At 41.5% G+C, this 230,686-nt stretch carries 217 protein-coding genes, 1 tRNA gene and 1 pseudogene (1 of these 219 cut by a window edge); 164 read left to right on the top strand and 55 right to left on the bottom strand.

All coding sequences use genetic code 11. The features are described from left to right. Positions 1-155: 155 nt before the first annotated feature. The 4 genes from KSX81_RS25110 to KSX81_RS25095 all read right to left on the bottom strand — a co-directional run bounded on the left by KSX81_RS25110 (position 156) and on the right by KSX81_RS25095 (position 3,852). Entirely contained in the window at positions 156-281 is a 126-nt protein-coding gene (locus tag KSX81_RS25110; protein WP_255342288.1) for a hypothetical protein, read from the bottom strand. 28 nt (positions 282-309) lie between these two features. Continuing rightward, complete coding sequence (locus KSX81_RS25105; protein ID WP_008648064.1) at positions 310-807, bottom strand: hypothetical protein; 498 nt, start codon at positions 805-807, stop codon at positions 310-312. 256 nt (positions 808-1,063) lie between these two features. Continuing rightward, entirely contained in the window at positions 1,064-2,878 is a 1,815-nt protein-coding gene (locus KSX81_RS25100; protein WP_138340241.1) for a hypothetical protein, read from the bottom strand. A gap of 479 nt (positions 2,879-3,357) precedes the next feature. Continuing rightward, positions 3,358-3,852, bottom strand: a complete 495-nt coding sequence (locus KSX81_RS25095; protein WP_118418776.1) for a MarR family transcriptional regulator — start codon at positions 3,850-3,852, stop codon at positions 3,358-3,360. A 65-nt stretch (positions 3,853-3,917) separates the two neighbouring features. On the opposite strand from KSX81_RS25095, the gene KSX81_RS25090 reads away from it, so the two are divergent. Next, positions 3,918-4,871, top strand: a complete 954-nt coding sequence (locus tag KSX81_RS25090) for a hypothetical protein (protein WP_008648061.1) — start codon at positions 3,918-3,920, stop codon at positions 4,869-4,871. Here the strand turns inward: KSX81_RS25090 and KSX81_RS25085 are convergent. The 3 genes from KSX81_RS25085 to KSX81_RS25075 all read right to left on the bottom strand — a co-directional run bounded on the left by KSX81_RS25085 (position 4,859) and on the right by KSX81_RS25075 (position 5,925). Further along, entirely contained in the window at positions 4,859-5,050 is a 192-nt protein-coding gene (locus tag KSX81_RS25085) for an HNH endonuclease signature motif containing protein (RefSeq protein WP_008648060.1), read from the bottom strand. The genes KSX81_RS25090 and KSX81_RS25085 overlap by 13 nt on opposite strands. 76 nt (positions 5,051-5,126) lie before the next feature. Then, complete coding sequence (locus KSX81_RS25080; RefSeq protein WP_225483473.1) at positions 5,127-5,651, bottom strand: hypothetical protein; 525 nt, start codon at positions 5,649-5,651, stop codon at positions 5,127-5,129. After that, complete coding sequence (locus KSX81_RS25075) at positions 5,629-5,925, bottom strand: hypothetical protein (protein WP_008648058.1); 297 nt, start codon at positions 5,923-5,925, stop codon at positions 5,629-5,631. The genes KSX81_RS25080 and KSX81_RS25075 overlap by 23 nt, the downstream gene beginning before the upstream one ends. A gap of 154 nt (positions 5,926-6,079) precedes the next feature. Here KSX81_RS25075 and KSX81_RS25070 point away from each other — a divergent pair, with 154 nt between their 5' ends. From KSX81_RS25070 to KSX81_RS24985, 18 genes are read left to right on the top strand one after another with little or no spacing between them, the layout of a single operon-like run. Continuing rightward, on the top strand, positions 6,080-6,469 hold the full coding sequence (locus KSX81_RS25070) for a phage terminase small subunit P27 family (RefSeq protein ID WP_004308833.1): 390 nt from the start codon (positions 6,080-6,082) through the stop codon (positions 6,467-6,469). Beyond that, on the top strand, positions 6,469-8,091 hold the full coding sequence (locus tag KSX81_RS25065) for a terminase large subunit (RefSeq protein ID WP_008648057.1): 1,623 nt from the start codon (positions 6,469-6,471) through the stop codon (positions 8,089-8,091). Before KSX81_RS25070 ends, KSX81_RS25065 begins: the two co-directional genes overlap by 1 nt. After that, positions 8,091-9,308, top strand: coding sequence for a phage portal protein (locus tag KSX81_RS25060; RefSeq protein ID WP_008648056.1), 1,218 nt, complete (start codon positions 8,091-8,093; stop codon positions 9,306-9,308). The genes KSX81_RS25065 and KSX81_RS25060 overlap by 1 nt, the downstream gene beginning before the upstream one ends. Then, complete coding sequence (locus tag KSX81_RS25055) at positions 9,292-10,767, top strand: hypothetical protein (protein WP_008648055.1); 1,476 nt, start codon at positions 9,292-9,294, stop codon at positions 10,765-10,767. Before KSX81_RS25060 ends, KSX81_RS25055 begins: the two co-directional genes overlap by 17 nt. 17 nt (positions 10,768-10,784) lie before the next feature. Continuing rightward, positions 10,785-11,336, top strand: coding sequence for an HK97 family phage prohead protease (locus tag KSX81_RS25050; protein WP_008648054.1), 552 nt, complete (start codon positions 10,785-10,787; stop codon positions 11,334-11,336). Continuing rightward, positions 11,336-12,553: a phage major capsid protein gene (locus tag KSX81_RS25045; RefSeq protein WP_008648053.1), complete on the top strand. Its 1,218-nt coding sequence runs from the start codon at positions 11,336-11,338 to the stop codon at positions 12,551-12,553. Before KSX81_RS25050 ends, KSX81_RS25045 begins: the two co-directional genes overlap by 1 nt. A gap of 1 nt (position 12,554) precedes the next feature. After that, on the top strand, positions 12,555-12,860 hold the full coding sequence (locus tag KSX81_RS25040) for a head-tail connector protein (RefSeq protein ID WP_008648052.1): 306 nt from the start codon (positions 12,555-12,557) through the stop codon (positions 12,858-12,860). Beyond that, the gene (locus KSX81_RS25035) at positions 12,857-13,114 is read left to right on the top strand and encodes a hypothetical protein (protein WP_008648051.1); all 258 of its coding nucleotides are present in this window, start codon (positions 12,857-12,859) and stop codon (positions 13,112-13,114) included. The genes KSX81_RS25040 and KSX81_RS25035 overlap by 4 nt, the downstream gene beginning before the upstream one ends. An 11-nt stretch (positions 13,115-13,125) precedes the next feature. Further along, positions 13,126-13,443, top strand: coding sequence for a phage head closure protein (locus KSX81_RS25030; RefSeq protein WP_008648050.1), 318 nt, complete (start codon positions 13,126-13,128; stop codon positions 13,441-13,443). Then, complete coding sequence (locus tag KSX81_RS25025) at positions 13,436-13,885, top strand: hypothetical protein (protein ID WP_032852505.1); 450 nt, start codon at positions 13,436-13,438, stop codon at positions 13,883-13,885. Before KSX81_RS25030 ends, KSX81_RS25025 begins: the two co-directional genes overlap by 8 nt. Beyond that, positions 13,882-14,283: a DUF3168 domain-containing protein gene (locus tag KSX81_RS25020; RefSeq protein ID WP_008648049.1), complete on the top strand. Its 402-nt coding sequence runs from the start codon at positions 13,882-13,884 to the stop codon at positions 14,281-14,283. Before KSX81_RS25025 ends, KSX81_RS25020 begins: the two co-directional genes overlap by 4 nt. Continuing rightward, a complete protein-coding gene (locus KSX81_RS25015; RefSeq protein ID WP_008648048.1) occupies positions 14,264-14,719 on the top strand; it encodes a phage tail tube protein in 456 nt (151 codons plus the stop codon). The genes KSX81_RS25020 and KSX81_RS25015 overlap by 20 nt, the downstream gene beginning before the upstream one ends. 50 nt (positions 14,720-14,769) lie before the next feature. Continuing rightward, positions 14,770-15,066 carry a hypothetical protein gene (locus KSX81_RS25010; protein ID WP_032852504.1) on the top strand — a complete coding sequence of 99 codons (297 nt, stop codon included), beginning with the start codon at positions 14,770-14,772 and terminating at the stop codon, positions 15,064-15,066. Between the two features lie 20 nt (positions 15,067-15,086). Beyond that, on the top strand, positions 15,087-15,377 hold the full coding sequence (locus tag KSX81_RS25005) for a hypothetical protein (RefSeq protein ID WP_317166876.1): 291 nt from the start codon (positions 15,087-15,089) through the stop codon (positions 15,375-15,377). A gap of 6 nt (positions 15,378-15,383) precedes the next feature. Beyond that, positions 15,384-17,192, top strand: a complete 1,809-nt coding sequence (locus KSX81_RS25000) for a hypothetical protein (RefSeq protein ID WP_008648043.1) — start codon at positions 15,384-15,386, stop codon at positions 17,190-17,192. Position 17,193: 1 nt separating this feature from the next. After that, positions 17,194-19,590, top strand: coding sequence for a hypothetical protein (locus tag KSX81_RS24995; RefSeq protein ID WP_008648042.1), 2,397 nt, complete (start codon positions 17,194-17,196; stop codon positions 19,588-19,590). Position 19,591: 1 nt separating this feature from the next. After that, entirely contained in the window at positions 19,592-20,923 is a 1,332-nt protein-coding gene (locus KSX81_RS24990; protein ID WP_008648041.1) for a hypothetical protein, read from the top strand. A gap of 4 nt (positions 20,924-20,927) precedes the next feature. Next, positions 20,928-21,116, top strand: coding sequence for a hypothetical protein (locus KSX81_RS24985; RefSeq protein ID WP_008648040.1), 189 nt, complete (start codon positions 20,928-20,930; stop codon positions 21,114-21,116). Between the two features lie 332 nt (positions 21,117-21,448). Here KSX81_RS24985 and KSX81_RS24980 read toward each other — a convergent pair whose 3' ends face one another. After that, positions 21,449-22,522, bottom strand: a complete 1,074-nt coding sequence (locus KSX81_RS24980) for an IS110 family transposase (RefSeq protein WP_008645115.1) — start codon at positions 22,520-22,522, stop codon at positions 21,449-21,451. A 483-nt stretch (positions 22,523-23,005) separates the two neighbouring features. On the opposite strand from KSX81_RS24980, the gene KSX81_RS24975 reads away from it, so the two are divergent. The 9 genes from KSX81_RS24975 (at position 23,006) to KSX81_RS24935 (ending at position 32,968) form a co-directional block, all read left to right on the top strand. Then, on the top strand, positions 23,006-24,358 hold the full coding sequence (locus KSX81_RS24975; RefSeq protein ID WP_128832544.1) for a hypothetical protein: 1,353 nt from the start codon (positions 23,006-23,008) through the stop codon (positions 24,356-24,358). Between the two features lie 23 nt (positions 24,359-24,381). Beyond that, positions 24,382-24,936 (top strand): hypothetical protein, encoded by a 555-nt coding sequence (locus KSX81_RS24970; protein ID WP_008648038.1) that lies wholly within the window; start codon positions 24,382-24,384, stop codon positions 24,934-24,936. Positions 24,937-25,008: 72 nt separating this feature from the next. Then, positions 25,009-25,836 carry a hypothetical protein gene (locus KSX81_RS24965; RefSeq protein ID WP_009038823.1) on the top strand — a complete coding sequence of 276 codons (828 nt, stop codon included), beginning with the start codon at positions 25,009-25,011 and terminating at the stop codon, positions 25,834-25,836. A 188-nt stretch (positions 25,837-26,024) separates the two neighbouring features. After that, positions 26,025-27,029 carry a hypothetical protein gene (locus tag KSX81_RS24960; protein ID WP_138340245.1) on the top strand — a complete coding sequence of 335 codons (1,005 nt, stop codon included), beginning with the start codon at positions 26,025-26,027 and terminating at the stop codon, positions 27,027-27,029. A gap of 431 nt (positions 27,030-27,460) precedes the next feature. Next, positions 27,461-28,978, top strand: a complete 1,518-nt coding sequence (locus tag KSX81_RS24955; RefSeq protein ID WP_004295746.1) for a DUF4301 family protein — start codon at positions 27,461-27,463, stop codon at positions 28,976-28,978. A 101-nt stretch (positions 28,979-29,079) separates the two neighbouring features. Beyond that, complete coding sequence (locus KSX81_RS24950) at positions 29,080-29,703, top strand: chloramphenicol acetyltransferase (protein WP_004295747.1); 624 nt, start codon at positions 29,080-29,082, stop codon at positions 29,701-29,703. 33 nt (positions 29,704-29,736) lie between these two features. Next, positions 29,737-31,131, top strand: a complete 1,395-nt coding sequence (locus KSX81_RS24945) for an acyloxyacyl hydrolase (RefSeq protein ID WP_004295748.1) — start codon at positions 29,737-29,739, stop codon at positions 31,129-31,131. A gap of 24 nt (positions 31,132-31,155) precedes the next feature. Then, positions 31,156-31,719, top strand: coding sequence for a Crp/Fnr family transcriptional regulator (locus tag KSX81_RS24940; protein ID WP_004295749.1), 564 nt, complete (start codon positions 31,156-31,158; stop codon positions 31,717-31,719). A gap of 97 nt (positions 31,720-31,816) precedes the next feature. Next, entirely contained in the window at positions 31,817-32,968 is a 1,152-nt protein-coding gene (locus KSX81_RS24935) for an acyltransferase family protein (protein WP_004295750.1), read from the top strand. A 152-nt stretch (positions 32,969-33,120) separates the two neighbouring features. On the opposite strand, the gene KSX81_RS24930 is transcribed toward KSX81_RS24935, so the two are convergent. Both KSX81_RS24930 and purT read right to left on the bottom strand, forming a co-directional pair. Next, positions 33,121-33,591, bottom strand: coding sequence for a GNAT family N-acetyltransferase (locus KSX81_RS24930; protein WP_004295751.1), 471 nt, complete (start codon positions 33,589-33,591; stop codon positions 33,121-33,123). Between the two features lie 21 nt (positions 33,592-33,612). After that, the gene (gene purT / locus KSX81_RS24925; protein WP_004318094.1) at positions 33,613-34,779 is read right to left on the bottom strand and encodes a formate-dependent phosphoribosylglycinamide formyltransferase; all 1,167 of its coding nucleotides are present in this window, start codon (positions 34,777-34,779) and stop codon (positions 33,613-33,615) included. Between the two features lie 300 nt (positions 34,780-35,079). On the opposite strand from purT, the gene KSX81_RS24920 reads away from it, so the two are divergent. The 6 genes from KSX81_RS24920 (at position 35,080) to KSX81_RS24895 (ending at position 40,999) form a co-directional block, all read left to right on the top strand. Then, positions 35,080-36,303 (top strand): site-specific integrase, encoded by a 1,224-nt coding sequence (locus KSX81_RS24920; protein WP_005775881.1) that lies wholly within the window; start codon positions 35,080-35,082, stop codon positions 36,301-36,303. Next, positions 36,300-36,689: a hypothetical protein gene (locus KSX81_RS24915; RefSeq protein WP_004328110.1), complete on the top strand. Its 390-nt coding sequence runs from the start codon at positions 36,300-36,302 to the stop codon at positions 36,687-36,689. The genes KSX81_RS24920 and KSX81_RS24915 overlap by 4 nt, the downstream gene beginning before the upstream one ends. 422 nt (positions 36,690-37,111) lie before the next feature. After that, positions 37,112-38,317: a primase-helicase family protein gene (locus KSX81_RS24910; protein ID WP_004328112.1), complete on the top strand. Its 1,206-nt coding sequence runs from the start codon at positions 37,112-37,114 to the stop codon at positions 38,315-38,317. A gap of 257 nt (positions 38,318-38,574) precedes the next feature. After that, positions 38,575-39,513, top strand: a complete 939-nt coding sequence (locus tag KSX81_RS24905) for a toprim domain-containing protein (RefSeq protein WP_005775883.1) — start codon at positions 38,575-38,577, stop codon at positions 39,511-39,513. A 176-nt stretch (positions 39,514-39,689) separates the two neighbouring features. After that, positions 39,690-40,055 carry a MobC family plasmid mobilization relaxosome protein gene (locus KSX81_RS24900; protein ID WP_004329306.1) on the top strand — a complete coding sequence of 122 codons (366 nt, stop codon included), beginning with the start codon at positions 39,690-39,692 and terminating at the stop codon, positions 40,053-40,055. After that, entirely contained in the window at positions 40,052-40,999 is a 948-nt protein-coding gene (locus KSX81_RS24895; RefSeq protein ID WP_004329305.1) for a relaxase/mobilization nuclease domain-containing protein, read from the top strand. The genes KSX81_RS24900 and KSX81_RS24895 overlap by 4 nt, the downstream gene beginning before the upstream one ends. 21 nt (positions 41,000-41,020) lie before the next feature. On the opposite strand, the gene KSX81_RS24890 is transcribed toward KSX81_RS24895, so the two are convergent. Continuing rightward, on the bottom strand, positions 41,021-41,680 hold the full coding sequence (locus KSX81_RS24890) for a helix-turn-helix domain-containing protein (protein ID WP_004329304.1): 660 nt from the start codon (positions 41,678-41,680) through the stop codon (positions 41,021-41,023). Between the two features lie 23 nt (positions 41,681-41,703). Here KSX81_RS24890 and KSX81_RS24885 point away from each other — a divergent pair, with 23 nt between their 5' ends. Then, a complete protein-coding gene (locus KSX81_RS24885) occupies positions 41,704-41,892 on the top strand; it encodes a hypothetical protein (RefSeq protein WP_005775886.1) in 189 nt (62 codons plus the stop codon). Between the two features lie 47 nt (positions 41,893-41,939). On the opposite strand, the gene KSX81_RS24880 is transcribed toward KSX81_RS24885, so the two are convergent. Then, positions 41,940-42,839 (bottom strand): helix-turn-helix domain-containing protein, encoded by a 900-nt coding sequence (locus KSX81_RS24880; RefSeq protein ID WP_004329302.1) that lies wholly within the window; start codon positions 42,837-42,839, stop codon positions 41,940-41,942. Positions 42,840-42,969: 130 nt separating this feature from the next. Here KSX81_RS24880 and KSX81_RS24875 point away from each other — a divergent pair, with 130 nt between their 5' ends. The 15 genes and pseudogenes from KSX81_RS24875 to KSX81_RS24805 all read left to right on the top strand — a co-directional run bounded on the left by KSX81_RS24875 (position 42,970) and on the right by KSX81_RS24805 (position 59,741). Then, positions 42,970-43,746 carry an MBL fold metallo-hydrolase gene (locus KSX81_RS24875; RefSeq protein WP_004329300.1) on the top strand — a complete coding sequence of 259 codons (777 nt, stop codon included), beginning with the start codon at positions 42,970-42,972 and terminating at the stop codon, positions 43,744-43,746. Then, positions 43,743-44,411, top strand: coding sequence for a radical SAM mobile pair protein A (locus KSX81_RS24870; protein ID WP_004329299.1), 669 nt, complete (start codon positions 43,743-43,745; stop codon positions 44,409-44,411). The genes KSX81_RS24875 and KSX81_RS24870 overlap by 4 nt, the downstream gene beginning before the upstream one ends. After that, the gene (locus tag KSX81_RS24865) at positions 44,408-45,283 is read left to right on the top strand and encodes a radical SAM mobile pair protein B (RefSeq protein ID WP_004329298.1); all 876 of its coding nucleotides are present in this window, start codon (positions 44,408-44,410) and stop codon (positions 45,281-45,283) included. The genes KSX81_RS24870 and KSX81_RS24865 overlap by 4 nt, the downstream gene beginning before the upstream one ends. Next, a pseudogene (locus tag KSX81_RS24860) lies at positions 45,284-46,645 on the top strand (hybrid sensor histidine kinase/response regulator); the annotation flags it as partial. Then, a complete protein-coding gene (locus tag KSX81_RS24855) occupies positions 46,638-47,960 on the top strand; it encodes a sigma-54-dependent transcriptional regulator (RefSeq protein WP_005775887.1) in 1,323 nt (440 codons plus the stop codon). The pseudogene KSX81_RS24860 and the gene KSX81_RS24855, both read left to right, overlap by 8 nt. 899 nt (positions 47,961-48,859) lie before the next feature. Further along, a complete protein-coding gene (atpD, locus tag KSX81_RS24850; RefSeq protein ID WP_004295754.1) occupies positions 48,860-50,380 on the top strand; it encodes a F0F1 ATP synthase subunit beta in 1,521 nt (506 codons plus the stop codon). Between the two features lie 12 nt (positions 50,381-50,392). Further along, the gene (gene atpC, locus KSX81_RS24845; RefSeq protein WP_004303467.1) at positions 50,393-50,638 is read left to right on the top strand and encodes an ATP synthase F1 subunit epsilon; all 246 of its coding nucleotides are present in this window, start codon (positions 50,393-50,395) and stop codon (positions 50,636-50,638) included. An 83-nt stretch (positions 50,639-50,721) separates the two neighbouring features. After that, positions 50,722-51,156 (top strand): hypothetical protein, encoded by a 435-nt coding sequence (locus tag KSX81_RS24840; protein ID WP_217725584.1) that lies wholly within the window; start codon positions 50,722-50,724, stop codon positions 51,154-51,156. After that, positions 51,140-52,282: a F0F1 ATP synthase subunit A gene (atpB, locus tag KSX81_RS24835; RefSeq protein WP_004318095.1), complete on the top strand. Its 1,143-nt coding sequence runs from the start codon at positions 51,140-51,142 to the stop codon at positions 52,280-52,282. The genes KSX81_RS24840 and atpB overlap by 17 nt, the downstream gene beginning before the upstream one ends. 108 nt (positions 52,283-52,390) lie before the next feature. After that, positions 52,391-52,648, top strand: a complete 258-nt coding sequence (gene atpE / locus KSX81_RS24830) for an ATP synthase F0 subunit C (RefSeq protein WP_004295758.1) — start codon at positions 52,391-52,393, stop codon at positions 52,646-52,648. A gap of 102 nt (positions 52,649-52,750) precedes the next feature. Next, positions 52,751-53,254 (top strand): F0F1 ATP synthase subunit B, encoded by a 504-nt coding sequence (atpF, locus tag KSX81_RS24825; RefSeq protein WP_004295759.1) that lies wholly within the window; start codon positions 52,751-52,753, stop codon positions 53,252-53,254. Between the two features lie 5 nt (positions 53,255-53,259). Further along, the gene (locus tag KSX81_RS24820; RefSeq protein ID WP_004295760.1) at positions 53,260-53,820 is read left to right on the top strand and encodes a F0F1 ATP synthase subunit delta; all 561 of its coding nucleotides are present in this window, start codon (positions 53,260-53,262) and stop codon (positions 53,818-53,820) included. Next, positions 53,820-55,403 carry a F0F1 ATP synthase subunit alpha gene (gene atpA, locus KSX81_RS24815; protein ID WP_004295761.1) on the top strand — a complete coding sequence of 528 codons (1,584 nt, stop codon included), beginning with the start codon at positions 53,820-53,822 and terminating at the stop codon, positions 55,401-55,403. Before KSX81_RS24820 ends, atpA begins: the two co-directional genes overlap by 1 nt. Before the next feature lie 81 nt (positions 55,404-55,484). Further along, positions 55,485-56,381, top strand: a complete 897-nt coding sequence (locus tag KSX81_RS24810; RefSeq protein WP_004295762.1) for a F0F1 ATP synthase subunit gamma — start codon at positions 55,485-55,487, stop codon at positions 56,379-56,381. 762 nt (positions 56,382-57,143) lie between these two features. Continuing rightward, entirely contained in the window at positions 57,144-59,741 is a 2,598-nt protein-coding gene (locus KSX81_RS24805; protein ID WP_004295765.1) for a helix-turn-helix domain-containing protein, read from the top strand. Between the two features lie 28 nt (positions 59,742-59,769). Here KSX81_RS24805 and KSX81_RS24800 read toward each other — a convergent pair whose 3' ends face one another. The 3 genes from KSX81_RS24800 to KSX81_RS24790 all read right to left on the bottom strand — a co-directional run bounded on the left by KSX81_RS24800 (position 59,770) and on the right by KSX81_RS24790 (position 61,979). Continuing rightward, on the bottom strand, positions 59,770-60,390 hold the full coding sequence (locus KSX81_RS24800; protein WP_004295766.1) for a lysine exporter LysO family protein: 621 nt from the start codon (positions 60,388-60,390) through the stop codon (positions 59,770-59,772). After that, the gene (locus tag KSX81_RS24795) at positions 60,387-60,665 is read right to left on the bottom strand and encodes a LysO family transporter (RefSeq protein ID WP_004303461.1); all 279 of its coding nucleotides are present in this window, start codon (positions 60,663-60,665) and stop codon (positions 60,387-60,389) included. The genes KSX81_RS24800 and KSX81_RS24795 overlap by 4 nt, the downstream gene beginning before the upstream one ends. A 402-nt stretch (positions 60,666-61,067) precedes the next feature. Then, on the bottom strand, positions 61,068-61,979 hold the full coding sequence (locus tag KSX81_RS24790) for an SDR family oxidoreductase (RefSeq protein ID WP_004295770.1): 912 nt from the start codon (positions 61,977-61,979) through the stop codon (positions 61,068-61,070). Between the two features lie 138 nt (positions 61,980-62,117). On the opposite strand from KSX81_RS24790, the gene KSX81_RS24785 reads away from it, so the two are divergent. Beyond that, a complete protein-coding gene (locus tag KSX81_RS24785; RefSeq protein WP_004295771.1) occupies positions 62,118-63,287 on the top strand; it encodes an RtcB family protein in 1,170 nt (389 codons plus the stop codon). A 272-nt stretch (positions 63,288-63,559) separates the two neighbouring features. Here the strand turns inward: KSX81_RS24785 and KSX81_RS24780 are convergent, their stop codons facing one another. The 3 genes from KSX81_RS24780 to KSX81_RS24770 all read right to left on the bottom strand — a co-directional run bounded on the left by KSX81_RS24780 (position 63,560) and on the right by KSX81_RS24770 (position 67,061). Further along, positions 63,560-64,843 carry a clostripain-related cysteine peptidase gene (locus KSX81_RS24780; RefSeq protein WP_004295772.1) on the bottom strand — a complete coding sequence of 428 codons (1,284 nt, stop codon included), beginning with the start codon at positions 64,841-64,843 and terminating at the stop codon, positions 63,560-63,562. A 385-nt stretch (positions 64,844-65,228) separates the two neighbouring features. Further along, entirely contained in the window at positions 65,229-66,128 is a 900-nt protein-coding gene (locus KSX81_RS24775) for a helix-turn-helix domain-containing protein (RefSeq protein ID WP_004295774.1), read from the bottom strand. Positions 66,129-66,158: 30 nt separating this feature from the next. Further along, positions 66,159-67,061: a helix-turn-helix domain-containing protein gene (locus KSX81_RS24770; protein WP_004295775.1), complete on the bottom strand. Its 903-nt coding sequence runs from the start codon at positions 67,059-67,061 to the stop codon at positions 66,159-66,161. A gap of 204 nt (positions 67,062-67,265) precedes the next feature. Between KSX81_RS24770 and KSX81_RS24765 the strand changes: the two genes are divergently transcribed. Continuing rightward, positions 67,266-68,273 carry an SDR family oxidoreductase gene (locus KSX81_RS24765; RefSeq protein ID WP_004295777.1) on the top strand — a complete coding sequence of 336 codons (1,008 nt, stop codon included), beginning with the start codon at positions 67,266-67,268 and terminating at the stop codon, positions 68,271-68,273. 139 nt (positions 68,274-68,412) lie between these two features. Here the strand turns inward: KSX81_RS24765 and KSX81_RS24760 are convergent, their stop codons facing one another. The 4 genes from KSX81_RS24760 to KSX81_RS24745 form a co-directional block, all read right to left on the bottom strand. Then, positions 68,413-68,961, bottom strand: a complete 549-nt coding sequence (locus tag KSX81_RS24760; protein ID WP_004295778.1) for a hypothetical protein — start codon at positions 68,959-68,961, stop codon at positions 68,413-68,415. An 81-nt stretch (positions 68,962-69,042) separates the two neighbouring features. Next, positions 69,043-69,816: a hypothetical protein gene (locus KSX81_RS24755; protein ID WP_004295779.1), complete on the bottom strand. Its 774-nt coding sequence runs from the start codon at positions 69,814-69,816 to the stop codon at positions 69,043-69,045. 23 nt (positions 69,817-69,839) lie between these two features. Beyond that, positions 69,840-70,535, bottom strand: a complete 696-nt coding sequence (locus tag KSX81_RS24750) for a response regulator transcription factor (RefSeq protein ID WP_004295780.1) — start codon at positions 70,533-70,535, stop codon at positions 69,840-69,842. 12 nt (positions 70,536-70,547) lie between these two features. Further along, a complete protein-coding gene (locus KSX81_RS24745) occupies positions 70,548-72,065 on the bottom strand; it encodes a sensor histidine kinase (RefSeq protein WP_217725583.1) in 1,518 nt (505 codons plus the stop codon). A 132-nt stretch (positions 72,066-72,197) separates the two neighbouring features. On the opposite strand from KSX81_RS24745, the gene KSX81_RS24740 reads away from it, so the two are divergent. Beyond that, on the top strand, positions 72,198-74,306 hold the full coding sequence (locus KSX81_RS24740; RefSeq protein WP_004295782.1) for an outer membrane beta-barrel family protein: 2,109 nt from the start codon (positions 72,198-72,200) through the stop codon (positions 74,304-74,306). A 175-nt stretch (positions 74,307-74,481) separates the two neighbouring features. Here the strand turns inward: KSX81_RS24740 and aspD are convergent, their stop codons facing one another. Both aspD and aspT read right to left on the bottom strand, forming a co-directional pair. Beyond that, positions 74,482-76,125, bottom strand: a complete 1,644-nt coding sequence (aspD, locus tag KSX81_RS24735; protein ID WP_004295783.1) for an aspartate 4-decarboxylase — start codon at positions 76,123-76,125, stop codon at positions 74,482-74,484. A gap of 22 nt (positions 76,126-76,147) precedes the next feature. Beyond that, a complete protein-coding gene (gene aspT / locus KSX81_RS24730; RefSeq protein WP_004295784.1) occupies positions 76,148-77,842 on the bottom strand; it encodes an aspartate-alanine antiporter in 1,695 nt (564 codons plus the stop codon). 167 nt (positions 77,843-78,009) lie between these two features. Between aspT and KSX81_RS24725 the strand changes: the two genes are divergently transcribed. Further along, positions 78,010-79,677 (top strand): formate--tetrahydrofolate ligase, encoded by a 1,668-nt coding sequence (locus tag KSX81_RS24725; RefSeq protein ID WP_004295785.1) that lies wholly within the window; start codon positions 78,010-78,012, stop codon positions 79,675-79,677. Positions 79,678-80,015: 338 nt separating this feature from the next. Here KSX81_RS24725 and glyA read toward each other — a convergent pair whose 3' ends face one another. From glyA to KSX81_RS24685, 8 genes are all read right to left on the bottom strand, one after another. Further along, positions 80,016-81,296, bottom strand: a complete 1,281-nt coding sequence (gene glyA, locus KSX81_RS24720) for a serine hydroxymethyltransferase (RefSeq protein WP_004295787.1) — start codon at positions 81,294-81,296, stop codon at positions 80,016-80,018. A 134-nt stretch (positions 81,297-81,430) separates the two neighbouring features. After that, positions 81,431-82,168 (bottom strand): porin family protein, encoded by a 738-nt coding sequence (locus KSX81_RS24715; protein ID WP_004295789.1) that lies wholly within the window; start codon positions 82,166-82,168, stop codon positions 81,431-81,433. A gap of 16 nt (positions 82,169-82,184) precedes the next feature. Further along, the gene (locus tag KSX81_RS24710) at positions 82,185-82,754 is read right to left on the bottom strand and encodes a flavin reductase family protein (protein ID WP_004325806.1); all 570 of its coding nucleotides are present in this window, start codon (positions 82,752-82,754) and stop codon (positions 82,185-82,187) included. Positions 82,755-82,770: 16 nt separating this feature from the next. After that, complete coding sequence (gene pyrI / locus KSX81_RS24705) at positions 82,771-83,232, bottom strand: aspartate carbamoyltransferase regulatory subunit (protein ID WP_004295791.1); 462 nt, start codon at positions 83,230-83,232, stop codon at positions 82,771-82,773. Further along, complete coding sequence (gene pyrB / locus KSX81_RS24700; protein ID WP_004295792.1) at positions 83,229-84,170, bottom strand: aspartate carbamoyltransferase; 942 nt, start codon at positions 84,168-84,170, stop codon at positions 83,229-83,231. The genes pyrI and pyrB overlap by 4 nt, the downstream gene beginning before the upstream one ends. A gap of 112 nt (positions 84,171-84,282) precedes the next feature. After that, positions 84,283-85,062, bottom strand: a complete 780-nt coding sequence (locus tag KSX81_RS24695) for a DUF4373 domain-containing protein (protein ID WP_217725582.1) — start codon at positions 85,060-85,062, stop codon at positions 84,283-84,285. A gap of 23 nt (positions 85,063-85,085) precedes the next feature. Further along, entirely contained in the window at positions 85,086-85,430 is a 345-nt protein-coding gene (locus KSX81_RS24690) for an SH3 beta-barrel fold-containing protein (RefSeq protein WP_151935176.1), read from the bottom strand. Positions 85,431-85,658: 228 nt separating this feature from the next. Beyond that, positions 85,659-86,069, bottom strand: a complete 411-nt coding sequence (locus KSX81_RS24685) for a DUF4119 family protein (protein ID WP_121960463.1) — start codon at positions 86,067-86,069, stop codon at positions 85,659-85,661. Positions 86,070-86,197: 128 nt separating this feature from the next. Here KSX81_RS24685 and KSX81_RS24680 point away from each other — a divergent pair, with 128 nt between their 5' ends. The 27 genes from KSX81_RS24680 to KSX81_RS24550 all read left to right on the top strand — a co-directional run bounded on the left by KSX81_RS24680 (position 86,198) and on the right by KSX81_RS24550 (position 117,792). Next, positions 86,198-87,151: a tyrosine-type recombinase/integrase gene (locus KSX81_RS24680; protein ID WP_217725581.1), complete on the top strand. Its 954-nt coding sequence runs from the start codon at positions 86,198-86,200 to the stop codon at positions 87,149-87,151. A gap of 353 nt (positions 87,152-87,504) precedes the next feature. Continuing rightward, on the top strand, positions 87,505-88,080 hold the full coding sequence (locus KSX81_RS24675) for a UpxY family transcription antiterminator (RefSeq protein ID WP_055234608.1): 576 nt from the start codon (positions 87,505-87,507) through the stop codon (positions 88,078-88,080). An 80-nt stretch (positions 88,081-88,160) separates the two neighbouring features. After that, on the top strand, positions 88,161-89,696 hold the full coding sequence (locus tag KSX81_RS24670) for an MATE family efflux transporter (protein ID WP_217725580.1): 1,536 nt from the start codon (positions 88,161-88,163) through the stop codon (positions 89,694-89,696). Beyond that, positions 89,675-90,667 carry an acyltransferase family protein gene (locus KSX81_RS24665; RefSeq protein WP_217725579.1) on the top strand — a complete coding sequence of 331 codons (993 nt, stop codon included), beginning with the start codon at positions 89,675-89,677 and terminating at the stop codon, positions 90,665-90,667. Before KSX81_RS24670 ends, KSX81_RS24665 begins: the two co-directional genes overlap by 22 nt. After that, positions 90,664-91,812, top strand: coding sequence for a Coenzyme F420 hydrogenase/dehydrogenase, beta subunit C-terminal domain (locus KSX81_RS24660; protein WP_217725578.1), 1,149 nt, complete (start codon positions 90,664-90,666; stop codon positions 91,810-91,812). The genes KSX81_RS24665 and KSX81_RS24660 overlap by 4 nt, the downstream gene beginning before the upstream one ends. A gap of 1 nt (position 91,813) precedes the next feature. Further along, on the top strand, positions 91,814-92,893 hold the full coding sequence (locus KSX81_RS24655) for a polysaccharide pyruvyl transferase family protein (protein ID WP_217725577.1): 1,080 nt from the start codon (positions 91,814-91,816) through the stop codon (positions 92,891-92,893). Positions 92,894-93,342: 449 nt separating this feature from the next. Beyond that, a complete protein-coding gene (locus KSX81_RS24650; protein ID WP_235333029.1) occupies positions 93,343-94,092 on the top strand; it encodes a hypothetical protein in 750 nt (249 codons plus the stop codon). Beyond that, the gene (locus KSX81_RS24645; protein WP_217725576.1) at positions 94,067-95,284 is read left to right on the top strand and encodes a glycosyltransferase family 4 protein; all 1,218 of its coding nucleotides are present in this window, start codon (positions 94,067-94,069) and stop codon (positions 95,282-95,284) included. Before KSX81_RS24650 ends, KSX81_RS24645 begins: the two co-directional genes overlap by 26 nt. Before the next feature lie 3 nt (positions 95,285-95,287). Beyond that, a complete protein-coding gene (locus KSX81_RS24640; protein WP_217725575.1) occupies positions 95,288-96,424 on the top strand; it encodes a glycosyltransferase in 1,137 nt (378 codons plus the stop codon). Positions 96,425-96,435: 11 nt separating this feature from the next. After that, positions 96,436-96,984: an acyltransferase gene (locus tag KSX81_RS24635; RefSeq protein WP_217725574.1), complete on the top strand. Its 549-nt coding sequence runs from the start codon at positions 96,436-96,438 to the stop codon at positions 96,982-96,984. Positions 96,985-97,093: 109 nt separating this feature from the next. Then, positions 97,094-98,215, top strand: coding sequence for a glycosyltransferase family 4 protein (locus KSX81_RS24630; protein ID WP_217725573.1), 1,122 nt, complete (start codon positions 97,094-97,096; stop codon positions 98,213-98,215). 4 nt (positions 98,216-98,219) lie between these two features. Then, positions 98,220-99,431 (top strand): Coenzyme F420 hydrogenase/dehydrogenase, beta subunit C-terminal domain, encoded by a 1,212-nt coding sequence (locus KSX81_RS24625; RefSeq protein ID WP_217725571.1) that lies wholly within the window; start codon positions 98,220-98,222, stop codon positions 99,429-99,431. After that, positions 99,428-100,465 (top strand): polysaccharide pyruvyl transferase family protein, encoded by a 1,038-nt coding sequence (locus KSX81_RS24620; protein ID WP_217725565.1) that lies wholly within the window; start codon positions 99,428-99,430, stop codon positions 100,463-100,465. Before KSX81_RS24625 ends, KSX81_RS24620 begins: the two co-directional genes overlap by 4 nt. A gap of 110 nt (positions 100,466-100,575) precedes the next feature. Continuing rightward, on the top strand, positions 100,576-101,754 hold the full coding sequence (locus tag KSX81_RS24615) for a glycosyltransferase (protein WP_117683859.1): 1,179 nt from the start codon (positions 100,576-100,578) through the stop codon (positions 101,752-101,754). A 46-nt stretch (positions 101,755-101,800) separates the two neighbouring features. Then, positions 101,801-102,871, top strand: a complete 1,071-nt coding sequence (locus tag KSX81_RS24610) for a radical SAM protein (RefSeq protein ID WP_117683860.1) — start codon at positions 101,801-101,803, stop codon at positions 102,869-102,871. A gap of 4 nt (positions 102,872-102,875) precedes the next feature. Next, complete coding sequence (locus KSX81_RS24605; protein ID WP_117683861.1) at positions 102,876-103,958, top strand: glycosyltransferase family 4 protein; 1,083 nt, start codon at positions 102,876-102,878, stop codon at positions 103,956-103,958. Positions 103,959-103,976: 18 nt separating this feature from the next. Continuing rightward, a complete protein-coding gene (locus KSX81_RS24600) occupies positions 103,977-105,383 on the top strand; it encodes an undecaprenyl-phosphate glucose phosphotransferase (protein WP_117683862.1) in 1,407 nt (468 codons plus the stop codon). A 34-nt stretch (positions 105,384-105,417) separates the two neighbouring features. Beyond that, a complete protein-coding gene (locus KSX81_RS24595; RefSeq protein WP_049702721.1) occupies positions 105,418-106,242 on the top strand; it encodes a polysaccharide biosynthesis/export family protein in 825 nt (274 codons plus the stop codon). A 9-nt stretch (positions 106,243-106,251) separates the two neighbouring features. Next, the gene (locus KSX81_RS24590; protein ID WP_151936163.1) at positions 106,252-108,690 is read left to right on the top strand and encodes a GumC family protein; all 2,439 of its coding nucleotides are present in this window, start codon (positions 106,252-106,254) and stop codon (positions 108,688-108,690) included. 300 nt (positions 108,691-108,990) lie between these two features. Beyond that, positions 108,991-110,550, top strand: a complete 1,560-nt coding sequence (locus KSX81_RS24585) for an ATP-binding protein (RefSeq protein WP_227236296.1) — start codon at positions 108,991-108,993, stop codon at positions 110,548-110,550. Positions 110,551-110,711: 161 nt separating this feature from the next. Continuing rightward, a complete protein-coding gene (locus KSX81_RS24580; protein WP_008022512.1) occupies positions 110,712-111,242 on the top strand; it encodes an HU family DNA-binding protein in 531 nt (176 codons plus the stop codon). A 68-nt stretch (positions 111,243-111,310) separates the two neighbouring features. After that, positions 111,311-111,403, top strand: coding sequence for a smalltalk protein (locus KSX81_RS24575; protein WP_151433315.1), 93 nt, complete (start codon positions 111,311-111,313; stop codon positions 111,401-111,403). 253 nt (positions 111,404-111,656) lie between these two features. Further along, positions 111,657-113,984: a transglycosylase domain-containing protein gene (locus tag KSX81_RS24570; protein ID WP_009039563.1), complete on the top strand. Its 2,328-nt coding sequence runs from the start codon at positions 111,657-111,659 to the stop codon at positions 113,982-113,984. 125 nt (positions 113,985-114,109) lie between these two features. After that, positions 114,110-114,496 carry a 2-amino-4-hydroxy-6-hydroxymethyldihydropteridine diphosphokinase gene (locus KSX81_RS24565; RefSeq protein WP_217725564.1) on the top strand — a complete coding sequence of 129 codons (387 nt, stop codon included), beginning with the start codon at positions 114,110-114,112 and terminating at the stop codon, positions 114,494-114,496. Then, on the top strand, positions 114,497-115,249 hold the full coding sequence (gene kdsB, locus KSX81_RS24560; protein WP_008777025.1) for a 3-deoxy-manno-octulosonate cytidylyltransferase: 753 nt from the start codon (positions 114,497-114,499) through the stop codon (positions 115,247-115,249). It begins immediately after the preceding gene. A 4-nt stretch (positions 115,250-115,253) separates the two neighbouring features. Further along, positions 115,254-116,537, top strand: coding sequence for a M16 family metallopeptidase (locus KSX81_RS24555; protein ID WP_008777024.1), 1,284 nt, complete (start codon positions 115,254-115,256; stop codon positions 116,535-116,537). Between the two features lie 85 nt (positions 116,538-116,622). After that, on the top strand, positions 116,623-117,792 hold the full coding sequence (locus tag KSX81_RS24550; RefSeq protein WP_008777023.1) for a phosphatidylinositol-4-phosphate 5-kinase: 1,170 nt from the start codon (positions 116,623-116,625) through the stop codon (positions 117,790-117,792). A 189-nt stretch (positions 117,793-117,981) separates the two neighbouring features. On the opposite strand, the gene KSX81_RS24545 is transcribed toward KSX81_RS24550, so the two are convergent. After that, positions 117,982-118,920, bottom strand: a complete 939-nt coding sequence (locus KSX81_RS24545) for a ribose-phosphate pyrophosphokinase (protein ID WP_008777022.1) — start codon at positions 118,918-118,920, stop codon at positions 117,982-117,984. 153 nt (positions 118,921-119,073) lie between these two features. Here KSX81_RS24545 and KSX81_RS24540 point away from each other — a divergent pair, with 153 nt between their 5' ends. The 9 genes from KSX81_RS24540 to KSX81_RS24500 all read left to right on the top strand — a co-directional run bounded on the left by KSX81_RS24540 (position 119,074) and on the right by KSX81_RS24500 (position 136,362). Then, complete coding sequence (locus tag KSX81_RS24540; RefSeq protein WP_217725562.1) at positions 119,074-123,393, top strand: DUF5113 domain-containing protein; 4,320 nt, start codon at positions 119,074-119,076, stop codon at positions 123,391-123,393. 34 nt (positions 123,394-123,427) lie between these two features. Further along, positions 123,428-124,156 (top strand): DUF5932 domain-containing protein, encoded by a 729-nt coding sequence (locus KSX81_RS24535; RefSeq protein ID WP_004295828.1) that lies wholly within the window; start codon positions 123,428-123,430, stop codon positions 124,154-124,156. 35 nt (positions 124,157-124,191) lie between these two features. Further along, a complete protein-coding gene (locus tag KSX81_RS24530; protein WP_004325842.1) occupies positions 124,192-125,646 on the top strand; it encodes an AbgT family transporter in 1,455 nt (484 codons plus the stop codon). Between the two features lie 99 nt (positions 125,647-125,745). After that, a complete protein-coding gene (locus tag KSX81_RS24525; RefSeq protein ID WP_004325843.1) occupies positions 125,746-126,333 on the top strand; it encodes an RNA polymerase sigma-70 factor in 588 nt (195 codons plus the stop codon). Between the two features lie 77 nt (positions 126,334-126,410). Continuing rightward, entirely contained in the window at positions 126,411-127,439 is a 1,029-nt protein-coding gene (locus tag KSX81_RS24520) for a FecR domain-containing protein (protein WP_004295831.1), read from the top strand. Positions 127,440-127,566: 127 nt separating this feature from the next. Then, positions 127,567-130,956 (top strand): TonB-dependent receptor, encoded by a 3,390-nt coding sequence (locus KSX81_RS24515; RefSeq protein WP_195646457.1) that lies wholly within the window; start codon positions 127,567-127,569, stop codon positions 130,954-130,956. A gap of 28 nt (positions 130,957-130,984) precedes the next feature. Further along, on the top strand, positions 130,985-132,799 hold the full coding sequence (locus tag KSX81_RS24510; RefSeq protein ID WP_004308905.1) for a RagB/SusD family nutrient uptake outer membrane protein: 1,815 nt from the start codon (positions 130,985-130,987) through the stop codon (positions 132,797-132,799). A 73-nt stretch (positions 132,800-132,872) separates the two neighbouring features. Next, complete coding sequence (locus KSX81_RS24505) at positions 132,873-134,312, top strand: sulfatase (protein WP_004295834.1); 1,440 nt, start codon at positions 132,873-132,875, stop codon at positions 134,310-134,312. Between the two features lie 52 nt (positions 134,313-134,364). Further along, positions 134,365-136,362 carry a glycoside hydrolase family 2 protein gene (locus KSX81_RS24500; protein WP_004295835.1) on the top strand — a complete coding sequence of 666 codons (1,998 nt, stop codon included), beginning with the start codon at positions 134,365-134,367 and terminating at the stop codon, positions 136,360-136,362. A 63-nt stretch (positions 136,363-136,425) separates the two neighbouring features. Here KSX81_RS24500 and KSX81_RS24495 read toward each other — a convergent pair whose 3' ends face one another. Then, positions 136,426-136,824 (bottom strand): DUF2809 domain-containing protein, encoded by a 399-nt coding sequence (locus tag KSX81_RS24495; protein ID WP_004295836.1) that lies wholly within the window; start codon positions 136,822-136,824, stop codon positions 136,426-136,428. A gap of 241 nt (positions 136,825-137,065) precedes the next feature. Here KSX81_RS24495 and KSX81_RS24490 point away from each other — a divergent pair, with 241 nt between their 5' ends. Next, positions 137,066-137,959: a flagellar motor protein MotB gene (locus tag KSX81_RS24490; protein ID WP_004295837.1), complete on the top strand. Its 894-nt coding sequence runs from the start codon at positions 137,066-137,068 to the stop codon at positions 137,957-137,959. A 199-nt stretch (positions 137,960-138,158) separates the two neighbouring features. Here KSX81_RS24490 and KSX81_RS24485 read toward each other — a convergent pair whose 3' ends face one another. After that, on the bottom strand, positions 138,159-139,007 hold the full coding sequence (locus KSX81_RS24485; protein WP_004295838.1) for an Arm DNA-binding domain-containing protein: 849 nt from the start codon (positions 139,005-139,007) through the stop codon (positions 138,159-138,161). Positions 139,008-139,251: 244 nt separating this feature from the next. After that, on the bottom strand, positions 139,252-139,554 hold the full coding sequence (locus KSX81_RS24480) for a helix-turn-helix domain-containing protein (protein WP_008998378.1): 303 nt from the start codon (positions 139,552-139,554) through the stop codon (positions 139,252-139,254). Positions 139,555-139,666: 112 nt separating this feature from the next. Here KSX81_RS24480 and KSX81_RS24475 point away from each other — a divergent pair, with 112 nt between their 5' ends. The 46 genes from KSX81_RS24475 (at position 139,667) to KSX81_RS24250 (ending at position 183,055) form a co-directional block, all read left to right on the top strand. Beyond that, positions 139,667-139,894 (top strand): hypothetical protein, encoded by a 228-nt coding sequence (locus tag KSX81_RS24475; protein WP_008998377.1) that lies wholly within the window; start codon positions 139,667-139,669, stop codon positions 139,892-139,894. Between the two features lie 24 nt (positions 139,895-139,918). Beyond that, positions 139,919-140,467 (top strand): phage antirepressor N-terminal domain-containing protein, encoded by a 549-nt coding sequence (locus KSX81_RS24470; protein ID WP_008998376.1) that lies wholly within the window; start codon positions 139,919-139,921, stop codon positions 140,465-140,467. Positions 140,468-140,608: 141 nt separating this feature from the next. Then, positions 140,609-140,887: a hypothetical protein gene (locus tag KSX81_RS24465; RefSeq protein ID WP_007478432.1), complete on the top strand. Its 279-nt coding sequence runs from the start codon at positions 140,609-140,611 to the stop codon at positions 140,885-140,887. Between the two features lie 18 nt (positions 140,888-140,905). Continuing rightward, on the top strand, positions 140,906-141,163 hold the full coding sequence (locus KSX81_RS24460) for a hypothetical protein (RefSeq protein WP_004303404.1): 258 nt from the start codon (positions 140,906-140,908) through the stop codon (positions 141,161-141,163). A 17-nt stretch (positions 141,164-141,180) separates the two neighbouring features. After that, entirely contained in the window at positions 141,181-141,447 is a 267-nt protein-coding gene (locus KSX81_RS24455; RefSeq protein WP_007478431.1) for a hypothetical protein, read from the top strand. Between the two features lie 25 nt (positions 141,448-141,472). Continuing rightward, complete coding sequence (locus KSX81_RS24450; protein ID WP_004325858.1) at positions 141,473-141,649, top strand: hypothetical protein; 177 nt, start codon at positions 141,473-141,475, stop codon at positions 141,647-141,649. Continuing rightward, positions 141,646-141,828: a hypothetical protein gene (locus KSX81_RS24445; protein WP_004318165.1), complete on the top strand. Its 183-nt coding sequence runs from the start codon at positions 141,646-141,648 to the stop codon at positions 141,826-141,828. Before KSX81_RS24450 ends, KSX81_RS24445 begins: the two co-directional genes overlap by 4 nt. Before the next feature lie 22 nt (positions 141,829-141,850). Continuing rightward, positions 141,851-144,754, top strand: coding sequence for a hypothetical protein (locus tag KSX81_RS24440; protein WP_008998375.1), 2,904 nt, complete (start codon positions 141,851-141,853; stop codon positions 144,752-144,754). Beyond that, entirely contained in the window at positions 144,751-145,065 is a 315-nt protein-coding gene (locus tag KSX81_RS24435; RefSeq protein ID WP_008998374.1) for a hypothetical protein, read from the top strand. The genes KSX81_RS24440 and KSX81_RS24435 overlap by 4 nt, the downstream gene beginning before the upstream one ends. 594 nt (positions 145,066-145,659) lie before the next feature. Beyond that, entirely contained in the window at positions 145,660-146,148 is a 489-nt protein-coding gene (locus KSX81_RS24430; protein WP_217725561.1) for a hypothetical protein, read from the top strand. A gap of 87 nt (positions 146,149-146,235) precedes the next feature. Further along, on the top strand, positions 146,236-146,670 hold the full coding sequence (locus tag KSX81_RS24425) for a hypothetical protein (RefSeq protein WP_217725585.1): 435 nt from the start codon (positions 146,236-146,238) through the stop codon (positions 146,668-146,670). Positions 146,671-146,731: 61 nt separating this feature from the next. Next, positions 146,732-147,598 carry a S49 family peptidase gene (locus tag KSX81_RS24420; RefSeq protein WP_008640069.1) on the top strand — a complete coding sequence of 289 codons (867 nt, stop codon included), beginning with the start codon at positions 146,732-146,734 and terminating at the stop codon, positions 147,596-147,598. A 24-nt stretch (positions 147,599-147,622) separates the two neighbouring features. Further along, complete coding sequence (locus KSX81_RS24415; protein ID WP_008998371.1) at positions 147,623-149,824, top strand: hypothetical protein; 2,202 nt, start codon at positions 147,623-147,625, stop codon at positions 149,822-149,824. Between the two features lie 59 nt (positions 149,825-149,883). After that, complete coding sequence (locus KSX81_RS24410) at positions 149,884-150,690, top strand: hypothetical protein (protein WP_008998370.1); 807 nt, start codon at positions 149,884-149,886, stop codon at positions 150,688-150,690. 115 nt (positions 150,691-150,805) lie between these two features. Then, complete coding sequence (locus KSX81_RS24405; protein WP_008998369.1) at positions 150,806-151,753, top strand: hypothetical protein; 948 nt, start codon at positions 150,806-150,808, stop codon at positions 151,751-151,753. Positions 151,754-151,909: 156 nt separating this feature from the next. After that, entirely contained in the window at positions 151,910-152,584 is a 675-nt protein-coding gene (locus KSX81_RS24400; RefSeq protein WP_008998368.1) for a DNA-methyltransferase, read from the top strand. Further along, positions 152,559-152,903, top strand: a complete 345-nt coding sequence (locus KSX81_RS24395) for a hypothetical protein (protein ID WP_008998367.1) — start codon at positions 152,559-152,561, stop codon at positions 152,901-152,903. The genes KSX81_RS24400 and KSX81_RS24395 overlap by 26 nt, the downstream gene beginning before the upstream one ends. Further along, the gene (locus KSX81_RS24390; protein WP_004318181.1) at positions 152,884-153,564 is read left to right on the top strand and encodes a hypothetical protein; all 681 of its coding nucleotides are present in this window, start codon (positions 152,884-152,886) and stop codon (positions 153,562-153,564) included. The genes KSX81_RS24395 and KSX81_RS24390 overlap by 20 nt, the downstream gene beginning before the upstream one ends. Continuing rightward, positions 153,524-155,245, top strand: a complete 1,722-nt coding sequence (locus KSX81_RS24385; protein WP_195483812.1) for a hypothetical protein — start codon at positions 153,524-153,526, stop codon at positions 155,243-155,245. The genes KSX81_RS24390 and KSX81_RS24385 overlap by 41 nt, the downstream gene beginning before the upstream one ends. 445 nt (positions 155,246-155,690) lie before the next feature. After that, on the top strand, positions 155,691-156,209 hold the full coding sequence (locus KSX81_RS24380) for a hypothetical protein (RefSeq protein ID WP_008998365.1): 519 nt from the start codon (positions 155,691-155,693) through the stop codon (positions 156,207-156,209). Positions 156,210-156,572: 363 nt separating this feature from the next. Further along, on the top strand, positions 156,573-156,824 hold the full coding sequence (locus tag KSX81_RS24375) for a hypothetical protein (protein WP_032853358.1): 252 nt from the start codon (positions 156,573-156,575) through the stop codon (positions 156,822-156,824). Then, a complete protein-coding gene (locus tag KSX81_RS24370; protein ID WP_004318184.1) occupies positions 156,821-157,171 on the top strand; it encodes a hypothetical protein in 351 nt (116 codons plus the stop codon). The genes KSX81_RS24375 and KSX81_RS24370 overlap by 4 nt, the downstream gene beginning before the upstream one ends. Continuing rightward, the gene (locus KSX81_RS24365) at positions 157,168-157,524 is read left to right on the top strand and encodes a hypothetical protein (RefSeq protein ID WP_008998364.1); all 357 of its coding nucleotides are present in this window, start codon (positions 157,168-157,170) and stop codon (positions 157,522-157,524) included. The genes KSX81_RS24370 and KSX81_RS24365 overlap by 4 nt, the downstream gene beginning before the upstream one ends. After that, positions 157,521-157,895, top strand: a complete 375-nt coding sequence (locus KSX81_RS24360) for a hypothetical protein (RefSeq protein ID WP_008998363.1) — start codon at positions 157,521-157,523, stop codon at positions 157,893-157,895. The genes KSX81_RS24365 and KSX81_RS24360 overlap by 4 nt, the downstream gene beginning before the upstream one ends. A 13-nt stretch (positions 157,896-157,908) precedes the next feature. Then, entirely contained in the window at positions 157,909-158,142 is a 234-nt protein-coding gene (locus KSX81_RS24355) for a hypothetical protein (protein WP_008998362.1), read from the top strand. 156 nt (positions 158,143-158,298) lie between these two features. Continuing rightward, positions 158,299-158,526: a hypothetical protein gene (locus KSX81_RS24350; protein ID WP_008998361.1), complete on the top strand. Its 228-nt coding sequence runs from the start codon at positions 158,299-158,301 to the stop codon at positions 158,524-158,526. Between the two features lie 19 nt (positions 158,527-158,545). Beyond that, positions 158,546-158,914 (top strand): hypothetical protein, encoded by a 369-nt coding sequence (locus KSX81_RS24345; RefSeq protein ID WP_007478410.1) that lies wholly within the window; start codon positions 158,546-158,548, stop codon positions 158,912-158,914. Positions 158,915-158,927: 13 nt separating this feature from the next. Next, on the top strand, positions 158,928-159,449 hold the full coding sequence (locus KSX81_RS24340; protein ID WP_032853407.1) for a hypothetical protein: 522 nt from the start codon (positions 158,928-158,930) through the stop codon (positions 159,447-159,449). Continuing rightward, positions 159,437-159,715: a hypothetical protein gene (locus KSX81_RS24335; protein WP_004318191.1), complete on the top strand. Its 279-nt coding sequence runs from the start codon at positions 159,437-159,439 to the stop codon at positions 159,713-159,715. The genes KSX81_RS24340 and KSX81_RS24335 overlap by 13 nt, the downstream gene beginning before the upstream one ends. 4 nt (positions 159,716-159,719) lie before the next feature. Continuing rightward, positions 159,720-161,084 carry a hypothetical protein gene (locus tag KSX81_RS24330; protein WP_008998359.1) on the top strand — a complete coding sequence of 455 codons (1,365 nt, stop codon included), beginning with the start codon at positions 159,720-159,722 and terminating at the stop codon, positions 161,082-161,084. Further along, the gene (locus KSX81_RS24325) at positions 161,077-161,778 is read left to right on the top strand and encodes a hypothetical protein (RefSeq protein ID WP_004318193.1); all 702 of its coding nucleotides are present in this window, start codon (positions 161,077-161,079) and stop codon (positions 161,776-161,778) included. Before KSX81_RS24330 ends, KSX81_RS24325 begins: the two co-directional genes overlap by 8 nt. Next, complete coding sequence (locus tag KSX81_RS24320) at positions 161,762-162,712, top strand: DUF6712 family protein (RefSeq protein ID WP_008998358.1); 951 nt, start codon at positions 161,762-161,764, stop codon at positions 162,710-162,712. Before KSX81_RS24325 ends, KSX81_RS24320 begins: the two co-directional genes overlap by 17 nt. A 9-nt stretch (positions 162,713-162,721) precedes the next feature. Further along, entirely contained in the window at positions 162,722-163,531 is an 810-nt protein-coding gene (locus KSX81_RS24315) for a hypothetical protein (RefSeq protein ID WP_008998357.1), read from the top strand. After that, the gene (locus tag KSX81_RS24310) at positions 163,528-163,962 is read left to right on the top strand and encodes a lysozyme (protein WP_008998356.1); all 435 of its coding nucleotides are present in this window, start codon (positions 163,528-163,530) and stop codon (positions 163,960-163,962) included. The genes KSX81_RS24315 and KSX81_RS24310 overlap by 4 nt, the downstream gene beginning before the upstream one ends. Further along, positions 163,959-164,405, top strand: a complete 447-nt coding sequence (locus KSX81_RS24305; protein WP_151850236.1) for a hypothetical protein — start codon at positions 163,959-163,961, stop codon at positions 164,403-164,405. Before KSX81_RS24310 ends, KSX81_RS24305 begins: the two co-directional genes overlap by 4 nt. A 180-nt stretch (positions 164,406-164,585) precedes the next feature. After that, the gene (locus KSX81_RS24300; protein ID WP_008998353.1) at positions 164,586-164,996 is read left to right on the top strand and encodes a hypothetical protein; all 411 of its coding nucleotides are present in this window, start codon (positions 164,586-164,588) and stop codon (positions 164,994-164,996) included. Positions 164,997-165,029: 33 nt separating this feature from the next. Next, positions 165,030-165,335 (top strand): DUF4160 domain-containing protein, encoded by a 306-nt coding sequence (locus tag KSX81_RS24295; protein WP_004303371.1) that lies wholly within the window; start codon positions 165,030-165,032, stop codon positions 165,333-165,335. 6 nt (positions 165,336-165,341) lie between these two features. Further along, positions 165,342-165,575: a DUF2442 domain-containing protein gene (locus KSX81_RS24290; RefSeq protein WP_008998352.1), complete on the top strand. Its 234-nt coding sequence runs from the start codon at positions 165,342-165,344 to the stop codon at positions 165,573-165,575. A gap of 11 nt (positions 165,576-165,586) precedes the next feature. Continuing rightward, positions 165,587-165,814, top strand: coding sequence for a helix-turn-helix domain-containing protein (locus KSX81_RS24285; protein ID WP_004303369.1), 228 nt, complete (start codon positions 165,587-165,589; stop codon positions 165,812-165,814). Between the two features lie 343 nt (positions 165,815-166,157). After that, positions 166,158-170,459 carry a phage tail tape measure protein gene (locus tag KSX81_RS24280; RefSeq protein WP_212702001.1) on the top strand — a complete coding sequence of 1,434 codons (4,302 nt, stop codon included), beginning with the start codon at positions 166,158-166,160 and terminating at the stop codon, positions 170,457-170,459. Between the two features lie 9 nt (positions 170,460-170,468). Next, positions 170,469-172,622, top strand: coding sequence for a hypothetical protein (locus KSX81_RS24275; RefSeq protein WP_008998349.1), 2,154 nt, complete (start codon positions 170,469-170,471; stop codon positions 172,620-172,622). A 43-nt stretch (positions 172,623-172,665) separates the two neighbouring features. Continuing rightward, the gene (locus KSX81_RS24270) at positions 172,666-172,878 is read left to right on the top strand and encodes a hypothetical protein (protein WP_008998348.1); all 213 of its coding nucleotides are present in this window, start codon (positions 172,666-172,668) and stop codon (positions 172,876-172,878) included. Then, entirely contained in the window at positions 172,875-174,032 is a 1,158-nt protein-coding gene (locus KSX81_RS24265; protein ID WP_008998347.1) for a hypothetical protein, read from the top strand. The genes KSX81_RS24270 and KSX81_RS24265 overlap by 4 nt, the downstream gene beginning before the upstream one ends. A 9-nt stretch (positions 174,033-174,041) precedes the next feature. Beyond that, positions 174,042-180,830 (top strand): CotH kinase family protein, encoded by a 6,789-nt coding sequence (locus KSX81_RS24260; protein WP_217725560.1) that lies wholly within the window; start codon positions 174,042-174,044, stop codon positions 180,828-180,830. A 433-nt stretch (positions 180,831-181,263) separates the two neighbouring features. After that, complete coding sequence (locus KSX81_RS24255; protein ID WP_008998345.1) at positions 181,264-182,559, top strand: reverse transcriptase domain-containing protein; 1,296 nt, start codon at positions 181,264-181,266, stop codon at positions 182,557-182,559. 1 nt (position 182,560) lies between these two features. Further along, complete coding sequence (locus tag KSX81_RS24250; protein WP_007760657.1) at positions 182,561-183,055, top strand: hypothetical protein; 495 nt, start codon at positions 182,561-182,563, stop codon at positions 183,053-183,055. Positions 183,056-183,103: 48 nt separating this feature from the next. Here the strand turns inward: KSX81_RS24250 and KSX81_RS24245 are convergent, their stop codons facing one another. Both KSX81_RS24245 and KSX81_RS24240 read right to left on the bottom strand, forming a co-directional pair. Next, the gene (locus tag KSX81_RS24245; protein WP_004303351.1) at positions 183,104-184,249 is read right to left on the bottom strand and encodes a site-specific integrase; all 1,146 of its coding nucleotides are present in this window, start codon (positions 184,247-184,249) and stop codon (positions 183,104-183,106) included. A gap of 158 nt (positions 184,250-184,407) precedes the next feature. After that, positions 184,408-184,481 (bottom strand) — tRNA-Arg (locus KSX81_RS24240). A gap of 286 nt (positions 184,482-184,767) precedes the next feature. On the opposite strand from KSX81_RS24240, the gene KSX81_RS24235 reads away from it, so the two are divergent. The 6 genes from KSX81_RS24235 (at position 184,768) to KSX81_RS24210 (ending at position 190,686) form a co-directional block, all read left to right on the top strand. Further along, entirely contained in the window at positions 184,768-185,502 is a 735-nt protein-coding gene (locus tag KSX81_RS24235) for a hypothetical protein (protein WP_004295839.1), read from the top strand. A 129-nt stretch (positions 185,503-185,631) separates the two neighbouring features. After that, complete coding sequence (locus KSX81_RS24230) at positions 185,632-186,639, top strand: aminodeoxychorismate synthase component I (protein WP_004308911.1); 1,008 nt, start codon at positions 185,632-185,634, stop codon at positions 186,637-186,639. Continuing rightward, entirely contained in the window at positions 186,623-187,219 is a 597-nt protein-coding gene (locus KSX81_RS24225) for an aminotransferase class IV family protein (protein WP_004295841.1), read from the top strand. Before KSX81_RS24230 ends, KSX81_RS24225 begins: the two co-directional genes overlap by 17 nt. Before the next feature lie 277 nt (positions 187,220-187,496). Continuing rightward, entirely contained in the window at positions 187,497-188,171 is a 675-nt protein-coding gene (locus KSX81_RS24220; RefSeq protein WP_217725559.1) for a DUF2461 domain-containing protein, read from the top strand. Positions 188,172-188,208: 37 nt separating this feature from the next. Next, positions 188,209-188,655 (top strand): YhcH/YjgK/YiaL family protein, encoded by a 447-nt coding sequence (locus KSX81_RS24215; RefSeq protein ID WP_004295843.1) that lies wholly within the window; start codon positions 188,209-188,211, stop codon positions 188,653-188,655. A gap of 18 nt (positions 188,656-188,673) precedes the next feature. Continuing rightward, on the top strand, positions 188,674-190,686 hold the full coding sequence (locus KSX81_RS24210) for an alpha amylase C-terminal domain-containing protein (protein WP_004295844.1): 2,013 nt from the start codon (positions 188,674-188,676) through the stop codon (positions 190,684-190,686). A gap of 89 nt (positions 190,687-190,775) precedes the next feature. On the opposite strand, the gene KSX81_RS24205 is transcribed toward KSX81_RS24210, so the two are convergent. The 8 genes from KSX81_RS24205 to KSX81_RS24170 form a co-directional block, all read right to left on the bottom strand. Continuing rightward, entirely contained in the window at positions 190,776-191,264 is a 489-nt protein-coding gene (locus tag KSX81_RS24205; protein WP_004295845.1) for a PepSY-like domain-containing protein, read from the bottom strand. Between the two features lie 138 nt (positions 191,265-191,402). Then, positions 191,403-193,100, bottom strand: a complete 1,698-nt coding sequence (locus KSX81_RS24200) for an alpha-amylase family protein (RefSeq protein WP_052587817.1) — start codon at positions 193,098-193,100, stop codon at positions 191,403-191,405. A gap of 53 nt (positions 193,101-193,153) precedes the next feature. After that, complete coding sequence (locus tag KSX81_RS24195; RefSeq protein ID WP_004295848.1) at positions 193,154-193,960, bottom strand: patatin-like phospholipase family protein; 807 nt, start codon at positions 193,958-193,960, stop codon at positions 193,154-193,156. A gap of 166 nt (positions 193,961-194,126) precedes the next feature. Then, positions 194,127-195,671 (bottom strand): 4Fe-4S binding protein, encoded by a 1,545-nt coding sequence (locus KSX81_RS24190; protein ID WP_052587803.1) that lies wholly within the window; start codon positions 195,669-195,671, stop codon positions 194,127-194,129. Between the two features lie 7 nt (positions 195,672-195,678). Then, on the bottom strand, positions 195,679-196,614 hold the full coding sequence (locus KSX81_RS24185) for a DUF362 domain-containing protein (RefSeq protein ID WP_004295850.1): 936 nt from the start codon (positions 196,612-196,614) through the stop codon (positions 195,679-195,681). 14 nt (positions 196,615-196,628) lie between these two features. Next, positions 196,629-197,138, bottom strand: a complete 510-nt coding sequence (locus KSX81_RS24180; RefSeq protein ID WP_004295851.1) for a hypothetical protein — start codon at positions 197,136-197,138, stop codon at positions 196,629-196,631. A 393-nt stretch (positions 197,139-197,531) separates the two neighbouring features. Further along, positions 197,532-198,242 carry a DUF169 domain-containing protein gene (locus KSX81_RS24175; RefSeq protein ID WP_004295853.1) on the bottom strand — a complete coding sequence of 237 codons (711 nt, stop codon included), beginning with the start codon at positions 198,240-198,242 and terminating at the stop codon, positions 197,532-197,534. A gap of 73 nt (positions 198,243-198,315) precedes the next feature. Then, positions 198,316-199,203: a polyphosphate kinase 2 family protein gene (locus KSX81_RS24170; RefSeq protein ID WP_004295854.1), complete on the bottom strand. Its 888-nt coding sequence runs from the start codon at positions 199,201-199,203 to the stop codon at positions 198,316-198,318. Between the two features lie 202 nt (positions 199,204-199,405). On the opposite strand from KSX81_RS24170, the gene KSX81_RS24165 reads away from it, so the two are divergent. Both KSX81_RS24165 and KSX81_RS24160 read left to right on the top strand, forming a co-directional pair. Next, on the top strand, positions 199,406-199,570 hold the full coding sequence (locus KSX81_RS24165; protein WP_004295856.1) for a hypothetical protein: 165 nt from the start codon (positions 199,406-199,408) through the stop codon (positions 199,568-199,570). Next, the gene (locus tag KSX81_RS24160) at positions 199,567-199,854 is read left to right on the top strand and encodes an aldo/keto reductase (protein WP_074726660.1); all 288 of its coding nucleotides are present in this window, start codon (positions 199,567-199,569) and stop codon (positions 199,852-199,854) included. Before KSX81_RS24165 ends, KSX81_RS24160 begins: the two co-directional genes overlap by 4 nt. Here the strand turns inward: KSX81_RS24160 and KSX81_RS24155 are convergent. Next, a complete protein-coding gene (locus KSX81_RS24155) occupies positions 199,784-200,359 on the bottom strand; it encodes a hypothetical protein (protein ID WP_004295857.1) in 576 nt (191 codons plus the stop codon). The two genes, KSX81_RS24160 and KSX81_RS24155, sit on opposite strands and share 71 nt — an antisense overlap. 206 nt (positions 200,360-200,565) lie before the next feature. Between KSX81_RS24155 and KSX81_RS24150 the strand changes: the two genes are divergently transcribed. The 7 genes from KSX81_RS24150 (at position 200,566) to KSX81_RS24120 (ending at position 207,443) form a co-directional block, all read left to right on the top strand. Next, positions 200,566-201,369 carry a DUF4846 domain-containing protein gene (locus tag KSX81_RS24150; protein ID WP_217725558.1) on the top strand — a complete coding sequence of 268 codons (804 nt, stop codon included), beginning with the start codon at positions 200,566-200,568 and terminating at the stop codon, positions 201,367-201,369. Between the two features lie 128 nt (positions 201,370-201,497). After that, positions 201,498-203,000 carry a glutamine synthetase family protein gene (locus tag KSX81_RS24145; RefSeq protein ID WP_004295859.1) on the top strand — a complete coding sequence of 501 codons (1,503 nt, stop codon included), beginning with the start codon at positions 201,498-201,500 and terminating at the stop codon, positions 202,998-203,000. A 198-nt stretch (positions 203,001-203,198) separates the two neighbouring features. Beyond that, entirely contained in the window at positions 203,199-204,086 is an 888-nt protein-coding gene (locus KSX81_RS24140; protein WP_008998276.1) for a DUF6268 family outer membrane beta-barrel protein, read from the top strand. Positions 204,087-204,427: 341 nt separating this feature from the next. Then, positions 204,428-205,144, top strand: coding sequence for a histidine kinase (locus KSX81_RS24135; protein ID WP_224440793.1), 717 nt, complete (start codon positions 204,428-204,430; stop codon positions 205,142-205,144). Beyond that, a complete protein-coding gene (locus KSX81_RS24130) occupies positions 205,141-206,202 on the top strand; it encodes a sensor histidine kinase (RefSeq protein ID WP_004295862.1) in 1,062 nt (353 codons plus the stop codon). Before KSX81_RS24135 ends, KSX81_RS24130 begins: the two co-directional genes overlap by 4 nt. Further along, entirely contained in the window at positions 206,199-206,921 is a 723-nt protein-coding gene (locus KSX81_RS24125) for a LytR/AlgR family response regulator transcription factor (protein ID WP_004295863.1), read from the top strand. Before KSX81_RS24130 ends, KSX81_RS24125 begins: the two co-directional genes overlap by 4 nt. A gap of 276 nt (positions 206,922-207,197) precedes the next feature. Further along, positions 207,198-207,443, top strand: coding sequence for an RNA recognition motif domain-containing protein (locus KSX81_RS24120; RefSeq protein ID WP_004295865.1), 246 nt, complete (start codon positions 207,198-207,200; stop codon positions 207,441-207,443). Between the two features lie 62 nt (positions 207,444-207,505). Here the strand turns inward: KSX81_RS24120 and KSX81_RS24115 are convergent, their stop codons facing one another. After that, entirely contained in the window at positions 207,506-207,679 is a 174-nt protein-coding gene (locus KSX81_RS24115) for a hypothetical protein (protein WP_004303314.1), read from the bottom strand. A gap of 136 nt (positions 207,680-207,815) precedes the next feature. Here KSX81_RS24115 and KSX81_RS24110 point away from each other — a divergent pair, with 136 nt between their 5' ends. Further along, entirely contained in the window at positions 207,816-208,595 is a 780-nt protein-coding gene (locus KSX81_RS24110; RefSeq protein WP_004303313.1) for a DUF4396 domain-containing protein, read from the top strand. Positions 208,596-208,705: 110 nt separating this feature from the next. On the opposite strand, the gene sucD is transcribed toward KSX81_RS24110, so the two are convergent. The 4 genes from sucD to thiD form a co-directional block, all read right to left on the bottom strand. Then, a complete protein-coding gene (gene sucD, locus KSX81_RS24105; protein WP_217725557.1) occupies positions 208,706-209,566 on the bottom strand; it encodes a succinate--CoA ligase subunit alpha in 861 nt (286 codons plus the stop codon). 33 nt (positions 209,567-209,599) lie between these two features. Then, positions 209,600-210,730 carry an ADP-forming succinate--CoA ligase subunit beta gene (sucC, locus tag KSX81_RS24100; RefSeq protein WP_004295869.1) on the bottom strand — a complete coding sequence of 377 codons (1,131 nt, stop codon included), beginning with the start codon at positions 210,728-210,730 and terminating at the stop codon, positions 209,600-209,602. Positions 210,731-210,929: 199 nt separating this feature from the next. Further along, positions 210,930-211,817 carry an ACP S-malonyltransferase gene (fabD, locus tag KSX81_RS24095; RefSeq protein ID WP_004295871.1) on the bottom strand — a complete coding sequence of 296 codons (888 nt, stop codon included), beginning with the start codon at positions 211,815-211,817 and terminating at the stop codon, positions 210,930-210,932. 50 nt (positions 211,818-211,867) lie between these two features. Then, entirely contained in the window at positions 211,868-212,704 is an 837-nt protein-coding gene (thiD, locus tag KSX81_RS24090) for a bifunctional hydroxymethylpyrimidine kinase/phosphomethylpyrimidine kinase (protein ID WP_004295872.1), read from the bottom strand. Between the two features lie 340 nt (positions 212,705-213,044). On the opposite strand from thiD, the gene KSX81_RS24085 reads away from it, so the two are divergent. The 4 genes from KSX81_RS24085 to xylE all read left to right on the top strand — a co-directional run bounded on the left by KSX81_RS24085 (position 213,045) and on the right by xylE (position 218,367). Further along, on the top strand, positions 213,045-213,776 hold the full coding sequence (locus tag KSX81_RS24085; protein WP_004295874.1) for an NUDIX hydrolase: 732 nt from the start codon (positions 213,045-213,047) through the stop codon (positions 213,774-213,776). Positions 213,777-213,892: 116 nt separating this feature from the next. Then, positions 213,893-215,416, top strand: coding sequence for a xylulokinase (locus KSX81_RS24080; protein WP_217725556.1), 1,524 nt, complete (start codon positions 213,893-213,895; stop codon positions 215,414-215,416). A 41-nt stretch (positions 215,417-215,457) separates the two neighbouring features. Next, the gene (gene xylA, locus KSX81_RS24075) at positions 215,458-216,774 is read left to right on the top strand and encodes a xylose isomerase (protein WP_004295876.1); all 1,317 of its coding nucleotides are present in this window, start codon (positions 215,458-215,460) and stop codon (positions 216,772-216,774) included. Between the two features lie 138 nt (positions 216,775-216,912). Continuing rightward, positions 216,913-218,367, top strand: a complete 1,455-nt coding sequence (gene xylE, locus KSX81_RS24070; RefSeq protein WP_004316410.1) for a D-xylose transporter XylE — start codon at positions 216,913-216,915, stop codon at positions 218,365-218,367. Between the two features lie 1,073 nt (positions 218,368-219,440). Here the strand turns inward: xylE and KSX81_RS24065 are convergent. After that, positions 219,441-219,917 carry a hypothetical protein gene (locus KSX81_RS24065; RefSeq protein WP_009041252.1) on the bottom strand — a complete coding sequence of 159 codons (477 nt, stop codon included), beginning with the start codon at positions 219,915-219,917 and terminating at the stop codon, positions 219,441-219,443. Positions 219,918-220,318: 401 nt separating this feature from the next. Here KSX81_RS24065 and KSX81_RS24060 point away from each other — a divergent pair, with 401 nt between their 5' ends. After that, entirely contained in the window at positions 220,319-221,857 is a 1,539-nt protein-coding gene (locus KSX81_RS24060; protein ID WP_004295880.1) for a carbon-nitrogen hydrolase family protein, read from the top strand. A 98-nt stretch (positions 221,858-221,955) separates the two neighbouring features. On the opposite strand, the gene KSX81_RS24055 is transcribed toward KSX81_RS24060, so the two are convergent. After that, positions 221,956-223,005 (bottom strand): DUF2776 domain-containing protein, encoded by a 1,050-nt coding sequence (locus KSX81_RS24055; RefSeq protein WP_004295881.1) that lies wholly within the window; start codon positions 223,003-223,005, stop codon positions 221,956-221,958. Between the two features lie 210 nt (positions 223,006-223,215). Between KSX81_RS24055 and ileS the strand changes: the two genes are divergently transcribed. The 5 genes from ileS (at position 223,216) to KSX81_RS24030 (ending at position 229,332) form a co-directional block, all read left to right on the top strand. Then, positions 223,216-226,704, top strand: a complete 3,489-nt coding sequence (gene ileS / locus KSX81_RS24050) for an isoleucine--tRNA ligase (RefSeq protein WP_217726010.1) — start codon at positions 223,216-223,218, stop codon at positions 226,702-226,704. Between the two features lie 35 nt (positions 226,705-226,739). After that, entirely contained in the window at positions 226,740-227,120 is a 381-nt protein-coding gene (locus KSX81_RS24045; RefSeq protein ID WP_004295883.1) for a TraR/DksA family transcriptional regulator, read from the top strand. A gap of 97 nt (positions 227,121-227,217) precedes the next feature. Continuing rightward, the gene (locus KSX81_RS24040) at positions 227,218-227,874 is read left to right on the top strand and encodes a lipoprotein signal peptidase (RefSeq protein ID WP_004295884.1); all 657 of its coding nucleotides are present in this window, start codon (positions 227,218-227,220) and stop codon (positions 227,872-227,874) included. Next, positions 227,864-228,940 carry a DUF4296 domain-containing protein gene (locus KSX81_RS24035; RefSeq protein WP_074704616.1) on the top strand — a complete coding sequence of 359 codons (1,077 nt, stop codon included), beginning with the start codon at positions 227,864-227,866 and terminating at the stop codon, positions 228,938-228,940. Before KSX81_RS24040 ends, KSX81_RS24035 begins: the two co-directional genes overlap by 11 nt. A 5-nt stretch (positions 228,941-228,945) precedes the next feature. Next, entirely contained in the window at positions 228,946-229,332 is a 387-nt protein-coding gene (locus KSX81_RS24030; protein WP_004303301.1) for a hypothetical protein, read from the top strand. Here KSX81_RS24030 and KSX81_RS24025 read toward each other — a convergent pair. After that, entirely contained in the window at positions 229,283-230,047 is a 765-nt protein-coding gene (locus KSX81_RS24025) for a TrmH family RNA methyltransferase (RefSeq protein ID WP_217726011.1), read from the bottom strand. The genes KSX81_RS24030 and KSX81_RS24025 overlap by 50 nt on opposite strands. A 142-nt stretch (positions 230,048-230,189) precedes the next feature. Between KSX81_RS24025 and KSX81_RS24020 the strand changes: the two genes are divergently transcribed. After that, on the top strand, positions 230,190-230,686 hold the 5' end (the start) of the coding sequence (locus KSX81_RS24020) for a BamA/TamA family outer membrane protein (RefSeq protein ID WP_149944210.1). The gene runs 1,813 nt beyond the window's last position; 497 of the gene's 2,310 nt are visible here — the first part of the coding sequence; its start codon is at positions 230,190-230,192; the stop codon falls past the right edge of the window.

Raw genomic sequence — 230,686 nt, 5'->3', positions numbered from 1 at the left:
CTTATATCTCAAATATGGATTTATGATGAAAATAGGTATATAGTAAGCCCATTAGTTATAGGCTTACTAATACTTTCGAAGGCACTGTCCACGATTTTGTGTAAATAGAAAACTACGGGATTCAAGTATAAAACTTGAATCCCGTAGTTTTCTATTTACACAATATTATGGAGAGTCCCCTTTATAAACTCTTTGACTAATTCAATTAGTTCCTTCTGATTATCAAGACGTTTTTTTTCGTTTTCTAACTCTTTCAGTTTAATTTCATCTTTCATTTCCATAATTTTTAAATTTTATTGTTCGTAAATCTCATTTTGAGGTTGCAAAGGTAGTGATATCTTTCAAACTACCATTCCTCCATCTACCATTTTTTCTGATAAAGATTCCAGCCAGATTAGTAGGTATCATAATAACACCTTTGGTTGTTTTGTAGTAGTTGTAATTGGCAGTAGTGTAATTGCAGTACGCTGTTTCAGAACGTAAATTCTTTACTTTGTCTGCATTATATATAAAGCATATATCTTCGCCAAAGAAGTTGACGTACCACGCTGCTTTACAATCGTGAGTATCCTTGACAGTTAGTAGACTTTTAAGTTTTTCAGTTTCCATTAAATGAGTGGGATAATTAACGTACCGTACATCCCTGCATTTTATTTCAGCTACTATCTTATCTTCGTTGTGTATTAAATAGAAATCTACGGGATTATATCTGCCAGTAGATTCCTTGTATTTGGTTATATTTCCATCTTCTAATAATGACTTGAATAAGTCCCTTCCTTTACGTTCCATTGCTAAAAAGTTATCCATTTGCTAGTAATTTGATTACTAGCCTGTTTCTATATTACATATTCATAAACATTAGCCATTGTGCATTTTCATTACAGGCTAATTAGGTTAATATATTTATTGTCTTGTATTGATAATCCTATCTGCTTCTTTCGTGATGTGTTGCTTAATCTCTTTTACTGTGAATCTTACTAAGTAAGTTGATAATAGTGCTGCTGCAATAAGTGTAATGTAAATCATAATCGTTTATTTAATTGAATGTTGTTTTGGTGTATCTTTACTTGAATACTATCTTTGGTCTGTAAATCTCATATCCTTTGACTGTTTTACCGTCAATCCACTTGGCGACAGGTTTACAATCAAACCATCTATCAAGGTCTGTAGCTTTGACTTTATCGGTAATACCTAGTATATCATACGCTTCTCTAATCCAGCTCTTAATATCAGCGTTACTAAAGAATCCAGTCTTTATCTGCTTGCTAAGTATTTGTACTATCTTCGTGTCTCTGTTTTTATCCGATTCCAGACTGATAAGAGCTTTTTCTATAGCTGTTTTGATATATCGCAAACTTCTAACTTTATCAGTTCCTAATTTGTGATAGGCAGGTACTACTAATGGCTGTACTCTAACTATTTCGTCTGTTTCTGGAGTAATAACCAGATTCTGTAGTAGTTCCGTATATCTAAGGAAAGCATCTTTAAAAGATAGTTTCTTTCCTGCTTTATTCATTGTTTCGTTTAGTCTTTCATATTCTAATTCAGTGGTCATATTCCCGTTTGCATTGTGTTCCTTTCTTAAAGCGATACCATCATTATAGATAACCTTTTCCAATTTGAAATTATACAGGTCTAACTTTACCAGCATATCATTAAGGAAGTAGTTACCTTCTTTGTCACACACAGCATAGGCACTGTTAAGCATCTTTTCAGCCATACTCTTAGCTTTCTTGCTACTATTGTTGATAGCAGCAATTAATTCGTTTGCACCTTCTATTTCATCATTCATTCTTTGTACCATTTCTTCGTAGGTAATATCTAGGTTTAGCTTCCTTTTTCCCACGCTATTAAAGATGTGTACCATTATGTTTCTAAACGGATTACTTTCAGTCCTGATTCTGCCAGCTATCTGGTAAATGTCAGTGGATATATCGAGCAGGGTATTAGTATTGCTGGAATTACTAACCACGAAGCACATACCTGTTTCACTGAAATAATCAGCACCTTCAAATGATTTGGAAGTAATGAAAGTAAATGGCTTATTGGTACTTCTACTGTTGCTGATAGTATATCCTGCTAATTTGTCCCTGTTTGACGGATTATCTGCACATACAATCTTTACTTCATCGTTACCAAGTTGGCAATATTCTAAGATAGAAGCTATATCTGTAACTGAATTTATAAAGAAGTATGCTTCCGTACTTTTATTACCGTTTATTTCCAGATAGCCGTCTTTCTTATAAGCGTTTATATAATTGGCTGCCTTTACATAGGGATGATTGGTTTGGTCTAATTTTACTATTAAAGTGTCTGTATTATCCCATTTGGCTTCTACCAGTTCCACATCTGAAAGGATGGACGGAGTGAAATCTGCACTGATTGGAGTGGCAGACATAAAACAGAATGATTTGTACTTTCTAAAGCAGTCCAGTACACCGTCAACAGCTTTCTGTCTATAACTGTATGCTTTTAGCAATATGTGATATTCGTCTATAAGCAGTCTGAAATCGGTAGGATTTAGGTACTGCTCCAAATATTCCATCTTATCATAAGTACACATTATCTTTTTTATTCCAGTGCTGGAAGCATATTTCTTTAGTTCTTTTTTGGCTTGGTAAGTAAAAGTACCGAATAATCCAAATACAGACTGTTCTTTGCCATCATAGGAGGTAATAGTAGTAAGACCAGATTCTGTTAAGCCCGTCTTATTTACGATAAGTTCTGTAGTAGGTACTGCAATGATATAGGATTCATCATTAAAGAGGACTACAGTAGTACCACCACAGCCAGTAACTACTTTATTAAAGATACAATTATGTGGTAAATCAGGTAAGTTTAAATATCCATTAGTTGAATTTATATTTAAGGTTTTCATAGGTTTTTACATATTAAATTTAGGTAGTAAGTAATCTGAATAGTAGTAAATCTGAATTTAGAAGCTAATCTGGTTAAAATCTTTGGTCTTGAGTTCCTTACTTTTTTAGTATGGTATAAGGTAGCATTTGCAAATTTTGGTAAGGATTGGGATAAAATAATAAGCGTATCACTACGCCTATTATTCGCTGTTTCAATTTACTAATTTAAGAAAATGCAGGGAAGAACTGCATTTTTAACAATGGAATCCCAAAGGGATTATATGAATTATGAAAAATGAATCGAAAAGAAGGAACTAGCTACTATTATTCACTAGTTCCATATTTTAGTCAGAATTTCGCAACAATAGAAGCATTTATGATAGTAGCTGCTTCTTCTAATTTGCTGATACAAAGATAATAAAACTTTTTGACTATAAAAACTGGAAGATACACAAATTTTAAAAAATAGTGTACAGGTGTTTCTAAGCTCTGTATTTGCCTACCAGATGTGCGTGAATGCTGGATGAATGAAGGTAAAGTATGTCTTTTTATCATTTCTTTCCAGTATCTCGTTTTCAAGGGCAAAGTATATGCTGTCGTGCTGTATGCTTACTTCGTGGACTATTCGATTAAGTGAGAGGTCTACAATATTAGTGCCTATTCTGGTATATGATTTAAGCCGTATAAGTGCTCCTAATTGGTTCTTATTGCCATTAATGTTAAGCAGGTCTGAATCTATGGTTATATATAGTCTATCAGGTTCAGTGTAGCTGTATGTGTTATATGTTCCAGTTCTATCTATGTCTAAGTATCCTAGCTCATCAAATTTCTTTAAATGCTTGAATACGGTAGTTTCACCTATACCACAGGTACGTACTACATCTTTAATTGTTGCATCTGGATTATTGGCTATTGTTACTAGTGTACAGAAGTAGGTGAACGCTTCGTTATTAGTAAGATTCTGAATGTATTGGATGTTTAATTTAATTTTCATTGGTAAGGTCTGATGTTTATTGTTTTATTATATTTATATTTGCTCGAAACTTAATCTTTATAATTATGAAAAGTAAGAATAGTTGGAATCTAATTTTTGCATCTAATGCGTTTAAATATGTTGTAGTAATATTGATTATAATTGTATTTTGTGTATTATTTTGTCTGTCTGATATATTGTATGGAGAAGATAATCCAGAAGCTAAAGGGAAAGTACTAGCTACTTGTTTAAGTATAATTGGTGGTGCTTGTGTTATATATGGTCTATATCTTAACAACAAGAAAATAGGTGAACAAACAAGGCAAAATAATATTGCTGAAAAAACTAATATTGATAAACGTTTTGGTGATGCTGTGGGGTATCTAAATAGTGATAATGATGGAATTGCTATAGGTGGTGCATACGCATTGTTTCAAATTGCTAAAGAGGATGAAAGGTATAAGTCTATTGTAGCTAATATCTTTTGTGACTTTATTTCTGCAAATTTTTCTTCTGGAAATAAAATCAGATTAATAGGCGTAGTTAAAGAACTGTTATTTCAGAATTTAGATACTGTATTTCTTGAAACAGAATTGACATTGAGAAATATTTCTTTCGAAAAAAATGATAGATTCCACGGTAAGGTTAATATCGGGTTTAAAGATTGTTCCTTTGAAGGTGTAGTTTTTAATATGTTGGAATTTGCTCGTTTTGAATCTTGTAAAATAAATAAAAGCCATTTAATTGATTGTAATAAAATAGATATAATTCGCTCTGAAATATCTGGAATTAGCATACGAAATCTTTCTATGCCTACTAAAGAAGTGAATTTAGTGGATAATATTTATCTAGGACAGGTTGAGATTTATGCGCAGACAATTATTGGTACTTTATATATTGGTAGTACTGCAACTTCGTTTGACGATGATTTTGTAGATAAGCGTATAGTAGTTTATACTGATTGTGAAAATAGAATTGAAATTAACGACAGATGTAAGAAAATAGTTTCAATAAAAAAAGGAACATTCTACCGTCGTTGAATTTGATTGTGTAATTTGTTATGACACTGTTCACATATAGACATTAAATTACCTGGATTATAAGCCACTTCTTTGCGTTTCATTCCTTCATAATTCATAAAGCTGTCTATATGATGGATGTGAAACGCAGGAGTGATTACACCTTTGGATAAGCATACTTCACATAATGGTGACTGCATTAGTTTGCTAGCTCTAAGTTTGTGCCATCTGTCAGTATTATAAATCTTCTGTCTTTCTATCCTGTTATTTGATGGATTACGCTGTTTCTTCGCTTTCTTTAAATATGGCATTATTGTAGTATTCTGTAGGTATTATATATTCTCCATCTTCCGTAGCTATTTCCAGTGGAAATATCTTTTTCTTCATAGTGTAACTTTGCAGTTGTGCGTATTTTCTGGCTGTATAGAACTGTATCTTTACTAATTTCAGAACGGCGTCTTCCGTTACTTTATCCAGTCCTATTTCCAAACATTTGATTATAGCTTTATGAAGTAAATCTTCTACATTCTGGGACATATAAATAGTGTCTTTATAATAGTTGGTGCACTGCTTTAGTAAATCTGGGTAGTGTTTAGCTATGATAGCCATAATTTGCTTATGTTGTGATGAAAGTGGTTTGGCTATTGCTGGATTGTAGCTGTACTGCTCGTATTGTGGTTTCCAGTTAATCTTCTTATCTAATTCTTCTGTTGATATGTGAAATATCTGTGCTGTTTTATCTATTCCATAGTCATATATATACTGTTCCAATACTTCTTTACTTGGGATTGTCTTTTTCATTTTTAAATCGTAGGTATTCATTCATTGTTTGCCTGTTATATCCATAGAAGTCTTTCAGTATTGCTTCTACCAGTTTTTCCCTATCTAACTTGTTGTCTGTCTCTTTATATTTGTCTATTAAATCCAGATTCCTGTCAAAGAAATCAGCGATTATCAATCTTAATATTTTAGACCTGTCTTTCTTTAATAAATCGCATAGTTCATTCAGTAGCAGTTCTGTATTCAGGTCTATTTTAAACTTAATTTCTATCGGATAATTACACGTTCTTTCCATAGTGTTTGATTTTTAATTCTATACAAATTTACTGAAATAAAATAGGGTGTCAAAATGAATGTATTACATTCTTAATTAATTGTGTTATAGTCTCTTTATGTGTAATTGAGTACCTTTTTAGCTTTACTATTTAGAAAATAAAAAACGTAATACTATGAAGAAATATTCAATTCCCAAAGGTATAGAAAAAGAAGCTGCTGAATACATACAAGGAGTACTTGCAGAGCTTGAAAATAGAGGTGTTTTAGAGAATATAGATAATGCTGCCTTAGATATGCTGGCAAGAAATTACAGTACATTTATCAAGGCATCCAAACAGTTGGAAATAGACGGTTTGACAGTTACCAGTGATAGAGGTAATATAGCACCACATCCATTGGTAAAAGTTGCAAAGGATGCACAAACACAGGCTATGAAAGTTATGTTGGAATTTGGACTGACAGCCAAAGCACGTACCAAATTACCAAAGATGGATAAAACGGATGACGAGGAATCCACACCATTAGAACAGTTCATTGTTACTGGTAAGAAAGAAGTTAGATGATGAAACTTTACTATGAGTATGCAAGTAAGGTTCTTAATAATGAAATAGTAACAGGCGATACAATAAAACTGGCTTGTAAGAGATTCCAGAATGACTTATTGAGGGATGATTTGGAGTTTAGGGAAGATGTAGTAGACAGGGCTATTAGCTTTATTGGCACTTTGAAACATTATACAGGCAAGCACGCTGGCAGTAACTTCATACTGGAAGGCTGGCAACAGTTTATTATAGCTAATATACTGGGATTTTACTGGAAGGGTACAGGAACTAGGAGATTCACCAGTTCATACATAGAAGTATCCAGAAAGCAAGGTAAGACTGCTTTAGCTGCCGCCTTATGTTTGTATTATCTAATTGCTGATGGTGAAGATGGTGCAGAAGTCTTGCTGGCAGCAAACAGTAAGGAACAGGCAAAGATAGCTTTTGATATGTGTTCCAAGTTTAGTAAGGGACTGGATACCAAAGGCAAATATTTGACAGCTTACAGGGCTGATATTCTGTTTAAGGCTACTAATAGTAAATTGAAGGTACTTGCTGCTGATGATAGCAAACTGGATGGATTTAATGCCAGTTTCGGTTTACTGGATGAATACCACGCTGCCAAAACAAGTAAGGTAAGGGATGTAATAAAATCCAGTATGGGTATGCGTGAGAATCCACACCTGTGTACTATTACTACTGCTGGATTCGACAAAACTTTACCTTGTTACCAATTAAGAACTGTAGCTATAGAAGTGCTGAATGAGTTAAAGTCAGATGATGAAATGTTTATTGCCATCTATTCTTTAGATGCTGATGATGATTGGAGAAGTGAAAAGAACTGGATGAAAGTTGCACCTAATTTGAATGTCACTGTTACCAGTAAATACATCAAAGGGCAAGTACAACAAGCTATTAATAATCCTTCTGATGAAGTGGGAGTACGTACCAAGACGCTTAACCAATGGTGTGACAGTGCTACAGTCTGGCTGTCTGATGAAAGTATTATAAAGTGTACACAAGCAGTAGACCTGTCAAAGTTTAGGGGATTACCCTGTTATATTGGAGTGGATTTAGCTGCTACCAGTGATTTAACTGCTGTATCTTATTTAGTCGTTGATAGTGATAAATACTATTTTAAAACTCATTACTACCTTCCTGAATCGGCACTTACAGACAAGACAGACAAGGAACTTTATAAGCTATGGAAAAGAGCTGGTTTACTTACTGTTACTGCTGGTAATGTTACCGATTATGATTACATAACTACTGATATGCTTAAATATTCAGAAGTAGTTAATATACAGGCTGTAGGATATGATAAGTATAATGCTACACAGTGGGCTATTGATTCGACAGAAAAAGGATTGCCACTTGAAGAATACGCACAGACATTAGCCAACTTTAATAAGCCTACCAGAGAGATGGAACGGCTTATATTATCTGGTAAAGCAATAATAGACAATAACGAAATAAACAGGTATTGCTTTAGGAATGTGACTTTGAAGTCAGACCATAACGGCAATATCAAACCTAACAAACAAGTAGACAAGAAGAAGATAGATGGAACTATATCTATGATACAGGCTTTAGGTATGTATTTGCAAGTACCACACTACACAAACCAAATATTTACATTTTAATGAAATTCAATTTCCATCCATTTAAAAAGAAAGAAGCTAGACAAGAAGAACGTAGCTACAACTTTCTTTCAGATTCTCTATTTTATAATTCAGCTACTACATATTCAGAATCAAAAGCTATGTTGCTATCTGCTGTTTACAGATGTGTAGACGTGATAAGTGATTCTGTAGCACAGTTGCCGTTAGAACCGTATTATGTAGATGATGAGGGCTTTAAAACCAAGTTTACCAAGCATCCTACATACTGGCTGTTGAATAGAGAACCGAATGACCAAATGAGCAGATTTACTTTTATCAAGACACTGGTTACCAGTGTGCTTCTTACAGGTAATGGCTATGCTCTTATTAACAGAGATGAAAAAGGTGATGCCAAAGAACTGATATTTCTAAAATCAGATTCTGTATCAGTCACTTTTAAAAACGGTAAGAAGATGTACAACATTACAGGGATGAACCAACTGGTAGAAGCTATCAATATGATTCATATCTTGAATTTTAGCTATGATGGGATTACAGGTATAAGCACCTTGAAGCACGCCAGAAACACGCTGGGACTGACTGCCGATTCAGAAGCGCACGCAGAAGGATTTTTCAAAGGAGGTGCTAATCTGGCTGGCATTATTAAAGTGGAATCCTCATTAACGGCACAACAGAAACAGGACATTAAAACAGCTTGGAGCAGTGCTTTTAATTCTATTACTGGTACTCCTAATGGCGTGGCTGTGATGGAAGGCAATATGACTTTTCAGCCTATTACGGTGAATCCGTCTGATGCACAATTACTGGAAACTAGACAGTTTAATGTGATTGATATTTGCAGATTCTTCGGTGTGTCACCAGTCAAGGCATTTGATTTGTCCAAATCCAGTTATAGTACAGTAGAAGCTACTCAACTAGCTTTCTTGACTGATACGCTTTCACCACTACTGGAAAAGATAGAACTGGAATTTGAACGTAAACTATATAAGCCTTCTGAAAGGAATAATATAGATGTGCGTTTTGATACTTCAGTTCTACTTAGAGCAGATAAGGCAAGTTTGGCTAGCTACTATAATACGCTGTTCCAGATTGGTGTGATTACTCCAAATGAAATTAGGAAGAATCTGGATTTACCAGCTATTGAAAACGGTGACAAATCATTTGTACAGGTGAATGTACAGACACTAGATAATGCAGTTACTAAGCAAATAGAGAAAGACGATGAGGTATATAATTAAAGGCAATGATTTTAGCTTTACTTGGACTATAAAGGATTGCAACGGCTATGTAGATTTATCTGCTGTTACTGATTTGGAAGTGATGTATCAACATTCTACAGTTCCATCCAAGAAATATGTAGCAGATGCCAGAATAGTTGATATAGTCCTTAAAGAGAGGGAAGAAGATTTAGGGGATACTGTTCTTTATGACAGTACTTTAGTGAAAGGTATTGAGTTTGAAGTAACAGCCGAACAACAGCAGGAAATGCTTTTGGGAGACTATAATGTTATCTGTACATTTATAAAGAATGATGATAGTCACTGCTATAAAATGATTAGGGCTTATACCATAGTAGCAGATAAAGATGGTCTTAAATATTGCTGTTCTGAATCAAAGGAAAGACTGATTAAGCTAAGTCAGTTGATAAATGATATGGGATTTATCACCAGAGATGATTTGCCTACCAAAGTAAGCGAGTTGCAAAATGACTGTAATTATGTCAATATAAATAGTGTACCTACTAAACTTAGTCAATTAGTGAATGATAGAAACTTTGCTTCCAAAGATGAAGTTCCCAAATATACAACGGAGCTTTCCAATGATGCACAGTTTACCAATGTTGTAGACTTGGCAAAAAAGGTTGATAAAGAATCTGGCAAAGGATTATCTACTAATGATTATACTAATGAAGATAAAACCAAACTTACTAATTTATCTGATTTTGATTCGACAGGTATTAATAAGGAACTAAAAGAACTGGAAGAAGCACTGGCTGCTAAAGCTGATACTAGTGAAATACCTAATTTCACGTCTGATTTAATAAATGATTCCAAGTTCGTAACAAGTTCCGATTTACTTGCTGAAAATGTAGGATATGACAGTACAACTGTGAAAGACACATTGGATTCATTGCTGTACGAAGCTATTAATATAACTTCATTTACCAGTAACGTAGAACCAGTACAGGAAATAGGAACTAACATTAACAGTATAACACTTACTTGGAAGTTAAGCCAGCCAGCAACGGAACAATTTATTAATGATGTACCTGTGACAGGCAGTTCTTTCACATTTGATACTCCATTCAACAGCAATAAATCATTCACACTAAAGGTAAATGATGGAACTACCATCAAATCTAAAACTATTGATATTAAGTTTATGAATAATATATATTACGGTGTATCATCTTCTACTACTTATGATTCCAACTTTATTGAATCTCTTACAAAAGAACTACGGCAAGCTACAGAAATGAATTTCAGAGTAAATGCAGGCAAGGATGAATATATCTGTTTTGCATATCCTTCTCATTATGGAGAAGCCGTATTTAGTGTAGGCGGATTTGAAGGAGGATTCAGAGAAGTAGCCAAGTTTTATTACACCAATGAATCAGGATATAACGAACAATATACAGTTTACTGCTCTGATAATCCCTGTCTGGGAGATACTAGGGTAAAGGTAATATATGTATAAGGGATTACTACGATACTATGAAAGAAACACGAAATTGTAAAATTGAAAAAAGAAACGAAGATTCCAGAATTGTTGAGGGTTATGCAATAGTATTCAATTCTGAATCTAGAGATTTAGGCGGGTTTACAGAAGTTATAGAACCTACGGCACTGGAAGGAGTGCTACAACAGTCAGATATTTTGTGCCTTTTGAATCATAATGAAGACAGAGGTATTCTGGCACGTTCTAAATATGGTGCAGGCAGCCTGAAACTGGAAGTTGATTCTACAGGGCTTAAATATAGCTTTGAAGCACCCTGCACAAATCTGGGAGATGAATTGCTGGAAGGTTTAAAGAGAGGTGATATTACTACTTCATCTTTTGCTTTTACCATTGATTCCGATACTTGGACAAAGAAGGAAAATGGTTCTTATATCAGGACTATCAATAAGTTCAAAGAACTGTTTGATGTGTCACCTGTCTATAAAGAAGCGTATCCTGATACGAGTGTAGCACTTAGAAAGTTGGAATCATTTGATAAGGAAGATTTGACTGACTATTATAGGGAGCTAAGACACAAACTACAATAATGAACACTTTAGAACTGTTAGACAAAAAAGAACAGTTAAAGCAACGGGCAGAGGAAATAGTTTCCAAAGCAGAAAAGGAAACCAGACGGTTAAATGAAGGTGAACACGCTGAATTTAATTCTATTGCTGATGAACTGAAAGACATAGATAATGAAATAAGAAAGATTGCAAGCGAGACAAAACTAACAAACACAAATAATACATCTATGAAAAAAGAGAAATTTTCACTTTTAAAGGCTATTAATGACGTAGCCAATAGCAGACAACTGGACGAAAGAGCGCAGGAAGTTGTATCTGCTGGTATTGCAGAATTTAGAAAATCAGGACAGAACTATTCTGGACAAATCGTATTACCGATTGAAGAAAGAACCGATGTGCAAGCGACTGTAGAGGGTGCAGGACAGGAAACCGTAGCAGAAGATAAACTGGCTCTGTTAGAACCATTGAGAGCTAATTTAGTAATGGTTAAGGCTGGCGCAAGTTATCTGTCTGGACTGGTAGGTAATGTTTCTATTCCTGCTTATTCTGGAAGTAATGTTAGCTGGGCTGGTGAAGTATCTGCTGCTACAGACGGTGCAGGTGATTTCAGTGAAGTAAACTTAGAACCAAAGAGACTAACCGCTTATGTAGACGTTTCCAAACAATTCCTGATTCAGGATTCTGCCAGTGCAGAAGAGATGCTTAAACGTGACATCGTAAATGCTATATCAGACAAACTGGAAGCTACAATCTTGGGTAGTGCTGCTGGTTCTGCTACTATGCCTGCCGGTATCTTTAATGGCGTTACTCCTGAAACAAAGGATATTACTTATAAGAGATTGGTTGATATGGAAACTGCACTGGAAGAGGCTAATGTAGCAGGAAACAAATGTTTCATTGTATCGCCATCTGCAAAAGGTATTTTGAAAACTACTGCTAAAGATGCTCTTTACAATGTAACTGACGGTGGTGTACATACCTGTGTTGGTTGTGCTGGTTGTCTGATGGAAGAAAATGAAGTGAACGGTTATCCAGTATATTGTACATCCAATGTTACCAGTAAGGGTGTTGTAATGGGACACTTTGAAGATTTTGTTATTGGACAATGGGGTGGGATTGACTTAACAGTAGACCCGTACACACAAGCAGCTAACGGTAAAGTAAGATTGGTTATCAATGCATATTTCGATGCAAAACCAAGAAGAACAGGTTCTTTCCAAAAAGCTATTTTAAAATAATATGTACGTCAAACTGGAAGAAGCTAAGAAGCACCTTCTTTTGGATGATTCTTTCAAGGATGATGATTTATATATACTTGGACTAATTGATGTTGCAGAGGATGCAGTAGCACGTAATTTGAATCTGAAACTGGATGAATTAGCAGTGGATGGGGAATTTACCCCACCTGCTGTTATTCACGCTATTCTGCTGCTGATTGGTAATCTATATGCCAATCGTGAGCCAGTATCTTATTCATCCGTTAATAAAGTGCCATATACATTTGACTATCTAGTTTCACTTTATAAAAACTACAAAGAAGTATGATTGACTATATACATAATAGAGACGGTAGGGCAACGTCTACACAGGTTAGTAGAATGGATGATATAACAGAGGATGTATTCACACCAGAATTTTATTTTCTCATTAAAAATACCAATGATAATGAAGTAACTGTAGAAATTAGACCTGCTGGACAAGAGAAGTTTATAACTACGGTTCTTTATCCTGGCTGGAATCCTGAATTATGTAGTGCAGTAAAAATAAGCGGTGAAACTGGATTACAGTACGGCTATTAATACTATATACTATGAGGGCAGGGTTACTGACAGAGACAATATTACTACAGGAATCAGTACCAGTTAAAAATGAGTTTGGGGCTACTTCTATGGAATGGGTAGACTATCTGCAAACAAGAGCCAACATTAAGTTTAATTCTGGTAACAGGGTTAATCAGAATAATGAAATATTTACTTCTTATACACTTACTTTCACAATCAGGTACTATCATAAGGTAAACGAGCAAATGAGAATTATCTATCAAGATAAGAAGTATAGGATATTGGCTATCAATTCAGACAGGACAAAACAATCCACAGAAATCATAGGAGAGCTTATTAATGAATAACGGTGTAACTGTAGACGCTTCACAGGTACTAAGAATGTTTAGTGAACTTAATAGCAGACAGCAAAAGAATGTGTATAAGAATGCACTACGGAAAGCTGGACGAATTTTGCAAAAGGAAACGAAAACACAACTAAGAAGCGTAGTAGGTAAGACAATAAATCATAAGAATAGATGGGACGGTAAAACTTTAGGCAGTGGAATAAAACTAAAGGTTGATAAGAAAGCTACAGAAGCGAAGGTTCATATAATGGGGGACTTTAGGTTAAAGTTCTTTGAACTTGGAACAACTACCAGACGACTTAGAAAAAACGGAGCTAACAGAGGTAGAATGAACGCTTCTCACTTTTTCAGGACTGCCAAAGATAATAAGGAACGTGCCATCTTTGATAATATAAATCAAATGGTTGAAGAATCAATAACAAGGATTTCCAAAAGAAGATGAGCTTACAAATAGGAAAAGCTATCTATCACTTATTAAGTAAAGATAGCAGGATAAAAGAAAAGGTAGGTTCTAAGATATATCCGTTGATAGTTGAAGAATCCACCACTTTTCCTTTTATCGTTTATAAAAGGACTAATATTAGTCCTAACTACACCAAAGGCAGTTATTCTGTAAATGAATCCGTTACGGTTGATGTGGTTATTGCTTCTAAAGATTACACGGATACCGTTGAACTGGCAGACTATGTAAGGGATGCTTTAGAAGGTAGAAGGGGGAACTTTGCAGGAATAGAAATAAATGATATAAGGATGATTAGCGCAGATGAAGAATACATAGAAGATACATTCATTCAAAATATAACATTCGACATAAACACAAATGGCAAACAAAATACTTAGAGGGAATGACCTGATGATTTTTAAAGATACCACTGGTGCTGGCACTGCTTATAAAGCATTGGCATTTTCAACCAGTTGCCAGCTTTCCTTAACGGGAAACACTTTGGAAACTTCATCAAAAGACGGTGGCAAGTGGACTAGTAAAGCGGTAAGCAAATTAAGCTGGTCACTTACAACTGACAATTTATATAGCGTGGAAGATTTTAATGCTTTAGTAAATAGCTGGATAAGCAGAGAGGAATTAACTGTAGCTTTTGCCGTATGCACCAATGCAGACAGCGATACAGGTCTGCCTGCCGATGGCTGGAAAATAGGCGGTGGCTACACTGGTAAGGTGGTTATCACTAGTATTACCGCTAATGCTCCAGATAATGATAATGCTACTTATTCTGTTACTTTGGAAGGAACAGGTGCTTTATCACCTAAAGTAGCGTAATATATTCACTGGGGAAGCTGTTACAGTTTCCCCTTTTTTATTTATATACTATGGAAATTCAAATTAAAGGTACTGCATATAATATACGATATACTATCAGGGCTATGTTCGTATTTGAACAGATAACAGGCAAGATATTCAGATTGGAGAATCTAACGGATTACTACCTGTTTTATTATAGTCTGTTAGTAGCCAATAATCCAGATTTGCAAATGACATTCGAGGACTTTATTAATGAATGCGATGATGAACCAGCCTTAGTTATCCAGCTACAGGATTTTCTTTCTAAGGAGATGGAAAAGCAGTCTGCATTCATAAGTGATACTGTAGATTCAAAAAAAAAGTAACGATTAGCGAATTGTATGCTTTGATAGTTCTGGAAGCAGGTATAGCACCTGATTATTTTCTGGACAGTATGCAAATGTATGAGGTGAAGGCAGTCTTGGAGAATCTGCAATATAAGAATAAAACAAGCTGGGAACAGGCTAGAATGATAAGTTATATCATAGCCCAAACTAACAGTACCAAGCAGTTATCACCTACTGATATTATGAAGTTTGATTGGGATGAAGCCAAAGAGAAAGATACTTCTATCAGTAAAGACGATATAGCCAGACTACAGGCTAAAGCTAATCAATTTATAAACACACAAAACTAAATATATATGGCTGATTTAGTAACCAGACTATTACTTGATTCATCTGGTTTTAATAATAACATAGTTAAGAGCAGCAGGCAAGTACAGGAGTTTCAACAGATAACAGGCAATATAGTAGGTACTATAGGAAAGTTTGCTGCTGGTATTGGAATTGCGACTACTGCCAGTGACGCTTTTATGAAGATAATAAGAAGCTCACAGGCTACTAATGATGAATGGGACAATACATTAAATTCCTGTAAAGGAACTGTAGATTTATTCTTTCAGTCTATGTCTGCTGGCAGTTTTGAAGCATTTAATAACGGTGTTCTTTCTACAATAAGGAATTTGAAAGAACTTTCTGCTTTGCGTGATTCGTTGACTGATGCTAAGTTATCAATGGGATTCAATACTAAAGTCTTTGAAACGGAGTTTACGAAATATGAATCTATAATCAGGGATACCACTAAAAGCAAGCAGGAACGGGAGAAGGCATTTAAAGACTTGCAAAAGTTGAAAGACGATTTTAAAATAGATGTTACTGATGTCTTGGGAGGTGCAGAAGAAGAACTTATTCAATCATTGAATATTAGAACAGGACGAAAAGACTTTAATATTAATGATATACATAAATATATATCAATCAATAATAATGATTTTTCATCTAGAAATGAGAAAAGGGCATTAACGGAGTATCAAGACCAGTTAAAGGCATACGAAAAGGAAATAAACCAAATACAAGGCAGGATTAATTCTACCAGAGGTGATACTAATGAATGGACAGGTGAAACCAAAAAACAGATGAGGGAAAAACTGTCTTCTATTAAGCAACAAATGGAACTGTTCAAACAACAAAATTCAGAACTTGAAAAGCAGAATTTCTTGAATCAGGATAATGATGCCAATAGAGGTGAAATGATTAAAAACTATGAATATGCTTATGATTTGAAAAAGCGTATGTATGATTTTGATAAACGTACATTGGAATTACAGAATAGTCTTAAACCTGCTGGAGGAAATAATAAGGTAAAAACAGAAGAAGTAATTCCTGCTGGTTCTGTTGCTGAATTGGATAAGCTGATAACGGAAGCCAGAAAGAAGTATGCTGCTGCCATTACAAACGATGCCAGAGTATCTGCACTAAAACTGATACAGGAACTGGAACAGAAAAAAATAGTTCTGAATATTACTGCTAAATATAACAGTAGGGAGCAGGGAGAATTAAAACCTGCTGGTATTCCATCTGTTAAAGGCTTTAATTCAAGGGATATTGGTAAACTAACTTCTCCATTTGTAACAGAAGAAGATGTAAAAGTAAATAATGATTATGCAACTTCATTAGGTGCTATTGCTACTGTTATGGGTTCTATATCCCAAATGACAAATGAAGGTGCTTCTGCTTGGTTAACTTGGAGTGCTAATTTAATGACAGCTATAGGTACTGCTATTCCTGCTATAGAAGCTCTTATTGCTGCAAAGAAAGCGGAGTCTATAGGAAATGCCGTAGCCAGTGCCACGCAAACACCAGTAGTAGGTTGGTTGTTGGCTGGTGCTGCTGTAGCTTCTGTAATAGCAGCTTTTGCCACTATGCCACAATTTGCCAATGGTGGTGTGGTTGATGGCAGTTCCTTCTTTGGTGATAAGATATTGGCTAGGGTGAATAGTGGTGAAATGATTCTGAATAAAAGTCAGCAGTCCAATTTGTTCAACCTGTTAGACGGTGGTTCACCTGTAAAAGGAGGTGCTATGTCTGGAGAAGTTGAATTTAAGATTTCAGATAAAGCACTGGTTGGAGTTTTAAAACAACACAGTAATAGAACAAATAGACTAAGGTAAAATGGGCTATCAATTAATATATAACTCATCTTTTAAGGATATAGATGAGAATACTATCAATATTGAAATATACAGGGATTCAGGAGGTACTTTGATAGCTTCTGAATTACTCTGTTCTGCTGATGCAGTTTCAATTAACTATGAATCAGATGATGATGTGTTCAAACCAATCAAATGTTCGGATTGCCAGATTAATGTCTTAACGACAAAGGTACTGGCTAATCTGTACACAGCATTAGGAAACCAGATATATTGTACCATCTCAAAGAATGGTTCTTTGTTGTGGTGTGGGTATTCTGTTCCTTGTCTTTACAGTACAGATTATAATGAAGAATATAATTTGTTGTCATTGCAGTTCAACGATATTCTTTCATCCCTTAATAATTATAACTACACCTATCTAAATGAAAAGCAGTCTATAGTGTCTTTCTATCAGGTAATCAAACATATCATAAGCCAGATTGATTCCAATGGACTGATAAAGAATGTCTATGTACACAACGCAAAGAAGATAAATGATACTACTGATTTACTAAATAACTTATTCATATTAGATAGAAATTTCTTCGATGAAGCGAATGAAGCAGAGAACTGTAAAGACGTACTGGAATATATTGCAAGGTATCTGGGTATGACTTGCTATTATTATGGTGATTCTATTTACTTCGTGGACTATGATATTATTAAGAATATCAATTTATATACTAAATATACCCTGTCAGATGATAGTAATACGGTGGTAGCACTTGATAACACCGTTATTAATGTTAATCAGAATATTTATGAAAGTAATGCCAGTATAGCTATTGGTGAGCTATATAATAAGGTGGTGGTAGTTGCTAATTCAAATTCTAATAATACTATAATTCCTGAATGGAATGATGAGGATGATATTATAAATCAGAATGCAGACGCAAATAAGTATTATGAATCGACAAGGGATATTAGTGGTAAGAATTATACATTATTGAATGCTTTCTTTAAATCGAAGAATAATTGGGATTGGAATAAGCCATATCTTTTTGAAATTAACAAACCAATAGAACCGATAGAAGAAGTAACTCCAGATAATGCTGCATCAAATGGCAGCTACTGGCAAAAGGCAGCATACTATGAGACTGCAAATGAACCTTCCTCTTTAAATTGGAAGACATATTTTACGATAAGTGATTACGGTCTGATGGGATGGAAAACAACAGACGGAGTCCAATTGTCATTGAAAAATAAGCTACCTATAGCAGTCAAAGGTGGAACTTTCATTATTGATATAAATTATAGGCTGTCTGGTGATTGGAATGCAGCAGAATGTATTGTAACATCTGATGAACAATACTATGATGGTAAATATTCCACGGGATTCACGGATACGATGTTTAAATGTAAACTTGCAATTGGTGATAAGATGTACTATGATGGTGATGGATGGGTTAATTATCAGGAGTATCATAATAAAGTTGCAAGGAATTATTATAAGATATGTAACGGTCCAAATACTTGGGCAGGTGCAACTTGGTATAAGTATCTGGATGAATACGGTTACTGGCGATTTGTTACTAAAGGGGAATATGATTCTATTTCTGGACGTGAAAAGTATAGCGGTGGATATGCAGATAGAAATTACGTGTATTCATATATGAATAGCAGTAATGAGCGTGTATTTGTCGAGAAATGGTTCTATGATGAATGTAAATTGCAAGACTGTTTTTATCTGGTGCATAAGAATAAAGTAGGGGATAAGGTGTTTGATACAGATTATTCATTGACTAATACAGTTTCGTGGCGTATGAATCTGGCAGAAAGTGAAGATGGTGTTGCCGTTTCATTACCATCTGATAAAATGACATTAGGGGAGTTGACATTTGAACTTTACGCTCCTAATCAACTTGGAACTACTCCTATGAGACGTACCGATAAAGAACCTGTCAGGTGTAATTCATTTCACATTAATGATGTTAAATTGAAATATACTACATCTGATTATGTGAAGGATATTTTTAATGATGAAACGTATGATGAAGACTTGAAGTTTGAGAATGTAATTGATGAAAATATAGTCAATGATTTTGATGATATTGAATTTAGAATCAATACTTATAATGAACACGCAGGCAGTTATAGCTATGTTCTTACTAAGATAGGAGAGGAGTATTACTTTGTTGATACGTTGACTGATACAGCTTCACTGGATAAACTGAAAGCAGAAGAGCACTGTATTAATAAATATGTGAATTACTATAGTAAGCCACGATTCAGATACAGTAATTCAATAAAGAATAGGGGTATATCGCTTAATTCAGTCCTGAAAGAGAATACCTTGAATAAGAACTTTGTAATCAATTCCATCACATACGATTTGATTAATAATAAATGTGATGTTGAATTGAACGAAATACGATAATATGGAAATAAAATCTAACTATATACCACATAATTTCAGGAACAAGTATTTAAAGAATGTAGGTGGAAGTTATTCAAGTACAGTTTTACAGTCTACAGTATCAGGTGAAGCTGGTACTAAAGTTGTAGTAATTGATGATTTGGAAACTTCCAGTAAAGATAAGGCATTGTCTGCCAATATGGGTAAATACTTGAATGAAAACAAACAAGATAAGAATGAATATGTAGATACAATAAATCAGTATTTAAGTACTGATTCTGATGTGAAATTTAACTCTGTCGCTGGCAAGAATGGAGAGTTTGACAATCTGAAAGTAAAAGGAGGTTTGGATGTCTTTACTATTACGAGTAATGAAGTAAGGGGAACTAATGGAATTTTATATGTTACCGATTCAGCACAGGTAACAGGTATAACTTCCAATGAAAATAATGTAATGGTTCTTACAGTCAGTGATTCTGTCTTTAGGGTGGATGATATTCTACTTAGCCAGACTTTTGATTCATCTTCAAAGAAGATAGTCTTAAAGGTAACTACTGTAGATGGTACAACTATTACCTGCAATGTCATAGAAGCATTAGGCAATATAGAAACTGGTGATGCTTTAGTAAGGATAGCCAATACGAGTGATGCAGCCAGACAAAGTTCTATCCTGCTGAATCCGTATGATGGCTGTATTGATATACGTACAGGTTGTACATCTGAATCAGATTCCATAGTATCCAGTAGAATAGGTAATCTAGATGGAATTACTGATACAGATTTTGGGAAACTGTCTGGTGATGGACTTTATTCTAATAATGCTTATCTGTCTGGTGCAATAAGAAACTTATCTGGAAAATGGGAATTGAAAGATGATGGTTCTGGTAAGTTGGCAAATGGAAATATTAGCTGGGATACAGAAGGTAGTTTGACATTAAAGTATGGTACGAGGAAGGAGTTTAAAACTATAGATATTGATGATTATGATTTTGCAAATGCATTTGAGGTTGATTTAAAGGATGGGTTGAATTTCTTCTTTACGAAAAATAAGGATAATGACCCTAGAACAATAATATTACCTTGCAGTGATACATTTATAGGGCTTGAAGTTGAAATGATATTTAAGGGAAATCCCGGTTTAATAAGGATTGAATGTACAAATAATTATGCGTTTATGTATAACGGGCAAGATGTACGCTACATTTCAATCGGACATTATCCAAGACGATTAAAATTAGTAGCGAGAAAATATAATTTCTCAACTAAGGGTATGTGTAGTTGGTGGATTGATAATGCAGCAGAGTTTAAAATCAGTAGTGATGGTACATTTGCAGGAACATTCAGGTCTATTTGAGTTTATGAATCAGCAACAAATACAATTAATAATAGCCTGCATACTGGTTGTCGTAGGTATAGGATTACTGATAGCAGGATTCTGTGTAGTACCTGTAGGTATCATACATAGTTCTATTCTGGTAGCATTTGGTGAGGTGCTTACTTTCGTTGGAGCTTTATTTGGAATAGATTATCATTATAAGAGTAAATAATATTAGCCTGTAGTCTTGATTGATTACAGGCTTTTTTATTACCTTTGCAGCAATTCCAGATGTCTAATGAGTTAGAACTGGAAGGACATATTAGTTAACGAAGAGCGTTTAAGATATTATCCTGTTATGAAATCTGGACAATTTCAATCTCCAAGGATAGTAGGCAAGAACGCTCACGTCAATGTTATATACCTATCTTATATGGATAGTCTATATATCGTTTGGCGTGGGCTATTGTTTATTACTTGGAGATGGGCAGTCCAGAGCCTCATAACGGTAATATTCAATAGTTCCCACGTATTCTATGCTAATATCCTAATCTCTTATTCCGTTTAACAATAAATTAACTTCTCGTTCTTTTTCCTTTCTATAACTTCTCGTTCTTCATAATATTTGTATGTATTTTGATCATATGGTACTTTCTTCCTGACTAATGCCACTATGATTCTTATGAGTTTGTTCTTGACATTATTTAAAGCCACTTGAGGCTTCTTTCCCTTACTAATCAGTCTTTGATAGTAATCTCTAATTTCGGGATTATATATTTTGGCTATATGAGCTGCTTGTCCTAATAATGATTTAATAAGTTTATTGGCGAAATGGCTTGTATGAGCAGGTGTATTTACACTCGTTCCGGATTGTTTACCAAAGGGGGCAACTCCATAATAGCATGCAATCTTTCTTGGGTCATATCCGAATTTTTTGAAGTTGTTTGTGTAGACCAACATACAGGTTGCGTTTTGCCTGGCTACGCCTTTTATTGAGGTTATAATAGCATAATTTTCTTTCAGTTCCTCATCCGCCTCTATTATGCTATCAATGGCCTTATCGCATTCGGCAATTGTTTTGTTTATCTCCGCAATAAGGTGTTTGCTCTTGCGGTTGATGAAGGATATTGCTTTTGACTTGTTTGATTGTGATTTGTCCTCTTTTCGTAATTCCATTGCCACTCTTTGCCCAACTAGCTTATGCCTATAGAGGAAAATCTCCCTTAGTTGCGCAAGGGATTCATTCAATGGTTCAAAGGGTACAACCTTGTCCTGTTGCCTCCATGCGTATTCAGCAATGATTGCTGAGTCCGCCTTATCGTTTTTCACACGCTGGATACCACTGCTATGTTTTATGGCGTAAGCGTTCTCAATCCATATGTCATAGCCTTTTCCGTAAAGCCATTTGCTCAGTCCTATACTACATGAACCTGTGTCTTCTCCACAGAATAGCCATTCCTCAGCAATTGTATTCCAAGCGTTTGTTTTAACCCAATTACATAACTTGCGGTAGCCCGTAGTGTTATTTGGGAAACACCCATACTCACGGGAGCCTATTTCGTTCATTCCACATGCGAGAATTATCGTCGCGTCAAGTTTCTCCTTTGAAAAATCAATTCCAATAAATAATTTTTTCATATTTTTGCTGTACTTTTCTAAGACTGGTAAAAGCTGTTTGAACTCTAAACTCTAAATAGGCTCGCAACCTTGATATTCTATCGGAGCTTTGCAGCTTGGCGGAGAGAGGCCGTTACGTGGGCTAGCCTCAAGTGCTTTCTCTTTTATGGTGTCCTCTTCCCGCCTATCAGTCTTTATCTTAATACAACAAAGATAATAAGACTGATATTTTCCTGATAAGATGCGGAGGTAATTATTCGTCTCGCTTGACTTTTTTAAAATAAATTTCCGACCTCTTATCTATTAACTGCAAACTTAGAGCTTTTTTCATTGTATAACAGTCGATAGGGAACATCGACTACAATACATACATAAGAAACAGATAGTCTAGTCTTTAAAGTAGCAGTACTTATTTAGTGTGCAGTTTTCACTGTGTTCCTCACACTAATCCATTATTATTAATTGCTTTCTATAAGGAACATAGAAGCAGGATATATACTCAATATGAAAAAATACAAATTAGTATTATTCACTATGTTGGTTTGTAACCTCAACATTTTTGCACAAAAAGTAGATACTCTCTATTATGACAATAATTGGAAAGGGGTAGAAACGAAACAGTTTGCAAGTTTTATTCGATACGTATCTTATGCTCAAGATGGTAATTATCGTAATAAATTCCGAACATATTTCAATACTGGAGAATTAAATTCAGAGGGTGATTTCATTTCCATTGATAAATACGATGATAGTAAATCAGAGTTTGGTGCTTGGAAGTCATATTATAAAAATGGAAAATTGCAAACAGACTGGGATGTTGTAGATGGAAAGGGAAAATGTATAAATTATTATGAGAATGGAAATAAGAAAGAAGAATTTGAATTGGTTAATGGAACTCAAAATGGAATTGCAATAAGTTATTTTGAGAATGGTTTAATCCATACTAAGGGGGATTGTGTAAACGGTAAATATAATGGTATATTCTATCAATTTACAGAAAAAGGAGATGCTTGCTCACAAGCTGAATATAAGAATGGTGAACCTGCAAAGCCATATTATACTTATTCTACACAGGATGGATTTGTAGCAAAATATAAGATGTCTGATGGTACTTTATATTTAGAAATGCCATCAATAAATGAAAAGCAAGTTTATCACCAGAAAGGGGATACTTGGGATTATTATATGAAAAATGGTTTGTGCCTTATGGTTAATGCTTCAATTAACAAAGATTATGGAAAGTATTTTACTCTCTATGTTGTATTGACTAATAATTCAGTTCAACCCATAACGTTTAATCCTGCATTAATAACTGCTTATAAAAAGAAAAAAGACAAAGTAAAGAATTTGAATGTTTTAAATTCTGATGAATATATGGCAAAGGTGAGTCGTCGCCAAAATTGGGGGAGTTTTTTTAATGCCCTTAATGAATCTATGGCAGCTTCTAAAGCAGGTTATTCAGCTTCTTCTACTCAAACAAATTCTAGCTATTCTGGTGCTACTGTTTCTGGTGCCGTTGGTGCGGCAGTAGGTACAAATGGTGCCACTGTTGGTGCTGCTGTAGGAGTTAGTGGATACGCTGGAAGTTTGAGTACTTCATCAACAACTGTTGGTTATAATGGTGCTGCTGCTTATCAAGCTGAATTAATAGCTAGTGGTAGAATTGCAGAGTATAATAATCAAATGTTACAAGAACGCCAAATGAAAGATGAAGGATATTTGAAAATAACAACTGTTAATCCGGGTGAAACAATAACAGGATATGTCAATATTCAATATGAAAAAGGTGATGAGTTATCTATTAACATTCCTATTGATTCAGTCGTTTATCCTTTTGTGTGGGATATAAGTAAATAGTTTTATGACATAAAAAAGAAATTATGAGAAAGAATATTATACTGTTTTTTACAATATTGATATGGATGGTTGGTAAGTCTATTGATATTAATGCAGCTAATTATTGTATTCAAGAAGAGGCTGATTTATTGATTCCTGCAAATACTGCAATTCCACTTGTATTGGATTATTCTATTAATTCAAAAAAAGCTAAAAGGGGGAATATTGTTAATTTTAAAGTTGCACAAGAAATTTATATTAATGATAAACTGGCTATTCCTGTGGGAACATTAGCAACGGCGGAGATTGTAAAAGCATCGAAAAGAAAATGTTGGGGTAAAAGTGGTAAACTAATTATTAGAATGAGAGAACTTAAATTTTCTAATGGAACTACTATTGCTTTAACTGCTCCAGATATTGAAAAAAATGGAGTAAGTAAAAAGGGAAATGCTTGGACTTGGTTTTGGTGTTCCATATTTTTTATTCCTTTAAATACAATTCCCCCACTCTGTATCAAAGGAGAAAATGCGGAAGTTGAACAAGGATTAACAATTGTCGCAAATACGGTAGAACCTGCTACCATAAGTTTAAAAGATTAGTTCTAAATAAAAGAACAGCATTTGAAGAAATTCATTTGCTGTTTTTTTATTATCATTGCAAACAAAAACACTATGAAGCCAGTAGATAAGTTCTCAATCCAGTATAGCGAGTTGCTAGAGTATATATATCCAGTGACACAAGAATATTTCCCTGATTTTGATTATGACGAAGAAACAGGACAGGCATATATATTGCCGTCACAAACGCCAGATACTTTTAAAGGAAGATACAACAGAGGAATATTGAAAGGCAAATTCTCGTTTGATTCATACATAAAGAATAACGAACTTCAAGAATTGCTTGCTGTATTGGGCTTAGACGCTGAAAAGTTTTGGTATCTATTGCTTTTCTGTTATGATTGCAGTTGGGGTAAATGTATGGAAGGTATAGAAATAAAAGAATCCCCTAAAGAACAGATAGAAAAATTTGTTAATGCTATCAGTGAGGATTATAAAAGAGATACTCCGTTTGGTGCAGTCTTTAAAAGCCCAATTTGTATTACCTTGAAAATAGGTAGGAAGAATATCGTGATAGATAATAAGACGGCTATTGCTAGTATAGCGAAGTTTTGTGCAGACGGATTGGAAACAGTAAATTCAGACCAAATGAATACTGGTAGCGTTGATTTGAGTAATCCACATACTGAATCATTCTCCGTATTCGCTTATTATTTCTCACAAATGATTATCACTGCCTTGAATTATCAAGAACAGGTAAAAGAAAAGAGAAAGAAGGGAGCTAATATGTCTGACAAGGAAAAGACGCTGATTTCTCATCTACTATACTTCACTGGTATCGTGAGCAACGAAAGTGTGTTGGTTGACTATGACTACTTGAAGTCCCTGTTGAAACAATATAAGGATAAGGACATAAGGAGTTTGAACGCATTTTATTATTGATTGAGACTTATTTTATTGTTTATTTCTGCTTTCTTATTCTCTAAATACTTCATTCTACAGCTTGTGAAGTAGGGGAATAAGAAAGCAGTGTTTTTTTATTCCCGTTAGCTTCTCAAGAAAAGGGCAATCTTTGTAGTATAAAATTAATTAAAGCTGGAGCGCACCAGTCTAAAAACTGCAAAGGTATTATGACTACAAAAGAATGTAAGAATGAAATCTTTACTCTGGAATCAAGAGAATTGAACGAAGGAAAGAAAGTTGCTTTTATTGCTGGTGGTATTAATCGGGACATCAACAAAGCGAATGTGAAAGCTAAAATGAAGTCCATTAAGGAATGTGGTCAACTATCGGAGTTGGAAGTTGTCGATGGAGAAGATGTAGTAAATGAAGGTCTGAGTTTGAAAGACCCTATGTCAGGGCTTCCAATAGAAGATGAAAAGGCAAAGGACTATCTGGCTATTATTGATGGACAGCACAGGTATATGGCTATAATGGCACTTCGAGAAGAGGACAGACGTGGCAAGAAGAATTATGAAGAAGCTGCGAGGAAATGGCAGAAGGACGGTAATAAACCAAAAGATAAGCCAGAAGAATACACTCCTAAAGCCCCTGCACACATAAAAGCTAGGTATCCATTGAATAATGAGATACTCATACAGACTCTTATTACAGAAGTAAATAATACATCCGTTAAATGGGAGAAAGGTGATTTTGCAAGACAGGCTTTTGCTATGTATCCTGATAATGAAGTTTTGAAGTTTATTGCCAAATATATGGATATGCAACATCAAAAAGCAAAGAAAGGTGAAGCAGATGATATGTTACCGAATGGTGGATTCAAATTGACAACGCTTAGCAAGTATCTGACTTATTCTGCTGACATAAAAGAATCGGTATTGGCAGAGACGTGTAAATATGGAGAGTATATTCTTGCTAAATATGTGGGTGATGAAGCAAACAAGCTGGTTGAAAGGGCAGAGAAAATTATTAAAGCTGGTGTGGATGCAGGATTTACTTACCGTTTTTTGGCTAAAGGATTCTTCATCGACTGGGTTATTAAGAAGAACAATCAAGGAACTAGCTTTACAAAATTGCTTGGAATGTTAAAGAAAATAAAAAAAGAGACTACGAACAGTATTATGAAAGAAGCACAGAAACATAATTTTATGGAACAGTTAAATAGAATAGGATAAACGGGAATCTTTAGTTATTGATGTCAGTTGCCAGCTAGCGTAATGTTAGCTGGCTTTTTTGTTGCTTTATTATCGGTTTATCTACCGTGCGTCTCAACAATAGGGGTATGGGGTGAAATTTTATCAGGAAAGTGCTTTAAACCACAGCCCTCCCAACTTTCCACGACTGGTAAGATTTCAAATATCCAAAAGGGCTGTAATCTTATTGTAATCGGTTAACTCTATTTATTCTACAAATTCTGTGATAACATCGGATATTTATCTATCTTTGTTGTGTTCAAATAACGCTGAAAAGTACATAAATGAATAACACTTCTTCGTAAGTGACTGATAATGAAATATGGAAGGAAAATTAGTTTTTTTCCCGGTTATTCGGCAAGAAGTAAATAACATTTTGTATTTTTGGGCATCAATTAATAAAATTAGATATTATGATAACGACACAGGACAAAGAGTTGCTTGCCAAGAAAGGCATCACGGAAGAGCAAATTGTAGAACAATTAGCATGCTTCCAGACGGGTTTCCCCTTTTTGAAGCTGGATGCGGCAGCCTCCATCGAAAAGGGAATATTAGCTCCCGATGCAGAAGAACAGAAGGCTTATTTGGCCGCCTGGGATGCATATACCAACACAGATAAGACTGTTGTGAAGTTCGTGCCCGCCTCCGGTGCAGCGAGTCGTATGTTCAAGAACCTGTTCGAGTTCCTGTCTGCCGACTATGACCGACCGACTACCAAGTTCGAACAGACATTCTTCGACGGAATCAAGAATTTTGCTTTCTATGATGACCTGAATGTAGCCTGCCAGCGTATCGACGGAAAAGATATTCCCGGACTGATCGAAGACGGCAACTATAAAGCAGTGGTATCCGCCCTGCTCGAAACAGCCGGACTGAATTACGGCGCACTACCGAAAGGTCTGCTCAAATTCCATAAGTATCCCGAAGGTTCACGCACGCCGATGGAAGAACATCTCGCCGAAGGAGCCTTGTATGCTGCCGGAAAGAGCGGTAAAGTAAACGTGCACTTCACGGTATCTACCGAACACCGTGAACTCTTCAAGAAGCTGGTAGCCGAAAAGGTAGACGAATTTTCCAAACGCTATGGAGTAGACTATTACATCACCTTCTCCGAACAAAAGCCGAGTACCGACACGATTGCCGCCGACATGGACAACCAACCTTTCCGTGACAACGGCAAACTGCTGTTCCGTCCCGGTGGCCACGGCGCACTGATCGAGAACCTGAACGACCTCGATGCAGACATTATCTTCATCAAGAACATCGACAACGTAGTGCCCGACAGACTGAAAGCCGACACCGTTACTTATAAGAAACTGATTGCCGGAGTGCTCGTGACTTTGCAAGAACAAGTATTCGAATACCTTACCCTGCTCGACAGCGGTAAATACACCCACGACCAGATGATGGAAATGCTTCAATTCCTGCAAAAGAAACTCTTCTGCAAGAATCCGGAGACGAAAGACCTCGAAGATTCCGTACTCGCCATCTACCTGAAAAACAAGTTCAACCGCCCGATGCGCGTCTGCGGAATGGTGAAGAACGTAGGCGAACCCGGTGGCGGCCCGTTCCTTGCTTACAACAGCGACGGAACCATCTCCCTGCAAATCCTCGAAAGCTCACAGATCGACATGGACGATCCGGAAAAGAAAGAAATGTTCGAGAAAGGCACACACTTCAATCCGGTAGACCTCGTATGCGCCGTGCGCGATTATAAAGGACATAAGTTCGACCTGGTGAAGTATGTAGATAAAGCAACAGGCTTCATCTCCTACAAATCGAAGAACGGCAAAGACCTGAAAGCTCTCGAACTTCCCGGCTTGTGGAACGGAGCGATGAGCGACTGGAATACCGTCTTTGTAGAAGTGCCACTTTCCACTTTCAACCCGGTAAAAACAGTGAACGACTTGTTGCGTGAGCAACATCAGTAAAGAGTCTGAATTTAGAAACGCAGATTACCGCAAAGGAAATAGGCTAAATCTGCGATAATTTGCGTTAATCTGCGTTTCTCAAATAAAAAAGAGTGTTTAGAATGAATCAGATAGAGAAGATCATCGATATTGCTACTTGGAACAGAAGAGAACATTACGAACATTTCAGTGCTTTTGACGATCCGTTTTTCGGAGTGACCGTTCAGGTAGACTGTACGCGCGCATATCAGGAAGCCAAAACCAAAGGCATATCCTTTTCCCTGTTAGTCCTCCACCGGATAACGACTGCCGCTGCTGCGGTAGAAGAATTCCGTTATCGCATCGAAGGCGATAAGGTGGTGTGCTATGACAGCCTTCTGCCCGAAGCCACCGTAGGCCGTGACGACCATACCTTTTCTTTTGCCGCCTTTGAATACGATCCGGACGAACTCGTTTTTATCCGTCGGGCAAAGGCAGAAATGGAACGTTTGCAAGTCACTACGGGACTCAACAAAGGAGGCACTTTCCATCCCAATGCCATTCATTATTCGGCAGTGCCGTGGCTCTCATTCACCGACATGAAGCACCCCACCAATATGCGTTCGGGCGACAGTGTTCCCAAAATCTCCACCGGAAAGTACTTCCGTGATGGAGAAAGACTGATGATGCCCGTTTCCGTAACCTGCCATCATGGGTTGATGGACGGCTATCATGTGGCACAGTTTATTGAGAAGCTCCATTTGTAACTTCCGTTCTGAAAAGACAAACCAGACTATTATATGAGAGTAAAGATACCCAGATGGGAAATCGCCGTAATCTGTTCCGCTTTGCTTTTCCCCGGCACTTCGCTTAGTGCGCAGGAGGTAGGGCAGGAAGAGAAAGAGGTGAAGGAAATGCGGCAAGACGTAGAACAGCTCCAGCAGGACGTCCGCCAACTTCGTGAAGAAGTGCGGAGATTGCAGGAAGAAATTCATGGCTTCCGGCACAACAGCTTCCCGCAATGCGGAGCCGACACTGTAGCTCCCTACGTTCCCCACCATTTCATTCACCGGTTGGGGATAGAGGCGCGGCCGCAATACGTGTTCCCCACCAATCCTTTCCTGCAAGGCGAGAACGAACGGTGGAAACCCATCCAGAGTTCATTTGCCGCTCATCTGAAATACTCTTTCAAGTTTCGTCCCAACACCTGTGCCGACCGCATCTATGGCGGAGCTTATCAAGGTTTCGGCTTGGCTTTCACCACCTTTGGCGACAAAAAGCAACTGGGTGATCCGATGACGTTCTATGTCTTTCAAGGTGCACGCATTGCCCGTTTCAATCCCCGCCTTTCGCTCAATTACGAGTGGAATTTCGGTATTTCTGCCGGATGGAAACCTTATGACAACGATTACAACTCCTACAACGGAGCCGTAGGCTCACGGGTGAATGCCTACCTCAATGCGGGTATCTACCTTAACTGGTCGCTTTCCCGTTATTTCGACTTTATCATCGGCGGAGACTTCACGCATTTCTCCAACGGCAACACCAAGTTTCCCAATGCAGGTGTCAACACCACCGGAGCGAAAATCGGACTGGTGTACAACTTCAACCGGGAAGAAGCCGACCTCACTAAATCATTGGTTCATCCCTACGTTCCCCGTTTTCCGCGACACGTCAGTTATGACCTTGTGTTGTTCGGCTCGTGGCGTCGCAAAGGCGTCTATGTGGGCGAGAAACAGATTGCATCACCGGGCAGCTATCCCGTAGCGGGGTTCAACTTTGCTCCGATGTACAATCTCAACTATAAGCTGCGCTTTGGAGTTTCGCTGGATGGTGTCTATGACGGTAGTGCCAATGTGTACACCGAAGATGCGCTGGTGGAGTACGATGCAGGCAGTGGTTCCTCTCGTCGTAAATTTCTCGTGCCGGGCATTCAGAATCAGCTTGCGCTCGGACTTTCCGGACGGGCAGAATACGTGATGCCGTTTTTTACCATCGGTGTCGGCTTGGGAACGAATGTACTGGGGCGTGGCGATTTGCGCGGACTGTATCAGGTCTTTGCGTTGAAGATCAACGTCACCCGGAGTTCATTCCTTCACATCGGCTACAATCTTCAGGATTTCCAGACCCCTAATTATCTGATGCTCGGTCTTGGTTTCCGTTTTAATAATAAATATCCTAAAGTACGTCATTAACCCCCAATACGCCATTACCCCCAAATGGAAAATATCATTCGTAAAATCAGGCAAATCTATCCGGTTTCCGACGAAGCACTTCAAGCGCTTCAGGCGAATATGGAATTAAGGTATTATCCCAAAGATACCCGTATCGTTCAGGCAGGCGTCACAGACCGCCTGGTATATTTCATTGAAGAGGGCATCGCCCGTTCCGTATTCCACCACAACGGAGAGGACACCACTACGTGGTTCAGTCAGGAGGGCGACGTCACGTTCGGCATGGATTCGCTCTACTATCAGCAACCATCGGTAGAAAGCGTTGAAACGCTTTCCGATTGCAAAATCTACGTCATCCACATCGACAAGCTGAATGCCCTCTACGAAACATATATCGACATAGCCAACTGGGGAAGAATCCTGCATCAGAATGTGAATAAGGAGCTTAGCCACATGTTTGTGGAGCGCCTCCAACTTTCGCCCAAAGAACGCTACGAACAGTTCAACCGTCGCTATCCCGGATTAATAAACCGAGTGAAGCTGAAATATGTGGCTGCTTTTCTGGGCATTTCCATCTATACCCTTAGTCGGGTACGTGCTAAAAAATAGCGATTAGCAGGGCTTTTTTGCTTTAGAGCAAAGAAACTTCGTAGCGCAAACCGTATCTTTGCCTTCTGAAAATACTAACTTACTAATAGAAAAACAAATGTCGAACATTTCTGCTTCAGCTTTTTCAGACACCAAGGCGCATTATGATCTTCTTGACGGACTTCGCGGTGTGGCGGCTCTTATGGTGATATGGTATCACGTATTCGAGGGCTTCGCTTTTGCCAGTAATAGCGCTATTGAAACTCTGAATCACGGATATTTAGCCGTGGATTTCTTTTTTATCCTTTCGGGTTTTGTGATCGGTTATGCTTACGACGACCGTTGGGGTAAAAGTCTCACCATGAAAGATTTCTTTAAACGCCGATTGATACGTCTTCATCCGATGGTCATTATGGGTGCCGTTCTCGGTGCTATCACGTTCTGTATTCAGGGGAGTGTGCAATGGGACGGGACGCACATAGCTATCTCCATGATAATGTTGTCTCTGCTTTGTACGATCTTCTTCATTCCTGCCATGCCGGGTGTTGGGTACGAAGTTCGTGGCAACGGTGAGATGTTTCCGTTGAATGGTCCTTGCTGGTCATTGTTTTTTGAGTATATCGGCAATATCCTGTATGCGTTGTTCATTCGCCGCTTGTCCAACAAGGCACTGACGGTGTTTGTGGTGTTGCTGGGCGTAGCGTTGGCGGCGTTTGCTGTTTTTAATGTCTCCACTTATGGAAACATAGGAGTGGGCTGGACGCTGGATGGGGTTAACTTTTTGGGCGGTTCCTTGCGTATGCTTTTCCCTTTTTCGTTGGGTATGCTTATGTCGCGCAATTTCAAGCCTATGAAGGTGAAAGGTGCATTTTGGATATGTACTATTGCGCTGATTGCCCTGTTCTCTGTTCCTTATCTGGAAGGGTTGGAGCCGCTTTGCATGAATGGTGTTTATGAAGCGTTTTGCGTGATTGTGGCTTTCCCTATCATTCTGTGGATAGGAGCGTCGGGCACCACCACGGACAAGCAATCGACAAAGATATGTAAGTTTTTGGGAGATATATCTTATCCGGTTTATGTGATACATTATCCGTTGATGTATCTGTTCTATGCATGGCTGATTGAGAATCAACTCTACACGTTAGGTGAAACCTGGCACGTAGCTTTGTGTGTCTTTATTTTGAGTATTATTCTTGCTTATCTGTGTTTGAAGCTGTATGATGAACCAATACGTAAATATTTGGCTAAACGTTTCTTGAGTAAGAAATGACGTTTTCATTTCATGAAGTTAAAAAGAAAAACTCCAGCTAATGTAACTTTATCCGTCACCATAGCTGGAGTTCTTCTTATATAAAATAAGACTTTCTTTATCTGCAAATGAGCTTTCTTCTATGTTTTCATCTTAGAAATGATTAGATGTGATTAACAGAGCTGCTTGCTCATCTTATAATTGGTGAGACACATTTGATTAGCTTTCCGCTTTTGCTCTTCATCGACCTGAAAACCTTGTTTTTCAAAAAATGGTTTTGCCGTGATGCTAACTTCCGATGTTAATCTTTTCGCACCTCTTTCTCGTGCATATGCTTCGAGATGCTTATACAAAGATGTTGCGACACCTTGATGCTGAAAGTCCTTGTGAACGAACAGCGTGTGCATATATCCGTCATCGTTTACAGAGCCAAAGCCTACAATCACGCCTTCTTCATTTTCTGCAACCACATAATGTTGTTCTTCGAAAAGCTCATTCCAGTGTGACGTATCGTCTCCGCACGAAGCCCAATCTGCTACTTCTTCGGCTGTATAATCTTTTCGGTTCACAGTCAGAACTGTATGCTGATATAGCTCTTGCAGTGCTGGAATATCAGACAGGTTTACTTGGCGGATTTTATTCATCTTATCTCTGAATTTCTTGTATTAATGAACTTCTACTTTCTCTGCAATTCTCTTAGCCTTGTCGCGCAACGCATCCAAATCAGAATCAAGCGGAGCATAACAAAGTACCACACCCATACGGCGGTTGACACGTGTAAACGGTTTGCCGAAAATGCGGAGATAAGTATCTTCTTCTTTGGTCACTTCTTCTAGTCCGCGATATTGAGGACGTTCCTGGCTGGCAATCGGGGAAAGGATCACAGCGCTTGCGCCTATCCGTTCTTGTTTGATGCCGGGAATGGGCAGACCGAGTACGGCACGCAGATGCAATTCAAATTCATTCAGGTTTTGTGTGCCCGCCAGTGTCACCATACCTGTGTCATGCGGACGAGGAGAGAGTTCGGAGAAATAGACTCCATTATCATGGCTTAGGAAGAACTCAACTCCCCAAAGTCCTGCACCTGTGAGGGCACGGGTTACTTTCTCCGCCATCTCTTCCGCTTCTTTCAAATGGGCGGGATCAATGTGTGCAGGCTGGAAACTTTCGCGGTAGTCGCCACCTTTCTGCACGTGTCCGATGGGAGGGCAGAAGAGGGTAGGGCCGTTTTTTTGGGTAACGGTGAGCAGGGTGATTTCGCTGTCGAACTTGATGAATTCTTCAATGATAAGTTCGCGAATATCGCCACGGCTGCCACTGCATCCGTATTCCCAGGCGTGTTCGAGTTCGTCGGCACTCTTCACGAGCGATTGTCCTTTGCCGGAAGAAGACATCAACGGTTTAACGACACAAGGGAAACCTATTTTGTCGGCAGCTTCTTTCAGTTCTTCCAGGGTTTTGGCATAGAAGTATTTGGCTGTTTTCAGTCCGAGTTCTTGGGCGGCAAGGTCGCGAATGGCTTTACGGTTCATGGTGAAGTTCACAGCACGAGCGCTGGGAACTACCTGAATGCCTTCTTTTTCGAAGTCGTATAAACGTTCTGTACGGATTGCTTCAATCTCCGGAACGATAATGTCCGGGTGGTGTTTCTTCACCACGCGTTCCAGCTCTTCACCGTTCAGCATGTCGAATACTTCAAATTCATCGGCCACTTGCATAGCCGGTGCTCCTGCATAGGAGTCGCAAGCAATGATGTGCTGGCCTTTACGTTGAGCTGAAATTACAAATTCTTTTCCTAGTTCGCCAGAACCGAGTAACAGTATTTTCTTCATCATTTTGAGTGTTTTATATTAGTGGTGCAAAATTACATCAAATCTCTGGAAAAGACGAATAAAAAGGGACAAATGTCTTCGTAATGCCTGTCAATAAGGCGTTTGCGAAGACAAATGAGGACAGGCGAAAAATCGAGGTAACGTAAAGGAAAGCGGATTTATGAAGAAGAACGGTCTCCAAATCATTACCCGCCGAATGGTGATTTTTAACACACCGTGTTGTATTTGGCAGCTTGTGGCACAGGTTGGCATATCAAGGTCTAACTCGTTGAGTAATAACTTTGCAAACAAAAAACGAGTATGGCAAGAAGCACATTCAAGGTTCTGTTCTACGTGAACGGCAGCAAGGAGAAAAACGGTATTGTCCCCATCATGGGACGAGTGACAATCAACGGGACTGTGGCGCAGTTCAGTTGTAAGCAGAACATCCCGAAAACGCTTTGGGACGTGAAAGGAAACAAGGCGAAAGGCAAGAGCCGCGAGGCACGAGACATCAACCTTGCCCTTGACAACATCAAGGCGCAAATCATCAAACATTACCAGCGCATTTCAGACCGCGAGGCATTTGTTACGGCTGAGATGGTGCGCAACGCCTATCAGGGAATCGGCAGCGAGTATGAGACGCTGCTAAAAGCATTCGACCGTGAGAACGAAGTGTTCAAGAAACGGGTAGGCAAAGACAGGGTAATGGCTACCTATCGGGCACGTGTACGGGCAAGAAACCATGTAGCCGCCTTTATCAAGTCGTTTTACAGACGCAGCGATATGTCCATGTTGGAACTTACTCCCGATTTCATCAAGGAGTTCGCCGCATACCTCTCGACTGAAGCCGGATTGCGGAACGGTTCGATATGGGCAAACTGTATGTGGCTGAAAGGCGTGGTCATGAAAGCGCATTATAACGGGTTGATACCGCGCAATCCTTTCATCCAGTTTCATATCAGCCCCAATGTGAAAGAACGGGAATATCTGACGGAGGATGAACTGAAAGCGGTCATGACACATGAGTTTGCAGACAGCAAGCTCGCATACATCCGTGACATTTTCATCTTTGCCAGTTTCACCGCCTTGTCATTCGTGGACATTCAGGAACTGACGAATGACAACATCGTGGAGGTGAACGGCGAGAAGTGGATATTGTCCAAACGCCACAAGACAAAAGTCGCCTTCCAAGTGAAGCTGCTGGATATACCCTTGCAGATAGTCGAACGCTACCGACCGATGCAGAAAGACAATCGTATATTCCCCGGCTTGAACTATTGGTCTATCTGCAAACCGTTGAAACGGATGATAAGGGAATGTGGCATAACCAAGTCAATATCATTTCATTGCAGTCGTCATGGCTTCGCAACATTAGCTTTGAGCAAGGGGATGCCCATTGAAAGCGTAAGCCGTGTGTTGGGACATACGAATATAGTCACGACCCAACTCTACGCAAAGATAACCACGCAGAAGCTCGACAACGACCTGACCATGTTCGGCGACAAACTGAGTAAGACGTTTAACGGAATAACGATGTCATGAGTATGAGAAGAAACAGCATAACAGTGAATGAATCCGGCAATATCATCATGCCGGAGAATGTCTCAAACATTTGGATGAGCGAGCCGGAATTGGTGGAACTGTTCGGAGTAATTGCTCCGACACTTCGTTCTGCCATCAGAAACATCTATAACAGTGGAGCATTAAAAGAATACGAGGTACAGAAGTATGTTCGGCAGGAGAACGGGTATCATGCCGATGTGTTCAGCTTTCCGATGATAGTCGCACTTGCTTTCCGCATTGACAGCTTCGGTGCGGAACAGGTGCGCAATGCCATATTTAAAAGGCTGTACTTGCGAAAAGAGAAAACAAATATCTTCTTTTCGCTGGGTATAAATGGTTGGGATATGTCTAATTATCAGGCATAAGTTCTAATGATATGACGACATGAAGTAGTGAGACCTATGCGTATTCCCATTGCCAACAATGTATTTATACGAGTATGTGAATAGGTGTATTGCCATTCATACGTACGATTACGACAAAGAGGGTGTGTCAAAACTCAATTATTAAAAAGATGAACTTATAATTTGAAATTTGAGCATCCTAAAAGATCCCAAAAAGGGTCGTATCATTACTCCATACAGAGCTTGATACGACCCTTTTAAGTGTTATACGTTACAATCTGTAACTTTTAGAAGTTGTCATTTCTGTTTTGACACACCCTCCTTTTGTTGTATGTCATAAAGCCAAATCCAAGAAAATCTTACGTGAGGTATGCGTGAGTTGTTAATCCGTTCTGCGCTAATTGCCGAGTTTTGCACTGATTAAACAAAAAAATGAAGTGCTAATGAAACAAGGCAACTTTGAAAATGAGGAGTTTATCCGTGTGGGTACTACCCTCTACAAGTTAGTGAACCAGCCCCGTCTGAACGGAGGCTATGTGAAGAAGCGCATCGTGTGGAACAACGAAACACTGCGGCAGGACTACGGCAAGGACTATCTCGCCACCGTGCCGAAGTACGACGGCTTCTGCACCGTCCCCGACCATGTGGACTACCGTCCCGTGGTGGACAAGTTCCTGAACCTCTACGAGCCGATAGGACACCGTCCGCAACAAGGCGAGTTTCCCTGTATCCGGTCATTGGTGCGCCATATCTTCGGTGAACAGTATGAATTGGGCATGGACTATCTTCAATTGCTCTACCTGCAACCCGTGCAGAAACTGCCTATCCTGCTGTTGGTATCAGAAGAACGCAACACGGGCAAGAGTACATTCCTGAACTTCCTGAAAGCTGTGTTTCAAAACAATGTCACTTTCAATACCAACGAGGACTTCCGCAGCCAGTTCAATTCCGACTGGGCAGGAAAACTGCTCATCGTGGTGGACGAGGTATTGCTCAACCGCAGGGAGGACAGCGAGCGGTTGAAGAACCTCAGCACCACACTTTCCTACAAGGTGGAAGCCAAAGGCAAAGACCGTGACGAGATAGCGTTCTTTGCCAAGTTCGTGCTATGCTCCAACAACGAGTATCTGCCTGTTATCATTGATGCAGGTGAAACACGCTATTGGGTGCGCAAGATAGACCGTCTGCAATCCGATGACACAGACTTCCTGCAAAAGCTGAAAGCTGAGATACCTGCCTTTCTGTATTACCTGCAATACAGACAACTTTCCACCGAAAAGGAAAGCCGTATGTGGTTTGCGCCCTCTTTGCTGCATACCGAAGCCTTGCAGAAGATTATCCGCAGCAACCGCAACCGATTGGAGATAGAGATGTGCGAACTTATCCTTGACATTATGGAAAGTGTCGGCACGGACACATTCTCGTTCTGCCACAACGACATTCTTCTTTTGCTGGTACATTCGCAGGTAAAGGTGGAGAAGCACCAAGTCAGAAAGGTATTGCAGGAATGTTGGAAACTTACTCCTGCCTCTAACGGGCTTACATATACCACTTACCAATTCAATTACAATCGGGAGTGCCGATATGAGCCGATAAAAAGAGTCGGTCGTTTCTACACCGTCACAAGGGAACAACTTGAATCCCTGTAATACTATTCTTTTTTTGTTGAATTGATGAATAATGATATAACCATACTGATAATAAACAGCATACACTCTCAACAAATTCTCAACAATCGAAAAGAAAAGTTGAGAGGGAAACAGCATCAGTTTGTTGGATTCTCTATTTGTGAGTGGTTTGTTGAGAAGATGTTGAGAATATAAAGCATTAACGTATAGGACAATACATATCTCATTCATCAAATCAACGTTTTTACAGTCATCATCAAATCCATAGAAATTATATCATGAACATCCAAGAAGCAAAACAAATCAAAATTGCGGACTATCTGCAAAGTTTGGGTTATTCGCCCGTAAAGCAACAGGGAAACTGCCTGTGGTATAAATCCCCGTTCCGTCAGGAAACGGAAGCCTCGTTCAAGGTGAACACCGACCGCAACCTGTGGTTCGATTATGGACTGGGAAGAGGTGGTAACATCATCGCACTTGCAGGGGTACTGTACGCATCCGACCATGTGCCTTATCTGCTTGGCAAGATAGCGGAACAGGCACCACACATCCGTCCCATATCTTTCTCTTTTCGCCAGCAGGCATCCGAACCGAGTTTCCAACATTTGGAGGTGGGCGAACTCACCCATCCGGCATTGCTCCGATACTTGCAGGAACGGGGCATAAACATCGCTTTGGCAAAGGCGCAATGTAAAGAGCTCCACTTCACCCATAACGGCAAGCCCTATTTCGCCATCGGTTTTCCGAATGTGGCGGGAGGATTTGAAGTGCGTAACCGTTTTTTCAAAGGCTGTGTCGCACCCAAAGACATCAGCCATATTCGGCAACAGGGAGAAGCGAGAGAGAAATGCCTTGTATTCGAGGGCATGATGGACTATCTTTCATTCCTCACGTTGCGGAAGAGGAACTGCTCGAACTTGCCCGACCTTGACAGGCAGGATTACGTCATCCTCAATTCGACCGCCAATGTTTCCAAAGCTATAGATGTGCTGCACGGGTATGGACGTATCCACTGCATGCTCGACAATGACGAGGCGGGAAGAAAGGCGTATCGGGAATTGGAAAGGAAGTTCGCCGGACGCATCCGCGACTTCTCCGACAACTACAAAGGGCATAAAGACCTGAACGATTACCTGCGTGGAATCCGGCAGAAATTAGCCGTTAGTCCACCGCCAAGAACTATCGTAAAACCCAAGAAGAAAGGGTTGGGATTATGACATCCCGAATGAGAAAAACGGGAGATGCCCGAAACTCATTCCTTAAGGATTGGGAGGTAGCAAGTTTGTGTTTCGGGTGTACCGAAACCGCTTGCCACCCACCATCCAAATTGCAGGAGGTGGCATCCCGTCGGTCTATACAGTTGAATCAGTAACCGAATTAAAAGGAATAAAATATGGAACAGACAAAGGAACACAAGGAACGCAACAAGGGAGGTCGCCCCAAGAAGGAAGCAACCGAGAAACTGAAATACCGTATCGCAGTGAAAATGACGGCAGCCGACTACTTCCGCCTGCTGACACGATCGCATGAGGCGGGCGTATCACCAAGCGAGTACATGAGGGAATGTTTCCGTAACGGTCATGTGAAAGAACGGCTGTCGGAGGAACATGCCGGATACATCCGCCAACTCTGCGGCATGGCTAACAATCTCAACCAGCTTGCGCGTAAGGCAAACGCCGGAGGCTTCCACGATGAACGGTGGGACTGCAAGGTGGCAGTGGCAAGGATTCATGAACTTATAACCAAGATAGGGATATGATGGCGAAAATCGTAAAAGGAAGCGACTTCAAGGGTGCGGTGGATTACATCATCGACAAGAAGAAGGATACGCAGATAGTAGCAAGCGAAGGCTTGTTTATGGAAAATCTGGAAACTATCGCCATGAGTTTCAATGCCCAGTCACGGATGAACGATAAGGTGACAAAACCTGTCGGACATATCGCGTTGAGTTTTTCCAAAGAGGATGAGTTACGGCTGACGAACCGTATCATGGCAGGCATCGCGCTTGAATATATGGAACGGATGGGAATCAAGAATACGCAGTTCTTCATCGCCCAGCATTTCGACAAGGAGCATCCACACGTGCATATTGCTTTCAACCGCATAGACAACAACGGCAATACCATATCGGACAGGCACGAGCGTCTGCGCAGTACCCGCATCTGCAAGGAATTGACCTTGAAATACGGCTTGCATATGGCTGGCGGAAAGGACAATGTCAAACGCAACCGCCTGAAAGAGCCAGACAGGACGAAATATGCGCTTTACGACATCATCAAAATGGAAGTCGGCAGATGCGGCAACTGGAACGTGCTTATCGCCAACCTGAAACGGCAGGGAGTGGAAGTACATTTCAAGCATAAGGGGCAGACCAGCGAGGTGCAGGGTGTTGTATTCTCCATGAATGGCTACCATTTCAACGGCTCCAAAGTGGACAGGCGTTTCAGTTATTCCAAGATTGACGCGGCTTTGCAGCACAACAGATGCAGGGAACGTATGGGAATAACAGCCGGAATATATGAAACGGCTACACCAAGCGCACCGTCCGGCACGGCACAAAGCGAGTTGTTCAACGGCTCTTGGGGATTGCTAAAAAGCAGTGGCTCATCTTATAACGCTGCTGATGCGGAAGCCAATCAGGAAATGGTGGATATACTTCGCAGAAGGAAGAAAGTTAAGCGCAAGAGAGGTGTTGGGTTCTAATATTCTGTACTAATCCAATTCTCACGACACTTGCGCTCTATATTCATTCGGAGTGTAACCTACCTCTTTCTTGAACAGTCGGGTAAAATGTTGCGGGTACTGAAAACCGAGATTATAGGCGATTTCATTAACGGTGTCGTCTGTAGATGCAAGTTCCGTCTTGGCTATTTCAATAGACTTGTCATGAATGAAATGCAGGGCGGTTGAACCTGTTTCTTTTTTCAATAAATCACTGAAATAGTTGGGCGAGAGGCAGAGCTTGTCTGCACAATACTGTACAGTGGGCAAGCCTATCCGTTTAGCAGCCCCATCATGGAAGTATTCGTCAAGCAACCGCTCAAATCTTGCGAGGATGTCTCGGTTTTGGTTGTCGCGTGTGATGAACTGGCGGTCATAGAAACGTGTGCAGTAATCAAGGAACGTCTTGATGCTGTCTGTGATGAGGTTCTTGCTGTGACGGTGTATCGGATGGTTCAATTCATATTGAATCTTGTGGAAGCAATCCATGATGATTTGCCGTTCTTCCACACTAAGGTGCAATGCCTCGTTTGTCTCGTAGGAAAAGAACGAATATTCACGCATTATCCGCCCGAGAGGTGTATTCCGCAGCAGGTCGGGATGGAACATAAGCAGGTAGCCATCTGGTTGGAACTGCATGCCGTCATCTTCCGCACCGAACACCTGTCCGGGCGCGATAAATATCAGTGTGCATAATTATTCCTAAGTCTGTGAAACCGGAACGCATGAAGCAGAATCTCGACATATTAGACTTCACCCTGTCGGCCGACGACATGGCACGGATAAAGACGCTGGATACCGACAAGCCTTTCTTACTCGGCTCGCACGAAGATCCAGAAATCGTAAAATGGTTCATGCAGTACAAAAACGCCTGAACATCAACAACCATATTTCGATAGCCGCTATCGACTATATTAAGAAGTTATTCGTATATGCCTTTATTGTAATCCGTCATGTACTGAGTAAATGTTTTGCCTGTTTGCTGTTTGAAGAAGCGCATGAGATGGCTCGGATCAGAGAAATTGAAATCATCCGCCATTTCACTGACAGTGCGGTTGGAGAATAGCAATTCGTTCTTCAGTTCCTCAAGCAGACGTTGTTTTATCAAATGGGTAGCTGATACTCCGAATTGGGCTTTTACTGAGTTATTGAGTGTGATGCGACTGACATGAAGCATGTCTGCATATTCCTGCACCCGCTGGTGGGTGCGGATATTCTGTTCCAACAAGTCCTTGAACCGAAAAGCGAAATTGTTTTTAGCAATTTCAGCGGGCAAGCAATAGGCGGCAGCGTATGTACGATTGATAATCAGCAAAAGATAATATAGTAAGGAAACAATGATATTGTACGTATCGGACACTGGATTCATCAGCTCATACTTAATCTTTCCGAGCAGCCGCATATATTCCTTCATTTCGTCATGTGTGGCATTGATGTAAGGCGGCGTATCTGTCTGGTAACAATACAAAAGGCGAAAAACGAAGAACTTGTCGGCGATAAAAGTACGCATGAAATCTTCGCGGAATATAAGGAACGTGTAATCCAACGCCGTCTCATCTACATGCCACTCTTGTTGCTGATGGGGTGAAAGCAGGAGAACCATGCCGTCGCGCAGTTCAATCTTGCGGAAGTTCAGTAGCAAATATCCGTTTGCCTTACGGAAAAAGTAGAAGCTGAAGAAGTCTGTCTTAAACCGCTTGTTTTCTGTCAGCACAAGTCCGATGTCCTTGTTTATGGCAGTATTGATGTAAAAATCCACGCCGCAGCGTGTCTTGTTGAACGGTACGCTGACCAGTCGATCAGGGTTGATTATCTCGTCCATATCCTTGTCGTTTTTGCAAAGATAATAATTTCATTTATCAAAATGGCATAATTACCGTTTTTTCAGGCATAGATGTTTCGCCGGATTCTTCCGAACTTTGCACCCGTAATCAATAACAAGACATATAGTCATGAAAAAGACATCCACAGTACAATTGGTGCGCAATGCCACCTTGAAAATCAGGTATGCGGGACACACCATGCTAATTGACCCCGTTTTAGCCGACAAAGGCACTTTGATATCGGCCCTCGGTGTGAATAAAACACCGAGGGTACACCTCACCATTCCTATTCAGGATATTATCGGAGGCGTGGACATGGTGCTCCTGACCCACAATCACATCGACCATTACGAGCCGAGTGTCCCCACACATTTGCCCAAAGAAATTCCTTTCTACGTTCAGCCCCAGGACGCGGACGCCATCAGAAACGACGGATTTACAAATGTGATACCCATCGAAGAAATAAAAACAATAGACGGCATATCCATTTACCGCACGACCGGACATCATGGTTTCGGGCAGATCGGGCAGATGATGGGACCTGTATCAGGTTATGTGCTAAAAGCCGAGGGCTTCCCGACCGTTTATATAATGGGTGACTGCCGATGGGAAGCATGTATCCGAGACACCGTGGAACGGTTCAATCCTGACTATATCGTGGTAAACTCCGGAGGTGCAATCTTTCCCGAATTTTCCAAAACGGACGGTCCTATCATCCCCGACGAGAACGAAGTGATGCAGATACTTGACGAATTGCCTTCGCATATCAAGCTGATAGCCGTACACATGGATGCCATCGACCATTGCCAGACCACCCGTGCAATTCTGCGCAATGAGGCAACGCATCACGAAGCCGACATGAGCCGGCTGATTATCCCGGAGGACGGAGAAACAGTTGTGTTATGAGTGTCTGCATTAAATCCCTGATAAAAAACATGAACATAGTGGTAGGGTGCACTATAGGATGCCCTTACTGCTATGCCCGTAACAACTGCCGCCGTTTCCACATTACCGACGACTTTTCCGTGCCTGAATACATGGAACGAAAACTGCGCATCATCGATACGTCCCGTCCTCATGTGTGGCTCATGACAGGAATGAGCGATTTCTCCGATTGGAAGCCTGAATGGAACGCAGAAATTTTCGAGCGGATCAGCAGCAATCCCCAGCACGCCTATATCTTTCTGACGAAGCGCCCTGACAAAATCAGTTTCTCCTCTGACGACGAGAACGTATGGATGGGCGTGACCGTCACGCGCAGTTCCGAGAAAAGGAGGATTGATGATTTGAAAAAGAATATCAAAGCACGACACTACCATGTCACGTTTGAACCTCTCTTCGATGATATCGGCGAGATTGATTTCGAGGGAATTGACTGGATTGTCATAGGCACAGAGACCGGAAACCGAAAAGGAAAGTCATATTCGCGCCCCGAATGGGTGCTTAGCATTGCAGAACAGGCAAAGGCTCATGGCATACCGGTGTTCATGAAAGAGGATTTGCTGCCGATTATGGGCGACGAAAGAATGATTCAGGAATTGCCGGAACAATTTACCAGACGAATACAATGAATATGGATACAATAAAGGAAATAGATGTAAAGAGTGTAATGACCAAATCCTCTCTGCCGGTGGGAGGATATTCGGTCAACCCTTATGTAGGGTGTCCCCACGCCTGCAGGTATTGCTACGCATCGTTCATGAAACGGTTCACCGGGCACACCGAGCCGTGGGGTACGTTTTTAGATGTAAAAAACTGGAAGCCGATAACGAATCCTCATAAATACGACGGTGAACGTGTTGTAATAGGGTCTGTGACGGACGGTTACAATCCGTATGAAGAAGAATTCCACCGTACCCGAAGGCTGCTCGAAGAGCTGCGAGGAAGCGATGCCGAGATTATGATATGCACAAAGTCCGATCTTGTCCTTCGCGATCTCGACCTGTTGAAGAGTTTTCCCAAAGTGACTGTGTCATGGTCTGTCAATACGCTCGACGAGCAGTTCTGCGCAGATATGGACAACGCCGTAAGCATTGAACGCCGTCTGAAAGCGATGCGTCAGACATACGAGGCAGGTATCCGCACCGTATGCTTCGTCTCGCCCATATTCCCCAGAATAACAGACGTGAAGGCAATAATAGAGGAGGTAAAAGATTATGCTGATTTAATCTGGCTTGAAAACCTGAATTTACGCGGGCAGTTCAAAGGCGGGATAATGACGTATATCCGTGAGAAGTATCCTGACCTCATACCGCTTTACGAGGAAATTTACAATAAAAAAAGGCTTGAATACTGGCAGGCATTGGAGCAGGACATTTCAAATTACGCCAAGGAGCAGGGCTTCCCGTATCGTATAAACGATCTGCCATACGGACGCTCGGAAAAAGGCAAACCTGTCATCGTAAACTACTTCTACCACGAAAAAATACGATTGACAAAATGAGGCTATGCCGGACTGATGCAGAAAAGTTGTAGCGCGGATAAAAGCACCATGTATGTGGATAATATCCGGCAATCTTCCGAGCGTATGCGGGAGATGCTCAACACGCTGCTGGATTTCTTCCGTCTGGACAACGGCAAGGAGCAACCCAACCTTTCCCCTTGCAGGATTTCCGCAATCACGCATATTCTTGAAACGGAGTTCATGCCCATTGCCATGAACAAGGGGCTGACTTTGATAGTGGAGAGCCACACCGATGCGGTGGTTTTGACCGACAAGGAACGTATCCTGCAAATCGGCAACAACTTGTTGTCAAACGCCATCAAGTTCACGGATAACGGTAGTGTATCATTGGCAGCGGATTATGATAACGGTTTGCTGAAACTTATCGTTGAAGATACCGGTACGGGCATGACCGAAGATGAGCAACAACGAGTATTCGGTGCATTTGAACGTCTTTCAAATGCCGCCGCAAAAGACGGCTTCGGATTAGGATTGTCCATCGTGCAGCGTATTGTGGCGATGCTCGGTGGAACTATACACTTGGAAAGCGAGAAAGGCAAAGGGAGCCGCTTCACGGTGGAAATTCCCATGCAGACAGCCGAGGAACTGCCGGAACAGACAATTCAAGCGCAAATGCGCCATAATCATATCTGCCATGATGTGATTGCCATCGACAATGACGAGGTACTTCTCCTTATGTTGAAAGAAATGTATGCCCATGAAGGGATGCACTGCGATACCTGTACCAATGTTTCGGTACTGATGGAGCTGATACGAAAAAAGGAATACAGCCTGCTTCTGACGGATCTGAATATGCCTGAGATAAGCGGTTTTGAACTGCTGGAACTGTTGCGCTCATCCAATGTAGGCAACTCGAAGAGTATTCCCATAGTCGTGACAACCGCTTCGGGCAGTTGCAGCAAGGAGGAACTTATAGGGCGTGGATTTGCCGGATGCCTGTTCAAGCCGTTCTCCATATCCGAACTGATGGAGATTACGGATAAATGCGCATTAAGCAGCATATTGGATGAAAAGCCGGATTTTTCCACTCTGCTATCTTATGGCAATGAATCCGTCATGCTGGACAAACTGATAGCGGAAACCGAAAAGGAAATGCAGGCGGTCAAGGATGCAGAACAGCGTAAAGACCTCCAAGAACTGGACACACTTACACACCATCTGCGAAGTTCATGGCAGATTCTCCGTGCCGACCAGCCATTGAGGGAACTTTACGCCCAACTTCATGGAAGTGCCACTCCAGATGACGAAGCGATATGCAAAGCGGTGACCGGCTGTGCTGGATAAAGGTGCTGAAATTATCCGGCAGGCAAAAGAAGAAAGGAAAAATACGAAAATGGATAAAACAAGAATCATCGTGGTGGAGGACAATATCGTGTATTGCGAGTTTGTCTGCAACCTGCTGGCACGGGAAGGATTCCGTACCGTGCAGGCTTACCACCTCTCGACCGCGAAGAAACTTCTGCAACAAGCCTCAGACGGGGACATCGTGGTTTCTGACCTACGACTACCCGACGGTGACGGCATCGACCTATTACGATGGATGCGCAAGGAAGGCATGACACAACCGTTAATCATCATGACCAACTATGCCGAAGTGCATACGGCAGTCGAAAGTATGAAACTCGGCTCGCTGGACTATATCCCCAAGCAGCTTGTGGAGGATAAACTTATGCCTCTGCTTCATACCATCCTGAAAGAACGGAGTATCGGACGAAATCGTATGCCCGTTTTTGCCCGTGACAGTTCCGCCTTTCAGAAAATCATGCAACAGATAAGATTAGTTGCCCCTACTGATATGAGCGTGCTGATATTCGGAGAGAACGGCACGGGCAAGGAGCATATCGCCCACCATCTGCATGATAAGAGCAAAAGGGCAGGGAAACCGTTTGTGCCTGTGGACTGCGGTTCACTCTCCAAAGACCTTGCGCCCTCGGCATTCTTCGGACATGTCAAAGGCGCGTTTACGGGTGCGGACAGCACAAAGAAAGGATACTTCAATGAGGCAGAGGGTGGCACATTGTTCTTGGATGAGGTAGGCAATCTCGCATTGGAAACCCAGCAGATGTTACTCCGTGCCATACAGGAACGGAGATACCGCCCTATAGGTGACAAGACGGACAAGAGCTTCAATGTCCGCATCATCGCCGCCACCAACGAGGATCTGGAGAAAGCGGTCATTGAAAAACGTTTCCGACAGGATTTGCTGTACCGTTTGCACGACTTCGAGATAACTGTTCCGCCCTTGCGTGACTGTCAGGAGGACATCATGCCGTTGGCGGAGTTCTTCCGTGAGATTGCCAACAATGAATTGGAATGTAGCGTGACTGGGTTCGATGCGGAAGCCCGTAAGACATTGCTGACCCATCCGTGGCCGGGTAATGTCCGTGAGCTTCGGCAGAAGATAATGGGCGCGGTGTTGCAGGCACAGACGGGAGTTGTCATGAAAGAGCATCTGGAACTTGCCGTAACGAAACCGACCTCACCTGTCAGCTTCGCCTTGCGAAACGATGCGGAGGACAAGGAACGCATCTTACGCGCGTTGAAGCAGGCAAACGGAAACCGCAAGGTTGCCGCCGAATTGCTCGGAATCGGACGTACAACGCTGTATAGCAAGTTGGAAGAGTATGGATTAAAGTATAAATTTCAGCAATCATAGCCCGCAACTTGCCGAAAATAGAAGTAACGGTTAAACCGGATTATTCAGCGAAGATAAAAAACGTCCTGTGATAAAAATCATGGGACATTTTGATGTGTATCCGATTTTTATTGCTACTTTTGTACCAAGACGAGAGACATTGACAGCAACTCACAGCAGAACGTAGAAATAGACAGGGTTGCCAAATCATTACCTCATTTTTACCTTATCCTCAGAACTGCTTGCTAATAAAGTGGTTATAAAAATCTTCCAGAATTACAGCAAAAAAATGAGATAATAATTGTATGTGGCGTTATTATATTGCTCTTTTATGCAAATTGGGAACTTTATAAAGATGGATGTGAATCTTAATGCAAAAATGCGGAATATATAAGGAATAGAATAGATAGGAGAAAAACAGGAAATATGGCTTTAAACTTTCTTAAGGAAAACATGAAAATACGGACTTTTCTGTGTTCGAACACAAAACTAGTTGTTTTTGCCACTATTTCTTGTTTTTGCTAATCCATTGATTTTTAACAAAGAGATAGGAAACTCGATGGGTTAATTTAGTTTATTGATAGATTATTGCCCCCAAACTTGTTTTGCTATTGATTTGTAGCAGAAATTTGCCTGAATTGGTCAATCTGTAGTCATTGTAGGTCTAATAAGTGTTATCGAACGACAAATTATGAAAAAGGAAGCACAACGACACGGAATTGTTTCTACATTTGCGCAGTTGTTTCTTTAACTATTTCTAAGGACAGAAGTTTATGGGATATAGAAAATAGTTGAACAAAAACTGAACTCAACTGTTTATTATAATAATGAAATAGGTAAAACGCGAAAAATGTGCATTCCTTTCATATTATAAAGTCAAAAAGGAGAGAAAAGAATAATATAAATAAAAGAGATTGCTTATGTCACAGATTATCGGACATATCTCGCAGGTGATCGGCCCTGTGGTCGATGTGTACTTTGAGGGTACGGATGCAGAATTGGTGCTGCCAAGCATCCACGACGCACTGGAGATAAAGAGGCCAAACGGCAAAATACTGGTTGTAGAAGTTCAGCAACATATCGGCGAAAATACGGTGCGTACCGTAGCGATGGACAGTACTGACGGACTTCAGAGAGGCATGAAAGTGTATCCCACCGGAGGCCCGATCACGATGCCGATTGGCGAACAGATTAAAGGACGACTGATGAACGTAGTCGGTGATTCGATCGACGGTATGAAAGGACTCGACCGCAAAGGTGCATATTCCATTCATCGCGACCCCCCTAAGTTTGAGGATTTGACTACTGTGCAAGAGGTGCTCTTCACAGGTATCAAAGTGATCGACCTGCTCGAACCGTATGCCAAAGGTGGTAAAATCGGTTTGTTCGGCGGTGCCGGTGTAGGAAAGACTGTATTGATTCAGGAACTTATCAATAATATCGCCAAGAAACATAATGGATTCTCTGTATTTGCCGGAGTAGGTGAACGTACCCGTGAAGGTAACGACTTGCTGCGCGAAATGATTGAATCCGGTGTAATCCGTTACGGCGAAGCATTCAAAGAAGGAATGGAGAAAGGTCACTGGGATCTTTCGAAAGTGGATTATAACGAACTGGAGAAATCGCAAGTGTCTCTGATTTTCGGTCAGATGAACGAGCCTCCGGGCGCACGTGCCTCTGTGGCATTGTCCGGACTGACGGTGGCGGAATCTTTCCGCGACGCAGGAAAAGAAGGTGAGAAACGCGATATTCTGTTCTTTATTGATAATATCTTCCGTTTCACGCAAGCAGGTTCAGAAGTGTCCGCCCTTTTGGGACGTATGCCCTCCGCTGTTGGTTACCAGCCCACGTTGGCTACGGAAATGGGTGCGATGCAGGAACGTATCACGTCTACCCGCAAAGGTTCTATCACCTCCGTACAGGCGGTGTATGTGCCTGCCGATGACTTGACCGACCCGGCTCCTGCAACAACTTTCAGCCACTTGGACGCAACTACCGTGCTCGACCGTAAGATTACGGAGCTGGGTATTTATCCGGCGGTAGACCCGTTGGCTTCTACGTCACGTATCCTCGACCCGCACATTGTTGGCCAGGAACACTACGACGTAGCGCAGCAAGTGAAACAAATTCTGCAACGTAACAAGGAATTACAAGATATTATCTCCATCCTCGGTATGGAAGAACTCTCGGAAGAAGACAAGATGGTAGTGAACCGCGCCCGCCGTGTGCAGCGTTTCCTTTCACAACCGTTTGCCGTGGCTGAACAGTTTACGGGCGTTCCGGGTGTGATGGTGGGTATTGAAGACACCATCAAGGGATTCAAGATGATTCTGGAAGGAGAAGTGGATTATCTTCCCGAACAGGCTTTCTTGAATGTCGGAACCATTGAGGAGGCAATAGAGAAAGGTAAGAAATTGCTGGAACAGGCAGCAAAAAAATAAAAAGATAGCATGATGAAAGAACTGCATTTGAGTATAGTATCGCCCGAAAAGAGCATATTCGACGGAAATGTGAAGATTGTCACATTGCCGGGAATGATCGGTTCGTTTTCTATTCTCCCCGGGCATGCGCCCATTGTTTCGTCGTTGAAAGCGGGAACGTTGAGTTACACGACGATGGACGGAGAAGAGCACACGATGGATATTCAGGGCGGTTTTGTCGAAATGAGTGACGGTACGGTTTCTGCCTGTGTTTCCTGACGGAAACTCCTCACCGGCACAAAGACTAAGCATTAAAAAAATGAAAAAAACGAGGTTATAATCTTACAGAAAAACACAGTAACATGGTGAATATTAGTAAAACTAAACGGAATTTTATTTGGTGGCATACCTTATTTGCGGTAATTAGCGGGGCACTCGGAGCTGTCATTCTACACTTCGCTTTGCCGGGGCATTATTTCGGAGGGTATCCGTTTATTCCGATCTATTTTTACTTCTTCGGGCTGTTTAGCATTTATGCTTTCGACGCTTGCCGTCGGCATGCTCCACAGAGAATGTTACTGTTGTATCTGGCAACGAAGATGATAAAAATGATTCTTTCGCTGATTCTGGCATTGATTTATTGTCTTGCCGTTCGCGAAGAAGCCAGAGCCTTTCTGCTGACGTTTATCTTGTTCTATTTGATATATCTGGTATTCGAAACCTGGTTCTTCTTCTCTTTTGAGTTGAATCAGAAACGGAAAAAGAAAAATAAGAAGAAAAATGAAACAGTTGCATAACATAGTAGCTCCGTTGATTCTGTTCTGCCTCATGGCGGCAGTCAGCTTGCCGGTTCTTGCACAGGAACAGGAGGGGGAAGCGGTGTCACAACAGACGCAGGACGAGATTACTCCGAAAGAGGAACAGGAGAACACGGTGGATGTGAAAGAAATTGTGTTCGGTCATATCGGCGACTCCTACGAATGGCATATTACGACGTGGGGTAACACGCACATTACTATACCATTACCTATTATTGTTTATAGTAGCACTACAGGTTGGCACACGTTCCTTTCTTCCCGTCTCGAAGAGAATGGAGGGACTTATGAAGGACTTTCCATCGCTCCCGAAGGAAGTAAGTACGAGGGCAAACTGGTAGAGTATAATGCGGCAGGCGAACAGGTCCGCCCGTGGGATATTTCCATCACGAAAGTGACATTTGCTTTGCTGTTCAACAGCGTGTTGTTGCTCATCATCGTATTGAGCGTGTCACACTGGTACAGAAAACGTCCGCAAGGAGCGAAAGCGCCGGGAGGATTTATCGGATTCATGGAGATGTTCATCATGATGGTGAACGACGATATTATCAAGAGTTGTGTAGGACCCAACTACCGGAAGTTTGCACCGTATCTGCTGACAGCGTTCTTTTTCATCTTTATCAATAACATGATGGGATTGATTCCGTTCTTCCCCGGAGGTGCGAACGTGACGGGAAATATCGCTATCACTATGGTGCTTGCAGTCTGCACGTTCCTGGCAGTGAATATCTTCGGTTCGAAACATTACTGGAAGGATATTTTCTGGCCTGATGTACCTTGGTGGCTGAAAGTGCCTGTACCGATGATGCCATTCATCGAGTTCTTCGGAATCTTTACGAAACCGTTTGCTTTGATGATTCGTCTTTTTGCCAATATGCTGGCGGGACACATGGCGATGCTGGTGCTTACCTGCCTGATCTTTATCTCGGCAAGCATGGGGCCTGCACTGAACGGCACGCTGACGGTGGCTTCTGTATTGTTCAACATCTTTATGAATGCGCTTGAGTTGTTGGTTGCTTTCATCCAGGCTTACGTATTTACGATGTTGTCGGCAGTGTTTATCGGTCTGGCACAGGAAGGTGCCAAAGTGAAAGCTGAAGAAAATTGAAATGAAACGCGGTGAAAACGTTGATAAAAAGAATACGGAATAAACGCGCGGAATGAATGATTAAATAATAAACAAGAGAAAATATAAACCATTTTAAAACTGAAAATTATGTTACTATCAGTATTGTTACAAGCCACTGCAGCAGCAGTAGGAGTTAGTAAATTAGGTGCAGCTATCGGTGCAGGTCTTGCAGTAATCGGAGCTGGTTTGGGTATTGGTAAGATTGGTGGTTCGGCAATGGAGGCAATCGCACGCCAGCCGGAAGCATCAGGGGACATCCGTATGAACATGATTATCGCCGCCGCCTTGATTGAAGGTGTGGCTCTGTTGGCGGTAGTAGTTTGTCTGTTGGTGTTCTTCCTCTAATCAGGTATATAACAAGCGAATTTCGCAGGCGTGAACCATGTTTCAAATCATGATCAGCCGCGAAATCGTAAATTGTAAATCGTAAAATCGTAAATAAAGATTATGTCATTACTATTACCTGATAGTGGCCTGCTGTTCTGGATGTTTCTCTCATTCGGGATTGTGTTCGTGATATTGGCGAAATACGGCTTTCCCGTCATCATCAAGATGGTGGAGGGTCGTAAGACCTATATCGACCAGTCTTTGGAGGTGGCGAGAGAGGCTAATGCCCAGTTGTCTAAACTGAAAGAGGAAGGCGACGCATTGGTGGCTGCCGCCAACAAAGAACAAGGACGCATCTTGAGGGAAGCAATGGAAGAACGTGACAAGATTGTTCACGAGGCCCGTAAACAAGCCGAAATTGCCGCACAAAAAGAACTGGATGCGGTGAAACAACAAATCCAGATAGAGAAAGACGAAGCCATCCGCGACATCCGTCGCCAGGTAGCCGTGCTTTCTGTGGACATCGCCGAGAAAGTGCTCCGCAAGAGTCTTGAGGACAAGGAAGCACAGATGGGCATGATCGACCGTATGCTGGATGAAGTACTAACCCCGAATAAGAACTAAGGAAGATGGAAGTCGGAATACTCTCAATGCGTTATGCAAAAGCCATCATTGAATATGCACAGGAAAAAGGTCTGGAGGACAGGTTATATCAGGAGTTCCTGACGCTGTCGCACAGTTTTTGTGAACAGCCCGGTTTGCGCGAAGCACTTGATAATCCGGTCATCACAACGAAGGAAAAGTTGGCGTTAGTCTGCACGGCTGCCGACGGTGACGGAAAATCGACCAGAGAGTTTGTCCGTTTTATCACTTTGGTACTGCGAAACAGGCGTGAAGGCTATCTGCAATTTATCAGCCTGATGTATCTGGATCTCTACCGGAAGCTGAAGCATATCGGAGTGGGTAAGCTCATTACAGCCGTTCCCGTCAATAAGGAAACGGAAAACCGGATTCGTTCCGCAGCAGAGCATATCTTGCACGCCCAGATGGAACTCGAAACGGTGATAGATCCTTCGATCGAAGGCGGATTTATCTTCGATGTCAACGACTACCGACTGGATGCAAGCGTTGCCACGCAGTTGAAGCGAGTGAAACAACAATTTATTGATAAGAATAGGAGAATTGTATAATGTCTGAAAATATAAAAGTAAGCGAAGTATCTGATATATTGCGCAAGCAGCTCGAAGGAATCAACGCCAATGTGCAACTTGACGAAATCGGTACGGTGCTCCAGGTGAGCGACGGCGTAGTGCGTATCTATGGATTGCGAAATGCCGAAGCCAATGAATTGCTGGAGTTTGACAATGGTATCAAAGCAATCGTGATGAACCTCGAAGAGGACAACGTGGGTGCTGTGCTGTTGGGTCCGACGGACAAGATCAAAGAGGGATTCGTCGTGAAGCGTACCAAACGTATCGCCTCCATCCGTGTAGGAGAGGGCATGCTGGGACGTGTGATCGACCCGCTGGGCGAACCGCTCGACGGCAAGGGGCTGGTTGGTGGCGAACTGTATGATATGCCATTGGAACGGAAAGCTCCGGGGGTAATCTACCGTCAGCCTGTGAACCAACCGTTGCAGACGGGATTGAAGGCGGTAGACGCCATGATTCCTATCGGTCGCGGACAGCGTGAGTTGATTATCGGCGACCGCCAGACGGGAAAGACTGCCATCGCTATTGATACGATTATCAACCAGCGCAGTAACTTCCTGGCAGGTGATCCTGTATATTGTATTTATGTGGCTATCGGTCAGAAGGGTTCTACCGTTGCTTCTATCGTTAATACGCTTCGTGAGTACGGAGCACTGGACTACACGATTGTGGTGGCTGCTACGGCTGGTGATCCGGCTGCATTGCAGTATTACGCTCCTTTTGCGGGTGCTGCCATTGGCGAGTATTTCCGTGATACCGGTCGTCATGCGTTGGTGGTTTATGATGACCTTTCCAAGCAGGCGGTAGCTTATCGTGAGGTTTCTCTGATTCTTCGCCGTCCATCAGGTCGTGAGGCTTATCCGGGTGATATCTTCTATCTGCACTCCCGTCTGTTGGAACGTGCTGCCAAGATTATCAGTCAGGAAGAAGTGGCTCGCGAAATGAACGATCTTCCGGAAAGTCTGAAGGGAATTGTCAAAGGCGGTGGTTCGCTCACGGCATTGCCTATCATCGAAACGCAGGCTGGTGACGTATCGGCTTATATCCCGACGAACGTGATTTCTATCACCGACGGACAGATATTCCTTGAAACTGACTTGTTCAACCAGGGTACGCGTCCGGCTATCAACGTCGGTATCTCTGTATCCCGTGTAGGTGGTAACGCGCAGATTAAGGCTATGAAGAAAGTGGCGGGAACATTGAAGATCGACCAGGCACAGTATCGTGAACTGGAAGCGTTCTCCAAGTTCAGTAGCGACATGGACCCGATTACCGCATTGACGATTGACAAGGGACGTAAGAACGGCCAGCTGTTGATTCAGCCTCAATACAGCCCGATGCCCGTAGAACAGCAGATTGCTATTCTCTACTGTGGTACACACGGACTGCTCCACGATGTTCCTCTGGATAAGGTGCAGGACTTTGAACGTAGCTTCATCGAATCGCTGCAACTGAATCATCAGGAGGATGTATTGGATGTATTGAAAACGGGTGTGATTGATGATAATGTGATTAAGGCTATCGAAGAGACTGCCGCCATGGTCACTAAACAATTTATCTAATCGGTCATTGATTTATCTGATTGGCTTTTTTATAAATCAGATCGCCCTTTAATTTTTAATTATTAATTTTTAATTATCACTATGGCTTCACTGAAAGAAGTAAAAACCAGAATAAATTCGGTCAAGAGTACCCGAAAAATCACTTCAGCAATGAAAATGGTGGCTTCTGCCAAATTACACAAGGCACAAGGAGCCATTGAGAATATGCTGCCTTATCAGAAGAAGTTGAACAAGATTCTGACTAACTTCCTAAGTGCGGACCTGCCTATCGAATCTCCTTATGTGCAGGAGCGTGAAGTGAAGCGTGTAGCAATCGTTGTTTTTTCTTCGAACACTTCTCTTTGTGGTGCTTTCAACGCCAATGTCATCAAAATGATGATGCAGACTATCGGGGAATTCCGTACTTTAGGACAGGATAATATCTTGATATTCCCGGTAGGCAAGAAGGTGGATGAAGCGGCCAAACGGATGGGTTTCAAACCGCAGGAGGTTTCTTCAACGCTCTCCGACAAACCAACGTATCAGGAGGCTGCCGAACTGGCTCACCGACTGATGGATCTGTATGTAGCAGGCGAAGTGGACCGGGTGGAAATAATCTATCATCACTTCAAATCAATGGGGGTACAGATTCTTCTTCGTGAGACGTATCTCCCCATTAATCTGACGAACGTCGTAAGTGAAGAGGACAGAGAGAATGAAGAGGAGGTACAGGAGAACGAGATTGCCAATGATTATATCATCGAACCGAACGCAGAGGAATTAATCGCGAGCTTAATCCCCACTGTATTGAGCCAGAAGATTTTTACTGCCGCTGTTGACTCCAATGCTTCGGAACATGCTGCACGTACGTTGGCTATGCAAGTGGCTACGGACAACGCAAACGAGCTGATCCAGGATTTGACGAAGCAGTACAATAAGAGTCGTCAGCAGGCGATTACAAACGAATTGCTGGATATTGTAGGGGGATCCATGAAGTAATTAATCATCTTTCTTTTGTCTTGAAACAAAAGAAAGAAGCAAAGAAAAATTCAAGGCTGACTTTTTTCTCCTACTCGCTTCCTTCACTTCGCTAAAGGGCAGAAACTCGCTACGCTCAAACAGTCTGCCCTTCTTAACGCTCCGTTATGGGCGCTCGCCTGACGGAGAAAAAAGTAGGCCGGGGAACCTGGCGGGGTGGGTGTTGCTGCTTGAATGTTGTAGAGTAGGTTTGTGGGGAAGCTGTTCTGGATAGGGTTGTGGGGGGAGCCGTGCGATATGTCTGATATTGCTTTGGTGAGTTGCTGTTATATCGTTAATAGTTTTATTATATATTGTTCTGCTTTGCTATATTGAGTCGTATAACGTCTGCGACTTTTATATAGCAAAGCTTTTTTATAAGGGGTATAAACCTTTCATAAGTCTCTTTATACTACATAGGCTACATCGGTTATCATTCTATTAGCCTTTTATTCTATGTCCTCTTTTTATATGGTGAGTTTTTTAATAATAAAGCTTCCCACATTGTAAGGCTTCCACCCGCAGGTCTTCCGGCCTCGTTTTTCCGGCGTCAAGCGCAGGTGGTTTCTCCGGCGTTAAAAAGGGCAGACTGTTTGAGCGTAGCGAGTTTCTGCCCTTTAGCCGGAGGAAGCACCGGAGTAGCCGGAAAAACGCAGCCTTGATTCTTTCTTTTTGGTTCTTTTTCTTTCGTATCAAGACGAAAGAAAAAGAATATTCAGTAACTTTACCGAAAATTGGAAAAGCATGGAAAATAATCCGGAACTGCAGCTTGCTTGGCAGTTCATTGAAAATACAGGCACCCATTTATTTCTTACCGGAAAAGCTGGAACCGGGAAAACGACATTTCTTAGACGATTGAAAGAACATACGCCCAAACGCATGGTCATATTGGCTCCGACAGGGATTGCAGCTATCAATGCGGGAGGCGTAACGATTCATTCTTTCTTTCAGTTGTCTTTTGCTCCTTTTGTGCCCGAAACAACCTTTAATTCTTCCCAGACACATTATCGTTATAGTAAAGAAAAGCGGAATATCATCCGTAGTATGGATTTGCTGGTTATTGATGAGATCAGTATGGTGCGTGCTGATTTGTTGGATGCGGTGGATGCAACTCTGCGGAGGTATCGCGATAGGGAGAAACCTTTTGGTGGGGTGCAACTGTTGATGATTGGAGATTTGCAACAGCTGGCGCCTGTCGTGAAAGACAATGAGTGGGAGTTGTTGAGAAAGCATTATGAGACTCCTTATTTCTTTGCAAGTCATGCATTGAAAGAAACGGCATATATGACGATTGAACTCAAGAAAGTATATCGTCAGAGTGATACGTTCTTCCTTTCTTTATTAAATAAAATTCGGGAGAATAAGGCGGATGATGAAGTGTTGAATGAACTGAACCGTCGTTATCAGCCCGGCTTTCAGCCGCAGAAAGAAGAGGGATATATTCGTCTGACGACACATAATAATCAGGCACAGAGGGTTAATGATTGCGAACTGGCATCGTTGCCCGGCAAGGCGTATCATTTTAGTGCCGAGATAGAGGGGGATTTTCCTGAATATTCGTATCCTGCGGATAAACTTCTGACAATTAAGGAGGGAGCACAGATAATGTTCCTGAAGAATGATCCATCGTCCGAGAAACGGTATTATAACGGTATGATTGGTGAGGTGGTAGCGGTTAATGAAACGGGTATTGTGGTGCGTGGTAAAGGGGATAGATCCGAATTTCAGTTGTTGCCGGAAGAGTGGGGGAATTATAAGTATGTGTTGAATGAGGAGACGAAGGAGATCACTGAAGTGATAGAGGGGACGTTCCGCCAGTATCCTATTCGTTTGGCGTGGGCTATTACGATACATAAGAGTCAGGGTTTGACGTTTGAACGTGCTATTATTGATGCACGGAATTCCTTTGCACATGGACAAACTTACGTGGCTTTGAGTCGTTGCAAGACGCTGGAGGGTATGGTGTTGGAGTCTCCTTTGCGCAGGGAAGCCATAATAAGTGATGCTACGGTGGATAATTTCACCAAAGCGGTGGAGCAGAATAAGCCGGGCAGCCAGCAGTTGAATGATATGCAAAAGGCGTATTTCTTTGATTTGTTGAGTGATTTGTTTAATTTCTATTCGATCGATCAGGCTTATAAACGGTTGCTTCGTCTTATGGATGAGGATTTGTATAAGCTCTTTCCGAAGCAGTTGGCTGAATATAAGGCGTTGGCTCCCCATGTTAAAGAGAAGATTGTGGAGGTGTCTCAACGTTTCCGCAATCAGTATACCCGGTTGATACATGAGAGTGAGGATTATGCGGCGAATGAGGAGTTGCAGGAACGGATTCGTTCCGGTGCCGGATATTTTCATAAGGAGTTGGAACCGGTTCGGGCTTTGTATGATAAGACTAATATGCCTCTTGATAATAAAGAGTTGAGAAAGCTGTTGGCAGAGCGTATGCAGGCGCTGGATGATGCGTTGTGGATTAAAGAGTCTTTGTTGGAAGCTGTGTCTACAAGAGGGAAGTTTGCTATCACGGATTATTTGAAGTTGAAGGCTAAAGTAATGTTGAGCCTTGAAGATGATTCTACGTCCTCCGGTTCTTCGAAGGCTTTGAAGGAGAAGAAAGAACGTAAGGAACGGAAAGATCGTACACGCAGTGCTGAAAAGGTAAAGGTGGAAGTTCCTACGGATATTCTGCATCCGGAGCTTTATCGTGCCCTGTCTGAATGGAGAACAGCCAAAACAAGGGAGATGAATGTTCCTGCTTATGTGATTATGCAACAGAAAGCATTGATGGGAATTGTGAATCTGCTACCGGATAGTCCAAGAGCTTTGGAGGCGATACCTTATTTTGGAGCGAAAGGAGTAGAGAGATACGGGCTTGAGATTCTGGGTATTATCCGCAAGTATATGGCGGAGAATCAATTGGAGAGGCCGGAGATAACGGATATGTTAATCTCCTCCGGTAATAGCGATGATACAGTAAGGCAACGAAAGACGAAGCTGCAGAAAGAGGCAGAGAAACAGGAGAAAGAGGCGGAGAAGGAGAAAAAGAAGGAGGCGAAGAAAGATACGAAGTTGGTTAGCTATGAAATGTTCCGTCAGGGAATGAATATAGATGAAATAGCCAAGGCTCGTGATTTGGTATCCGGAACCATTGCCGGACATCTGGAGCATTATGTCCGTTCGGGAAAGATCAAAGTGGAGCAGGTGGTGAAAGCTGAAAATATAGCGAAGATTCGCAAGTATTTGGATGAACATGAATACATGGGAATATTCGCTATAAAGGTAGCATTAGGAGACGCTGTCTCCTATGCTGATATCAAGTTTGTATTGGCTGTTTCCGGGCATTAATAAATAAGGTTATTATTCCCGGACAGGGTTAAAGATTACAGAAGAAAGAAACGAAAACGGGAACGCTGATGTCAATCAGAATGCCGTGCAGGATGGCGATGGGAATCATTTCTTTTCCTGAATATCTGGTGATGGAAGGCAGCAGTACATCCATCGAGTTGACTCCTGCTGCTGAAATAGGAGCGAGTTTCCCGAAGTACTTCTTGATGATTGGAGTACCAAGAAGTGCCATCATCTCACGGAAAATATTAGTCAGTAGGGCAATGGTTCCCAGTTCCGTAGCCAGTTGCAGTCCGATGGAGGGTTCTTTGAACTGGGTGATAAGGATGGAAGAGAGTGAATAGTAGGCAAATCCACTTCCCACTGCCATACAGTCGAACACGCTCCATTGACGCAATAGCAAACTTGCCAGGGCGGAGAATAACAGCGTACCGATAATTGTTCCCAATGGAATCAGCAACATTTTAGGGTGCAAATGTGAAACAATGGCTTTCAGGTTCTTATTGGAACCGATGCTGATTCCTACTTGTAACATTAATGCATAAAGTATGTACATGGAAACTGTGTGCGTATCGAACTCGAACTTATTGAAAGCTCCCATGATACAGCCTACACAAAAGAATACTATAACGATCAGACTTCCTTTCATTGTTCGCCTCCTTTCCTGAAAAATAATTGTAGTACCAAACGGGCAGCAATCAGGCTTCCCAATACACCGGACACAGCAAGAACAATGGCTTGCCATCCGAACTTACCAAGATTGTTCACAATCAGGCTATTAGAACCGATAGATACACCGAGAATAAAGAGCAACAGGAATATTGTAAGAGAAATTGTCTTTTCTGTCTTCTGTAGAATACTCCAGTTACGCAATACATAGCCGATGCCGATTCCTAAAAACATGGTAGATATAATAGAGAACATAATTGTATATATTTTGGGTTAGGTTAAACTGATGATTGACAACACACAAAAGAATTTTCAAAGAAGATATTACATCTACTTGAAAATCAGAAAGGAATACTGCTATGGCTAACAAAACAAGTCAGCAGGTAGTTCCTGTAAAGAAATAGTTGGGAAATTTAGATGAATCCACTGAACCAATGCACATGCACGCAACAAGACTTACAGAAAATAGGTATTCCTGCAAGAAAAAGAGTAGCGTTATGTAATTGTAATGTTTGATTCATCATTGGTCTTTTTTGAATTTGGTGCAAAGATAGTTATTTATTGCATATTTTCAAAATAAATATGCAATAAATAAAGAGAAAGGAATATCCGGAACGAGATAGATGGTTGTAAAAAGTTGGTTATGTGCTCTTTCCCTTATAATTTATCCCAGTTCACAAGAATCTCTTTTAACTTTTGGGGCCTGTATCCGAGCATTGTCCGGGCTTTATCAATACTCATCCCACTGAAGCGGGGACGGGGAGTGCTTTCATTCATTTTTTCTGTGGTGGCAGGATGGATAAGAGAACGGTCGAGTTTCATATAATCTGCTACCTGGTAGGCAATCTCTGCAATGGTCATGCATTCATCGCCACAGATGTGGAAGATGCCATTCGCCGTATGTTCTATTAAACGTAGCACTCCATCCGAAACGTCTCCAACATAGGTTGGTGTCCGCCATTGATCGGATACGACACGTATTTCTTGTCCGGCTTTCAGACGGTTCATTACTAGCTGTACAATATTACCATGTTGTCCCGGTAGTGCCTTGCCATAAACGATTTCTACACGGACAATGGCATAACTGCTGCAAGTTTCTGTCACTCTCTCTTCTCCTTTCCATTTGGTATATCCGTAGTAGTTGATCGGGGCAGGGAGGTCTTTTTCTGTATATAACAGCCCGGCAGCTTCGTTTATCTTTCCATCAAAAACAAAGTCCGTAGATAAATGAATGAACCGGCTTTTGTATTCTTCGCATAAATCGGCCAGTTGGCCTACTGCGGTAACATTGGTAAGATAGGCTTCTTCATGATGCGTTTCGCAATAGTCCGGCACGGACAGAGCGGAGCAATTAATGACTACATCGGGTTGAACCTCTTTGAAGAGATGCCTAACGTCCGCTTCATTCCGTATATCTGTTTCGATGAAACGATAATCCTCCGCGTTATTGGGAAGAATATCCGGATGCAGGGAGCAGCCCGTCAGCTTGTATTGTTTACAAGCAGATAAATCATTTACAATCTGGCGTCCGGTGAATCCGTTGGCGCCGATAATTAATATCTTCTTCATAAGGTTCTATATATAGATGTTATAGATTATTTCTACAAAAATAAAAAATAATATCAACTACGCAAATAGATTTCGTACTTCCCTTCTTACTTTGCTCCCGATAACGAGATTTATATGAATTGATAAAAGAAAAGATGTATGGAAAAAGTAATTATGGGAACACGTTTACCCGCTAAACTTTGGTTGGATGAAGTAGAGGACTCTTGTATGTCGCAGATTATGGATTTGACTTCACTGCCTTTTGCATTTAAACATATTGCCATCATGCCTGATGCGCATGCGGGAAAAGGAATGCCTATTGGCGGTGTGTTGGCTACCAATGGCGTGATTGTTCCCAATGCTGTGGGAGTGGATATCGGTTGTGGTATGTGTGCGATTAAGACGAATCTAAAAGCGGAAGATTTTAGTTATACGGATTTGACTTCCATTATGTCGAAGATTCGTGCAGTTGTTCCTTTGGGATTCGATCATCAGAATAAAAAGCAGGATCAGGAATTGCTTCCGCAAGGATTCGACTTTGAAGAGATGCCTGTTTTGAAGAATCAGTACGAGGCTTGTTTGAAGCAGATAGGAACTCTGGGAGGTGGAAATCACTTTATTGAGATTCAAAAAGATACCGCAACGTCTGATGTTTGGGTGATGATTCACTCCGGAAGCCGTAACATTGGTTTGAAGGTTGCCAATCACTATAATAAGATTGCGCAATATTGGAATGAGAAATGGTATTCTAAAATGGTATCGGGACTAGCTTACCTGCCAATGGAGACACAGATGGCAAAGGATTATTTCCGTGAAATGAATTACTGTGTGGCCTTTGCCTTTGCCAACCGTCAGTTGATGATGACTCGTATTTGTGAAGCCATCCAGGCAGTGAAACCTGAAACGGACTTTGATCCTATGATTAATATTGCCCACAACTATGCAGCTTGGGAGAATCACTTCGATCAGGATGTGATTGTACACCGAAAAGGTGCTACGCGTGCCTATGAGGGCGAGATCGGTATTATCCCCGGATCTATGGGTACCAAGTCTTATATTGTTGAGGGACTGGGTAATCCGGAGAGTTTCAAAAGCTGTTCGCATGGTGCAGGTCGATTAATGGGAAGAAAGGATGCCTGTCGCCGTTTGTCACTGGATGAAGAGAAGGAGAGAATGGATCAGCAAGGTATCATTCACGGACTTCGTTCGCAGAACGAACTGGATGAAGCACCGGGAGCTTATAAAGATATTGCGCAAGTGATAGCGAATGAGCGGGACTTGGTGAAGCCGTTGGTGGAGCTGGCTCCAATGGCGGTGATTAAGGGATAATGTCATGCCATGTTTAAAGGAGTATCTAGCGTATGGACATAAAAAAAGGAGCAACGCCTTGCTCCAACCTTTGTTAACCTTAAATCTAATACTATGAAAAACACAATGCAAAGATACAGACTATTGCGAAATTAGCAAATAATCCAAGAAAAAAAGTATGTTTTATAACATTGATTAAGAATTGGTTTTCTCAATTCAATTTTTATTAAGAGATTTGACAGACCACATGTGAAGAATCAACTCTCTACCACCGTATGCTTCTTAGAGTAGATTTAATGAGTGGCAATATACCACGCTGTTTCGTTCTTTTTTGAAGCACCCGGATTAGTGCTTGGGTCGGAAATCGTGATTCCGGAGAAAGTATTGATATCAATTCTTTCTCCATAGTAGGAGGAAGAGATTGCTGTAAAATACTGTTTGGTATTCCTTTTAAAGGGTACAGTGCGTTTCAGCTGCTCGTTGAATTGTTCTAATAGATCCGGATCGGAACATAGTTTGGAAACGTAATCACCGTAATCAAAGAATATGGTAGGCGTATATCCGTCTAATCTTTGTAATTCGCCCGTTAATTCTTCGTTAAACGTATAACGCTGATTTATTTCTTTCATAATAGCCGCCAGGTTGTCCAATTCCGAGCAATCAGTAACACCGATTGTTCCGCAGGGAGTCACATAATTTGAATAAAAAGAATAGAAACCGTCACAGACCTTTTCGTAATCTATATTTCCGATTAAGTACTGGCCTATCTTGTCGTATGGCATCCCATAGGCCATTATTTCACTTGTAGAAGCTATCAAGTGGCTTGTTACGTTTTTAAGGTCATAGGCAACCTCTACCGTAGACATATAGCAGTCATCGAAAAGTATATATTCCATCTTTAGGCCCGCGTTCGAAATACCTCCGGCAAGCGTAGTAATATCAGTTTGATATTTCGTTTGTGTTCCTCCAAAAAAACGTGTCATCGGTGCATGTTCATACTCCCAGTGCTTTTTACTAATCTGCAAGCTGCTGCGTGAAACTGCTCTCGATACAGGTATCCATCCCATTCCGTGGCATCCGATAATCATTGCATATCGTTTGGCGGGAGCATAGGTTTGTACATCGTTCAAAATAGAAGTGATGCCCTCTGCAGTTGTATAGGTAGGATCCGGATAATCGTAGTTTTTTAAAGTCTTCTGTACACCTTTGCCATTCTCATAGACAAGTTCGGAGAGAGTGGCTTTGGTGGCCGATGTACATATAAATACGATCACCCGTTCATTCTTCAATATATTGTTTCCGATGATACTTTTCAAATCGGCAATGTTCTGATAGAAAAAAGAAGTGAGATTGTTCGACCAGGGTAGATACATGAACACCGTCTGTTCATTATTCGAACGAACAACAGGATCAGTCGGATCGGGATCTGTCGGATCAGTAGTTGAGTCATCCGTTTGCCTTGTAGTTGGAGAGGTAGAAACAGGATCCTCTTTCTCACATGAAATCATGCCAAAAGAAAGAAATAATACAAAGAGGATTGATTTCATCAGACGATAATATGGTTGCATTGTTTCCATTATTCTACAAGGATTAAATAATCTTTTTATATGTAACGTAAAAAGAGAACCTTTTGATCTGTCTTATCGAGACATAATTGACATCTCTCTTTTTGCAAAGTTATTGAAAAATAGCGTAATTCCTATATTATCATGAATAAGAAAAAGGAGAGAGCTTACGTATAGACATAAAAAAAGGAGCAACGCCTTGCTCCAACCTTTGTTAACCTTAAATCTAATACTATGAAAAACACATTGCAAAGATACGGACTATTGCGAAATTAGCAAATATTCCAAGAAAAAAAGTATGTTTCATAACATAGATTAAGAATTTGATATTCCAATTCAAATTTTATTAAGACTTTTTGATTGCTTTATCTTCCTCTAATCCCTTTGACATATACTTTCAATTAGGTATCCTGAAATCATTCGGAGAACAACCTGTGATTTTCTTAAATAACCGGCTGAAATACTGTGGATTCTGAAAACCCAGCTCTTGCGTTATCTGATTGATTGTTTTATCAGTATTCACCAACCAATCTTTGGCAATCTCGAAGCGTTTGAACTCGATATACTCTTTAAATGATTTCCCCGTTTCATACTTCAGTAAGTCGTTGAAATATTCAGGAGACAAATGAAGCAGGTTCGCACAATACTTATGTGAAAGTATATCGACAGTCGGTACCTGTTTCGTTTCAAAATGGTTATTTATGATTTTATCGAATTGTTTGATAATCGTTTTATTCGCTTCATTACGTGTAATGAATTGGCGTTCGTAGAAACGGATACAGTAATCCAGCAATAGTTCTATATACTTGGAAACTATCTTCTTGCTATGTCGGTCAATGCAACGTTCGAGTTCCTGGTTTATTTTATCCATAAACTCCAGAATGATTTGCTTCTCGCGCAAAGATATATGTAATGCTTCTTCAGGCAGATAAGAGAAGAAAGTATAGTTATGTATATTAAGTCCGAGCGGAGTGCCACAAATCAGATCGGGATGAAAAGCCAATATCCATCCTTTGGAAGGAAAATTCTTACTGTTTTCCTTCATATTGATAGACTCTCCGGGACTAAGGAAGAGCAAAGTACCATCCGAAAAATCATAATACTGGTGACCATACATATACGCTTCACATTTACACTCACTCAATAGAATCGTATAAAAGTCGAACTTGATGCCCGTATGAGCTGACAAGTCAGCCTTTGAGAGATCGATGACACTTACCAGCGGGTGTAGTGTCTTACTCCCCAGGCAACAATTGCATTGATGCACGGTTCCTATTTTGAGTACTTTATCTCCCATGATGTTGAGACTCCTGTATCTAAAATACGTCTAGTTTTTTTGTTTATATTCGTTCGGGGTGCAGCCGACATGCTTTTTAAATAACCGACTGAAGTGCTGTGGATATTGAAATCCCAGTTCATAAGCTACCTGGCTGACAGTTTGAACACCTTCCAGTATTCTTTCTTTGGCCAGTTCGATAATCCGGCACTGGATATATTCCTGTGCAGTTTTTCCGGTTTCCTTCTTTATCAGGTCCCCGAAATAATTAGGAGAGAGGCATGCCTTGTCTGCAAAGTATTTCACGGATGGCAGTCCTTCGGTCATTGCCACCTGATTTTGGAAATATTCGTCCAGTAATTGCTCGAATTTAACGACTATATCTTTATTCGCCTGATTGCGTGTAATGAACTGCCGTTCGTAGAAACGCATACAGTAATCCAATAGCAGTTCGATATTCCGTACGATAAGTTGCTTGCTATGCTTGTCGATAGTATGCTCCAGTTCGAGCCGGATTTTATGTATGCAATCGGTTACGATTTCTCTTTCCTGATCTGAAAGATGCAATGCCTCATTTACCTCGTAAGAGAAAAAAGTATAGTTTTTGATATTCTGTCCTAATGAAGTTCCACGGATTAAATCGGGGTGGAATAAAACCCCAATCGACTTGGTACGGGGAGCCGTTCGGTTACGGTTGTCTATTCCGCTCACTTGTCCCGGTGCCATACAGACAACCGTTCCTTCCTGATAATCGTAATTCTTACGTCCGTATGTGAGATCCCCGCATTTGGCATCTTTCAGGAACAGACAATAGAATCCGATGTTCATACGGATATACTCAACCGACTTGGTAGCTTTTGAGAAGTCGATTACATTAACTAAAGGGTGCAATGTCTCCAGTCCAAACAACTGGTCATACTGATCGACGGTTTCAATTTTTGTTATTTCATCCATATGCTTTGTTATTAATCTGATACAAAGATAAAACATTTGGAGGTATCTTTTTTATTTCATACCTCAAATCAGTAATAAGGGTACAAGAATCAGTAATCTGTATACTACATAAACTTGCGGGCGGAAAAATAAATGGCAATGATTGCTGGAAGTAAGTCATGGAATTGATATATTTGCTCCGGAGAATATAAAAAAACAGGTTTTATGAAAGCATTATTCATTGGAGGAACGGGTACTATCAGTACAGATGTAGTTGCATTGGCGCAACAGAGAGGGTGGGAGATTACTCTCCTTAACCGCGGCTCAAAAAAAATGCCGGAAGGAATTCACAGTATCATTGCGGATATTAATGATGAAGAAGCTGTGGCAAAAGCCATCGCACTTGAACATTACGATGTGGTTGCGCAATTCATCGGTTATACGGCAGAAGACGTAAAGCGTGATATCCGCCTGTTTCAGAATAAAACGCGGCAATACATCTTTATCAGCAGTGCCTCTGCCTATCAAAAGCCATTAACCGATTATCGCATTACCGAAAGCACCCCTCTGGTCAATCCCTACTGGCAGTATTCCAGAAACAAGATAGAAGCGGAAGAAGTATTGATGTCAGCCTACCGGACAAGTGGCTTTCCGGTGACCATCGTTCGTCCCAGCCATACCTATAACGGAACCAAACCTCCCGTAGCCGTACATGGAGATAAGGGAAACTGGCAGATTCTCAAACGGATTCTTGACGGAAAACCTGTCATTATTCCCGGTGATGGCTCCTCTTTGTGGACACTGACTCACTCCAAAGATTTTGCCAAAGGCTATGTCGGACTGATGGCGAATCCACATGCCATTGGGAACGCTTTTCATATCACTACCGATGAAAGTATGACTTGGAATCAGATTTACCAGACAATCGCCGATGCGTTAGGCAAACCTCTGAACGCATTGCACGTAGCATCCGATTTCCTTGCCAAACATAGCGATCATTATGATTTCAGGGGGGAACTCTTAGGAGATAAAGCGGCTACGGTTGTTTTCGATAATTCGAAGATAAAGCGGCTCGTCCCAGATTTTATATGCCATATCTCTATGGCGGACGGATTGCGGCAAGCTGTACATTATATGCTTTCTCATCCGGAAACTCAAACACCCGATCCGGAATTTGATTCGTGGTGTGACCGTATAGCCAATGCAATCAGTGCGGCAGACAAAGCCTTCTGATTTTCCTGATTTTAATAAGTACCTGCCACTAATTAATTGCTATTTTTTAGGCACGGATTACACGGATTAACGCGGTTATTTTTCAGCAATGATAACCCTAAAGACCGTGACATACGTGTAATCCGTGCCTAATTATTATTTAATAAGGAACATTTCTTCCTTGCTGCACCTCAATTCGTATTCCGAAATTACCATTGGCAGATTTCAGTTCGAACGCTCCCCGGAAATTATTCCTTTCCCAAGGCATAGCGCTACGGTTAGGCACCCGCCAGCCATCCTTGTTGTAATCTCCGTAAGTATTGATTCTCATTCCGTTTTTCAGTTTGAAAGATCCCATCTGCATAAACTGTGGAGAAGAAGACAATCCCCAACCATATCCGTATCCAAAACCGGCAAACCCGGAGTAAGAAGACGAAGAAAAAGAGTCGGTGAATCCTTGAGAATAGGTAATATCCGTGTTTAAACGAAAGAGCTGATTATAATCTTTCGTCATATTAGGCATATCTAAATTAAACTTGGGAAGTTCGGGAGTTGCTACGTTCATTAACCCCATATCCAGCAGAAAACCACCAAACTCTTTGATATTGGTAGATGGAGCACGACGAATACTATCGGAAGGAATTTCCGACTGTGCGGATGCAAAACCGACCGATAATATCAGCGAAAGAAATAGAATCAGTTTTTTCATCTTCGTAAAGGTTGATTTACCACAAAGATAGATAATTTCCACCTGACTATCCGCTTCCGTTATGTTTTCTTAGAAAAAAACTTATCTTTTCAATTTAATCACCGGATAAACGACAGGAGCCGTCTCCCATTTCCTTTTCATCGGGTTGTATGAGCGTTCCATACCTCCATGGAGTTCGATATAATCGTTGAACTTGATTTCAAGCATCATGCCATAACCGCTTTGCGGATAGATAGGAGTGAGATATCCCTGCGAAGCATTTCGTTCGCCATTCACAGAATATTCGCCGAAAGCCCGTATACGCAGAAATTTATTAATCCGGTAAGCGGCCGAACCGCTAAAACCAAAATCATTTCTGGCACCATGTTGGAAAGAAGGCATTGTGTACTTGGCACTGAACAGCCCACCTGAAAGCTCCCATCGTTCATTAGGGGCATACGTATAAATGGCACCTACCTGAATATGCGTCCCCATGGTAGGATACGTATTATGCAAACTATACGTACTTAAATAGCTGTTAGCATTGATCCCGAAAATATCCGACCGATTATAGTCACGGCTGAAGGGATCGAAAGAAGTACCCAGTCTGGGAGTAGGCCAGGGAGTATCCATAAATTCGGGAGGAGATATATGAAGCGTCATGCTATCCGTTTGAATGGTTGGCTTCCTGTCGTTCGGCGTTATATTCATATCGGGTAAGATGAAGCCCTCCTTATCCATATTTAATGGCTGCTTTTGCTCCGGTGGCAGAAGAACCGCACGGCCGATGCTATCCTTTTTTACTTCCACCTGTTGCGCAAATGCGGTACAGGTACAAAGTAAAAACATAAATCCTGTGAACTGTCTTTTATTCATGGCACTTTGCGGTGTTAAAGAGTTTAGTTGACAATCAGTTTATAACCGATTCCCCGTACATTGACAATACGTATCTGTTCATCTTGCGAGAGTTTATGCCGCAATTTGGTAATGAACACATGCAAGCTTCGGGAATTGAAAAAACTGTCGTCTCCCCAAAGTTCGAGCAAGACATCCTGCGTGTTGACCACCTGATTCCGGTTTTCGCAAAGCCGTTTCAAGATTTCCGATTCACGATGAGAGAGTTCCTGTCTCGTTCCTGCGTGTAATAAAGTTTGTGCAACAGGATCAAACAGATAACTTCCTATCTCAAAATGATTGGCAACCTTATTCTCTGTGAAGAGAAAAGCCTTTCCCATCAGTGCTTTGATTCGGATAATCAGCTCTTGTATACCGAAAGGTTTTTTCAGGTAATCATTCGCTCCGAGTTCAAACCCCTCCACCACATCATTGATGGCCGAACGGGCAGTCAGGAATAAGACAGGAGTCTGTTTATCCGTCTGGCGGATGCGACGTACCATTTCAAAGCCATCCATTTTCGGCATCATCACATCGGCTACAAGTACATCCGGATGAAGTTCGAAGAAAAGGCTTAGTCCTTCCTCACCGTCATTCGCCGTATGAATGATAAAATCATTTTCTTCAAGTGTATCCTTGATAATCATGGCGAGCGTCTGTTCGTCTTCTACCAGTAATACGGTAATTTTGTTTTTACTCATGATTTTATGGGTTTATAAAGTAATGGTAAAAGTGCTTCCTTTGTCCGGTTCACTTTTTACGGTGATAGTTCCTCCATGTTTTTCGACCATACTCTTGACATAGAACAGTCCTAGTCCGTAACCTTTTATATTATGAAGATTACCCGTCGGGACCCGGTAGAATTTATCAAATATGTGCTTTTGTTTATCAAGTGGAATCCCGATTCCCCGGTCGGTAACGCTGACGGTTACTGTCCCCCCAGTCTGTCGGCAGGAAATAGACAATTCGGCTTCCTCCTTCGAGTATTTCACTGCATTATCTATCAGGTTACTGATGATGTTGCTGAAATGCGTGCGGTCGGCTACAATGACAAGCGTTTCCGGTTTAATATCCAATTCGATATGTACAGGCTTGTCCGCTTTTAGCTGGTGCTGCTCCATGAGCGGAGTAATCAGCTCTTTCAGGTTGATTTCCTCCGGATGCAAACGAAACGTTTTGCGACGCTCCATTCCCATGGATAAAATCTGTTCCACCAGCCCGCTAAGCCTTTGCAACTGCTCCTGACTGATGCGTAGATACTGGTCGCGCTTGCTTTTCTCTTCCGCCTGGTTAAAGTTCAGTAATGCGTCATTAGCCGCATAGGCTACGGCAATGGGAGTCTTTAATTCGTGCGTGATATTATTGGTAAAATCACTTTTCATTTCATCCAGCGTTTTCTGTTTCAGAAGCGTCCGGATAAGGAACCAGAAAGAGAATCCGAGAATCAGAAGAATTACAAATGAAGTGACCAGAATACCTGTCATCTGCTTTAACACCAATGAATTGATCGGCTCGAACACCAGTTGGTAGCGTTGGCTGTGATGCATATTAAATTCATAGTCATAGCGGATTGCCTTGGGACTGGGAATATAACTGCTATCTCCCGCAATACCTAATGTATCGGTATATACAATGGAAGAATCGGCACTGATTCCGGTATAAATCAAAAGAGTGTGATGAGGAATAGAGAGATTATGCTCTTTCATCACATGGGTGAGCAAACTGTCATATCGCTGCAGGTTGACATCTATATAAGTGTCCACACCCGAATGAATACCCTGCTGAATACTCATTAACAGCTCCTTTAGCGAATCTTGCTTTTTCAATAACACATCCAGCCCGTTCTCGCTACTTGCAACAGGTGTAGAATCTTCCGGAGCGTTACCAACGGCCTTTACCGTATCCGTAGTAGTTTCTGTCCGGGAGTGTATCGTATCCTGACGGCTACTATCCGTATAAGAAATCGTTTGTTTAGTCACTAATGAATTGCCGTCCGCATCATATCCGGCTGATACCGTCAGCGAACCGTGTTCCACATTATCTTTTTGCAAATCATTTACCCGGAGCACGACCTCGTTAAAGTCACTCGTCCGCATCGCATCTCTGATATTGCTCTCCATTTCCATTTTCATAGACCGGTAAAGCCCTGTCAACCAATAAGCTTGATAAACAAAGATTCCGATTAATGAGCAGATAACCAGTATGACAATATGTTTTAGTGGTAATTTCATACTGACAAAGATAATAGGAAACTATTCTTATTCTTCTCTTTGATAAGACTAAATAACACTAGATAAGCCAGTGATAACGCAAATTTCCATTTTTTCTACCGTATTTTGTCGTATTCCAAAAATAAAGACGAAATGAAACGGATTAATTTACTATTTATGTCTCTTCTATGTGTGTGGATATCCGCTACAGCACAAGTCGGACAACAGTCACAGGAACCTGTCGACAGTATCAAGAATATAGGTTATATGGATAGTTTGTTTCAGGAACTGCCCGAAGTGATGATTATAGGTGAACGCCCTATCGTGAAAGCCGAACAAGGCAAACTCGTGTATGACGTGCCGAGACTGGTGGGCAACCTGCCTGTGGATAATGCCTATGATGTTGTGAAAAATCTTCCGGGTATAGTAAATATGAATAATAGTCTGATGTTGGGAGGACAGGAGGTAACTGTTGTCATCAACGGAAAAGTGACCACTCTGTCTGCCGAACAATTGGATGCTTTATTAAAATCGATTCCTGTCAGCCGGATTGAAAAGGCGGAAGTGATGTATTCCGCTCCGGCACGCTATCAGGTACGCGGACCGATGATTAACCTGATATTAGCACCCGGCACAGGACAAGCATCTTCCCTTCAAGGAGAACTCTATACAGCTTTTAACCAACATCACTACGAATCTTTGGCAGAACGTGGAAGTCTTCTGTACTCCGGACGTAAATTCTCTGCAGATCTTCTTTACTCTTACTCTTATGATCGTGACCGAAGGATTACGGAGAAAGAAGCACTTCACACATTAGCCGATGGTTCAGCGCATCAGATGGATATGGATGAAATAATGACTTCCCGTACCAACAGTCATCAGATACGTCTCGGAATGGATTACTCTCTAGCAGAAGATCATCTGTTAAGCCTGGTCTACACAACAGCTTTTACCGATTCCAAACATTATTCCATAGCTACCGGTGCGCAAAACTCTGTTACCGATTCACAGGGAGACAGCCAGCTCCATAACGCAAAGTTAGATTATCAAACCCCTTTCGGGCTGAAAGCTGGAGTGGCATTTACATCCTATCATTCTCCCGGCAGCCAATTATTATATAGCACGATGGGAACAGAGACAATGAATTTCTTAAGCCGCGATAAACAACAAATCAATCAATGGCGTTTTTATGCCGGGCAAGAACATACCTTAGGCAAAGGGTGGGGATTGAATTATGGTATGGCTTACACGACCGCCTTAGACCATAGTTACCAGAAATATTACGATCCTGAAACAGACCACTTACTGCCGGATAATAATATGGCCTCCCGCCGTCGCGAACAAACCCTGAATGTTTATGCAGGACTGAATAAGAGCTTTGGCGATAAACTCTCGGCCGATGTTTCCCTGGCAGCAGAGCAATATCATACAGATATCTGGAATGGATGGAGCCTCTATCCGGTAGCTAATCTGACTTATATGCCTGCCGCCGGACATGTCCTGCAACTCTCATTGAGTAGTGATAAGGAATATCCTGAATACTGGAGCGTGCAGAACTCTATTTCTTACATGGGAGCCTATTCTGAAATTCAAGGTAATCCCTATCTTAAACCTGCAACGAACTATGAAACGAGTTTCACTTATATATTGAAAAGCAAGTACGTCTTTTCTGCCTTTTATAGCTATACAAAAAACAACGAAATGCAAACCCTTTACCAGTCACCTGAACGTTTGGTGGAGATTTACAAGCTCTTCAACTTTGATTTTTCATCGCAGGCCGGATTAATGATGACAGTTCCCTTCAAGGTAAAAAAATGGCTGGACTCCCGTATTACAGCCATCGGCTTTCGCTATCGCCAAAAAGACAGTGATTTTTGGGATATCCCGTTTGACCGTAAACTATATACATTTGTGTTGACGATGAACAACACCTTTACCCTTTCCACAAAACCCGACTTAAAATTCACTTTGACCGGATTCTATCAAAATAGAGCCATCCAGGGTATTTTCGATCTTCCCCGTTCGGGAAACCTGGATGCGGCACTTCGTTACACCTTTGCAAAAGGAAAAGCACAACTAACCTTGAAGTGTGATGATATATTCAACACTTCTACCGTTTCGACACAAGTTCGCTACGGATTGCAGAATGTAAAGAACCATTATATGCGGACCACCCGTACATTCGGCGTTTCGTTTAACTATAAGTTTGGGGGATACAAAGAGAAGAAAAGGGAAGAAGTAGATACCTCCCGTTTTAAATAAACGCTAATTAATTTTTAGACATAAGAGCGAGAAAAATTTCAGACATAAGAACAAAAGAACATAAATGCTGCGCTTTGAAAATTATTTCTGTTGTTTATTTAACTGCTATTTTATTTTTTGTTCTTATGTTCTTCTGTCTGAATTAAATTCTCATTTATAAAATGAACTACTTAGTTCATTCTTTTGATGCTTTCCATGTTTGGGCATATTCTTCCAACACACACTTGATGCTTTGTCCGATTTTCACATAATCGGCCTCATTCAAATTGGCTAGTGACACACGCACACTCCATTTCGGTCCGGCAAAGCCACCACCATTCAACAGAACGAGTGAAGTTTCGTTTGCCAGGCGGAAAACCACATCCAATGGATTGTAGGTCTTTTGCAGATAAGTAACGAAGTCATCCCCATAGAATTTCTTCGCCCATACCAGCATATCAATCTCCGAATAATATCCGGCACGCAGCGGATCTTCTACCAGTGTGAAACCTGTATTATCCCACAATGCATGCAGGCGGCGATGAATAATTTCCTGCATCTTGGCTTTATAACTGTCCTCTTTATCCAAAAGCGAGAAGAGGGCAAACAAACTCATCTGTATCTGTTGGGGCAGGGAAAGCCCTGCAGTATGATTCAGCGCAATTTGTCGGCTGTCAGCCACCATGCGGTCAATAAATTTCATCTTTTCCGGTTGCAGGCTAAGGCTGGAATAACGTTTGTTTAATATTGATTTCTGCTCCTCCGACAGGCGGGCAATCATTTTGTCGTAGATGTTGTCTTCGTGTAGAGCGATCACAGCGGTTCTCCATCCTGTAGCTCCGAAATATTTGGAGAACGAATAAACGCAAAGCGTATTGTGCGGCAACTCTGCCATCAATGAACGGAAATGAGGAATAAACGTTCCGTACACATCATCCGTGATAATCATCAGGTTCGGATTATCATTCTTCACAATGTTGATGATACGTTCGGTAGTCTCTTTGCTAAGTGCATAGCTGGGCGGGTTGCTCGGATTGGTGATAAACAACGCTTTGATCCGCGGATCTTTCAGCTTGTCTATATCTTCATCCTTATACTGCCAGGTATGTAAACCGTCAGGAGTCATCTGGTCGGCAGAAATTTCGGTAACGTCGAACTGATAGCGTCGCAGTTCCGGGATTTCTATATAAGGAGTGAACACAGGAACCATCAAAGCAATAGCATCCCCCTGGTTCAACAGGAAATTCTCTTGCAAAGAATCGAACAGATAACACATGGCTGCTGTACCTCCTTCAGTCGCGAAAAGGTCAAAAGTTCCTTTCGGCGGACGGCGGTCACACATCTCTTGCGCCAGGTAATCCTGTACGATTAACTCCGTAAAATGTAAAATACGGTCGGGCACAGGATACTGGTCGCCAATCACCGATTCCGCCCATTCGTGAATAAGCGTATCCGGATCGGCAGCATGTTCCATCAGCATATAATTATAGCCCTCTTTCAACAGGTTAGCACCGGGAGCTTTCTCGTTTTCTTTCAGGAAAGCCTCGAAACGGGCAGCAATTCCCGCCTTTTGCGGAATACCTGCTATTCCTTCTTCCAGTGAAAACGCATGACGACATTCGCAAAGGCCGAATTGTCCCAGCAGAAAAAAGGCTTCGCGTGGTTCGGTAGCAATCCAGTTCGGGTTACCTCTTCCGGCATTCAACATGGTATGTGCTATCTTCTTGATACTTTCATCTGCCATATTGATCAGTTTGTTTTTCAGCTCGAACGGGCTGATCGTTTCCATTTTCTTGGCATAACTTTTGGTAATGGCAGGGTTATTTGTTTTCTTTTCCATAATGATATTTATTTATATAGTTTTACATAAGTAGTACGATGACAACTCCCCAGATAATCAGGAGCGTATTGCCGACTGCATACGTCACCGTATATCCTAATGCCGGTGTGTCGCTTTCCACTGCATCCTGAATAGCTCCCAATGCAGCTGTTGTAGTACGTGCTCCTGCCGTACATCCCAATGACAGGGCAGGGTGGAATTTGAACAAGTATCTCGCCATCAGCAATCCGGCGAGGAGAGGAATGGCCGTTGCCAATGCGCCGACGATAAACAGACTGACGCCTACTTCCTTGAATCCGGCAATGAAACTGGGACCTGCGGCGATACCGACCACTGCGATAAACATATTCAGTCCTACATTATTCAATACCCATAAAGAAGGTTCGGGGATACCTCCGAAAGTAGGATGCTTGCTGCGTAGCCAACCGAACAGAAGTCCGGCTATCAATGCGCCGCCACTGGTAGAAAGACTGATAGGAACACCTCCCAGATGAATAGCCAGTGCACCGAAAAGACCACCGAGCAAAATACCCAATCCAACGAAGATCATATCCGTCTGGTTGGTAGGCCGGTCAATATAGCCCATTTGTTTGGCAGCACTTTCCACTTCATGTTTAAGACCGGTAAGTTCGAGAATATCTCCCGAATCTACAATCGTTTTAGGCAATACCGGAACATTGATTCCGGCACGTTTGATATTCCGGATACTAACCCCGTGCATAAACTTCTGCGCCCTGATTTTGGAAACCGTTTCTCCGGCAAAAGTCCGGTGGGTCACCATTACAGGAAGAGTTTCTGCAGGGAAGTCGAGTAATTGTGCATCAATCACTTCCGGACCGATCCAGTCTTCTTCTCCAATCACAAATTCACGGCGTCCGCTAAGTACCACTTCGTCATTCTTATGAAGAATCAGGTTCGGATCTACTTCCTTCACCACTCTTTTTTGACGAATCCGTTCTACAAACAGCCGTTTATCATTTTTACATAGATAAGCTTCGAGTTCACTGACTTTCTTTCCTTTGTCAAACCATTCATTGGTGATTTTATAAGCACGGAACACAACCGGACGAAGAGCCGGGGAAAATCCGGGTTCGTCAGCTTCCGATGTTCCCATTTGAGCCTCCAATTCCTTGCAGTCGGCCTTCACCTTATCCAGTCCACCCAGCATTTTAGGGCCGAGAGAAGCCAGAATCCACGCCGAACCGGCCGTTCCGAAAATATAAGTTACGGCATACGCTACCGGAATTGCATTGATGAACGTGGCTTTCTGTGCATCGCTGATTCCCAGCTGGTTGATCGTATCGCTTGCCACGCCGATAACGGCGGATATTGTTTGTGAGCCTGCCAACAGTCCGGCAGCTTCTCCTACATGATATCCCATGATTTTGGCCAGTATCCACGGGGCTACCAGACTGACAATACACATCAGTACGGCAAATCCCACTTGTGGCAGGCCGTCTTTCTTCAATCCGCGGAAAAACTGCGGACCTACCTTATAGCCAACGGCAAATAAGAAAAGCAGAAAGAACACAGCTTTCATCGGACCATCTACAGTGATATTCAGTTGTCCGACCAATACTCCGACCAGAAGAACGCTGGTGACTGTCCCCAAGGAGAATTTCCCTATTTTGAGTCTGCCAAGCCAGAACCCGGCAAAGAGCGTCAGGAAAATAGCAAGTTCAGGATGTACCCTTAGTTGATTAATAATCCATTCCATAATTAAGTTGTTGTTTTAGGTTATGTCATTTACAACAGTTATAGCGTAAAAAGAGTTTGTTGTGTTATGAAAAATAGAGATATAATATCCGTCGAACTTTAAATTTCTCTATTTCGCTTTTTTGTTATACTTTTGTTCCTTCAAAAATAAAACTAATCATATTCTGTATGAAATCAGACATAGAAATAGCTCGCAGTATTGAGCTGAAGAAGATTAAGCAAGTTGCCGAAGGTATCGGAATCCCTCGTGAGGAAGTGGAGAATTATGGCCGCTACATAGCAAAGATCCCCGAACAACTGATTGATGAAGAGAAAGTGAAGAAAAGCAATCTCATTCTGGTAACTGCTATCACAGCAACCAAAGCGGGCATTGGCAAAACTACAGTATCTATCGGTCTCGCTTTGGGATTGAATAAAATTGGAAAGAATGCGATTGTCGCTCTTCGCGAGCCGTCTCTCGGTCCATGTTTCGGAATGAAGGGAGGAGCAGCCGGTGGGGGATATGCACAAGTGCTTCCGATGGACAAAATTAACCTCCATTTTACCGGAGATTTTCATGCCATCACTTCTGCCCATAACATGATTTCCGCCCTGCTCGATAATTATCTCTATCAGAACCAGGCAAAAGGTTTCGGATTGAAAGAAATTCTTTGGCGGAGAGTGCTTGACGTGAACGACCGTTCGTTGCGCAGCATCGTTGTCGGCCTCGGACCTAAATCGAACGGGATTACCCAAGAGTCCGGTTTCGATATTACTCCTGCTTCGGAGATTATGGCAATTCTTTGCCTTTCCAAAGATGTGAGTGATCTGCGTCGCCGTATTGAAAATATCCTGTTGGGCTTCACGTATGACGACCAACCTTTTACTGTGAAAGATTTGGGAGTGGCAGGAGCCATCACTGTGTTGTTGAAAGATGCTATCCATCCTAATTTAGTGCAGACTACCGAAGGAACCGCTGCTTTTGTACATGGTGGTCCGTTTGCTAATATCGCACATGGTTGTAACTCTATTCTGGCCACTAAATTGGCAATGTCTTTCGGTGATTATGTAATAACAGAAGCCGGATTCGGTGCCGATCTCGGTGCAGAAAAATTCTATAATATCAAATGCCGCAAGAGCGGACTCCAACCACGTCTCACGGTGATTGTCGCTACGGCACAAGGATTAAAGATGCACGGAGGTGTCAGTCTCGACCGTATCAAAGAGCCGAATATGGAAGGCTTGAAAGAAGGATTGCGTAATCTCGACAAACACGTTCGTAACCTTCGCTCATTCGGTCAGACCATCATCGTAGCTTTCAATAAGTTTGCATCCGATACGGATGAAGAAATGGAATTACTGCGCGAACATTGCGAACAGTTGGGAGTGGGTTTCGCCATTAACAATGCGTTCAGTGAAGGAGGAGAGGGAGCAGTAGATATGGCCCGTCTGGTAGTAGATACCATAGAGAACAATCCGTCCGAATCTTTACGCTACACTTATAAAGAAGAAGATAGCATACAGCAGAAGATTGAAAAGGTAGCCACTAATATTTACGGAGCCAGCGTTATTACTTATAGCAGTATTGCCCGCAACCGTATCAAACTGATCGAGAAAATGGGAATTACTCATTATCCGGTTTGTATTGCGAAAACACAATATTCATTTTCTGCCGATCCAAAGATTTATGGTGCGGTAAACAACTTCGAGTTCCATATTAAAGATATTGTTATCAATAACGGAGCTGAAATGATTGTAGCCATTGCCGGAGAAATTCTTCGTATGCCGGGATTACCCAAGGAGCCGCAGGCATTGCACATCGATATTGTGGATGGAGAAATAGAAGGATTGAGCTAAAATATATACCTCAAAAAAATATTCCGGTATGATGCCGGTAAAATAAATCCCCGTCTTTCCCTATGAAATAAAATGTGGAAAGACGGGGATGACTGTATATAGAGTCCAGTGCGCTTCTGTTTTCTCTTCTTGCACACTGTACGGTTGAATTCGTCCTTGCTATGAGTGATATATGACATCATATATTTCTTTTATAGTAAGAAAAACGAAAATATGGACAGATGGTTCGGGCGGGACCGTTAATAAATAAAAAAAGCCTGCTCCTTTCACAAAGAGCAGACCTTATAAATAAGAAATAAAGCTGATAACAGTGAAGCTATTAGCTTTGAAATCGTTTTTTAATAAGCAAAAAGAGGATATTTCTTCATTGTCTCATTGACACGTGCACGTACTTGTGCAATAACTTCCTCATTTTCTACGTTAGACAATACAGTCTCGATCATTTCAGCAATTTCGAGCATCAAATCTTCTTTTGCACCACGAGTTGTGATAGCAGGAGTACCCAAACGGATACCGGAAGTCTGGAAAGCTGAACGGCTGTCGAACGGAACCATGTTCTTGTTAACAGTAATATCGGCAGAAACCAATGCTTTTTCTGCCACTTTACCTGTCAGTTCAGGATATTTGCTACGCAGGTCGACCAACATAGAGTGGTTGTCTGTACCACCGGAAACGATAGTAAAGCCACGGTCAATCAAAGCCTGTGCAAGTACAGCAGCGTTCTTTTGTACTTGTTTAGCATATTCCTTAAATTCAGGTTGCAGGATTTCACCGAAAGCAACTGCTTTAGCAGCAATTACATGTTCCAACGGTCCGCCTTGAACCCCTGGGAATACGGCAGAATCCAGTAATTGAGACATCATCTTGATCTCACCTTTCGGAGTGGTCTTTCCCCACGGATTGGGGAAATCCTTACCCATCATGATGACACCACCACGAGGTCCGCGAAGTGTTTTATGTGTAGTAGAAGTGACGATATGTGCATATTTAACCGGATTTTCGAGCACTCCGGCAGCGATCAGGCCGGCAGGGTGAGCCATGTCAATCATCAGGATAGCGCCTACTTTGTCGGCGATTTCACGCATACGTTTGTAATCCCATTCACGAGAGTATGCAGAACCACCACCGATAATCATTTTCGGTTTCTCACGTAGAGCGACTTCTTCCATCTGGTCGTAGTCAACGCGTCCAGTTTCCTGATTCAGGTTATATTCGCAAGGAGTATAGATGATACCGGAAGTGTTTACCAGTGAGCCATGAGAAAGGTGTCCGCCGTGTGCAAGATTTAATCCCATGAATTTGTCGCCCGGATTCAGAACTGCGAGGAAAACAGCAGCATTAGCTTGTGCTCCCGAGTGTGGTTGTACGTTTGCCCATTCCGCGCCAAAAATTTCTTTCAGGCGGTCGATAGCGATTTGTTCGCTTTGGTCTACTACTTCGCAACCTCCGTAATAACGTTTGCCGGGATAACCTTCTGCGTACTTGTTAGTCAGGCAAGAACCCATTGCCTGCATAACCTGGTCACTCACAAAATTTTCTGATGCAATAAGCTCGATTCCTTTCAACTGACGTTGATGCTCTTTTTCGATGATGTCGAAAATGATGTCGTCTCTTTTCATTCTTTTATAAGTAAGATTAAATTTCTAATTCGAGATACCTATTTTAAGCGCACAAAGTTAATGAAAATAAATAAAGAATGAAGGAAGTACAAGAAAAATGTTAGTAAAAAGCCGGATTTAATGATATTTTATTCTTAAAGGATGAATCCCAGCGAAAAACTTAACGCGCTGTCACGGCGACGGAAAATAATGTTGCTCACTCCTGTGCTGCCGTCGGAATTGATATTGTCGTAAATGATGGACTTGGAGATATTTCCGATGCCTTGCTCGTAGCGGAAATCGAAAAAGATACGGGAGATGTTGACGCCTACACCGATCACTGCACTGACATTGAACGGATACAGCCTTTCGTGAATCCCTTTTTGGTCAAAATTCTTAAAAGTGATTTCATTGTGTTTTCCCCATAAGTAGCGAAGTTTGGGGCCTGCGAAGATAGACATTCCGTAAGGCCCTTTTTTCACCACATTATAGCCGTATAAAATAGGGAAATCCACACTGTGCAACACCGATTGCACGGAAGCATAATCAGGCTCGATGGCAGGATGCTGCGAACCGAGCTTATCGAAAGTGATCTCACATTTGCTTACATTATAGGACACTTCCGGCTGAATGAAATGCTTCTTCATGTTGATGCGCATAAAGAGGGCGCCGAAATAACCTATCTTGTAGTTATTCTGCACCTCATCGATAGTTACATCCTTAATTTTCAGTTCAGACACCATGAACATGGAAGAGTTGAATCCCGCCTTGATACCGATATTTATTTTTTTTGTATTGGGGCGGTCTACTTTTTCTGCGTTATAGTTCTGGCCGACAGCCGTGCAGGCTATAGCTAACAAACCGGGAAGGATGAATTTACGCAGCATATTCATGGCAATATCGCACTTTTTATGATTTCTTCTTTTCTACACTCCAACCGAACTTACCGATTTTCTCTCCCAGATTATAATATCCTCCGTGCACATATACCAGCGGATTGGCTTCGGCCAGTTCCAGCTTTCCGGTTTCAGGATTCAGGTTCCGGTCGTCCGCACGCACATTTACTACGTCAGCGATAAACATATCGTGTGAGCCGAGAGAGATGATTTCTTTCACACGGCATTCAATGCAGAGAGGAGATTCTTCAATCAACGGAGCACTAACCACCGTACACTGTCCGGGTGTCAGCTTCATCTCATCAAATTTATGATAATCACGTCCCGAACGAACTCCGCACCAGTCAGTGGCAAAAGCCATATCTTTCGTTGTCAGGTTGATGACAAACTCCATGTTTTTTTTGATAATGTCATAAGAATGGCGTTCCGGACGTACGGATATATAACACATGGGCGGGTTTGTACAAATCGTACCCGTCCATGCTACTGTGAACATATTATATTCGCTTTCTTCCTTTCCGCAGCTGACTAGTACAGCCGGCAGCGGATAGATCATCGTTCCTGGTTTCCAGTCCTGTTTCATAGGGCTATACGTTTATTCAGAGGATTGTAATCTCTTCACGTTTCTGCTCTTTCTCGCAATAATGGCACTTTACGATACAATTATCCTTGTCTATCACATGAAAGATAGTGGCCATCGGTTCGTTGTTGGTGATACATTTCGGATTGGCACATTTCACGATGCCCCGAAGTTCATCCGGCATTTTCACCTCTTTCTTTTCCACTACTTCGTAATCGCGGATGATATTCAGCTTGACGTGCGGGGCAACTACTGAAATACGGTTAATCTCTTCGTCGCAGAAGAATTTATCTGCAATCTTGATGATCCCTTTTTTACCCAGCTTCTTGCTGTCGAGGTTGAATCCGATAGTGATATTGCTAGTCATCTGTTCCACACCGAGCAGTTGCACTACGGTAAAGAGCTTTTCGGATGGGATATGGTCAATCACTGTCCCGTTTTTCAGGGCAGCTACTTGCAATGCTTGTTTATTTTCGCTCATAATAAAATATCGTTTTTAACGTCATCTAATGTGATACCTAATACATCGCAAAGGATTGCTTCGCGGGCATACAGACCGTTTTGTGCCTGTTGGAAATAATATGCTTTCGGATTGTTATCCACATCGTAAGCAATTTCGTTGACACGGGGAAGCGGGTGCAGGATACGCAGGTTCGGACGTGTGTTTTCCAGCATTTTGTTACGGAGAATATATACATTCTTCACCCGTTCATATTCCATCAGGTCGGTGAAACGTTCGCGTTGCACACGGGTCATGTACAGAATATCGGCGTCAGCGATAATCTCTTCGGTAAAATCCGTATGTTCAACGTATTTTATTTGGTGCGTTTTACAGTAAAGTTTGTATTCTTCCGGCATTTTCAGCTCTTCGGGAGCGATGAAGTGGAAAGTCGGATTAAAGTGTCGCATCGCCATCAGCAAAGAATGTACGGTGCGGCCGTATTTCAAGTCACCCACCAGGAAAATGTTCAGATTTTCCAGCGTTCCTTGTGTCTTGTAGATAGAGTAGAGATCGAGCATCGTCTGCGACGGGTGCTGGTTGGCTCCGTCACCTGCGTTGACAATGGGCACCGGGGCTACTTCGCTGGCATACCGTGCAGCTCCTTCGAGATAGTGTCGCATGACGATAATATCTGCATAGTTGCTCACCATCATGATCGTGTCTTTAAGTGTTTCCCCTTTGGAAGAGCTGGTAGCTTTGGGGTCAGAGAATCCGATTACTCGTGCACCGAGACGGTTGGCAGCTGTTTCAAAACTCAAGCGGGTACGGGTGGAAGGTTCAAAGAACAGGGTTGCTACAACCTTTCCTTGTAATAACCGGCGATTGGGGTTCATTTCAAACTGCTTCGCCATTTCGAGCATGTAGAGGATTTTTTCTTTAGAATGTTCGGCAATGGTTACTAAACTTCTGTTTTCCATTTTGTTATCTTTTATGTGGATAGAACTTGTTTTACCGGAGCGTAAAGGTACGAAGAATTTGTGAAAAGCACAGATTTTTCGTACCTTTTTTATCAGCTTTTAATCAGTCGGTTTATTTCCGTCCGCTAGCTAACGCTGCAATGATATATTTCCCCGGTGCTCCGATTTTACTCCAGGCCGTATTGGAGAGCAGTTTCCACACCTGGGTGCCTTTCCTGCCATAGTCCGATAGCCGGAGAATCGTCTGTTTCTCTTTTGGGTCAGTCACTTTATGGTTGTCCAGACTCTCCATCAATCCTGCTATGTTGTGTGTAGCCAGATTGTAGGCATACCCCGGAATTTCAATCGAAGCATCGTTAATTTCTTCTTCTTCAGAATTTAGTTTAGTTTCCTTTAGTTTAGTTTGTCGGGAAATGTCTGCATTTTCTTGACTCACCTCCTCTTGAGTTTCAAAAATGTCTGCATTTTCCGCGTTCAACTCTTCTTTTTGCATCCCTTTTTTCTTCTTGGTCTCTAATAAATAAGGTAGTTGGGAGAAATCTATTTTCCTTCGTGTAGTAGCTTCAAACCACACCCTTTGAATCTGTTCCGAAGTGAGTATACCGTGTTTCTCGTAGGTTTCTTTATGGAAAAATCCTTTTTCCAATAACAGATCGACAATCTTTTCCATCATGTCCTCTTTGATCCCGCCACCTACTTTGCGGACGAAAATTAGATTTTGTTCTTTCCCCCAAGAGATGTAATATCCCTCTTTATAGATTTTGCAAAGTAACCGCATGACCATGTAAGAAGCTAACACTCCGAATTTAGCTTCTAATAATTCCATCACTTCTTCGTCAAAAAAGTTTGCCGGTGTCGGGAAGTAAGGTATCCCTTTATTAATCATATTCATTATTCAGTATTTTTTATTATAAACTATACAATAGCTTTCCATTCCATCAGATTTCCGATCATGAATCTTCTCCATCCTTTTTGTTCTTCACTCCAATAGATAATAGACTCTTGTTGTGCTGTGATATTAAATTCTCTATGAAAGAATTTTTCATATCCCACCAGTGTTCCTCTTTCCAGGCAGAACGTACCATCCTGCTTATGAAAAGCTATCATTGCATTTCCATACAACATGTGTTCTATTAGTTTAATGCACTCCTGTACAATTCTATCCGCACATTTATCTGAAATCCCCTTTTCGGCAGTAATACGTTTTTTCCATACTAATTTGCAAGCTTCCAACTTGCCTTTCTTGATCTTTTGTCTCATTTTCTTCTGTTTTTTGATTGAAAAATTAAGTTTTTATTTAAACGTAAATATTCCCTGTCGGATAGTGACGGTATGCTGTTGTCATAGCGTTACTATCCTTTCATTATAGTGACGCTATGACAACAGCATACCGTCACTATTTTTTGAGAGAAATTCTTGTTGTTTTCCGACCGGTTGAAAACGGCGGCGAAGGTAGGCCTTATATTTCACTTGTCCCATTATTTTTTCTTAGTACTTGCTTTTAAGCTTTTCAGCCTGTTCTCTTTTTTCCTTTTTCTCTTTCATATATTCTTCTTCGACAGACTTTTTCAATGCCGCCAATTCTGCATGTATACTGCTAAGTTCCATCAACTTATAGCCGCCATGCTTGTGAATGTATAATACTTTTTGGTCATAGATATATTGGGCCAGATTTATCAGCTTTTTTTTCTTAGGATGGTGGAAATATCCATCGATAAAGATTCTCAAATGCATGGTGAGATAAAGGCGGATATCTCCACTGATTGCTATTCTGTTTTCCAGCTCTTCTTCACTGATGATTTCTTCCTTTGACTGTCTTCCGGGGGCTTTTTCCACTGTTTGAACATTTCTTTTTGCTTTGTTGTTTTTACTTCTTTTTTTAGATTTTTCGCTTCTCATAATTAGTTAATTTTTGCAATATTAATGAATGTTAATTTGAGAATAATATCTGGAAAGTGAAATTGAACCTGCAAAAAGATTTGTTCTTTTGTCGCTTGCCAAATAGTATATATATAAAATAACTAGTGATGCAAATGATGAATAAAAATGGATTTAGTCGATGTGGTGAGAACTACATCAATCGTTTACGAAAGGAAGGGCGTTATTCTACGGCGCACGTTTATAAGAACGCCCTTTATTCTTTCGGGAGGTATTGTGGTACATTGAATGTGTCGTTCAAGCAAGTTACCAAGGAACGTTTACGGCGTTATGGTCAGTATCTTTATGAGTGTGGTTTGAAGCCCAATACGATTTCTACGTATATGCGTATGCTTCGTAGTATTTACAATCGGGGAGTGGAAGCGGGGAGTGCCCCTTATGTTCCTCGATTGTTTCATGATGTCTATACAGGTGTGGATGTCCGGCAAAAGAAAGCTTTGCCTGCCGGTGAATTACATAAGCTTTTGTATGAAGATCCCAAATCGGAACGTTTACGTCGTACACAAATTATTGCCGCCCTGATGTTTCAGTTTTGTGGAATGTCATTTGCTGATTTAGCACATTTGGAAAAATCAGCTTTAGATCAGAGTGTGTTGCGCTATAATCGAATCAAGACGAAAACTCCCATGAGCGTCGAAGTATTGGATACCGCCAGGGGAATGATAAATCAACTCTGGAGTAATCAGGAACCCATTCCCGATTGTCCGGATTATCTGTTTGATATACTTTGTAGTAACAAAAAACGGAAGGATGAAAGGGCATACCGTGAATATCAGTCTGCTCTTCGGAATTTTAATAATCGTTTGAAAGATTTGGCGAGAGTTTTACGGTTGAAATCTCCGGTTTCTTCTTATACACTGCGCCATTCTTGGGCAACGACAGCGAAGTATCGTGGAGTGCCAATTGAAATGATCAGTGAATCATTGGGGCATAAATCTATAAAAACGACACAAATCTATTTAAAAGGTTTTGAACTCAAAGAACGTACAGAGGTAAATAAAGGGAATTTATCTTACATTAGAAACTATCGTTTAGGTGGATAATAGGCGATAAAGTGTTATAAATCAGTGAATAAGTATGTCTGTTACTTCTTAGGTAACGGATAATTATTCGGTGCAAAGATATGCAAAAATACAAATAGTAAACAAGTAAAATCTTCTTTTTTTTCTGAATTGTTGAAATATGCAACAAAAATATATCAGGACATGATGATTCTGTTTGATCATGCCTGAAATTCCTGTACTCTGTTTTAGAGATGCTTTTCCCTTCGCGTAGGTTAGAAAAACATCTTTGTAGGCAGTTCCTGTCCATGTTTTGGGGCTTTCATCTGTTTTTCTGTGAATGAGTACCTTATCCGTTACCTAAGAAGTAACGGAAAAGTAAGGGGTAAAAAAGTATGATTCTAACGAAAGAAACTTTAAGTGCTGGGCCTAGTATTGGGACAGGGGAAGGCGTAGCACACTCTAAACGCTGGTATGTCGCTCTGGTCCGTATGCATCATGAAAAGAAAGTAGCCGAGCGTTTAGATAAAATGGGGATTGAAAATTTTGTACCAGTCCAGCAAGAAGTACATCAATGGAGTGACCGCCGTAAAGTGGTTGAATCCGTATTGCTTCCTATGATGGTTTTTGTACACGCTGATCCCAAAGAACGTAAAGAGGTTCTTTCCTTTTCTACAGTTAGTCGGTATATGGTAATGCGTGGTGAGAGCAGTCCAACTATCATTCCTGATGAACAAATGGCTCGTTTCCGTTTTATGCTCGACTATTCCGAAGAGGCAATTTGTATGAATAGTGCTCCTTTGGCACGTGGTGAAAAAGTGCGTGTCATTAAAGGTCCCTTGACAGGGCTTGTAGGAGAACTTGTCATGATAGATGGCAGAAGCAAAATTGCTGTCCGGTTGAATATGCTGGGGTGTGCTTGTGCGGATATGCCGGTTGGGTATGTAGAGCCGATAGGTGAGAGGCAATAATCAAATTATTAATCAAAAGTATGACATAGGAGGTGCCGAATAACCTTTAAAGGTATTATAGGCATATAGTAAATATTTACATGTCTCAAGCGACAGACAACAATAAACGAATAGCGAAGAATACCTTACTTCTCTATATTCGTATGCTTTTTATGATGATCGTGAGTTTATATACTTCACGTGTCATACTAGATGCTCTAGGAGTTGAAGATTTTGGTATATATAATGTCGTAGGTGGCGTTGTAGCTATGTTTTCGGTAATATCGGGGTCATTATCTGCTTCTATCAGTAGATTTATTACCTTTGAATTGGGGAAAGGTGATCAAAGTAAGTTGAATAAGATATTTTCAGCATCGGTTACTATCCAAATATTGTTATCTTTAATCGTAGTCATATTAATAGAGCTTGTTGGTGTATGGTTTCTTAATTCTAAGATGATTATTCCAGCAGATAGGATACTGGCAGCTAATTGGGTACTCCAATTTTCTATTGTCACTTTTGTCATAAATCTTATAAGTGTTCCATATAACGCATCTATAATAGCACATGAAAAAATGTCGGCTTTTGCTTATATCAGTATATTGGAAGCTATAGGCAAACTTATTATTGCATATTTGATCGTTATAGCTCCTATGGATAAATTGGTGTTTTATTCAATTTTGATGTGTTCTGTAGCGGTAATTATTCGTTTTACTTATGGCTATTATTGTAAAAGGCATTTCAAAGAGTGTACTTATCATTTTTGTTGGGATAAAGAACTTTTAAAGAATATGTTTGGGTTTGCAGGATGGAATTTCATTGGAGCTGCTTCATCCGTGTTAAGAGATCAAGGTGGAAATGTTGTCATTAATTTGTTTTTCGGTCCATCTGTAAATGCAGCTAAAGGTATTGCTATGCAAGTAAATTCAGCAATTTCAGGATTTGTCAGTAATTTCATGACAGCATTAAATCCACAAATTACAAAATCTTATGCTTCTGGCAATTACGATTATATGATGACACTTATCTTTCAAGGAGCGAAGTTCTCATTTTATATGTTGTTGTTGCTCTCATTGCCTGTGATTATCAATACTCACTACATTCTTGGACTATGGTTGAAATTGGTGCCGGAACATGCGGTTCTGTTTGTGCGGCTAACGTTGCTTCTTGCCATGAGTGAATCTATTTCAAATCCACTGATTACAGCCATGCTTGCTACGGGTAGAATTCGGAACTATCAGATTATGGTAGGTGGTTTGCAGATGCTGAATCTCCCTATATCATATATCTTTCTTCGTTTAGGATGTGTACCGGAATCTGTATTGTTTGTTGCAATATTTATATCTCAATGTTGTTTAGTTGCACGTCTTTATATGCTCAGAGGAATGATTGGATTATCTTCTGTCAAGTATTTGAAATATGTGTATTTAAAAGTCCTGATGGTAATGTCAACATCAGCGATTGTACCGATATTATTATTAAAGAACATAAATGAAACCTTTTTATCCTTTTTAATTATATCTGTAGTGTCAATACTTACCACATCAATTTCGATATTCTATATAGGATGCAGTAAAGAAGAAAGAGTTTTTGTCTGGGCAAAGGTAAGTGCTTTATGTGCAAAAATCAGAAGATGATAGAACGTAATTATTCAATAGATATTCTTAAGTTTATATGTGCAATCCTTGTGGTATTCCTTCACACTGATTGTGTATATCATGATTACATCTTGCCACTCACACGTTGCGCAGTGCCTTGCTTTTTTATGATTAGTGGTTATTTGTTATTTAACGATGGTGATATAGAAATATCGAGATTAAGACGCAGTACTAGGAATATTTTGCACATTATCGTATGGTCTACGTTGTTGTTTGCTTGTTATAAAGAAGCTGTGGCGATACATCAAGGGAGTGTTTACATACCATCGCTGCGTGAATTATTTAATTTCATAGTTTTTAATGAAAATCCTTTTGGCGGTCATCTTTGGTATCTGGGCGCATACCTATATGTACTATTGATAGTAATGATTATAAGCAAGTATAAGATTTGGAAATATATGTTCTATGCCATTCCTATATTATTGCTGACAGACTTGATATTGGGCAAGTATAGTTTACTGCTTCTCGATAGAGAGTTTCCAGTTATCTATGTACGGAACTTTTTGTTTGTCGGTCTACCATATTTTGCATTGGGGGCATGGCTAAAGAAGTATAGTGACAAGATTAGTAAAATTAAATACTATTATTGGCTTATTGGAGGCATTTTATTCTCATTGACGTCTCTAATGGAAAAATGGGTATTGCTATATTTAGACAAGAATCCCGGACGTGAACATTATTTTAGCAGCACGTTGCTTGCGCTATGTCTATTCTTGCTAGTATTATCATTCAAGAAGAAAGAACCAACTATATATTCGACTATTGGGAATAAAGATTCGCTTTACATATACATCTTTCATCCTCTCTTTATATCAATCATCGGTATGATAGTTGGCAAGATAGCATCAAATTCTATAGTAAATATATACTCATTTACTGCGCCATTTGTAGTGTTTTTCTCAACAATGGTCTTTGTAATAGTAATAAGAAAAATCCGGTTGATACAATGATAAATATTAATAATCCGGCTGATTGTTGTGGATGTACTGCATGTGCCAGTATTTGCGCTCATGATGCTATCACGATGAAGCCAGATGCGCTTGGATTTCTCTATCCGGAAGTAGATCGAAGCAAGTGTGTTGATTGCGGTCTGTGTGAGAAGGTGTGTGCTTTTAATGACGATTACGATAAAAGCTTAAATATAGATAACCCTTTAGCTTATGCGGCAAGGCATAAAAATGAGGAAGAATTAAGATATAGTCGTTCTGGAGCTGTATTTGTTGCTATGTCTGATTATATTCTGGAACATGGTGGCGTAGTGTATGGTGCAGGATATGCTGACCATTATAGAGTCGTCCATAAACGAGCAACTACAAAAGAAGAATGTAACGAATTCAAGGGAAGTAAGTATGTACAGAGCGATATGAATACGGTGTTCCGCCAAGTGAAGCAAGATTTGAAGGCAGGTCTGGCTGTTTTATTCTCTGGTACTCCATGTCAAACTGCAGGTTTGAATAGTTATATAGGAAAAGCTCAAAGAAAAAATCTCATTCTCGTAGACATTATTTGTCATGCTGTGCCCAGTCCTTCTGTATGGAAAGACTATCTTGGCTATACTGAATCAAAATTCAAATCAAACGTTATCAAATTAGAATTTCGAGAAAAATCCATTGGGTGGAACCAACCACACATGGAAAGTTTTACTCTTGCAGATAACTCTATTCATAAAGACTTTCTGTTAAGGTATCTTTTTTATTCAGGATTAATCTCCAGGTCATCTTGTGAGCATTGTAAATATTGCAATCTTTCCAGACCTTCTGATTTGACTATCGGAGACTTTTGGGGATATGAAAAAGTCGCACCGGAAATGAATACAGACAATAAAGGAATCTCGCTTGTTATTTGTAACACAGATAAGGGGTGTAGCCTTTTAAAAAAATGTTCTTATATGCTGCATACAAAGCATGTAGACTTGACGAACTCATTGCAACCCAATCTGCAGCATCCTTCGTCTGTAGATCCTCGTTGGCATCAATTTGCAAAGGATTATCAAAAAAGAGGATTTTTGTATGTTGCCAGGAAATATGGAAATGTAGGTTATCGTTATCAACTAAGAATGTTTATCGACAAAATTAAGCGGAAATTATCCATTTAATATGAAGATAGGAATATTGACATTTCATTGTGCTCACAATTATGGGGCCGTGTTGCAGGCCTATGCTTTAGTAACGTATTTGCGGAAGAATAACTATGATGCGGAGATTATAGATTATAGACCCAAATCGTTAACCATGTCTCATGGTATTATGCCTTGGCGTAGAATTTCCCGACTTAATATAATACGAAAAGTTATCTTTGTTCTTAGGATATTACCGTTCTTAACGGAAAGAAAAGAACGTTCTGACAAATTTCAATCATTTATAGATAGCTTACCTCTTTCAACTCGGAAATATACGGAAACAGACAGTGAGGTTATAGGCTATGATATAATAATTTGTGGTAGTGACCAAGTTTGGAATCCTAGAATTACCAATGGCTTTGATAAATTCTTTTGTGGAAGTGTCAGTCATAAAGGCAAATTTATATCCTATGCAGCTAGTACTGAAGCCAAACGAATCATCTCCGATGACTATAAAAAATATAAAGAAGTGCTCTCCAATTTTGAGAATATTTCAGTTAGAGAGTCAGAACTTAAAAATATTTTGCAACCACTCATAAATAAAGAAATAACGAAAGTTGTAGACCCTGTCTTTTTATTATCAGCCAATGAATGGCAAAAGATAGCTGTTAAACCAACTTTTATAGATAAACCATACCTTCTTGTATATCAAGTAAAAAGAGACGATAGGGTACTGGATATGGCAAATAAATATGCTACATTACACCATATGAGTGTGGTTGAAGTAACAGCAGAGGCTGAATATAAAAAAATGAAGAATCGAATATTAACAGCATCTCCTTTTGAATTTGTGGGATTGTTTGCCAATGCCTCATGTGTCGTTACAACATCGTTTCACGGAACCGCATTTTCTATAATATTCAACAAGCCTTTCAAAACCGTATTGTTCAATTCGCCCGGAGATGGACGAGCTTTGGACGTAATGAATACTTTCGGCATAGAAAATTCGACAGTTGATGTAGATAGTGGGGATATTCAGGAAATGTCTCATAACATCCCTAATATAGATATTATAGTCCGGACTTCAGACACATTTATAAAGCAGGCTATACAATGATGAATAATGCAATAGTCAAAAGATATCCATTGGCTAACTCCTTTCCGATATTATTAATAGCTTGTCTAATATTGGAACAAGGTTACGGTCTTCTTTCAATACCTAGATACTTATTTATCGTGTTGGTAGGTGTTTTCTTTTTTTATTATAAAAAAGGAACATCATACAGCAAGCCCATTTGCTTCTTTGTAGTTAGCTGCTTTCTAAGCATCTTGTCGTGTATGTATTTTAGGAGTGAAAGTCCTGTCAGTATTATGGGTGAATATAATATCTACTTTATAATTGTATTTTATTTTGTCTTGTGCAAATACAACGTAAGTATCGAAGTTCTTGAAAAGGTATTGTTCTGGGCTTTTATCATATTTTGCCTTTGTTACTTATATCAAGTTTCAGTCTATCCTAAACTTGTATTTCTAGATAAAGACAATCAGTACAATGAAACAGTAGATATGTTGAACCGACGAATTCGAATGGTGGGAATGTCCATTAATTCATTAGGATATTTTTATAGTTTGAATAAAATCTTGGAGAAGAAAATGAACTATACACTTCCTATGTTGCTTTCATTGGTGTGTATGTTATTATTTGGATTCAGAACTTTACTGTTCTTTTCTGCTGTATTTTCTATAATATTGATTATAAGGTTTAACGGCTTTTCAAAGAAACTTGTCTTATGGTGTGCATTGGGAGGATTAGGTGCTTATTTGCTTTATCTTACTCCCATCTTTCAGACGGTTTTTGAAGGAATGATGGAGAGGCAAGAATCTGACCAGACTTTTGGCAATAAAGATTATATTAGATATGCAACTTTGTTCCATTATTATGGTCATCATTATAAGAGTACGGTAGAGATGTTTTTGGGTTCTGGATTATGTAACCGGGCATTAAGAACATCTTATTCTTTAGAAATTGTGAGAAATGAATCATACGGATTGCATTATTACGATTGGGGATTGTTGGGAATTAGTTGGATGACTGGAGTACTTAGTCTGATTGGAATGTTATGGTGGTCATTGAAAGCGGCATTTGCAAAACTTCCTAAGAAATATTTATATCTTTCTGTATGGTTCGGATACATTCTGACTTGTGCTTTTACGTCTGCTGAATTTGTCCGTCAAGGATGTTTTCTGATACAAGCAATATGTTTATACCTCATTTATAAAATATCCTTGTATGAAAAGAATCGCTATAATGAATAATGGGACATTACCTATACCGTCAGTTTTGGGAGGTGCAGTAGAAACATTGGTTCAGCTTCTGGTTGATACCAATGAAAAAGAAAAGCAAATGCAACTTGAAATTTTTTCTGTTGATAATGTTAATGCAAGAGAAAAGGCAAAAGAGTATAGGTGTACCCATTTTCACTTTATTAGTACTTCGAGTATTTTGAATCGAATGACAGACTTTCTAAAGCGTTGTTATAATTTTATAGCCTTACGGACAGGTTTGCCATTTATTGGATATTGTTATGCAAGCGCGTTGGTTCGTTACATCAAGAATAGTAACAATATTGATGCTGTTCTTTTGGAAGGTTCCTCAATTAATGCTGATTATATAAAGAGGAAAACCGCATTACCCGTTATACAACGCATACATAATGTACCTTCCCATGGTTTGCGTCATTGGGATGATTTGAATGCAAAATCAACAGATCTTTATTTGGGGATTAGCGACTATATATGTAAAGTGTTGAAGAAAAATGTTGAAGGAAAGTATGGTGCTGGTATCAAGTTATTGTATAATTCAATCGATTTTAATCAGTTCAATGTAAGGACTACAATTGAAGAAAGACATGCATTAAGAACGTCATTTAATATTCCCGTAAATTCTTTTCTTTTTGTTTTCTCAGGTAGATTGAGAAATTACAAAGGTATAAAAGAGTTGCTACTTGCTTTCTTGGAATCTAAAGATAAAATGCCTGATGCCTATTTGCTTATTGTCGGAAGTTTTGCATTTTCTTCTACTTACGTGTCTCTATTCGAAAAAGAACTTGCGTCTATCATTCATCAGTTGGGAGAACGGGTCATATTTACAGGCTTTGTAAAACATGAAGTCATTCATCGATATTATCAAATTGCAAATGTGGGTGTATTCCCTTCCACATGGGAGGAGCCTTTTGCACTTACCTGCCTTGAGGCAATTGCAAGCTCTTTGCCTGTCATTATAACGAGAAGTGGAGGAATGTCGGAAATCGTTAATGAAGAGTGTGGCATTGTTGTGGAGAATGATGCGAATCTGGTAAACTCATTGGCTGCAGCAATGGAAAATATATATGGTATGGATAAAGCTAAATTGGAAAATATGGCTCAATATTCAGTATTGAGAGCTCAATTATTTGATAATCAACTTCAATACAAACAATTTGTTGAATATATCAATTCTGAAATATAGTATATGAAAAATATACTTATAATGTTTACGAATGCAATAGATCCTACAACTGGAGGAGTCGAAAGGGTATATCATAATCTTGTGCCTTATTTTAGGGAGCATGGATATAATGTGTTTGCTACGTATCAAAGAAAAACTGATTATGATAAAAATTCTGTCTATACCAAAGCGATATTCATGGAGTATTCTATTGATAGTGTTGGATATTTTAATAAGTTAGACAAGGTAATGATGGAAATGGCTGTAGATATTGTAATTTGTCCATTTCCAAGTTATCAATTATTCAATTACTGTTCTCGGTTAATTGATAAAAAGGTTTTCTTTCATGTACACAATGTTCCATCCAAATTGATGTATCCCAGTTCAGCAAAATTGCCAAATATATTGAAAGAATCTTTTGTTGACAGATGCTTAAAACGTATACGTTTTGATTTGAGATATTTAGCATCATTCAGACGAATTGAATTAAATAAAATGAAGATAGTCCTTCTTTCTGATTTCTTTAGGGATGACTTAAAAAGTTTTTATGATTTCAACCCTAGATGTATATGTGCTTTGCCTAATCCATTCTGTATTGATGAAGAATATCAATTGGATTATCAGAAGAAAGAGAAAATGATTCTGTATGTCGGAAGAATTAATACTAGACAAAAGCGTTTTCAATCTCTTCTTAATATTTGGAAAAGACTACAAAATGAATTACCCGATTATAGACTTGAAATAGTAGGAGGAGGACCCGAAAAAGAATTGTATGAGAATCTTGCTCATGAAATGCGTCTTAAACGTATCACATTTCATGATTTTCAAAATCCGACGGAATATTATAAAAAAGCTGTATGCAGTTGCATGACGAGTAACTACGAGGGATTTAGTATGGTCTTAATTGAAGCAATGCAGTATGGATGTGTGCCATTTGTTTTTAATTCATTTGCATCTTTACCAGATATAATAGATGATAAGGTCAATGGATATGTCATTACGCCATTCGATGAAGGTGAATATGTACAGAAGATAAAAGAATTCATATTGTTATCAAAAAAGAATAAAGAAATTATCAGCGTTAAAGCCATGGAAAAAAGCCGAGAATTTGATGTCAGACGAGTTGGTCAACGCTGGATAGAACTTATTGATAACTATTAAAATAAAAGACCATGAATCATTTGAAAATTATTTTGATGTCTCTTATTTGTTATTTCTATAACAATATAGTTACATATATTCCATCTCACGTAATACGTAAATATTGTCTTATTATGTTTGGCAGCAAGATAGGTCATCATACACGAATTGATATGTGTGCATATATAAGCAGAATAACAAAGCTAAATATTGGAAACAACACTCATATTAATAGAGGGTGTATTTTACAAGCATTGGGTGGTATTACTATTGGCAATAATGTCTCGATTAGTCACCGATGCAACATTATTAGCGGTGGACATGATGTTAACTCTCCCACATTCGAAGGAGATCATCAACCTATTGTTATTTGTGATTATGTTTGGATTGGAGTGGGGGCGACAATATTAAAAGGGGTAAAAATAGGTAAGGGTGCGGTAGTGGCCGCAGGAGCTGTAGTGACTAGGGACGTTCCAGATTATGCTATCGTGGGTGGCATTCCTGCAAAAATAATAGGTGAACGAAATCACGACTTAAAGTATCGGTGCTTAAGTTCGAGGAGATGGTTACTTTTACAATAGTAAATCTTGATGAAGATTAGTATCCGATGAAACGGATTATATGTACTTCTGTTAATGAATATTGTGGAATGACTTCATATAGTAATGTTTACCTTATACCCTATTTTGTATGAATAAGAAAAAAATATCTTGGATAACTCCAAGTTGTTTCATTGATGTAGATTTGCCAATTATAAATCTTTTAGCCAAAGATTATTTTATTGACTGGCAAATAGTAGTGGAAAATAATCAGGAGATTGATTATGAGTTATATGTAAGATCTGTACTGAAAGACAATCCTAATGTTTTGGTCTATTTTTTCTATTTAACGTATCGACTTAGGAGCCCTCATAATATAATTGATTTAATACGTATTATTAAAAGAGCTAGAGCATTTCTTCCAAATTTGTATTATATTTCAGCAGCTATGCATCCTTATGGCACTATGATGTATCGTTTAATGCTTCCTAAAAGAAATGTTGTTATTGCATGTCACAATGTTTCTACTCCAAGAGGAGCTAATTCGGAAAAATGGGCTAAAAAACTAACTAATATGTGGATTCGTAGTTTTAAGAATATTCAGGTATTCTCAAGAAGTCAGGAAGTAATTCTCAAAGAAAAAGTTCATGGAAAGAATATTCTAATGGCACATTTGGCTTTAAAGGATTATGGAGAATCTACTATTGAAGTAAATAAAAAGGAAGAACGGACTTTTAGATTTTTATTTTTTGGAAATATTGTTGCATATAAGCGGGTTGATTTATTGATTGAAGCTGCAAATATTTTGCATGATAGAGGTATTGAAAACTTCAAAGTAAGGATTGCTGGTAGCTGTAATTGTAATTGGGAACAAAACTATGCATCGTTTATAAAGTGTCCAGATGTGTTTGAACTAATGATTAGACGAATTCCTAACGAGGATATAGCTAATATGTTTGCAGATAGTCATGTTTTTGTTATGCCTTATCAAGATATAGCCCAAAGTGGGGCTATAACGGTAGCATTTAGATATAATGTCGTTACATTGGTCTCTGACATTCCTCAATTTAAAGAGTTTGTAGAAGATGGAGTGACGGGATTAGCATTCCAATCAGGAAATGCAGGTGATTTAGCGGATAAAATGCAGTGGTGTATAGAAAACAGGGATGTGCTTTTAAAAGAACTTTCTGTTAATCAAAAGAATTTTGTAGATAAGGAGCTTTCGCTAACCAGTATTGTTGCGAAATATAAAGACTTCTTTTCTAAATTGTAAATTTATGAGTTTTGTACCTCGACTGGCTACAGATAAACAATGTACAGGCTGTTTTGCTTGTATAGATGTGTGCAATAAAAATGCTATAAATATAGTTGAACATTATGATGGGCATCGGTATGTAGAGATAGATAAAAGTAAATGTGTTGGTTGTGGCATGTGTGAACAAATCTGTCCGGTCGTCTCGAATTTCGAATATCAGAAAAGTGAATATTCAGATTTCTATGCAGCTTGGGCAAAAAATAGAACACATCGAAAGACTAGTGCTTCAGGTGGTGCTTTTTATGCAATAGCATCTTCTGTAATAGAACAGGGCGGGGTTGTGTTTGGAGCAAAAATAGAAGAACCTTGTTACGTTCATCATCAAGCGATTGAGGCTAAGGAAAAATTGAATTATTTGCAAGGGTCAAAATATACACATAGTGATGCATCGGGGAACTATAAACTTGCTTTGAAATATTTGAAGGAAGGTCGAATGGTTCTTTTCTCGGGCACAGGTTGTCAAATTGCCGGACTATTATCTTTTTTGAAAGATAGAACCTATAAAGGTAACCTGATTACGTTGGATTTAATTTGTGGTGGAATTCCTTCTAGAATTTTAATTGATAAATTTATTAGTCAGGCACCGTATAAAGTGAAGCGTATTTTGTCATTTCGTACCAAGGAAACAGGATGGAAACCTGGAGGATTTCGTTATAATTTGAAAGTCGAAGATGAAAATGGTAAAATTTATGATTATGCAAATAAAAATAATTTAATTACTACTGGATTTAGCCTCGAATTAACGAACAGATATTCTTGTTATGACTGTCCTTTCGTTGGAAAAAATCGCAAATCAGACTTTACCATAGGGGATTATTGGGGATGTATTAAATATAAGGAAGAACATTTTGATGGTATATCGTTGATTATAGCTCATACTGATAAAGCGAGGCAGTTCCTTTCATCATTAAAAGATTCTTTATTTTATGATAAGGCTGATATGAACTTGGCCATATCTCATAATCATAGATTGGTTACAGGACATTCGATTCAGCAATATTTTTTTGAACGAAAGTTATTGGCTTTCTTTTCCTCACACCTTAGTGATAGTGTATTTTCAAAAGTATATGCGTATACCTTTTCGAATAAAAGTCCATGGATACTGTTGAAAGTGATTCGGAAAGTTTACGGAATAGTAGTAGTGATTATAGATAGAATAGGACATAAGCAATGAAAATCGGATTATTAACATATCATAAGTCGTATAATTGTGGAGCAGTGTTACAAACTTATGCCACATGTCGCCTCCTCAAGGAACTGGGACATGAAGTAGAGTTGATAGACCTTAGGCAGCCAGAACCTATAAAGTTGAGACAATTGATTTTTATTCCTCGTTTTATTAAATTTCATAGGTTCTGCAAAAAGTTTTATCCGTCGCTTACAAGGCATTATAAAACAGTGGAGGAACTTAGAAAGGCAAAGTTGGATTATGATTGTTTGTTGGTAGGAAGTGACCAAACATGGAATCCTTTAATTAGCCGTGAACAATGTTTGGCCTATTTTCTTGATTTTGGAGAGGATCAGGTTCGCAGAGTGTCGTTTGCTTCGAGCTTTGGGGTGAATATGTGGCCGGAGAGTCATAAAGAGCTACTGTCTGCTATAGATAAACTTCTTCATCGTTTTTCGGGAATATCTGTGAGAGAAGTTACGGGCCAAAATATATTAAAGCAGCAATTTAGCCTTGATAGTAACTTAGTGCTTGATCCTACAATGTTGCATTCTTCTTATGCGGAAATTACTTCATCTATTACTCCCAATCACCGTATTGTTTGTTATCTTTTAAATCGTAATGATTGCCAGCTTGATATGGCACGTTATCTTTCATACAAGATGGGTATACCGGCTCGTATGATATTTAATGGATATCCTTTGAGAGGGTTTGAATATTGTTATCCTCCCGCTATTGAAGGATGGATAGAGCAGATTGGCGGAGCGGAGATTGTAGTGACAGATTCCTTCCATGGATTGGTGTTTAGTTTGCTTTATCATCGTCAGTTTGCTGTGATTCCTATAGCAAATGGCTTATCGAGCCGTCTGCTTGATTTGCTTGATTTAGTAGGGCTAAAAGATCATGTGTTTACTTCACAGGAGGAGTTGGAAAAGAATATGGAGGTACTTCAGCGTCCGATTGATTATGAGAGGGTAGACAGAATATTGGCTATTTATAGAAAACAGTCAATTGACTTTTTACGTAATGTTTTGAGATAAGGATAATCATCCTGCAAAAGTGCTTAAAAAAGATACAATTTTGAAAGTAAAGAATGGGAGAGGCTTAGATAATTAAATTGTATGGTTAGAAAAATACTTAATTATTTCTTATGAAAATATTATTGGCAAACAAGTTTTATTATCGTCGTGGTGGTGATTGTATCTACACGCTTAACCTAGAGCTATTGCTACGGGAGTATGGACATGAGGTAGCGATATTTGCCATGGATTATCCTGATAATTTGGAAACTCCATGGAGAAAATATTTTCCGAGTGAAGTGAAGTTTAAACCCGGATTAGGAATGTTGGAAGCTTTTTTGCGTCCATTAGGTACAAATGAAGTAAAAAGAAAATTTTGTGCATTATTAGATGAATTCAAACCTGACGTAGTACATTTGAATAATATTCATACGCAACTTTCTCCCATAATTGCTGAACTAGCACATGAAAGAGGAATTAAAGTTGTATGGACTCTACATGATTTGAAGCTTCTTTGCCCTCGTTATGATTGTCTTCGTAATGGAAAAATAGCCTGTGAAGAATGTTTTATGGATAAACGTAAGGTGCTTGAGTATAAATGTATGAAGAACTCTATTGTTGCTAGTTTCTTAGCTTATAAGGAAGCAGTATCATGGAATCGTGAGCGTTTGGAGAAATGTACAGATATATTTATTTGCCCAAGTTTATTTATAGCGAATAAGATGATACAAGGAGGCTTTGATAAAACAAAAATGTGTACACTCTGTAATTTTATAGATATAGAAAAAACAAGGAAGCAAGAGTATAATAAGCTGGATTATTATTGTTTTATAGGTCGTCTATCTAATGAAAAAGGGGTGGTTACATTGGTAAAAGCAGCTCGTCAGTTGCCATATAAATTGAAAATTATTGGTGAAGGCCCCTTGATGGAAGAGTTGAAAATACTGTGCAAAGGAACAAATATCGAACTTGTAGGCTATAAACAATGGGCGGAAATAAAAGAACTATTAGGACGCACTCGTTTTAGTGTTATTCCATCGGAATGTAACGAAAATAATCCACTTTCAGTGATTGAAGCACAATGTTTAGGAACTCCAGTTTTGGGAGCATGCATTGGAGGTATTCCCGAATTGATAGAAGAGGGAAAAAGTGGAATGTTGTTCAAATCAAAAGATATAGTGGATTTAAAAAAGAAAATTGAGATGATGTTCACATATACGTTTGATTACGAATCATTGGCCAAAAAATCACAAGAAAAATACTCTGCAGATGCTTACTATAAACAGCTGATGAAGATTTATACCAAGTGACGAGGAAACATATTTCTTTTGTATATATTTAAAATCTTATTATATTATGACTACAAATAATATCCCGTGTCCTACGGACGCGAGCATTATTCTGACGTATCGTTGCCCGATGCGTTGCAAGATGTGTAATGTGTGGCAGTATCCCACAGAAAAGAGTAAAGAAATACAGCCAGAGGAGTTACGTACACTTCCAAAGCTGAAATTTATAAATCTGACAGGTGGCGAGCCTTTCATTCGTGAGGATTTGGATAAGATTGTTGAAGAATGCTATAAACATACGGATCGTATTGTGATTTCTACATCCGGATGGTTTGAAGATCGTGTGGTAGCATTGGCTAAAAAATTTCCGAATATCGGTATTCGTATTTCTATCGAGGGATTAAGTTGCAAGAATGATGAATTACGTGGACATTCAGGTGGCTTTGATAAAGGTTTGCGTACGTTATTGACGCTAAAAGATATGGGATTAAAAGATATTGGTTTTGGATGTACGGTATCCAATAATAACTCAAAAGACATGCTTTCACTCTATCAATTGAGTAAGTCATTGGGAATGGAGTTTGCTACAGCTGCTTTTCATAATTCATATTATTTCCATAAAGACGATAATGTGATAACGAATAAAGACGAAGTATGCAAAAATTTTGAACAGTTGATAGAATGGCAATTGAAGGAGAAACATCCGAAGAGTTGGTTTCGTGCTTTCTTCAATATGGGACTAATCAATTATATAGAAGGTGGTCGTCGTATGCTGCCATGCGAGGCCGGTTCTGCCAATTTTTTTATTGAACCTTATGGTGATGTATATCCATGTAATGGTTTGGAAGAAAAATACTGGATGAAGAAAATGGGTAATATTCGTGAAACTCCCAATTTTATGGCTGTTTGGAAAAGCGAGCAGGCGCAGCAGGTGCGTGATATGGTACGCAAATGTCCGAAAAACTGTTGGATGGTAGGTACTGCTTCTCCAGTAATGCATAAATACATTAAACACCCTCTAAAATGGGCATTAAAAAATAAACTTTTTAGTATGCAAGGTAAGCCTGCATGTTTGGATAAGTGTTGGTATAATGTAGGACAGGATCCTTGTCAGGGAGATTTAAGAGAGGGTTTTTAAGATCATGAAAGTCGTGGTAACTGGCACCCGAGGAATACCAAATATCCTTGGTGGTGTTGAAACACATAGTGAAGAGCTTTTCCCTCGTATTGCACAAAAAGGCATCGATATAACTATAATCCGTCGTAAAAGCTATGTACATGATTCACTTCAAGAATATCAGGGTGTTAAATTGACAGATATTGAAACTCCTAAAAGGAAATCGTTCGAAGCTATCATTCATACATTCAAAGCTATTTTGAAAGCTAAAAGTCTACATGCAGATATTGTCCACATTCATGCTATTGGTCCAGCACTGTTGACCCCCTTGGCGCGTTTACTGGGCATGAAAGTAGTTTTCACACATCACGGTCCAGACTATGACCGGGATAAATGGGGAAAGGCGGCTAAGGTAATGTTGAAAACCGGTGAATGGATGGGATGTATGTTTGCTAATGAAGTGATTGTCATTTCGGAAGTCATTAATGATATTCTAGTACGTAAATACGGTCGAAAGGATTGTCATCTTATTTATAATGGAGTGCCTACGCCAGACAAAATTAATAGTACAGATTATTTATATGAATTAGGACTAAAACCCTGTAAATATCTGTTTGCGATGGGACGATTCGTACCGGAAAAGAACTTTCATCTATTGATTCGTGCTTTTGCTGCTTTGAAACAACATAATTATAAATTAGTGCTTGCAGGAGATGCAGATTTTGAAGATGATTATTCAAGGAAACTGAAGTCTTTGGCGAAAGAGAATGGGGTGGTTTTGACTGGTTTTATTAAAGGAAAGAAGTTGCATGAATTGCTAACCCATGCCCATTGTTTTGTTTTGCCGTCTTCTCATGAGGGTTTGCCAATTGCTCTATTAGAGGCGATGAGTTATGATCTTCCTGTGATTGTGAGTGATATCCCTGCAAACTTGGAAGTGGGGCTGGCTTTTGATTGCTATTTTCAGACGGGGAATGAGGAGCAATTACAGGAAAAACTACAAAAGAATTTAGTACAGGATTTTTGTCCTGTTCATTATTCAATGGATGAATATAACTGGGATAAAATTGCAGAACAGGTTGTTTCTGTATACGAAAATATGTTTTAATTTTTATCGTTTATTACCATGCAGGAAGTCCAACGTTTCAACAAAGTCCTAAAATCTTTGGTTCTCTTGGGAGACCTTATTTTGCTGAACCTGCTTTTATGGGGATTTAATTTGTTTCTGGGTACCCGTTTCTGGTGTATCCATTGCGGTTCTATCTTTCAGGGAATGACTCTTATCACTCTGTGCTATTTACTTTGTAACATGCATTCAGGGGTTATTCTTCATCGTCCTGTGGTGCGTCCTGAACAGATCATGATCCGTGTCTTACGTAACATGGTTCCTTTTGTCTTTTTTTCGGTTTGTGCATTGCTTGTTTTTCATTTTCATTTTTCTCATTCCCGATATTTCGGACTGTTTTATGTTGCACTGATAATTGTCATTATCAGCTACCGCCTAATTTCCCGTCACTGTTTGGAGCTTTATCGAAAAAAGGGAGGAAATGTGCGCAAGGTAGTATTAGTTGGGAGCCATGAGAATATGCAGGAACTTTATCATGCGATGACGGATGATCCTACGTCTGGTTATCGTGTACTGGGCTATTTTGAGGATTTTCCTTCGGATCGGTATCCACAGGATGTTCCATATTTGGGACAACCCAATGAAGTAAGTGTTTTTTTAGAAAAACATGCGGGAGAGATTAATCAGCTTTATTGTAGTCTTCCTTCTGTGCGCAGTGCGGAGATTGTTCCCATCATTAATTACTGTGAAAACCATCTGGTCCGTTTTTTTAGTGTTCCTAATGTCCGTAATTATTTGAAGCGTAGAATGCATTTTGAATTATTGGGGAATGTTCCTGTACTTTCTATTCGTTGTGAGCCATTGGAATCACTGGAGAACCGTATTATCAAGCGTGCTTTTGATGTCGTTTGTTCAGGGTTATTTCTTATTACGGTTTTTCCGTTCGTTTATATATTCTTCGGAATTGCAATAAAATTAAGTTCTCCCGGTCCTGTTTTTTTCAAACAAAAACGCAGTGGTGAGGATGGCCGTGAATTCTGGTGTTACAAGTTTCGTTCAATGAAGGTTAATGCGCAATGTGATACTCTTCAGGCTACGGAAAATGATCCTCGTAAAACACGTATCGGAGAGATAATGAGAAAGACTAGTGTGGACGAATTGCCTCAATTTATCAATGTATTGAAAGGAGATATGTCTATTGTAGGTCCTCGTCCTCACATGTTAAAACATACAGAGGAATATTCTAATCTGATAAACAAGTTTATGGTTCGTCACTTCGTTAAACCTGGAATAACTGGCTGGGCTCAAGTGACGGGCTTTCGCGGTGAGACGAAAGAGCTCTGGCAGATGGAGGGACGTGTGCAACGTGATATCTGGTATATAGAGCATTGGACTTTTTTATTGGACTTATATATTATGTATAAGACGGTGTATAATGCTATACATGGAGAAAAAGAAGCATATTAAAAAATAAAACTTAGGAATTAAAGGGCGTTTAATTATGAATTTAAGAATTATGATGAGAAGACTAAACAAAAGAAATTTGTGGTTACTATTGTTGCCATTCCTATTGGCTGGCTGTCAGTCTTATAAAAAGGTTCCCTATTTCCAGAATGTGGAAGTTGTGAACGAGGTAGAACAACAGGAAAAATTGTATGATGCCAAGATCATGCCCAAGGATTTGTTGACTATTGTGGTATCGTGTACTAATCCTGAACTTGCGATACCTTTTAACCTGACAGTTGCCAGCAATGCCGGAATAGCTGTGAGTACTTCGTCTTATGTGACTACTCAACCTGTATTACAGCCTTATTTGGTAGATAATGAAGGAAACATAAATTTTCCGGTGTTAGGAGAATTGAAGTTAGGAGGCTTAACGAAAAGGGAAGCAGAACAGCTGATTATAGATAAATTGAAGCCTTACATGAAGGAGACTCCCATTGTAACGGTCCGTATGGTAAATTATAAAATATCTGTTATCGGTGAGGTTACCCGTCCCGGAACTTTTACTATCTCTAATGAGAAAGTGAATCTGTTGGAGGCATTGGCTATGGCTGGTGATATGACGGTATACGGTCTTCGTGATAATGTAAAGTTGATTCGTGAAGATGCAAACGGCAAACAGCAAATTGTAACCTTGGATCTGAACAAGGCCGAAACCATTCTTTCACCTTACTATTGGTTGCAACAGAATGATATTGTTTATGTAACTCCCAATAAAGCAAAGGCTCGAAATTCAGATGTAGGTAACAGTACCAGTCTCTGGTTCTCAGCCACCTCTATCTTGGTATCCATTGTCAGCCTATTAGTAAATATTTTAAAATAATGATTTGCAATGAAAGAAACAGATTTCAACGAAGCACAAGAATCTAAGGAAGAAAATATAGACGTCAAGGAACTACTGTTTAAGTATTTGATCCACTGGCCTTGGTTTGTGGGGGCAGTTGTGGCGTGTTTGATTGCGGCATGGGTCTATCTTTATACATCCACTCCCGTATATAATATTTCCGCTACGGTTTTAATAAAAGATGATAAAAAAGGGGGGAGTGCCGGAATGCTTTCCGGGTTGGAGAGTCTGGGATTGGATGGTATGATCTCTTCTTCGCAGAATATTGATAACGAGATTGAAGTTCTCCGTTCAAAGACTATCGTCAAAGAGGTGGTTGAAGATTTGGGACTCTATATTTCTTATGCAGATGAGGATGAGTTCCCTTCCAGGAACATGTATAAGACTTCACCTGTACAAGTGAGTCTGACTCCGCAGGAGGCTGATTTGTTGGAGGAGCCGATGATGGTGAAGATGGCATTACAACCACAAGGAAGTATGGATGTGACTGTGAAGATTGACGATGATGAATATCAGAAACATTTTGAGAAATTGCCGGCGGTTTTTCCTACTGATAAAGGGACATTGGCTTTTTTCCTGACGCCGGACTCGGTATTATCTTCTAAAAGAACATTGGAAGAAACTACAAATTTGGAAAAGACTACACGTAATATTACAGCAACAATTAATAAGCCTTTGACGGTAGCGAAATGGTGTTGCAAAAATATGACTATAGAACCCACTTCCAAAACTACTTCTGTAGCTGTCATATCGTTGAAAAACTCAAATGTGCAGCGAGGCAAAGATTTTATCAATAAACTATTGGAGATGTATAATATCAATACGAATAATGATAAGAATGAAGTGGCACAGAAAACTGCAGAGTTTATCAATGAACGTATTGGAATTATTTCAAAAGAACTCGGTAGCACGGAAAAGGATTTGGAGAGTTTTAAACGTGGGGCAGGTATTACGGATTTGACCAGTGATGCTCAGATCGCTTTAACTGGTAGTGCTGAATATGAAAAGAAGCGTGTAGAGAATCAAACCCAGATTAATTTACTGCAGGATTTGCAGAAATATATGCAAAATGAAGGTTATGAGGTTCTGCCCAGTAATATCGGATTGCAGGATTTGAATCTTGCGGCTGCCATTAATCGTTATAATGATGTGCTTGTTGAGAGAAAACGTTTGCTACGTACGTCAACAGAGAATAATCCTACCATTATAAACTTGGATACCAGCATTAGTGCAATGAAAGAGAATGTGCAAGTTTCTTTAGACAGGGTGTTGCGTGGATTGTTTATCACAAAGGCAGATCTGGATCGTGAAGCGAGCCGTTATTCCCGTCGCATTAGTGAGGCACCTGGGCAGGAGCGCGAATTTGTGAGTATTGCGCGTCAGCAGGAAATTAAGGCCGGACTCTATTTGATGCTTCTTCAGAAACGTGAGGAAAATGCTATAACTCTGGCTGCTACAGCCAATAATGCGAAGATTATAGATGAAGCTATAGCAGATGATGCTCCTGTGGCTCCTAGAAGTAAAATTACTTATTTGATCGCTTTGATACTAGGAGTCGGAATTCCGGTAGGGGTTATATATTTGCTTGAATTAACCAAATTCAAGATTGAAGGTCGTGCAGATGTAGAAAAACTTACTAGTGCACCTATTGTCGGTGATATCCCGTTGACAGATGAAAAGCAGGGAGCTATTGCTGTATTTGAGAATCAAAACAATCTGATGAGTGAAACTTTCCGCAATGTCCGAACGAATCTTCAGTTTATGCTTGGAAATGGCAAGAAGGTGATTTTAGTTACTTCCACAGTCAGTGGTGAAGGTAAATCTTTTATCTCTGGTAATCTTGCTATCAGTCTTTCTTTATTAGGGAAGAAGGTAGTAATAGTTGGTCTTGATATCCGCAAGCCAGGTTTGAATAAGGTATTCAATATATCAAAAAGAGAACAAGGTATAACTCAATATTTGGCTAATCCGGAAAAGAATTTGATGGATTTGGTACAGCTCTCTGATGTCAGTAAGAATCTCTATATTCTTCCTGGTGGAACAGTTCCTCCTAACCCGACAGAATTGTTAGCACGTGATGGATTGGATAAAGCGATTGAGACTCTCAAAAAGAATTTTGAATATGTGATTCTCGATACCGCTCCTGTCGGTATGGTAACTGATACCTTATTAATAGGACGTGTGGCTGATTTATCTGTTTATGTATGTCGTGCGGATTATACCCGTAAAAATGAGTATACTTTGATTAATGAACTTATTGATGGAAATAAGTTGCCTAACCTATGTACAGTAATAAATGGTTTGGATTTGAAGAAAAGAAAGTACGGTTATTATTACGGTTATGGTAAATATGGCAAGTATTATGGTTATGGTAAACGATACGGCTATGGTTATGGATATGGAGAACAATCTGGTAAGGAAGAATAAATCCATTGATAACCAAGATATTTTAAAATTAATAATGTCATAGAGTGGTTTATAATACTTTACACAAAAGTGAGATGAAACATGTAGGTCCCTAACTTTATGCTACACACATGAAGAACCCTACATTTTGTGGTCAGGAAATATACAGCGGTGTATTCCTGATCAACGCCCTCATGTCGGTGTAAATCCGATGTGATTTCTATAATATCAACTGTCTGTGAAGATCGTTGATATTTTTTTTGTAAAACAGTGAATGGTGCGATGAATATTTTTTGTAGCTTTGTGAAAAATCGAATTGAAATGGAAAATTTACGAAGATACCCCATCGGAATACAGACTTTTTCGGAAATACGGAAAAGTAATTACCTTTATATTGATAAAACGGAATATGTGTATTGGATGGTACATTTCACTAAATACGTATTCTTGAGTCGTCCTCGTCGTTTTGGTAAGTCATTGTTGACTTCTACATTACATAGTTATTTCTCTGGTCAGAAAGAATTATTTCAAGGGTTGGCTATAGAAAAGCTGGAAAAGGAGTGGACGGAATATCCAGTGCTTCACTTTGATATGAGTACAGCCAAGCATGCAGACTGTGAACAGCTGTTGCAAGAGTTGAATATGAAGCTAATTCGTTATGAGGAGGTTTACGGAAAGATGGAGGGAGAGGTTAATCCAAATCAGCGTCTGGAAGGACTCATCAAGCGCGCTTACGAGCAGACAGGGAAACAAGTGGTTGTGCTGATAGATGAGTACGATGCTCCTCTGCTGGATGTAGTACACGAGGAAGAGAGGCTTGGCGTATTACGTAACATCATGCGCAATTTCTACAGCCCTCTTAAAGCGTGTGATCCTTATTTGCGGTATGTGTTTTTGACCGGTATCACCAAATTCTCCCAACTTAGTATATTTAGTGAATTGAACAATATCAAGAATATTAGCATGAATGAGTCTTATGCTGCCATTTGCGGTATTACAGAAAACGAGATACTTGTCCAAATGAAAGATGATGTAGACGCATTAGCCCAAAAACTGGAGGTTACTTCTGAAGAGGTATTGGCAAAACTGAAAGAAAACTACGACGGCTATCATTTCACTTATCCGTCTCCTGATATATATAATCCATTCAGTTTGCTTAACGCTTTTGCAGATGGTAAATTTAATTCTTATTGGTTTGGTAGTGGTACGCCTACTTATTTGATAAAGATGCTGGATAAATTTGGTGTAGCGCCTTCCGAGATAGGGAGAAAAACTGCGGTTGCGGAGGATTTTGATGCACCTACAGAAAGAATGGTGAGCATTACTCCATTGTTATATCAAAGTGGCTATATCACGATAAAAGATTATGATAAGGAGTTAGATTTATATACATTGGATATTCCTAATAAGGAGGTAAGAATAGGTTTGATGAAAAGTCTTCTTCCTAATTATGTTGCTAGTAAAACACCGGAAACCAATACTATGGTAGCTTATCTTTCCCGTGATATTCGTAATGATGATATGGATGCTGCTTTACGTCGTTTGCAAACGTTTCTATCTACCATTCCTCAATGTGATAATACGAAATATGAGGGGCACTACCAACAGATGTTTTATATTATATTCAGTTTGTTGGGCTATTATGTAGATGTGGAGGTTCGTACTGCCAGTGGACGGGTGGATATGGTGCTTCGTACAAAGACTACGTTGTATGTGATGGAATTGAAACTGGACAAGAGTGCGGATAGGGCGATGGAGCAAATTGATCTGAAGAATTACCCCAAACGTTTTGCTTTGTGCGGATTGCCTATAGTAAAGGTGGCTGTCAGTTTTGATAGCGAACAGTGTACAATAGGGGAATGGAAAATTCTAAAAGTTTAATTATATTGCTGATTAATAAATTGTTATATACTAGTATGAATATAAAGAGCTCCGCAAGGGGCTTTTTTCTTTTCTATCCGGAATAAAAGCTTCACCTTTGCAGTGTTGATCAACAAAACGTGAATAAATAATTTGAATTTAAATCTTTAAAAAAACGTAGTATGAGTGTAATTTACAAAGTCATTACGCGCCCAACAGATCCGCGTGTTCCCAATTCTCCCAAGAGATATTATCCGCATCTGATCACTTTAGGTCAGTCTGTCAATCTGAAATATATTGCACAGAAAATGCAGGATCGTTCTTCGTTGTCTGTCGGTGATATCAAGAGTGTGATTCAAAATTTTGTGGAAAAGATGAAGGAGCAGCTGCTGGAAGGTAAGTCTGTGAATATTGAAGGTTTGGGTGTCTTTATGTTGACTGCTCGTTCGAAAGGTGCTGAATTGGCGAAGGATATTAATGCAAAAAGTGTAGAGAGTGTTCGTATCTTTTTTCAGGCGAATAAAGAGCTGCGCGTTACAAAGACTGCCACCCGTGCAGATGAGAAGTTGGATTTGATTAGCTTGGATGAATATCTGAAGAAGCTTAATATGACAATTTCTCCTAATGATCCTGAAAAACCGGATGATGGCGGAGAAGAAGGCGGAGGAAATGAAGGTGGCGGTAGCGGAGAAGCACCGGATCCTGCCGCATAATGAATTGTCAATTAACGATTGATGGTTAGGGTGTTTATTTAGTGTTTAATAAAAAAAGAAAAATGTCTATGAAAAAAACGTGGAGTATTATTTTGAAAGTGATTATTGCTGTTGCTGGTGCAATTGCCGGAGTGGTCGGTGTGCAGGCAGCAAACTTGTAATTGATTATCTTATAAATAGGTATATTTATGAATGAATAACAGGCGGGAAAAATCCCGCCTGTTTGTGTTTTAGATATAATAGAGGATTACTTTCTTGAAAAATGCTCTTTTTTGTTTTGTTTCGTGCTATTTGTTATGAGTGCCGCTCCATATTTTAACAAAATAGAAATTATAATCAAACTCGTTGGCTGAATAGCGGATTTTATCTACCTTTGTACCTTAATTAAATGCGTCATTTTAAGCAAGAAAAAACATGATTCGAAAAATAATAAAGGCTCTTTGGATATTTCTGGCAGTCATTGTGTTGGCTATTGTTGTCATCTTTGTCTCTATCTCAAAGGGTTGGATTGGTTATATGCCTCCTGTAGAGGAACTTGAAAATCCGAGTTATAAATTTGCAACGGAGATTTTCTCTGAAGATGAAAAAGTGCTTGGCACGTGGTCTTACAGTAAGGAAAACCGGGTGTACACAGCTTACAAGGATTTGTCGCCTAGTATTATCAATGCTCTTATTGCAACGGAAGATGTTCGTTTTGTCGAACATTCAGGAATTGATGCCAAGGCATTGTTTCGTGCGTTTGTAAAACGTGGTTTGATGTTTCAGAAAAATGCAGGTGGAGGTAGTACCTTGTCGCAACAGCTTGCCAAACAGTTGTTTACAGAGAATGTGGCGAGAAATACACTGCAACGTCTTTTCCAGAAACCGATTGAATGGGTGATTGCGGTGAAGCTTGAACGTTACTACACCAAAGAGGAAATATTGAGTATGTATCTCAATAAATTTGATTTCCTGAATAATGCGGTTGGTATTAAAACTGCTGCGCATACCTATTTCGGCTGCGAACCGAAGGATTTGAAGATTGAAGAAGCGGCTACGCTGGTTGGTATGTGTAAGAATCCGTCGCTTTACAATCCGGTTCGTTTCAACGAACGTTCGCGTGGCCGTCGTAATGTAGTGCTTGAGCAGATGCGTAAAGCTGGTTATATCACAGATGCAGAATGTGATTCTTTGCAGGCTCTTCCGCTGAAACTAAAATATAACCGCGTTGACCACAAAGAGGGATTGGCTACCTATTTCCGCGAATATCTCCGTGGTGTGATGACAGCACCGAAACCGGTAAAAAGTGATTATCGTGGTTGGCAAATGCAAAAATTCTACGAAGATTCCATCGCGTGGGAAACTAACCCGTTGTATGGTTGGTGTGCAAAAAATAAAAAGAAAGACGGTACGAATTATAACATCTATACAGATGGATTGAAGATTTATACGACGATCAATTCACGTATGCAGCAATATGCAGAGGATGCAGTAAAAGAGCATTTAGGTGATTATTTGCAACCTGTGTTTTTCAAAGAAAAAGAGGGAAGCAAAAATGCTCCATACGCAAGATCACTGCCGGAAAAACGAGTGGAGGAGTTGCTGACAAAAGCTATGAAGCAGACGGATCGTTATCGTCTTATGAAAGAGGCGGGAGCTTCGGAACAGCAGATTCGTAAAGCGTTCGATACCCCGGAAGAAATGACCGTCTTTTCCTGGAAAGGAGATAAAGATACAATTATGACACCGATGGATTCCATCCGTTACTACAAATCTTTCTTGCGGACAGGATTCATGTCGATGGATCCGGTAAGCGGACATGTGAAGGCTTATGTAGGCGGACCGAATTATGTATATTTCCAGTATGATATGGCAATGGTGGGACGTCGTCAGGTAGGTTCTACTATCAAACCGTATTTGTATACATTAGCAATGGAAAATGGATTTTCTCCTTGCGACCAGACACGCCACGTAGAGCAAACGTTGATTGATGAGAATGGAACTCCTTGGACGCCTCGTAATGCAAATAATAAACGTTATGGGGAAATGGTGACTCTGAAGTGGGGATTGGCTAATTCTGACAACTGGATTTCTGCTTATCTGATGGGCAAATTGAATCCGTATAATCTTGTACGTTTGATCCATAGTTTTGGGGTTCGTAATAAAGCAATCGACCCGGTGGTTTCGCTTTGTCTGGGACCTTGTGAAATTTCTGTCGGTGAGATGGTAAGTGCATATACAGCTTTTGCCAATAAAGGAATTCGTGTGGCTCCATTGTTTGTTACACGCATTGAAGATAGTGACGGTAATGTGCTTTCTACCTTTGCACCGCAAATGGAGGAGGTGATAAGTATTTCAAGTGCATATAAAATGCTGGTTATGTTGCGCGCCGTTATTAATGAAGGAACAGGTGGACGTGTTCGTCGTTATGGAATTACCGCCGATATGGGTGGAAAAACAGGTACGACCAATGATAACTCTGATGCCTGGTTTATGGGATTTACTCCTTCGCTGGTATCCGGTTGTTGGGTAGGTGGTGATGAACGTGACATCCACTTCGGTAAAATGACCTATGGACAGGGAGCTGCTGCTGCTTTGCCTATTTGGGCACTGTATATGAAGAAAGTGTATGATGACCCGACTTTGGGATATGACCAGCAGGAGAAATTCAAACTTCCTGAAGGATTTGATCCGTGTGCCGGTTCGGAAACTCCGGACGGAGAGGTGATAGAAGAGGGGGGATTGGACGATCTTTTTAACTAAGTCTGAAATAAGTATTAAGTATAAAGTATTAAGTATTAACCCGTGGCGTTTGGGGCACTGAACTGTAGGTGTAATATCTCTAATATCTAATACTTAATACCTAATACTTAAATACTTATTTTTTAATGCATAGGTATATTGTTTGCATAGGGAGTAATTACAACAGGAAAGAGAATTTGACTTTTGCCAGACAGGAACTGACTGAATCGTTCTCTTCTATATGTTTTGCGCCCGAATTGGAAACTGAACCTTTATTTTTTAAGAATCCGGCCTTGTTTTCCAACCAAGTGGTTATGTTCTTTTCCGATAAAGATGAAGAGGTAGTGAGGAAAATGCTGAAAGATATAGAACAGAGGTCCGGACGTCGTCCGGAAGATAAAAAAGAGGAGAAAGTTTGTCTGGATATTGACATGCTTTTATATGATAACAAAATATTAAAACCGGAGGATTGGCAAAGGGGATATATACAACAGTCATTATCTGCTTTCCATTCTTCATTATTTATTAAGTAGATGAAATTTCTTGGAATTATACCTGCCCGCTATGCATCCACTCGTTTTCCTGCGAAACCGTTGGCTATGTTGGGCGGAAAAACAGTCATACAACGCGTATACGAACAAGTGGCAGGCGTTTTGGATGACGCTTATGTAGCTACGGATGATGAACGCATTGAAGCTGCCGTTAAGGCGTTCGGGGGAAAGGTTGTGATGACTTCCGTTCACCATAAAAGTGGTACGGATCGTTGTTATGAAGCCTGTACCAAGATTGGAGGTGATTTTGACGTCGTAGTGAATATACAAGGAGATGAGCCTTTTATTCAGCCTTCACAACTGGATGCGGTAAAGGCTTGTTTTGAAGATGTAACCACGCAGATTGCTACGTTGGTGAAGCCTTTTACTGCCGATGAACCGTTTGCCGTACTGGAAAACGTGAATTCACCGAAAGTAGTAGTCAACAAGAACTGGAACGCACTTTATTTCAGTCGTTCTATCATTCCTTATCAGCGTAATGCCGAGAAACAGGACTGGTTGAAGGGACATACCTACTACAAGCACATCGGATTGTATGCGTATCGTACAGAGGTGCTGAAAGAGATTACCATGCTTCCACAGTCTTCTTTGGAGTTGGCCGAATCTTTGGAGCAGCTTCGCTGGCTGGAGAACGGATACAAAATAAAGGTCGGTATCAGTGAGGTGGAAACTATTGGAATCGATACTCCACAAGACTTGGAACGGGCAGAAGATTTTTTGAAGAATAGAATCTAATCTTATGGATCGTACGATACAACCTGAAATACAAACCCTGAAAAATTTTCGTATACTTCCTCCCGTTCGAATGACGTTGCCAAACGGCATTCCGTTGACTGTTATTAATGCGGGTGAACAGGAAGTAGTACGCATAGATGTGCTTTTTGCCGGGGGACGCTGGCAGCAATCGCAGAAACTGCAAGCTCTGTTTACGAACCGGATGCTGCGCGAAGGCACGAAAAAATATACGGCTGCCACCATTGCCGAAAAACTGGATTACTACGGCTCATGGCTCGAATTGTCCAGCTCGTCGGAATATGCATATATCACTGTTTATTCGTTGAATAAGTATTTGGCGAAAACATTGGAGGTGGTGGAATCCATGATTAGAGAACCGCTTTTTCCGGAAAAGGAATTGCATACCATTCTCGATACCAATATCCAACAATACCAGGTCAATACTTCCAAAGTTGATTTTCTGGCACACCGCAGTCTGTTGCAGTCGCTTTACGGTGAACAGCATCCATGTGGTAAAATAGTGGTGGAGGAAGATTATCATGCCATCACTCCGGAAGTGCTCCGTGAATTTTATGAACGGTATTATCATTCGGGTAATTGCTCTATCTTTTTGTCCGGTAAGGTGACGGAGGATATTATCAGCCGGGTGACAGATACATTCGGCACTTCTTTCGGTCAGCATCAGCAGCAGGTGTCGAGATTAAGTTTTCCTTTTACTGCTGTTCCCGGAAAGAGAATTTTTACAGAGCGTGAAGACGCCATGCAGAGTGCTGTGAAGATGGGATATACGACCATTACTCGTAATCATCCTGATTATTTGAAACTTCGGGTATTGATGACTTTATTCGGAGGTTATTTCGGTAGTCGGCTGATGTCTAATATTCGTGAAGAGAAGGGATATACTTATGGTATTTCGGCAGGAATCATGTTTTATCCGGATAGCGGACTATTGGCTATCTCGACAGAAACGGATAATGAATATGTGGAACCGTTGATACAGGAAGTGTATCATGAAATAGACCTCCTGCATCAGGAACCTGTGTCAGCCGAAGAATTGACTATTGTACGCAACTATATGTTGGGAGAAATGTGCCGTAGTTATGAGTCGCCTTTCTCACTTTCGGATGCGTGGATCTTCATAGCTACTTCCGGTCTGGATGATGACTACTTTTCACGTTCTCTGCTGGCTGTGAATGAGGTTACTCCGATGGAAATACAGGATTTGGCACAGCGCTATTTGTGCAAAGAGACATTAAAAGAGGTCATTGCAGGTAAAAAGTTGTCATAAATTGCTTTCCGAAAGTGGGCTGTTTGGGATAGAAATTGTATCTTTGTCCAAATTGTAATTCTAAAATGAGTAACGACTAAAACCAATGAGGAAATATCTATATACTACACTTTTATTGGCTCTTCTTGCACAAGAGGGAGTGATGGCACAAGAAAATGAAGGAAAAAAAGGCGGATTTTTCGGAAAAATTAAAGATACATTCTCCACTGAAATAAAGATTGGCAACTATACTTTTAAGGATGGCAGTGTCTATACAGGAGAAATGAAAGGACGAAAACCGAATGGAAAAGGAAAAACAGTCTTTAAAAACGGTGATGTCTTTGAAGGTGAATATGTGAAGGGGAAACGTGAAGGATATGGAATTTATATGTTTCCTGACGGAGAAAAGTACGAAGGACAGTGGTTCCAGGATCAGCAGCATGGAAAAGGTATCTATTATTTTATGAATAACAACCGTTACGACGGTATGTGGTATCAGGATTATCAGCATGGTGAAGGAACAATGTATTATCATAACGGTGATTTATATGTAGGTCATTGGGTGAATGATAAACGTGAAGGCGAAGGTACATACACTTGGGCGAATGGAGCCAAATATACCGGTCATTGGAAAAATGATAAGAAGAACGGCAAAGGTATCATGAACTGGGACGATGGCTGTAAGTATGAAGGAGATTGGAAAGATGATGTCCGTCACGGAAAAGGGGTATTTGAATATACCAATGGAGATAAATACGATGGTGACTGGGCGGATGATATTCAACACGGAAGAGGTACTTACTACTTTCACACGGGCGATCGTTATGAAGGTTCTTATCTCTTAGGTGAACGCACCGGTGAAGGAGTTTATTATCATGCTAACGGCGACAAGTATGTAGGTAATTTCAAAAATGGCATGCAAGACGGAAAGGGTACTTTTACCTGGGCGAATGGTGCTGTGTACGAAGGAAGCTGGAAAAACAATAAACGTGATGGCAGAGGAGTCTATAAATGGAGCAATGGCGATGTTTATGACGGTGATTGGAAAGACAACCGTCCCAATGGACAGGGTACTCTGAAAACCGTTGCTGGGATGCAATATAAAGGTGGCTTTGTTGACGGATTGGAAGATGGACAGGGCGTACAAATCGACAAAGATGGTAATCGCTTCGAGGGCTTTTTCAAACAAGGAAAGAAAAATGGTCCTTTTGTGGAAACAGATAAAGATGGGAAGGTGATTAAAAAAGGAACCTATAAATTCGGAAGACTTCAATAGATGATAAATGGTAGTGGGCTGCGCATTGCGTGGCCTATTTTTTTGCATATATGTACCAGATGATGGAATAATGATAATTGGTATGGACAAAGAAAAATGGATAATAACCCAAAGCGGTCATTATCCATTTTATAATTTCCTGTTGAAAGTAACTTCAACTATCAACTAGCATTTGTCACCTATCATCTATTAAATGATGTATTGTGAACTGATAGATTCGTTATTCATCACTCGTTTGATTGTTTCAGCAAACATATCGGCAATACTCAACTGTTTTACTTTCGGACATTTCTTTGCGTATGGGATGCTGTCGGTAAATACCATTTCTGTCAGGGCAGACTCTTGCACGCGGAAAGAAGCCGGATCAGACATTACGCAGTGGCTGGCGATGGCGCGTACAGATTTGGCACCGGCATCCAACATGATGTTGGCTGCTTTGGTAATTGTTCCTGCAGTGTCTACGATATCGTCAATCAATACTACGTTTTTACCTTCTACGTCACCGATGATTTGCATAGATGCTACTTCATTGGCTTTTTCACGTGATTTGTTACAGAGTACCAATGGTACACCGAGGTATTTGGAGAAAGTACTGGCACGTTTTGAACCTCCTACATCCGGTGTAGCAATAACCAGATTTTCCAGTTGCAATGACTGGATATAAGGAAGGAATACTGCTGATGCGTACAGGTGATCTACCGGGATATTGAAGAATCCCTGAATCTGGTCTGCATGCAAGTCCATCGTAATCAGACGGTCGATACCTGCAACAGACAGCAGGTCGGCTACCAACTTAGCGCCGATAGATACACGGGGTTTGTCTTTTCTATCCTGACGTGCCCATCCGAAATAGGGGACTACAGCTACAATACTCTTTGCAGACGCACGTTTTGCAGCATCGATCATCAAGAGAAGTTCCATCAGGTTGTCTGAATTAGGGAAAGTGGATTGAACCAGGAATACGTGTGCGCCACGAATTGACTCCTCATATGAAACAGCAAATTCGCCATCGGCAAAATGGGTAATGTTCATATTTCCCAGAGGACAATCCAGGCTTGCGCAGATTTTTTCTGCCAGATATCTCGAGTTCGTTCCCGAGAATACCATAAAGGGTGCTTTTTCGCTCATTTTGTAATAGATGTTACCTATTTGTTAATTTGCCTGCAAAGGTAGGAATTTCTCTTATTATTTAGAAGGACTTATTGTATAAAAAATATTTTTCTCTCCAACTTATCGGAAATATTTGTAGATTTGCTTTCTGAAAACAGTTAATAGTCAAAAATGAGTTCACGCTTTCCTTTATATATAATAGGTATAGTGTTGTTTGCCTCTTTTTTTTCGTGCACTGATATGGTGCCGACCAAAGAGGTGCGCCTGATTGATTCATTAAACGGGAAAGCGTATGCTTATCGTTATCGAAGCCTGGATTCTTCTTATAAATATGCCAATGAAGCCTATAGACAGGTGAATTTCTACAAGTCGGGGAAAGCGGAAGCATCCAACAACCTGGGGTTCTGTGCTTTTATGGCTATGGACTTTGACCGGGCGGAAGCGTTGCATAAGGAAGTATATAAACTGACTAAAAATGAACTCGAACTGTTGATTGCCGACATCGGACTGATGAAAATCTGTCAGCGGACGGCTATGAACAAAGAATTTTATGATTATCGTAATAGTGCGCTCAAGCGCATGAAACGTATTCGTGAAGAGAGTGATTTGTTTGCCGACCGTCACGAGGCACTACGGCTGGATTATGCATTCACCGAATTTTTCATCGTTTCTTCTATTTATTATTACTATCTGCAGCAACGGCAGGAGGCCATCACATCTCTTAACCGGATTCCGGAAGATGAAGCTTTGACAGATACTAATCAGTTGCTTTATTATCATTATATTAAAGGTTCGGCCTCGTTGGTGGAAGCAACCAAGCCGGAAGACCGGAAAATGCGTGAGTTCGACCAACTTTATATTACCTGGCGGACAGCTGTTCAGACTAATCATCCTTATTTCGAAGGAAATGGTCTGCAAGGATTGGCTAATCTGATGGTTTCACCTAATAATTTCGAACTTTTTCGGACGAGAAGGGGATATGCGCTAGATCAGTTTGGGTTTCCCGTAGATTCGCTTTTGCCTTTGCGAATGGCACAGCGTGCGCTTGAAAAATTTCGTGAGTACAATGATTTGTATCAGATTGCCGGTGCGTATGTGTCTATCGGTAAATATATGAATGAGCACGGACGTTATACGGAGGCATTGGATACGCTTGCAAAAGCGTTGGATTGTGTGAATCAACATCACATGCTCTATTATCACCATGCGGCGGATACATTGGATAAACTACATGTTTTTGTAGAAGGAGATACGACTTATACCGGGGTTCCATGGATCATGCAGGAAGATGTGAGAACGGTACCTGAATGGATCTCAAGAATTCGGGAGCAATTGAGTGTGTCGTATGCGGGGCTCGGGATGAAGTATGCTTCTGATTACAACCGGAATATATATTTGGATATTTTGAATTATACCCGTCAGGATAAGGAGTTGGAGAGCCGCTATCTTTCATTGGAAGCCGATTCACGACAAATGACGCTTGTACTTTCTTTGGTTATTGTCGGGCTTGTACTAGTGGTTATTCTTTGGTGGTTTTTCAATAAACGGTCTAAAATAAGGAATCAGGTAGACGTGGAGCGTCTGCAACGGATTCTGACTCTTTGTCGGGACATAACTTCGTCCATTCCGATGAATGTTCCATTAATTCAACAAGGTATCGATCAATTATTTGGGAAAGGACGTCTTCAACTGGAAATTCCGGAGGAAGGAAAAGCGGCACTGGTTCCTCTGCATCGGTTGAACCGTGATGAAAAAGCTTTGGTGCATGTGCTTGAGCCGTATATTGTTTGGGCTGCGGACAATGAGCAGATGGTGGAAGCGTTGAGTGACGAGCGGATGCAGTTGGAAAAGCAACGGTATGTTTACGAACAGCATATTGCAGGAAATAAACGCCAGAATCTTATAAAGAAGGCTTGTCTGGCTATTGTCAATGGAATTAATCCTTATATCGACCGTATCTTGAACGAGGTGCATAAGTTGACGGAGCGGGGGTATATTGATAATGCGAAGATTAAGAAAGAGAAGTATCAATACATTGACGAACTGGTAACTACGATTAATGAGTACAACGATATTCTGGCTCTTTGGATTAAGATGAAGCAAGGAACGCTTAGCCTGAATATTGAAACTTTCAGTCTCAATGAACTGTTTGAGCTGCTAGGCAAGGGAAGACGTGCTTTTGAAATGAAAAATCAGAAGTTGGAAATTGAACCGACTACGGTTATGGTGAAGGCCGACCGGGCACTGACTTTGTTTATGATTAATACGCTGGCAGAAAATGCCCGTAAATATACTCCGGAAGGAGGAACCATTAAAGTGTATGCCCGCACTACGGAGGATGCGTATGTCGAGATCTCTGTGGAGGATAACGGAAGAGGTATTTCCGAAGAGGATGTGGCGCATATCATTGGTGAGAAGGTGTATGATTCCCGCGTGATCGGAATGAAGAATGCAGCCGATCCGGAAGTGTTGAAAGAAAACAAAGGTAGTGGTTTCGGATTGATGAATTGTAAGGGAATCATTGAGAAGTATAAGAAAACGAATGATTTATTCCGGGGATGCGTTTTTGATGTGGAGAGTGAACTGGGGAAGGGAAGCCGTTTTTATTTTCGTTTGCCTTCGGGAGTGCGTAAAGCAATGGGGGTATTGTTGCTTTGCTTGTTGCTTCCGTTGGGGATGGTTTCTTGTCTGCATGATCCGATTCCTCCCATGTTGCAGGATGGCGATTCGATTGTAGTAGTTATGGATTCTGCGTATGAGGATTTGCTGGATGTAGCGTCGGATTATGCGAATGCTGCCTATTTTGCTAATGTGGATGAAAATTATGAGTTGGCTTTGCAATATATAGATTCTGCAATGCTTTTTCTGAATGAGCATTATGAAAAATATGCGCGTCCGGATCGTCCACATCGGTATATGAAGCTGGTAGGTGAGGGAACGCCTGCTGAAATCAGTTGGTGGAACGAATTGTTTGATTCGGATTATCATGTAATTTTGGATATCAGGAATGAGGCAGCGGTTGCTTTTCTGGCTTTGAAACAGTTGGATGCATATAGTTATAATAATTCGGCATTTACGGATTTGTATAAGTTGCAGGGAGAGGATCAAACTCTCGAAGCATATTGCCGGCAGTTGGAGCGTTCGAATACCAATAAGACGGTAGGGATTATTTTATGCTTTGTTTTATTGATTGTTTCGTTGGTTGGATATTATTTTCTGTACATGAGAAAACGTTTGCAGAATCGTTTGAATCTCGAACAGGTACTTGAGATTAACCAGAAGGTGTTTGCTGCATCTTTGGTGAGACCGCAGGAACAGGAAAATGCAGAGGCACTTCAACGGGAAGAGAGTACGCTTAAAGAAATTCCGCAGCGGATTGTGGATGAAGCATTTGGTTCGGTAAATGAATTACTGACGATTGACCGGATGGGAATTGCCGTTTATAATGAAACGACACACCGGCTGGAATATGCTTCTCGTCCCGGACAGGAAATGCCGGAGATGGTAGAGCAGTGTTTTAGTTCCGGGAAATATCTTTCTGAACAGCATCTTCAGGCAATTCCGCTGATGGTGGAAGCAGGGAGCGAGCATCAATGTGTTGGTGTGCTTTATCTGGAGCGCAGAGAAGGAACGGAACAGGAGACGGATCGACTGCTTTTTGAACTGGTAGCTCGTTATGTGGCTATTGTTGTGTTTAACGCAGTGGTGAAACTGGCTACAAAATATCGGGATATCGAGTCGGCACACGAAGAAACACGTCGGGCTTCCTGGGAAGACAGCATGTTGCATGTTCAGAATATGGTGCTTGACAACTGTCTGTCGACTATTAAACATGAGACGATTTATTATCCGAATAAAATCAAGCAGATTGTAGGGCGGTTGAATGCGCAGAATCTTTCGGAAACGGAGGAGCGTGAAGCGGTGGAGACTATGACGGAATTGATTGAATACTATAAGGGAATCTTTACGATTTTGAGCTCGTGTGCTTCCCGTCAATTGGAGGAGGTCACTTTCCGGCGTACGGTGATTCCGGTACAGGAACTTTTGGATGCTGCCGGAAAATATTTCAAGAAGTTGATAAAGAATCGGCCGGAGAGGATAGAATTGGAAATAGAGCCGATGGAGGCGAAGGTGATAGGAGACGTGAATCAGTTGCGTTTTCTATTGGAGAATTTGATTGATGAAGCATTGACTGTACGTGAAGATGGAGTGATACGTTTGCAAGCGCGCAAGGATAATGAATATGTTCGTTTCCTCTTTACGGATACGAGACGCGAGAAGAGTGTGGAAGAGTTGAATCAACTATTTTATCCGAATCTGGCACGTATGACTTCCGGTGAAAAAGGGGAGTTGAGGGGAACGGAATATCTGGTATGTAAGCAGATTATCCGTGACCACGACGAATTTGCGGGGCGTAGGGGATGCCGTATCAATGCCGAGCCGGCTGAAGGCGGCGGGTTTACGGTTTATTTCACTATTCCGCGCCGATAAAAGGAAAACACATAAAAGTTATTAGATAAGGAACATGGAAGAACAGAAGTTTAAAGTTATTATTGTAGAGGATGTAAAACTGGAGTTGAAAGGGACAGAAGAAATATTCCGTCATGAAATACCGAATGCAGAAGTGATCGGCACGGCAATGACGGAAAGTGAGTTTTGGCCGTTGATGGAGGCCCAGCTTCCCGATCTGGTATTGTTGGACTTAGGACTGGGAGGTTCTACGACCATTGGTGTTGATATTTGCAAGAATATATTCAAACGTTACAAAGGAGTTCGGGTATTGATCTTCACGGGTGAGATTCTGAACGAAAAGTTGTGGGTGGACGTATTGAATGCCGGTGCCGATGGAATCATCCTCAAAACGGGTGAGCTACTGACGAAAACAGATGTACAGGCTGTGATGGATGGAAAGAAATTGGTATTTAACTATCCGATTCTGGAAAAGATTGTAGATCGTTTCAAGAAATCGGTAGCCAATGATGCCAAGCGTCAGGAGGCTGTCATCAGTTATGATATTGATGAATACGATGAACGTTTTCTCCGTCATCTGGCTTTGGGTTATACGAAAGAGATGATTGCCAATCTGAAAGGAATGCCTTTTGGTGTGAAATCATTGGAGAAACGGCAGAATGATCTTATCGGACGTCTTTTTCCGAATGGAGAACGAGTGGGAGTGAATGCTACCCGGTTGGCAGTACGTGCATTGGAATTGCGTATTATTGATCTGGATAATCTGGAGCCTGACGAGGAGTAGTTGCTAAAGCAAACGAAAAATAATCCCGGAAAATGATGAAGAATAAATGGCGTATGCCCCATCCCGCTACGATGTTCCTTCTGCTAACAATGGCAGTGGTCTTTCTTTCATGGATATGCGATATCTATGGGTTGAAAGTGACATTGCCACAAACAGGTGAGGACATCCGTGTACAAAGCCTGTTGAGTCCCGAAGGAATCCGTTGGTGGTTGCGGAACGCTATTAAGAATTTCACGGGCTTTGCTCCGTTAGGTATGGTGATAATTGCTATGTTTGGATTGGGAGTGGCACAACATTCCGGTTTTATTGATGCATGTATCCGCATGGGGGTGGGAAACCGACAGGAAAAGAGGAAGATCGTCTTGTGGGTGATTGTACTTGGCTTGTTGTCGAATGCCATTGGTGATGGTGGATATATCATTTTATTGCCTATTGCTGCTATGCTGTTTCAATGGGTGGGGCTTCATCCGATTGCAGGGATTGTTACGGCTTATGTTTCCGTTGCATGCGGGTATAGTGCTAATATTGTATTGAGTACGATGGACCCGTTGTTGGCGCATACCACGCAAGAGGCTGCACTGGCACAAACGGGTTATCAGGGGAATACAGAACCTCTTTGCAATTACTTTTTTATGAGTGCTTCAACGGTGGCCATTACGGCTATTGTGTATTGGATTACTCAAAAATGGCTTCTTCCTACGTTAGGTAAGTATGAAGGCAGTATGAAGGTGGTGGCTTACCATCCTCTGTCTCGTAAAGAGCGGCGTGCCATTATGATTTCCATTGTTGTGGCAGCTATCTATGTGGCTCTTATCTTGTGGCTTACTTTTTCTTCTTATGGAATTTTGCGGGGTGTGAATGGTGGTTTGATGCATTCGCCTTTTATTGCCGGTATTTTGTTTTTGCTTTCTTTGGGAGCAGGTATTACGGGAATGGCTTATGGATTCAGTTCCGGACGGTATCGCACTGACAATGATGTGATTGAAGGACTTACGCAGCCAATGAAGCTTCTTGGAGTGTATTTCGTTATCGCTTTCTTCGCTGCGCAGATGTTTGCCTGTTTTGAATATTCCCATCTGGATAAATGTCTGGCGATTATGGGGGCTGACTTGCTTTCTTCGTTTGAACCGGCTCCTTTGTCTGCTCTTGTTCTGTTTATTCTGTTTACGGCATTGATAAATCTGATTATGGTATCTGCTACCTCCAAATGGGCTTTTATGTCTTTTATCTTTATCCCGATGTTTGCACAGATGGGAATTGCTCCGGATATAGCACAATGTGCTTTCCGTATCGGAGATAGTTCGACGAATGCCATTACTCCTTTCTTATTCTATATGCCTCTGGTGCTTACCTATATGCGGCAATATGATAAGCAGATTACGTATGGTTCATTGCTGAAATATACTTGGAGATATTCATTAGGCATCCTGGTTGTCTGGACATTGCTGTTTATCGTTTGGTATTTGTTGAAAATACCGATGGGATTGTAGGGTTAAGGAATGATTGCCGGGCTCCGGTTTATCTGATTGGAATTTTGTTTTTCTGAATTAATCGCTATATTTGCACCGTTCCTTAAAGAAAGACAACGAATGAATCTACCAGAAATCTCTGAAAATCTAATTGAACAGTTAAATCACGGTAATACAAAAGCATTTGATAAAATCTATCATACCTACTACCTTTATTTGTGTGCGATAGCTGTTTATTATGTGCATGACAAGAGGGTGGCAGGGGAGATTGTGAATGATGTCTTTGTCGCTTTTTGGCAGAATCGCCACCATATCACTCACCCGGCTCTTCCGTACTTGCGGCGTGCTATTCAAAACGCAAGTATTAGTTATCTGCGTTCTTCCTGCTTCAACGAAAAACAGATGACGGAACAGATGGAAGAAATCTGGGCTTTTCTCGAAAATCATATTCTTTCTTCCGATAATCCTTTGCAGGCATTGGAGCATAGCGAAATGAATACCATCATCATGAAGAAGGTGGAGGAATTGCCAGCCAAATGCCGTGCCATATTTAAAGCAAGTTTGTATGAGGGTAAGACATACAGTGAAATTGCCGAGGAGCAGAATATTAATGTGACCACTGTAAGAGTACAGATGAAAATAGCATTGACTAAGCTACGCGAATCACTGGGTACTCCTTATATGATAGCTATTTTGATGTTTCTCTAAAAAAAATCGCTTTTCTTTTAAACGTTTCTTTTTTTATTGCGTATCTAGTTATATACACCCATAGAAAAAGTACGTTTATGAATGACTCTTATCATATAGAAGAATTGGAAATCCGGATAAGCAACTATCTGTCCGGTAACTGCACCGAAGAGGAGAAAGAAGCTCTGTTCGCTTATCTGGCTTCCAATGAAGATGCAGCTAAAATTTTCCGGGAGATGTCCGCAGTATGGGCTGTTTCTTCTGTGCCTGCATTTGCCAAAGTAGAGGATGCTAATTTATCACAGATAAAAGAAAAAATAGCCGCTGCTGAGATGAAACCTGTCCGTTCGCGGAAGATAGTTCCTGTGTGGCTGAAGGTAGCTGCTGCAATTATTTTGTTGTTGGGCTGTAATTACTTCTGGTACACTTATACTGAAAATCTTACGGAAGTATATACGAATGCGGATTCTCCTTATGAAATTAAAGTGCCAGCTGGTTCGCGGACGAATATTGTGCTTCCGGATGGAACAGAGGTTTCATTGAATGCGGGTTCTGTGTTACGTTATTGCCGTGGGTTCGGTATTCGTGAACGTGATGTAACGCTTGATGGCGAAGGATATTTCAAGGTGGCGAAAAATGAGAAGATTCCTTTCTTTGTAAATACGAATGGTGTACAGGTAAAGGTGGTAGGGACTGTTTTTAATGTACGCGCTTATGATGACGATAATTATGTAATGGTATCTTTGTTGGAAGGTCGTGTCAATTTAGCCACTTTGTCCGGTTCGGTAATGAAACTATTCCCTAGCGAACAGGCTTTTTACGATAAGAATACGGGCCGCATGGAGAAAATGAAATCAAATGCTAGTTCTGCCTGTGACTGGTTGGATGGTGGCCTGACATTTGAAGATGCTCCGTTTGCCGACATCGCACACCGTCTGGAGCGCAAATTCCAGGTGAAGATCAGTTTAGAGAGTGAACGTCTGAAAGCGGAACGCTTTTCCGGATGTTTCAATAGTAATCAAAGTATCAATGATATATTGGGAGAAATCAACGTTGAGAAGCAATATACATGGAAAGTTAGTGGAGACACTATCTTTATAACTGACAAGAAAAAGGAGGTAAAATAAGAAAAAGTAAAGTATGATTGGGAACTTAGTCGATAGATATATCGGCGGTTCAGCGTTGTATAGAAAGATATTATGTTAACCTTTAATAGTGAAAAATATGAGATTAATAGTAAAAAGAATATTATTAATGCTTCTGCTTTTGTCTGTAGGAAACGTTTTGACTGGTGGTTTCCAGCTATCGGCACAGGAACAAAGTAAGCGATTCAGTGTGAAAGTAGATAATATTACTTTGAAAGAAGCCATTGAAGTAATAAAGAAGCAAGGCAATTACTCTTTCCTGATTCGTAATAATGACATTGATTTGAATAGGAAAGTCTCTGTGAATATAAATAACGGTACTATTAATGATGTGATGGGACAATTGCTGGCCGGTACGGACGTCAGTTATGAAGTGAACGGACCCCGGGTGATTATGTTCCATGCAGTGACACCGCAGAAAGAACAGGAAAAAGTGTTTGTCTTAAAAGGTAGAATCACTGATCCTACAGGTGAAGGGGTGATTGGGGCAAATGTGAAAGTAGTCGATTCTACGGAAGGTACCATTACGGATATGGATGGCAATTTTTCTTTGATGGTTACTCCGAATGCCCGTTTATCCATATCGTATATCGGCTATGCCACACAGGAAGTGGTGGTGAAAGATCAACGTCCTCTCAATGTAACTTTGAAAGAAGATACTCGGTTAATAGACGAAGTAGTAGTTGTTGGTTACGGCGTACAAAAGAAAGCGAACCTGACAGGTGCGGTGAGCAGTGTGAAGATGGATGATGTTTTAGGTGACCGTCCGGTGGTGTCTGTGAGTGACGCTTTGAAAGGGGCAATGCCCGGCTTGCAGATTACAGGTAATTCAGGAAGACCCGGTGAAGAAATGAGCTTCAACATTCGTGGTGTCAACAGTTTGGATAAGAATGGGAAACCGCTGGTGCTGGTGGATAACGTGGAGATGGATATTAATATGCTCGATCCGAACGATATTGAATCGGTGACTGTTTTGAAGGATGCGGCATCTTCTGCTATTTACGGAGCACGGGCAGCTTTCGGTGTGATTTTGATTACTACAAAGAAAGGCTCGGATGCAACTAAACTCTCTATTAATTATTCAAATAACTTCTCTTTTAGCAGACCTGCCAATATGCCTCATAAGGCTACTCCGCTCCAAACGGTACAGGCTTATAAGGACATGGGGACAATCAATTATCAAAGTGGTCAGAACGTAGATACCTGGTTGGGACTTTTGAAGGAATATAATGCTAATCCGTCTGCATATCCGGATGGTTATGCAATGGTGGACGGGCTGCGTTATAGCTTGGCAGAAACTGATCTTTTCGATGATATGATGGAGACTGGTTTCCAGCAAACTCATAATATCTCGGTAGGTGGCGGTACGAAAGATATTTCTTATCGTTTCTCCTTCGGTATGGTGAATGAAAATGGGGTACTGGCTTCGGATAAAGATACGTACAAGCGTTACAACGTGTCTTCTTATCTCCGCTCGGATGTGTTTTCATGGATTACTCCGGAATTGGATATTAAATATACGAACTCGAACTCTTCATTGCCGGAAACTTCCGGAGGATATGGTATATGGGGAGCAGCAGTCGCATTCCCTTCTTATTTCCCTACTGGAACAATGAATATTGACGGCGAAGAATTACCGATCAATACTCCTCGTAACTTGATTGATCTGGCATATCCGACAACTATTCAAAAGAATAATCTTCGTATTTTCGGAAAGGTTACGATCAGTCCTTTGAAGAATGTGAAGTTGATTGGTGAGTATACATTCAATCATCTAAGTAACGAGAAAACGAAATTTGAGAAGAAGTTCTATTATGCACATGGAGGTAACTTTGTGAAAGAGGTTTCCACTGCCAATTCCAAGTATGAATATTCCAATGGTATTACGGATTATAATGCATTGAACTTCTATGCTAACTATAACAACTCATGGGGCAAACATGATGTAACGGTGATGGGAGGTTTCAATCAGGAGAGTAGTGATTATCGTTATGCTGAGATGTCGCGTATGAATATGATTAATGAAGATCTGCCGTCTATTTCGCAGTCGACAGGTGATTATTTTGCTAAAGACAAATTTGAACGTTATACGGTAAGAGGGTTATTCTATCGCATTAACTATTCGTTTGCCGGCAAGTATTTGCTTGAAACGAACGGACGTTATGACGGTTCTTCCAAATTCCCGAAGAATAGCCGTTTCGGTTTCTTCCCTTCGGTTTCCGCCGGATGGCGTATCAGCGAGGAAGCGTTTATGAAACCTTTGAACTCTGTTCTTTCGAACTTGAAATTGCGTGGTTCTTGGGGTAATATTGGAAATCAGAGCATCACTCCTTACGCATATATTCCCGGTATGGATGCGGAACAGGCTTATTGGACTGTTTCCGGTATTAAAGTTACTACTTTGAAACCAGCTGCTTTGGTTAGCAATAGCTTTACTTGGGAAAAAGTAACGACAATTGATGTCGGATTCGATCTTGGGCTATTGGATAACAGATTGAATATGGTGTTCGACTGGTATCGTAGAGATACTAAGGGTATGCTTGCTCCGGGCTCTGAACTTCCGGGTGTATTAGGTGCAAGTGCCCCTTTACAGAACACGGCTGACCTTCGTTCTAAAGGTTGGGAAATCTCGGTTGACTGGAACGATCAGATCGGAAAAGTGAAATATAGCATAGGCTTTAATCTTTACGATGCGAAAACAAAGATTACTAAATACAACAACGAAACAGGACTGTTTGGCAAGGACAAGAACGATAATGAAACATATCGCGTAGGAATGGAACTGGGTGAAATTTGGGGGTATGTGACCGATCGTTTGTACACAGTGGATGATTTCGATGCAGATGGCAAACTGAAACCGGGTATTGCTAAAGTGGAAGGTTATAATCCGAATCCGGGAGATATATTATATAAGGACTTGGATGGTAATGATATTATCAACAGTGGTACCAGTACAACGAAAGATCCGGGAGACCGTAAAATCATTGGTAATAATACCCGGCGTTATCAGTATGGTATTCATGGTAGTGCAAGTTGGAACGGTTTTTCTCTGTCATTCTTGCTGCAAGGAGTTGGTAAACGAGATTTGTGGGTGATGAACGATCTGTTTTATCCGCATTATGATGCTTGGACTACCGTTTATGATTCACAGTTGAATTATTGGACTCCGGAAAATACGAATAGTTATTTCCCCCGTATTTATGAGAAAGCGGCCGGAAATACAGATGCCAATACACGTGTACAGACTCGTTATCTACAGGATGGATCGTACTTAAGTATTCGTAATATAACGCTTTCTTATAATTTCCCGTCTAAGTGGATGAGTAAGATTGGAGTTAATAATCTGGCTGTGTTCTTCAGTGGTGAGAATCTTTATACGTTCGACCACTTGCCGAAGGGACTTGATCCGGAACGTTCTGTCACGGATGATTTAGGACAACGTGGTTTTACCTATCCGTATATGAGACAGTATTCGTTCGGTATAAACCTTTCATTCTGATTGTTTCACAATTTAAAGAGTAATTATTATGAATAAATATATACTATGTGTAAGCGTTAGTCTTTGTTTGTTGATGTCGTCTTGTCTAAATGACGAATTTCTGGAGGTTTATCCCAAAGGACAGCAAACAGAAGCATCGGTCTTTACTACCTATGACAACTTTAAAACGTATACATGGGGATTGTATAACGTGTTCTTCGGATATACGTATGATACAGGGCAAACGGATGAAATTTTCCGTGGTGATTTTGAATCGGATAACATGATAAAAGGATTGGATGGATATGAAGGTCAGTGGGCATATCGCAAAGCAAAGGCTACGGATGAGTCTAAAGATTGGGATTATGATTATATCCGTCGTGTTAACCTGATGCTCGATAATATTGATCATTCGGAAATGAGTGAAACCGAGAGGGAGCATTGGAGAAGTGTGGGATATTTCTTCCGTTCTTATAAATACTTTCAGATGCTTTCTAAATTTGGTGATATTCCTTGGGTAGAGCATGCTTTGACTGAGGAAAGTCCCGAGCTTTATGGAAAACGTGATAGTCGTGACTTGGTGGCTTCCAATATTCTGTCTAATTTGAAATATGCGGAAACACATATTGGCAGTAATATCGAAGCGGATGGGAAAAATACAATTAATATGTATGTGGTGAAAGCTCTTATTTCCCGTTTTGCTTTATTTGAAGGAACTTGGAGAAAATATCATGGTTTGTCGGGAGCGGATACTTATCTGGAAGAATGTGCCCGTGCTTCTGAAGAGGTGATTAAGCAATATCCGAATGTGCATCCTAAATATGATGAGTTGTTTAATTCGGAAACACTGGATGGGGTGACAGGTATTCTTTTGTATAAGGCTTATGAAACCGGACAGTTAATGCATGGTTTGACCCGTATGGTGCGTACAGGTGAATCTTATATTGAGGCAACGAAAGACGCGGTAGACAGTTATCTTTGTACGGATGGACGACCGGTTAGCACGACGACTAGCCGTTATGGGGGTGATAAGAATATGTATGGACAATTCCGTGATCGTGATTACCGGTTGTATTTGACGATCTGTCCTCCATATATGGTGAAGAAAGAAAACGGACCCAGTACGGCTGATTGGAAATATACGGATAATGCACAGGACAGGGAATTTATAGATTTAATGGCTACGATTTCCGGTGAAACTTATCATCGTTTGCCGTCTTCCAATTTTAAAGGATTCACCGTGCAAGGACAACCTCACTTTAAGAATATGAACTGGGGACAGGGCTGGAACGCTTCCCAAATGGGCTTCTGGGTATGGAAATATTATAATACACATACTGTAGCTACCAACGCGAATGGGGTGAATACAACAGATGCCCCGCTGTTCCGTATAGGTGAGGTGATGGTAAACTATGCCGAAGCGATGTGCGAATTGAACAAGTTCGACCAGGCTGCTGCGGATAAGTCTATTAACAAACTTCGGGCAAGAGCTAATGTGGCGAAAATGGTGGTGAATGATATTAATGATGCTTTTGATCCGAAGCGTGATCCTTCCGTTCCTGCTCTTTTGTGGGAAGTGCGTAGAGAGAGACGAGTTGAATTGATGGGCGAAGGTTTCCGTTTGGATGATTTGCGCAGGTGGAAGAAAGGAGACTATGTTAACAAACAACCGCTGGGTGCCTATGTGACAGGGGCTTCGGCCAAGAATTTGAAAGTAACGGGTGGTGCAGGTGCTGATGAAGGATATGTTTATTTCTTTGATACCCCGCTTGGATGGCAGGAACATTATTATCTGTATCCGTTGCCTTTGAAGCAATTGGCGTTAAATACGAATTTGGAACAAAATCCGGTATGGACAAAGTAATTTTAAATTGAAATGATGCACAAGACCTGTAATATTTTAGTATATTGCAGGTCTTGAAAATTTAAGGTAGAAAATGAAAAATAGAATATCAATAAAATATGCGTTTTTTTGTGGAACAGCTTGCTGCATCTCATCTATACTACGTGCACAACAGGATGCATCCCAAATGAATGTGCTTTTTATAATGGCTGATGATATGCGCCCCGAACTGGGGTGTTACGGGGTAGATGTAGTGAAAACTCCTAATATGGACCGTTTGGCGGCAAGTGGCGTCTTGTTTCAGAATGCGTATTGTAATATTCCTGTGAGTGGGGCATCCCGGGCTAGTTTATTGACGGGTGTATATCCTCATTACCCCGATCGCTTTATTAGTTTTTCCGCCTATGCCAGCAAAGATTGTCCCGAAGCAATACCTATTTCGGGATGGTTCACCCGGAATGGTTATCATACTATTTCGGACGGCAAGGTGTTTCATCATATCAGCGATCATGCGGATTCGTGGAGTGAGCCTCCTTACCGGAATCATCCGGATGGATATGATGTATATTGGGCGGAATATAATAAATGGGAACTTTGGATGAATTCGGAATCGGGAAAAACGGTTAATCCGAAAACGATGAGGGGACCTTTTTGTGAATCTGCTGATGTTCCTGATACTGCCTATGATGATGGGAAACTTGCAAACCGAGCTATTCGTGACTTGAAAAGGATGAAGGAGGCTGGCAAACCTTTCTTCTTGGCTTGTGGTTTCTGGAAACCTCATTTGCCGTTCAATGCCCCAAAGAAATATTGGGATTTATATAAACGGGAGGAAATACCTTTGGCTACCAATCGTTTCCGACCTGAAGGATTGCCGGAGCAGGTTCGTAATTCAAGCGAGATATATGCGTATGCACGGGTTGCGGATACGAGTGATATTGACTTCCAGCGGGAGGTAAAACATGGATATTATGCTTGTTTGAGTTATGTGGATGCGCAGATCGGCAAGGTATTGGATGCATTGGATGAACTGGGATTATCGGATAATACAATTGTGGTTTTGTTGGGGGATCATGGCTGGAATCTGGGAGAACATGATTTTATAGGTAAACATAATCTGATGAATACTTCTACTCATGTACCGTTGATTGTCCGTGTGCCGGGAATGAAAAAAGGAAAAACAAAATCGATGGTGGAATTTGTTGATTTGTACCCGACTTTATGTGAACTTTGTAAACTGCCTGTTCCCGCTGAACAGTTAAGCGGGCAAAGCTTTGCCGGGGTATTCAAGAATCTGAAAGCTAAGACGAAAGGTGAAGTCTATATTCAGTGGGAAGGAGGAGATAATGCCGTTGACCGGCGTTATAGTTATGCGGAATGGATGAAAGGCGACGTGAAGAAAGCCAGTATGTTGTTTGACCATCGGATTGACGGGAAGGAAAACAAGAATCGGGTCGATGAAAAAAAATATAAGAATAAGGTTGAATCATTATCTTCTTTTATCAGAATAAAGAAGTCATCATTAAAGAAATAATATGAAAACAGTTTTATTACAGTCCAGCCGTTTGGTATCGGTTGTTTTATTCATGCTTTACGGAATGTCGATGTTTGCCCAGCGACAGGATATCTTGCTAAATAATGATTGGAATTTCCGGTTTTCGCATCAGGTACAGAAGGGAACAGGGGTAAGAGTTGATTTGCCTCATACTTGGAATGCGCAGGATGCTTTGTCCGGTAAGATAGACTATAAACGGGGAATTGGTAATTATGAGAAGAATTTATTTATTCGTCCCGAATGGAAAGGAAAACGTCTTTTTATTCGTTTCGAAGGAGTGAATAACATTGCAGATGTGTTTATAAATCGTCGTCATATAGGTGAGCATCGTGGGGGATATGGAGCTTTTATCTTTGAGATCACAGGAAAGGTGGAATATGGAAAAGAAAACTCTATATTAGTACGGGTGAATAATGGTGAACAGTTGGATATTATGCCTCTGGTCGGTGACTTTAATTTTTACGGAGGTATTTATCGTGATGTACATTTGTTGATTACTGATGAGACGTGTATTTCTCCTTTGGATTATGCTTCCCCCGGAGTACGTCTGATACAGGATAGTGTGAGCCATCGGTATGCTAAGGTACGGGCTATTGTTGATTTATCAAACGGGAGTAGTGGTAATCAGGAAGTGGAGCTTAACGTACGCCTGTTAGATGGTCAAAGGGTGGTGAAAGAAGGAACAAAGAATGTGAATCTTTCTGGAAACGAAGTAATGCAGCAGGAACTTACATTTGAAATCGATCAGCCTCATTTGTGGAATGGTCGTCAGGATCCTTTCCTTTATCAGGCGGAAGTGACTCTTTTCCGGAATGGTCAGATGGTAGATCGTGTTACACAACCGTTGGGACTTCGTTTTTACCGGATCGACCCTGATAAAGGTTTTTTCCTGAATGGAAAACATTTGCCTCTTCAAGGCGTTTGCCGTCATCAGGATAGGAGTGAGGTGGGCAATGCGCTGCGCCCGCAACACCATGAGGAAGATGTGGCATTGATGTTGGAGATGGGAGTGAATGCTGTTCGTTTGGCGCATTATCCGCAGGCTACTTATTTTTATGATCTGATGGATAAAAATGGTATTATTGTATGGGCTGAAATACCTTTTGTGGGTCCTGGTGGATATAATGATAAAGGTTTTGTGGATTTACCTGCTTTCCGTGCCAACGGAAAAGAGCAGCTCAAAGAACTGATTCGTCAACATTATAATCATCCTTCTATTTGTGTATGGGGGCTGTTTAATGAGTTGACGGAGTTGGGAGATAATCCGGTTGAGTACATCAAAAAATTAAATGTGCTGGCACATCAGGAAGATACTACCCGGCCTACGACCTCCGCAAGTAATCAAATGGGAGATTTGAATTTCATAACGGATGCTATTGCTTGGAACCGTTATGATGGATGGTATGGTGGCACTCCCGCTGATTTGGGGAAATGGTTGGATCGAATGCATAAGGATCATCCGGAAATATGTATTGCTATCAGTGAATATGGTGCCGGTGCAAGTATTTACCATCAACAAGATTCGTTGGTTAAAACTGTACCAACCAGTTGGTGGCATCCTGAAAACTGGCAGACGTATTATCACATTGAAAACTGGAAAACAATCTCTTCCCGTCCTTATGTATGGGGGAGCTTTGTCTGGAATATGTTTGATTTTGGCGCTGCACATCGCACTGAAGGAGACCGTCCCGGAATTAATGATAAAGGTTTGGTTACCTTCGACCGGAAAGTTCGTAAAGATGCTTTCTACTTCTATAAGGCCAACTGGAATAGGGAAGAACCAATGCTTTATTTAACAGGCAAACGTAACACAGTACGTACACAACATTTGCAAACAATTACTGCTTTCACGAATCTGTCAGGAGCCGAATTGTTTGTAAACGGTAAGAGTTATGGTAAAGCAATACCGGATTCGTATGCTATTCTGGAATGGAAAAATGTGGAACTAGAACCTGGTGAAAATGAAATAAAGGTTGTTTCCACTAATAAGAAGTTACCTTTGAGCGATAGTTTTCATTGTAGATTGTGATAGGTAGTTTAAATGCTAATCGGAAAGAGCACTGTAAACAAAGTAGGTTTGCAGTGCTTTTTTCTAGGGGTTTCTCTTTTGGGAGATAATAATCCTTCCTGAATCTATAACAGCGGATAATGATACTCCAACAGTATAACAGATCATATCTGACCATAGAAAACCATGTCCAAAGATTAATGCTCCAAGTGTGGTGTTTCGTACAGTATTTGCCCAGTCTGCTTGGTATAGTTGGCTAATTTCTATACAATAAGAAAATAATAAGGAAATAACAATGGTCTTGAGTATAGATAATGACGGGAAAAGAAAGCGTATTCCACAATACACCATGGCTGCCCAAAGCGTATCGCCTGAATACTCTGCGATAAATTCGGGCAATATATCACCATGTTTTCGGGAAGCCAATCCTAACACTATAATTGCGGAAGTAATTGCTAAATAAATCCAACGTTTGTTTTTCACGCAGTAATGTTTTAGTATGGTGCAAATTTATAAAATTAAGTTGGATAACTTGGCAGGATGGATCAAACTCTGATAAAAACAGATTTTATTTACATACTAAACTTTTCGTTCTTTTGAAATGTTATAAGGTCGTTCGAGCTTTATCTCGATAAATGTGTTCATAACCAACCGATTTACGCAATTGTTGTGGAAACGGCTGCAGTTGGTCACTTAAAAAATTAGTAATTAAAATAATAGAGTTATGAAGAATCTTTTTCGACCGTTGTTAGTACTGACAGGATGTATAGTATTGGCGAGTTGTGTAAGTCAGAAGCAATTTAAAGGTTTAAAAACTGATTATACAAAGTTGCAAAAAGAATATCAGGAAAGTCAATTGCAGCTAAGAGAAAATCAGGCACGTTCAACAAGTCTTGAGGAGAGACTTGCCGAAGCGCAGCGGAATAATAGTGAGTTACGCAAGAGCTTGTCCGATATGCAAAGCATCTTGAATAAGAGTCTTACACAGAGCTCTCAAGGGAATATGAATATGGGTAAGTTAATAGATGAGATCAATGCTTCAAACCGTTTCATCCAGCATTTGGTTAAAGAAAAGAATAGATCAGACTCTTTGAATCTCGTAATGGTCAATAAACTTACCCGTTCGCTTACCCGTGAAGAGATGCGTGACTTGGATATTAAGGTATTGAAAGGTGTTGTATATATTTCCTTAGCAGATAACATGCTTTATAAATCAGGAAGTTATGAAATTAGCAATAAAGCAGAGGCTGTGCTTAGTAAAATAGCCAAAATCATTCAGGACTACAAAGATTATGATGTTCTGGTAGAAGGAAATACAGATACCGATCCGATATCTCGTACGAATATACGTAATAATTGGGATTTGAGTGCGTTGCGTGCTTCATCTGTTGTTCAGGCATTACAGAATATTTATGGTATAAATCCCAAACGCCTGACTGCTGCCGGTCGAGGTGAATTTAATCCGGTAGCCGGTAATGATACGGCAGAAGGAAAAGCTCGTAACCGCCGGACCGAGATTATTATAACTCCTAAACTGGATCAGTTTATGGATTTGATAGATCAGGCTCCTGATAATTCTTCATCAGGTATAATGGGGGATGAGAATACAAAAGAGTAAAGGAAATATTTCCATCTAGGGCTAATAATAAAGCGATGAATTTGAATTCATCGCTTTATTATTAGCAATTTGAAACAGATACAGTAAAGTGTTAGAGGTATCTATATTTTATTTTCAGAGCTTGAGAAATTGCTCTATTTTATAGAGAGTCCGATTTGAAATGAGTATTGCTGATTTTAAATGTTTTCGGCAGATGGACCTATTTTGAAAATTCAAACTCATATGGATAAGGAGTTTGATTCCATGAAACCCATTCTATCTTTCCATAATTATGCAAATCACATGGGAAAACCACAGAATAGTCCCATGGATTATATCGATATGGTATGTCAACATATTGACAAGCATATTTATTTGAATATAGCCAATGATATCCTGTTTTAGAGTCGCTATATATTGCTACCATAAAATATTTACCAATCTTTACTTTAGCGGAAGTATATGTTTCCTTTATTGACGAGGCAAATATAGAATAAGTAGCATCAACTATGCTACCATCTTTCTTTTTAATTTTTGATTTTGACAGCAAATTCCAAGTTTCATCTTGTATTTTTTGATAATCAAGTATATTCCCTGAAAAAGTTTGCTTTTTCACATCAAATTCCTCATTGTTGTCAGCCTTAAATAATAAAAATGTGGTGGAAATATTTTCGTAATCAGACTCTGGAGTAAGAGCTTTGTATCCATTTAGCCAAATTTCCTGAATGTCACTTTTTTCTTCATCACTTTTACTACATCCAACTACTATCAGTGCAGTCATAATTAAAAATAGAAGTTTTTTCGGGCTGACCCCAAAGGAACCCTGAATGCATTTGATGCTGTCAAGTTTCTCTTGGTATTCATTGAGTATATTACGTAGTTTGGTATTGATTAGTGCTGCGTCTGGACGTTTGACTACTTGCCCGTTTTTGAATTGTGAAAGACTGTCGACTTTGAATCGAGTGACAATGTACTTTGTTTCTTCTTTGTGATGGATGGCTATACAAATTTTGTGAGATCCATCACTTAACACCTTTGCTGGGATTAGAGCTAATCTGATTGTTGCCATAGTTTCAAAATTTAGAGAAAACACTCGGACAAGATTTCGACAAGGTAAATTGCTCAAAAGTGAGAGTTTTCTCGTTTTTTTTTAATCAATAGCAGCTAATTAGAAAAGTAAAAAGGCTGATTAACCATTTGATAATCAGCCTTTCTGCTAAGTGATTCAAGTAACGTTCTTTAATCGCCTGATTATTAATTATTTACACAATTGCGTAGCCTACAATATGCCTACATTTCTTATCTATTACAGGTTATTTCTTACTTAATAAGACTTGTATTAGACGTTCCTTCTCTTCGAGAATCTTCTTTAAATAAGCGATTTCTGCCTCTTTATTAAGACTATTTTCCGTATTACTTTCCAAAGGATTATCAAAGAAAATACCGGGAGAAACATTAAATACCTCTGCTATGGCTTCAAGAGTTTTAGTATTGGTTGATCCTGTTCTTATCATGGATTGAATACTACTTTCATCCTTACCAATTCGGGAAGCTAATTCCCTAATCTTGATTTTATTCTTTTCGCATAAATCCCTTATAAGCAATAAATTAGCCATAATTCGATATTATATTTACAATATTTAACAGGAATTATTCTACTGAATAAGTAGAATAAAACTATATTTGTGATATAAATATAGAAATAAATAATAGATTTAATGTGATGTTATGGCAAAAAAAACTTTAAAAAGAAATGAAGACGGCGAGAAGTTAAGAATGTATCTAATTGGTTTACCGCTGAAAGATTCTTCTAAAATGGTGACAAAATTAGCGGAAGCATGTAAAGTACCACTACATACCGTTCATAATTGGCGCGCCGGATTATGTCGTATTCCCGAACTTGCCAAGGATAAGATCGAGGAAGTAACAGGCGTGAAAATCTTCCATGTGGACTAAATAACCTTTTAAAACTTAAATGTTATGAATACAAAGATTATTGCGAGAGTGAACAACGTAGATATCTTGTCTACAGGTGACGAGCAATTTGTGGCAATCAGACCCATTTGTGAAGTATTGGGGATTGATCCGGAAGGACAGAGGCAGCGGATAGAACGGGATGAAATACTCGGTCCAGCTGCCTGCCTGATAAAGGCAATTGGAAAAGACGGAAAGAGTTATGAAATGTATGCTATTCCTTACTGTTATGTTTTCGGCTGGCTGTTTTCTATTGACATCTCAAGAATAAATGAAAATGTAAAAGCATCGGTTCTGGAATATAAACTTGCATGTTACAAGGCTTTGTTTACACATTTCACGGAGTCGCAAACCTTCCTGAAACAAAAGCAGACCGTTATCGAGCAGAAAGTACTGAAGTGCCAGGAGTGCCAGTGTCGTTTTAAAGAGGCTCAAAAGTTGATGAACGAAGCTAAGACGGAATTAAATCAGGTAATGAAAATAACGATTGATGACTGGAGGGCTAATAATTGCCGGTTGGATTTACCTTTTGTTTCCGGTGAAATGGATGATTGACTTTAGAAGCAGGTAATAAATACCCGGGGCGGTTTTTGCCGCTCCATATAATAACCGCCGGAGTGTGGAGATAACCCCGAAGGGCGAAAGCGGGTGTTATTGGTAGTTCGATGCTATCCTCCGGCACAGCTATAAACAACAATGAGCAAAATTTACATAGTAACTAAAAGGGAATCCGGAATATACGAAGAAGACGGCGTTTGGTTTTCTATCCTTGCCGCATTTGATACGAGAAATAAAGCAGAAGAATATTTAAAAAAATATGTAAAAACGGCTCCTAAAGAAGCTTACTACACTTTCTATCGAATAGAATCTGTTCCGTTGTTTCTTTCTTCTCATAAAGTGAAAATAAACAGACCGAAACATACGACCTATCCTATTGGTGAATTGGTAAAATTAAAAATAAGTGGTGAAAAATAATTCAAATCAAGAACAGAAATGAGCAAAAAAATCTCCATAAAAGTAACTGAAGCACAACCGCTTCCTTGCCCTTATTGCAATGGTTTTTACGGTTATCAGTATAGTGATCTGTTTAGAATGAGTTACACGAGTGTGCATAATTCTGACGGTACATATTCCGGTGGGGAATATTCCGATGGAGTTTCCTTAAACAAGAGTAAAACAGCTTATTGTGTGAATTGTGGTACCAAACTACCTTTTACCCTAATACGTGAAGGTGAGGAACAAGTCGAATAATTAAAAATAAATAAGAAATGAAATCAACAATTACCACCCCCGATGAATTAACCACGCTACGAATAGAAGGCAGTAGTGGAACCTATAAAATATTCAGTAGCTTCCGCCCCATGGAATCCCCTGCGTTCGTGGATGCAGTAGACAGGAAGTATAATCTGGCGGAGATTAAGAATCTTTCCGGCGGAAAAGGTTATTTCCTGGTACACTTGAACAGAGAGCAGCAGGAAACCATACAGGAGGATTTAAACGCTATCCTTTGCGATAGTGTGCCATGTCTTCTATAAACTAAGACGATCTTAACGAAATGCCATGAAAGAAGACAGACGCCTAAGAAACCTACGTTATCAGATGCGGAAGAAAGGTTACCAGTTCGATACAAAGAACCTGGTGGCCATTATGCCTTCACATGACAAACGTTCCCTTCTCCAGGAAAGGAGATTAAGCAAATTCGGTTTTTCAATTCAGTATAACATGTTTGAACAATGAAAGATAAAAATTTAAAATACATCGCCCACGCTATTATCGTGGTTGCCTTTATGGGACTGATTGCCTTTGTCATTTATTATACGGGTAAAACCGCTTTTCTTTGGCTGTTATTATTCGTTTTCCTGTATCAACCTTGGGGAGACTTGAAAACAAAGCAGGAGGAAAACAACGAAAAATAAGTAACTATGTAACTTTATAACGATGATAAAGGCAGAAGACATCTACAAAGTAACCAACAACGGGCTGGATATAATTCTACATTATTATCCGCAAGCCCGGGATTGTGTCGGAACCAACCGCCATTTTAAACGCCGGCCGTCAGAAGACGACGCGTCGGCCTGTATCAAATTGTTCGGTAAGGAAGGTTCCCAGCAGGTTTATAAGGTAACGGATTTCGGCGATACCGGAACGGCTCAAAGTCCCGTCGATATCTGCATGTATGAGGAAGGCCTCCGGTTTAACGAGGCTATCCTTAAACTTGCATCCATGTACAACGTAACCGATGAACTCAACCGTAACGTAAACAAACCGGATATCCGTAAAGTTCCGGCCTCCCAAGATCAGAAAGACGGTACTAAAATTTTCGAGCTTGCCGATCATCTCGCCCCGGATCAGTTACGCATACTCGGCCCCCGTGTCACCCAGGAGAACGCCGAGGCCCTGCACTGGTATTCGGCCAAATATATAGGGTATGTAAAAAATCGCGAGGTAACCTATAAATACGCGACTGCGACATACCCTATCTTTATGCGCGAATGTCTGGTAAAACCGGCCGAAGGCGACACGCCCGAAGTGAAGTTCTATAAAATATACGAGCCCCTGAATCCGGACAAGCAGTGGCGTTTTTCCTACACCCCGGAAGGTGTCAAGCCGAAGGACTATATAAACGGTCTTTCCGAACTGAAAGCCTTATACCGGGAGTTTAATTCCAGGGAAGAAGCCGCCTTTAAAAAGAATCCGGCCAATGCGGAAAAGCCTTATAAGGAACAGAAGCTGCAGGAGGCGTTTATATGTTCCGGAGAGCGCGACGCCCTGTGCGTTAAATCGCTGGGCTTTTCCCCGATCTGGTTTAATTCGGAAACATATAAACTTTCCGAACAGGACTACAAGGAGATCATGAAATACGTTGAAGTCCTGTATAACATACCCGATATCGACACGACGGGCAGGGTGAAGGGTACGGAACTTGCACTACGTTTTATCGATATCCACACGATCTGGCTACCGGCCTGGCTTACCACTTACCGGGACCAGCGGGGCAAACCCCGTAAGGACTTCCGGGACTTTATGGAATTACGAAGCAAGAACGAGGATTTCCGTAACCTTATGACGCTTGCCATGCCCGCCAAATTCTGGTATTCCAAGTTTAACGAGAAATCCCGGCAATGGGATCACAATATAGACGCGGACTGCCTTCACTACTTTTTACGTCTTAACGGTTTCTATTCGCTTCATGATGAAAATTCCAGTTCAACGAAATACATCCGTATTACCGGCAATATTGTAAAACTGATAAAGGCAAAGGATATCCGGAAGTTTATCCGCGGTTGGGCCCAGGATAGTTTTTTATCCCGCGATATAAGAAACCTTATTCTGAACAGCCCCAAACTGTCAGATACGGCCCTGGACAATTTGCAGGAAATAGAACTGGACTTTACCAATTATACCCATAATACGCAGATGTTCTTCTTTCCCGGTTGCAGCATGGAGGTAAGCGGTATCGGTATAAAGGAACATCCGGCCAACGGCAGCACATTATCCCACTACGTTTGGGAAGAAAATGTACTGAAACACAAAGTCCGTCTTATGGAAGACATGTTTACCATTTCCCGTAAAAAAGACATAGAGGGCAACGATGTATTTGATATCCGGATAAATGCCGTACCGTCTAACTTTTTCGGCTATGTAATCAATTCGAGCCGCGTTTACTGGCGTAAGGAACTGGAATACAATTTCGATAACAAGAGCGTGGGGGAAGCAGAATCCTACCGGGAGAAACATAAATTCGATATCGAGGGGGAAGGCCTCATGGCGGAAGAAGTGGCCGAACAGAAAAAGAACCTTATCAATAAGATATTTACTATCGGTTATATGTTGCACCGGTATAAATCCCCTTCCCGTGCCTGGGCACCGCAGGCCATGGATAACAAGATCGGTGAAGACGGGGAATGTAACGGGCGTTCGGGTAAATCATTCATGTTCAAGGCCCTTTCCTACTTTATGAAGACCGTCAAGCTTTCCGGCCGTAATCCTAAACTAATGGATAACCCGCATGTGTTCGACCAGGTGAACCAGCATACCGACTTTATTCTGGTGGATGATTGCGACCGGTATCTTAATACGGGCCTGTTTTACGACATCATCACGTCAGATATGACCGTGAACCCGAAGAACAACCAGTCGTTTACTATACCTTTCGAGGAATCGGCCAAGCTGGGATTTACAACTAATTACGTTCCTATTGATTTTGATCCGTCTACGGAAGCCCGTTTGCTGTACCTGGTATTCTCCGACTACTACCACCAGCGTACGGAAGATAACGACTACCGGGAAACGCGTTCTATCCGGGACGACTTCGGTAAGGATTTGTTTTCCAAGACTTACAGCGAGAACGAGTGGAACGCCGATATAAATTTCTTCTTGCAGTGCTGCCGTTTTTATCTTTCCCTTTGCGAGGAATCTATAAAATTGCTTCCGCCCATGGAAAACATTATCAGGCGTAAATACAAGGCCGATATGGGAAATAACTTTGAGGATTGGGCGAACTCTTATTTCTCTCCGGACAGCGAGCACCTGGATAGCTTTATTGTTCGTGAAAAGGCTTTTGCTGATTACAAAAGCTTTTCCGGTGTGAATAAAATCACGATGCAGCGTTTTACAAAGGCCCTCAAAGGTTTTGTGGCCCTTTGTCCCTACATTGAGGAACTCAACCCGAAGGACCTTTGTAACTCCCAGGGGCGTATTGTACGTAAGGATAACGACGGAAAGGCCGCTGACATGATCTATCTACGTTCATGCGGCACGGCGGAAACGGCTGCCGGTGGTGGAACGGAACCGGCCGATCCGACACTCATGTTTGTACCTGATGAACGACCGGATGAATGAATAACGCGCATTTGAAATTAAACAGCATGTCCGAGTTTACCGCGCTCTGGAACAGCGGCGAGAGGTTCCGGAAATTCGCCGAACAGGTCTACCGCTATCTGGAGCGTATGAAACCCGGTACCGTCCTGATGCTGGAACGCTATTCGGGCGAGCAGCTCGAATGGATCATCAAAACGGCCTGTGTTTTTATCCTGGAAGGAGACAACTCCCTGGAGTATGAATTTAATGAGGACTATACGGCCGTCGTGCACCGCTATGTACCCCCGGACGTAAAGAAATGGATTTTAAGCAGGTGCAAACATCGCGTATAAGACGGATCGGAGCCGGTATAAGATACGAAAAGAGGGACCAGATACGAATGTGTCGGTCCCTCTTTTCGTATGGAAACAGATGCGTCCCGCCCGGCTTCCCTCCCCATACCCCACCTCTATTTCATACAAAATTTTAGTAACCTTGTAACCTTTGTTTGCTTGAAAGAAAAAAGTCTGAAAATCAAATAAATAAATAGGAAATAAAGGTTACGAAGTTGCAGTTACAAAACGGTTACTAACTTTTCCGGTTTGTAACACTGGCCTTTTTATCTTCTACCGGTAAGCCCGGTTACAAACTGTTTTCCTGCCATTTTTTTGTAACGGGAATTAGTAACGCTACTAAGTTGCTAAAATACAGCATATTATCTTTACCGGTTGCCCGGTTACGAAATTACAAAAATTTAGTACCGGATTATATTAGAACAGCTTGGCAGAGAAAATACCGGCCGTGTGGCAGCAGGAAAAGGCACGTTATAATTATTCTCCCAGAGTATATTTATTAAAATGGCGGCTGAAAGCCTACATTTTCTCGTAAATGGCAGAACAACAGCCCATAAAGAAATATCTTTGCCCTTAAAAAGGAATGTTATTGTTATGATTACCACCCGAATACAGATTGAATCCTACCTGGCCGAGTATGTCCGGGGCAAATATTACGACGAAACGGTCGGTACCGTCCGTTTTCCTTCTTCGTCCGATATCTATGTGACTATTTACGATCTCATGGAGAAACGGCCAGTTAATTGTTCGGCTGACCGCGGCAACCTGGAGTTTATGCTGCCTGACCGCCGGGAGGCCAATTTTGCCGGCGGCAAGTCTCCGGAACAGTTCAATTACATTTCCGTACGTGGTACCGCCATTCTTGAAAAGCGTTTGCGTGCCCTGATGTGGGCCGAGCTGCACGAACTCATGGACGAAAACAAGTACCTGCACGGTATCGAATTTAAGGAAACCGTTTTTACCTTCCTGAAAAAGTATAATATCTCTTCCATTCAAGAAGACGGACTACTGAAAAACTACCAGCGGTGGCGGGATAGTTTCAGGCGTAAGAAGAAAAGGGCCTATAATCGAAAAAAAGTGTAAAAAAGCAAGTTATTTTTTACCTACCAACTGTATCTGTTTGTCCTTTTTTGTCCGGTTTTTGGCTGAAAAACGTCCGAAAAATGCTGAATATTTGATTATCAACACTTTATATCTATAATTATGTCAAGGAAGTTAATATCCTCCCCCCATAGCCTGCAACTGGTTCCCGTTTACAACATTATTCATTTTGGCGTCGTGCGTTCGAAAGTCGTTATTCGCTCAATCGGAAAACCTGATATTCTTACGATCGTACCGGGAACCTTAAAACCAGGTGACAGCAAAAATGAAGACGTCTATACTAAAAAACATACCTTCAAACTTGCCGACGTGTCGCGAAATAAGACGCTTTATCTGGAAAACCTGAAAGCGACGCCCTTTGTCGCTCTCTATATTGATGAAACGGGTAATACCCGTGTTTCCGGTTCTCCCGATTATCCGCTTACCTTTTCTTTTGAGATCGGCGGGGGGCTGTATAATTGTACCCTGTCCGGCACGGGTCCGGGCGTTGATGCGTTTCTGTAGGCTTCTTTCAGTCCTTCTCTACCTATAATATAGGCGTTTTCTTTGTCGTAAAAAAGAGAACGTGGACAAAATACAGGAGATTTTTACAGCACCTTGGGCAATCGCTGATAATGATTATTACCGGTTGCTTTCTTTACTTGTGCCGTGTGTTGCAGCCGGCAACCTGGATGCGATCGAAAAACGGCTTAACAATAATAAAATAACCGCTTACGCTACTACTCCTTACCTTGCCAACCGGTGGGAACTGGATGATGACACCCTGCCGGCTGACAGCGTGGCCGTCATTATCCTGGAAGGTACCTTGTATTCTTGGGAGACTTACCGCCTGGAACAGCAACTCCGGGATATTTCCGGTAATCCGAAGATTTGCGGCGCGGTACTCTGGATAAACGGTCCGGGCGGTATGGTCGCACATGTGGACCTGGCGGCTAAAATGATTGCCGAATCTTCCAAACCTATAGCTACTTACGTGGCCGGTACCATGGGGAGTGCCCATTTCTGGCTGGGAACCGCCGCCGGTAGAACCTTTATCGCTTCCCCTATGTGTGAAGTCGGTTCCGTCGGGATCATGCTTACTTACCAATCTTTTAAGGAATATTTCAGGAAACAGGGCATTGATTACCGGGAAATCTATCCGGATAGTGCCGATCTGAAAAACTATGAAACCCGCGCGATTGAAAAGGATAACAACGAAGAGCCTATAAAGCAGCGTTTGGTCGTCATGCACCGTATTTTCTGCGATGCGATCAGTCGGAACCTGGGTATTGCCTACGATCCGGAACTTCCCCTTTTCCGGGGACAGATATTCACCGGCGACGTGGCCGTGGCAAACGGCTATATCGATCAGTTCGGTACGTTGGAAGACGCGGTAAAGTGGGTACTGGCACAGGCCACCGTCAGAAAAGTAAACGAGATGTATAACATATAGTATTAACTTCAAAATTTTGTATATATGAAATTTAAGAGCTTTTCCGCTCACATTCTGGCCCTGTTGGGCCTGTCGGAATGGAGCAAGATAGAGGATAAAAACTCTATCACGGCCGAGGAAGTGGCAAAACTGAAAAACTACGGTTTTACCGAAAAATTCCTCACGGACTTTAAAGCGTCCCTCGAGAACGACTTCCAGGACGAAGCCGAAGACGGAAACCAGGGAGAGGAAACCGAGGAACCCAGAACTACCGCTTTCCTTCGCGGTTTGTTGGGTGATACTGCTGCCCGTCTGACACAGGCGCAGGAACAGCTTGAAGCCTTGCAGACGCAACAGCGTGACGAAAACCGGAACAACACCGCGCTGATTGCCAAGAAGGATGCCGAAATAACGAAGCTTTCCGGCATTATCGCCCAACTTTCGGCCGCTGCGGAAGATGATCCGGGCAAAGGGAAGCAACACAACGCCCAGGCGGACGGTAAAGGGGCTTTCAATCTCCAGGATGAAAAGCAGCTGGGAGGCTTGCAGGGTGAAATGTTCTCACTGGACCGCCCGTATAACCTTCGCGCCAAAGCTGCGTTAATGGAGGCTGCCGGTTTTGAAATGATTGCTCTTCCGAAAGCAAGTTCCATTGACTACAGCCGTTTGAAGGAGGACCTCGGGGCCTTTTACCGTATTCCCTGGCAACAGCGTTTGCAGTCGTTTTTAATGGAACTTCCTTCCATTGAAAGTATTTTCCCGCTTGAATCCGGTTATCAGGATTTGGCTACGCTGGTAAACATTTGGCTGGGTGAGTTCTCACAGGCCGGTAATGAGGAATCCGACTTCGACAAGGTGACTAAAGGTTCCTACGAGTTCGACGATGAAACCCTGCGCATGTTCAACGTGATGTTTGCACACCGTTTCAAAAATTTAAAAGCCCTGGAGAAAACCTGGATCGGCACTTTGAACAAGGAAGGTTCAAACCCTATCAAGTGGTCTTTTATCGAGTACATCCTGGCCGAAACTGCCAAGAAGTTGCATAACGAGCGCGAACAACGCCGTATTAACGGAATCCGTAAGGACCCGAATCTGAACGAACCGGGCAAAGCACTTGCTGCAGCTGACGGTCTGTATGAGTTCCTGAACAAGAAAGTGAACGGACATACCGATATCAATAACGGAAAGTTCGTTTACCAGATCAAGCCGTTCGAGCTGGGAGAACTTACCGAAGCAAACATCGGTGAAAAGGTGTACAAGGGTACTTCCATGATCCCGGCGGTTCTTCGTGACAGCGGTAACCTGGCACTTTATATGCCTTCGCACTTTATTGTATTGTATCATAAATACAATGAACTGCATTACGGACAGAACCAGGATTACAAGGCTAATATCATGTATGTGAAGGAATATCCGGCGGTAAAGATTATCCCGGTTCCCAATGCTGACAACCACCACCGTATTTTCTGGACGTTTGAAGGCAACATTAAAACCTACGAGGACAAACCGGGTGAAATGACGGCTTTCAACCTGGAGCAGGAAGACTGGAGCCTGAAAGTCTGGAGTAACTGGCGTGAAAGTATCTGGGCTATTGCCGTGGGCTTCAAGTACACCAAGAAAGAAGATATGGACTATACGCGCCAGATGATCTTCTGTAATGAGTATGACCGCCCGGCGTCTTACTTTGTGGACGCTGACAAGGACAAGAACCCGTCGGCCAAGCTTCATACCTCCATTGTTACCGTAGCCAACACAGCCGAATTTACGATTACCGATATTGAAGACGCGCCGGTAGGTACGGTTATTTCCCTGAAATGCGGAAGCGTGGATAAAGGTGTTAAGATTGAAAAGAGCGGAAACTTTGAACTTATTTCCGAGGCCTGGCAGCCCGGCAAGGGGGATGTTATCAAACTGATGAAACGTGCCGACGGTAAATTTATCGAGATCGGCCGCGAAAACGCTTCTTCCGATGCGTTACAGTTTGCGCCGGATGAAACGGAACCTTCCTTGCTTGACGGTGAAGTATTCGTAACCGGTGAGAATACAAAGGCGACGGCAATCACTAACTTTACCGATGCGGAAGCCGGTGTTGTTTACACGATCTACGGAAACGGTTCTGAATATGCTTCCACCATTGCGGCCGGCGGAAACTTTGTTTTAACCGAAGCTATGACACTTTCCGAAGGCAAGTTTATCAAGCTGGCGAAAGCCGCCGACGGTAAATTCTACGAAGTGGCAAGAGGCTAATTTTTTGCGGAAGGGATACTTTATCCCTTCCATTTTATAACATTATAAATCATTAAGTTATGACATACGTAAAAGCAAGCGTAAGAAGGCCGGCCGGCAATCCCGGTAACGGTATTCAGCCCAAGGATCAGCTCGTAATTTACGACGTTGACGATATTCTTTCCTTTCCGCAGAGAAACGATGCCGGCGTGGTTATCGAGGATGATATCGTAATGAAGGCGGGACGTTACGCGATCGGTATTTACCTGACACCCGGTACCGCTGAAATCAGTTCCAACAGTGACGGGGAAACGGACGCCGAAGGTTATACGCCTTCCGTTAAGTTCAATCATCCCGGTAATGAACAGGAAATTCGCGAGTTTAAGACAAACTGGCTGTCCAAGAAATGTATCGTTGTGCTCCGTTATTGTAGCGGAAAGCCTGCCGATCTGATCGGAACACCCTGTAACCCGTGTAAATTATCCGTTTCTTATACCGGTTCCAATGAATCGAATACGAACGAGCTTACTTTCACCCAGATCAGCAAGGGGGATGATATCGCCATTTACCGGGGTACCGACACCCTGGAAGAACCGGTGGCCGTAGTGGAAGCCGGTGCCACGGATATAGATTACCAGACGGACGGGCAGTACCAGCTTTCCGCAGGTGCGGCTAAGATAGCCGGTGTTACCGGTGGAAGTCATGGATCGGTAATTACCCTTATGGGATGTTCGGGCGTTGCGCCCACAGTGGAGACGGGCGGTAATTTCCTTCTGAAAGGTGGTAAGACGTTTACCGCTTCCGAAGGTTCCCAACTGACGTTGCGGGCGTTTAACGACGGTTCGGAGGCTATGAAATGGATTGAACAAAGCCGTTATGAGGCGTAAGTAAACGGCTTTCATATAATTCAAAGGGTGACCGGCAGCACATGCCCGGCCACCCTTTGTCCTTTTTAGGGTAATTGCCCCTTTTTTCCTTTGTATCATCAAATTTTTATATAGTATGAAACAGGAAATTATTACCTATCTGGCCGGTCCGCGTAACTTCATTCAGGGCGTGGAACTGTACGAGAAATACGGTATCAACCGTATGTTAAAGAAGTCATTCCGCCGGCAGGGAGAAACGGAAACGATGAAGGCCATTCTTTTAGAGGAACTACGGAAGTTGGCCGGGCTTTCCGAACGTGAGTTTAAGACGATCCGGCGCAACTCCAAACAGCCGGCCGCGGTAAAAATGGAACCCGTCCGGGAGGAAACACCCAAAACGCCGGTAAAATACAGCGATGATTTGTTGCTGGAACTTGCCGAATCTTTCGGTGTCAGCGTGGAAGAACTCGTTTCGTCCGATTTCCGGGATAAGGTTCTTTCCATGGATGAAAATGCCGACCGTGTGGAAGAGCTGGAAGAGGAACTGGAAGAGGCGGAGAAACGATACAAGGCAGCTCCGGAAACCGTAACCAAAATGATACGTTTCCGCGAGAAATTTACCTTTCTGAACTCTCCGGATTGTCCCGACATTCTGAAAATACTTGTTTCCGACATGTTCACCGCATACGGGAAGTATAAGGAAGCTTTTGCCCGCCTGGAAGCCACGCCGGATGATGTCAGTTCACTTTCTACAGCACAGGAAGCGCAGGCGGTTGTGGAAAACTTCATCGCTAACCGCGATATGTGGGACGAACTGGAATATTACCGGGAGAACGGAAAGATTCTGGGTAAATGTGAGAAGGTAAAAAGTTTGTCCGTCCGTAAGGGCGTCGAGAACCTTTCGGATATCGACATACAAAAGGCACTGAATAACGCCCGCGCCAACCTTTCAAAGAATAAGGCGAAACTGGAACAGGCCGGGGATGATGAGAAGAAGAAAACGAGTGCCCTTGCATTGATCCAGAAGTGGGAAACTACACAGAAGGCCATAGAGGAAGAAATCGAGGCGCGAAAAAAAAAGTAGTCGAACTTATTGCCAGTCTGACAGGGAAACGGCAACGGATCACAAAGAACCTGGGCCGTTTCTCTCATCCTTGCGACCGCTCGGAGCTGGGACACCAGCTCAAAACATTAACCCTCCGGATAGAAAAAGAAGAAAGCCGGCTTAAACAACTTTCCAATGATTACAAACAAAATTTATAACGAGGACTGCCTGGAGGCGTTGAAACGTGTTCCGGACAATTCCGTAGATTGTATAATAACCGATCCGCCTTATTTCCTGGGAATGACACACAACGGGCAGAAAGGCAGCTTTAAAGATTTGTCTATCTGTAAACCCTTTTACCGGGATTTGTTCCTGGAATTTAACCGGGTGAAGAAACCCGGTGCTTGTGTGTACTTTTTTACGGACTGGCGCGGGTATGCTTTCTATTATCCGTTGTTTGACTTGTATATAGGCGCGTCAAACATGATCGTCTGGAACAAACAGTCGGGCCCGGGTAATCATTACGCCTTTATACATGAGCTTATTTTGTTTCATTGCGGGAAGGGTGTTTCTATCGGTGCCACAAACATAATAGATAATATCCGGTCTTTTGCGTCCGGTGCGAAACTGGTAGAAGGTGAAAAGGTTCATCCCACACAGAAACCGGTGGCGTTGATCCGTAAACTGATTGAAGACAGTACAAAGCCCGGCGATCTGATCCTGGACACTTTCGGCGGTTCCGGTACTACAGCCGTGGCAGCCATTGAAAGCGGCCGGAACTTTGTATTAATGGAACAGGACGAAATTTATTATTTCACGGCACAGAAACGAATAAAAGATGCGTATGAACGATTTAACGGTGGTGGATAGTATTTACCTGGATGCGCAGCAAAAAGAGGATGTACGGCGTTTGTCTTCTTTAGGGTATTCGCCGAAAGACATAGCCGTTTCCCTGGGGCTTTCTCTGGAGGATGCCAGGCTTTTTGTCCGGGATGCGGAAACGGTAGGAACTTCCGTTAACTTCCTGATCCGGGAAGGGATTCTGGTAGCACGTGCCGCCCCTGAAATAAAACTCCATGAAGCGGCGGAAGGCGGAAACGTGGAAGCTATAAAACAGCTGGAGGCCGTACGGAAAAGACATACTTTTGAACGTTTAATCGAACAAATGGATGACGACGAATTTAATTAAGCCCTCACGAATAGACTTTGACAAGGTGGATATCAACCAGATTCAAAGGATTCTTTCTACCGGTACGCTGGAAGCCCTCGCGCCCGATGAAAGGGAATATTACAGCCTTATGGAAATGGTACGGGGCCTTCGTGCCCGTATGCGTATAAATGGTAAGCTGGTGACAAAGGCCGGCATCATCCGCCTTTTGAAGTCGGAACCTTACGGCCTTTCGGACTGGATGGCCCGCCAGGTGTACGCTGACAGTCTCAATTTCTTTTATACGCAGGATAACGTACGCCCGCAGGCTTTCGCTAACTTGTATGCGGAAAAGGCCGAAAACTGGGCGAATACCGTCTTTCTTATGGGAAATGTGAAGGAGGCTAAGAACCTGCTGAAACTGGCGGCGGAACTTCGCGGATGTTATAAGGATCAACAGGCCGAAATACCGGAGGAACTGCTTTCACAGAAAAGCACGGTTATTTATACTACCAGCCGTAAGGATCTGGGTGTTCCTGAAATCGACCGTAAGGAACTGGAAGAGTTTATCGACGCGATCCCGGAAATTCCTGTTATTGTACGTGATAATATAAAAGAGGACGCGCGTATTAAAGCTTTTGACCTGAAAAAACGTATGTTGTATGATATCAAAGAGTTCGGGGAAGATAACGAAGGTGAGTAACGCCGATGATGTGGAAATCAAATACGGCCATATAATCCAGGTTCTGACGGACTGGATCGATACTACTATCCTTGTATCTGTTGACGGGCGCGGTATGGCCAAATCGACCGTTATACAAGCCAGGCGTTCCGCCCGTTGCGTGGAAGAAATGCCCGGCGGTGCGTTCGCTTTTGTTGCCAATACCTACAGTAACCTGGAAGATAATATAATGCCGGCCGTTCAGAAGGGCTGGCAGCTTATGGGCCTGATCGAAGGGGTACACTATGTAAAAGATACCCGCCCGCCTGAATCCTGGCGGCGTAAATGTTCGGTTATTGTAGATGATTACAAGCATGTTTACAGCTTCTGGAACGGATGCGTTATTTTTATGGGATCACTGGATAACCCTTCACTGCTTGCCGGAAAGTCTGTAATACATCTGTTTTATGATGAAGCGAAGTACGACAAGGAAATGAAAGTAAACCGCGCTATGCCTATTCTTCGCGGTGATGCGATCACTTACGGACATTCCCATTTGTTCCTGGGGATAACCATTACTACCGATATGCCGGATATCGACGAAAACGAGTACGACTGGTTTTTCCGGTATGTCAAGCAAATGGACCCGGAACGGATCATTAAAATAGTACAGGCGGCAAGTATGCGTAATGATCTGGTAATTTCTCTATTAAAAGAAGAAAGAAAAAATAAGCCTTCCCCCTTGAAGCTGAAACGTTTGAAACGGGATATTGAATATTACGACCGGGCTTTATTGAAGTTGAGAAAAGGACAAACGTTCTTTCTTAACGCTTCTTCATTCGCTAATGTTGAGATACTTACGATAGAGTATTTAAAGCGGTTGTATAATGGTACGCTGGAGCTTCACGAATTTAAAAAGTCGGTGGTGGGTATGCGTCCCGGTCTTCGCAGGGATTTACGTTTCTATGTGTTGTTTGGTGAAGGACATAAGTATTATAACGGTACCGCTTCCGGGGAAGCCGCTTACAGTTCGCGGGAACTCCGGTACCTGCACCATGATAAAACGATTGAAGGCGGTATGGACTTCGGTAATATGCTTTCTTTGGTGATCGGTCAGGCGGACGGTGCTTATTACCGGGTACATAAGAACTTTTTTGAGATACCGCCGGGCTGGTTCCGGGAGATCGCCGACCAGTTCCTCACCTTCTTCCAGAACCACGAATACAAAGAACTGGATTTGTACTATGACCGTGCAGGTAATAACTTTGAGAAACAGAAGGAGGATTACGCGGGTAAGATCAAAGACGCCATAGAAAAAGACGGCAGCGGGAACCGTACCGGCTGGATCGTAAACCTAAAGAGCCGTAAACAGGCAGTTATCCGACAGGATGCAGAATACGACTTTATGCAGGAGATTATGGGCGGTACCAACAAGAACCTGCCTATCTTGCTGGTTGATGCGGTGAACTGTAAAGAAATGGTTAGTTCCGTAGAAAAGGCAAAGGCTGAAATCAAATACCGGGGTAATTCTAAGGTAGTGTTCAAAGTGAAGAAGTCCGAAAAGCTTGCACCGAAAAAACTACCGATGTTATCCACCAATTTCTCCGACGCTTTCAAATACTTATTGATGCGCCCCGGCTGGATAGCTTTAGTACGGGGCAAGCGGACGCTACAGGCCGACTCGTTTGTGGATCAATGGATAGAGAACAGGCATAAAAGGTAATTGCCTTGTAACGCTGGAAAATTGGTTTTCCGGCGTTTTTTGTGTTATCAGGTTACGGGTACCCCTCCGGGAGAGGTCATATTTCACCTTTTAGGGGGAGGGCAACTGCTTTCCGACTTCTGAGCGGCTCGGTCTTCGGAAGGTGTCATTTTTTTAGTTTTTGAATTTTTTTTCGGCTTTTGACTGTTTTTCAGTCGTTTATCTGCATTTAGACCAAAATTTTACGCGAAAAAGTGCGTTTTTTATGTGTTTTTACTCGTTTTTTGCCCGTTTCTGGGTGAATTACCGTGTATTTTTGGGCGGTTGCCTTTCATTTTTGGGGATTATATTCTTTATAAATGTACATATTTAAGTATTTTTGCAGCCGTCAAAATTACACTGCATATAACCGTCAGAACTTACGGGTGGTACAGATGAAAGTATACACTAATTTTAAGTTACTGATATGAAGAAATTATTATTAATTACCGTGTTGGCTATTTTAGTAGTAGCAGCGACAGCACAAGAAACTCGAAAAACGTTTTGTGAAATTGTTGGTACAGGGAAAGTCTTAAGTTCTAAAGTCAAAATACAAATAGACTTCGGGCAAAAAACATCTTATTTCGGAAAATACAAAACGTTTATGGTAGATGAATCCGGGAAGAAAATTGAATTTAATTCTATGGTAGACGCCATGAATTATTTAGCAAAATTTCGGTGGAAATTTGAGCAGGCGTATGTTGTTACAAATGAGAGCACGAATCAAAATGTATATCATTGGTTATTAAGTAAAGATATAGTTTCTGATGATGAAATACGAGAAGGAATTATAACACAAAAAGATTTTGAAGACATGGAGAAAGCGGCCATGGAAGATAAAGAGAATAAAAATGAAGAGGTTGAAAAGAAAGTTCCTTTATTTATGCGAAATATGAAAAAGGAAAGTGATGAAGAGGATGAAGCTCAAAAGAGATATGAACCATAAGAATAGATTAACGCTCGCCAATTTTGGCGGGCGTTTTTGTTACGAAGTAACGAATCGTAGAGTCGATAAATTTTCTTTTATGGTAAACTTTTATTAACGTTTTTTTTTTTTTGTTCAGATTTTAATACCGACATTTGCCCCTGTCAAAATTACACCGCTGGTGCGGTCCGGTGAGTCTCGGTTATTGGCTCGAATAAACAACGGGCTTTTTTTATGCTCGGTATTTATCTATTTTGGATATATAAGGCGGTTGCCTTTCCCTAACTTATAACCCGATCTTCGGACGGTTTGCGGTGTAATTTTGACGAATTAGGGGAAATGGTAACCGCCTTTCCCATGTAAAATAGTCAAAATTACACCGTTATGAAAAAAGAACTTCAATCCGGCACAAGCTACGTGCCTTCGTTCCGTACTGGTAGCACGGACGTAAACACGATCCAACATCGTTATTTTCAGGAACCGAAACATGAATGTACTGTTTGTTCAACTTCTGGGGCTTATTACTTATCTGCTATCGCTTGTTTCTGTCTTACTTTTATCTATCCACCGGCTGTCATTGGTGCAGTTATATGTGTGTGTCGTGCCAAGAAAGCGAGGAAAGGAGGCCGAAAATGATATCTTATTTTATAGAGCTTAACGAATATAAACCACAGAATCGAAAATGTGCTGAAATGGCAGAGTTTGCAAACCAGTTTGGTAATACGCTTTGCCCTGATAAAATTTCCTTTGATGCTTTTAAAACTGAACTGGAAGCAAAGGTAAAGGAGCTGAACGAGAAATACCCTAAAACAATGCCGCTGAAAATATCTTCCGGTAGCGGGTTTATTCATATAGATCAGGACACTAAAACACATAATAACGGCTGTGACAAGCCTGTAGCCTATTTTTTCATTTACCGGGTTAAAAGAATATATAGGTTTTCAGAGCGTCCCCAGATAGAAAAGAAAGGAGGTGCCGAATGATATATACTGAATATCAGCAAGTGTTACTTACTCAATTACAAAACAATGATAAAAGGATTGAGGAAATAAAGAAGGAAAAGGAAGAAATACAGGAAATGTTTCTACAAGAAAGTAAATTTAAACCGGGTGATCTGATACAGATTGATTATAAAATAAGCAATGCTACTTTTAAAGTTCGTGGCTGGATTTTCCGGATTACATTCTGGAGGAATCGCCCGTATTATCACCTGAATTTACCCAAGAAAGACGGTTCCCGCGGATTAAGGGTTAAAAGTGTATGCGACGGGGTACTGGAAAGTATAACAAGTATTTCACATATTAAATTAGAAGACTTAAAAGGAGGTGCCAGATGAATACAAATAATCCTGATATCCTATTTTTCGTTAAACGTGAATACGGTACGCCTTCCATTGAATTAAGAGCATATAAAGTGGAGAAGGTTAACAATGAGTTTGCTTTCCTTGAACTTGAACGTTTACGGTTGGTTGTTTTCTCTGGTAATTTTCAGTCTGTATCACTTCATCACGAGTACGGTAAAAACAACTGTATGTATAATAGTGCTAATAATATACCGGATTTGATGAAAGACATGAAGAGGTGGCAGTTATCGCCCATTGACAGACGTAATTACGAACGGTTTAGGAAAGTCGCCCTCGGGATATACCGGCAGGCCGGAATAATTGATTTCACTACCTTAGAGACTACACCGATTAAAAACGTTTAATGAAAGATTTGTTATGAAAGATATAGAAGTAAACGGCGCACATATAACAGATGAAAGTGCCGGAATATTGAAGCAGTGGCAAGTTAAGACGGAGCCGGTTTCCGCTTGTTACATACGAGTAATAGAGGAAACTATCGACGATTTGACCGATGAAGGGGGCGAACCTCTTTCCGCTGAAAAAATAGTAGAAAGAATCAGAACTTTACGTATGATGAAAAAAGACATCGAAAAGCTGTCTAATCCTTAATATTAATAATTTAGCATACCGGCTGAAAAGGCAGCCGTTGGGTTTAAGTCCCAGGTTAGGGTTTGTTTGTGCCGGGGTGGTTCCCGGCACTCTTTTTTATGTCCTTTTTGTCCGTGTCCGTTCTTCCCACCTTTGCAGTAACCAATCATTCAAATTATGAAAATAGGAACGGACAAATGGAAGCATTTCGGGATTAATTACGCTATATGTGCCCTGTTGGGTAATTATGGTGTTCCCTTTGCCCTGGGTGCTTCATTGGGTAAGGAATACGGGGATAAAATGTCACCCGGTAATAAATGGGACTGGAAGGATATTCTGGCAGACCTGGCCGGGATCGTGGCGGGCTATTTGACGCATGTATGTACCGTCTGGACCATAATGTAAAATTTTCAACTCTATCAATATGACGGAAACGATAATTACAGCGATTATTACGGCTCTTTGCACGGGTGGACTGACCTGGTTATTCACTCTCCGATATACCCGTAAACAGGCGGAAGCTGATGCCATGAAGTCAGTACAAGAGGTTTACCAGGAACTAATCGAGGATATGAAGAATGACCGTAAGGAGCTAAAGAACGCGTACCAGGAACAGAAAAAACGGTTTGACGAAGTGGATAACAAGTACAAGGAAGTCCTGCAGAAATGTAACGAAATGGAAAAGGCAATCAAGCAGAACGCCCGTGTAATGGACACTATGAAGCCGTTTCTTTGCGGTGTGAAAAATTGCCCGAACCGTAAATCTATCACTTTTGACACTAATAATAATTAACGACTTAATAAACATGAGACATGGAATCGTACACCTACTTATTTTTATTTGTTTTGCAGCTTGTTTTTACGGTTGTCGTTCTTCTCGCTCTGTTACACGAAAAACGGTTACAGAAGCAACTGGAGAAGAAAAACAAACAACTACTGACGGAGTTATTGAACTTGCGCGGAGAGATTCAAGCAATGAGGAGCACGTACTTGACGTTTACCGGGAAGATAGTACGCATATCCGTATCGACTACGACAGCCTCGGAAGAATTAAAGAAATTGATTTCAGCAACCGAAAAACTGAAAAAAGAACTGGAAAGAATCAAAGCAGTTCCTTCCAGGATCATAAGGAAACTACCAGTCAAGCGGAAACAGTCGTTACCCGTAAATCCGACGTTAAGCAACAAAGCCAGGAAAAAGAAAAGGTTACAAACGGGTGTAGCTTATGGACGTTCCTAAAATTCATGTTTTTCTTTCTATCCTTTTGCCTGGTCCATGATAACTGGGGCGGGATTAAAAGTTTTATCCGCCGACTATGGAAAAAATAAACCTTTATGTAGCGGTAGAACAGATGAAGCGGATTACCATTTCAGGGGGAACCTTTTCTATCAAGTTCCGGAAATGGAACCGGCAGACACGGGACGGCGGTGACATGGTGATACTCACGGCCGCCCGTTTGAGGAAGAAGGCGACGGATGAAAGCATCGAAAATTCAAGCTATAAACTATTCCTGACGGACACCACAACGGGTCGGCCGCTGAATTGCTGGGAATGCCTGGTAATGGAGTTCAACGGGAAAAGAATAACGATTTAAGAGTATGGAAATAAGACGAAGTGGCAACTTTGGAATTATAGATACCGGCACTGACAAGGGTTTGATCTCCTTTTCTATCGGTGGCCGCGGTAAAGGTTGGGAACCTTCCAGCATCCAGTTAAACCGGCGGGGGGCTTTCTTTTCGCGTAAGATCAGCGTAAACGGTACTTTTATTGTTCCCATGGGGGATAATAACGACATGCCGGGCGATGTCATGCGTTTACTGGATAAATTCTACGCCGGTGAAGGTATTATGGGTAAAATAGCCGGTTTGCAGTGGGGAGAAGGTCCACGGCTGTATGAGGATGCAATCGACGAAGACAATAACCGTTTTTACCGGCGTTGGAAACTCGATCCGGAAATAACCGCCGACCTGGAGTCGTGGGATTACACGACGGTTCTTCATCGCTCACTCGTAGACTTAACACACATGCAGGGCTTTTTTATAAAGTTTGTCCGGAACCGTGCGCCACGTGTGGGCAATCCCGGGCGTTTGGTACGGCTGGAACATATTCCCTACCAGAAGGCCCGTCTGGTATATCCTCCCGACGGTGAGGATGAACCGCAGGAAGTGCTTGTGGGCGACTTTCCTTATCCTGATCCGGCTTATACTTACCGTTACCCGATCTTTGATCCGGCCCACCCGTTCAAATATCCGGTTTCCGTGAAGTATTATAATATCTATTCCTTTTGTAAGGACTTTATGAGTACGCCGCGTTTTCTGGGTGCGCTTGACTGGCTGGAGCTTGCCGGCGGTCTGGCCGCTATCCTGATCGCCTATAACGAAAACGCTTCGGCCATTTCCCTGCATATCGAATCGCCGCAGTCTTACTGGGACCGCGCGGAAGCACGTATAAAACAGGTTTGCGAGCGTACAGGCGAGAAATATACGGCCCAGATGCTGGAAGATTTCAAGGACGAAGCTATGGAGAAATTCGCCTCCAACATTACCGGAAGGCAGAACGCCGGAAAATACATGCACACGACCAAATTCTGGAATCCGGAAGCGAATAACTTTGAGGGCTGGACGGTGGAACCACTGGATAAGAAGATAAAGGATTATGTGGACGCCCAGATTAAGATATCCAATAAGGCGGACGCTGCCGCCACTTCCGGCTTCGGTCTTGATCCGGTACTTTCAAATCTGATTATAGAAAACAAACTTTCTTCCGGATCGGAGAAATTATACAGCCTGAAAGTGTATAACGCTTCTGAAACGGCTATTCCGGACATGATCCTTTGTAAGCCGTTACAGCAGTATATTAATGCCAACTTTCCGGGTACCGCAACGAAAGTAGGGCTTTATCGTACCATAGTGGAAGCGGAACAGAACGTTTCACCCTCTAACCGTATGAAAGAAAATGCGTAGTCTGTTTTTTACACCGAAACCGGAAGATGTGCCGGAAGAACCGGTAAGCGACCGGCAACCGGAAGAGAACCGGGCCGATAACACCCCGGACAAGCATATAAAGGCCCGCCGGACGAAAAACGTTCATTTTGATCGGCGGATAAAATCGGAGCTGCACCTGGAAGAGTGTTTGCCCTGGCATTTTGAGAAAGGGGCGTCTTATCACTGTATCAGTCATGGGGACGTTGATAGCCTTACTTATCTTCGTGTGATCGTGAAGCAACAACCGGTGGAATATGTTCTGATTTCTACCTGGTGTATGGCAATTACCGATGTTAAGGAGGTGGAGAAATGGCTGGAGAGAAAAGACATAGGGCACGCGGATTTTTATGTAGGTGAAATCTTTCAAGGTTCCTACGCGGATGTTTATTTATACCTAAAGAAGGTGGCGGAACGTTTCGGATCACGTGTCTGTATTTTCCGTAACCATGCTAAAGTAATGGCCGGTTTTGGTAACGCTTTTGATTTTGTAATAGAAAGCTCGGCCAATGTGAACACCAATCCGCGTACGGAACAGACCTGTATAACGATAGACACCGGGCTGGCCCGCTTTTATAAGGAGTTCTACGATGAAATAAACAATTTCACAAAGGATTTTGATAATTGGAAACCATATACACTAAAAAGAGACCGAGCAAATGACGAAGTTATTTAATAAAGGCGGTGACGGTGCCGGTGAAATAGTCCGTGTTCTGGGATTGATCGATAATGATCTTGATTTTACCAAGTGGGAACCTATCTTACCGCTGGGTATTCGGGATTTACAGGCTATCATCGGAACGGAACCCATAGACGCGGTAGATAAGTATTACCGTGAAGATCATGCGGACGGCACGGAATCGGACGGCATGGCGGAAACTTTGCGGCTGATGCAGCAGGCGGTGGCGATGTTTACCTGGTTAAAGGTCATTCCCACTTTGGACGCACAACACGGAACGGCCGGACGTGGCAAACACCTTGGAGAGAATGAAACGGGTATGACTGCCTTACAGGAGTTCAAGGATGAAGAGAATATCCGGAACCTGGCTTATGAAGCCGTAGACGCGTTGGTGGAGCTAATGGACCGAGAAAAGTTTGATTTCTGGATGAACGGCATTAAGAAAAAGGCTATAAACCGGCTTCTAATCCAGAATAAGGAAACGTTCGATGAATATTACAATATCGGCAGTCACCGGCTTTTCCTGGTACTTATTCCTATGATCCGGGAAGTCCAGGACGGGCAGATAATACCTGTTATCACCCGGAACCGTTATAATAAACTGATTGAAGGCGATACCGTTTTAACGGAGAAATTGCTGGAGTATGTACGCCGCCCGCTTGCACTTCTCACCATAAAAAAGGCCGTTGAACGTTTACCGGTGGAAGTTCTGCCAAGTGGAATCGTACAGGTACAGCAGAGCACAACCGTACGAGATAAATTGCGGGCGGAAAAAGAGGCCCGGCAATCGGTTGCTAACAGTCTGGAGCAGGACGCGGCGGCTTACCTGGATGTATTGCAGGATATCATCAGGGAACTGGATGCGCAGTCGGAAACGGTGGATTACTATATACCGGGTGTTACCGTACAATCCAAAGGAATAACCTTTTAATGTCCGGATATGGAGAAGTTTACATATAATAGTAAGACGGCGGAGGTTCCTTCCTGCCTGGATGAAGTCAGCAGTGAGCAGTACCGGCAGTTTCTTATATTGTCGGTACTGATGAACCGCGGTACGATCAGCCCCGGACAGTTCCGCGTAAAATGGCTTTCTTTCCTTCTGGGCATGAAAGCGGATTACACCATGTACCGGCGTGAGATCATCCGAGAGCTGGACGGTCAACTGGAAAAGCTGGACGGCTTTTTCTCTTATACAACCGGTAAAGAGGGCGAGCGGATCGTTACGCCCATTCTGAAAACTGGGCGTAACCTGATGCAGGATTTCGGGGGCTGGCATGGTGTCGGTGACATGCTGAACGGTCTTACTTTCGGTAACTTTTGTGATTGCCTGGATTTGTTGCAGCAAAGCAAGCAGGCGGCAGAAAAAGACGAACCGGCTATAAATGAAATCTTCCAGGATATCACATTAAAGCTTTACCGGTACAAGGACCCGGAGAAGATGCCGGCCGTTCCTTCCTTGCTTGCCATTCATGCGGTAAACTTCTTTTCCGCTGTTTGGGAAATGGTTCTTTCCGGACCGGTTTATATCGGTGGTGAAGCTATCGACTTTCGGATATTGTTTCAGAAGCTGGCATCCGAGGACCGGAAGGCAGACGATAAAACCGGATGGACCGGGATAGTCTTTGAGGTAGCGGCTTCCGGCGTGTTCGGCAATAAGAAGGAGGTGGACGATACACCCTTTTGGGATGTATTGCTTTATCTGTATAAATGTAAGTTTGAGTATTTACACCAAAAACGTAACAAGAAATGAGAACGACAACAGGAACAAAAAACAAGATCAAGAAATTCGAGGGGTTGCGCCTGAAAGCATATGTATGTGCCGCGGGAGTATGTACGATCGGTTACGGTCACACGGCTGGCGTAAAACCGGGTGATGTTATTACCGAGCCCCAGGCCGACGCTTTCTTTGAATCGGATATCAGAGCAGTAGAAAACCAGGTGAACGCGCTTCCCCTTCATTTGGGACAGTACCAGTTTGACGCGGTAGTAAGTTTTTGCTTTAATGTAGGTATCGGAAAATTCAAGAATTCAACGCTTTATAAGAAGATCAGAGCGGATGCGTATGATTCATCCATACCGGCAGAGTTCAAAAAGTGGATATACGGGGGCGGTAAGATTCTTCCGGGGCTTGTTACCCGCCGTGAATGGGAGGCGAAACGTTATCAGGGATTGACGATATGATAGATATAAAGGTTTACCGTGAATACTGGGAAGGCGTGCAAAAACGTGTTCCTGAAATAAAGAAGGTGCTACCCGTTACCATTGACGAGGAAATGAGTAAGACGATACAAGGACTATCAAAAGAAGAATGTCCGGTGCTCTTTATTCTGATTCCGTCGGGAACGGGTGCCAGCCTTTCGGCTGACAATGTGAGGGAAAATAATTTATGTGTTATTTTCCTTATGAGCAAGTACGATCCCCAACGAAAAGGGGCTTATGAGACTATCGAAGAGGTGCAGCCGGTTATGGAGCGTATCAAACAAATGCTGATAGAAGATTCTGCCACCGGTTGCCCTGTCACTAAGGAACTGGATTTAACCAGCCTTTCCACTCTTCCGGAATCCGGCTTTTACCGGACGTTTGCGGGGTGGAGCCTGGCTTTCTCATTTAAAACAAGATTCTAATGGATGCTTTTGCGTGGTTCTGGTTAACTGTCATAGTAGGTATTATTACAATAGGTGTAAATGATGCGTTGTGTACCTATTGGAAATATAAATATGCCTCAAACAAGAAAAATGAAACTGTTAAGGATGAATCCGGGAAAAGGCACATTATTTCCGGATTCTCAAAAAATGAATAACTGAATGGCCGAGAATTTTAAAACGGATTTTTTTACCGACCGGATCGGGCGTGGAATACAGGACATATTTCAAGCCCAACTGGATATCGCTACCAAGCGGATATACCAGAAAGGCAGTGAACGTAAGAAAGTACAGGGAACCGGAGAGATCATACAAGGGCGATCCGGTGCATTAATGGCCGCACTACAGAACCCGAATTATTCGGTCGTTCCAGACGGCGAAGGAGTAATCGCACGTTCTAACCTTCCATTATATACCCGCTTCCTGGATATGAAGAAACACGGTAATTACCAGATTTATAACCGGCAGATATACGGGATTCTGTATCATGACACACTCGGGAAGATTAAATATGAATATCAGGATTATGTAAGGGAAAGGGTAAAAGAAATGTTTGCCAGTTCGCTAAAATAGGTAATAAAATTAATACCTAAATATTTGTAGGTAATGATTTTATTACCTATCTTTGTTTCAGTAACCAATAAAACAAAGTTTATGCCTGAAATTTGTAGATTCTTCGGTATTATTATATTCCTCTATTGGAAAGATCATAATCCGCCACATATTCATTTTACTTATGGTGATTATGAATGTTCTATTAGCGTATTGGATCGGATTGTAGACGGTCAGGCTCCAGCTAAAGTTATCGCAAAAGTAAATGAGTGGATTAACTTGCACGAAGCAGAAATACTTTCTCTTTGGGAAAAGGCCCAAAAAGGGGAAAAAATAGATAAAATTGAACCATTAAAATAAACGCTTATGTTACGAGTTATAGATGTGGATTATATTAGGAATTACGAGCTTCTTGTTACTTTCAGCGACGGGAGTAAAAAGATCGTAAATTTGGAACCTTATCTTACAGGTGAGGTTTTCGGGGAGTTATTGGATAAGGAAAAATTTGTTCAATATGGTTTAACCCGTGCTACTATTGAATGGGCCAACGGTGCCGACCTTGCACCGGAGTTTTTATATGAAATTGGTATAGCTGCATAATTTTAGACCCTATGAATGATTGTTTAGCTATTCAAGATAAGAAAGAAGAAACTTTCTTATATCGGATTTTTATTTCTCACCCGGAACTAAATGCTTCTGCGGTGGCTCGACGTATGGGAATAAGTCAAAGCCTTATGTCTCAATATATAAGTGGAATAAAAAAGCCCTCACAAGAACGGGAGGCCCTAATAGTAAATACTATTAAAGATATCGGTAAAGAACTAACGATGATTGTATGACATACGAAGATATTTTATTTCTCATCGGCTTTTTCCTGGTAATAGCTTTTTTCGTAGGATGTAAGCATAAACCGGCTACTTTATCCGGGTGGCTTGCTTTTACCTTTCTATCCTTTACCGTGACACCTTTTATATCGGTTCCTCTAACCTGGTACGTTTGCCGGATGATTGATCGGGCAACAATTAAGGATAAAGGATATTTTGATCCTTCGGATTTTACATTTAAGAGATAAAATACGTTCTTCTTAGTATAATAAGCCTGTAGAATGGTTCTACGGGCTTTTTTTATGTCCTTTTCCGCCATTTTGCACCAGGATAATTTTGCCTTATAAAATTTACTCTTATGGCAAAATTAAAACCTGACTATATCGAATGGGTGTTAACCCTGAACGCCTCCGATGCGCAGAAGGAAATACATAATCTTTCAGAAAAGAACAAAGAGCTCCGGGATAGCAATAAGGAAATAAAAAAGGCTATGACCGATTTAATCGCCACAGGGAAAGCTGGTGGTAAACAGTGGAAAAGGCTGAATGAACAACTGAAAGAAAATAATAAGACGCTCGGCGAGAATAACAAGAAGATTGCCGAATGTGAGAAACGGCTGGATAAAACCACCATGAGTGCCAACCAGCTGGCAAGGAAGGCAAACGCCTTGCGGAAAGAGCTTCGCGATACGGTGAAGTCTTTGCAGCCGGAAAAATATGCCGCCCTGGAGAAGGAACTGAAAGAAGTTGAAAAAGCATACGGGCAGGCCACGAAAAAGGCGGAAGGTTTCGGAAGTTCCCTTCTTTCCCTGAATAAGATAAAAACGGTTCTGGCCGGTGTGTTTGTCACTATCGGCGCAATGATAACCGGGCAGATTGTCGGCGGGCTAAGGGATGCGATCAGTACTATTATAGAGTTTGAGAAGAAAAACAGTACTTTGGCCGCTATCCTGGGAACTACGAAAAAGAGTATTAAAGATTTAACGGATGAAGCGCGCCGGCTGGGTGCTACTACTTCTTATACGGCCGCACAGGTAACGGAACTTCAGATAGAGCTTGCCAAGCTGGGATTTTTCAAAGAGGATATTAAAGCGATGACGCCTTCCGTACTGAAATTCGCTAAGGCGGTGGACACGGATCTTGCCTCGGCTGCTACGCTTGCCGGTGCAACATTGCGTATTTTCAATCTTGATGCGGAAGATACGGAACGGGCACTTTCTACCATGGCAATAGGTACAACGTCCTCGGCCTTAAGTTTTGAATACCTGAATAGTGCAATGTCTACCGTCGGTCCGGTAGCTAATTCTTTCGGATTCACGATCGAGGAAACGACCGCCCTTTTGGGAGCTTTGGCAAACAGCGGTTTCGACGCTTCATCGGCAGCGACGGCAACACGTAATATTTTGCTTAATCTGGCTGACAGTAGCGGCAAACTCGCGCTTGCTCTCGGTGGTCCGGTTAATAACCTGGATGATCTGGTAAAGGGACTTAAAAAACTAAACAGCGAAGGAATAGACTTGAACAAGGCCCTTGAACTGACCGATAAACGTTCCGTTGCAGCGTTTAACACTTTCCTTAACGGTACCGATACCGTGCTGGCACTTTGCGACGCGGTAACAGGTGCGGAAGACGCCTTTAATGCTATGTCCGAAGAAATGGGTGATAACGTTCAGGGTGCATTAAACCGGCTAAGTTCAACTATTGAAGGGGTAGTTTTACGTTTCTATGAATCAAAGGGTATTCTCCGGGATTTAATAGACCTTGTTACGCTTATGGTGGAAGGTGTGGGTGGTATGATCGACATGTTTAATAAATGGGGTGTTGTCACTTATACCGTTACCGCTTATTTGGTTTCTTACTATGGAGGACTGAAAATCGCTACCATGTGGCACGCCCGTTTTAAAACGGCGACCCTTGCTTCGGTCGTTGCAGAGAAAGCGCACGCCGTACAGCTTTATATCAGCCGGGCGGCTACTCTGGCTTATGCGGCGGCCCAGGCATTGCTGCACCTGAATATTAAAAGATGTACCGCCGCCCTTCGGTTAATGAGGATCGAACTTTTGAAGAATCCATATACGGCCCTGCTCGCGTTACTCGTGGCAGCCGGTGTTGCTATCTACCAGCTTGCAAAGAAGACGGAACAGGCTTCGGCGGCGATGAAGGCCCACCAGGAAGTCGTAAAGAAAGTGAATGAAGAATATGCCAGCCAGGAAGCAAAAATAAAAACTCTTGTAGCTGCTATTAATGACGAGAACCTTTCCAACTACACCCGTAAACAAAGGCTCGCTGAATTAAAAGAACTGATACCGGATTATAATGCGGAATTGAATGAAGAAGGCAGGCTCATAAACAACAACAAGGAGGCTATAGATCAATATTTAGTTTCCTTGGAAAAACAAATCAAGTTGAAAGCTTACCAGGAGGAACTGGAAGAATTGTACAAGAAAAAAAGGAATCTTGAAAGCCAGGAATCAGAGCAAAGCGACGCTTACTGGGACACCCGCCAGCAAAATACATTGTCAGGATATAACCGGAACAGTCTTACCGCTAAAATAAGCCGTTTATTTGGTACGGAAAAAGAGGCTAACCAGTTGAAAGCCCTACAGACAACACAGAAGGATTTGGCCGGTATAGAATCAGCAATCGCCCAGATCAATAATGATATCTTAAAAACAGAGGCGACGGCCACTTCATTAACCGGAACCAATAAAGAAAATATAAATACTGAAACATCCCTCATAAAGAAACTGGAGGCCGAAAAGAAAAAGGTTCAGGAACAGTGGGCGGAAGATAGCGAAGCGAATATCGCCAAGAAAAACAAGGAAATAGAACGTATCGACACCGAAATAAAACGTTTAAACGAACTGGGGAAGGTCAAAAAGAAGGCGGAAGCCGGGGAGTATAAAAATACGGAAACGGACGCCACGTTAAAACCTCTGGAGATCGAGCACGAAAAACGTATGCTTCTAATCAAACAGAACCGGGAGAAGGAAAATAAGACGGAAGCCCAGTATATTCTCGAAGGGACGGCGGAAAACCTTCGCTATTACCGGGAACGTATCGACGCACTCCAGAAGCTGGAAGCAAAAACGCCGGCTAATAAAAAGAAATTACTCGATGAAATCCACAAGCTCGAAACAGAAGCACAGACGGCCATTTTTACGGAAACCGGCAAGCAGGAGGACGCCCGTATAAAACTGGTACAGGAGAAACGGGACGAACGGTTAAAGATTGAAACCGCCTATTACAATGTCCAGAAGGACACCATGGAAAAAGCGGTATTAAACCAAAGTATCACGCAGGAAGCCGCCGACGCCTATATGCTGGAAGTTGAAGCGGAGCACGCCGCAGAACTTCTGGAGATAAACCGTACTTACCAGAATGATATTGCCGCTTTGGAAATTACCGGTAAACAGAAACGTATAGAAACAGCGACGGAAGCGGCCGACGCCGTGCGTGAGTCTGAAATGAAGTTATTGCGTGATCGGGCGGCCATTGCTCAAAAAGTACGTGAAATAACTTCCGTTCCGGTAGGAATAACCGGTATGCAGGAAGCACACCGGAAACAGGTTCAGGATGTAGAAACGACTTATAATGCCATAATTGAGATAGCGAGACAGGCGGGGATTTCTACCGTTGGTTTGGAGAAGCAGAAACAACAGGAAATTAGCCAGCTTGAATTTGAGTACCAGAATAGTTTATACCAGATTCAATCCCAGATCGGCGTATCATGGGCACAGGAATACCAGAATGAACTGGCCCTGTTAAAGAATCTGCACGATCAGGAATTAATAGATGAAAAGACATACCAGCGTAAAAAGCTGCAAATGCAGATGAATAACGCTAAAAAATACTTTGACTATTATTCCGGTCTTTCCTCTTCCATGGTGGAAGCCATTCAACAAGCCGAAATCGACCAGGTGGAAGCAAAATACGATGTTCTCATACAGGAAGCCGAGAACAACGGTGAAGATACTGCCGCCCTGGAAGAAGAGAAGGAAAATAAGAAACTGGAGATTCAAAAGAAGTATGCGGATGTAAATTTTGCTATCAAGTGTTCCCAGATCATAGCAGATACAGCCGTTTCGATTATGAAGGCGTACGCGGACTTAGGACCGATCGCCGGAACCGTTGCTGCAGCAATGCTTGCGGCTACCGGTGTGGCCCAGCTTGCATCGGCCAAAGCAGAACGGGACAGAATTAAAAACATGTCCCTGAAAAACACTACCGGCAGCAAGACCGCCACGGCTGAACGTGTTGTTTCCGGTTCTTCCGGTGGTGGATATTCGGAAGGTGGTTACACTGGTCCCGGTGGGCGTTATGAAGTGGCCGGCGTTGTTCATAAGGGAGAATATGTGGTACCACAGCCGGAAATGAATAATCCTAAAGTAATCGACGCTGTTAGCACTATCGAAGCGATCAGGCGGCAGCGTACCAATGCGAACCCGTTGCCACAGAATCCGGGTGAATATGCGGAAGGCGGTTACGTTACCTCTTATGCAGGGGATTCTTCCTACCGGGAGTTCCTGGAAGCGGCAAAGGAGCTTCGCGCCTCCTGTGAGGCTATCAAATTGATAAAGGCCTATATCGTTTACCAGGATTTGGAGAAGGCCAAAGAAACTATAGATAACGCCCGCGACACCTTTACACGCGGAAAATAAGTAATCATTATGCTAAAGATAAAGACGAACAAAGGTTATCTGGATTTAGGGGGTGACTTTACCGTACAGATTGATGAAAAATCCCCTGTCATGAACGACCGGGGATCGCAAACCGTACCGGTTACGGTTCCATGTACCGGCAACAATGCTAAAATAACCGGTTTTGCTCACCGTCTCGACATGGGTATAAAGCCGATGAATGAAGATCAGGCATGTACGATATTGGACGGAGCATATAAACGTACTGGAAAGATAAATATTGTTTCCGCCGGTAAAAAAGAAGGTATTACCCTTAACATCGGCTTTGACAATTCGGAAGCCTACAGCGCATGGAAAGCAAAAAAATTAAATGCTATTACATTACCGGTGAAGGAGTATAGCAGCGTTAATTCTCTTTGCGCACATTTGCAACAGGTTTTAGGAGGTTATCAGACTGATTATGCCGTATTTCAGATTATGACCGGTAACGATTCGAAAGATAATCAGTTTTACCCTAAATACTTGAACTATATCACACCTGTATCAGAAGGAAGTAAAGTTTATCGTTTACGTTATCAAGCAAGAACAGAAACTTTTTTAGTAAATGGTACTCCGACTGCCGTAACACTTCCGGAAGGTTACGGCGTAACGGCCTTTTTATATGTATGGCGTGTGCTGGAACTTGTTTTTTCCGAATTTGGATATACTATAACCGAAAATCCTTTTAAGACGAACAAGGAACTTTCTAACCTGGTAATATTGAATAATGCGGCCGACTGTTGTGTTAAAGGAAAGCTTTCTTACGCTGATTTGATGCCGGATTGCACAGTAGAGGACTTTTTAAACGCCTTGCATGTGCGTTTCGGACTGGTTTATAATGTTTCTTCCGATACGAAAACAGCCACGTTAAGACTGATCCGGGATATTGTGGATGATGTTCCGGACATTGATTTGTCCCGTAGCCTGACGGACGAACCTTTAATAACTTACGAAACGGCCCGGCAAATGAAGTTATCGGCCAGAACTTCCTTTACCGGTGCGGCCCCCTCTGTTGAAAGACTTGAAGATTACTTGAAAGATCAGAAAGTCGCAAGGTTAACTAAAGTTGATGTATCTAAAAGGGTGATACATCTAAATTATGAGGAAACAACAGGACGGTGGTTTAAATGGGATGAAGATAATAACCGCCTTACTTATTCTTCATCGAGTTTCTTTTCCTGGGATCGGAAAACCGACAATATCGAAGATAACGAATTAACCAGCGACGACGAATGCGTTCCAATGGATTTTGCCCCGAATGATATTCTTTCCCCTCAATATCTTGCTGATTACGTGCACCGTTACACGTATCTTAAAACTTCCTCTAATAATAACGATGAAGACTCGGAGAAGGTGGAAACACCGTTATCCTTCGTGTTTGCGTTTACGTCTTCCCAAAATAGTAAATATCCTTTCGGTTCTGTGTTACCTTACACCTCTGACGCCGAAGAGGTTATATTAAGAGACGGAAGCAAGCATACAATGTCGCTATTTTTTCAATATGATAATGGCCTGTTTTTTAACTTCTGGAAGAAATACGACGCTATATTAAGACATTCATTCAATAAGATAGAGGCAAACGTTTTGTTACCGGTTCACCGGCTTACGGGTATGGATATCTTAACACCGGTAATACTTCGAGGACAATATTTACTTTTTGACGGGCTTTCTTATTCTCTTCCGGCAAATAAGATTGTACCCGTTGATCTGACATTAAGAACACTCCGGTTGATTGGTCCGTACGATTTGGATAAGGAACAGGAAACACCCGTTTTTGGTTCCAGGCTTTTTACGTGGGAATTTATAAGTTCAAATATAGAAACTGCCAAAGAAAATGAAAGGAACAGGATTTTACAACAGGCGAGGGATGAATGGAACAAAAGGCCGACCGCTGTGAACGAAATGAAATCAATAACTTACTCGCTTGACGGATATACAACTCGTAATGATGATAAATACTTGGTTGAAAACTATCCCCAGGAAGCGGGAATTACATTACAAAGGAACTATAAATGTAAAGCGACAGCAATAATAAGTATCTACTACGAGCCTGGAAGTTTTACTCCCGGTACATATCGGGATGTTACGTATGAATCCGAATTTGAATATACAGATACTTTTGTTTCTATTGTCTATTCCGGTTAATCCCGTCCTTTATTCTTCCTTTGATAAATCCAACTTTTGCACCATGGAAAAGCAGAATAACATCGTACTTGCCCCGTGCACCACCCAGGTAACGGAGCTTTATAATTTCTGGAAGGAGAACCATACGGGCCGGCTTACGGACTTTTATAAGTTTATGGTAAATCCTTCGGCTGCCAGGGACCGCTTTATATCCTCTCTGGAGATGCAGCATGAGTTAACAGGCAGTTTTATCGTAACCAAAATAGCAATACAATGAGTGCCAGCGACGAAGCTTTAAAGGTGAACATATATCCTACGGGAAATGCTTTTACGCGTAATCCTATTTTTCTGTCTGTATCATCCAGTTCTATGGCAACATACAGCATCAGAATGAATAATGAGGAAGTTTTCAAAGGAAACGGAATCGGGGAATTTCGTGTTAATATAGCCGAGATTGTCGAAACCGGAATAACAGACGCACGGATTTTATCGGATAATACGGAGCATCTACTTGCCGTTTCCGGTTTGTCGGCCGAAGTAACTATACATGTGGTAAATGAGGGAGAAGAAGAGGATAACCTGTCTTTTACAGCCTGGAAAGGGGGGATTTCCAAGAAGGAGTTTAGACGTCTTCGAAATATGGGGACTGATATATTTTCTTTGAAGTTCCTGAATGAATCTTGTAATTTCTTCTTTACCACCCGGAGTAACGACTGGCGTATAACGATGCGCGAGACGGAACTTTACCCGCTCTGTTTCATCTATCCGGGACACGAACTGAAAATAACGGAACTTCTTACCGGTCAAAGCCTTGCAGTACCAGGCACGACGGGGAGTTTATATGCCTTGAACCTGGAAGCCGTAAGACTTAAATTCTTTACCGATTACGGGGTACTGGCCAACCTTTTTGACGTGTATAGCGGTGATACGTTCGCTCTCCGGATCGGGATCGAGCAAAGCCCGACGGTTCGCGAGCATTACCGGCTCCGGTTCCTGAACAGTTACGGGACTTACGAAGTGTTTTCTCTGGAAGGCGAGGCGAGCGTAACTCCCGGCATGGATGAAGACGAAGACGCTGTTTTCCGGCGTTACGATGAAATTACCGATGATTATTATTCGGATCGCATACGTACGGAGATACAGGAAGCCGTAACGATTAAGACGGGATTCAAACGCCCGCAAGAAATACGCTTTCTTCTTGATCTGCTTTCCTCTGATAATGTCTACCTGTCTGGTTACGGTCAGGAAGAGATCAAGGTAATTCCTTCGGCGGAAGAGTTTTCTTATCGTGTCCGCCCTGACGCGCCGCAGAACGTGACGTTAAAGCTCACGTTTGCCGAGAAGGAGTCCAACTGGACCGGAGAAATTACGGAAAGCGGCTACCGGAAACCGGGCGTTCATTCCAAAGAGTTCAGCAAACAATTTAATTAATGTATCTATATGGCAACACAGGAGTATATCGATGATCTTATTATAGTCATTGAAACCGCGGAAGACGCGGGAAGCGTTACTAACCAAATGGTGGCGGCGGTTCTTGACTTTTTAAACGTAAACCTGAAAAAGGTTTCCCAGGGTGAGGAAGTCCTGGAAGAGGAAGCCGCACGCATTGCCGCCGATGCTGCATTACAGAAGGCTATAGACGCCGTATCTTTACGTATCGACCGGCTTGTCGGTAATAATGCCTCCCAGGCAATCGACAACTTTAACGAAATTCTTAATTTTCTGAACGGGCTTAAAGATAGTGATTCGCTTGCCGCATTGCTGGCTGATATTAACGCCCGTATTGGCAGCGAAGACGGTTCACAGAGCGAAGACGGTTCTCTTTGGGGAAAGCTGAAAAGTTTATCCCAGGATATTTCCAGTTGTTCCGAGGACATAAGCACGTTGCAGGTAGACCGTGACAAAATAAAACAGGAGTTGCAGCAGACGGCCGGACTCCAGGTTTCAACCTTTACCAACGTGAACAACTTTTTGAACGCCGGTACCGTCTATAGTGACCTGTCGGGAGTGTTTACAGCATTGAAAACGGCGGATAAGATTAACAATGTCCGGAAAAACGGCGTGATCCTTTCGTTCCTTACTGCCGACGGCTGGGTGACGAAGCAATTTAGAGGTAATCCGGACGCGGATTTTGAAAATGTCGAAAAGTGGGAGGATTTCGGCAGCGGCGGTTCGGCCGGCGGGAATACTTATAACGTAACCGGTAACATGCCACTAACGGAAGGTTTCTATACTCTTGCTTCCGCCATTGCCGCGGTACCGGACAAGTGGCGCGACCGGGGGCGTGTTATCACCTTTGAAACATCGCTCGGTAAATGGGAGACGTGGCAATTTACCGGAACCGATCCGGCTGTCTGGGATCAGGAGGCGAGCTGGGAAGAGTTCGGCGGCAAAGGAACGGTAAAGAGTGTAACGGTAAACGGCGAGAAGCAGACGCCGGACGCGGCCGGTAATGTGAATGTAAACGTGGATATCCTGGAAGTGGACGAAACTTTGTCCTTAGATTCCACCAATCCGGTAGAAAACAAGGTTGTAACCGCCCGTTTTAACGAGGTGGACGCTTCCACGTTGTTCAATGTAAATGCGGAGGTAAGCGAGGATGAAACATCCGTCCGTCTGTCTTTCCAGAATAAAAGCGGTGCGGAAATTACCGCTGTAGATATCCCGGCCGGTTCCGGTGGAGGTTCCGGCGAAACGGTGGCTACTAAAATTGTATTAAATGCGGCTGTAGATAACACCATAATCAAGGAAGGCGGAAACGCCCGTCTTACTTATACGTACGATCACCAGTACACCACGGGGGACGAAAAAGGGGAATCCACCGGGCAAAAGGCAGATATAACCGTTACGATCAGGCGTGGAACAACTACCATGTATTCCCAAACAGTCAGCGATGTTTCTAAAGGTAGTTACGAACTGGACCTTTCAAGTTACTTGCTTGTGGGAAACACGGATATTTATGTAGTGGCAACCACTACCGATCCGACTACCGGCAAGAAACAAACCCGACAGGCATTTACATCCGTAAAGGTTGTCAGCCTTTCCCTTACCAGCTCTTATAATCTGGCCGGGGCCATAGCCGCTGGCGGTTATACGCTGGCCGATACGATTAATATTCCTTATGCCGTCAACGGTTCCGGAACAAAGGTCGTCACGCTTTATCTGAACGGCCAGCAACAGAACGCGCACACCATTACAAGATCGGGAACGACAAACGGCAGTTTCAGTTTGTCCCCTTCTTCGCTTGTAACCGGTCGGAATACCGTTCAAATGGTTGCCGAAATGGAGGCTTCCGCCGATCTTGTGTTAAAATCCGAAAGTATCTACATTGATATCCTGAAATCCGGAGGATCGGCACCGTTCATCGGCACGATGATAAGTTTTCCGGACGGTCGTATTTTTACGGAGGATCATCTTGTTCCGCGCCTGGAAGCGGGGCAGTACGAACAGGTAAAATTTGACTTTGTGGCTTATGATCCCGCCGCGACGCCGGCCAAAGTGGACGTTTACCGGGACGGGGTGAAAACGCAGTCTGTCAGTGTGGCGCGTACTACGCAAACATATACCAACCGTTTTACCCAGCAGGGTGAAATCAATATGAAATTTAAGACGGGAGCCACGGAATACCCGTTTTATATCGACGTGACGGAAAGCGGGATCGACTTGCAGGAAACTACCGCCGGGCTTGTACTGAAACTTTCAGCAGCCGGGCGGAGTAACAGTGAATCCGATCCGGGAGCCTGGGATTATGGCGACATACATACAACGTTTGCAGGTTTCGACTGGAACAGCAACGGCTGGACGGGTGACGCCCTGAAACTTACGGGAGGCGCGAAGATTGAAATCGGGTACCAGCCGTTCTCCACAGATGCGACCACTACCGGGGCTACCTATGAAATGGAAATTCTTTGTTCATCGGTAACGGACCGGCAGGGAGTGATACTGGACTGTATGGCCGGCGATATCGGTTTCCAGATGACAACGGAGCAGGCCCTTATGCGTGTTTCCGGCGGTACGGAAGTAAGTACAAAGTTTGCAAGTGATATGAACCTGAAAATAGCCTTTATTGTCGGGTCCAAGGCTGGCAAACGGTTGCTGGAACTTTATGTAAACGGAATCCGTTGCGGGGCTGTGCAGTATGGGTCTACCGAAGGACTACTGCAGGCGGAACCGGTAAACATCCGTTTGTTCAGTGATACGGCGGATGTGGAGATCAGGAATTTCCGTATTTATAACCGTGCGCTTACGGATGATGAAGAATTAAATAATTACATGGTAGACCGTACTACGTCGGACGAAATGGTCCTGTTATTTGAAAAAAACGATGTTACGGGGGACAACGGTACGGATATCGACATAGACAAGTTACGCGCCCAGGGAAAGGCGGTTATGCGAATTGTCGGCGATGTGAACCTTGTCAACGCCACCAATAACAAGAAATTCGAGGTACCGGTCGATATCTATTTTTATAGCCCGTACGGTAAGGAGTATGATTTTGTAGCAAGGAATATCGGTCTAAGAATACAGGGTACATCATCCACCACTTATCCGCGTAAGAATTACCGTCTTTATTTCTTGCGCCTGGAAAAATACGGTACCACGCTGGAAGTTAACGGCGTGGATGTGCCGTCTCTTGAATACAGTTTCAAACCGGGAGCACGGCCGATCAGTATATTCTGTTTGAAAGCGGACTTTTCCGATTCTTCCGGTACACATAATACCGGTGCGGTGCGTATTGTGAACGACGTTTGGAAGAAGTGCAGGTGGCTGACACCGCCGCAGGCTGCATATAAGGGGGAATATGACGTACGTATAGGCGTAGACGGTTTCCCTATGGACCTGTTTTATGACAACGACGGCACCGGTGCGAATACTTATCTGGGAAAATACAATTTCAATAATGAGAAGTCGGAAAGTGCGATTATTTACGGTTTTGAAGGAATTGAAGGATTCAACGACGAAGCGGCCCTGAACGGGCAGCGTAACAAATGTATCTGCCTGGAGTTCTTGAATAACTCCGAGGCCCTTTGCTTGTTCGGGACTACCGATATGTCTTCTTTTGATGATGCGCTGGAATTTCGTTTCAAGGCAGATACTACCTGGGCGGATGCACACGAGGACGACAAGGCGGCAGTTACAAGGCTTTGGAACTGGATCGATTCATGTAAGGATGATCCCGCCAAGTTCCTGGCGGAATATAACCAGTATTTCGGTAATGACAGCCCGTTTGCATGGTATCTGATTACCGATTATTTTATGGCCGTGGATAACCGGGCAAAAAACATGATGCTGGCGACTTGGGATTCTCTGATCTGGTATTTCCTTCCTTACGATATGGACACATTGTTCGGTGTGCGTAATGATTCGGTATTGAAATACGAATATACCATTACCCACGAAAGTTTTGACGATAGTATCGGTAGTTATGCTTTTGCCGGTCATGATTCCGTTTTATGGGAACTGGTACGGTCTTGTCCGGACAAATTGCGGGAAGTGGCGGAAACCTTGCGTAGTAATATGAGCCTTGAATATGTCCTGCAAGTATTTAACGAGGAACAAATGGGTAACTGGTGCGAGCGGATTTATAACAAGGATTCGGAATATAAATATATCCTTCCGCTTACCGAGGGGGTGACAACCAGCAGCGGAACCAGTTATTATAATTATCTGTATGCCTTGCAGGGAAGCCGTTATGCGCACCGTACTTATACCATTCAGAACCGTTTCGCCCTTTTGGATAGTCAGTATGTAGCCGGTACTTACCGTCGTGACAGCTTTGCGGCTTATTTCGGGTACAAGTTCGGCAGCGATAACCGGAAAATTCGGATTACGGCCTCCGAACGGTACTATTACGGGTACGGTTACACGTCCGGAACACCGCACCAAAGTGCGGTACTTGCAGAAACGGCCGGGGCTGTGGTGGAACTGACAATGGACACGGATTTAATAGTAAACGATCCGCAATATTTCTACGGTGCAAGCCGTATTCGCGGGCTTGATCTGACGGATGTAAGCCACGCCATTGTCGGCACGTTGAACCTGAACAACTGTACGGCCTTGCGTGAACTGAATGTTAGCTGTGAGGCCGGACAGATGACACTTAACGCCCTTCTGGTGGGTAATTGCCGTAACCTTCGAAAACTCGACATTTCCGGGCTTAAATCCTCTTCCTTTACCGGTATGGACCTTTCAAGCAATACCAAACTTGAAACCTTTCTGGCCGGTGATACATCCCTTACCGGTGTGACATTCGCCGGCGGTGCGCCTCTGGCCGTTTGCGTCCTTCCCGGAACTTTACAGACGCTCGAACTCCGATACCTGAGCAAACTAACCAATGCAGGGCTGCAGCTGGAAGGTACGGCAAATATCACGCGCCTTGTGATTGATAACTGTAGCCTGATCGACTGGAACACGTTGTTACAGCAATGCAGTGCGACCAGCTATCTACGAATTACCGGTATAGATATGGACGGGAACGGTAATTTGCTTCGCAGGCTTATGACAATGGGCGGCGTTGATGAAGACGGGGGAAACGTGCAGACGTGCCGCCTGGTAGGTACGTACCGGCTCACCCAGTCCATGTCGGATGAAGAGTACGCCGCCACTTGTGCACATTTCCCGGAACTGAATATCATTCAGCCGCAGTTTGTCGGCATAAAAATAGATCAGACGGTAGGAGACGGGGAAAAGATTACGAATCTGGATAACTCTACCGGATATGACTATAATACTGAATTTACCCCGTCTTCCCATATATTGGAAGTGTTGTCGAAAAGACGTTGTATTCTGGCTAAAAAGACGGCGGAGGGTGAAATGACCTGTTATCCGCTTCATGATGAGAACCGGAATAAATACGGGGATAGTGACAGCGTGGAGAACGCCACGGATGCAGTATTAACCGGATCGGAAGGTGAAGTTTACGTATATGAGCCTCATTACTGGTACAAGGGAGTAACGGACGTGCTGAATCAGTGTCTTTACGGTTTTATTTCAAGCAATGAGGATGCGCCGGCAGCGGCAGGGTACACCAGTGTAAGATTTACCCGTGAGAAACTGGACGTAACGGAAGGGATTGGGATTCGTAAGAATACGGATTACACGACCATTGAAGAGGCGAAGAATGAATACGAATCCGGATCGTTCGCCCTGGTGGACGTCCGGAATTACAAGCAGGTTCGTTTTCCCGGTTTTGCTTCTACTCTTTACGGGGCTGTATTTGTAGATGATGCTGGGAAAATAGTAAGTCGGATCAGCGTTTCAAATGCGAACGGTTTTATCAATGGTATGTACCTGTTTTGTGCCGTTCCTGTAGGAGCTACGAAACTGGCCTTTACTTTCCTTAATTCGGCGGCCTTCGATTTCGTTTTACTCACAACGTCGGAAAGTGTGGAAGCGATCGAGCCGGACTGGGTAGAACATACGGAATGCCTGGGAGGTGCTTATGAAGCTTACTTGATTGATGATGTATTGCGTTCTGTCAGTGGTGTTTCAAGTGTAGGAACCATTTCACAGAGCCAGGCAATCAAATACGCCCAGAACAGGGGCAAGGGTTTCCAGCTGTTCGACTGGGAGATGCACAAGGATGTGGGTAATCTGCATTTCTTTAAATACGGTAATACCGATTCGCAGGGAGTTTGCGGATATGGAACAAGTAATTACCAGAAAGTGACGGGCCTTACAAATGCACTGGGGATGCGTGATACGGTTTCTTATTATAAGGAAAAAGGCGGTTCCAATCCACAGGCGGAAGGTGCTTACCGGGACGGTGTAAATTATCAGTCCGTCAATGTACTGGGATATGAAAATTTCCAGGGAAACAAGGCGGAATGGTTGCAGTATGTCACAGTAAACAAGACGGCGGCGGACGGAAGGTGGTTTATTACCATGCCGGACGGAACGGAACGCATTGTACAGGGAATTACTGTTTATAACGCGGATATTTATCCTACCCACATGGTTTGGGGCCGGTATATGGATTTGATTGCAGCTAAAGAAGGCGGTTCCACTTCCTCACATTGGTTCGATAGGTTCTATGTGGGTACCGGTCTTTCTCGTGTGGTGTATCGGTCGAGCTACAACGCGTACGCGTTGGGCGGTGTTTCGTATGCGTACGCGAATAACGATTCATCGTACACGTATGCGAGCATCGGTGTTCGGCTTGCCTTCAGGGGCATAATACGCTGGGCGGGCAGCGTCGCGGCCTTTAAAGCCATAAATCAGGCAGATTAAGAGAAAAAACAGCAACGTAAAACGTTGTGCGGGTAGCGCGGGCGTCCGGAAAGTAAGACGGGCGCCGGTACTTCCGAAAAGTACAAAGGCGGATTTCCTCATATACACTCGTGTGGTGTATCGGTCGAACAACAACGCGAACGCGTTAGGCGGTGTTTCGTATGCGAACGCGAATAACGATTCATCGAACACGAATGCGAACATCGGTGTTCGGCTTGCAAACAATTAGAATAAAGAAAAAGCGCATAAGCCTTAAAAATTGGCGTACAACAGTGGGAACGTGTTCCCGGCGTGGAGCCAAGAGGAATGAGCCTCGCCAACAGCAGCCGTTTACGGTTGGAAAGGGGAAAAATAAAGCGCAGGGCAATGGGGTTTGGTAGGAAGTTTTTTCGAAGAAGCCCGGCCCGGGGAATTGAAGGCTGATTTAATTATCATGTGGAGAGAAGATAATATTATAGAAGAGATTGTCGAGGACGCCAATATAGAGGACGCCATAAAAACGGTATTGCGCAAAAGAAGACGAAAGCGCAGCTTTGCCGGGCGTCGAATACTGGCGGATGTCCCGAAGGCGGTAGAGAGGATCAGGCAGCGGATCAGGAGCGGGCGGTTCAAGCTCGGAGGATATCGGGAAATGACCGTAGACGACGGGCCGAAAGTAAGGATCGTACAATCGGTTTCCCTGGAGGACAGGATCGTTCTTAACGCTGTTATGAATGTGGTGGACCGGCATTTGAAAGTACGTTTTATCCGGACTACTTCCGCATCCATTAAAAACAGGGGAACGCATGACCTTTTACAGTATATCGTTAAAGATATAAAGGATGATCCCGAAGGAACCCTGTTCGGGTACCAGTTCGATATAACGAAATTCTATGAGAGCGTAGACCAGGACGTTTTGCTGGATGCAGTGAAAAGGATGTTCAAGGATAAAATATTGATCGGAATCCTGGAAGAGTGCATCCGCATGATGCCTAAAGGCGTAAGTATCGGGCTAAGATCATCACAGGGGCTTTGTAATTTGCTTCTATCCATTTACCTGGATCACCGGTTAAAGGATCAGGAGGCGGTAGCATATTATTACCGGTATTGTGACGATGGTCTGGTGCTTTCCGGTAGTAAGAAATACCTTTGGAAGGTTAGGGATATCATTCATGAACAGACCCGGAAAGCCCGCCTGGAGATTAAAAGCAATGATACCGTTTTCCCGATCACCGAAGGTATCGACTTTCTGGGATATGTAACCCGCCCGGATCATGTACGGTTAAGGAAGCGTAACAAACAGAAGTTCGCCCGCAAGATGCACAAGATTAAAAGCAAGAAACGCAGGCAGGAGTTAACCGCCTCATTTTACGGGCTTACAAAACATGCCGATTGCAAGAACTTATTTTATAAACTAACAGGAAAGAAAATGAAAAAATTAAAAGATCTGGGCTACAAGTACAAGCCTAAAGACGGACGGAAACGATTTACCGGGGCAAGGATCAAGTCGCCCGAACTGATGAACAAGGATGTGATCGTACTTGATTATGAAAAGGACGTTCCGACGAAAAACGGAAACCGGACTGTTATAAAGCTGGAACTCGACGGCAAGGAGAGAAAGTATTTTACCAGCCTGGAGGAAACCCTTTTCATTTGTGAATCAGCGGCAAGAGACGGAGAACTGCCTTTTGAAGCACATTGCGAAGGTGAAGTAAGTGAAAAAGGATTGATAATTATACATTTTACTTGAAATGATACGGATTTATGCAGACAGCAAGGCGGAACCGGTAAGATGCACCAACCGCCGCCGGGGAATCTGGCGTATTACGTGGGATTACCAGGAAACAGAGACACCCGAAGGAGTGCAACGTAGTTACATGGAAGAGACGTTCGATCATCTACCCGCACTGGCAGAAATCAAGGCGGTTATTAATGAATGGTATAACCGGAAGATAACCGACACGATCGAAAGCGGGTACGTATGGAACGGCCTGAAAGTCTGGCTTTCCATGGAGAACCAGATGAATTATAAGACGGCGTACGATCTTGCCTTGCAGACAGGCGGGGAAAACCTTCCTGTTACTTTCAAGCTCGGGGAAGAAGACAACCCGACGTTTTACGAGTTTGCAAGTATGCAGCAACTACAAGAGTTTTACACCGGTGCCGTGAAACATATACAGGAGACACAAAAGGAAGGCTGGGCACTTAAAAAGGCGATAGACTGGAGCGTTTATACGTTGGAGTAGAAAAGCGAAGGGGGAAGCGGGAAACACGTTTCCCCTTCACTCTTTTAGTTATAACATATCATCAAAGGCGTGTATTCCCGCTTCGCGTTCATCTTCCAGAGCATGTGCGTAAACCATTGTCATAGTTATAGAACTATGTCCCAAAAGGTGGGATAGCGTTACGATATCATGTGTTTTCTTATAATACAAGGTAGCGAATGTATGCCGCCCGGTCTTTGAACTGATATCCTTTGTTATTCCTACTTTACCGGCTATTGTTTTCAATACCCGGTTTATATCCTGATCCGTGGGAAGGTTCATAAACAAGTTACCTTTTGTACGTCCGGCCCGGTAATATTCATAAATATAACGTGCCGGGTCCGATAAGGGTACAGTTACCGGTATTTTGGTCTTACCTCGTGTGTAGTGTAGTTCATTCCCTATGAACTGGTTTATCTGCAATGCTTTTGCATCGCCTATATGCAAAGAAGTAAAACAAAGAAACAGAAAAAAACGGAGTACGTTCTGGGTACATTCTTCCAGGCGGCCGGACCGGTACAAGGCGGTCAGACGGAGGAGTTCTTCTTCCGTCAGGTATATAACTTCACTTTTGGGGCGACGTATCTTTATGGCCGCGAACGGGTCCTGGTCCATATAACCGCCGCGTATGGCGGCACCTACATATATTTTGATAGTAGCCATGTTACGCCATGCCGTAGAATCCATGTTACCTATTTTGCGAAGATATGCAAAGAAAGACAGGAGAAATTCATGGGTAATCTCTGAAAATACAAGGCCGGGGGCGAATGTTTCCAGTTTCTTGATGATAGAAACGTGATGTTTCCAGGTACCGAAAGAAATTGTTTTGCTAATTTGTTTGAGGTAAACCCGTGCAAAATCAAAGAAAGTACCAAAATCCGAAGGATTGTTGTACTGGCGGAAGAAACTTTCTTTTGTCAGCGTCTCATTTTTAAGACGGGCACGAACAAATATGTCGCTTACACGTGACCGGATGTTTGAGATGATTAAATTTTTGTCTTTACTCTCTTTGTCCCGGCCTTTTATCACTTCGTTTTGCTCGTCCCATTCTTTGGACGTGACACTTAACCTTACCGCGATCCTTATTTTCTCGCGGTTGATATAAAATTCCACATACAGGGGGAGCCGGTCGGTTTTGCCTTTTTTGCCTTGTCTTACAACTCTTATTGCCGTCATTTTTATATGCCTATTTTATGCCTGTAGAGGGGATATGCCTACAAATATGCCTACACAGGCAAGTTATTAAAAGTTAAACGGGGCGAAAGTAAAACGTTTAATATCAGCTATTTAAAAGAAAAATCCGATAACATTTAACTGTTACCGGATGTTAATAGTGATTCCGCTGCGATTCGAACGCAGGACCCACGCCTTAGAAGGGCGTTGCTCTATCCAGCTGAGCTACGGAACCAGCCTTATTTGCGGATGCAAAGGTAGTGCTTTTTATGAAAACTCAAAAACTTTCCGGCACTTTTTTATTCATATTTTTCTTTATGGCTATGAATCAGTAATTTATAAAAGAGAAATATTTTGTTTACTTATATGATTGGGGAGGAATGAATAGGAAAACGTCATTTTTACGAAGAATAACGAACGTTATATAGGTTTCAAAAAGGTCAAAAAAATAAAATACGGTTGTGTTTTTCTATTATAACTTCTACTTTTGAACGATAAACAACTAAAAAACACATAAAGTTATGAAGAAATTGATTTTTTTATTTGCATTTTGTATTGTAGTGACTAATGTTTTTGCACAAACCGCCCCAGAGCAATTGAAAAAAGAAGGAAATGATGCATTTAATGCTAAAAATTATCCAGTAGCGTATGCGAAGTTCAGCGAATATCTGAAACAGACTAATAATCAGGATTCTGCAACAGCTTACTATTGTGGTATAGCAGCAGACGAAGTGAAAAAGTATGCGGAAGCCGTGACCTTTTTCGATATTGCTATTCAGAAAAAATTTAATATAGGAAATGCGTATGCTCGTAAAGCTTTGGCTTTAGATGCACAAAAGAAGACTGCTGAATATGTAGCTACATTAGAAGAAGGGCTGAAAGTCGATCCTAAGAATAAGACAATGGTGAAGAATTATGGTCTTCATTATCTAAAAGCAGGACTTGCAGCACAGAAAGCAGGAAAAGCAGAAGAAGCTGAAGATTGTTTTAAGAAAGTAATTCCTTTGGATCACAAGCAATATAAAACAAATGCATTGTACAGTTTAGGAGTTCTGTGCTATAATGATGGCGCTAATATCCTGAAGAAAGCTGCTCCTTTGGCAAATTCTGATGCAGATAAATATGCTGCAGAAAAAGAAAAAGCTGATGGTAGATTTAAAGAAGCATTAGACTATCTGGAAGAAGCTGCTAAGATCTCTCCGGAAAATGAAAATGTGAAGAAGATGCTTCCTCAAGTGAAAGCTGTTATGAAGTAATTTGACCAATTTTATAAATGATAAAGGGTTGCCGATATGACACGTCGGACAACCCTTTTTTATTGCTATCTTTTTCTAATCTATACTTTTTGTGTACATTTGCCTTCCCTAAACGTAGAAGTATTTTATATGCACTTATATAATAAGGAACAGGCTATTAAACGAATGAACCAGTTGGGACAACTCCACCGTCCTTTCATTTTCATTATAAATTATCTACAAGATGTATCTTATATAGAGGAGGTTGCCGCTGTTGATTCCGCTGAAGTTTTGTATAATTTGAATGGATTTACCAATCAGATTATATCGGCTGAAGATGATATAGCTACTTACTCCGCAAAAACAGTGCCTTCACTACATTGGCAGCCTTTCGCAGAATCTTTCTCTTCTTATCAACGTTCGTTTAATATCGTGCGACGGAACATCCTGGCAGGAAATAGTTTCCTTACGAATTTGACGTGTCGCACTCCGGTAGAAACCAATCTCACTCTGAAAGATATTTATTTTCATTCAAAAGCGATTTATAAGCTGTGGATTAAAGATCGTTTTACGGTTTTCTCTCCTGAAATATTTGTTAGAATTCATCAAGGAAAAATTAGCTCATATCCGATGAAGGGAACCATTGATGCTTCAATTCCCTCTGCTGCTCAATTATTGATGAATGATCCGAAAGAGACTGCCGAACATGCTACCATTGTAGATCTGATTCGTAATGATTTAAGTATGGTTGCCAACCGGGTGTCAGTTTCCCGGTATCGGTATATGGACAGGTTACAGACTAATCGGGGAGTCATTTTCCAGACGAGTTCTGAAATTCAGGGTATATTGCCTGAAAATTATCAGGAGCATTTGGGAGATATTATTTTCAGGCTATTACCAGCCGGTTCTATTACCGGTGCTCCAAAGAGAAAAACGATGCAGATTATTCAGGAAGCTGAAACCTACGACAGAGGATTTTATACGGGAGTTATGGGATATTCTGATGGCATTGATTTAGATAGTGCCGTTATGATACGATTTGTAGAACAGGAAGGAGAGAAGATGTATTTTAAAAGTGGAGGTGGGATCACCTGCCAGAGTGATGTGGAAAGCGAGTATAATGAAATGAAACAAAAAGTATATGTACCCATTTATTGAGACTATCCGGATAGAGGATGGACAGATTTATAATCTTGATTATCACACAGAACGCTTTAATAAAACCCGTGCAGCTTTTTGGAAAGACAGCACTCCGCTGGATTTACGGGAATTTATATCTCCGCCAACTTTAAATGGAATTCATAAATGCCGGATTGTATATGGAAAAGAAGTGGAAGAAGTTACGTATGCGCCCTATCAGATGCGACAGGTATCTTCTTTGCATTTGGTTGTGTCTGATACCATTGATTATACTTATAAAAGTGCGTATCGGGAAGAACTGAATGCCTTGTACGCTCAAAGAGGAATGGCGGATGATATTTTAATTGTGAGAAATGGCTATCTGACAGATACCTCTATAGCTAATGTTGCTCTCTATGACGGACATACCTGGTTCACACCGGCTCATCCGTTACTCCGTGGGACGAAACGAAGCGAATTTCTGGACAGGCAGCTCATTGTTGAGAAAGACATTCCGCAAATATGTCTGAAAGACTATTCCCATATCATGTTATTCAACGCAATGATTGACTGGAAACGCATTATATTGCCTATAAATGAGAAACATTTAATTCTATAAACTATAATTAACTGAAATATACAGAGAACTGCTGAACAAAAGTCTCTTTTGTACTGTTATATTTATGTGTTTTTCATAGTATTAGATATAAGATTAATTAAAGAGATTGTACTTCACTTGTGAAAGCTAAAGTACGTCAGAGACAGAAGAGTCTGTTTTTTTGATAAATGTGTTAGAGCATCGGTTTTACCAGGCCGATGCTTTTTTTATGTCCTTTTACCCCCTTTTGTAGTTTATATGAAATAAAATTTGTACGTTTGTAGAGTAATAATAGAAAATGATAAAGATGAACATACCCGTTATCTTTCAGTTTTTAAAAGATCTTTCCGCGAATAATAATCGTGAGTGGTTTAATGAGCATAAGGCAGAATATGAAACAGCCCGTGCCGAGTTCGACAACTTCTTGGCAACAGTGATTGCCCGTATTTCCCTGTTTGATGAAACTATCCGGGGGATTCAGCTCAAAGACTGTACTTATCGCATTTACCGGGATACCCGCTTCTCTGCGGATAAAACACCTTATAAAATACATTTCGGAGGTTATATCAATGCCAAAGGAAAGAAGTCTGATCATTGTGGATATTATGTACACTTGCAGCCGGATGGTTCTATGCTTGCCGGAGGAAGCCTGTGTCTGCCTACCAATATCCTGAAAGCCGTGAGACAATCTATCTATGATAATATCGAAGAGTTTGTTGCGATCGTAGAAGATCCGGAGTTTAAGAAATACTTTCCGGTGATAGGGGAGGATTTTCTGAAAACAGCTCCGAAAGGTTTTCCGAAAGATTTCAAGTACATTGATTATTTGAAATGTAAAGAATACGTTTGCTCTTATAATGTTCCCGATAACTTCTTCACCCGACCGGATATGTTGGAACAGATCGACAAAGTGTTCCGGCAATTCAAACGGTTTGCCGATTTTATAAACTATACGATTGATGATTTTGAATAAATAATGCCTAGAATATAAACTTTAAAATTTAACTTATATGGTAGTAGATACTTTAGAAAATCTGGAGAAATATGCGTCTTTAAACCCTCTGTTTGCACAAGCTATTGAATTCTTGAAGTCTCATGACCTCCAAGCCATGGAAGTTGGTAAGACAGAATTGAAAGGAAAAGATCTGTTGGTGAATATTGCACAAACCAAACCTAAAACAAAAGAGGAAGCCAAACTGGAAACTCATAACGAATTTATAGATATTCAAATCCCATTGTCGGGAACAGAAATAATGGGGTATACTGCTGCTAAAGACTGTGTTCCGGCAGATGCACCTTATAACGCGGAAAAAGATATTACTTTCTTCGAAGGATTAGCAGAAACATACGTTGCCGTAAAACCGGGAATGTTTGCTATCTTTTTCCCACAAGACGGTCATGCTCCCGGTATCACTCCAGATGGTGTGAAGAAAGTAATCGTAAAAGTAAAAGCATAATCCTAATTCAATTCTGATATGGAAAAGACACTTAATCTCGTAAAAAACGATCCCTGGCTGGAGCCTTTTGCCGGTGCTATCACCGGACGCCATCAGCATGTATTAGACAAAGAAGCTGAATTGACGAATAAGGGAAAACAAACCCTTTCAGATTTTGCATCAGGGTATCTTTATTTTGGATTGCATCGCACCGATAAGGGGTGGACTTTCCGTGAATGGGCTCCTAATGCTACTCATATTTATATGGTGGGTACATTTAATAATTGGGAGGAAAAAGCCGCCTACAAGCTGAAAAAGCAAGAGAATGGCAATTGGGAAATCAACCTCCCGGCGGATGCCATTCATCATGGCGACCTTTATAAACTGAATGTATATTGGGAAGGCGGACAAGGCGAACGTATTCCTGCATGGGCTACACGTGTGGTACAGGATGAACAGACCAAAATATTCAGTGCACAAGTCTGGGCTCCGGAGAAACCCTATAAATTCAAGAAGAAAACATTTAAGCCTGACACGAATCCACTGTTGATTTATGAATGTCATATCGGAATGGCACAGCAGGAGGAAAAAGTGGGCACATATAATGAATTCCGCGAGAAAATCCTTCCTCGTATTGCTGAAGAAGGATATAATTGTATCCAGATTATGGCTATTCAGGAACATCCATATTATGGAAGCTTCGGCTATCATGTATCCAGTTTCTTTGCTGCCTCTTCGCGTTTTGGTACTCCCGATGAATTAAAAGCACTGATTGATGCTGCTCATGAGATGGGTATTGCTGTGATTATGGACATCGTTCATTCACATGCAGTGAAGAATGAAGTAGAAGGACTAGGAAACTTTGCCGGTGATCCGAATCAATATTTTTATCCGGGCGCTCGTCGCGAACATCCCGCTTGGGACTCTCTCTGCTTCGATTATGGCAAGAACGAAGTGATCCACTTCCTATTGTCAAACTGCAAGTACTGGCTGGAAGAATATAAATTTGACGGATTCCGTTTTGATGGAGTAACTTCTATGTTATATTACAGCCATGGACTGGGTGAAGCTTTCTGTAACTACGGAGATTATTTCAACGGTCATCAGGATGATAATGCAATTTGTTACCTGACACTGGCTAATGAAGTGATTCATCAGGTAAATCCGAAGGCGATAACCATTGCCGAAGAAGTTTCCGGTATGCCGGGACTGGCTGCCAAAGTAGAAGATGGCGGTTACGGCTTCGATTATCGTATGGCCATGAATATTCCGGACTACTGGATCAAGACAATCAAAGAAAAGATCGATGAAGACTGGAAACCTTCCAGTATGTTCTGGGAAGTAACCAACCGTCGCCAGGATGAAAAGACCATTTCGTATGCAGAAAGTCATGACCAGGCATTGGTAGGAGACAAGACGATTATCTTCCGCCTGATTGATGCCGATATGTACTGGCACATGCAGAAGGGAGACGAAAATTATGTTGTCAACCGTGGTATTGCTTTGCATAAAATGATCCGCTTGCTGACCTCTTCGACTATCAACGGAGGTTATCTGAACTTTATGGGAAATGAATTCGGGCATCCCGAATGGATTGACTTCCCACGTGAAGGTAACGGATGGTCGTGCAAATATGCCCGCCGCCAATGGGATTTGGTGGACAACAAAAATCTGACCTATCACTATATGGGTGATTTTGATAAAGAAATGCTGAAAGTTCTCAAGAGTGTGAAAGATTTCCAGGCAACACCAGTTCAGGAAATATGGCATAATGATGGCGATCAGGTACTGGCATACGAACGGAAAGACCTTATATTTGTCTTTAACTTTAATCCGAAGCAGTCATTCACTGATTATGGATTCCTGGTAACTCCGGGAGCTTATGAAGTGATACTGAACACTGACGATGTAGCATTTGGAGGAAATGGTTTGACAGACGACTCTGTCGTGCACTTCACTATTACCGATCCGCTGTACAAGAAGGAAAAGAAAGAGTGGCTGAAACTCTATATTCCTGCCCGTACTGCCGTAGTACTTAGAAAGAAAAAATAATTTTATCTTTAAACCAATAAGCCCCCGCAGATATTCAATAATATTTGTGGGGGCTTTTTGGTTTATTACCCTATTCTATGATTCAGTTCCTAGTTTGCCAGAAAGGTACTTGGCCCGAGAATATCATACATATCACTAACATTGCGCGTTTTGAGCAATATCCCTTGTGGAGTATAGAATAACTGATATTTGATGTCGACATTATCTTGCCCTACCTTAATTACTATAATAGCCTGCCATTTGGGAAACTCCACCATTGTCACATTATCTACCACCCAATTTGCGTATGGCCCGGATACAAAGGCATTATAGACTGTTGGGGTCAGTCGGTCGAGACTGACAAGATCAGTCAGTGTCATCACCCATTGTCCCCGGACGTTGAACCACACATTTTTAGTAAATCCGTTCATTGCAAAGTTGGCACAATAATATCCATCGTCTTGTGACCAGGCGACGCCATTTGCTTTAGGATACATTTTCTTGAAAGTTGACTGTACATTGCCGGGAGGGGTATCTCCAAAGACAGATGTAGATAATAGCAGAAACAATGCGATTGCACAAATCATAAATTTCTTCATAAGCTTTGAGTTTAGAGGATTATTTATCTACCTAAACAGCCTTTGAGAATATTTGTTTGAGTGATGTGCATAAAATAATCCCCCGGTCATTCATAAGTGGCCGAGGGATGAAGAGTATACAGATCTTAGGCTTTTTACTTAAAAAGTAATCTTTAGAATCTTTCCGTTATAACCTCCGACTGAAACATCCGTGGGTTTATAAGGTAATAGGCTGATTTCTTCTTTAGCGCCCGTCATCAAATCAGTGGCCTGATAAGACTCCATTTGAGGAATCTGTAAAAAGTCGAAAGCATGCGAAGGTACATTGACGGCAACATCTACCAGTTGACTGTCGAAATTAATAACGAAAAACAGAATCTCATTTTTATATTTTCGCATAAAGGTATATTGTTTATGCTCATTGAAACGCCATCCGTTTATATTGGCATACATTAAGTCAAAAAATACTCCCTTGCTGATTGCCTGCTCTTCGTTACAAATCGTCAGTACTTTTTGGTAGACAGAGTAGAGGTGTTTATGTTCTTCAGTAAGCATCTTCCCGTCAAATTTACCTCCGTTGCGCCAGCGTCGTATGGTGTCTACACTCCAATAATCGAATATGGTAGTTCGTCCGTCCCTTCCGCTGAATCCTTCACTATCCATGCCCAGTTCTCCAAACTCCTGACCGAAGTAGATCATCATAGGATTAGTGTTCATACAGGCGGAAACGATCAGTGCGGGAATTCCTTTACGCGGGTTTCCGGCAAAGAAATCAGAAGCGATACGTTGCTCGTCGTGGTTCTCCAGGAAGTTGAGCATCTTTTTCTCTATTCCATTCAGGCTTTGCCAGCAATGAGTGATAGCGGATGCAGATTCATATCCACAAGCTACATTACGTAACGTGTCATACAGGCCTACCTTATCATACAAGTAATCAAACTTGCCACGGAACAGATAGCTACGGTATTCACCTGGATTGTAAACCTCTGCGATGAAAAGTATTTCAGGATAAGCCTCTTTTACTTGAGGAATAGCCCATTCCCAGAATTCAACAGGAACCATTTCGGCCATGTCGCAGCGGAAACCGTCAATGTCTTTTGATGCCCAGAAAAGAAGAATGTCCAGCATCTTTATCCAAGTATCCGGAGTCGGGGAAAAGTGGCAGGTACCTCCATTCTGATAATCCACTCCATAGTTTAATTTCACTGTTTCATACCAGTCGGTGATATTGGGAGTAGCATCAAAACGATTGTTACCGGTAGCTTTCGCCGGGAATTCCCGGTAAGGCTCTGCTGCACCGTCTTTCATGTCGAACTGGGCATGGAGTTCCGCTTGCGGAATATAATAGAAATTATTATATGGGCTGAAAGATTGGCTGGAGTCATCGTTAGCTCCCAATTCGGTCGTACCGTCCGGTTGTGCATCCGAGTGATATTGGCGTGCTACGTGATTAGGTACAAAATCAATAATTACTTTCAGACCTGTGCGATGTGTGCGATGTACCAGATTCTCAAATTCTTTCATACGTCCTTGCACGTCGTTAGCCAAGTCAGGATCTACATCATAATAATCCTTGATAGCATACGGAGAACCAGCTTTTCCTTTCACAATAGCAGGATGATCCGGACTGATATTATAACGGCGATAGTCCGTTTGAGTGGCATGCTCGATGATGCCTGTATACCATATATGTGTAGCACCTAATTTCTTGATTTCACCAAGTGCTTTGAGCGTGAAATCAGCCATTTTCCCGCAACCATTGGTGGCAATGTCTCCATTGTAGACACAGTGGTTGTTGTTATTTCCAAACAGGCGGGTGAATACTTGGTAGATAATTATTTTATTTTCGTCATTCATATAGAGTAGATTATTAATATTCGTATTCATTCTTGTTTCTGATGGATAGGAGATTATTTCCATATTTTCCCCTTTTCTTCCAACAGTTGACTAAGTACTTCGTTAGCTGTATTATAGCCTTGCCCGAAGATTTCTTCAGCTTTTTCCAGTTCGGTGTTACTGTACCCGTATAGGTTGTATGGTTCGATTAATAAATCGCATTTTTCTCTTTCGGGAAAGGTATTGGCGCGGAACATGAAATGGAATGAGCGCATAGCAATGCTTACAATATTCATTTTGTAATCCTGTGCCATGATGGGACTTACGTTGACAGCTACCACTTTATTGCAAACCCTGCGCAGGGTAGAGACCGGAAGATTCATCATCAATCCTCCATCCACATAGTTAGTGCCGTCTATGTTGACCGGAGAAAACATGACAGGCATACAGCAGGAAGCGGCGACCCGTTCCGCTATGCTTCCCCGATGAAAGTGAACCATGCGACCGTGATCGAGGTCAGTTGCTGTGATAATCAGGGGAAGTTGTAGCTCTTCCAGATTTTTTGCTTTTAAGTTAGTCCGGAGAAAATCAATAAATTCACAGAGGTCAAATAGTCCCTTCTTGGGAATCACCAGTTTGGTTAAATCCTGGAATTTATGTCCGGAGAAATAATCAAGTACTTTGTGCGGCTCGTTGCCGTCCGCGTAAAAGACACCTGCAAGTGCCCCTGCACTTACTCCAGAGATGATTTCCGGTTTAATATCATGTTCCAAAAGAGCTTGCATGACTCCCAAATGGGCAAATCCTTTAATAAATCCTCCGCTTAGTGCATAGCCAATCTGATATTTCCGGCTATTCCAGTTATTTGTGAATACCTCCATGAATTGCTTTCTTTAGTTCGCCACGAATTTAGTGAATTTATTGAAAGTAGGAGGAATATAATGGATAGTTTTTTTTAAATCCATACCATCTGTCTTGTTCACATTTGAAATAAACCGTCATAGAACATAAAACACGGATGGAAACTCTGCTCCGGCACCATGCCGGTCAGAATCCGAAATCGTCTATCTCAACTTTGTGCTCTTCGCTTTCTTTGAATGGTTTTGCTTCTTTTTGTACGGGATTTCCTTCGATATAGATGGCACGGAATGGACGGGCTGGGCAAACATATTCACATCCTCCACAACCTACACATATTTCTTTATTTACATGAGGAATCGTCAATCCGTCCTTATACGGCACCATCGCTACTGCTTGTGTGGGACAGTGTTCGGAGCAGGCTCCGCAACTGGTTCCATCAGTATAAACAATGCAATTTTCCTCGATGAAAACAACATATCCCATTTGTGTAAGATGTTTTTGCTCTACATTTATGGGAAGAATTGCTCCATTGGGACAGACATCTCCACAGACAGTACAGTCAAAGTTACAAAATCCTTTCTCAAAGCTAACAGTAGGTTGCATCATGCCTGCCAAGCCATATTCCATAAAAGCCGGTTTCAAGATATGAGAAGGGCATTTGCTGACACAAAGATGACAGGATGTGCATTGCTGTTGGAAGTGTTCCCGACTGATAGACCCCGGAGGAGTGATCGGATTTTCCTTTTTGTATGCCTTCTTACCTTCCAAGCTTGCTACAGATTCCTTGGCTTGGGAGATGAGTTTGGGGGTTGCTCCGGCAGTAACAAGACCGGCAACCAAAAAACGGCGTTTGGATGAATCCAAATCCGGTGATGATGGTGCAGGAGTTTCTACATCAGACTGTTTTTTTAAAGAAGGGGCGTAAACTAATGCTTTTTGTTTGCATACTCCCAAACAGTTGAAACAATCTACACAACGACTATAATCAATAGCGTGTTCTTTACTATTGATGCAAGCTGCTTTGCATTTGGTGGCACAAAGCCCGCATCCATTACATTTGGCAGTATCAATACGGACTTTGAATAATGAAAATCGGCTCAATAACCCCAATATTGTTCCTACGGGACAAATCGTATTGCACCATGTCCGTCCATGTTTCCATGCCATTACAAAGATGACTGCAAGAGTAATAATAGCGATGAGAAGGGAAGAAATGCTCAAGATGGAGGTGTCTACCTGATAAAATGTATAATTGTCAAATCTGGCAAAGAGTGATTCCAGCAGATTATTCCCCAGCATATAGATAGGTTTGAATATGTGCACTACCACACGTCCATACGCACTGTACGGATCGAGCAAACCAACAATAAATGTAAATCCACATAGAAACCCGACCACTGTCAGTCCGAGCACACCCCAGCGCAATTTGTTTTTTGCAGGACTGTAACTATATCTTTTTTTCTTTTTTCCCGTTGCTTTGGAAATTCGTGCAATCACATCCTGCAAGATACCCATAGGGCAGATTGTAGAACAATATACACGCCCGAATAAAAGCGTTAACACAATGAGAAATAATAAGATACCTATACTTAGTGAAAAGATGGCTGGAATAAATTGCAAATGTGCCAGCCGATGAAAACTGTTCGGTAATATTTCTGCGAAATCGAGAAAAAAGAAAGAAATCAGCACAAATAAAAGTGCTGAGATTCCAATACGTAGCCTTCTTAACATGGTTGTTTTACATCTTAATTCGCTTGACATTCAATTTGTCAATGTTCATGGTTCCTATTTTCAATGCTTCCCCATTGGCGAGATGTCCTACTGTATCCAGTGGCATCTCACGTACTTGATTGAAGAACTTGGCAGCAGCCGTATCCACGGCTACAATATCCGGTGAGATAAACAATCCTTTTGCCAGTACAACATCGGATGCAGAGCGTCCCCGGGGACCGTTTGTTTTCATGATCCGGTAGGCGTCTACTACGTTGAGTACAGCTTTCTTCTGTAATGTACAGATATCTGCGATGCATTGTTGCAAATCGTTCTGGTGGAAGAATCCGCGATCCCACACAATCCCCATGTGATTTTTCATGGAGATAGTCAGATTGGCACCTCCGTGATTCTTCAGAATAGGAACATTGATCCATACATCACAATCCAGAATCGCTTCGTGCACTTTGGCTTTCTTCATCTTTTTGCCTTTTGGCAGATCAATTGGTTTGTAATACGACTCCAGATGTGCAGGCATTACTTTGGCTCCGGCTTTTTTGGCAGCAGCTTCAATACCACTGTTTTTGTAGCATTTCTGCCAATCGTCACAAGTATGGTCGAACACGACCACTTCTTTAGCTCCGGCGGCAAAACATTGTCTGACGATTTCTTCAATCAGTTTCGGATTCGTATTTCCTGCCAGTTCCGGCACTTTATCCCAACCGATATTAGGTTTTACAACCACTTTCTGTCCCGGTTTCACGAATTGCTTCATACCCCCCAGTTCGCTTATGGCACGGCGGAACATCTCTTCGGGTTCTCCGCCCATAACGGCCACCAGATCAGGATTGCTTCCGTTTGCTTTATTGATTGTTTGAGTTAACACCTCCATAGCCTCCGAACGCTGTATAGTCAAGGCGGCTCCGGTGATAGCTACTGTTTTTAAAAAATCCCTTCTGTCCATCTTTCTATATTAGTTTAGAGTTTGGCAATTGCTTTCAGGAGGGCGTATCCGCCGAACCATTGCAGTAACATTCCCGGAATACCGATACGGAAGTCCTGTACTGCTTCGTAGAAACTTCCGACGATGGCCCATTCAAATGCAACGCCTATGACCTGATAAGTGAGTACGACACCAAGAATGGCCAGTAATGAAACCGATTTTATAGTACGTGCTGCAAGAGCTGAAGCTCCGGCGAGTAAGGACGATTTGATTAATAGGATGGGAAGTACCGCTTCCGAGGGCATGGCAAACAATAAATGATTGATGACTGGTGAAAGAATAGCAGTCAATAATCCTACAAGAAAACCATATTTATAAGCCGCAATCAGCGTGAAAAAATAAATAGGTAACAGGGTAGGACCACCATAAGGTACAAGATGGCATAATTGTGGAAGTGCAATGTTACCCGCTACAAATAGTAAGGCGAACAGGTAGGTTTTCACATTGCTGTGTTTCAGCGAATAGAGTTTGACGGATGTTTCCATTTTCGTTGATACTTTAATGTTGAATAGAACGATAATATATTAATAATAAGACTTTTCTCCAGATAAAAGGTTTAATCCGACTGATATATTATTTTAATCCTGTAGGAAAAGAAAGTTTCAGGCGCTTGAAACTTTTAGTTTCCCGGCATGAAACTAATGGTTTCTCGGTGTGAAACTGATGGTTTCAAAGCGTGAAACTATAAGTTCCACACTGGGAAACAAAATAGGACAGGCAGGGATTGATATTCAGAAAATATCTGTCTTGATAATGAATTGTCAGTATCAAGTGGCAGTTTCTTCCTATAACAACGAAAGAGAAGCCTTGTATGTTCGGAATAAGCATACCTAATGTCCCGATAATTGTATAATGATATGCAATTTCGTTATGGGAGATTATCCGTTCATTCTTTCTTTAATCTTTCCCCATGCATGCGTATCGAATAGACAACTTTGGCGCATCGTCTCATACATCTCTTTAAATCTGGACATAGGTATGGTATAGCTTAGTTTGTCAGCTTCGAAATGAGGGCGAACCGATGGGTCGAAGAAACCGAGGAAAGTGCGTTTGCCTCCTTTACGATTCTCTATCGTGGCTTGCGTCACTACAGCACTACAGCCGGAACCAAAGGTAGAAACGACGCAATCTGCTGCGTTATTATCATAAAAAGCCCAAGTGGTCAAGCCCGAAAGCATATCCGGATTTGCCAGAAATACGACACCTTCTATTTCTTCAAGGCTTTCTACCTTATCTATACGTGCAAAATGAAGATACTTGTTTTCTGTTCGGGGAACTCCGATTTGCTGTATAAAGTCGATGACCATTTCAGGAGTCTGTTTGTATTTCTCTTTGAGCGAAACGAAAGTCGGTACACGTTCTGGCATTTCGGTGAAGCCAGTATAGAATTTACCGCCGCCACAACCGATGTTTTCAGCATTCAGGCTGATAATACCACCATCTCTTACCGTCTTCATACCTTTGAAGAAGCAACCGTTTATCTTTTCTGTTTCTCCTTTTTGCTCGTCCGAGTACCAGAAAACAAGAGGCAATTCAGCATTTTCTCCGAATGCCTCTTTGAAATTTTGAATAAAAGTTTGGATGTCCATAAGCTTATCAATTTTGGTTCTTTATGTAGGTCTTTCTACAAAGTTAGAATAAAAAAGGATAAGTGCAAGTGATTTAAAAGTTAATGTTTGATACACTTTTCTTACACTCTTCCAGCTTCTCCAATCCCTCTTTCGACAGTTTGGGGTAATGTAAATCCAATTGCTGCATCCGGTCACAAATAATTCGTCCTACTGCGTAACGCATGAACCATTTATTATCGGCAGGGATTATATACCATGGAGCCAGTTCCGTTGATGTCTCCGTCAGTACATCGGCATAAGCATTCATATAGTCCTCCCAGAATTGACGCTCTTTGATGTCCGCCGAAGAGAATTTCCAGTTTTTAGATGCATCGTCCAGTCGCTCCATGAATCGATTTTTCTGTTCGGCTTTCGATACATTGAGAAAGAATTTCAGGACAATCGTTCCATTCTCCGTCAGATAGCGTTCAAAATCGTTGATCTGTCGATAACGACGCTTCCAGAAGTCGGGATCAATGTCATTTATGGTTTCGACACCTGGTAACTTGTTGGATAGAATAATTTCCGGATGCACTTTGGCAATCAGCACATCTTCGTAGTGCGAACGGTTGAAAATGCCGATTCGTCCTCTTTCCGGGAGAGAGCGATTGATACGCCAGAGATAATCATGGTCCAGTTCTTCAGCAGACGGTTGTTTGAACGAATACACTTGGCATCCCTGTGGGTTAATGCCGGACATCACATGCTTGATAGTCCCGTCTTTTCCTGCAGCATCCATCGCCTGAAAGATAATCAGGATTGAATACCGGTCTTGCGCATAAAGCATACTTTGCAGCTCCGAAAGCTTCTCAATATCCTTTGCCAGTTGTTCTTTAGCGTCTTGCTTGGATAAATCGCCAGTGAATGACGAGTCAAAATCCGATACCAACTGTTTCTTTCCGGGCTTTGCCAGCAGGTCTTTTAGAATATCCTTTTTCATGTGACGGTAGTTTTAATAGTTCTATTTAAATTAAACAGTTGAGGCAGTCAATTGGTTTTTATAATCAGTATGTTTGAGACATTTCATGAGAAAGAGGCTTCTTGACGGATAATGACCAAAAATGAACGGATATTGCTCTGGTATCATGAAGGAATTTATCCGAAATTTGCAATCGAATTAGTACTATATAATAAAAGAAACAATGAAGTATTTGAATAAAGAAATCAATGGTATCACCCTTTCGCGTATCGGACTGGGTGCCATGAGAATGGCTGACGTTCAGCAGGGAGTCGACACGATACATGCCGCGCTAGACAGTGGAATTACGTATCTGACTTTTATGGTCACGGAGAAAGTGAACTGGTGATCCGCGAGGCTTTGAAAACCCGGGAGCGCGGAGACATTTTTATTGCCGTCAAGTTTGGTGGAATGCTCACTTCAGATGATCGGTTCTATGGTATTGACGTCCGTCCGCAGAACGTACAAAATTATCTGGTTTACACTTTGAAACGATTAGGCACAGATTACGTTGAACTCTATCAGCCAGCACGCATCAATCCGCACATCCCGGTGGAAGATACTATTGGTGCCGTTCTCCGTCGCCATACCTATGCCAGCGGCAGTTATCAAGGTCAAAGAATAGATTTATAATCTGATTCTTGATGACATAAGAGTGGTAGACGTGTTCTTTATCAGGAATATAACTTTTAATGAGTTCAACCTGTTTTCTCAAACGCAGGCTTTCTTCCTCACTCAACTCTTGCCTGGTATGTAATTTCTTCAACTGACCCGCCTGTTGCAGACGGATGCCGGATGTCATAGCCATTATTTCCTTTTTCAATTCAGCAGAATGAATGATGAGATAGCCCTTGAAATCGGCTGAATAAGCTGTGTGCTCTATAATATCATCCGGATACACCTGCATCACCATGTTCTTTTTCAGTGTATGCGATAAATAGTTTATTCCTATTGTAATTTCTCCGGAAAGAACAAAGATGAGGGAATAGCCTTTTAAGCGTATCGGATAGTTTTTGACTTGAACCGGCGAACGACGGGAGTTATCTATATCTATGACGGACAATTGCTCCTGAAAGGTAGCTTCTGCGGATATTCTTTCAAAGTATTCTGGCAAAGCTAAATCTACCACCTGTTCCATAAAAACACTATTATAATTTGTAGAAAACAAAGTTCGCACTATTCTTACAGAAAAAAGAGAGTATAGGCCACTTTGTTTTAGTCAGAATCCGATATTACATATTTTTAAGACGATAGCGTCTTCAATCGGGAGAAAAACAGACATTCAACTTCGTTTTCAATAATAATTACTTATATTTGTCCGGATATGGAATAAGAAAAACCGATATGAAGTATTTGTTAATATGTGCAGGCTTGCTTCTCATAGTCTTTCACTCATGGGGACAGGAGAGGCTTGCGGATAGAATCGCTCCTCCGTCAGGATATGTTAGAGAGACCTGCTCCGATAATTCGTTTACAACTTATTTGCGCAATTTGCCATTATTGCCTAAAGGCAGTAAAGTGTTACTTTACAATGGAAAAGAAAAAGCCAATCAGGCAGCCGCATTTGCAGTCGTAGATATGGAGATAGGCAATCGTGATTTGCAGCAGTGTGCCGATGCAGTGATACGCTTGCGGGCGGAATATCTGTGGAAACATAAACGGTATGCAGACATAAAATTCAACTTCACAAGTGGATTTACTGCCGAATATAAGAAATGGGCGGAGGGAAATCGAATAAAAGTCAACGATAATCAGGTTCAATGGTATGCTTCGGGCAAGGGAGTGGATTATTCCTATAAAACTTTCCGTAACTATCTCGATATGGTTTTTATGTATGCCGGAACTGCCTCTTTATCTCGTGAACTCCCAGCTGTGCTTTATACTTCCTTGCAACCCGGGGATGTCTTTATTAAAGGTGGTTCACCCGGTCATGCTGTGATTGTTATGGATGTTGCCATTCATCCGAATACCGGGAAGAAAGTATTTCTCCTGGCACAAAGCTATGTGCCTGCCCAACAGATTCATATCCTGGTCAATCCAACCAGCCGCAACCTTTCTCCCTGGTACGAGCTGACGGAAACGGATGCAGGGAAACTATACACTCCGGAATGGATTTTTGAGAAGAAAGACCTGAAGCGTTTTAAATAGGATAATAGACATAAATGCAACATAGCAAAGAAATAATTAAATCTTTTCTTACTCGATTTTCCATCTTTTCCTTATCTTTGGCATTCAACAAACCGTTTTAATCATACAACAACGAAAAACAACCGATTATGAATTATGATTTATCAATGAATGCTAACCAGTTGGTGGCATTCCTTCAAAAAACAACTTCAGAGTTTACAAAAGCTGACATTATCTCATTTATCCAGCAAAAAGATATCCGCATGGTTAATTTTATGTATCCGGCGGGAGACGGGCGTCTGAAAACTCTGAACTTTGTCATCAACAATCAAGCTTATCTGGAAGCTATTCTCACATGTGGAGAACGGGTAGACGGTTCCAGTCTTTTCTCATTTATAGAAGCGGGCAGTAGTGACCTTTATGTAATTCCCCGTTTTTGCACAGCATTCGTTGATCCGTTTGCCGAGATTCCGACGCTGTCTATGCTGTGCTCTTTCTTCAATAAAGACGGCGAACCCCTCGAAAGTGCACCAGAACACACTCTTTACAAAGCAAGCAAAACTTTTACAGAAGTTACCGGAATGGAATTTCAGGCAATGGGCGAATTGGAATATTATGTAATAGCTCCGGATACTGGTATGTTTCAGGCAACCGACCAACGTGGTTATCACGAATCGGGTCCTTATGCTAAATTCAATGAGTTCCGTACTCAATGTATGTCTTACATCGCACAGACAGGCGGGCAAATAAAGTATGGACACTCCGAAGTGGGTAATTTTACGCTGGATGGTTATATCTATGAGCAGAATGAAATAGAATTCCTGCCGGTTCCCGTATCGCAGGCAGCAGATCAATTAATGATTGCCAAATGGGTGATTCGTAACCTGGGATTTAGATATGGATACAATGTAACCTTTGCTCCAAAGATTACGGCAGGTAAAGCAGGTTCGGGCTTGCATGTCCACATGCGTATCATGAAAGACGGAAAGAACCAGATGCTGAAAGACGGTGTTTTGTCGGAAACAGCACGCAAGGCAATTGCCGGAATGATGGTGCTTGCTCCGTCAATTACTGCTTTTGGAAATACCAACCCTACTTCTTATTTCCGTCTCGTTCCTCATCAGGAAGCACCTACCAATGTTTGTTGGGGAGATCGTAACCGCTCTGTATTAGTGCGTGTACCTCTGGGATGGGCTGCAAAAACAGATATGTGTACATTGGCAAATCCGTTGGAAGCTGAAAGTCATTTTGACACCAGCCAGAAGCAGACTGTAGAAATGCGTTCTCCGGATGGTTCGGCAGATTTGTATCAACTGTTGGCTGGTTTGGCTGTTGCCTGCCGTCATGGTTTTGAGATTGAAAATGCGCTGGACATTGCTGAAAAAACTTATGTAAATGTGAATATCCATCAGAAAGAAAACGAAGATAAGCTGAAATCACTGGCGCAACTGCCGGATAGCTGTGAAGCTTCTGCCGATTGCCTGCAACAACAACGGGCAATCTTTGAACAATATAATGTATTCAGCCCGGCAATGATTGATGGTATCATCCGCAGACTTCGTGGTTATGAAGATAAAACATTGCGTGCGGATTTGGAAGGAAAGCCGATGGAGATGTTAGATCTCGTACATAAGTATTTCCATTGTGGATAATTAAAAAATGATATACGGATAAAAGACTATCTTCGGTTGAAAGGTAGTCTTTTATTTTTTTATATAATACATTCAGACCAAACAGGCTACAAATTTACAGGTTTGGTCTACTTAATGCCGGGTTTGGTCTACAAACTCTCTACGCAGATCGGTAAAACTCTACTTTTGTCTCATTCAAACCCTAAAACAGATAAAAGAATGAGGATTATTTTGTTAAGTGCGTTCGCCTTGTTTCTATTACTTCCTGAAAATATACAGGCACAGGTTACTGTGAAAACCGGGTATATATCTTCTTCCCGATATAAAGATGAAAATGGACAGTATCCCGGGAAAGGGGATATGTGCTTTGTGGAAGGGAACGTCAATATTCCCGTATCACAGAAAATGAATGAAAGAAATCAGCCAACTCTTTGGATGATTTCGGCAGGAGGAAGCTATACGGCAATGAATAATAAGAATCTTCAATCTTACATAGATCAAATTATAAATATGCAGTTGAGCGTAACCAATATTCGCCCTATCAGCAAAAAATGGCTTTTGTTGACGACTGTCGGTGCAGGCGTCTATACCTCTTCTGATGTAAAACTGAAGAATGTTCTGGGACAGGGAGGAGTTATTTTCATCCGGCAGTTCAAGTCCAATTTATCTCTTGGGGCCGGATTGGCTGTGAACAACACATTTGGTTATCCGATGGTATTTCCTGCTATTTATTTTGATTGGAGCACTGAAGGACGTTATCAAATTAAAGTTTCGATGCTGAATGCCATGGAAGTATCGGCAGGAATGAAAATGAATAAATATCTGAATCTAAGGATCGTGGCAGAGATGAACGGGTCATTGGCATTGTTGGAAAGAGAAGGAAAAGATACTATGTTTTCCCAGCAATTCATTATTGTAGGTTTACAACCGGAAGTAAGTATGGGGAATTCTTTTTCAATCACTGCTACTGCCGGTGTGTCGTGTAGCAGAATAGCTTATTACACTACCCGCACTTTAAAGGCTTTCTTCGAAGATATGTCTAAAGATACTGATCCATATTTTAAACCGGCAATGTATGTTTCGGTGGGAATGAAGTATAAGTTCTAAAAAAATGGTAACTTTATCGCCTGATGTCAGTTAAGATACTATTATATACGTTACTGAAGCAAATTGGGATATTTCTTGTAGTCTCCTTTTTAGTGTTCAGAGGCACTTTTGTCGAAAGCGATAGTTTAGGGCTAAATCTTTCTACGGGAGTTAGTCTTTTACTTTCTGTCATTCTATGGGGAATCATAAATCTGCATACTTACTGGTTAATTCCCGGTTATCTGTTTCAGCGTAGATATAAAAAGTATATCATATATTTGAGTTGCCTTGTTGGATTTATGCTGACCGCCATGGTTGGTGCTATTTGTTTTCTAGGGCAATATTATGTTATACCCGAACAGATGCAAAGACTAAACAGTGATCTCCCTTTCTTTCTGTTGATAAATGCATTGGCACTGATACTCTATTTCCTGGCTTTTTCTTTTACTATTTTTCTGCATCGTTGGGTGGCCTATCAACAACGATTAAATGAATTGGAGAATATTAGCATACAGACTGATCTAAATCATTTGAAAGATCAACTCCAACCGGAGTTTTTTTCGAGAATATTGAATAAGGTACGAACCTTGCTGGGAGAAGATGGAGAAAAGGCGTCATTGCTTATCTTTAAATTAAGTCGGTTGCTTAGATACCAACTTTATGAAAGTGAACGGCAACAGGTATTGTTGGGAGATGATATCGATTTTATGACTGATTATATGAAGTTGGAGAAACTATGTAATCCGGAGTTTAATTTTGAAGTCAACATCCTGAATGAAGTGCGTTATATACAAGTTCCTCCTTTATTGTTTATGCCTGTGATAGAATATGTGATTCAGACAACTGTATGTGGAGAGAATGGAAAGGGAGAAAATATAAGGATCGATTTTCAAATGGAAGAGAATCAGCTTCGATTTATTTGTACATACTGTCTGCGAAAAAAGGAAAGTCTACAAGTAGCACCTGCTTTTGACAAGTTACGGCAACGATTGGACTTGTTATATCCGGGAGGTTATCAATTAAAAAGTGGCTATAATGATGAGGCACTGTGTACCATTGGTTTAATGTTGGAATTATGAAAGATACCTGGAATGTATACGATTGGGGGAAGAATCTGGTAAATGACCGTTTCAGGCTTATCAGTAATTTACTATTGCTATTTATTATACTCTTTTTGGGCTTTCAGAATGTATATGGAGATTTTACTAGAGAAGGTTTCCTATATGCATATCCGGTTAGTATATTGGTTTTTGCATTTCCTATCTATCTGAATATATATTGGTTAGTGCCCCGTTTCCTGTATAAAGCCAAGCGCAAGTTATGGTGTTATTGGATTTCGTTTCTCGGAGTCAATTTAGTGAGTGTATTATTAGGATTTATATTTCTGTCTCCATTATATCAACGATACGGTATTCGTGGGTTTTGTATACAGGATAACCATGCTGTTTCTTTTGATAGTATTGCTTATGGAGTATTAGTACTGCTATTAAGTGCAGGTGGCTGTACGAGCTTTGAACTATTTCGCCGTTGGGTTGTCTCCGATAAAAAGATTCTTGAATTGGAGAAGGCGACTAAACAGGCAGAATTGCAACAATTAAAGAAACAGATCAATCCGCATTTTCTTTTTAATATGCTGAATAATGCCAATATTTTGGTAAAGGATGCTCCGGATGAGGCTTCACAGATATTGGAGAAACTGGACAATCTACTTCGCTACCAGTTGAATGACAGTACAAGAAGAGAAGTATTTCTTACTGCAGATATACAGTTTCTCACCAGCTTTCTTGAATTGGAGAAGGTGAGAAGGGATCATTTTGAATATACAATCTTTCAAGAGGGAAATATGGAGAATATCTGTATTCCTCCGTTATTGTTTATCCCTTTTGTAGAGAATGCGGTGAAACATAATTTGGATAGCGACAATTTATCTTATGTTCACTTGTATTTTTCTGTGCATAATAAACAGTTGACGTTTCGTTGCGAAAATTCTAAGCCCCGTGTTCCTGTTAAGCGGGAAGGGGGAATAGGGTTGGCCAATGTGAAACGCAGACTGGATTTACTTTATGAATCACGGTATACGCTACAGATAGAAGATAAAGAAACAACTTATAATGTCAACTTACATCTAAACTTATGAATTGTATTATTGTTGATGACGAGCCGGTAGCTCGCAAAGGTATGAAGTCATTGGTGGAGCAGATTCCACAACTGACATTGGTGGGTAGCTTTAATAATGCTATCGCAGCGTCCGCTTATATAAATGAATATACGGTTGATCTGATTTTCCTTGATATTCAGATGCCGGGAATTACCGGAATAGAATTTGCGCAAAGCATTCCCGTGAATACGTTGATTGTCTTTACAACGGCGTATGCGGAATATGCACTCGATAGTTATGAAGTAAGTGCCATTGATTATCTGGTGAAGCCCATTGAAATGAACCGTTTTCTGAAAGCAGTCAATAAGGCAATAGCATATCATAAACTGTTATTGTCGGAAACAGCCGAAAGAGTGGAGGAGATACAGGAAGAATATATCTTCATCAAATCGGAACGACGCTATATCAAGATAAACTTCAGTGATATTCTTTTTATTGAAGGACTAAAGGATTATTCCATTCTCCAATTGGAAGGTCAGCGGGTGATTACTAAGATGAATCTGAAAAATATTCATGAGCAACTGCCCGCTAAACAGTTTCTCCGGATAAACAAGTCCTATATTGTCAATACTTCACGGATTGACTCTTTTGATACCAATGATATTTTTATTAAGTCTTATGAGATAGGAATAGGAGGTGGAAACTATAAGAAAACGTTTTTTGAGGAATTTGTAGCGAAGAATTTGCAGAAAGACTAATCCGGTAGTTTACATGGAATGGCTTGGTATAAAAAGAATAAGAACGTTAAGTATTGGCCTATTTTCATAAAAAAGATGTTTTGCAGAAAGAAAAAGGAGAGAATATAGTGCAATATCCCCAAATAATGCTTTCCTTTGTACCAACAACAATAAAGAGGTTTATTACGATTTGATTTTTTTACATGAATCTTCTCATTTATTTGAGCATATCCATCTCTAATTAAGATCTTCCTAAAACTTTCTTATTGAATTATTAATTTTTTATATTTGTATTTTATGAATTTGTACATTGGAAATCTTAGCTATAATGTTAAGGAATCAGATTTGAGACATGTAATGGAAGAGTATGGAACAGTTGCTTCAGTAAAGTTAATCACAGATCGTGAAACTAGAAGATCAAAAGGTTTTGCGTTTATCGAAATGCCGGATGATGCAGAAGCTGCTAAAGCTATCGAACAATTGAACGGTGCAGAATATGTAGGTCGTTCAATGGTAGTAAAAGAAGCATTGCCAAAGAATTAATACTGAATACATATACAGTAATAGAGAAAGGCGCACTAGGTAACTAGCGCGCCTTTCTTCTGTTAATCCTCATTGTTATCTTCTTCATCATCCACCATATTATTGAGTTCCAATTCCAGGTCTACCAGCTCTTGTTCCCATAATTTCAGGATATCCTTCGGTGTATCTTTTGCAGCTTTCTTTATTCTTTCTTGAGCAACAGATACTTCATGCTCTAATTGTCTACGTCTGCTCATAATTCTATTGTTTTGATTATAAAATGATAACAACTCGTGTAGGGAATAGTTCGACGGGATAAAATTAAAGTAATGGGGTGAACTATTCACAAATAAAGGATGTTTTGTAATCTGAATCTTTAAAAAACATACAGCCATGCTCAATTTAATAGCCGTTTTCTTAGTATGTTCAGGTATCGGAATTGCAGTACATATTGCCATAGACCTGACACATCGTCCGCAATCAATGAAGATAATGAATGCAGTCTGGATATTATCTGCATTATGGGGAAGTTATTTAGCTTTATGGGCGTATAATAAGTTTGGACGGAGTAGTCCGATGAAAGCTGAGGATGATGGGATGAAAATGGATATGTCTGGCATGAAAGATATGTCTGATATGAAGGGAATGGATATGTCCGGTATGAAAGATAATATGGAGATGGATATGGCCATGCAGGGAGAAATGTCGATGCAAGGAATGCAACGTCCTTATTGGCAATCGGTAGCTTTGTCGGCGCTTCATTGTGGTGCAGGATGTACATTGGCAGATATCATAGGAGAGTGGTTCACAAACTATGTTCCTGTAACTGTGGCAGGAAGTCAGCTCTTTGGTAATTGGGTACTTGACTTTATTCTGGCTTTGATGATTGGTGTTTATTTCCAATTCTATGCTATTCGGGAGATGGAAAAAATATCGGTAGGTAATGCCTTGGCTCGTGCTTTCAAAGCGGATTTCTTTTCTCTTTTATCCTGGCAGGTAGGAATGTATGGCTGGATGGCGATTGTCTATTTTGTATTGTTCATCAATGAACCATTACCCAAAGACACATGGATATTCTGGTTTATGATGCAGTTGGCTATGCTTTTCGGTTTCTTCTGTGCATATCCTATGAATGCTCTTCTTATAAAATTAGGTATAAAGAAAGGTATGTAAAATAAATGCAGATTTACTCTAAACGATAAGTATGTAATTACTTATTTGAGGGAGTGAATCTGCATCTGTTATGATATGACTACTTTTGTCTTTTCTTTCTCTTTGGGAGTTTATCTTTTCAATAATTTCGGTATATCCGAAGGTTTTTGTGCTACCCGGATACCGGCAGCTTCTAAAGATTCAATCTTCTCTTTTGCCGAACCGGAACTTCCCGAAATGATAGCTCCTGCATGTCCCATCTGCTTCCCCGGAGGAGCTGATTGTCCTGCAATAAATGCCACTACAGGTTTGGTTACATTATTGCGGATATATTCAGCCGCTTGTTCTTCTGCGTTTCCTCCAACCTCTCCAATCAGGACGATCGCTTCTGTTTCCGGATCATTTTGAAACATCTCCAGCAGTTGACGGAAATGAAGACCTACAACAGGGTCACCCCCGATGCCGATAGCAGTGGATTGTCCCATGCCATTCGCCGTTAAGTGATACACAATTTCGTAAGTAAGTGTTCCGCTACGGCTGATAACTCCGACATTTCCTTCTAAAAAGACCTGTCCCGGTAAAATGCCTACCATGCTTTTTCCCGGAGAGATCAGTCCCGGACAGTTGGGGCCGATCAGCATAGCACCTTTTTGTTCGACAAACTGGTGCGCCTTAATTACATCCAGCGTGGGGATTCCTTCCGCAATACAGACAATTAACCGGATGCCCGCATCTGCTGCCTCCATAATGGCATCTGCCGCAAAACGTGCCGGAACAAAAATGATAGAAGTATTGGCTTTCGTTTGTTCAACCGCGTCATACATAGTATTGAATACGGGGATGCCGTCTACATCTGTTCCTCCTTTGCCCGGAGAAGTTCCTCCAACAACATGGGTTCCGTATTCTTTCATCTTCTTGGCGTGGAAAAGCCCGTCTCTCCCGGTGATTCCCTGTACAATCAGGCGGGTGGATTTATCTATTAATATGCTCATAATTGCTTTATTTATTAATGATTTGGGTACTTATTATGCTTTCAGAGCCATAAGAGCAGCTTCTTTCATCGTTGTGGCTATTTGGAAACGGCTGTAATTCCGTAACAGTTCCCGTCCGATATGCTCATTAGTGCCTGTAAGCCGTACGATAACAGGTATATTACTGTTTATCTGCTCGAATGCCTGAAGAAGCCCCATTGCTACATCATCACAGCGGGTGATTCCTCCAAAAATATTAATCAGGACCACTTTCACTTTTTCATCCTGCAATAAAAGTTTCATGGCTTCAATTACCTTGACAGGATTGGAACTACCACCAATGTCGAGAAAATTGGCTGGCTGACCTCCATAAAGTTTAATCATGTCCATAGTAGCCATAGCGAGTCCGGCACCATTTACCATACAACCGATGTTACCATCCATGTGGACATAACTGAATCCTTTATCTTTAGCGTCTGCTTCTATTCTTTCTTCCTCCGTCGGATCAAATAAAGCATGTACCTCCGGATGGCGATAGAGCGCATTGTCATCAAAAACAATCTTTGCGTCAATAGCCATCAACGTACCTTTCTTGGTTAGTGCCAGCGGATTTACTTCCACTAATGATGCATCATTTTCCATGAAGATCTTATAAAGTTCCTGAAGGATGGCCGCCATTTTACCCGCCTGCTCCATTTGAGGAAAGAGGGAGAAAGCAAAACGCCTTGCCAGATAGTCGGGAAGACCAATAAATGGATTGATTGAATATCGGATGATTTTCTCCGGTGTTTGACGGGCTACTTCTTCGATATCCATACCGCCGGATGCACTCATCATCAGAACGACAGAACGTGTATTTCGGTCGATGGTGTAACTGACATAATATTCGGCAGCAATATCTACCGCCTCACTAACCAGTACTTGATTGACCGGAAGTCCTTTAATACTCATTCCGAGAATATTTTTAGCTTCCTGATAAGCATCTTCCGTATTGTTTACCAGTTTCACTCCTCCGGCTTTTCCCCGGCCTCCGGTTAATACCTGTGCTTTTATAACCACCCTGTCTGTTCCCATCCTCCGGTAAGCGGCTATGACACCTGCGGCTGTACGGCATAAAGTGTGCCTCTCGACAGGTATTCCGTACTTGGAGAAAATCTCTTTCGCTTGATATTCATGTATTTTCATGGCTCATAAATTTGAGTAAATGATTCCTGTAATAAAAACAATAGCAAGATACGGAAAGTTTGCCGGAAAAGAAAAGTAATGGGGTGTTATACAACATGTTAATCCGTATGCTATGAATAGGCTTAATATAAAAAAGCGTGTTGGCAATAGTTACCAACACGCTTCATATATTTAAAGATAAAGTCTTTCTTACGGATGCTTATGCAATACCGTGAGCGTTGACAGTACCGTCAATTTTCTTAATCAGTCCTTGAAGTACTGCACCCGGGCCACATTCTGTAAAATCAGTAGCACCGTCGGCAACCATATTCTTAACAGACTGTGTCCAGCGTACGGAAGCAGTCAGCTGGGCAACCAGGTTCTTTTTGATTTCTGCAGGATCAGTGTGAGGAAGTGCGTCTACATTCTGATATACCGGACATTTAGGAGTATGAATTTCCGTAGCCTTGATAGCAGCTTCCAATTCAACTTTGGCAGGGTCCATCAATGGAGAATGGAAAGCACCACCCACTTTCAGCGGAAGAGCACGTTTGGCTCCGGCAGCTTTCATCAGTTCGCAAGCCTTTTCGATACCCGGTACAGAGCCGGAGATAACGATTTGTCCCGGACAGTTGTAGTTGGCCGGTACGCAAACTTCACCTTCTGCATTTACTGCTGCACAGATTTCTTCTACTTTTTCATCCGGCAATGCGATAATAGCAGCCATGGTGGAAGGAGTAGCTTCGCAAGCTTTCTGCATAGCCATTGCACGTGCATACACAAGCTTCAATCCATCTTCAAAACTCAATGCACCGGCAGCAACCAATGCAGAGAACTCACCAAGTGAGTGGCCGGCAGTCATTTCCGGTTTGAAGTCATCACCCATGCAAAGAGCAGAGATAACAGAGTGAAGGAATACGGCAGGCTGAGTAACCTTTGTCTGACGAAGATCTTCGTCTGTGCCGTCGAACATGATATCTGTAATGCGATATCCGAGGATATCATTTGCTTTTTCAAACAATTCTTTTGCTAAAGCTGAGTTTTCATACAGGTCTTTACCCATTCCTACAAATTGAGCGCCTTGACCGGGAAATACAAATGCTTTCATATTTTTATTATTTAATTGATTTTTAATTGCGGGTGCAAAGTTACGTATTTTTATGATACAACCGCACAAAATGTACACATTTGTGCAACGGAGTCCGGAAAATGCCATAAAGGGCCGTTGCCGTGTCCGACATTCAATTCTTTTCCTGCGATAATAGCTTGAGTGATATACGTTTTAGCGTGCTGGATGGATTCTCGCATGGGGTATCCTTTGGCCAGATAAGTAGCAATGGCAGAGGAGAGGGTACACCCGGTTCCATGCAGGTTATGGCTTTCTATCTTTTTCTCCTCATATATATGATAGATAGATTCGGACGTGTGCAAAAGGTCGCACATATTGTCTCCCTCCAGATGTCCGCCTTTTAACAAGATGCTAGTGTGATAATCGTCCGTCAGCATTTTGGCGGCTGCCTGCATGTCTTGAATGTTGTGAATACTTTTACCTGTAAGCACCTTCGCTTCGTCGATGTTGGGGGTGATTAATGTCACAAGCGGCAAAAGTTCTTTTTTTATTTCTTCTATAGCTTCATCTGTCATGAGTTTCTTTCCGCTGGTAGACACCATTACCGGATCGTAGACGACGTATGCAGGTGAATATTTTTGTAAACAGTCGGAAATCACACGAACAATTTGAATATCATTTACCATTCCTATTTTGATGGCAACCGGTTGCAGGTCGTCCATCACTGCTTCTATTTGTCCACGAACAATGTCAGGGGCGATAGATTGTACGGCACGTACTCCCAGTGTGTTTTGTATGGTGATGGCAGTAATAGCCGATGCCGCATAGCCACCTAAAGCGGAGATTGTTTTTATGTCTGCTTGAATACCTGCGCCTCCCGAACAATCGGAGCCGGCAATGGATAAAATGACTGGATGACGTTCCATTTTAGTTTTTTTAATATTTACCCGACAAAGATAGAATAAAAAACGATAAGGTACAAAATGGCATATCGTTTAAAATACAATAAGTACCTTTACCGCTATCTGCTGGAAATGATATGAAAAGTACTGATAATAAAGCGTCCATCTAGTTTTTGTACTTTATACAATTACTCACCCGTGGAAATACTAAAATACATATTGTAATTCGTAAGATAACACTAACTATTCATATTGTAGAATGTATGATATGTATTTGTATGAAAAACAATGTTTTATAGCATGTTTCTTATTTTGTTTTGATGGTTTGTAGCCTCTATATTTGCATCGTCTTAAAGAAATGTATATGCAAAATTTACAGAAAAATACACCTTTAGCAAACAATCATATATCAGTAGACTGTGTAGTGATTGGTTTTGACGGAGAACAACTGAAAGTGTTGCTTGTAAAACGTGCAGGTGAGGATAATGGAGAAGTATATCATGATATGAAACTTCCCGGAAGTCTTATCTATATGGATGAAGCCTTGGATGAAGCTGCACAACGAGTTTTGTATGAACTGACAGGACTTAAAAATGTGAATCTGATGCAGTTTAAAGCATTTGGTTCTAAAAACAGAACGAGTAATCCGAAAGATGTACGTTGGTTGGAAAGAGCTATGCAGTCAAAAGTGGAGCGTATTGTTACCATTGCATATTTGTCGATGGTGAAGATAGACCGTACGTTGGATAAGAATCTGGACGATCACCAGGCTTGCTGGGTCGCTTTGAAAGACGTGAAAACACTGGCTTTCGACCATAATCTGATTATAAAGGAGGCAATGACTTATATTCGTCAGTTCGTAGAATTTAATCCTTCCATGTTGTTCGAACTGCTTCCGCGTAAATTTACAGCCGCACAATTAAGGACTCTTTTTGAATTAGTATACGACAAAGCCGTGGACGTGCGTAACTTCCATAAAAAAATAGCAATGATGGAATATGTAGTTCCTTTGGAAGAAAAACAACAAGGAGTGGCTCACCGTGCTGCCCGTTATTATAAATTTGATAAGAAGATATATAATAAGGTAAGAAGATAGCCCCTGTTCAAGTAAGTATCAAGTATTAAGTATTAGGCGTTGAATGTTAAAGTATTAATAGTCGGGCATTGAGCGTTAAATCGTAAATAGTAAATCGTTTAATCGTAAATAAAATTATGTTTCTATTAGGTTATGACATAGGTAGCTCGTCTGTAAAAGCGAGTTTGGTAAATGCGGAGACAGGTAAATGTGTATCCTCGGCATTTTTTCCGAAAACAGAAGCGAATATTATTGCAGTGAATCCCGGATGGGCGGAACAAGATCCTGAAAGTTGGTGGGAAAACTTAAAGTTGTCCACGCAGGCTATTATGACCGAATCCGGAGTGAGTGCCGCTGAAATTAAAGCCATCGGTATCTCTTATCAGATGCACGGATTGGTTTGTGTTGATAAGAATCAGCATGTATTGCGTCCTGCTATCATCTGGTGTGACTCCCGTGCGGTGCCATACGGTCAGCAAGCGTTTGAGACAATCGGGGAGGAGAGATGTCTTTCTCATTTGTTGAACTCACCGGGAAATTTTACCGCTTCCAAGTTGGCGTGGATTAAAGAAAACGAACCGGCTATCTATGAGCAGATTGATAAGATAATGCTGCCGGGCGATTATATTGCCATGAAGTTGAGTGGAGAAATCTGTACAACTGTTTCCGGGCTTTCGGAAGGTATGTTCTGGGATTTCAAGAACAACCGGGTGGCTGATTTCTTAATGGATTATTACGGATTTGATTCTTCCTTGATTGCAGATATTAAGCCGACCTTCGCGGAACAGGGACGTGTAAATGCAATAGCTGCCAAAGAGCTTGGACTGAAAGAAGGGACACCGATAACTTATCGTGCAGGCGACCAGCCTAACAATGCCCTTTCTTTGAACGTGTTTAATCCGGGCGAAATTGCTTCTACGGCAGGAACATCAGGGGTGGTTTATGGTGTGAACGGTGAAGTGAACTATGATCCGCAGTCACGCGTCAATACCTTTGCCCATGTCAATCATACCATAGATCAGACACGTTTGGGAGTATTGCTTTGCATCAACGGAACAGGTATTCTTAATTCATGGGTAAAACGCAACATTGCTCCCGAAGGAATATCTTATAATGAAATGAATGTATTGGCTTCCAAAGCTCCTATCGGCAGTGCGGGAATCAGTATTCTGCCCTTTGGTAACGGTGCCGAACGTATGCTGAACAATAAGGAAATCGGTTGCAGTATCCGTGGATTGGACTTCAATGCGCATGGCAAACATCATATTATTCGTGCCGCTCAAGAAGGTATTGTATTCTCTTTTAAATATGGCATTGATATCATGGAGCAAATGGGAATTCCTGTGAAGATGATTCATGCCGGACACGCTAATATGTTCTTGAGTTCTATCTTCCGCGATACGTTGGCGGGAGTTACAGGAGCCACTATCGAGCTTTATGATACAGACGGTTCAGTAGGAGCTGCGAAAGGTGCAGGTATCGGTGCAGGTATCTACAAAGATAACAATGAAGCATTTGCTACGCTTGACAAACTGGATGTGATTGAGCCTAATGTGGCAAAACGCCAGGAATATACTGACGCGTATGCAAAATGGAAATACCGTCTTGAAAAGTCGATGACCGGTAACATACCGGCTCCGGTTCTTTCTTCAGATAAATAATTAACAATTTAAATAATAACCATTTTAAAAATAAAAGAATTATGGCAACAAAAGAATTTTTCCCGGGAATTGAAAAGATTAAGTTCGAAGGTAAAGATAGTAAGAATCCGATGGCATTCCGTTACTACGATGCTGAAAAGGTTATCAACGGTAAGAAGATGAAAGATTGGTTGAGATTCGCTATGGCATGGTGGCATACTTTGTGTGCTGAAGGTGGCGACCAATTCGGTGGCGGAACAAAACAATTCCCTTGGAATAGTAATGCTGACGCTATACAAGCTGCAAAAGATAAAATGGACGCAGGTTTCGAATTCATGCAGAAAATGGGTATCGAATACTACTGTTTCCACGATGTAGACTTGGTTTCTGAAGGTGCAAGCATTGAAGAATACGAAGCTAATCTGAAGGCAATCGTAGCATACGCAAAACAGAAACAAGCTGAAACAGGCATCAAACTGTTGTGGGGTACTGCCAACGTATTTGGCCATGCACGTTATATGAACGGTGCTGCTACTAACCCTGATTTTGACGTAGTAGCTCGTGCTGCTGTTCAGATCAAGAATGCAATCGATGCAACGATCGAACTGGGTGGTCAGAACTATGTATTCTGGGGTGGCCGTGAAGGCTATATGTCTCTTCTGAATACAGATCAGAAACGTGAAAAAGAACACCTGGCAAAAATGCTGACTATCGCTCGTGATTATGCTCGTGCCCGTGGTTTCAAAGGTACTTTCCTGATTGAACCGAAACCGATGGAACCGACAAAACATCAGTATGATGTAGATACAGAAACAGTAATCGGATTCCTGAAAGCTCATGGCTTGGATAAAGATTTCAAAGTGAACATTGAAGTAAACCACGCAACTTTGGCTGGTCACACTTTCGAACACGAATTGGCAGTAGCAGTAGACAACGGCATGTTGGGTTCTATCGATGCTAACCGTGGTGATTATCAGAATGGTTGGGATACAGACCAATTCCCGATTGACAACTACGAATTGACACAAGCTATGATGCAAATAATCCGCAACGGCGGCTTGGGTAACGGTGGAACAAACTTCGACGCTAAAACTCGTCGTAACTCTACTGACCTGGAAGATATCTTCATCGCTCACATCGCAGGTATGGATGCTATGGCTCGTGCATTGGAAAGTGCAGCTGCTTTGCTGAACGAATCTCCCTATAAGAAAATGTTGGCTGACCGTTACGCTTCATTCGATGGTGGTAAAGGTAAAGAATTTGAAGATGGCAAGTTGACTTTGGAAGATGTAGTTGCTTATGCTAAAGCAAACGGTGAACCGAAGCAGACTAGCGGTAAACAAGAGCTTTATGAAGCAATTCTGAATATGTATTGCTAATTAACCCCACCACAGATTACACGGATTGTCACAGATTAATTTTCTTCTCTCTTATTTTGAATTTTATCTGTGTCAATCTGTGAAATCTGTGGTGATATAAATCCAACTACTACAACACTACTTTATCTACTTATAACCATGATTAATACAACGAACGAGGGTAGTAAACTCTACCTATATTCGATAACCTCTGTCGCCATTTTGGGAGGACTGCTTTTCGGATATGATACAGCGGTTATTTCCGGTGCAGAGAAAGGCTTGGAGGCTTTTTTCCTTTCGGCCTCTGATTTTCAATACAATAAAGTAATGCATGGAATCACATCTTCCAGTGCATTAATTGGCTGTGTACTGGGTGGTGCGATCTCCGGTATATTTGCTTCCCGTTTGGGACGTCGTAATTCTCTAAGGCTTGCTGCCGTACTCTTTTTCCTTTCAGCATTAGGTTCCTATTATCCGGAAGTCTTGTTTTTCGAATATGGAAAGCCGAACATGGATTTGCTGATTGCTTTTAATTTGTATCGTGTTTTGGGCGGTATCGGTGTTGGACTGGCTTCTGCAGTCTGTCCGATGTATATTGCTGAAATTGCTCCTTCCAATATTCGTGGAACGCTTGTATCGTGTAACCAGTTTGCTATCATCTTCGGTATGTTGGTAGTATACTTCGTGAATTTCCTGATTATGGGCGACCATCAAAATCCTATTATTTTGAAAGATGCAGCAGGTGTACTGTCTGTTAGTGCTGAATCTGATATGTGGACTGTTTATGAAGGATGGCGTTACATGTTCGGTTCGGAAGCTTTCCCTGCCGCTTTCTTCGGTCTGTTGTTGTTCTTTGTTCCCAAGACTCCTCGTTATCTTGTATTGATACAGCAGGATGAAAAGGCTTATTCGATCCTTGAAAAGATCAATGGTAAGACAAAAGCACAGGAAATTCTTAATGATATTAAAGCTACTGCTCATGAAAAGACAGAGAAAATCTTTACTTATGGAGTGGCAGTAATTGTGATCGGTATTTTGCTTTCTGTATTCCAACAGGCTATCGGTATTAATGCGGTACTTTATTATGCTCCTCGTATTTTCGAAAATGCAGGTGCAGAAGGAGGTGGCATGATGCAGACAGTTATTATGGGTATTGTAAACATTGTCTTTACATTGGTTGCAATCTTCACTGTAGACCGCTTCGGACGTAAACCACTATTGATAATCGGTTCTATTGGTATGGCTGTAGGTGCATTTGCGGTAGCAATGTGTGATAGCATGGCAATAAAGGGTGTTCTCCCGGTACTTTCAGTGATTGTGTATGCAGCATTCTTTATGATGTCTTGGGGACCGATTTGCTGGGTGTTGATCTCGGAAATATTCCCGAACACCATCCGTGGTAAAGCGGTAGCAATCGCCGTAGCATTCCAATGGATATTCAATTACATTGTATCTTCTACTTTCCCGGCACTGTACGACTTCAGCCCGATGTTTGCATATAGTTTATATGGCATAATCTGTGTGGCTGCTGCTATCTTCGTTTGGCGTTGGGTGCCTGAAACGAAAGGTAAGACACTGGAAGATATGAGCAAACTTTGGAAGAAAAATAAATAAATTAGGTTAGTGTAACTTCATCATGCCATTATGATTTCTGTTTCTTGGCATGGTTCTATTAAGATTATGACATCGTACCAAATGGTAGGGTGTCATAATTGTTTTTATTTGAAACTTTTGGGAACTACTATAAAGTTGAAAAAACATGAAAACATCTGCCACCTGCAACGAAAAGCGTGTAATGCACTAGTTGATAAATAGTTGGAGCGTTGCAGATACTGTTGCAGATAGGTTGCAGATCAAAGTATCTGCAACACAGTATAAACCTTACATAAGCCAATTCTCCAGGAGGGCAAAAGTTTATTGTATACATTAACTTCCCGTTTCCAGGCGGGGAACTGTCGTTCCCGGAATTAGAAATTACAGTTTCCACGGCAGGAAACGAGAGTTTCTAAGGCGGGACACTACAGTTTCTACGTAAGGATACTATCGTTTCCCCGTAGAGACACCACCATTTCTCCATAGAGTCACCCCAATTATCCCATAGCTTTGCATAAAGGAATCAAGGCTTTTTCTTTGATTATATAACGTGTTGCAGATACTTTATCTGCAACCTATCTGCCGCAGGTATCTGCCACGTTACAACTATCTATTAACTAGTGAATTACACGCGTTTCGTTGCAGGTGGCAGATGTTTTTATGTTTTTCAACTTTATAGTAGGAAAAACTTTCATTCATTTCAGTACAGTTCTTAATTAAATGGGAATTTATCGGTTAAATGAGAATTTTGCAGTTAAATGAGAATTTATCGGTTAGGCTGAAAGCCTTACAATTATATATTTATTGGGATGCCCTGAAAGGGCTTAATTATATAGCGTAGGGCAACGCCCTACGAAAAAAACACACCAGCCACAAGCCCTGAAAGGGCGGAACCATATACAATTATGCCCTTTCAGGGCGCAAATTCAGATTGTCGCTTTTACGTAGGGCGTTGCCCTACGCTATATAATTAAGCCCTTTCAGGGCACTCCGCAAAATTATCATTTAGCTCATTTATATTCTGAAAAGAATTAAAACCGTCAAGAAACGAACTACTTTTAACGTCAGTTCGATGCAATATCTATCTGTATGACTTAACGGTCAGATACATTCTCCAAAGTTTCGGAAGGTTTGCCGCCCAAGAGCTTTTCCAAGTCACGTAATTGACGTTGATAATCCTGCAACATCTGACTGACAAAACCACGATAGCAAGAAGCTGATATCAGAAAGTTCGACCATTTCGCCCATTCTTCAAAAATCTTTTGACACTCTGTGCGAGGTGAGTTTTGTAAAGAAAAGAAATGCAGGCAAGCCTTTTGCATCTCCGGCATCCCATTTTCCCATGAACGGTCGAGGTTGGTTAACGCTTTAATAAAATGTTTGATTTTGTGGTGTAACGCTCCCAGACGTTGTGATTCCGAACGATCGACTGATACGGTAGGGCATAGTCGTCGTGATTGGGCTAAATAAAACTGTTTTAGGTTTTCTTTTTCTTCCAGATTAGGAAAATTAGCTTCCTGCCGATTGCTTCGAACGGTTTTTACAGGTGCATTGTTTTGTTCTTCATGCATGATACAACGGTTTTAAGATAGGCGGGAATAAAAAAACGGTTCCGCCTTTCCCGTTGACTAACACTCCACAGAAGCTGGGGACGCATTAACGTTCCCCACGGGGGTACGAAACCGCGTATCTACGGCAGCAACAGGCATAAAAATGCCTGCTACTGGAGTTGAAGCAGGTTCACTGCTTCTGTGGGTATAAAATGTTAGTCGCTGCAAATGTACGATAATTTTCGGAAGTCGCAAATTAAACGGTGCAAGAATCTGTATGAAAATTATGTGATGTTAAAGCACTGTAGCCATTTCTGAAGCATGTATTAAAATTAAGTATAATGCATTTTTAATTTTGCAATGACAATGTATAAAGATAAACAGTACCTTTGCACAGTCTTTATATAAAAACACGTATTGTTATGGAACAACATCCGATAAAAATTAATAAAGTGCAGATACGCAATCTGCAAATAGAAGATTATGTACAACTATCCCAATCGTTTACCCGTGTTTATTCTGACGGTAGCGATGTGTTTTGGACTCGTGAGCAGATACAGAAGTTGATTAAAATCTTTCCGGAGGGTCAGATCGTCACAGTCGTTGACGATAAAATAGTTGGTTGTGCTCTTTCTATTATTGTTGATTATGATAAAGTAAAGAACGACCATACGTATGCACAGGTTACGGGTAAGGAAACATTTAATACACATAATCCCAAAGGAAATATCCTGTATGGCATTGAAGTATTCATCCACCCGGGCTATCGTGGTTTGCGTCTCGCACGTCGTATGTATGAATATCGTAAGGAGCTTTGCGAAACATTGAATCTGAAAGCGATCATGTTTGGCGGACGTATCCCGAATTATCATAAATATGCTGACAAAATGCGTCCGAAAGAATATATTGAACGGGTACGTCAACGCGAGATTTATGATCCGGTACTTACTTTCCAGTTGTCGAATGACTTTCACGTTCGTAAGGTAATGACTAATTATCTGCCAAATGATGAAGAATCAAAACATTATGCTTGTTTGCTCCAGTGGGATAATATCTATTATCAGCCACCTACACAGGAATATATCAGTCCCAAAACTACGGTTCGTGTAGGACTGGTGCAATGGCAGATGCGTAGTTATAAAACGTTGGATGACCTGTTCGAACAAGTAGAATTCTTTGTGGACGCAGTATCCGATTATAAAAGTGATTTTGTTCTTTTCCCGGAATATTTCAATGCTCCTTTGATGTCGAAGTATAACGATAAAGGAGAATCGCAGGCTATTCGCGGATTGGCAAAGTATACGGATGAAATTCGGGAACGGTTTATGAATCTGGCTATTAGCTATAATATCAACATTATAACCGGGAGTATGCCATACGTAAAAGAGGATGGATTGCTTTATAATGTAGGTTTCCTTTGCCGACGGGATGGAACCTACGAAATGTATGAAAAATTACACGTCACTCCCGATGAAATAAAAAGTTGGGGACTTAATGGTGGCAAACTTCTGAATACTTTTGATACGGACTGTGCAAAGATTGGGGTTTTGATCTGCTATGATGTCGAGTTCCCCGAACTTTCCCGCCTGATGGCAGATCAGGGGATGCAGATATTATTTGTTCCTTTCCTGACGGATACCCAGAATGCCTATTCCCGTGTTCGTGTTTGTGCGCAGGCACGTGCCATCGAGAATGAATGTTTTGTAGTCATTGCCGGAAGTGTCGGAAATCTTCCCCGTGTGCACAATATGGATATTCAATATGCCCAATCGGGTGTGTTTACCCCATGCGACTTTGCTTTTCCAACAGACGGAAAGAGGGCGGAGGCAACTCCTAACACCGAAATGATTTTGGTATCGGATGTTGACTTGGATTTGCTGAACGAGTTGCATACTTATGGTAGTGTACGCAACTTGAAAGACCGCAGGAATGACCTGTATGAGGTGAGATACAAGAAATAAAAAGAGTGACGCTATGCTGTCCGGATAGCGTCACTATATGCCTTGGATAGCGTCACTATCCGGGGCATATAGTGACGCCCTTTTGATAGAATACTTTTTTATTTGGATGACGTGCCACTCTCCAATATACTAACGATAGAAAACAGCGTAAAGCAAATAGCTCCGAGACCTACCAAAACACGTGCCGGAATGAAATAATCAGCATGTATAGTGGCAAGCTCGAATACAAAAGCCGCCAGAAACAGACAAGTTAATGCCGTTAATACCGGAATCATAGGAATACGGTTGGCTAATTTGAACTCTTGCCTCCATATCTTAGCCAGCAGGATTACTTTGCTGGAAATACTGTAACATACTAACCCCAACCCGAGCATAATATATCCGGTGGTACCGTTTGCACTTCCGGAATCTGCCAAAATAACGAATAATCCCCATACAAAAGAGATAGATCCCATTAATAAAACCAGTTTCGGCCATTTATTCCGTTCTTTTTCTGAATAATCATTACGTATCTGGCGTGCTATGGTAGCTACCAGTGCAATCAAACTGGTACAAATACATGCCAGACCGACCATTACATGCCCCGCCACAAAATAAGCAGGATGAGAATGACTGTTGCCCAATAATACAAATGCCCATATCCATGCGATCAGCGAAACGATGATGGCAACAATGACCAATGCCCGTCTCTGATTAAGGGAAAAAGCTCCTTCCGGAACTTCATTACTTGTCGCTTTTGAATTCCTCGGAATTAAAGAGAAGCGGGTAGAAGAGGTGGCGGCGGTAGCTACACAAGTGGTAATAAATCCAACGCCGGTGATAACGTGTCCTGCAACAAATGCAGAGGTGGAAGTGGCATTACTGAAAATGCAGATACCTCCAATAATAGTAATGATGGCTGCCAGATAGCCTATGATCGGCAAAACGTATTTGGCCGATTTATTATAAGTATGTATGATTTGCCGGATGATAGTGGCAGCCGTGCAAAACAGTGCAATGCATATCATACCGAGTGAAAACACAACAGGACCGGCCACAACACGACTCCCGTCATCTCCATAACCATAAATAAACGCTCCGTATCCGAAGCAAAAAATAGCCATCGCCAAAGGGATTGCTCTGAATAAAATGCTAATACCGTAATTCATAAGTTAAAGTGCTTTTAGGTTTCCCACTAAAACAAGGAGATACCTGTTTTGTTTAGGCTGTAGGCGGTTTATAATCGTTAACTTCACACGAATCCGATTAAAAGTCCTAGCTTTTTGCTCAACTAAACAAATGTTTTTGTAAATTTGCACCCTTAAAAATGGGGATACCCCTCAAATTGTAAATTGTAAATAGTAAAATCGTAGACAGCTATGGGTAAGAGATTTACTGAATATTCGCAGTTTGACCTTTCGCAGGTGAACAAAGATGTGCTGAAGAAATGGGACGAGAACCAGGTTTTCGCCAAGAGTATGACAGAACGTGATGGCTGTCCTTCGTTCGTGTTTTTCGAAGGACCTCCCTCGGCTAATGGTATGCCGGGTATTCACCATGTAATGGCTCGTACCATTAAGGACATTTTCTGTCGCTACAAAACGATGAAGGGTTATCAGGTGAAGCGTAAAGCCGGATGGGATACGCACGGACTGCCTGTGGAACTAAGTGTAGAAAAGGCATTAGGTATCACAAAAGAAGATATTGGTAAGAAAATCTCTGTTGCCGACTACAATGCGGCTTGTCGGAAAGACGTGATGAAATATACCAAGGAGTGGGAAGACCTGACTCATCGGATGGGATATTGGGTGGATATGAAGCACCCTTATATCACGTATGATAATCGCTATATTGAGACATTATGGTGGCTATTGAAGCAACTGCATAAAAAAGGATTGTTGTATAAAGGATATACGATCCAACCATATTCACCGGCTGCAGGAACAGGATTGAGCTCACATGAGTTGAATCAACCAGGCTGTTATCGGGATGTAAAAGATACAACGGCCGTTGCTCAATTTAAAATGAAGAATCCTAAACCGGAAATGACGGAATGGGGAACTCCTTATTTTATCGCCTGGACAACTACTCCATGGACATTGCCTTCAAATACGGCTCTTTGTGTGGGACCCAAAATTGACTATGTGGCTGTACAGTCTTACAACGCTTATACCGGAGAACCTATCACGGTTGTTCTGGCAAAAGCTTTATTGAATGTACACTTCAATGCAAAAGCTGCTGATCTGAAATTGGAGGACTACAAAGCCGGAGATAAACTTGTACCATTTAAAGTGATTGCCGAATACAAAGGCACTGATCTTGTTGGTATGGAATATGAGCAGTTGATTCCTTGGGTGAAACCGGTTGAGGTATCTGAAGATGGCAACTGGAAGCCTAGTGATAAGGCTTTCCGTGTGATACCGGGTGATTATGTTACTACAGAAGATGGTACAGGTATCGTTCACATTGCACCTACATTTGGTGCGGATGATGCGAATGTGGCACGTGCTGCAGGAACCCCGTCACTTTTCATGATTAATAAGAAAGGCGAAACTCGCCCGATGGTGGATTTAACTGGTAAATTCTATCTGTTGAATGAGCTGGATGAGAATTTCGTAAAAGAATGTGTTGATGTAGATAAATACAAAGAATATCAGGGTGCATGGGTGAAAAATGCTTATGATCCTCAATTTATGGTGGATGGCAAATACGATGAGAAAGCTGCGCAAGCTGCCGAATCTTTGGATATTGTCATTGCCATGATGATGAAAGCAGACAACAAGGCTTTCAAGATAGAAAAGCATGTCCACAACTATCCGCACTGCTGGCGTACAGACAAACCGGTGCTTTATTATCCGTTGGATAGCTGGTTTATCCGTTCTACCGCTTGCAAGGAGCGAATGATGGAATTGAATAAAACCATCAACTGGAAACCGGAATCTACCGGAACCGGCCGTTTTGGCAAGTGGCTGGAAAATCTGAATGACTGGAACCTTAGCCGTTCTCGTTATTGGGGTACTCCATTACCTATCTGGCGTACAGAAGATAATACGGATGAGATATGCATCGAATCTGTAGAAGAACTTTATAATGAAATCGAGAAATCGGTAGCTGCCGGATTTATGAAATCCAATCCATACAAGGATAAAGGTTTCGTGCCGGGTCAATATTCGGAAGAAAATTATGATAAGATTGATCTTCATCGTCCTTATGTAGACGACGTCATATTAGTATCGAAAGACGGCAAACCGATGAAGCGTGAATCAGACTTGATTGATGTATGGTTCGATTCGGGTGCTATGCCATACGCGCAGATCCATTATCCGTTCGAAAATAAAGAACTGTTGGATAACCGTCAGGTATATCCGGCTGACTTTATCGCAGAAGGAGTAGACCAGACTCGTGGTTGGTTCTTTACCTTGCATGCTATCGCTACGATGGTATTTGACAGTGTGTCATACAAGGCTGTTATTTCTAACGGTCTGGTACTCGATAAGAACGGTAACAAGATGTCTAAGCGTTTGAATAACGCTGTCGATCCGTTTACTACGATTGAAAAGTATGGTTCCGACCCGTTGCGTTGGTACATGATTACCAATTCTTCTCCGTGGGATAACCTGAAATTTGACGTTGAAGGAGTGGAAGAGGTTCGCCGTAAATTCTTCGGTACCTTATATAATACGTATTCATTCTTTGCGCTTTATGCGAATGTAGACGGATTTGAGTATAAAGAAGCGGATGTACCGATGGCAGAACGTCCGGAGATCGACCGCTGGATTTTGTCTGTATTGAATACATTAATAAAGGAGGTAGATACATGCTATAATGAATATGAACCGACAAAGGCAGGACGTTTGATTTCTGATTTTGTGAATGATAATTTGTCCAACTGGTATGTTCGCCTGAATCGTAAACGTTTCTGGGGTGGTGAATTTACACAGGATAAATTGTCTGCTTATCAGACATTGTACACTTGTCTCGAAACAGTTGCCAAACTGATGGCTCCTGTATCTCCGTTCTATGCAGACCGTCTGTATACTGACTTGATTACAGCAACAGGACGCGACAATGTAGTTTCTGTCCATCTTGCCGAATTCCCGAAATATCAGGAAGAAATGATAGACAAGGAACTGGAAGCCCGTATGCAAATGGCACAGGATGTTACATCTATGGTGTTGGCATTGCGCCGCAAGGTGAATATCAAGGTACGCCAACCGCTGCAATGTATCATGGTTCCGGTGGTAGATGAAGAGCAGAAAGCTCATATCGAAGCTGTGAAGAACCTGATTATGAATGAAGTGAACGTAAAAGAAGTCAGATTCGTTGATGGTGCAGCCGGTGTATTGGTGAAAAAAGTGAAATGTGACTTTAAAAAGCTAGGCCCGAAATTTGGCAAGCAAATGAAAGCAGTAGCTGCTGCTGTTGCAGAAATGTCACAGGAAGCCATCGGTGAATTGGAGAAAAACGGAAAGTATACATTAAACCTGGATGGTGCGGAAGCTGTTATTGAAGCATCAGATGTCGAGATCTTTAGTGAAGATATTCCGGGATGGTTGGTTGCCAATGAAGGCAAACTGACAGTAGCGCTTGAAGTGACTATTACCGAAGAACTGCGTCGCGAGGGTATTGCTCGTGAACTGGTGAACCGTATTCAGAATATACGTAAGTCAAGCGGCTTCGAGATTACAGACAAAATAAAAATAACAATCTCGAAAAATACGCAAACAGATGATGCGGTAAATGAATATAATACTTATATTTGTAACCAGGTTTTAGGCACATCTCTTGAACTTGTAGATGAAGTGAAAGACGGAACAATGCTGGAGTTTGACGACTTCTCATTGTTTGTGAACGTGATAAAAGACTAATACTATATTGATTAACCTTTTAAAATTGTAAAGTTATGGCAGAAAAGACTAGATATTCGGATGCGGAACTCGAGGAATTCCGTGCCATTATTATGGAGAAGCTAGAATTGGCACAACGTGACTATGAACAGTTGAAGAAAAGTTTGATGGGACTGGACGGTAATGATACCGACGATACATCTCCTACGTATAAAGTATTGGAAGAAGGAGCTAATACGCTCTCCAAGGAAGAAACGACCCGATTGGCACAACGTCAGCTGAAGTTTATCCAAGGATTACAAGCTGCTTTGGTACGTATTGAGAATAAAACGTACGGCATTTGCCGTGAAACCGGAAAGTTGATTCCGGCAGAACGTTTGCGTGCTGTTCCTCATGCTACATTAAGCATTGAAGCAAAGAACAGTGGTAAAAAATAACAGATAGCAAGTAGGCTACAGGTAACGAGCTACAAGTAGCTGCGCAAAGTTTACGCACGGCACTTGTAGCTCGTTATGTTTAACTTATAATAAACACATGAAGAAACTATTCACGAAGGGGAGAATTGCCCTTCTCGTTATCTTTTCCGTATTGATTATTGACCAGATCATCAAGGTCTGGATTAAAACTCACATGTACTGGCATGAAAGTATACGTGTGACCGATTGGTTTTATATCTATTTCACCGAAAACAACGGGATGGCTTTCGGTATGGAAATCTTCGGCAAGTTATTCCTGACAACATTCCGCATTGTTGCAGTAGCATTGATAGGGTGGTATCTCTATAAAATCATAAAGAAAGGGTTCAAAACTGGTTATATCGTCTGTGTGGCTCTTATCCTGACCGGTGCTTTGGGGAACATCATAGATAGCGTGTTCTATGGAGTTATTTTCAATGAAAGCACTCATTCGCAGATTGCCAGTTTCATGCCCGAAGGTGGTGGATATTCTACTTGGTTTTACGGAAAAGTGGTGGATATGTTTTACTTTCCGATTATAGATACAAACTGGCCTACATGGATGCCGTTTGTAGGTGGAGAGCATTTTATATTCTTTAGTCCGATCTTTAATTTTGCGGATGCCGCTATCAGTTGCGGTATCATTGCCTTGTTACTCTTTTATAGTAAATATTTGAATGAGTCTTATCATTCGCTGGATAAAGATAAAAAGGAAGCTACGGATCATGAAAAATAAATTTCGGTTTCATCTGTGTCTCATCTGCATGTTCGTGTTTGCGGTAGCCGGATGTAAAGTGAAAAGACCCAGTGATGTAATCTCGGAATCGAAGATGGAGAATTTGCTGTATGATTATCATGTGGCAAAGTCTATGGGAGATAATTTGCCTTATAGTGAGAACTATAAGAAAGCATTGTATATCGACGCCGTTTTCAAGAAATACGGGACTACACAAGCTGCATTTGACTCATCCATGGTTTGGTATACCCGTAACACAGAGATTTTATCGAAAATTTATGATAAGGTGAAAAAACGCTTGAAAGACGAACAGGAACTTGTTGGCGACCTGATAGCCAAGCGTGATAAGAAACCGAAAATGACCAAGCAGGGTGATAGCATCGATGTCTGGCCGTGGCAGCGTATGGTACGTTTGACCGGTGAAATGATGGATAATCAATATGTATTTACTTTGCCGACCGACTCTAACTACAAAGACCGGGATACACTGGTATGGGAAGTGCGGTATCGTTTTCTGGAGCCGATGCTTGCCGACTCTTTAAGAGGTGTCACTATGGCTATGCAGGTGATTTATGAGAAAGATACGATCAATCATTGGAAAACGGTGACTGAACCGGGTGTGCAACAAATTCGTTTGTTTGCAGACACATTAGGTTCGATGAAAGAAATAAAAGGTTTCATTTATTATCCGATGGATAGCCAGGAAAAAGGCGGGGCAGTATTGGCCGACCGTTTCATGATGACTCGTTATCATTGTACGGATACGCTCGCATTTGCTGTACGCGATTCTTTGAATAAGATAGAAGCATTGAAAGCAGATTCTTTGAAGAAGATAGCTACTAAAGAAAATACCGACTCTTTACATAAGGTCATAGACAAGAATAAAGATGACATGCAGCGTCTGACACCGGAAGAGATGAACCGTCGTCGTACGGGAACTCATCGTGAGAAGAAGCCGGAGCAGATTCAGGTGGAACAGCATATCCAAAAGGAACGGATAGAGCAAAGAAAAGAACGCCAGATGAATCAACGCAGGAAGCAGCAACAAAGACGTTCAAACAACTGATTGTAATGAAACGTTTTGCTTCTCATTATTTGCTGATACCTGCCGTCGGATATATGAAGCAGCAGGTAGTGGAGATCACTGACGAAGGAGTTGTCCGAGGTGTGTTCCCATTGACCGAAGAGATTGAATCGGTTGAATGGATGCCGGGAGTGATTGTGCTGCTTTCTGAAAGTCAGATGGAAGAAATAAAAAACACTGGGATGATTTTAAAAAACATCCCAGTGTTTCAAATTAATCTTCCCAGTGTTTCGAATCAATCTTCCCAATGTTTTAATGAGTATCTGCAGGAAGCAGAAAAGAAGGGGGAAGCTTTATTTCCTTATTTATTTTATCCTTTTGATTTTACTTCCATGCAGCCTGTCGACGGAACTCGGCACAGATTACTGCGGTAGCAATGGCTACATTCAGAGACTCGGATGTCTCTTGGCCTGCCGGATAATTGGGGATATATAATTTTCTATTGATTAATGTGGCTACCTCTTTCCCTATGCCATTCCCTTCATTTCCCATTACGATCAAGCCATTGGCCGTTAATGGTTGTTCATACATATTTTTTCCATCCAGGAACGTACCGAACACAGGAGTATCTCCGAGCGACCGGATAAAATCGGGGAGGGAAGTATAATGTACTTTCACCCGGGCAATTCCACCCATAGTGGCTTGTATGGTCTTAGGGTTATATACATCTACCGTATTCTGCGAGCAGATAATATGTTCGATGCCAAACCAGTCGGCCAGACGGATAATGGTACCCAGATTTCCGGGATCTTGTACATCGTCCAATGCAAGGCAAAGTGATTGGCGGACTGCTTCCGGATCCAAAGTATATTGTGGTTGTTCGAAAATGGCAAGTACCTGTTGGGGAGTTTTCAATAAACTGGCCCGTGAAAGATCTTCTTGTGAAACTTCTACCAGTTCACTTGCGTCAATACTCGGATGCTCCTGAAGCCAGAAGGGAGTGGCTGCTAAAAAACGACAGGGAAAATGTCCGAGTAAATCACCTACCAATTTAGGACCTTCAGCCAGAAATACCCGCTCTTCTTTACGTATTTTCTTCAGTTCCAGCGAGTGGATAAACTTTATTTTGTTTTTACTTAATGATGCCATAGATTTGATATTCTTTTGCAAAGCTATAAAGATATTTCCAATCTATCCTTACTTTCCTCTCTTTTTCTTAAATTATTTTCCCCGTCAGAAAATATAATTTATCTTTGTAAGCGCATTTTTCATGCTATCGATGTAAAACCGTATGAGGAGAAATTTTCTTTATTTGCTTGCTTCTGCTGCTGTCTTGTCACTTGCTTCGTGTACTACCACTAAGTTTGTGCCGGATGGATCTTATTTGCTGGATGAAGTCAAAATTCGTACGGACCAAAAAAATATACGGCCTTCTTCCTTGCGCATGTATGTTCGCCAAAATCCTAATGCCAAGTGGTTCAGTCTGATAAAGACCCAACTTTATGTATACAATCTGTCGGGGCGTGATTCGACCAAATGGGGGAATAAGTTCTTGAGAAGAATAGGGGATGCTCCCGTAATATATAGCGAGGACGAAGCGCAACGTTCTGAAGAAGAAATCACTAAGGCTGTGCATAATATGGGATATATGGCGGCAACAGTGAAACGTTCGACCAAAGTAAAAAAGAAAAAGATCAAAGTATATTATGACGTAACGGCAGGCAAGCCATACGTTGTTCAATCTATCAAATATGATATTTATGATCCTAAAATAGCTGCGCTTCTCAA

It is taken from the genome of Bacteroides sp. MSK.18.37 (assembly GCF_019129155.2).
GTDB lineage: Bacteria > Bacteroidota > Bacteroidia > Bacteroidales > Bacteroidaceae > Bacteroides > Bacteroides ovatus.
The sequence above is the reverse complement of the archived record's forward strand: the minus strand, read 5'-3'. Positions and strand labels throughout refer to the sequence as shown.

Coding starts and splice junctions, on each gene's coding strand:
- KSX81_RS24025 (WP_217726011.1), bottom strand. CDS start 230,047: ATGGCATCATTAAGTAAAAACAAAATAAAGTTTATCCACTCGCTGGAA.
- KSX81_RS24910 (WP_004328112.1), top strand. CDS start 37,112: ATGAAACAAGGCAACTTTGAAAATGAGGAGTTTATCCGTGTGGGTACT.
- KSX81_RS25010 (WP_032852504.1), top strand. CDS start 14,770: ATGGAAATTCAAATTAAAGGTACTGCATATAATATACGATATACTATC.
- KSX81_RS24630 (WP_217725573.1), top strand. CDS start 97,094: ATGAATAAGAAAAAAATATCTTGGATAACTCCAAGTTGTTTCATTGAT.
- KSX81_RS24940 (WP_004295749.1), top strand. CDS start 31,156: ATGGAAAATATCATTCGTAAAATCAGGCAAATCTATCCGGTTTCCGAC.
- KSX81_RS25000 (WP_008648043.1), top strand. CDS start 15,384: ATGGCTGATTTAGTAACCAGACTATTACTTGATTCATCTGGTTTTAAT.
- KSX81_RS24400 (WP_008998368.1), top strand. CDS start 151,910: ATGATTACAAACAAAATTTATAACGAGGACTGCCTGGAGGCGTTGAAA.
- KSX81_RS25090 (WP_008648061.1), top strand. CDS start 3,918: ATGAAAAGTAAGAATAGTTGGAATCTAATTTTTGCATCTAATGCGTTT.
- KSX81_RS24180 (WP_004295851.1), bottom strand. CDS start 197,138: ATGGAAACATCCGTCAAACTCTATTCGCTGAAACACAGCAATGTGAAA.
- KSX81_RS24675 (WP_055234608.1), top strand. CDS start 87,505: ATGATTCTAACGAAAGAAACTTTAAGTGCTGGGCCTAGTATTGGGACA.
- KSX81_RS24570 (WP_009039563.1), top strand. CDS start 111,657: ATGATTCGAAAAATAATAAAGGCTCTTTGGATATTTCTGGCAGTCATT.
- KSX81_RS24620 (WP_217725565.1), top strand. CDS start 99,428: ATGAAAATCGGATTATTAACATATCATAAGTCGTATAATTGTGGAGCA.
- KSX81_RS24060 (WP_004295880.1), top strand. CDS start 220,319: ATGGAACAACATCCGATAAAAATTAATAAAGTGCAGATACGCAATCTG.
- KSX81_RS24445 (WP_004318165.1), top strand. CDS start 141,646: ATGAAAGATAAAAATTTAAAATACATCGCCCACGCTATTATCGTGGTT.
- KSX81_RS24135 (WP_224440793.1), top strand. CDS start 204,428: ATGCAAAGACTAAACAGTGATCTCCCTTTCTTTCTGTTGATAAATGCA.
- KSX81_RS24355 (WP_008998362.1), top strand. CDS start 157,909: ATGAAAGATATAGAAGTAAACGGCGCACATATAACAGATGAAAGTGCC.
- glyA (WP_004295787.1), bottom strand. CDS start 81,296: ATGAAAAGAGACGACATCATTTTCGACATCATCGAAAAAGAGCATCAA.
- KSX81_RS24670 (WP_217725580.1), top strand. CDS start 88,161: ATGTCTCAAGCGACAGACAACAATAAACGAATAGCGAAGAATACCTTA.
- KSX81_RS24255 (WP_008998345.1), top strand. CDS start 181,264: ATGTGGAGAGAAGATAATATTATAGAAGAGATTGTCGAGGACGCCAAT.
- KSX81_RS24450 (WP_004325858.1), top strand. CDS start 141,473: ATGAAAGAAGACAGACGCCTAAGAAACCTACGTTATCAGATGCGGAAG.
- atpE (WP_004295758.1), top strand. CDS start 52,391: ATGTTACTATCAGTATTGTTACAAGCCACTGCAGCAGCAGTAGGAGTT.
- kdsB (WP_008777025.1), top strand. CDS start 114,497: ATGAAATTTCTTGGAATTATACCTGCCCGCTATGCATCCACTCGTTTT.
- KSX81_RS24110 (WP_004303313.1), top strand. CDS start 207,816: ATGCTCAATTTAATAGCCGTTTTCTTAGTATGTTCAGGTATCGGAATT.
- KSX81_RS24555 (WP_008777024.1), top strand. CDS start 115,254: ATGGATCGTACGATACAACCTGAAATACAAACCCTGAAAAATTTTCGT.
- KSX81_RS24045 (WP_004295883.1), top strand. CDS start 226,740: ATGGCAGAAAAGACTAGATATTCGGATGCGGAACTCGAGGAATTCCGT.
- KSX81_RS24030 (WP_004303301.1), top strand. CDS start 228,946: ATGAAACGTTTTGCTTCTCATTATTTGCTGATACCTGCCGTCGGATAT.
- KSX81_RS24170 (WP_004295854.1), bottom strand. CDS start 199,203: ATGAAAAAGGATATTCTAAAAGACCTGCTGGCAAAGCCCGGAAAGAAA.
- KSX81_RS24585 (WP_227236296.1), top strand. CDS start 108,991: ATGGAAAATTTACGAAGATACCCCATCGGAATACAGACTTTTTCGGAA.
- KSX81_RS24340 (WP_032853407.1), top strand. CDS start 158,928: ATGAGACATGGAATCGTACACCTACTTATTTTTATTTGTTTTGCAGCT.
- KSX81_RS25085 (WP_008648060.1), bottom strand. CDS start 5,050: ATGCAGTCACCATTATGTGAAGTATGCTTATCCAAAGGTGTAATCACT.
- KSX81_RS24310 (WP_008998356.1), top strand. CDS start 163,528: ATGAGAACGACAACAGGAACAAAAAACAAGATCAAGAAATTCGAGGGG.
- KSX81_RS24600 (WP_117683862.1), top strand. CDS start 103,977: ATGCAGGAAGTCCAACGTTTCAACAAAGTCCTAAAATCTTTGGTTCTC.
- KSX81_RS24865 (WP_004329298.1), top strand. CDS start 44,408: ATGAATATGGATACAATAAAGGAAATAGATGTAAAGAGTGTAATGACC.
- KSX81_RS24380 (WP_008998365.1), top strand. CDS start 155,691: ATGAAGAAATTATTATTAATTACCGTGTTGGCTATTTTAGTAGTAGCA.
- KSX81_RS24680 (WP_217725581.1), top strand. CDS start 86,198: ATGCAAATGATGAATAAAAATGGATTTAGTCGATGTGGTGAGAACTAC.
- KSX81_RS24115 (WP_004303314.1), bottom strand. CDS start 207,679: ATGAGCAGACGTAGACAATTAGAGCATGAAGTATCTGTTGCTCAAGAA.
- sucD (WP_217725557.1), bottom strand. CDS start 209,566: ATGAGCATATTAATAGATAAATCCACCCGCCTGATTGTACAGGGAATC.
- KSX81_RS25015 (WP_008648048.1), top strand. CDS start 14,264: ATGGCAAACAAAATACTTAGAGGGAATGACCTGATGATTTTTAAAGAT.
- xylE (WP_004316410.1), top strand. CDS start 216,913: ATGATTAATACAACGAACGAGGGTAGTAAACTCTACCTATATTCGATA.
- KSX81_RS24175 (WP_004295853.1), bottom strand. CDS start 198,242: ATGGACATCCAAACTTTTATTCAAAATTTCAAAGAGGCATTCGGAGAA.
- KSX81_RS24985 (WP_008648040.1), top strand. CDS start 20,928: ATGAATCAGCAACAAATACAATTAATAATAGCCTGCATACTGGTTGTC.
- ileS (WP_217726010.1), top strand. CDS start 223,216: ATGGGTAAGAGATTTACTGAATATTCGCAGTTTGACCTTTCGCAGGTG.
- KSX81_RS24975 (WP_128832544.1), top strand. CDS start 23,006: ATGAAAAAATACAAATTAGTATTATTCACTATGTTGGTTTGTAACCTC.
- KSX81_RS24875 (WP_004329300.1), top strand. CDS start 42,970: ATGAAAAAGACATCCACAGTACAATTGGTGCGCAATGCCACCTTGAAA.
- KSX81_RS24360 (WP_008998363.1), top strand. CDS start 157,521: ATGAATACAAATAATCCTGATATCCTATTTTTCGTTAAACGTGAATAC.
- KSX81_RS24455 (WP_007478431.1), top strand. CDS start 141,181: ATGAAATCAACAATTACCACCCCCGATGAATTAACCACGCTACGAATA.
- KSX81_RS24080 (WP_217725556.1), top strand. CDS start 213,893: ATGTTTCTATTAGGTTATGACATAGGTAGCTCGTCTGTAAAAGCGAGT.
- KSX81_RS24040 (WP_004295884.1), top strand. CDS start 227,218: ATGAAGAAACTATTCACGAAGGGGAGAATTGCCCTTCTCGTTATCTTT.
- KSX81_RS24145 (WP_004295859.1), top strand. CDS start 201,498: ATGAATTATGATTTATCAATGAATGCTAACCAGTTGGTGGCATTCCTT.
- KSX81_RS24785 (WP_004295771.1), top strand. CDS start 62,118: ATGGAAAAAGTAATTATGGGAACACGTTTACCCGCTAAACTTTGGTTG.
- KSX81_RS24665 (WP_217725579.1), top strand. CDS start 89,675: ATGTGCAAAAATCAGAAGATGATAGAACGTAATTATTCAATAGATATT.
- KSX81_RS24325 (WP_004318193.1), top strand. CDS start 161,077: ATGCGTAGTCTGTTTTTTACACCGAAACCGGAAGATGTGCCGGAAGAA.
- KSX81_RS24905 (WP_005775883.1), top strand. CDS start 38,575: ATGAACATCCAAGAAGCAAAACAAATCAAAATTGCGGACTATCTGCAA.
- KSX81_RS25100 (WP_138340241.1), bottom strand. CDS start 2,878: ATGAAAACCTTAAATATAAATTCAACTAATGGATATTTAAACTTACCT.
- KSX81_RS24440 (WP_008998375.1), top strand. CDS start 141,851: ATGATAAAGGCAGAAGACATCTACAAAGTAACCAACAACGGGCTGGAT.
- KSX81_RS24315 (WP_008998357.1), top strand. CDS start 162,722: ATGGAGAAGTTTACATATAATAGTAAGACGGCGGAGGTTCCTTCCTGC.
- KSX81_RS24275 (WP_008998349.1), top strand. CDS start 170,469: ATGCTAAAGATAAAGACGAACAAAGGTTATCTGGATTTAGGGGGTGAC.
- KSX81_RS24370 (WP_004318184.1), top strand. CDS start 156,821: ATGATATCTTATTTTATAGAGCTTAACGAATATAAACCACAGAATCGA.
- KSX81_RS24840 (WP_217725584.1), top strand. CDS start 50,722: ATGGTGAATATTAGTAAAACTAAACGGAATTTTATTTGGTGGCATACC.
- KSX81_RS24205 (WP_004295845.1), bottom strand. CDS start 191,264: ATGAAGAAATTTATGATTTGTGCAATCGCATTGTTTCTGCTATTATCT.
- KSX81_RS24320 (WP_008998358.1), top strand. CDS start 161,762: ATGACGAAGTTATTTAATAAAGGCGGTGACGGTGCCGGTGAAATAGTC.
- KSX81_RS24780 (WP_004295772.1), bottom strand. CDS start 64,843: ATGGAAACAATGCAACCATATTATCGTCTGATGAAATCAATCCTCTTT.
- KSX81_RS25030 (WP_008648050.1), top strand. CDS start 13,126: ATGAGGGCAGGGTTACTGACAGAGACAATATTACTACAGGAATCAGTA.
- KSX81_RS24870 (WP_004329299.1), top strand. CDS start 43,743: ATGAGTGTCTGCATTAAATCCCTGATAAAAAACATGAACATAGTGGTA.
- KSX81_RS24430 (WP_217725561.1), top strand. CDS start 145,660: ATGATTACCACCCGAATACAGATTGAATCCTACCTGGCCGAGTATGTC.
- KSX81_RS24140 (WP_008998276.1), top strand. CDS start 203,199: ATGAGGATTATTTTGTTAAGTGCGTTCGCCTTGTTTCTATTACTTCCT.
- KSX81_RS24795 (WP_004303461.1), bottom strand. CDS start 60,665: ATGTTCTCTATTATATCTACCATGTTTTTAGGAATCGGCATCGGCTAT.
- KSX81_RS24435 (WP_008998374.1), top strand. CDS start 144,751: ATGAATAACGCGCATTTGAAATTAAACAGCATGTCCGAGTTTACCGCG.
- KSX81_RS25080 (WP_225483473.1), bottom strand. CDS start 5,651: ATGAAAAAGACAATCCCAAGTAAAGAAGTATTGGAACAGTATATATAT.
- KSX81_RS24035 (WP_074704616.1), top strand. CDS start 227,864: ATGAAAAATAAATTTCGGTTTCATCTGTGTCTCATCTGCATGTTCGTG.
- KSX81_RS24945 (WP_004295748.1), top strand. CDS start 29,737: ATGAGAGTAAAGATACCCAGATGGGAAATCGCCGTAATCTGTTCCGCT.
- KSX81_RS24260 (WP_217725560.1), top strand. CDS start 174,042: ATGGCAACACAGGAGTATATCGATGATCTTATTATAGTCATTGAAACC.
- KSX81_RS24625 (WP_217725571.1), top strand. CDS start 98,220: ATGAGTTTTGTACCTCGACTGGCTACAGATAAACAATGTACAGGCTGT.
- KSX81_RS24640 (WP_217725575.1), top strand. CDS start 95,288: ATGAAAAATATACTTATAATGTTTACGAATGCAATAGATCCTACAACT.
- KSX81_RS25105 (WP_008648064.1), bottom strand. CDS start 807: ATGGATAACTTTTTAGCAATGGAACGTAAAGGAAGGGACTTATTCAAG.
- KSX81_RS24810 (WP_004295762.1), top strand. CDS start 55,485: ATGGCTTCACTGAAAGAAGTAAAAACCAGAATAAATTCGGTCAAGAGT.
- KSX81_RS24365 (WP_008998364.1), top strand. CDS start 157,168: ATGATATATACTGAATATCAGCAAGTGTTACTTACTCAATTACAAAAC.
- KSX81_RS24215 (WP_004295843.1), top strand. CDS start 188,209: ATGGTAGTAGATACTTTAGAAAATCTGGAGAAATATGCGTCTTTAAAC.
- KSX81_RS24745 (WP_217725583.1), bottom strand. CDS start 72,065: ATGAAATTACCACTAAAACATATTGTCATACTGGTTATCTGCTCATTA.
- KSX81_RS24300 (WP_008998353.1), top strand. CDS start 164,586: ATGGCCGAGAATTTTAAAACGGATTTTTTTACCGACCGGATCGGGCGT.
- KSX81_RS24195 (WP_004295848.1), bottom strand. CDS start 193,960: ATGGAGGTATTCACAAATAACTGGAATAGCCGGAAATATCAGATTGGC.
- KSX81_RS24395 (WP_008998367.1), top strand. CDS start 152,559: ATGAACGATTTAACGGTGGTGGATAGTATTTACCTGGATGCGCAGCAA.
- KSX81_RS24415 (WP_008998371.1), top strand. CDS start 147,623: ATGAAATTTAAGAGCTTTTCCGCTCACATTCTGGCCCTGTTGGGCCTG.
- KSX81_RS24385 (WP_195483812.1), top strand. CDS start 153,524: ATGATATCAAAGAGTTCGGGGAAGATAACGAAGGTGAGTAACGCCGAT.
- pyrB (WP_004295792.1), bottom strand. CDS start 84,170: ATGGAAAACAGAAGTTTAGTAACCATTGCCGAACATTCTAAAGAAAAA.
- KSX81_RS24185 (WP_004295850.1), bottom strand. CDS start 196,614: ATGGACAGAAGGGATTTTTTAAAAACAGTAGCTATCACCGGAGCCGCC.
- KSX81_RS24055 (WP_004295881.1), bottom strand. CDS start 223,005: ATGAATTACGGTATTAGCATTTTATTCAGAGCAATCCCTTTGGCGATG.
- KSX81_RS24390 (WP_004318181.1), top strand. CDS start 152,884: ATGACGACGAATTTAATTAAGCCCTCACGAATAGACTTTGACAAGGTG.
- KSX81_RS24765 (WP_004295777.1), top strand. CDS start 67,266: ATGAAAGCATTATTCATTGGAGGAACGGGTACTATCAGTACAGATGTA.
- KSX81_RS24965 (WP_009038823.1), top strand. CDS start 25,009: ATGAAGCCAGTAGATAAGTTCTCAATCCAGTATAGCGAGTTGCTAGAG.
- KSX81_RS25110 (WP_255342288.1), bottom strand. CDS start 281: ATGGAAATGAAAGATGAAATTAAACTGAAAGAGTTAGAAAACGAAAAA.
- KSX81_RS24565 (WP_217725564.1), top strand. CDS start 114,110: ATGCATAGGTATATTGTTTGCATAGGGAGTAATTACAACAGGAAAGAG.
- KSX81_RS24605 (WP_117683861.1), top strand. CDS start 102,876: ATGAAAGTCGTGGTAACTGGCACCCGAGGAATACCAAATATCCTTGGT.
- KSX81_RS25020 (WP_008648049.1), top strand. CDS start 13,882: ATGAGCTTACAAATAGGAAAAGCTATCTATCACTTATTAAGTAAAGAT.
- pyrI (WP_004295791.1), bottom strand. CDS start 83,232: ATGAGCGAAAATAAACAAGCATTGCAAGTAGCTGCCCTGAAAAACGGG.
- KSX81_RS24575 (WP_151433315.1), top strand. CDS start 111,311: ATGAAAAAAACGTGGAGTATTATTTTGAAAGTGATTATTGCTGTTGCT.
- KSX81_RS25065 (WP_008648057.1), top strand. CDS start 6,469: ATGAAACTTTACTATGAGTATGCAAGTAAGGTTCTTAATAATGAAATA.
- KSX81_RS24595 (WP_049702721.1), top strand. CDS start 105,418: ATGAATTTAAGAATTATGATGAGAAGACTAAACAAAAGAAATTTGTGG.
- fabD (WP_004295871.1), bottom strand. CDS start 211,817: ATGAAAGCATTTGTATTTCCCGGTCAAGGCGCTCAATTTGTAGGAATG.
- KSX81_RS24790 (WP_004295770.1), bottom strand. CDS start 61,979: ATGAAGAAGATATTAATTATCGGCGCCAACGGATTCACCGGACGCCAG.
- KSX81_RS24125 (WP_004295863.1), top strand. CDS start 206,199: ATGAATTGTATTATTGTTGATGACGAGCCGGTAGCTCGCAAAGGTATG.
- KSX81_RS24880 (WP_004329302.1), bottom strand. CDS start 42,839: ATGGACGAGATAATCAACCCTGATCGACTGGTCAGCGTACCGTTCAAC.
- KSX81_RS24515 (WP_195646457.1), top strand. CDS start 127,567: ATGCTTCTGCTTTTGTCTGTAGGAAACGTTTTGACTGGTGGTTTCCAG.
- KSX81_RS24485 (WP_004295838.1), bottom strand. CDS start 139,007: ATGGCAACAATCAGATTAGCTCTAATCCCAGCAAAGGTGTTAAGTGAT.
- sucC (WP_004295869.1), bottom strand. CDS start 210,730: ATGAAAATACATGAATATCAAGCGAAAGAGATTTTCTCCAAGTACGGA.
- KSX81_RS24290 (WP_008998352.1), top strand. CDS start 165,342: ATGTTACGAGTTATAGATGTGGATTATATTAGGAATTACGAGCTTCTT.
- KSX81_RS24265 (WP_008998347.1), top strand. CDS start 172,875: ATGAGTGCCAGCGACGAAGCTTTAAAGGTGAACATATATCCTACGGGA.
- KSX81_RS24935 (WP_004295750.1), top strand. CDS start 31,817: ATGTCGAACATTTCTGCTTCAGCTTTTTCAGACACCAAGGCGCATTAT.
- KSX81_RS24230 (WP_004308911.1), top strand. CDS start 185,632: ATGCACTTATATAATAAGGAACAGGCTATTAAACGAATGAACCAGTTG.
- KSX81_RS24970 (WP_008648038.1), top strand. CDS start 24,382: ATGAGAAAGAATATTATACTGTTTTTTACAATATTGATATGGATGGTT.
- KSX81_RS24775 (WP_004295774.1), bottom strand. CDS start 66,128: ATGGGAGATAAAGTACTCAAAATAGGAACCGTGCATCAATGCAATTGT.
- atpC (WP_004303467.1), top strand. CDS start 50,393: ATGAAAGAACTGCATTTGAGTATAGTATCGCCCGAAAAGAGCATATTC.
- KSX81_RS24190 (WP_052587803.1), bottom strand. CDS start 195,671: ATGTTAAGAAGGCTACGTATTGGAATCTCAGCACTTTTATTTGTGCTG.
- KSX81_RS24550 (WP_008777023.1), top strand. CDS start 116,623: ATGAGGAAATATCTATATACTACACTTTTATTGGCTCTTCTTGCACAA.
- KSX81_RS25025 (WP_032852505.1), top strand. CDS start 13,436: ATGAATAACGGTGTAACTGTAGACGCTTCACAGGTACTAAGAATGTTT.
- KSX81_RS24505 (WP_004295834.1), top strand. CDS start 132,873: ATGAAAAATAGAATATCAATAAAATATGCGTTTTTTTGTGGAACAGCT.
- KSX81_RS24545 (WP_008777022.1), bottom strand. CDS start 118,920: ATGAGCGAAAAAGCACCCTTTATGGTATTCTCGGGAACGAACTCGAGA.
- KSX81_RS24490 (WP_004295837.1), top strand. CDS start 137,066: ATGAAGAATCTTTTTCGACCGTTGTTAGTACTGACAGGATGTATAGTA.
- xylA (WP_004295876.1), top strand. CDS start 215,458: ATGGCAACAAAAGAATTTTTCCCGGGAATTGAAAAGATTAAGTTCGAA.
- KSX81_RS24270 (WP_008998348.1), top strand. CDS start 172,666: ATGGAAAAGCAGAATAACATCGTACTTGCCCCGTGCACCACCCAGGTA.
- KSX81_RS24250 (WP_007760657.1), top strand. CDS start 182,561: ATGATACGGATTTATGCAGACAGCAAGGCGGAACCGGTAAGATGCACC.
- KSX81_RS24210 (WP_004295844.1), top strand. CDS start 188,674: ATGGAAAAGACACTTAATCTCGTAAAAAACGATCCCTGGCTGGAGCCT.
- KSX81_RS24915 (WP_004328110.1), top strand. CDS start 36,300: ATGAGTATGAGAAGAAACAGCATAACAGTGAATGAATCCGGCAATATC.
- KSX81_RS24955 (WP_004295746.1), top strand. CDS start 27,461: ATGATAACGACACAGGACAAAGAGTTGCTTGCCAAGAAAGGCATCACG.
- atpB (WP_004318095.1), top strand. CDS start 51,140: ATGAAACAGTTGCATAACATAGTAGCTCCGTTGATTCTGTTCTGCCTC.
- aspT (WP_004295784.1), bottom strand. CDS start 77,842: ATGGAATGGATTATTAATCAACTAAGGGTACATCCTGAACTTGCTATT.
- KSX81_RS24995 (WP_008648042.1), top strand. CDS start 17,194: ATGGGCTATCAATTAATATATAACTCATCTTTTAAGGATATAGATGAG.
- KSX81_RS24460 (WP_004303404.1), top strand. CDS start 140,906: ATGAGCAAAAAAATCTCCATAAAAGTAACTGAAGCACAACCGCTTCCT.
- KSX81_RS24655 (WP_217725577.1), top strand. CDS start 91,814: ATGAAGATAGGAATATTGACATTTCATTGTGCTCACAATTATGGGGCC.
- KSX81_RS24085 (WP_004295874.1), top strand. CDS start 213,045: ATGCAAAATTTACAGAAAAATACACCTTTAGCAAACAATCATATATCA.
- KSX81_RS25095 (WP_118418776.1), bottom strand. CDS start 3,852: ATGAAAATTAAATTAAACATCCAATACATTCAGAATCTTACTAATAAC.
- KSX81_RS25040 (WP_008648052.1), top strand. CDS start 12,555: ATGTACGTCAAACTGGAAGAAGCTAAGAAGCACCTTCTTTTGGATGAT.
- KSX81_RS24590 (WP_151936163.1), top strand. CDS start 106,252: ATGAAAGAAACAGATTTCAACGAAGCACAAGAATCTAAGGAAGAAAAT.
- KSX81_RS24750 (WP_004295780.1), bottom strand. CDS start 70,535: ATGAGTAAAAACAAAATTACCGTATTACTGGTAGAAGACGAACAGACG.
- KSX81_RS24520 (WP_004295831.1), top strand. CDS start 126,411: ATGAATGACTCTTATCATATAGAAGAATTGGAAATCCGGATAAGCAAC.
- KSX81_RS24280 (WP_212702001.1), top strand. CDS start 166,158: ATGGCAAAATTAAAACCTGACTATATCGAATGGGTGTTAACCCTGAAC.
- KSX81_RS24895 (WP_004329305.1), top strand. CDS start 40,052: ATGATGGCGAAAATCGTAAAAGGAAGCGACTTCAAGGGTGCGGTGGAT.
- KSX81_RS24800 (WP_004295766.1), bottom strand. CDS start 60,390: ATGAAAGGAAGTCTGATCGTTATAGTATTCTTTTGTGTAGGCTGTATC.
- KSX81_RS24610 (WP_117683860.1), top strand. CDS start 101,801: ATGACTACAAATAATATCCCGTGTCCTACGGACGCGAGCATTATTCTG.
- KSX81_RS24465 (WP_007478432.1), top strand. CDS start 140,609: ATGAGCAAAATTTACATAGTAACTAAAAGGGAATCCGGAATATACGAA.
- KSX81_RS24410 (WP_008998370.1), top strand. CDS start 149,884: ATGACATACGTAAAAGCAAGCGTAAGAAGGCCGGCCGGCAATCCCGGT.
- KSX81_RS24235 (WP_004295839.1), top strand. CDS start 184,768: ATGAAGAAATTGATTTTTTTATTTGCATTTTGTATTGTAGTGACTAAT.
- KSX81_RS25055 (WP_008648055.1), top strand. CDS start 9,292: ATGAGGTATATAATTAAAGGCAATGATTTTAGCTTTACTTGGACTATA.
- KSX81_RS24960 (WP_138340245.1), top strand. CDS start 26,025: ATGACTACAAAAGAATGTAAGAATGAAATCTTTACTCTGGAATCAAGA.
- KSX81_RS25050 (WP_008648054.1), top strand. CDS start 10,785: ATGAAAGAAACACGAAATTGTAAAATTGAAAAAAGAAACGAAGATTCC.
- KSX81_RS24245 (WP_004303351.1), bottom strand. CDS start 184,249: ATGACGGCAATAAGAGTTGTAAGACAAGGCAAAAAAGGCAAAACCGAC.
- KSX81_RS24930 (WP_004295751.1), bottom strand. CDS start 33,591: ATGAATAAAATCCGCCAAGTAAACCTGTCTGATATTCCAGCACTGCAA.
- KSX81_RS24165 (WP_004295856.1), top strand. CDS start 199,406: ATGAAGTATTTGAATAAAGAAATCAATGGTATCACCCTTTCGCGTATC.
- KSX81_RS24540 (WP_217725562.1), top strand. CDS start 119,074: ATGAGTTCACGCTTTCCTTTATATATAATAGGTATAGTGTTGTTTGCC.
- KSX81_RS24660 (WP_217725578.1), top strand. CDS start 90,664: ATGATAAATATTAATAATCCGGCTGATTGTTGTGGATGTACTGCATGT.
- KSX81_RS24770 (WP_004295775.1), bottom strand. CDS start 67,061: ATGGATGAAATAACAAAAATTGAAACCGTCGATCAGTATGACCAGTTG.
- thiD (WP_004295872.1), bottom strand. CDS start 212,704: ATGGAACGTCATCCAGTCATTTTATCCATTGCCGGCTCCGATTGTTCG.
- KSX81_RS25070 (WP_004308833.1), top strand. CDS start 6,080: ATGAAGAAATATTCAATTCCCAAAGGTATAGAAAAAGAAGCTGCTGAA.
- KSX81_RS24525 (WP_004325843.1), top strand. CDS start 125,746: ATGAATCTACCAGAAATCTCTGAAAATCTAATTGAACAGTTAAATCAC.
- KSX81_RS24285 (WP_004303369.1), top strand. CDS start 165,587: ATGAATGATTGTTTAGCTATTCAAGATAAGAAAGAAGAAACTTTCTTA.
- KSX81_RS24225 (WP_004295841.1), top strand. CDS start 186,623: ATGTACCCATTTATTGAGACTATCCGGATAGAGGATGGACAGATTTAT.
- KSX81_RS24065 (WP_009041252.1), bottom strand. CDS start 219,917: ATGCATGAAGAACAAAACAATGCACCTGTAAAAACCGTTCGAAGCAAT.
- KSX81_RS24690 (WP_151935176.1), bottom strand. CDS start 85,430: ATGAGACAAAAGATCAAGAAAGGCAAGTTGGAAGCTTGCAAATTAGTA.
- KSX81_RS24855 (WP_005775887.1), top strand. CDS start 46,638: ATGGATAAAACAAGAATCATCGTGGTGGAGGACAATATCGTGTATTGC.
- KSX81_RS24980 (WP_008645115.1), bottom strand. CDS start 22,522: ATGAAAAAATTATTTATTGGAATTGATTTTTCAAAGGAGAAACTTGAC.
- KSX81_RS24695 (WP_217725582.1), bottom strand. CDS start 85,062: ATGAATATGATTAATAAAGGGATACCTTACTTCCCGACACCGGCAAAC.
- KSX81_RS24510 (WP_004308905.1), top strand. CDS start 130,985: ATGAATAAATATATACTATGTGTAAGCGTTAGTCTTTGTTTGTTGATG.
- KSX81_RS24820 (WP_004295760.1), top strand. CDS start 53,260: ATGGAAGTCGGAATACTCTCAATGCGTTATGCAAAAGCCATCATTGAA.
- KSX81_RS24535 (WP_004295828.1), top strand. CDS start 123,428: ATGGAAGAACAGAAGTTTAAAGTTATTATTGTAGAGGATGTAAAACTG.
- KSX81_RS24710 (WP_004325806.1), bottom strand. CDS start 82,754: ATGAAACAGGACTGGAAACCAGGAACGATGATCTATCCGCTGCCGGCT.
- KSX81_RS24350 (WP_008998361.1), top strand. CDS start 158,299: ATGAAAATAGGAACGGACAAATGGAAGCATTTCGGGATTAATTACGCT.
- KSX81_RS24715 (WP_004295789.1), bottom strand. CDS start 82,168: ATGAATATGCTGCGTAAATTCATCCTTCCCGGTTTGTTAGCTATAGCC.
- KSX81_RS24990 (WP_008648041.1), top strand. CDS start 19,592: ATGGAAATAAAATCTAACTATATACCACATAATTTCAGGAACAAGTAT.
- KSX81_RS24725 (WP_004295785.1), top strand. CDS start 78,010: ATGAAATCAGACATAGAAATAGCTCGCAGTATTGAGCTGAAGAAGATT.
- KSX81_RS24580 (WP_008022512.1), top strand. CDS start 110,712: ATGAGTGTAATTTACAAAGTCATTACGCGCCCAACAGATCCGCGTGTT.
- atpA (WP_004295761.1), top strand. CDS start 53,820: ATGTCTGAAAATATAAAAGTAAGCGAAGTATCTGATATATTGCGCAAG.
- KSX81_RS24685 (WP_121960463.1), bottom strand. CDS start 86,069: ATGAGAAGCGAAAAATCTAAAAAAAGAAGTAAAAACAACAAAGCAAAA.
- KSX81_RS25060 (WP_008648056.1), top strand. CDS start 8,091: ATGAAATTCAATTTCCATCCATTTAAAAAGAAAGAAGCTAGACAAGAA.
- KSX81_RS24900 (WP_004329306.1), top strand. CDS start 39,690: ATGGAACAGACAAAGGAACACAAGGAACGCAACAAGGGAGGTCGCCCC.
- KSX81_RS24635 (WP_217725574.1), top strand. CDS start 96,436: ATGAATCATTTGAAAATTATTTTGATGTCTCTTATTTGTTATTTCTAT.
- KSX81_RS24345 (WP_007478410.1), top strand. CDS start 158,546: ATGACGGAAACGATAATTACAGCGATTATTACGGCTCTTTGCACGGGT.
- KSX81_RS24405 (WP_008998369.1), top strand. CDS start 150,806: ATGAAACAGGAAATTATTACCTATCTGGCCGGTCCGCGTAACTTCATT.
- KSX81_RS24220 (WP_217725559.1), top strand. CDS start 187,497: ATGATAAAGATGAACATACCCGTTATCTTTCAGTTTTTAAAAGATCTT.
- KSX81_RS24200 (WP_052587817.1), bottom strand. CDS start 193,100: ATGAATGACGAAAATAAAATAATTATCTACCAAGTATTCACCCGCCTG.
- KSX81_RS24645 (WP_217725576.1), top strand. CDS start 94,067: ATGAAAAGAATCGCTATAATGAATAATGGGACATTACCTATACCGTCA.
- KSX81_RS25045 (WP_008648053.1), top strand. CDS start 11,336: ATGAACACTTTAGAACTGTTAGACAAAAAAGAACAGTTAAAGCAACGG.
- KSX81_RS24530 (WP_004325842.1), top strand. CDS start 124,192: ATGAAGAATAAATGGCGTATGCCCCATCCCGCTACGATGTTCCTTCTG.
- atpD (WP_004295754.1), top strand. CDS start 48,860: ATGTCACAGATTATCGGACATATCTCGCAGGTGATCGGCCCTGTGGTC.
- KSX81_RS24470 (WP_008998376.1), top strand. CDS start 139,919: ATGAATACAAAGATTATTGCGAGAGTGAACAACGTAGATATCTTGTCT.
- KSX81_RS24295 (WP_004303371.1), top strand. CDS start 165,030: ATGATTTTATTACCTATCTTTGTTTCAGTAACCAATAAAACAAAGTTT.
- KSX81_RS24500 (WP_004295835.1), top strand. CDS start 134,365: ATGCTTTACGGAATGTCGATGTTTGCCCAGCGACAGGATATCTTGCTA.
- purT (WP_004318094.1), bottom strand. CDS start 34,779: ATGAAGAAAATACTGTTACTCGGTTCTGGCGAACTAGGAAAAGAATTT.
- KSX81_RS24475 (WP_008998377.1), top strand. CDS start 139,667: ATGGCAAAAAAAACTTTAAAAAGAAATGAAGACGGCGAGAAGTTAAGA.
- aspD (WP_004295783.1), bottom strand. CDS start 76,125: ATGGAAAAGAAAACAAATAACCCTGCCATTACCAAAAGTTATGCCAAG.
- KSX81_RS24155 (WP_004295857.1), bottom strand. CDS start 200,359: ATGGAACAGGTGGTAGATTTAGCTTTGCCAGAATACTTTGAAAGAATA.
- KSX81_RS25075 (WP_008648058.1), bottom strand. CDS start 5,925: ATGGAAAGAACGTGTAATTATCCGATAGAAATTAAGTTTAAAATAGAC.
- KSX81_RS24480 (WP_008998378.1), bottom strand. CDS start 139,554: ATGGCTAATTTATTGCTTATAAGGGATTTATGCGAAAAGAATAAAATC.
- KSX81_RS24920 (WP_005775881.1), top strand. CDS start 35,080: ATGGCAAGAAGCACATTCAAGGTTCTGTTCTACGTGAACGGCAGCAAG.
- KSX81_RS24330 (WP_008998359.1), top strand. CDS start 159,720: ATGGAAATAAGACGAAGTGGCAACTTTGGAATTATAGATACCGGCACT.
- KSX81_RS25035 (WP_008648051.1), top strand. CDS start 12,857: ATGATTGACTATATACATAATAGAGACGGTAGGGCAACGTCTACACAG.
- KSX81_RS24120 (WP_004295865.1), top strand. CDS start 207,198: ATGAATTTGTACATTGGAAATCTTAGCTATAATGTTAAGGAATCAGAT.
- KSX81_RS24760 (WP_004295778.1), bottom strand. CDS start 68,961: ATGAAAAAACTGATTCTATTTCTTTCGCTGATATTATCGGTCGGTTTT.
- KSX81_RS24950 (WP_004295747.1), top strand. CDS start 29,080: ATGAATCAGATAGAGAAGATCATCGATATTGCTACTTGGAACAGAAGA.
- KSX81_RS24755 (WP_004295779.1), bottom strand. CDS start 69,816: ATGAATAAAAGACAGTTCACAGGATTTATGTTTTTACTTTGTACCTGT.
- KSX81_RS24650 (WP_235333029.1), top strand. CDS start 93,343: ATGTTGAACCGACGAATTCGAATGGTGGGAATGTCCATTAATTCATTA.
- KSX81_RS24615 (WP_117683859.1), top strand. CDS start 100,576: ATGAAAATATTATTGGCAAACAAGTTTTATTATCGTCGTGGTGGTGAT.
- KSX81_RS24805 (WP_004295765.1), top strand. CDS start 57,144: ATGGAAAATAATCCGGAACTGCAGCTTGCTTGGCAGTTCATTGAAAAT.
- KSX81_RS24335 (WP_004318191.1), top strand. CDS start 159,437: ATGGAAAAAATAAACCTTTATGTAGCGGTAGAACAGATGAAGCGGATT.
- atpF (WP_004295759.1), top strand. CDS start 52,751: ATGTCATTACTATTACCTGATAGTGGCCTGCTGTTCTGGATGTTTCTC.
- KSX81_RS24150 (WP_217725558.1), top strand. CDS start 200,566: ATGAAGTATTTGTTAATATGTGCAGGCTTGCTTCTCATAGTCTTTCAC.
- KSX81_RS24130 (WP_004295862.1), top strand. CDS start 205,141: ATGAAAGATACCTGGAATGTATACGATTGGGGGAAGAATCTGGTAAAT.
- KSX81_RS24305 (WP_151850236.1), top strand. CDS start 163,959: ATGATAGATATAAAGGTTTACCGTGAATACTGGGAAGGCGTGCAAAAA.
- KSX81_RS24375 (WP_032853358.1), top strand. CDS start 156,573: ATGAAAAAAGAACTTCAATCCGGCACAAGCTACGTGCCTTCGTTCCGT.
- KSX81_RS24740 (WP_004295782.1), top strand. CDS start 72,198: ATGAAACGGATTAATTTACTATTTATGTCTCTTCTATGTGTGTGGATA.